Source organism: Methylobacterium sp. PvP105 (assembly GCF_017876975.1).
Taxonomy (GTDB): Bacteria; Pseudomonadota; Alphaproteobacteria; order Rhizobiales; family Beijerinckiaceae; genus Methylobacterium; species Methylobacterium radiotolerans.
Genome location: NZ_JAGIPA010000001.1, coordinates 1 through 221,398, shown reverse-complemented (window position 1 = coordinate 221,398; position 221,398 = coordinate 1). Strand labels below are relative to the sequence as shown.

The 221,398-nt window shown below is 71.9% G+C and carries 219 protein-coding genes and 3 tRNA genes (1 of these 222 cut by a window edge); 103 read left to right on the top strand and 119 right to left on the bottom strand.

Translation table 11 applies throughout. From position 1 onward, the window contains the following. Positions 1–770: the 3' portion of a 4-(cytidine 5'-diphospho)-2-C-methyl-D-erythritol kinase gene (locus J3A75_RS01110; protein WP_058607203.1), read on the top strand. Its footprint begins 103 nt before the window's first position; only the last 770 of its 873 coding nucleotides appear in the window; the start codon falls outside the window, past its left edge; its stop codon occupies positions 768–770. A 19-nt stretch (positions 771–789) separates the two neighbouring features. Here J3A75_RS01110 and J3A75_RS01105 read toward each other — a convergent pair whose 3' ends face one another. Continuing rightward, on the bottom strand, positions 790–1,269 hold the full coding sequence (locus J3A75_RS01105) for a hypothetical protein (RefSeq protein WP_071000535.1): 480 nt from the start codon (positions 1,267–1,269) through the stop codon (positions 790–792). Beyond that, complete coding sequence (locus tag J3A75_RS01100) at positions 1,266–3,083, bottom strand: chloride channel protein (protein WP_071000534.1); 1,818 nt, start codon at positions 3,081–3,083, stop codon at positions 1,266–1,268. The genes J3A75_RS01105 and J3A75_RS01100 overlap by 4 nt, the downstream gene beginning before the upstream one ends. 137 nt (positions 3,084–3,220) lie before the next feature. Here J3A75_RS01100 and J3A75_RS01095 point away from each other — a divergent pair, with 137 nt between their 5' ends. Then, positions 3,221–3,649, top strand: coding sequence for a MarR family winged helix-turn-helix transcriptional regulator (locus J3A75_RS01095; RefSeq protein WP_012322239.1), 429 nt, complete (start codon positions 3,221–3,223; stop codon positions 3,647–3,649). Positions 3,650–3,716: 67 nt separating this feature from the next. Here J3A75_RS01095 and J3A75_RS01090 read toward each other — a convergent pair whose 3' ends face one another. Next, positions 3,717–4,736: a polyprenyl synthetase family protein gene (locus tag J3A75_RS01090; RefSeq protein ID WP_043342815.1), complete on the bottom strand. Its 1,020-nt coding sequence runs from the start codon at positions 4,734–4,736 to the stop codon at positions 3,717–3,719. A gap of 168 nt (positions 4,737–4,904) precedes the next feature. Between J3A75_RS01090 and J3A75_RS01085 the strand changes: the two genes are divergently transcribed. Both J3A75_RS01085 and J3A75_RS01080 read left to right on the top strand, forming a co-directional pair. Continuing rightward, positions 4,905–5,129 (top strand): DUF2007 domain-containing protein, encoded by a 225-nt coding sequence (locus J3A75_RS01085; protein WP_024828142.1) that lies wholly within the window; start codon positions 4,905–4,907, stop codon positions 5,127–5,129. Beyond that, positions 5,126–5,884, top strand: a complete 759-nt coding sequence (locus J3A75_RS01080) for a tRNA1(Val) (adenine(37)-N6)-methyltransferase (protein ID WP_071000533.1) — start codon at positions 5,126–5,128, stop codon at positions 5,882–5,884. The genes J3A75_RS01085 and J3A75_RS01080 overlap by 4 nt, the downstream gene beginning before the upstream one ends. Positions 5,885–5,893: 9 nt before the next feature. Here J3A75_RS01080 and J3A75_RS01075 read toward each other — a convergent pair whose 3' ends face one another. Both J3A75_RS01075 and J3A75_RS01070 read right to left on the bottom strand, forming a co-directional pair. Continuing rightward, positions 5,894–6,205, bottom strand: a complete 312-nt coding sequence (locus tag J3A75_RS01075) for a hypothetical protein (protein ID WP_058607199.1) — start codon at positions 6,203–6,205, stop codon at positions 5,894–5,896. A gap of 32 nt (positions 6,206–6,237) precedes the next feature. Next, complete coding sequence (locus tag J3A75_RS01070) at positions 6,238–6,912, bottom strand: hypothetical protein (RefSeq protein ID WP_056531636.1); 675 nt, start codon at positions 6,910–6,912, stop codon at positions 6,238–6,240. A gap of 403 nt (positions 6,913–7,315) precedes the next feature. On the opposite strand from J3A75_RS01070, the gene J3A75_RS01065 reads away from it, so the two are divergent. From J3A75_RS01065 to J3A75_RS01055, 3 genes are read left to right on the top strand one after another with little or no spacing between them, the layout of a single operon-like run. Beyond that, positions 7,316–8,113: a heme ABC transporter permease gene (locus J3A75_RS01065; protein WP_012322233.1), complete on the top strand. Its 798-nt coding sequence runs from the start codon at positions 7,316–7,318 to the stop codon at positions 8,111–8,113. 10 nt (positions 8,114–8,123) lie between these two features. Next, positions 8,124–8,267, top strand: a complete 144-nt coding sequence (ccmD, locus tag J3A75_RS01060; protein WP_012322232.1) for a heme exporter protein CcmD — start codon at positions 8,124–8,126, stop codon at positions 8,265–8,267. Further along, positions 8,264–8,878: a DsbE family thiol:disulfide interchange protein gene (locus tag J3A75_RS01055; protein ID WP_043075020.1), complete on the top strand. Its 615-nt coding sequence runs from the start codon at positions 8,264–8,266 to the stop codon at positions 8,876–8,878. The genes ccmD and J3A75_RS01055 overlap by 4 nt, the downstream gene beginning before the upstream one ends. 3 nt (positions 8,879–8,881) lie before the next feature. Here the strand turns inward: J3A75_RS01055 and J3A75_RS01050 are convergent, their stop codons facing one another. Together J3A75_RS01050 and ftsY are read right to left on the bottom strand one after the other, a co-directional pair. Then, positions 8,882–9,496, bottom strand: coding sequence for a septation protein A (locus tag J3A75_RS01050; RefSeq protein WP_012322230.1), 615 nt, complete (start codon positions 9,494–9,496; stop codon positions 8,882–8,884). 131 nt (positions 9,497–9,627) lie between these two features. Continuing rightward, positions 9,628–11,028 carry a signal recognition particle-docking protein FtsY gene (gene ftsY / locus J3A75_RS01045; protein WP_012322229.1) on the bottom strand — a complete coding sequence of 467 codons (1,401 nt, stop codon included), beginning with the start codon at positions 11,026–11,028 and terminating at the stop codon, positions 9,628–9,630. 57 nt (positions 11,029–11,085) lie between these two features. Here ftsY and J3A75_RS01040 point away from each other — a divergent pair, with 57 nt between their 5' ends. Then, positions 11,086–11,760 (top strand): RluA family pseudouridine synthase, encoded by a 675-nt coding sequence (locus J3A75_RS01040; protein WP_012322228.1) that lies wholly within the window; start codon positions 11,086–11,088, stop codon positions 11,758–11,760. A gap of 10 nt (positions 11,761–11,770) precedes the next feature. On the opposite strand, the gene mtaB is transcribed toward J3A75_RS01040, so the two are convergent. Together mtaB and dapF are read right to left on the bottom strand one after the other, a co-directional pair. After that, complete coding sequence (gene mtaB, locus J3A75_RS01035) at positions 11,771–12,997, bottom strand: tRNA (N(6)-L-threonylcarbamoyladenosine(37)-C(2))-methylthiotransferase MtaB (protein ID WP_071000532.1); 1,227 nt, start codon at positions 12,995–12,997, stop codon at positions 11,771–11,773. After that, the gene (gene dapF / locus J3A75_RS01030; protein WP_024828145.1) at positions 12,997–13,884 is read right to left on the bottom strand and encodes a diaminopimelate epimerase; all 888 of its coding nucleotides are present in this window, start codon (positions 13,882–13,884) and stop codon (positions 12,997–12,999) included. Before dapF ends, mtaB begins: the two co-directional genes overlap by 1 nt. Positions 13,885–14,079: 195 nt before the next feature. On the opposite strand from dapF, the gene J3A75_RS01025 reads away from it, so the two are divergent. The 5 genes from J3A75_RS01025 to tam all read left to right on the top strand — a co-directional run bounded on the left by J3A75_RS01025 (position 14,080) and on the right by tam (position 18,589). Beyond that, positions 14,080–14,847 (top strand): GyrI-like domain-containing protein, encoded by a 768-nt coding sequence (locus tag J3A75_RS01025; RefSeq protein ID WP_071000531.1) that lies wholly within the window; start codon positions 14,080–14,082, stop codon positions 14,845–14,847. A 318-nt stretch (positions 14,848–15,165) separates the two neighbouring features. Next, on the top strand, positions 15,166–15,927 hold the full coding sequence (gene nth, locus J3A75_RS01020) for an endonuclease III domain-containing protein (RefSeq protein WP_071000530.1): 762 nt from the start codon (positions 15,166–15,168) through the stop codon (positions 15,925–15,927). Positions 15,928–16,020: 93 nt separating this feature from the next. After that, positions 16,021–17,085 carry a tryptophan--tRNA ligase gene (trpS, locus tag J3A75_RS01015; RefSeq protein ID WP_012322223.1) on the top strand — a complete coding sequence of 355 codons (1,065 nt, stop codon included), beginning with the start codon at positions 16,021–16,023 and terminating at the stop codon, positions 17,083–17,085. Beyond that, entirely contained in the window at positions 17,082–17,783 is a 702-nt protein-coding gene (locus J3A75_RS01010) for a haloacid dehalogenase type II (RefSeq protein ID WP_012322222.1), read from the top strand. The genes trpS and J3A75_RS01010 overlap by 4 nt, the downstream gene beginning before the upstream one ends. 23 nt (positions 17,784–17,806) lie before the next feature. Beyond that, complete coding sequence (gene tam / locus J3A75_RS01005) at positions 17,807–18,589, top strand: trans-aconitate 2-methyltransferase (protein ID WP_029361013.1); 783 nt, start codon at positions 17,807–17,809, stop codon at positions 18,587–18,589. A 23-nt stretch (positions 18,590–18,612) separates the two neighbouring features. Here tam and J3A75_RS01000 read toward each other — a convergent pair whose 3' ends face one another. The 11 genes from J3A75_RS01000 to aroQ all read right to left on the bottom strand — a co-directional run bounded on the left by J3A75_RS01000 (position 18,613) and on the right by aroQ (position 31,107). Then, positions 18,613–20,688: a methyl-accepting chemotaxis protein gene (locus tag J3A75_RS01000; RefSeq protein WP_209649640.1), complete on the bottom strand. Its 2,076-nt coding sequence runs from the start codon at positions 20,686–20,688 to the stop codon at positions 18,613–18,615. Between the two features lie 233 nt (positions 20,689–20,921). Beyond that, positions 20,922–21,575 (bottom strand): pyridoxamine 5'-phosphate oxidase family protein, encoded by a 654-nt coding sequence (locus J3A75_RS00995; RefSeq protein WP_012322219.1) that lies wholly within the window; start codon positions 21,573–21,575, stop codon positions 20,922–20,924. 165 nt (positions 21,576–21,740) lie between these two features. After that, the gene (ilvC, locus tag J3A75_RS00990; RefSeq protein WP_012322218.1) at positions 21,741–22,760 is read right to left on the bottom strand and encodes a ketol-acid reductoisomerase; all 1,020 of its coding nucleotides are present in this window, start codon (positions 22,758–22,760) and stop codon (positions 21,741–21,743) included. A 12-nt stretch (positions 22,761–22,772) separates the two neighbouring features. Beyond that, a complete protein-coding gene (locus J3A75_RS00985; RefSeq protein WP_043342820.1) occupies positions 22,773–23,429 on the bottom strand; it encodes a TetR/AcrR family transcriptional regulator C-terminal domain-containing protein in 657 nt (218 codons plus the stop codon). 83 nt (positions 23,430–23,512) lie between these two features. Then, the gene (locus J3A75_RS00980; protein WP_024828151.1) at positions 23,513–24,157 is read right to left on the bottom strand and encodes a glutathione S-transferase family protein; all 645 of its coding nucleotides are present in this window, start codon (positions 24,155–24,157) and stop codon (positions 23,513–23,515) included. Positions 24,158–24,242: 85 nt separating this feature from the next. Beyond that, the gene (ilvN, locus tag J3A75_RS00975) at positions 24,243–24,785 is read right to left on the bottom strand and encodes an acetolactate synthase small subunit (RefSeq protein WP_012322215.1); all 543 of its coding nucleotides are present in this window, start codon (positions 24,783–24,785) and stop codon (positions 24,243–24,245) included. 81 nt (positions 24,786–24,866) lie between these two features. Next, positions 24,867–26,642 carry an acetolactate synthase 3 large subunit gene (locus J3A75_RS00970; protein WP_012322214.1) on the bottom strand — a complete coding sequence of 592 codons (1,776 nt, stop codon included), beginning with the start codon at positions 26,640–26,642 and terminating at the stop codon, positions 24,867–24,869. 424 nt (positions 26,643–27,066) lie between these two features. Then, positions 27,067–28,512 carry an amidase gene (locus J3A75_RS00965; RefSeq protein WP_012322213.1) on the bottom strand — a complete coding sequence of 482 codons (1,446 nt, stop codon included), beginning with the start codon at positions 28,510–28,512 and terminating at the stop codon, positions 27,067–27,069. 206 nt (positions 28,513–28,718) lie between these two features. Next, the gene (gene pyrC, locus J3A75_RS00960; RefSeq protein ID WP_029361017.1) at positions 28,719–29,798 is read right to left on the bottom strand and encodes a dihydroorotase; all 1,080 of its coding nucleotides are present in this window, start codon (positions 29,796–29,798) and stop codon (positions 28,719–28,721) included. 13 nt (positions 29,799–29,811) lie between these two features. Beyond that, complete coding sequence (locus tag J3A75_RS00955) at positions 29,812–30,513, bottom strand: orotate phosphoribosyltransferase (RefSeq protein WP_012322211.1); 702 nt, start codon at positions 30,511–30,513, stop codon at positions 29,812–29,814. Between the two features lie 144 nt (positions 30,514–30,657). After that, entirely contained in the window at positions 30,658–31,107 is a 450-nt protein-coding gene (gene aroQ, locus J3A75_RS00950) for a type II 3-dehydroquinate dehydratase (protein WP_012322210.1), read from the bottom strand. Positions 31,108–31,314: 207 nt separating this feature from the next. Between aroQ and J3A75_RS00945 the strand changes: the two genes are divergently transcribed. From J3A75_RS00945 to J3A75_RS00935, 3 genes are all read left to right on the top strand, one after another. Further along, positions 31,315–32,157, top strand: a complete 843-nt coding sequence (locus tag J3A75_RS00945; RefSeq protein ID WP_058608045.1) for a 3-keto-5-aminohexanoate cleavage protein — start codon at positions 31,315–31,317, stop codon at positions 32,155–32,157. Positions 32,158–32,206: 49 nt separating this feature from the next. Beyond that, positions 32,207–32,728: a hypothetical protein gene (locus J3A75_RS00940; RefSeq protein ID WP_071000528.1), complete on the top strand. Its 522-nt coding sequence runs from the start codon at positions 32,207–32,209 to the stop codon at positions 32,726–32,728. Between the two features lie 98 nt (positions 32,729–32,826). After that, a tRNA-Gly gene (locus J3A75_RS00935) sits at positions 32,827–32,900 on the top strand. A gap of 44 nt (positions 32,901–32,944) precedes the next feature. On the opposite strand, the gene J3A75_RS00930 is transcribed toward J3A75_RS00935, so the two are convergent. The 3 genes from J3A75_RS00930 to J3A75_RS00920 form a co-directional block, all read right to left on the bottom strand. Continuing rightward, complete coding sequence (locus J3A75_RS00930) at positions 32,945–33,697, bottom strand: multiprotein-bridging factor 1 family protein (protein WP_071000527.1); 753 nt, start codon at positions 33,695–33,697, stop codon at positions 32,945–32,947. A gap of 92 nt (positions 33,698–33,789) precedes the next feature. Next, on the bottom strand, positions 33,790–34,380 hold the full coding sequence (locus J3A75_RS00925) for a class GN sortase (protein ID WP_071000526.1): 591 nt from the start codon (positions 34,378–34,380) through the stop codon (positions 33,790–33,792). Next, positions 34,377–36,566: a marine proteobacterial sortase target protein gene (locus J3A75_RS00920; protein WP_071000525.1), complete on the bottom strand. Its 2,190-nt coding sequence runs from the start codon at positions 36,564–36,566 to the stop codon at positions 34,377–34,379. The genes J3A75_RS00925 and J3A75_RS00920 overlap by 4 nt, the downstream gene beginning before the upstream one ends. Before the next feature lie 251 nt (positions 36,567–36,817). On the opposite strand from J3A75_RS00920, the gene J3A75_RS00915 reads away from it, so the two are divergent. The 8 genes from J3A75_RS00915 to J3A75_RS00880 all read left to right on the top strand — a co-directional run bounded on the left by J3A75_RS00915 (position 36,818) and on the right by J3A75_RS00880 (position 44,863). Further along, positions 36,818–37,549, top strand: a complete 732-nt coding sequence (locus J3A75_RS00915; protein ID WP_063111516.1) for an NUDIX hydrolase — start codon at positions 36,818–36,820, stop codon at positions 37,547–37,549. A gap of 73 nt (positions 37,550–37,622) precedes the next feature. Then, on the top strand, positions 37,623–38,609 hold the full coding sequence (locus J3A75_RS00910; protein WP_071000524.1) for an SPFH domain-containing protein: 987 nt from the start codon (positions 37,623–37,625) through the stop codon (positions 38,607–38,609). An 11-nt stretch (positions 38,610–38,620) separates the two neighbouring features. Next, positions 38,621–39,514 (top strand): NAD(+)/NADH kinase, encoded by an 894-nt coding sequence (locus tag J3A75_RS00905; protein WP_012322059.1) that lies wholly within the window; start codon positions 38,621–38,623, stop codon positions 39,512–39,514. A 22-nt stretch (positions 39,515–39,536) separates the two neighbouring features. Continuing rightward, complete coding sequence (locus J3A75_RS00900) at positions 39,537–40,082, top strand: GNAT family N-acetyltransferase (RefSeq protein ID WP_029358250.1); 546 nt, start codon at positions 39,537–39,539, stop codon at positions 40,080–40,082. Positions 40,083–40,515: 433 nt separating this feature from the next. Further along, on the top strand, positions 40,516–41,568 hold the full coding sequence (locus tag J3A75_RS00895) for an ABC transporter substrate-binding protein (RefSeq protein ID WP_012322057.1): 1,053 nt from the start codon (positions 40,516–40,518) through the stop codon (positions 41,566–41,568). A 4-nt stretch (positions 41,569–41,572) separates the two neighbouring features. Beyond that, on the top strand, positions 41,573–42,499 hold the full coding sequence (locus tag J3A75_RS00890) for an ABC transporter permease (protein WP_012322056.1): 927 nt from the start codon (positions 41,573–41,575) through the stop codon (positions 42,497–42,499). Next, positions 42,489–43,295, top strand: coding sequence for an ABC transporter ATP-binding protein (locus J3A75_RS00885; protein ID WP_012322055.1), 807 nt, complete (start codon positions 42,489–42,491; stop codon positions 43,293–43,295). The genes J3A75_RS00890 and J3A75_RS00885 overlap by 11 nt, the downstream gene beginning before the upstream one ends. 26 nt (positions 43,296–43,321) lie before the next feature. After that, entirely contained in the window at positions 43,322–44,863 is a 1,542-nt protein-coding gene (locus J3A75_RS00880; RefSeq protein WP_071000523.1) for an amidohydrolase family protein, read from the top strand. 22 nt (positions 44,864–44,885) lie between these two features. Here J3A75_RS00880 and gudD read toward each other — a convergent pair whose 3' ends face one another. From gudD to kdgD, 3 genes are all read right to left on the bottom strand, one after another. Further along, complete coding sequence (gene gudD / locus J3A75_RS00875) at positions 44,886–46,295, bottom strand: glucarate dehydratase (protein WP_083374471.1); 1,410 nt, start codon at positions 46,293–46,295, stop codon at positions 44,886–44,888. Positions 46,296–46,389: 94 nt separating this feature from the next. Then, on the bottom strand, positions 46,390–47,745 hold the full coding sequence (locus J3A75_RS00870; protein WP_024828163.1) for an MFS transporter: 1,356 nt from the start codon (positions 47,743–47,745) through the stop codon (positions 46,390–46,392). A 98-nt stretch (positions 47,746–47,843) separates the two neighbouring features. After that, the gene (gene kdgD, locus J3A75_RS00865; RefSeq protein WP_071000522.1) at positions 47,844–48,758 is read right to left on the bottom strand and encodes a 5-dehydro-4-deoxyglucarate dehydratase; all 915 of its coding nucleotides are present in this window, start codon (positions 48,756–48,758) and stop codon (positions 47,844–47,846) included. A gap of 107 nt (positions 48,759–48,865) precedes the next feature. Between kdgD and J3A75_RS00860 the strand changes: the two genes are divergently transcribed. Then, the gene (locus J3A75_RS00860) at positions 48,866–49,768 is read left to right on the top strand and encodes a LysR substrate-binding domain-containing protein (protein WP_012322050.1); all 903 of its coding nucleotides are present in this window, start codon (positions 48,866–48,868) and stop codon (positions 49,766–49,768) included. 110 nt (positions 49,769–49,878) lie between these two features. Then, positions 49,879–50,166, top strand: coding sequence for an MTH1187 family thiamine-binding protein (locus tag J3A75_RS00855; RefSeq protein ID WP_071000521.1), 288 nt, complete (start codon positions 49,879–49,881; stop codon positions 50,164–50,166). 412 nt (positions 50,167–50,578) lie between these two features. On the opposite strand, the gene J3A75_RS00850 is transcribed toward J3A75_RS00855, so the two are convergent. Then, on the bottom strand, positions 50,579–50,752 hold the full coding sequence (locus J3A75_RS00850; RefSeq protein ID WP_012322048.1) for a metallothionein: 174 nt from the start codon (positions 50,750–50,752) through the stop codon (positions 50,579–50,581). Positions 50,753–50,909: 157 nt separating this feature from the next. Here J3A75_RS00850 and J3A75_RS00845 point away from each other — a divergent pair, with 157 nt between their 5' ends. Together J3A75_RS00845 and J3A75_RS00840 are read left to right on the top strand one after the other, a co-directional pair. Then, positions 50,910–53,228 (top strand): FdhF/YdeP family oxidoreductase, encoded by a 2,319-nt coding sequence (locus J3A75_RS00845; RefSeq protein WP_024828165.1) that lies wholly within the window; start codon positions 50,910–50,912, stop codon positions 53,226–53,228. Positions 53,229–53,273: 45 nt separating this feature from the next. Then, positions 53,274–54,644: a pentapeptide repeat-containing protein gene (locus J3A75_RS00840; protein ID WP_012322046.1), complete on the top strand. Its 1,371-nt coding sequence runs from the start codon at positions 53,274–53,276 to the stop codon at positions 54,642–54,644. Between the two features lie 42 nt (positions 54,645–54,686). Here J3A75_RS00840 and J3A75_RS00835 read toward each other — a convergent pair whose 3' ends face one another. Then, entirely contained in the window at positions 54,687–55,157 is a 471-nt protein-coding gene (locus J3A75_RS00835; RefSeq protein WP_012322045.1) for a MarR family winged helix-turn-helix transcriptional regulator, read from the bottom strand. A gap of 123 nt (positions 55,158–55,280) precedes the next feature. Beyond that, on the bottom strand, positions 55,281–56,723 hold the full coding sequence (gene selA / locus J3A75_RS00830; protein WP_071000519.1) for an L-seryl-tRNA(Sec) selenium transferase: 1,443 nt from the start codon (positions 56,721–56,723) through the stop codon (positions 55,281–55,283). A gap of 190 nt (positions 56,724–56,913) precedes the next feature. On the opposite strand from selA, the gene J3A75_RS00825 reads away from it, so the two are divergent. The 3 genes from J3A75_RS00825 to J3A75_RS00815 all read left to right on the top strand — a co-directional run bounded on the left by J3A75_RS00825 (position 56,914) and on the right by J3A75_RS00815 (position 60,412). Then, entirely contained in the window at positions 56,914–58,344 is a 1,431-nt protein-coding gene (locus tag J3A75_RS00825; protein WP_012322043.1) for a mannose-1-phosphate guanylyltransferase/mannose-6-phosphate isomerase, read from the top strand. A 125-nt stretch (positions 58,345–58,469) separates the two neighbouring features. Further along, a complete protein-coding gene (locus J3A75_RS00820) occupies positions 58,470–59,483 on the top strand; it encodes an SDR family oxidoreductase (RefSeq protein WP_043075006.1) in 1,014 nt (337 codons plus the stop codon). An 11-nt stretch (positions 59,484–59,494) separates the two neighbouring features. Continuing rightward, positions 59,495–60,412 carry an alpha/beta fold hydrolase gene (locus J3A75_RS00815; protein WP_209649638.1) on the top strand — a complete coding sequence of 306 codons (918 nt, stop codon included), beginning with the start codon at positions 59,495–59,497 and terminating at the stop codon, positions 60,410–60,412. Positions 60,413–60,435: 23 nt separating this feature from the next. Here J3A75_RS00815 and J3A75_RS00810 read toward each other — a convergent pair whose 3' ends face one another. Beyond that, positions 60,436–61,398 carry a phytanoyl-CoA dioxygenase family protein gene (locus J3A75_RS00810; RefSeq protein ID WP_053622301.1) on the bottom strand — a complete coding sequence of 321 codons (963 nt, stop codon included), beginning with the start codon at positions 61,396–61,398 and terminating at the stop codon, positions 60,436–60,438. Positions 61,399–61,794: 396 nt separating this feature from the next. On the opposite strand from J3A75_RS00810, the gene J3A75_RS00805 reads away from it, so the two are divergent. After that, complete coding sequence (locus J3A75_RS00805) at positions 61,795–62,064, top strand: GCG_CRPN prefix-to-repeats domain-containing protein (protein WP_373866326.1); 270 nt, start codon at positions 61,795–61,797, stop codon at positions 62,062–62,064. Positions 62,065–62,105: 41 nt separating this feature from the next. Here the strand turns inward: J3A75_RS00805 and J3A75_RS00800 are convergent. The 7 genes from J3A75_RS00800 to J3A75_RS00770 all read right to left on the bottom strand — a co-directional run bounded on the left by J3A75_RS00800 (position 62,106) and on the right by J3A75_RS00770 (position 69,565). Further along, positions 62,106–62,181, bottom strand: a tRNA-Val gene (locus J3A75_RS00800). A 61-nt stretch (positions 62,182–62,242) separates the two neighbouring features. Further along, positions 62,243–62,962, bottom strand: coding sequence for an aspartate/glutamate racemase family protein (locus J3A75_RS00795; RefSeq protein WP_071000442.1), 720 nt, complete (start codon positions 62,960–62,962; stop codon positions 62,243–62,245). Between the two features lie 83 nt (positions 62,963–63,045). Continuing rightward, on the bottom strand, positions 63,046–65,472 hold the full coding sequence (lon, locus tag J3A75_RS00790; RefSeq protein WP_071000441.1) for an endopeptidase La: 2,427 nt from the start codon (positions 65,470–65,472) through the stop codon (positions 63,046–63,048). A 246-nt stretch (positions 65,473–65,718) separates the two neighbouring features. Then, positions 65,719–66,990 carry an ATP-dependent Clp protease ATP-binding subunit ClpX gene (gene clpX / locus J3A75_RS00785; protein ID WP_010684321.1) on the bottom strand — a complete coding sequence of 424 codons (1,272 nt, stop codon included), beginning with the start codon at positions 66,988–66,990 and terminating at the stop codon, positions 65,719–65,721. Between the two features lie 184 nt (positions 66,991–67,174). Continuing rightward, positions 67,175–67,801, bottom strand: a complete 627-nt coding sequence (locus J3A75_RS00780) for an ATP-dependent Clp protease proteolytic subunit (protein ID WP_012322036.1) — start codon at positions 67,799–67,801, stop codon at positions 67,175–67,177. A gap of 126 nt (positions 67,802–67,927) precedes the next feature. Next, positions 67,928–69,349 carry a trigger factor gene (gene tig / locus J3A75_RS00775; RefSeq protein ID WP_024828280.1) on the bottom strand — a complete coding sequence of 474 codons (1,422 nt, stop codon included), beginning with the start codon at positions 69,347–69,349 and terminating at the stop codon, positions 67,928–67,930. 131 nt (positions 69,350–69,480) lie between these two features. Next, positions 69,481–69,565: transfer RNA gene (locus J3A75_RS00770), tRNA-Leu, on the bottom strand. Positions 69,566–69,713: 148 nt separating this feature from the next. Between J3A75_RS00770 and J3A75_RS00765 the strand changes: the two genes are divergently transcribed. Then, positions 69,714–71,210, top strand: a complete 1,497-nt coding sequence (locus J3A75_RS00765; RefSeq protein ID WP_209649636.1) for a multicopper oxidase family protein — start codon at positions 69,714–69,716, stop codon at positions 71,208–71,210. Positions 71,211–71,214: 4 nt separating this feature from the next. Here the strand turns inward: J3A75_RS00765 and J3A75_RS00760 are convergent, their stop codons facing one another. Beyond that, positions 71,215–72,717, bottom strand: coding sequence for a bifunctional ADP-dependent NAD(P)H-hydrate dehydratase/NAD(P)H-hydrate epimerase (locus J3A75_RS00760; protein ID WP_059410222.1), 1,503 nt, complete (start codon positions 72,715–72,717; stop codon positions 71,215–71,217). 194 nt (positions 72,718–72,911) lie between these two features. Between J3A75_RS00760 and J3A75_RS00755 the strand changes: the two genes are divergently transcribed. Next, positions 72,912–73,250, top strand: a complete 339-nt coding sequence (locus tag J3A75_RS00755; RefSeq protein ID WP_003600526.1) for a P-II family nitrogen regulator — start codon at positions 72,912–72,914, stop codon at positions 73,248–73,250. Positions 73,251–73,434: 184 nt separating this feature from the next. Beyond that, positions 73,435–73,614 (top strand): DUF2735 domain-containing protein, encoded by a 180-nt coding sequence (locus tag J3A75_RS00750; RefSeq protein WP_024828283.1) that lies wholly within the window; start codon positions 73,435–73,437, stop codon positions 73,612–73,614. Between the two features lie 291 nt (positions 73,615–73,905). Here J3A75_RS00750 and J3A75_RS00745 read toward each other — a convergent pair whose 3' ends face one another. Beyond that, positions 73,906–74,940, bottom strand: coding sequence for a glutamine synthetase beta-grasp domain-containing protein (locus J3A75_RS00745; RefSeq protein WP_012322031.1), 1,035 nt, complete (start codon positions 74,938–74,940; stop codon positions 73,906–73,908). A gap of 335 nt (positions 74,941–75,275) precedes the next feature. Here J3A75_RS00745 and glnA point away from each other — a divergent pair, with 335 nt between their 5' ends. Together glnA and J3A75_RS00735 are read left to right on the top strand one after the other, a co-directional pair. After that, a complete protein-coding gene (gene glnA / locus J3A75_RS00740; RefSeq protein ID WP_012322030.1) occupies positions 75,276–76,685 on the top strand; it encodes a type I glutamate--ammonia ligase in 1,410 nt (469 codons plus the stop codon). 217 nt (positions 76,686–76,902) lie between these two features. After that, positions 76,903–77,541, top strand: coding sequence for a VOC family protein (locus J3A75_RS00735; protein WP_209649635.1), 639 nt, complete (start codon positions 76,903–76,905; stop codon positions 77,539–77,541). Between the two features lie 164 nt (positions 77,542–77,705). Here the strand turns inward: J3A75_RS00735 and J3A75_RS00730 are convergent, their stop codons facing one another. Further along, the gene (locus J3A75_RS00730) at positions 77,706–78,329 is read right to left on the bottom strand and encodes a ribonuclease D (RefSeq protein ID WP_012322028.1); all 624 of its coding nucleotides are present in this window, start codon (positions 78,327–78,329) and stop codon (positions 77,706–77,708) included. Between the two features lie 99 nt (positions 78,330–78,428). Here J3A75_RS00730 and J3A75_RS00725 point away from each other — a divergent pair, with 99 nt between their 5' ends. Then, positions 78,429–78,857, top strand: a complete 429-nt coding sequence (locus J3A75_RS00725; protein WP_012322027.1) for a cupin domain-containing protein — start codon at positions 78,429–78,431, stop codon at positions 78,855–78,857. On the opposite strand, the gene J3A75_RS00720 is transcribed toward J3A75_RS00725, so the two are convergent. Further along, positions 78,854–79,768 carry a DMT family transporter gene (locus tag J3A75_RS00720; protein WP_012322026.1) on the bottom strand — a complete coding sequence of 305 codons (915 nt, stop codon included), beginning with the start codon at positions 79,766–79,768 and terminating at the stop codon, positions 78,854–78,856. The two genes, J3A75_RS00725 and J3A75_RS00720, sit on opposite strands and share 4 nt — an antisense overlap. Positions 79,769–79,867: 99 nt before the next feature. Between J3A75_RS00720 and J3A75_RS00715 the strand changes: the two genes are divergently transcribed. Then, positions 79,868–81,094 carry a glycerophosphodiester phosphodiesterase family protein gene (locus J3A75_RS00715; RefSeq protein WP_071000439.1) on the top strand — a complete coding sequence of 409 codons (1,227 nt, stop codon included), beginning with the start codon at positions 79,868–79,870 and terminating at the stop codon, positions 81,092–81,094. A 219-nt stretch (positions 81,095–81,313) separates the two neighbouring features. On the opposite strand, the gene J3A75_RS00710 is transcribed toward J3A75_RS00715, so the two are convergent. From J3A75_RS00710 to J3A75_RS00695, 4 genes are all read right to left on the bottom strand, one after another. Next, a complete protein-coding gene (locus tag J3A75_RS00710; RefSeq protein ID WP_071000438.1) occupies positions 81,314–81,553 on the bottom strand; it encodes a hypothetical protein in 240 nt (79 codons plus the stop codon). Positions 81,554–81,574: 21 nt separating this feature from the next. Continuing rightward, the gene (locus J3A75_RS00705; RefSeq protein WP_106427874.1) at positions 81,575–81,991 is read right to left on the bottom strand and encodes a hypothetical protein; all 417 of its coding nucleotides are present in this window, start codon (positions 81,989–81,991) and stop codon (positions 81,575–81,577) included. Positions 81,992–82,492: 501 nt separating this feature from the next. After that, entirely contained in the window at positions 82,493–83,221 is a 729-nt protein-coding gene (gene phbB, locus J3A75_RS00700; protein ID WP_012322022.1) for an acetoacetyl-CoA reductase, read from the bottom strand. Between the two features lie 114 nt (positions 83,222–83,335). Next, the gene (locus tag J3A75_RS00695; RefSeq protein ID WP_012322021.1) at positions 83,336–84,520 is read right to left on the bottom strand and encodes an acetyl-CoA C-acetyltransferase; all 1,185 of its coding nucleotides are present in this window, start codon (positions 84,518–84,520) and stop codon (positions 83,336–83,338) included. A 324-nt stretch (positions 84,521–84,844) separates the two neighbouring features. On the opposite strand from J3A75_RS00695, the gene phaR reads away from it, so the two are divergent. Both phaR and J3A75_RS00685 read left to right on the top strand, forming a co-directional pair. Further along, positions 84,845–85,441 (top strand): polyhydroxyalkanoate synthesis repressor PhaR, encoded by a 597-nt coding sequence (phaR, locus tag J3A75_RS00690; protein WP_012322020.1) that lies wholly within the window; start codon positions 84,845–84,847, stop codon positions 85,439–85,441. Between the two features lie 93 nt (positions 85,442–85,534). Then, positions 85,535–85,849: a hypothetical protein gene (locus tag J3A75_RS00685; protein ID WP_127992065.1), complete on the top strand. Its 315-nt coding sequence runs from the start codon at positions 85,535–85,537 to the stop codon at positions 85,847–85,849. A 20-nt stretch (positions 85,850–85,869) separates the two neighbouring features. Here the strand turns inward: J3A75_RS00685 and rpmF are convergent, their stop codons facing one another. Further along, positions 85,870–86,058 (bottom strand): 50S ribosomal protein L32, encoded by a 189-nt coding sequence (rpmF, locus tag J3A75_RS00680; RefSeq protein WP_003601373.1) that lies wholly within the window; start codon positions 86,056–86,058, stop codon positions 85,870–85,872. A 225-nt stretch (positions 86,059–86,283) separates the two neighbouring features. Between rpmF and J3A75_RS00675 the strand changes: the two genes are divergently transcribed. Next, positions 86,284–86,643, top strand: coding sequence for a helix-hairpin-helix domain-containing protein (locus J3A75_RS00675; RefSeq protein ID WP_209649632.1), 360 nt, complete (start codon positions 86,284–86,286; stop codon positions 86,641–86,643). A 3-nt stretch (positions 86,644–86,646) separates the two neighbouring features. Here the strand turns inward: J3A75_RS00675 and J3A75_RS00670 are convergent, their stop codons facing one another. Next, complete coding sequence (locus tag J3A75_RS00670; RefSeq protein WP_053622314.1) at positions 86,647–87,384, bottom strand: hypothetical protein; 738 nt, start codon at positions 87,382–87,384, stop codon at positions 86,647–86,649. Continuing rightward, the gene (locus J3A75_RS00665; protein WP_024828288.1) at positions 87,381–87,683 is read right to left on the bottom strand and encodes a hypothetical protein; all 303 of its coding nucleotides are present in this window, start codon (positions 87,681–87,683) and stop codon (positions 87,381–87,383) included. Before J3A75_RS00665 ends, J3A75_RS00670 begins: the two co-directional genes overlap by 4 nt. A 162-nt stretch (positions 87,684–87,845) precedes the next feature. On the opposite strand from J3A75_RS00665, the gene J3A75_RS00660 reads away from it, so the two are divergent. Continuing rightward, entirely contained in the window at positions 87,846–90,725 is a 2,880-nt protein-coding gene (locus J3A75_RS00660; protein ID WP_209649630.1) for a phosphoenolpyruvate carboxylase, read from the top strand. A 9-nt stretch (positions 90,726–90,734) separates the two neighbouring features. Here the strand turns inward: J3A75_RS00660 and J3A75_RS00655 are convergent, their stop codons facing one another. After that, positions 90,735–91,190, bottom strand: a complete 456-nt coding sequence (locus J3A75_RS00655) for an NfeD family protein (protein WP_012322014.1) — start codon at positions 91,188–91,190, stop codon at positions 90,735–90,737. Positions 91,191–91,195: 5 nt separating this feature from the next. Further along, on the bottom strand, positions 91,196–92,176 hold the full coding sequence (locus J3A75_RS00650) for an SPFH domain-containing protein (protein ID WP_209649627.1): 981 nt from the start codon (positions 92,174–92,176) through the stop codon (positions 91,196–91,198). A gap of 114 nt (positions 92,177–92,290) precedes the next feature. Here J3A75_RS00650 and J3A75_RS00645 point away from each other — a divergent pair, with 114 nt between their 5' ends. From J3A75_RS00645 to J3A75_RS00630, 4 genes are all read left to right on the top strand, one after another. Continuing rightward, entirely contained in the window at positions 92,291–92,509 is a 219-nt protein-coding gene (locus J3A75_RS00645) for a hypothetical protein (RefSeq protein WP_133250894.1), read from the top strand. Beyond that, positions 92,506–93,600 carry a glycosyltransferase family 4 protein gene (locus J3A75_RS00640; protein WP_012322012.1) on the top strand — a complete coding sequence of 365 codons (1,095 nt, stop codon included), beginning with the start codon at positions 92,506–92,508 and terminating at the stop codon, positions 93,598–93,600. The genes J3A75_RS00645 and J3A75_RS00640 overlap by 4 nt, the downstream gene beginning before the upstream one ends. Before the next feature lie 107 nt (positions 93,601–93,707). Beyond that, positions 93,708–94,802, top strand: coding sequence for a glycosyltransferase (locus J3A75_RS00635; RefSeq protein ID WP_071000434.1), 1,095 nt, complete (start codon positions 93,708–93,710; stop codon positions 94,800–94,802). After that, positions 94,799–95,833: a glycosyltransferase gene (locus J3A75_RS00630; RefSeq protein WP_071000433.1), complete on the top strand. Its 1,035-nt coding sequence runs from the start codon at positions 94,799–94,801 to the stop codon at positions 95,831–95,833. Before J3A75_RS00635 ends, J3A75_RS00630 begins: the two co-directional genes overlap by 4 nt. Positions 95,834–95,910: 77 nt before the next feature. Here J3A75_RS00630 and J3A75_RS00625 read toward each other — a convergent pair whose 3' ends face one another. Next, positions 95,911–96,093, bottom strand: coding sequence for a hypothetical protein (locus tag J3A75_RS00625; protein WP_012322009.1), 183 nt, complete (start codon positions 96,091–96,093; stop codon positions 95,911–95,913). A gap of 177 nt (positions 96,094–96,270) precedes the next feature. Here J3A75_RS00625 and J3A75_RS00620 point away from each other — a divergent pair, with 177 nt between their 5' ends. The 4 genes from J3A75_RS00620 (at position 96,271) to J3A75_RS00605 (ending at position 102,068) form a co-directional block, all read left to right on the top strand. After that, positions 96,271–97,554 (top strand): efflux RND transporter periplasmic adaptor subunit, encoded by a 1,284-nt coding sequence (locus tag J3A75_RS00620; protein WP_012322008.1) that lies wholly within the window; start codon positions 96,271–96,273, stop codon positions 97,552–97,554. 21 nt (positions 97,555–97,575) lie between these two features. Further along, entirely contained in the window at positions 97,576–100,710 is a 3,135-nt protein-coding gene (locus J3A75_RS00615; RefSeq protein WP_209649625.1) for an efflux RND transporter permease subunit, read from the top strand. Positions 100,711–100,859: 149 nt separating this feature from the next. Continuing rightward, positions 100,860–101,417 carry a DUF4337 domain-containing protein gene (locus tag J3A75_RS00610; RefSeq protein ID WP_012322006.1) on the top strand — a complete coding sequence of 186 codons (558 nt, stop codon included), beginning with the start codon at positions 100,860–100,862 and terminating at the stop codon, positions 101,415–101,417. Positions 101,418–101,540: 123 nt separating this feature from the next. Beyond that, a complete protein-coding gene (locus J3A75_RS00605; RefSeq protein WP_012322005.1) occupies positions 101,541–102,068 on the top strand; it encodes a phosphate-starvation-inducible PsiE family protein in 528 nt (175 codons plus the stop codon). A 42-nt stretch (positions 102,069–102,110) separates the two neighbouring features. On the opposite strand, the gene J3A75_RS00600 is transcribed toward J3A75_RS00605, so the two are convergent. After that, positions 102,111–102,629 carry a TspO/MBR family protein gene (locus tag J3A75_RS00600; RefSeq protein WP_012322004.1) on the bottom strand — a complete coding sequence of 173 codons (519 nt, stop codon included), beginning with the start codon at positions 102,627–102,629 and terminating at the stop codon, positions 102,111–102,113. A gap of 95 nt (positions 102,630–102,724) precedes the next feature. Between J3A75_RS00600 and J3A75_RS00595 the strand changes: the two genes are divergently transcribed. Both J3A75_RS00595 and J3A75_RS00590 read left to right on the top strand, forming a co-directional pair. Next, positions 102,725–103,927 (top strand): trans-sulfuration enzyme family protein, encoded by a 1,203-nt coding sequence (locus J3A75_RS00595; RefSeq protein WP_024828292.1) that lies wholly within the window; start codon positions 102,725–102,727, stop codon positions 103,925–103,927. Between the two features lie 92 nt (positions 103,928–104,019). After that, positions 104,020–104,499, top strand: a complete 480-nt coding sequence (locus J3A75_RS00590; RefSeq protein ID WP_012322002.1) for a hypothetical protein — start codon at positions 104,020–104,022, stop codon at positions 104,497–104,499. On the opposite strand, the gene J3A75_RS00585 is transcribed toward J3A75_RS00590, so the two are convergent. Next, positions 104,477–105,298, bottom strand: a complete 822-nt coding sequence (locus J3A75_RS00585) for a class I SAM-dependent methyltransferase (protein ID WP_209649623.1) — start codon at positions 105,296–105,298, stop codon at positions 104,477–104,479. The genes J3A75_RS00590 and J3A75_RS00585 overlap by 23 nt on opposite strands. A 94-nt stretch (positions 105,299–105,392) precedes the next feature. On the opposite strand from J3A75_RS00585, the gene J3A75_RS00580 reads away from it, so the two are divergent. Together J3A75_RS00580 and J3A75_RS00575 are read left to right on the top strand one after the other, a co-directional pair. Continuing rightward, positions 105,393–106,322, top strand: coding sequence for an AEC family transporter (locus J3A75_RS00580; RefSeq protein WP_043074922.1), 930 nt, complete (start codon positions 105,393–105,395; stop codon positions 106,320–106,322). A 113-nt stretch (positions 106,323–106,435) separates the two neighbouring features. Next, positions 106,436–107,665 (top strand): acyl-CoA dehydrogenase, encoded by a 1,230-nt coding sequence (locus J3A75_RS00575; protein WP_209649621.1) that lies wholly within the window; start codon positions 106,436–106,438, stop codon positions 107,663–107,665. Between the two features lie 76 nt (positions 107,666–107,741). Here J3A75_RS00575 and addB read toward each other — a convergent pair whose 3' ends face one another. Both addB and tcuA read right to left on the bottom strand, forming a co-directional pair. Further along, entirely contained in the window at positions 107,742–110,906 is a 3,165-nt protein-coding gene (addB, locus tag J3A75_RS00570) for a double-strand break repair protein AddB (RefSeq protein ID WP_071000431.1), read from the bottom strand. A 120-nt stretch (positions 110,907–111,026) separates the two neighbouring features. Further along, positions 111,027–112,523, bottom strand: coding sequence for an FAD-dependent tricarballylate dehydrogenase TcuA (tcuA, locus tag J3A75_RS00565; RefSeq protein WP_071000430.1), 1,497 nt, complete (start codon positions 112,521–112,523; stop codon positions 111,027–111,029). Positions 112,524–112,637: 114 nt separating this feature from the next. Between tcuA and J3A75_RS00560 the strand changes: the two genes are divergently transcribed. Beyond that, a complete protein-coding gene (locus J3A75_RS00560; protein ID WP_012321996.1) occupies positions 112,638–113,291 on the top strand; it encodes a GntR family transcriptional regulator in 654 nt (217 codons plus the stop codon). Positions 113,292–113,304: 13 nt separating this feature from the next. Here J3A75_RS00560 and J3A75_RS00555 read toward each other — a convergent pair whose 3' ends face one another. The 8 genes from J3A75_RS00555 to J3A75_RS00520 form a co-directional block, all read right to left on the bottom strand. Next, the gene (locus J3A75_RS00555; RefSeq protein ID WP_024828298.1) at positions 113,305–114,612 is read right to left on the bottom strand and encodes an MFS transporter; all 1,308 of its coding nucleotides are present in this window, start codon (positions 114,610–114,612) and stop codon (positions 113,305–113,307) included. A 24-nt stretch (positions 114,613–114,636) separates the two neighbouring features. After that, the gene (locus J3A75_RS00550) at positions 114,637–116,019 is read right to left on the bottom strand and encodes a 2-hydroxycarboxylate transporter family protein (RefSeq protein ID WP_024828299.1); all 1,383 of its coding nucleotides are present in this window, start codon (positions 116,017–116,019) and stop codon (positions 114,637–114,639) included. Positions 116,020–116,327: 308 nt separating this feature from the next. After that, the gene (locus J3A75_RS00545; protein ID WP_063111951.1) at positions 116,328–117,923 is read right to left on the bottom strand and encodes a porin; all 1,596 of its coding nucleotides are present in this window, start codon (positions 117,921–117,923) and stop codon (positions 116,328–116,330) included. A gap of 965 nt (positions 117,924–118,888) precedes the next feature. Further along, positions 118,889–120,535, bottom strand: coding sequence for a porin (locus tag J3A75_RS00540; protein WP_043074916.1), 1,647 nt, complete (start codon positions 120,533–120,535; stop codon positions 118,889–118,891). Positions 120,536–120,969: 434 nt separating this feature from the next. Beyond that, complete coding sequence (locus tag J3A75_RS00535) at positions 120,970–121,659, bottom strand: hypothetical protein (protein WP_024828302.1); 690 nt, start codon at positions 121,657–121,659, stop codon at positions 120,970–120,972. A 124-nt stretch (positions 121,660–121,783) separates the two neighbouring features. Then, positions 121,784–122,062, bottom strand: coding sequence for a winged helix-turn-helix domain-containing protein (locus J3A75_RS00530; protein ID WP_024828303.1), 279 nt, complete (start codon positions 122,060–122,062; stop codon positions 121,784–121,786). Between the two features lie 107 nt (positions 122,063–122,169). Further along, complete coding sequence (locus tag J3A75_RS00525) at positions 122,170–122,778, bottom strand: HupE/UreJ family protein (protein ID WP_024828304.1); 609 nt, start codon at positions 122,776–122,778, stop codon at positions 122,170–122,172. 106 nt (positions 122,779–122,884) lie between these two features. Beyond that, positions 122,885–123,424, bottom strand: a complete 540-nt coding sequence (locus tag J3A75_RS00520) for a PilZ domain-containing protein (protein ID WP_012321989.1) — start codon at positions 123,422–123,424, stop codon at positions 122,885–122,887. Positions 123,425–123,827: 403 nt separating this feature from the next. On the opposite strand from J3A75_RS00520, the gene J3A75_RS00515 reads away from it, so the two are divergent. The 6 genes from J3A75_RS00515 to ggt all read left to right on the top strand — a co-directional run bounded on the left by J3A75_RS00515 (position 123,828) and on the right by ggt (position 130,922). Continuing rightward, a complete protein-coding gene (locus J3A75_RS00515) occupies positions 123,828–125,315 on the top strand; it encodes an ABC transporter substrate-binding protein (protein ID WP_063111952.1) in 1,488 nt (495 codons plus the stop codon). Continuing rightward, entirely contained in the window at positions 125,315–126,259 is a 945-nt protein-coding gene (locus J3A75_RS00510) for an ABC transporter permease (protein ID WP_012321987.1), read from the top strand. Before J3A75_RS00515 ends, J3A75_RS00510 begins: the two co-directional genes overlap by 1 nt. Further along, positions 126,256–127,185: an ABC transporter permease gene (locus J3A75_RS00505; RefSeq protein ID WP_024828307.1), complete on the top strand. Its 930-nt coding sequence runs from the start codon at positions 126,256–126,258 to the stop codon at positions 127,183–127,185. Before J3A75_RS00510 ends, J3A75_RS00505 begins: the two co-directional genes overlap by 4 nt. Next, positions 127,182–128,198, top strand: a complete 1,017-nt coding sequence (locus tag J3A75_RS00500; RefSeq protein ID WP_127992080.1) for an ABC transporter ATP-binding protein — start codon at positions 127,182–127,184, stop codon at positions 128,196–128,198. The genes J3A75_RS00505 and J3A75_RS00500 overlap by 4 nt, the downstream gene beginning before the upstream one ends. Beyond that, positions 128,195–129,118 (top strand): ABC transporter ATP-binding protein, encoded by a 924-nt coding sequence (locus J3A75_RS00495; RefSeq protein WP_043074913.1) that lies wholly within the window; start codon positions 128,195–128,197, stop codon positions 129,116–129,118. The genes J3A75_RS00500 and J3A75_RS00495 overlap by 4 nt, the downstream gene beginning before the upstream one ends. 202 nt (positions 129,119–129,320) lie before the next feature. Beyond that, the gene (gene ggt, locus J3A75_RS00490; protein ID WP_059408845.1) at positions 129,321–130,922 is read left to right on the top strand and encodes a gamma-glutamyltransferase; all 1,602 of its coding nucleotides are present in this window, start codon (positions 129,321–129,323) and stop codon (positions 130,920–130,922) included. A 186-nt stretch (positions 130,923–131,108) separates the two neighbouring features. Here ggt and prfB read toward each other — a convergent pair. After that, positions 131,109–132,237, bottom strand: a protein-coding gene (prfB, locus tag J3A75_RS00485; protein ID WP_106427873.1) for a peptide chain release factor 2 whose coding sequence is annotated in 2 segments (ribosomal slippage) — positions 131,109–132,167 and positions 132,169–132,237 — 1,128 coding nt in all. Because the reading frame shifts where the segments join, the coding sequence is not laid out codon by codon here. Between the two features lie 188 nt (positions 132,238–132,425). Here prfB and J3A75_RS00480 point away from each other — a divergent pair. Further along, entirely contained in the window at positions 132,426–132,764 is a 339-nt protein-coding gene (locus J3A75_RS00480; protein ID WP_071000426.1) for a DUF3140 domain-containing protein, read from the top strand. Between the two features lie 21 nt (positions 132,765–132,785). Here the strand turns inward: J3A75_RS00480 and J3A75_RS00475 are convergent, their stop codons facing one another. The 4 genes from J3A75_RS00475 to J3A75_RS00460 all read right to left on the bottom strand — a co-directional run bounded on the left by J3A75_RS00475 (position 132,786) and on the right by J3A75_RS00460 (position 135,321). After that, entirely contained in the window at positions 132,786–133,145 is a 360-nt protein-coding gene (locus J3A75_RS00475; protein ID WP_043074910.1) for a hypothetical protein, read from the bottom strand. Between the two features lie 113 nt (positions 133,146–133,258). Beyond that, the gene (locus J3A75_RS00470; RefSeq protein ID WP_012321979.1) at positions 133,259–133,471 is read right to left on the bottom strand and encodes a hypothetical protein; all 213 of its coding nucleotides are present in this window, start codon (positions 133,469–133,471) and stop codon (positions 133,259–133,261) included. Positions 133,472–133,605: 134 nt separating this feature from the next. Next, on the bottom strand, positions 133,606–134,823 hold the full coding sequence (locus J3A75_RS00465) for an LL-diaminopimelate aminotransferase (RefSeq protein ID WP_024828312.1): 1,218 nt from the start codon (positions 134,821–134,823) through the stop codon (positions 133,606–133,608). Between the two features lie 111 nt (positions 134,824–134,934). Then, the gene (locus J3A75_RS00460) at positions 134,935–135,321 is read right to left on the bottom strand and encodes a hypothetical protein (RefSeq protein WP_106427872.1); all 387 of its coding nucleotides are present in this window, start codon (positions 135,319–135,321) and stop codon (positions 134,935–134,937) included. Between the two features lie 216 nt (positions 135,322–135,537). Here J3A75_RS00460 and J3A75_RS00455 point away from each other — a divergent pair, with 216 nt between their 5' ends. After that, a complete protein-coding gene (locus J3A75_RS00455; RefSeq protein WP_041372857.1) occupies positions 135,538–137,319 on the top strand; it encodes a PHA/PHB synthase family protein in 1,782 nt (593 codons plus the stop codon). 181 nt (positions 137,320–137,500) lie between these two features. On the opposite strand, the gene J3A75_RS00450 is transcribed toward J3A75_RS00455, so the two are convergent. Then, a complete protein-coding gene (locus tag J3A75_RS00450) occupies positions 137,501–138,790 on the bottom strand; it encodes an OmpP1/FadL family transporter (protein ID WP_244413137.1) in 1,290 nt (429 codons plus the stop codon). 435 nt (positions 138,791–139,225) lie between these two features. Between J3A75_RS00450 and J3A75_RS00445 the strand changes: the two genes are divergently transcribed. The 3 genes from J3A75_RS00445 to bioB all read left to right on the top strand — a co-directional run bounded on the left by J3A75_RS00445 (position 139,226) and on the right by bioB (position 142,490). After that, on the top strand, positions 139,226–140,110 hold the full coding sequence (locus tag J3A75_RS00445) for a fumarylacetoacetate hydrolase family protein (RefSeq protein ID WP_012321974.1): 885 nt from the start codon (positions 139,226–139,228) through the stop codon (positions 140,108–140,110). A gap of 219 nt (positions 140,111–140,329) precedes the next feature. Then, positions 140,330–141,445 carry a methyl-accepting chemotaxis protein gene (locus tag J3A75_RS36945; RefSeq protein ID WP_107645324.1) on the top strand — a complete coding sequence of 372 codons (1,116 nt, stop codon included), beginning with the start codon at positions 140,330–140,332 and terminating at the stop codon, positions 141,443–141,445. 31 nt (positions 141,446–141,476) lie between these two features. Then, positions 141,477–142,490 carry a biotin synthase BioB gene (gene bioB, locus J3A75_RS00435; protein WP_012321972.1) on the top strand — a complete coding sequence of 338 codons (1,014 nt, stop codon included), beginning with the start codon at positions 141,477–141,479 and terminating at the stop codon, positions 142,488–142,490. 125 nt (positions 142,491–142,615) lie between these two features. Here bioB and J3A75_RS00430 read toward each other — a convergent pair whose 3' ends face one another. The 4 genes from J3A75_RS00430 to mnmA all read right to left on the bottom strand — a co-directional run bounded on the left by J3A75_RS00430 (position 142,616) and on the right by mnmA (position 146,960). Beyond that, the gene (locus tag J3A75_RS00430) at positions 142,616–144,103 is read right to left on the bottom strand and encodes a sensor histidine kinase (RefSeq protein ID WP_043343100.1); all 1,488 of its coding nucleotides are present in this window, start codon (positions 144,101–144,103) and stop codon (positions 142,616–142,618) included. Positions 144,104–144,326: 223 nt separating this feature from the next. Continuing rightward, on the bottom strand, positions 144,327–145,130 hold the full coding sequence (locus J3A75_RS00425; RefSeq protein WP_024828317.1) for a TVP38/TMEM64 family protein: 804 nt from the start codon (positions 145,128–145,130) through the stop codon (positions 144,327–144,329). Beyond that, positions 145,127–145,780 carry a class I SAM-dependent methyltransferase gene (locus J3A75_RS00420; RefSeq protein ID WP_063111956.1) on the bottom strand — a complete coding sequence of 218 codons (654 nt, stop codon included), beginning with the start codon at positions 145,778–145,780 and terminating at the stop codon, positions 145,127–145,129. The genes J3A75_RS00425 and J3A75_RS00420 overlap by 4 nt, the downstream gene beginning before the upstream one ends. Before the next feature lie 25 nt (positions 145,781–145,805). Further along, on the bottom strand, positions 145,806–146,960 hold the full coding sequence (gene mnmA / locus J3A75_RS00415; protein ID WP_053622333.1) for a tRNA 2-thiouridine(34) synthase MnmA: 1,155 nt from the start codon (positions 146,958–146,960) through the stop codon (positions 145,806–145,808). 335 nt (positions 146,961–147,295) lie between these two features. Here mnmA and J3A75_RS00410 point away from each other — a divergent pair, with 335 nt between their 5' ends. The 8 genes from J3A75_RS00410 to J3A75_RS00375 all read left to right on the top strand — a co-directional run bounded on the left by J3A75_RS00410 (position 147,296) and on the right by J3A75_RS00375 (position 155,384). Further along, positions 147,296–148,780, top strand: coding sequence for a flagellar hook-length control protein FliK (locus J3A75_RS00410; protein ID WP_312892301.1), 1,485 nt, complete (start codon positions 147,296–147,298; stop codon positions 148,778–148,780). Between the two features lie 95 nt (positions 148,781–148,875). Beyond that, positions 148,876–149,562 carry a flagellar hook assembly protein FlgD gene (locus J3A75_RS00405; protein WP_024828320.1) on the top strand — a complete coding sequence of 229 codons (687 nt, stop codon included), beginning with the start codon at positions 148,876–148,878 and terminating at the stop codon, positions 149,560–149,562. Positions 149,563–149,653: 91 nt separating this feature from the next. Then, on the top strand, positions 149,654–149,929 hold the full coding sequence (locus J3A75_RS00400) for a DUF1153 domain-containing protein (RefSeq protein WP_007569077.1): 276 nt from the start codon (positions 149,654–149,656) through the stop codon (positions 149,927–149,929). 369 nt (positions 149,930–150,298) lie between these two features. Further along, a complete protein-coding gene (gene fliF, locus J3A75_RS00395) occupies positions 150,299–151,930 on the top strand; it encodes a flagellar basal-body MS-ring/collar protein FliF (protein WP_024828321.1) in 1,632 nt (543 codons plus the stop codon). Between the two features lie 25 nt (positions 151,931–151,955). After that, complete coding sequence (gene fliG / locus J3A75_RS00390; RefSeq protein ID WP_012321964.1) at positions 151,956–153,014, top strand: flagellar motor switch protein FliG; 1,059 nt, start codon at positions 151,956–151,958, stop codon at positions 153,012–153,014. Beyond that, positions 153,011–153,622, top strand: coding sequence for a FliH/SctL family protein (locus J3A75_RS00385; RefSeq protein WP_024828322.1), 612 nt, complete (start codon positions 153,011–153,013; stop codon positions 153,620–153,622). Before fliG ends, J3A75_RS00385 begins: the two co-directional genes overlap by 4 nt. A gap of 10 nt (positions 153,623–153,632) precedes the next feature. Then, on the top strand, positions 153,633–153,965 hold the full coding sequence (fliN, locus tag J3A75_RS00380) for a flagellar motor switch protein FliN (protein WP_012321962.1): 333 nt from the start codon (positions 153,633–153,635) through the stop codon (positions 153,963–153,965). Positions 153,966–154,022: 57 nt separating this feature from the next. Further along, positions 154,023–155,384: a sigma-54-dependent transcriptional regulator gene (locus J3A75_RS00375; RefSeq protein WP_209649619.1), complete on the top strand. Its 1,362-nt coding sequence runs from the start codon at positions 154,023–154,025 to the stop codon at positions 155,382–155,384. Positions 155,385–155,518: 134 nt separating this feature from the next. Here J3A75_RS00375 and J3A75_RS00370 read toward each other — a convergent pair whose 3' ends face one another. Both J3A75_RS00370 and J3A75_RS00365 read right to left on the bottom strand, forming a co-directional pair. Next, positions 155,519–155,803, bottom strand: coding sequence for a hypothetical protein (locus tag J3A75_RS00370; RefSeq protein ID WP_012321960.1), 285 nt, complete (start codon positions 155,801–155,803; stop codon positions 155,519–155,521). A gap of 105 nt (positions 155,804–155,908) precedes the next feature. After that, a complete protein-coding gene (locus J3A75_RS00365; protein WP_012321959.1) occupies positions 155,909–157,219 on the bottom strand; it encodes a capsule polysaccharide transporter in 1,311 nt (436 codons plus the stop codon). Positions 157,220–157,410: 191 nt separating this feature from the next. Here J3A75_RS00365 and J3A75_RS00360 point away from each other — a divergent pair, with 191 nt between their 5' ends. The 3 genes from J3A75_RS00360 to fliP are packed head-to-tail and all read left to right on the top strand — an operon-like array spanning position 157,411 to position 159,771. Further along, positions 157,411–157,842 (top strand): hypothetical protein, encoded by a 432-nt coding sequence (locus J3A75_RS00360; RefSeq protein ID WP_029359980.1) that lies wholly within the window; start codon positions 157,411–157,413, stop codon positions 157,840–157,842. Positions 157,843–157,897: 55 nt separating this feature from the next. Further along, the gene (locus J3A75_RS00355) at positions 157,898–158,965 is read left to right on the top strand and encodes a lysylphosphatidylglycerol synthase domain-containing protein (RefSeq protein ID WP_012321957.1); all 1,068 of its coding nucleotides are present in this window, start codon (positions 157,898–157,900) and stop codon (positions 158,963–158,965) included. Positions 158,966–158,994: 29 nt separating this feature from the next. Further along, positions 158,995–159,771: a flagellar type III secretion system pore protein FliP gene (fliP, locus tag J3A75_RS00350; protein WP_029359978.1), complete on the top strand. Its 777-nt coding sequence runs from the start codon at positions 158,995–158,997 to the stop codon at positions 159,769–159,771. 18 nt (positions 159,772–159,789) lie between these two features. Here fliP and J3A75_RS00345 read toward each other — a convergent pair whose 3' ends face one another. The 4 genes from J3A75_RS00345 to J3A75_RS00330 all read right to left on the bottom strand — a co-directional run bounded on the left by J3A75_RS00345 (position 159,790) and on the right by J3A75_RS00330 (position 164,749). Then, positions 159,790–160,269: an AAA family ATPase gene (locus tag J3A75_RS00345; RefSeq protein ID WP_071000419.1), complete on the bottom strand. Its 480-nt coding sequence runs from the start codon at positions 160,267–160,269 to the stop codon at positions 159,790–159,792. After that, positions 160,266–163,649: a hypothetical protein gene (locus J3A75_RS00340; RefSeq protein WP_012321954.1), complete on the bottom strand. Its 3,384-nt coding sequence runs from the start codon at positions 163,647–163,649 to the stop codon at positions 160,266–160,268. Before J3A75_RS00340 ends, J3A75_RS00345 begins: the two co-directional genes overlap by 4 nt. Before the next feature lie 137 nt (positions 163,650–163,786). Further along, positions 163,787–164,470, bottom strand: a complete 684-nt coding sequence (locus tag J3A75_RS00335; protein WP_012321953.1) for an invasion associated locus B family protein — start codon at positions 164,468–164,470, stop codon at positions 163,787–163,789. Between the two features lie 102 nt (positions 164,471–164,572). Continuing rightward, on the bottom strand, positions 164,573–164,749 hold the full coding sequence (locus tag J3A75_RS00330) for a hypothetical protein (RefSeq protein WP_012321952.1): 177 nt from the start codon (positions 164,747–164,749) through the stop codon (positions 164,573–164,575). Between the two features lie 377 nt (positions 164,750–165,126). On the opposite strand from J3A75_RS00330, the gene J3A75_RS00325 reads away from it, so the two are divergent. Next, positions 165,127–166,572, top strand: a complete 1,446-nt coding sequence (locus J3A75_RS00325) for a homospermidine synthase (protein ID WP_071000418.1) — start codon at positions 165,127–165,129, stop codon at positions 166,570–166,572. A 219-nt stretch (positions 166,573–166,791) separates the two neighbouring features. On the opposite strand, the gene J3A75_RS00320 is transcribed toward J3A75_RS00325, so the two are convergent. The 3 genes from J3A75_RS00320 to J3A75_RS00310 all read right to left on the bottom strand — a co-directional run bounded on the left by J3A75_RS00320 (position 166,792) and on the right by J3A75_RS00310 (position 169,315). Then, positions 166,792–167,685: a transporter gene (locus J3A75_RS00320; RefSeq protein WP_012321950.1), complete on the bottom strand. Its 894-nt coding sequence runs from the start codon at positions 167,683–167,685 to the stop codon at positions 166,792–166,794. Between the two features lie 140 nt (positions 167,686–167,825). Further along, positions 167,826–168,677 carry a metallophosphoesterase gene (locus J3A75_RS00315; RefSeq protein ID WP_012321949.1) on the bottom strand — a complete coding sequence of 284 codons (852 nt, stop codon included), beginning with the start codon at positions 168,675–168,677 and terminating at the stop codon, positions 167,826–167,828. A gap of 32 nt (positions 168,678–168,709) precedes the next feature. Then, positions 168,710–169,315 carry a cation transporter gene (locus tag J3A75_RS00310; protein WP_012321948.1) on the bottom strand — a complete coding sequence of 202 codons (606 nt, stop codon included), beginning with the start codon at positions 169,313–169,315 and terminating at the stop codon, positions 168,710–168,712. 189 nt (positions 169,316–169,504) lie between these two features. On the opposite strand from J3A75_RS00310, the gene croR reads away from it, so the two are divergent. The 7 genes from croR to J3A75_RS00275 all read left to right on the top strand — a co-directional run bounded on the left by croR (position 169,505) and on the right by J3A75_RS00275 (position 176,471). Beyond that, positions 169,505–169,978 (top strand): 3-hydroxybutyryl-CoA dehydratase, encoded by a 474-nt coding sequence (gene croR / locus J3A75_RS00305; protein WP_012321947.1) that lies wholly within the window; start codon positions 169,505–169,507, stop codon positions 169,976–169,978. A gap of 1 nt (position 169,979) precedes the next feature. Next, positions 169,980–170,855 (top strand): TrmH family RNA methyltransferase, encoded by an 876-nt coding sequence (locus J3A75_RS00300; protein WP_012321946.1) that lies wholly within the window; start codon positions 169,980–169,982, stop codon positions 170,853–170,855. A gap of 139 nt (positions 170,856–170,994) precedes the next feature. After that, complete coding sequence (locus J3A75_RS00295) at positions 170,995–171,996, top strand: helix-turn-helix domain-containing protein (RefSeq protein WP_012321945.1); 1,002 nt, start codon at positions 170,995–170,997, stop codon at positions 171,994–171,996. Positions 171,997–172,230: 234 nt separating this feature from the next. After that, a complete protein-coding gene (gene crtI / locus J3A75_RS00290) occupies positions 172,231–173,820 on the top strand; it encodes a phytoene desaturase family protein (protein WP_058607694.1) in 1,590 nt (529 codons plus the stop codon). Next, positions 173,817–174,284 carry a DUF2141 domain-containing protein gene (locus tag J3A75_RS00285; RefSeq protein WP_409518652.1) on the top strand — a complete coding sequence of 156 codons (468 nt, stop codon included), beginning with the start codon at positions 173,817–173,819 and terminating at the stop codon, positions 174,282–174,284. Before crtI ends, J3A75_RS00285 begins: the two co-directional genes overlap by 4 nt. A gap of 4 nt (positions 174,285–174,288) precedes the next feature. Next, complete coding sequence (locus J3A75_RS00280; protein WP_071000417.1) at positions 174,289–175,266, top strand: ABC transporter ATP-binding protein; 978 nt, start codon at positions 174,289–174,291, stop codon at positions 175,264–175,266. Then, a complete protein-coding gene (locus J3A75_RS00275; protein ID WP_029359974.1) occupies positions 175,263–176,471 on the top strand; it encodes an ABC transporter permease in 1,209 nt (402 codons plus the stop codon). Before J3A75_RS00280 ends, J3A75_RS00275 begins: the two co-directional genes overlap by 4 nt. Before the next feature lie 29 nt (positions 176,472–176,500). Here J3A75_RS00275 and J3A75_RS00270 read toward each other — a convergent pair whose 3' ends face one another. After that, entirely contained in the window at positions 176,501–177,010 is a 510-nt protein-coding gene (locus J3A75_RS00270) for a cache domain-containing protein (RefSeq protein ID WP_012321940.1), read from the bottom strand. Between the two features lie 103 nt (positions 177,011–177,113). After that, the gene (locus J3A75_RS00265) at positions 177,114–177,428 is read right to left on the bottom strand and encodes a hypothetical protein (protein ID WP_012321939.1); all 315 of its coding nucleotides are present in this window, start codon (positions 177,426–177,428) and stop codon (positions 177,114–177,116) included. A gap of 198 nt (positions 177,429–177,626) precedes the next feature. Between J3A75_RS00265 and J3A75_RS00260 the strand changes: the two genes are divergently transcribed. The 4 genes from J3A75_RS00260 (at position 177,627) to J3A75_RS00245 (ending at position 182,160) form a co-directional block, all read left to right on the top strand. Next, positions 177,627–178,475, top strand: coding sequence for a type 1 glutamine amidotransferase (locus J3A75_RS00260; RefSeq protein ID WP_071000416.1), 849 nt, complete (start codon positions 177,627–177,629; stop codon positions 178,473–178,475). Between the two features lie 97 nt (positions 178,476–178,572). Beyond that, a complete protein-coding gene (locus tag J3A75_RS00255) occupies positions 178,573–180,102 on the top strand; it encodes a phytoene desaturase family protein (protein ID WP_012321937.1) in 1,530 nt (509 codons plus the stop codon). Between the two features lie 95 nt (positions 180,103–180,197). Continuing rightward, complete coding sequence (locus J3A75_RS00250) at positions 180,198–180,956, top strand: lysophospholipid acyltransferase family protein (RefSeq protein ID WP_024828334.1); 759 nt, start codon at positions 180,198–180,200, stop codon at positions 180,954–180,956. 67 nt (positions 180,957–181,023) lie between these two features. Beyond that, on the top strand, positions 181,024–182,160 hold the full coding sequence (locus tag J3A75_RS00245; RefSeq protein WP_012321935.1) for a glycosyltransferase: 1,137 nt from the start codon (positions 181,024–181,026) through the stop codon (positions 182,158–182,160). Positions 182,161–182,206: 46 nt separating this feature from the next. Here J3A75_RS00245 and J3A75_RS00240 read toward each other — a convergent pair whose 3' ends face one another. Next, positions 182,207–182,818, bottom strand: coding sequence for a hypothetical protein (locus J3A75_RS00240; protein WP_083374461.1), 612 nt, complete (start codon positions 182,816–182,818; stop codon positions 182,207–182,209). Positions 182,819–183,142: 324 nt separating this feature from the next. Continuing rightward, a complete protein-coding gene (gene cutA, locus J3A75_RS00235) occupies positions 183,143–183,496 on the bottom strand; it encodes a divalent-cation tolerance protein CutA (protein WP_012321933.1) in 354 nt (117 codons plus the stop codon). Positions 183,497–183,639: 143 nt separating this feature from the next. Between cutA and J3A75_RS00230 the strand changes: the two genes are divergently transcribed. Both J3A75_RS00230 and J3A75_RS00225 read left to right on the top strand, forming a co-directional pair. Continuing rightward, positions 183,640–184,407: an NAD kinase gene (locus J3A75_RS00230; protein WP_020090865.1), complete on the top strand. Its 768-nt coding sequence runs from the start codon at positions 183,640–183,642 to the stop codon at positions 184,405–184,407. A gap of 2 nt (positions 184,408–184,409) precedes the next feature. Continuing rightward, the gene (locus J3A75_RS00225) at positions 184,410–184,892 is read left to right on the top strand and encodes a GNAT family N-acetyltransferase (RefSeq protein ID WP_029359971.1); all 483 of its coding nucleotides are present in this window, start codon (positions 184,410–184,412) and stop codon (positions 184,890–184,892) included. A gap of 10 nt (positions 184,893–184,902) precedes the next feature. On the opposite strand, the gene J3A75_RS00220 is transcribed toward J3A75_RS00225, so the two are convergent. The 6 genes from J3A75_RS00220 to J3A75_RS00195 form a co-directional block, all read right to left on the bottom strand. Beyond that, positions 184,903–185,103 carry a hypothetical protein gene (locus J3A75_RS00220; RefSeq protein ID WP_012321930.1) on the bottom strand — a complete coding sequence of 67 codons (201 nt, stop codon included), beginning with the start codon at positions 185,101–185,103 and terminating at the stop codon, positions 184,903–184,905. A 36-nt stretch (positions 185,104–185,139) separates the two neighbouring features. Further along, complete coding sequence (locus tag J3A75_RS00215) at positions 185,140–185,508, bottom strand: DUF6481 family protein (protein WP_012321929.1); 369 nt, start codon at positions 185,506–185,508, stop codon at positions 185,140–185,142. Positions 185,509–185,632: 124 nt separating this feature from the next. Next, positions 185,633–185,842, bottom strand: a complete 210-nt coding sequence (locus J3A75_RS00210; protein ID WP_012321928.1) for a cold-shock protein — start codon at positions 185,840–185,842, stop codon at positions 185,633–185,635. Positions 185,843–186,212: 370 nt separating this feature from the next. Further along, positions 186,213–187,352, bottom strand: coding sequence for a beta-ketoacyl-ACP synthase (locus J3A75_RS00205; RefSeq protein WP_012321927.1), 1,140 nt, complete (start codon positions 187,350–187,352; stop codon positions 186,213–186,215). Between the two features lie 7 nt (positions 187,353–187,359). Further along, a complete protein-coding gene (locus tag J3A75_RS00200; RefSeq protein ID WP_012321926.1) occupies positions 187,360–187,839 on the bottom strand; it encodes a 3-hydroxyacyl-ACP dehydratase FabZ family protein in 480 nt (159 codons plus the stop codon). A 22-nt stretch (positions 187,840–187,861) separates the two neighbouring features. Then, positions 187,862–188,170, bottom strand: a complete 309-nt coding sequence (locus J3A75_RS00195) for an acyl carrier protein (RefSeq protein ID WP_012321925.1) — start codon at positions 188,168–188,170, stop codon at positions 187,862–187,864. A gap of 300 nt (positions 188,171–188,470) precedes the next feature. On the opposite strand from J3A75_RS00195, the gene J3A75_RS00190 reads away from it, so the two are divergent. Continuing rightward, entirely contained in the window at positions 188,471–189,589 is a 1,119-nt protein-coding gene (locus J3A75_RS00190) for an AI-2E family transporter (protein ID WP_024828337.1), read from the top strand. Positions 189,590–189,602: 13 nt separating this feature from the next. On the opposite strand, the gene J3A75_RS00185 is transcribed toward J3A75_RS00190, so the two are convergent. Then, on the bottom strand, positions 189,603–190,094 hold the full coding sequence (locus J3A75_RS00185) for a thermonuclease family protein (RefSeq protein WP_234741058.1): 492 nt from the start codon (positions 190,092–190,094) through the stop codon (positions 189,603–189,605). 222 nt (positions 190,095–190,316) lie between these two features. On the opposite strand from J3A75_RS00185, the gene J3A75_RS00180 reads away from it, so the two are divergent. Then, positions 190,317–190,595: a hypothetical protein gene (locus J3A75_RS00180; RefSeq protein ID WP_029361594.1), complete on the top strand. Its 279-nt coding sequence runs from the start codon at positions 190,317–190,319 to the stop codon at positions 190,593–190,595. A gap of 26 nt (positions 190,596–190,621) precedes the next feature. Here the strand turns inward: J3A75_RS00180 and J3A75_RS00175 are convergent, their stop codons facing one another. After that, positions 190,622–191,302, bottom strand: coding sequence for a L,D-transpeptidase (locus tag J3A75_RS00175; RefSeq protein WP_012321921.1), 681 nt, complete (start codon positions 191,300–191,302; stop codon positions 190,622–190,624). Between the two features lie 171 nt (positions 191,303–191,473). On the opposite strand from J3A75_RS00175, the gene J3A75_RS00170 reads away from it, so the two are divergent. Further along, complete coding sequence (locus J3A75_RS00170) at positions 191,474–191,914, top strand: VOC family protein (protein ID WP_012321920.1); 441 nt, start codon at positions 191,474–191,476, stop codon at positions 191,912–191,914. On the opposite strand, the gene J3A75_RS00165 is transcribed toward J3A75_RS00170, so the two are convergent. Continuing rightward, positions 191,915–192,358 (bottom strand): cyclic nucleotide-binding domain-containing protein, encoded by a 444-nt coding sequence (locus J3A75_RS00165; protein WP_012321919.1) that lies wholly within the window; start codon positions 192,356–192,358, stop codon positions 191,915–191,917. 136 nt (positions 192,359–192,494) lie between these two features. Between J3A75_RS00165 and J3A75_RS00160 the strand changes: the two genes are divergently transcribed. Continuing rightward, positions 192,495–193,253 (top strand): electron transporter, encoded by a 759-nt coding sequence (locus tag J3A75_RS00160; protein ID WP_312892298.1) that lies wholly within the window; start codon positions 192,495–192,497, stop codon positions 193,251–193,253. A gap of 16 nt (positions 193,254–193,269) precedes the next feature. Here J3A75_RS00160 and J3A75_RS00155 read toward each other — a convergent pair whose 3' ends face one another. Beyond that, on the bottom strand, positions 193,270–193,467 hold the full coding sequence (locus J3A75_RS00155) for a hypothetical protein (protein WP_012321917.1): 198 nt from the start codon (positions 193,465–193,467) through the stop codon (positions 193,270–193,272). Positions 193,468–193,707: 240 nt separating this feature from the next. On the opposite strand from J3A75_RS00155, the gene J3A75_RS00150 reads away from it, so the two are divergent. Then, positions 193,708–193,896: a general stress protein gene (locus tag J3A75_RS00150; protein ID WP_010683678.1), complete on the top strand. Its 189-nt coding sequence runs from the start codon at positions 193,708–193,710 to the stop codon at positions 193,894–193,896. 164 nt (positions 193,897–194,060) lie between these two features. On the opposite strand, the gene J3A75_RS00145 is transcribed toward J3A75_RS00150, so the two are convergent. Both J3A75_RS00145 and J3A75_RS00140 read right to left on the bottom strand, forming a co-directional pair. Further along, complete coding sequence (locus J3A75_RS00145; RefSeq protein ID WP_234741055.1) at positions 194,061–194,324, bottom strand: hypothetical protein; 264 nt, start codon at positions 194,322–194,324, stop codon at positions 194,061–194,063. 545 nt (positions 194,325–194,869) lie between these two features. Continuing rightward, entirely contained in the window at positions 194,870–195,673 is an 804-nt protein-coding gene (locus J3A75_RS00140) for a response regulator (protein WP_012321915.1), read from the bottom strand. Positions 195,674–195,847: 174 nt separating this feature from the next. On the opposite strand from J3A75_RS00140, the gene J3A75_RS00135 reads away from it, so the two are divergent. Next, on the top strand, positions 195,848–196,186 hold the full coding sequence (locus tag J3A75_RS00135; protein ID WP_234741054.1) for a NepR family anti-sigma factor: 339 nt from the start codon (positions 195,848–195,850) through the stop codon (positions 196,184–196,186). A gap of 206 nt (positions 196,187–196,392) precedes the next feature. Here the strand turns inward: J3A75_RS00135 and J3A75_RS00130 are convergent, their stop codons facing one another. Beyond that, positions 196,393–196,569, bottom strand: coding sequence for a DUF1328 domain-containing protein (locus tag J3A75_RS00130; protein WP_007568853.1), 177 nt, complete (start codon positions 196,567–196,569; stop codon positions 196,393–196,395). A gap of 205 nt (positions 196,570–196,774) precedes the next feature. On the opposite strand from J3A75_RS00130, the gene J3A75_RS00125 reads away from it, so the two are divergent. Then, positions 196,775–196,951 carry a hypothetical protein gene (locus J3A75_RS00125; protein ID WP_012321913.1) on the top strand — a complete coding sequence of 59 codons (177 nt, stop codon included), beginning with the start codon at positions 196,775–196,777 and terminating at the stop codon, positions 196,949–196,951. 271 nt (positions 196,952–197,222) lie between these two features. Next, positions 197,223–198,101 (top strand): MBL fold metallo-hydrolase, encoded by an 879-nt coding sequence (locus J3A75_RS00120; RefSeq protein WP_409518682.1) that lies wholly within the window; start codon positions 197,223–197,225, stop codon positions 198,099–198,101. Between the two features lie 13 nt (positions 198,102–198,114). On the opposite strand, the gene J3A75_RS00115 is transcribed toward J3A75_RS00120, so the two are convergent. Next, positions 198,115–198,894, bottom strand: a complete 780-nt coding sequence (locus J3A75_RS00115; RefSeq protein ID WP_029361197.1) for a DUF1499 domain-containing protein — start codon at positions 198,892–198,894, stop codon at positions 198,115–198,117. A 67-nt stretch (positions 198,895–198,961) separates the two neighbouring features. Further along, a complete protein-coding gene (locus tag J3A75_RS00110; protein ID WP_245372124.1) occupies positions 198,962–200,797 on the bottom strand; it encodes an AsmA-like C-terminal region-containing protein in 1,836 nt (611 codons plus the stop codon). Positions 200,798–201,101: 304 nt separating this feature from the next. Between J3A75_RS00110 and J3A75_RS00105 the strand changes: the two genes are divergently transcribed. Continuing rightward, a complete protein-coding gene (locus J3A75_RS00105) occupies positions 201,102–201,842 on the top strand; it encodes a CoA transferase subunit A (RefSeq protein ID WP_012321909.1) in 741 nt (246 codons plus the stop codon). A 24-nt stretch (positions 201,843–201,866) separates the two neighbouring features. After that, the gene (locus J3A75_RS00100; RefSeq protein ID WP_012321908.1) at positions 201,867–202,529 is read left to right on the top strand and encodes a 3-oxoacid CoA-transferase subunit B; all 663 of its coding nucleotides are present in this window, start codon (positions 201,867–201,869) and stop codon (positions 202,527–202,529) included. A gap of 227 nt (positions 202,530–202,756) precedes the next feature. Here the strand turns inward: J3A75_RS00100 and J3A75_RS00095 are convergent, their stop codons facing one another. The 17 genes from J3A75_RS00095 to J3A75_RS00015 form a co-directional block, all read right to left on the bottom strand. Continuing rightward, a complete protein-coding gene (locus tag J3A75_RS00095) occupies positions 202,757–203,050 on the bottom strand; it encodes a formate dehydrogenase subunit delta (protein WP_029361198.1) in 294 nt (97 codons plus the stop codon). 9 nt (positions 203,051–203,059) lie between these two features. Then, a complete protein-coding gene (fdhF, locus tag J3A75_RS00090) occupies positions 203,060–205,921 on the bottom strand; it encodes a formate dehydrogenase subunit alpha (protein WP_024828344.1) in 2,862 nt (953 codons plus the stop codon). A 10-nt stretch (positions 205,922–205,931) separates the two neighbouring features. After that, entirely contained in the window at positions 205,932–207,491 is a 1,560-nt protein-coding gene (locus J3A75_RS00085; RefSeq protein ID WP_071000413.1) for a formate dehydrogenase beta subunit, read from the bottom strand. Beyond that, entirely contained in the window at positions 207,488–207,961 is a 474-nt protein-coding gene (locus J3A75_RS00080; RefSeq protein WP_071000412.1) for a formate dehydrogenase subunit gamma, read from the bottom strand. Before J3A75_RS00080 ends, J3A75_RS00085 begins: the two co-directional genes overlap by 4 nt. 399 nt (positions 207,962–208,360) lie before the next feature. Continuing rightward, on the bottom strand, positions 208,361–209,017 hold the full coding sequence (locus J3A75_RS00075) for a glutathione S-transferase family protein (RefSeq protein WP_071000411.1): 657 nt from the start codon (positions 209,015–209,017) through the stop codon (positions 208,361–208,363). A gap of 96 nt (positions 209,018–209,113) precedes the next feature. Further along, positions 209,114–209,578, bottom strand: coding sequence for a cytochrome c-type biogenesis protein (locus J3A75_RS00070; protein ID WP_012321903.1), 465 nt, complete (start codon positions 209,576–209,578; stop codon positions 209,114–209,116). Then, positions 209,578–211,578: a heme lyase CcmF/NrfE family subunit gene (locus J3A75_RS00065; protein ID WP_012321902.1), complete on the bottom strand. Its 2,001-nt coding sequence runs from the start codon at positions 211,576–211,578 to the stop codon at positions 209,578–209,580. Before J3A75_RS00065 ends, J3A75_RS00070 begins: the two co-directional genes overlap by 1 nt. 10 nt (positions 211,579–211,588) lie before the next feature. Next, positions 211,589–212,101 carry a cytochrome c maturation protein CcmE gene (gene ccmE / locus J3A75_RS00060; protein ID WP_012321901.1) on the bottom strand — a complete coding sequence of 171 codons (513 nt, stop codon included), beginning with the start codon at positions 212,099–212,101 and terminating at the stop codon, positions 211,589–211,591. Positions 212,102–212,299: 198 nt separating this feature from the next. Next, positions 212,300–213,787, bottom strand: coding sequence for a c-type cytochrome biogenesis protein CcmI (gene ccmI / locus J3A75_RS00055; protein WP_071000410.1), 1,488 nt, complete (start codon positions 213,785–213,787; stop codon positions 212,300–212,302). 199 nt (positions 213,788–213,986) lie between these two features. Next, on the bottom strand, positions 213,987–215,405 hold the full coding sequence (locus J3A75_RS00050; RefSeq protein WP_012321899.1) for a sensor histidine kinase: 1,419 nt from the start codon (positions 215,403–215,405) through the stop codon (positions 213,987–213,989). Between the two features lie 15 nt (positions 215,406–215,420). Then, the gene (locus J3A75_RS00045) at positions 215,421–216,581 is read right to left on the bottom strand and encodes a 2-methylaconitate cis-trans isomerase PrpF family protein (protein WP_209649613.1); all 1,161 of its coding nucleotides are present in this window, start codon (positions 216,579–216,581) and stop codon (positions 215,421–215,423) included. Further along, a complete protein-coding gene (locus J3A75_RS00040; protein ID WP_012321897.1) occupies positions 216,578–217,255 on the bottom strand; it encodes a response regulator transcription factor in 678 nt (225 codons plus the stop codon). Before J3A75_RS00040 ends, J3A75_RS00045 begins: the two co-directional genes overlap by 4 nt. 35 nt (positions 217,256–217,290) lie before the next feature. Beyond that, complete coding sequence (locus J3A75_RS00035; protein WP_012321896.1) at positions 217,291–217,662, bottom strand: PepSY domain-containing protein; 372 nt, start codon at positions 217,660–217,662, stop codon at positions 217,291–217,293. A gap of 206 nt (positions 217,663–217,868) precedes the next feature. After that, entirely contained in the window at positions 217,869–218,087 is a 219-nt protein-coding gene (locus J3A75_RS00030) for a hypothetical protein (RefSeq protein WP_024828348.1), read from the bottom strand. Between the two features lies 1 nt (position 218,088). Beyond that, the gene (locus tag J3A75_RS00025) at positions 218,089–218,433 is read right to left on the bottom strand and encodes a hypothetical protein (RefSeq protein ID WP_012321894.1); all 345 of its coding nucleotides are present in this window, start codon (positions 218,431–218,433) and stop codon (positions 218,089–218,091) included. A 56-nt stretch (positions 218,434–218,489) separates the two neighbouring features. After that, positions 218,490–219,011 carry a hypothetical protein gene (locus tag J3A75_RS00020; protein ID WP_012321893.1) on the bottom strand — a complete coding sequence of 174 codons (522 nt, stop codon included), beginning with the start codon at positions 219,009–219,011 and terminating at the stop codon, positions 218,490–218,492. A 59-nt stretch (positions 219,012–219,070) separates the two neighbouring features. Continuing rightward, on the bottom strand, positions 219,071–219,568 hold the full coding sequence (locus J3A75_RS00015) for a phage tail tip lysozyme (RefSeq protein ID WP_024828350.1): 498 nt from the start codon (positions 219,566–219,568) through the stop codon (positions 219,071–219,073). Between the two features lie 121 nt (positions 219,569–219,689). On the opposite strand from J3A75_RS00015, the gene J3A75_RS00010 reads away from it, so the two are divergent. After that, positions 219,690–220,250, top strand: a complete 561-nt coding sequence (locus J3A75_RS00010) for a GDSL-type esterase/lipase family protein (protein ID WP_012321891.1) — start codon at positions 219,690–219,692, stop codon at positions 220,248–220,250. A 22-nt stretch (positions 220,251–220,272) separates the two neighbouring features. On the opposite strand, the gene J3A75_RS00005 is transcribed toward J3A75_RS00010, so the two are convergent. Continuing rightward, on the bottom strand, positions 220,273–221,398 hold a 1,126-nt coding region (locus tag J3A75_RS00005; protein WP_209649611.1), incomplete at its 5' end, for a DUF2793 domain-containing protein.

Genomic DNA, 221,398 nt, shown 5'->3' with positions numbered 1-221,398 from the left:
CCTTCGCGGGCACCGCCGACCGCCTCACCCTGGATCCCGACGCCCCGCTGGGCCTGACCGTCAGCGGCCCCACCGCCGGCCCTGCCGGTCCGACGGACGACAACCTCGTCCTGCGGGCCGCCCGGGGTCTCGCCGCACGGGTGCCGGGCTTGCGCGCGGGTGCCTTCCATCTGGTGAAGCGCCTGCCGGTCGCGGCGGGGATCGGCGGCGGCTCCTCCGACGCCGCCGCGGCCCTGCGCCTGCTGGCGCGCCTCAACGGGCTGCCCCTCGACCACGCGGCCGTCGGCGCGGTGGCGCGGGAGACCGGCGCCGACGTACCGGTCTGCCTCGACCCGCGGGCCCGGATGATGCGCGGCGCGGGCGAGGAGATCGGGGCGGCCCTCGGGCTCGAACCGCTGCCCGCGGTGCTGATCAATCCCGGCGTGCCGGTGCCCACCGCCCCGGTCTTCAGGGCTCTGGGCCTGAGCGTCGGCCAGGATCTCGCGGGCGCACCGCATCCGACGATCCCGCAGGCCACGGCGACCGACACGCTGCTCCAGGCCCTGGCCGAGGCCCGCAACGATCTGGAAGCGCCGGCCCTGACCGTGGCGCCGGTGATCGGTGACGCGCTGGCAGCCCTCCGCGCCCAGGGCTGCCGCCTCGCGCGGATGTCGGGCTCCGGCGCGACCGTGTTCGCGCTGTTCGCCGACCGGCGCGCGGCCGTCCGGGCCGCTGCCGCCCTGCGCGCCGCCCATCCGGGATGGTGGGTGGCGCCGACCTTCCTGCGCTGACCCGGCCCGCGGGCGGCGCTCAGCCGGGCGCGGCCTCGTAGACCGTGACGACGCCGCCCGCCTCCGGCACCATCACGCGCCAGCGGCTCGACCGTGGCAGGTCGCCGGGATCGATCGCGGTGGCCCGGCCGCTCCCGACAGAGAAGGTCGCGAGCCGGCCGTCCCCGTCGTGTCCGCGCAGATACGCGCGGCCGTCGCCGAGGTGGAGCGCGGCCGGAGCGGCGGTGAGGCCGAAGGCGATGACCGCGAGGGCGCCGCTCGGCGCCAGGACGGCGCCCCGCAGCGCCAGCACGTCGGCCCCGGAGGCGATCTCGGACTCGACCCGCAGGTGGCCGTCGACGGCGTGACGGCGGTTCAGCAGCAGGGCTTGCCGGCGTCCCTCACGCAGGACGACGAGGGCGAGATCCGGCCCGTCCCGGCCGGCGATCAGGTAGAAGCTGCCCGGCGCGAGCCGATCGAGGCGGGTGGTCCGGCCGGGACGGTGCGGGTCCAGGGTCATGCTTCCATCCGTGCGCGCCTTTCACCCCGCCCCTTCCGGTAGAACGCGCGGCGCTCGGCTTCGGCCCGCACCACCGTGGCGCGCACCTGGAGCAGGTCCTTGCGGGTCAGGAGCCCGACGAGGCCGCCGGTGCGCGGATCGGTGACCGGCAGGCGCCCCTGCCCGGCCGACAGCATGACGTCGAGGGCGTGCGAGACCACGTCGCCCGGATGGACGACGGCGAGATCGGCGTCCGAGACGCGCTCGCCGAGGGTGCCCTCCTCGGCCGCGCCGTCGCGCTCCTCCAGGGTCCAGCGGAGGGCGTCGTTGCGCGAGACGAGGCCGACGGGCCGGCCCGCGCCGTCGACCACCGGGTAGGCGTGGTGGGCGCCGGTCTCGATCGCCGCGAGGGCCTCGGCCAGGGGCAGGTCCGCGTCCAGGGTCTCGACCGTGCGGGTCATCACCGCCTCGACCCGGGCGAGATCGTAGGGATCGATCCCGTATTCCCGGGTCACGTGCTGCCCGCGCCGGGCGATCTTCTCGGTCAGGATCGATCGCTTGAGGAGGAGCACGGTCACCGCGTAGGCCGCCACGGTGGCGGCGAGCAGCGGCGCCAGGGCGGCGACGTCGCCGGTCACCTCGACGGCGAAGACGACGCCGGTCAGCGGCGCCGGCAGGGTGCCGCCGAGCATCGCCGCCATGCCGATGAGCGCCCAGAAACCGTGGGCGCCGGGCAGGAGGACGCCGATCAGCCAGCCGACGGCGCCGCCGAGGATCAGCAGCGGCGCGAGCACGCCTCCGGACGTGCCCGACGACAGGGCGGCGAGCCAGATCGCCGCCTTGACCACGAGGATCAGCACGACGGCGCTCGCCAGCATGTGGCCGGAGAGCAGGTCGTGGATGACGTCGTAGCCGACGCCGAGCGCCCGCGGCTCCACGAGGCCGCCCAGCCCGACCACGACGGCGCCGATGGCGGGCCACCACATCCAGTGCAGGGGAAGCCGCCCGAAGCCGTCCTCCAGCGCGTAGAGGGCCCGGGTCAGCCCCCCCGAGATGAGGCCGCAGGCTATGCCGAGCAGCGCGCAGGCGGGCAGCCCCCACCAGGGCAGGACCGGATTGTCGGCGAAGGGAAAGAGCGGGCCGGCGCCGAACAGGGCCGGCCGCCAGCAGGCCGCGGTGACAGCCCCGACGGTCACCGGTACGAGGCTCCGCGGCCGCCACTCGAACAGCAGAACCTCGACGGCGAGCAGCACGGCCGCCACGGGCGTCCCGAAGATGGCGGTCATGCCCGCCGCCGCGCCCGCCACCAGCAGCGTCTTCCGCTCGGCGGCGCTGAGATGGAAGAACTGGGCGAAGAGCGAGCCGACCGCGCCGCCCGTCACGATGATCGGCCCCTCGGCGCCGAACGGGCCGCCGGTGCCGATCGCCACCGCCGAGGAGAGCGGCTTGAGCACGGCGACCCTGGGCGACATCCGGCTGCCGCCGACCAGGATCGCCTCCATCGCCTCCGGGATCCCGTGGCCGCGGATCTTCTCCGAGCCGTAGCGCGCCATGGCGCCGACGATCAGCGCCCCGATCACCGGGATCGCCACCATCGAGGGCCCCGGCGCCGCGCCGGCCAGGGAGGTCAGGGCGGTGTCGAGCCGGCCGTACCACGCGAGGTTGGTCACGAGGCCGATCAGCGTGAGCAGGATCCAGGCGGTGCCGCTCGCGGCGGTCCCGGTGACGACCGCCATGCCGGCCAGCGTCAGGACCCGCCGGTCCGCGCTGAAATCCCCCAGTGCCCGGCGCGACGGGCTGCCCTCCCCGCTCCCGCTCCCAGTCCCGCCGATCATCGGGGCCTCCTTCCTTCGCGGCGGCTTTTATGTCGTAATCCGATATATCTTGCAACGGCGCGGCCATTGCGAGCCGGGACCAGCCCGTCGATACGGGGCACCGTCGGCGGCTCGAGGGACACACCACGGAGGCGATCATGGAGGCCGATGCCCCGGGACCGGAGGCGCTGTCGCGGGAGCAGTACGCGGCGCTCGCGGATTTCCGCTTCCGTCTCCGCCGCTTCCTGGCGTTCAGCGAGGCGGCGGCGGCCCGGGCGGGCCTGCCGCCGCAGCAGCATCAGGCCCTGCTGACGCTGGCGGGCCATGCCGGGCGCGCGCCGGCGACGGTCGGCCTGCTGGCCGAGCAGCTGCTGATCGCTCCGCACAGCGCGGCCGAGCTGGTGTCCCGCATGGTGGAGGCCGGCCTGCTGACCAAGACGCGGGCCGTCGAGGACAGGCGGCGGAGCGAGCTGTCCCTCACGCCGCGCGCCGAGGCCCTGCTGCGCACCCTGACGGACGCGCATCTCGCGGAGCTGCGCGACCTCGCCCCCGCCCTCGCCGAAGCCCTCGGGCCCGTGACGCGTTGAGGCCGACGCGGGTCGTCGGGCCGGCGCGGATCGGTAGCTGTCGACGCGGGAGCCCCGAGATCCCGCCTCAGCGCGCCCGCGCCACGCAGAACTCAACGGCCCCGATCAGCGCCGCCTTGACGGGCCCGTCCGGGAAGATGTCGAGGGCGGCCCGGGCCTCGGCGCCGTAATGGTGGGCGCGGGCCACGGTCTCCTCCAGGGCGCCGTGGCGCTGCAGGAGGTCGAGGGCGGTCTCCAGGTCGGTCTCGCCGATCTCGCCCTGCTGCAGGGTGCGCCGCCAGAAGCCGCGCTCGCCCTCGCTGGCCCGGCGATAGGCCAGGACGATCGGCAGGGTGATCTTGCCCTCGCGGAAATCGTCGCCGACGTTCTTGCCGAGCTCGGCCGAGGTGCCGCCGTAGTCGAGCACGTCGTCGATCAGCTGGAAGGCGATGCCGAGATTCATCCCGTAGGATCGGGCCGCCGCCTGCTCGGCCTCGGGTCGCCCGGCGAGCACCGGCCCGACCTCGCAGGCGGCGGCGAACAGCTCGGCGGTCTTGCCGCGGATCACCGCCAGATAGGCGGCCTCGTCGGTCTCCAGGTTCTTGGCGTTGGTGAGCTGCATCACCTCGCCCTCGGCGATCACCGTGGCGGCGGCCGAGAGGATGTCGAGCGCCCGCAGCGAGCCGACCTCGACCATCATCCGGAAGGCTTGGCCGAGCAGGAAGTCGCCGACCAGCACGGAGGCCTCGTTACCCCACTTGATCCGGGCGGCGACGCGGCCGCGGCGCATGTCGCTCTCGTCGACCACGTCGTCGTGGAGGAGCGTGGCGGTGTGCATGAACTCGACGCTGGCGGCGAGCTTGACGTCGCCGTCGGTGGCGCCCGCGTAGCCGCAGAGCCGGGCGCAGGCCAGCGTCAGGATCGGCCGCAGGCGCTTGCCGCCGGAGGCGATCAGGTGGTTGGCGACCTCGGGGATCATCGCCACGTCCGATCCCGTCCGCGACAGGATCGTGGTGTTGACCCGCGCCATGCCGTCGGCCACCAGCGCGACGAGGTCGTTGAGCCCCGCCTCCGCCTCGGGCTTCGGATTCTCGATGGAGAGGGCCATACCCAAGATCCGTGACCTCCAGACCGGTCGCCCCTCAGGGGGCGGGCGATCCCTTCGCACGCGCCCCGCGGCGCCGCAACATCGTCGCCGGCCGGATATGGGGTGTCGCCAGCGCGGATCTCACGCGACGAAACCGCCGATCCCCGCCCGTTCCGGAGCCGAGCCGCGATGATCGAGCTGATCCGCGCCAACGACGTCGTGCTGATCGGGTTCGCCCGGTCGATCCTCGAGGCGGCCGAGATCCCGGTCCTCGTGGCCGACAGCCACATGAGCCTGATGGAGGGGTCGATCGGCGTCTTCGGCCAGCGCCTCCTGGTGCCGCGCGACCACGAGGCCCAGGCCCGCCGCCTGCTGACGGATGCCGGCATCGCCCACGAGTTGCGCCAACCGTGACGGCCGAGGCCGACAGCGGCGCCGATCCCTTCCTCGGCGGGCTCCTGCGCCTGCACCAGCCGCCGCGGGGGGCGCACCGCGCCGGGACCGACGCGGTGCTGCTCGCCCGGCTGCTCGCGCCGCGGGCCGGGGACCGGCTCTGCGATGTCGGCGCCGGGACCGGCGCCGTCGGCCTCGCCTGCGCGGCCCTGGCGCCCGGCCTCCGGCCGACCCTGGTCGAGCGCGACCCGGCGCTCGCCGGGCAGGCCCGTGCCAACGCGACCCTCAACGGCATCGACGCGCGGGTCCTGGTCGCCGACGTGCTCGCGTCCGCGGCGGAACGCCGCGCCGCCGGTCTGCTGCCGGACAGTTTCGACGTCGTGCTCACCAACCCGCCGTTCTTCGCGGCCGGCGCTCACCGCGCCTCGCCGCACCCGGGCCGCGCCGCCGCCCACACCTTCGCGGGCGGCGATCTCGACAGCTGGATCCGCGCCTGCACGGCGGTCCTGCGGGCGGGCGGGCGTCTCGGGCTCATCCACCGGGCGGACACCCTCCCGGCCTGCCTCGACGCCCTCAGGGGCCGCTACGGCGGGCTGGCGATCCGCCCCGTCCATCCCCGGGGCGACGCGCCGGCGATCCGCGTCCTGATCGCGGCGACCCGCGGGAGCCGGGCCGCCCCGACCCTGCTGCCGCCCCTCGTGCTGCACGGCCCCGACGGCAGGTTCACGGACGAGGCCGAGGCGCTCCATCGCGGCGCGCCCTGGCCGACGCCCTGAGAGCGCGCCTCACGCCGCGAGGGCGACGGGCTCGGCGTCGCGGATGCCGAGGAACCGCTCGACTTCCGGAAGATCCGGGAAGGCGAGGAATTCCGGGCGCAGCGGCTCGGGCAGACCCTCGAAGTTGAGACCCGGGAACGTGTCGGGATGCGGGTAGAGCTGCCAGGCCGCGCCGGGCTCGACCGGGGGGAACAGGATCGCGACCTTCTCGGCGCCGAGGCGGACGATCCGCGTCGGGCTGTACGACAGCGTCTCGATGCTCCAGCCGTGATGGGAATCCCGGCGGGCCTTCATGGTGCGGCGGCTCGTCGCGCGATGCATGGCGGTCTCCTTCGGTGGGGGTGGAAGCGGGATCAGGCGGCGCTGCGGCGTCCGGCGCGCTTCGGCCAGCCCAGCGCCACGAGGCGGGCCTTGGCGTAGTCGCGCACCTCGTCGCGGGTGCCGGGCGGCATCGTCGCCAGGACGGCCTGGGTGGCGCCGTCCAGCATCAGGTCGGTGACCGCGTTGATGGTCTCGGCCTCGTCGATGCGGCGCTTGAGGTCGCCCTCGGCCTCGGTCACCTCGTCGAAGGCGGGCGCCTCCTCGAAATCCTCGTCGACGGCCCGGACCGGGACCTGATGGGCCCGGAACTCGTCGGCCTCCTCCTCGGAGTAGACGAGGCCGTGCAGCTCGATGAGCTTGAGGATGACGCGGTCCTTCCCGCGCTTCTCGGCCATGGCGTAGACGTAGGCCGCCTGCTTGCCCGAGACGCGGTAGTTCACGTTGACCAGCGCCTCGCCCATGGACCACTCGACCCGCTCGGTCCCGGGCTTCGCGCCGGGCAGCCGGCCGGTCACCAGGATCACGGCCTCGTCGCGCTCGGCCCGGATGACGGTCGGCGGCTCGAACACGATGCCGGCCTGGGCGGCGATGCGCTCCAGGGTCTTGTGGTAGATGACGGCGGTCCCCTGGACGCGCCAGACGTTGCCCCCGAAGGGCTCGCCGTAGCGGACGAGGATGTCGGCGATCTGCTTGTCGGCGGTTCGCATGGGGCGCTCGGTCCGTCAGGGTGAGGTCGCGTCGTCCACAGCTTTTATCGGGGACGCTCTTTCGTTCTCTTTTTGTTCACATCTATATGCGCAATCCGCCCGCGATGCGCAAGGCTCGGACGCGAAAAGCTGCGGCCGCGGACGTGCGTCATCGTCGGACATGTGCGGGCGTGGCGCGGGTCCCAACCCCTGCGGGAGAGCGGGCGCGTCGCGGATGTCTCAGGAAGACGGCTGGTCGTCGGCGCAGTCGTACAGCAGCTTCTCGGATCCGAAGGCCCGACGGGTTGCGGCCCGGCGCACGATGCCATTCCGGCGACCCCGCCGCCTGCGCCGCCGACCCGCATTGTTGCTGCACCGCACCCTAGGCTAGACCGCTTCCACGATGTCCGAGACAGCTGCCGCGATGACGCCTTCCCTCTGGACCCGCCTGTCGAACCCCAGCCACTTCATGCGGTGGTCGGGGGCGCTGGTGCCGTGGCTGACGGTCCTGTCCCTCGGCGTCCTGACGCTGGGCCTGTACCAGACCTTCTTCGTGGTGCCGCCCGACTACCAGCAGGGCGAGACCGTGCGGATCATGTACATCCACGTGCCGGCGGCGTGGCTCGGCGTGTTCTTCTACGGCGCGATGAGCGTGTCGGCGATCGGCACCCTGGTGTGGCGCCACCCGCTCGCCGACGTCGCTCAGCGGGCGGCCGCGCCGATCGGGGCCGCCTTCACGCTGATCTGCCTCGTGACCGGCTCGCTGTGGGGCAAGCCCATGTGGGGCACCTACTGGGTCTGGGACGCGCGCCTGACCTCCATGCTGATCCTGCTGCTGATCTACTGCGGCATCATCGCCCTGTGGCGGACCCTGGAGGATCCGAACCGCGCGGCGCGCGCCGTGGCGATCCTGACGCTCGTCGGCGCCGTGAACCTGCCGATCATCAAGTTCTCGGTGAACTGGTGGTCGACCCTGCACCAGCCGGCCTCGATCCTGCGCATGGGCGGCTCGACCATCGACCCCTCGATGCTCCACCCGCTGCTGGTCATGATCGGCGCCGCGACCCTCGGCGGCATGACGCTGCACCTCTACGCGATGCGCACCGAGATCATGCGCCGCCGGGTGCGGACGCTGACGATCCGCGAGGCCGAGCGCCTCGACCGCGCCCAGCCGCGCCTCACCCCGACACCGGCCGCGATGCCGGTCGGGCAGCCGGTCTAGGAGGACCGCGATGGATCTCGGGTCTCACGGCGGCTTCATCCTGGCCGCCTACGCCTTCACGGCCTTGGTGATGGTCGCCCTGGTGGGCAACGCCCTGCGCGACCGCCGCGCGCAGCGCCGCGCCCTCAAGGGGTTCGGCGAGGACCGGCGATGACCGCCCCCCTCGACGACACCGCCGGCCGGACGCCACCGGTCCGCCGCTCGCTGCTGCTGATCCTGCCGGCGCTCGTCTTCGCGGCGCTCGCCGCCGTGCTGTTCCTGCGCCTGCGCTCCGGCGCCGACCCGGCCGCCCTGCCCTCCGCGATGATCGGCAAGCCGGTGCCGCGCTTCGACCTGCCCGCCGTGCCGGGACTGACCGCCAACGGCGCGCCCGTACCCGGGCTGTCGAGCGCGGACCTCAAGGGCCAGATCACGGTGCTCAACGTCTTCGCCTCGTGGTGCGCGCCCTGCCAGGTGGAGCACCCGATGCTGATGCGGCTGGCGAAGGAACCCGGCATCCGGCTCGTCGGCATCGACTACAAGGAGCCGACGCCCGAGGCCGGCCAGCGCTTCCTGACCCGGCACGGCGTTCCGTTCAGCGCGGTGGGCGCCGATGCCGGCGGCCGCGCGGCGATCGATTTCGGCGTCTACGGCGTGCCCGAGACCTTCATCATCGGGCCCGACGGCGTGATCCGCGACAAGCTGGTCGGCATCCTCACGCCGGAGAATTTTTCCAGCGTGCTCGCGCGGATCCGCGCTGCCGGGAAGGTGGCGGCGGCGCAGTAGGCATCACGCCTCAGGCTGCGCCTTCTTGCGCTCGTAGCGGGTGAGCAGCGGCGTCTGCGCGAGGGCGAACAGCACGGTGATCGGCATGATGCCGAACACCTTGAAGTTGACCCAGAAATCCTCCGTCTGGGTCCGCCAGACCAGCTCGTTGAGCGCGGCCAGCACGAAGAAGAACACGCCCCAGCGGAAGGTGAGCTTGCGCCAGCCCTCCTCGGTGAGGCTGAACATCGAGTCGAGCACCACCGACAGCAGCGAGCGCCCGAAGACGAGGCCGCCGAGCAGCACGGTGCCGAACAGGGCGTTCACGATGGTCGGCTTGACCATGATGAAGGTCTTGTCCTGCAGCGCCAGGGTCAGGCCGCCGAACACCACCACCACCACGCCGGACACGAGTGGCATGATCGGCAGGCGCCGCACCATCACGTAGTGGATCGCCAGTGCCACCACGGTCGCCGCGATGAACACGCCCGTGGCCACGAACAGCTTCTGGTCCGGAGCGACGCCGAACTTCTCGGAATAGGCGTTGCCGAGGAAGAACAGCACCAGCGGCCCGAGTTCCAGCGCCAGCTTCACGAGCGGCGGCAGGTGGCGGTGCGGGGGGACGGATTCGATCTGCATACGCTCGGTTGGCTCGGCTGCGGCGCCCACGGTCGGCCGGGGGCGTCGGACGGGATTCGCCGGGGTGTGTGGAACGCGGAGCGCGCGATGTCCATGACATCGCGCACCCAGGAGCGGCGGCCGCCCGCGTGCTAGTCCTTCTCCAGTCCGGCGATCGCCCGGGCGAAGTCGCGGGCCGCGAAGGGCTCCAGGTCCTCCACGCCCTCGCCGACGCCGATGAAGTGCACCGGCAGGCCGAACTTCGCCGCCAGCGCCACCAGGATGCCGCCCCGGGCAGTGCCGTCGAGCTTGGTCATCACCAGCCCCGAGACCGGCGCCGCCTGCGAGAACAGCTCCACCTGGCTGAGCGCGTTCTGGCCGACCGTGGCGTCGAGGACGAGGAGCGTCGCGTGCGGCGCATCCGGATCCTGCTTGCGCAGCACGCGGACGATCTTCTCCAGCTCCGCCATCAGGCCGGCCTTGTTCTGGAGCCGGCCGGCGGTGTCGATCAGCAGCACGTCGGTGCCGGCCGCGCCCGCCTGCTTGAGGGCGTCGAAGGCGAGGCCCGCCGCGTCCGCGCCCTGCGCGCCGCTCACCACCGGCGTGCCGGTGCGCGCCCCCCAGACCTTGAGCTGGTCGATTGCCGCCGCGCGGAAGGTGTCGCCGGCCGCGAGCATCACGGTGCGCCCCTCCGCCCGCAGCTTCGAGGCGAGCTTGCCGAGCGTCGTGGTCTTGCCGGCGCCGTTCACGCCGACCGTCAGGATCACGAACGGCTTCCGGGCGGCGTCGATCGTCAGCGGCACCGCCACCGGCTCCAGCGCCCGCTCCACCTCCGCGGCCAGGATCGCCCGGACCTCGTCGGGCGAGATGCCCTTCTCGTAGCGGCCCTTGCCGACGGCCTCCGAGACCCGCATCGCGGTCTCCAGGCCGAAATCGGCCTGGATCAGCGCGTCCTCCAAGTCCTCCAGGGTCGTGGCGTCGAGCTTGCGCTTGGTGAACAGGCCGGTGACGCGGTCGGAGAGGGCCGACGAGGTCCGCTTCATCCCCGAGGTGAGACGGCTCCACCAGCCCTTGGCCTCCGGCTCGCGCTCCGGCCCGGCGCCGGCGTCGTGGGCGAGGGCCGCGGCGCTGTCGACAGGCTGGATGTCGGGCTGGACGTCGGGTTGAATCCCGGGCTGCATCGCGGCGGCCGGCTCGACCACCGGCGCCCGGTTCACGTCGCCGGTGTCGACCGGGTCGGCGCCGTGCGCGGGGTCGTCGCCGGCGGTGCCGGCCGGCGGGCGCTCCGCGTCGCCCTCCACGGGCAGCAGGTCCGCGCCCTCGACCGCGTCCGGGACCGGCTCCCCGGACTCCTCGGGCGGCAGCGGGACGTGCGCGACATCCTCGGCGGCGGTGGCGAAGTCCGGCTCCCCCTCGGAGGGCGAGGCCGCCCCGGCCGGCAGGTCGGCCTCGGGCTTGTCCTCGGGCCGGTCCTCGCCTCTGTCCTCGGGCGCGGGCTGGCCTTTGCGCCCGAACAGGCGTCCGAACCAGCCGGGCTTCTCCTCGCTCGCCATGAAATCGCGTCCTCGCCCCACCTTGCCCCGCCGACACCGACCCTCTAGCCGATCCGGATGTCCAACGCCTTCGACATAGGCGCGCGCCTCCTCTACCGCGATGCCCTGCTCCTCGTCATCGACAAGCCGGCGGGTTTGCCGGTCCATCCGGGCCCGCGGGGCGGCGAGACGCTCACCGACCACCTCGACGCCCTCCGGTTCGGCCTGCCCCGCCGCCCCGAGGCCGCGCACCGGCTCGACCGCGACACCTCCGGCTGCCTCGCGCTGGGCCGCCACGCCAAGGCGCTGGCGCGGCTGGGGAAGCTGTTCTCCGGCAGCGCCGTCGAGAAGACCTACTGGGCGATCGTGGCGGGCGGGCCCGCCGGGGAGGAAGGCAGCATCGACCTGCCGCTGGCCCGCCGCTCGGACGATCCGCGCTCGTGGTGGATGAAGGCCGACCCGGCGGGCGACCCGTCGCTGACGCACTGGCGGGTGCTCGGCCGCGCCGGGGGGCGGACCTGGCTGGAATTGAAGCCGGTCACCGGCCGGACCCACCAGCTCCGGGTCCACTGCGCCGCCTCCGGCTGGCCGATCCTGGGCGACGCGGTCTACGGCGGGGCGCCCCGCGGGAGCGCGCTGCACCTCCACGCCCGGGCGCTGTCGATCCCGCTCTACCCGAAGCGCGACGCCATCGCCGTCACGGCGCCGCCGCCCCCGCACATCGCCGAGGCCGTGGCGGCGATGCCGGCGTGAGCCGCGGGCGCTAGGCGCCGATGAGCCGCGCGCCGTCGTGCCCGGCGACGGCGACGTCGTGGAACGTCCCCGCTTCGGGGACGCCCGGAAGCCGAACCGCGGTGAAATCCGCGCTTCGCCCGACGCCGCCGCGCTCCGCCAGCACGGTGAGGCGGCGGCCGACCTGGGCGTCGAGATGCCGGCGCAGGGCGTCGGCGCCGGCCGCCCGCAGCCGCGCCGCCCGCGCGCGGATCGCCTCGGGGGCAACCGGCGGCATGCGCGCGGCCGGTGTCCCGGGGCGCGGCGAGTACGGGAAGACGTGCAGGTGCGTCAGGCCGCACGCCGCCACGAGGTCGAGGGAGCGGTCGAACTGCGCCTCGGTCTCGGTCGGGAAGCCGGCGATCAGGTCGGCGCCGAACACCGTGTCGGGCCGCAGCCGCCGCACGGTCTCGCAGAAGCGGATCGCGTCGACGCGCAGGTGCCGGCGCCTCATGCGCTTGAGGATCAGGTCGTCGCCGGCCTGCAGCGACAGGTGCAGGTGCGGCATGAGCCGCTCCTCCTCGGCGATCGCCGCGAGCAGCGCGTCGTCGGCCTCGACGGAATCGATGGAGGACAGGCGCAGGCGCGCGAGGTCGGGCACCGCCCGGAGGATCGCGCGCGCGAGGCCGCCGAGGGACGGGGCCGTGCCGGGGAGGTCGCGACCGTAGGCGGTGAGGTCGACGCCGGTCAGCACCACCTCGCGCCCGCCCCGCGCCACGATCGTCTCGACCTGCGCGATCACGTCCGCCTCCGGCACCGAGCGGGAGACGCCCCGCCCGAACGGGATCACGCAGAAGGTGCAGCGGTGGTCGCAGCCGTTCTGCACGGGCACGAAGGCGCGGGTGTGCCCGGCGACCGCCTCGACCCGCGTCGGCTCGGCCGCCCGCGCCGCCATGACGGCGCCCGGGCCGGTCGCGGCCGCCGACCAGCCCTCCGGCCGCAGCTTCTCGGCGTTGCCGACGAGGCGCGCGACCTCCGGCATGGCCGCGTAGGCCTCCGTCTCGACCTCGGCGCCGCAGCCGGTGACGACGATCTCGGCGCCGGGCCGCTCCCGGGCGATGCGCCGGATCGCCTTGCGGGCCTGCCGCCCGGCCTCGGCGGTCACCGCGCAGGTGTTCACCACCACCCGGTCGCGCCCGTCCGCCGCCGCGTGGGCCCGCAGGGCCTCGGACTCGACGGTGTTGAGGCGGCAGCCGAAGGTGAGGGTCTCGACCGCCATCAGGCCGCGCTGTCGAACAGCTCCGGCGCCAGGGTCCCCTCGGCGACGAGCGCGACCGGGCCGGTCATCAGGACGTGGTCGTCGGCCCGCCACTCGACGAACAGCTCGCCGCCCGGCAGTGCGACGCTGGCCTGCCGGCCGATCATCCGCAGGCGCGAGGCGGCCACCACGGTGGCGCAGGCGGCCGTGCCGCAGGCGAGCGTCAGCCCGGCCCCCCGCTCCCAGACGCGGAGCTTGATCGTCTCGCGGCCCGTCACCTGCGCCACCGAGATGTTGGCGCGCTCCGGGAACAGCGGGTGGTTCTCCAGCATCGGGCCGATCCGGGCGAGATCGAAGCTGTCCGGATCCTGCTCCACGAAGAACACCGCGTGCGGGTTGCCCATGTTCACGGCGCCCGGCGAGTGCAGGATCGGATCGTCGATCGGGCCGATCTGCAGCTCGATCCGCCGGGTGTCGGGGAACGGCTCGGACAGGGGGATCTCGTCCCAGGCGAGCCGCGGCCGGCCCATATCCACGGTGAAGGCCCGCTCCGAGACGCGGCGCACCCCGAGCAGGCCCGCCCGGGTCTCCAGGACGAGCCGGCCGCCCTCGGCCGGCCGGGCCATGGCCGGGTCGTCGAGCATCGCGTAGGCGACGCAGCGCGTGCCGTTGCCGCAGGCGCCCGATTCCGAGCCGTCGGTGTTGTAGATGCGCATGAACGCGTCCGTGCCCGGGCTCACGGGATCGTGCAGGACCATCAGCTGATCGAAGGTCGAGCCGGGATCCTGCGCGATCGCCCGCGCCTCCTCGGGCCGCACCTTCGCGGCGGAGCCGCGCAGGTCCAGCACCACGATCGCGTTGCCGGCGCCGTGCATCTTCAGGAAGCGTCTGTGGGCGAGTGCGCTCATGCGGTCCCGCGGTTGGAGGAAGGCGCGGGCTATATCGCAAAAGCCGCCGCCCGGCGCGAGGGGTGCCGCGGCGTGGCAGATGCGCCGCACCCGCGGCTCTCGTCCGCTGCGCCCTCGCGGGCCGTCCCGATCGCCATTAGGTTACGCCGCGGGAGCCCGCGCGATCATCCGCGGGCCTCGACCGGAGCGCCCACCGTGATCCGCCTTCGTCCGCTCGTCGCCCTCTCGGCCGCCCTCGTGCTCGCGTCGGGCGGCCCGATCGCCGCGCAGCAGCAGCCCGCGCCGCCGCCCTCCACGGCGCCCGCGCCGGCCCAGACGAACCCGCTGCCGACCACGACGGCGCCGAACCCGGTCGCCGATCCGGACAAGAGCGCGGCCCCGGCGCCCCAGCAATCGGTGGCGCCCCCGCCCGCGGGCCAGTCCGCGGTGGGAACGCCCCCGGGCACGAGCCCGGGAACGCCGGCGCGGCCGACGCTCATCGACAAGGCCGGCGAGCCCGGCGACGTCGACGAGGTCACCCTGCCGGCCAAGCCCGTCGCGATCCTGTCCGGCAAGACCAAGTGGGAGGAGGCCGTGCCGAACCTGAAGCAGGCTTTCGCGCGGATCGAGGCCGACCTCGCCAAGCTCGGCGTCGCGCCGACCGGGCGGCCGCTCGCGGTCTTCACGCGCACCGACGACGACGGCTTCGAGTTCGAGGCGATGATCCCGGTGGCGGCCGCGCCGAGCCCGGCACCCGCCGAGACCGACGGCCTGCGCTTCGGCACGACGCCCTCCGGCAAGGCGTTGCGCTTCGCCCACAAGGGGTCCTACGAGTCGATCGACAGCACCTACGAGACGCTGACCGCCTACCTCGACGCCAAGGACATCGTGGTGCAGGACCGGTTCGTGGAGGAGTACGCCACCGACCTCAAGGACAGCACCGACGACAACCTCGACGTGAACATCTACGCGCTGGTGAAGTAGGCGCGCACGAACCGGCGGCGTCCCCACGCGATTGCCACGACCGCTTCGGGACCGAGCGCGGGTCCCCTCTCCCGTGCGGGAGAGGGACAGGGTGAGGGTCATGCGGCTTCCGGACAGGGCACGCGCGTCGACGGCGCTCTCCGCCCTGAAGCGCCCGGTCCCTCACCCCAACCCTCTTCCGCACGGGAGAGGGGGCCAGGGCGCGCGCCGCTGCCGGCCCTGCTCTCCGCTGGAAGCGCGCGAACCCGACGAGGCGGACAGATCGCCGCTGCCCCGTACAGGCAGGAACAGGGGCATCGGCTGGCGGATTCGCCCGACATGCCCGCCGCCGACCTCAGAACCGCGACCGCCCCGCGCCCGCGCCGCAAGCCGGCCCCCGCCGTCACGGATCCGGCCCTCGCCGAGAAGGCGCTCGCCGTCCATGCCCGGTTGTGCCCGGTCTACGGCTGCCCGATCCCGTACTTCCACAGCCTGGATCCGGTCAGCGAACTCGTCTCCTCGCTCCTGTCGCACCGGACGCGCAACGCCGAATCCGGCCGGGCCTTCAAGGCCCTGCGGGCGCGCTTCCGCGACTGGGAGGCGGTGATCGACGCGGACGTGCCGGAGATCGAGGCTGCCATCGCGGGCGTGACTTGGCCGGAGCTGAAGGCGCCGCGCATCCGCGACGTGCTCCGGGCGCTGCGCGACCGGTGCGGCGGCCTCGACCTCGCCTTCCTGGCCGACATGGAGGTCGAGGCCGCGCGGGCGTGGCTGCAGGCAATCCCGGGCGTCGGGCCGAAGACCAGCGCGGCGGTCCTGTCCTTCTCCACCCTGCGAATGCCGGCCCTGCCGGTCGACAGCCACCATCACCGGGTGGCGCAGCGCCTCGGGCTGATCGGCAAGACGGTCGATGTCGGCCCGTCGCACCCGATCCTGCGGGCGCAGCTCCCCGCCGACTGGAGCGCGCAGGACCTCTACGACAATCACGAGATCCTGATGCTGCACGGCCAGAAGGTCTGCCATCATCACCGCCCGGCCTGCGGGCGCTGCGTCCTGGTCGACCTCTGCCCCAGCGCGAGGCTGCCCACGCGGGAGCCGTGAGCGCGTCCTTGACCATTCCGGGCTACGGGTGCGAGTAACCCCGCGCCCGGACGGCGCGGAGCCCCGGTCTTCCCTTGCTCAGGATCGGCGCCGATGGCCGCGTTCACCGAATTGGTCTTCTCGGGCGTCCAGCCCACCGGCAACCTGCACCTCGGCAACTATCTCGGGGCCGTGAAGCGCTTCGTGGAGATGCAGGATCGCGACGCGCAGTGCCTGTACTGCGTGGTCGACCTCCACGCGATCACCGTCTGGCAGGATCCCGAAGCGCTGCGCGGCCAGATCCGCGAGGTCACGGCCGCCTTCCTCGCCGCCGGCATCGATCCCAAGCGCTCGATCGTGTTCAACCAGAGCCAGGTGCCGCAGCACGCCGAGCTCGCCTGGGTGTTCAACTGCGTCGCCCGCCTCGGCTGGCTGAACCGCATGACCCAGTTCAAGGAGAAGGCCGGCAAGGACCGGGAGAACGCCTCGATCGGCCTCTACGACTACCCGGTGCTGATGGCCGCCGACATCCTGGCCTACCGGGCGACGCACGTGCCGGTCGGCGAGGACCAGAAGCAGCACCTGGAGCTGACCCGGGACATCGCCCAGAAGTTCAACACCGATTTCTCGGGGTCGATCACGGCGCACGGCCACGGCGACGCCTTCTTCCCGATCACGGAGCCGCTGATCGGCGGCCCGGCAGCCCGGGTCATGTCGCTGCGCGACGGCACCAAGAAGATGTCGAAGTCGGACCCGTCCGACAACGCCCGCATCAACCTCACGGACGATGCGGACGCCATCGCCCAGAAGATCCGCCGGGCCAAGACCGATCCCGAGCCCCTGCCTTCCGAGGTGGCGGGCCTGAAGGAGCGGCCCGAGGCCGACAACCTCGTGGGGATCTACGCGGCGCTGGCCGGCATCACCCGGGAGGACGTGCTGCGCGATTTCGGGGGAGCGCAGTTCTCGACCTTCAAGCCGGCGCTCGCCGACCTCGCGGTGACGAGCCTCGCGCCGATCGCCGGGGAGATGCGCCGCCTCACCGCCGATCCTGGCCACATCGACGCCGTGCTGGCCGACGGCGGCGCCCGGGCCGAGACCATCGCGGCGCAGACCCTCGACGCGGTCAAGGACATCGTCGGCTTCGTCCGGCGCGGTCCCAGCCTGCAGGCGGTGCGGTGACCGTCCGGGCGCTGGTCTTCGACGTCTTCGGGACGCTGGTCGACTGGCGCTCCGGCGTCGCCCGCGAGGCGGCGCGGCTGCTCGCGCCCGTCGCGCCGGACCTCGATGCCGGCGCCTTCGCGGACGCGTGGCGGGCACAGTACAATCCCTCGATGGAGACGGTGCGCTCCGGCGCCCGGCCCTACGTCGACCTCGACACGCTCCAGGCCGAGTCGCTGCCCGGCGTGCTGGCGCAGTTCGGCATCGCGGGCGTCTCCGAGGCCGTGCAGCGGGAGCTGGTCCAGGCCTGGCACCGGCTCGACGCGTGGCCCGAGGTGCCGGACGCGCTGCGGCGGCTGCGCGAGAAGCACCTCCTGGCGCCGGTCTCCAACGGGCCGGTCCGGCTGATGGCCGACCTCGCCCGCCGCAACGGCCTGGTCTTCGACGCGGTGCTCGGCGCCGGCTACTCCCGCGACTACAAGCCGAAGCCGGCGCTCTACCGCGACGCCGTCGCGGCCTTCGGCTTCGCGCCGGGGGAGACCATGATGGTCGCGGCACACTCGAACGACCTCGCGGCGGCGGCGGGCCACGGGCTCGCCACCGCCCACATCGCCCGCCCGCACGAGCACGGCCCGGCCGGCGGCGAGGCCGCGCCGACGGTGCCGGTCACCCACGCGGCGCGGGACTTGGCGGATCTCGCCGACCGGCTCGGCTGCTGAGGATTTTTTCACGGAAGGGTGCGATGGCCGACTGGAACCCCGCCCTCTACACCCGCTTCGAGGACGAGCGGACGCGCCCCGCCGCCGAGCTCCTCGCCCGCGTGCCCCTCGAAGCGCCGCGTCTGGCCATCGATCTCGGCTGCGGGCCCGGCAACTCCACCGCGCTGATCGCGGCCCGTTTCCCCGACGCCGAGGTGATCGGGCTCGACACCTCGCCGGCCATGCTGGAGAGCGCCCGCGCCCGGCTGCCCCGCCTCGCCTTCGCGCTGGCCGACGCCGCGACCTGGACACCCGAGCGGGCGCCGGACCTGATCTACGCCAACGCCGTGCTGCAATGGCTGCCGGACCACGCGACCCTGCTGCCGCGGCTGTTCGGCCTCCTCGCCCCGGGCGGCGTGCTGGCCGTGCAGATGCCCGACAACCTCGCCGAGCCCACCCACCGCCTGATGCGCGCGGTGGCGGCGTCCGGCCCCTGGGCGGCGGCGATCGGCGACCCGGCCGTGGCCGGCCGCCTCGGGCGGATGCTGGAGCCCGCGGCGTACTACGATCTGCTGGCGCCGGCGGCCGCCGAGGTCGATGTCTGGTGCACCGCCTATCATCACCGGATGGCCGATGCCGCCGCCATCGTGGACTGGGTCCGGGCCACGGGCCTGCGTCCCTTCCTCGACCCGCTGGATCCCGAGCACCGCGCCGGCTTCCTGGATGCCTACACGCGCGCGATCGACGGGGCCTACCCGCCGCGCAGCGACGGCCGGCGCCTGCTCGCCTTCCCGCGGGTGTTCGTCGTCGCCCGGAAGGCCAGCTAGCGCGCAGGCCGGTCCGGGCGCCCTCAGGCCGCGCGCACCGTACCGAGGAAGCGGCTGACCTCTGCCCGCAGATGCTCGGACTGACGCGACAGGTTCGCGGACGAATCCAGCACCTGACCGGCGGCCGAGCCGGTCATGTCGGCGGCGTCGGCCACGCGGGCGATGTTCGTGGTCACCTCGCCCGTGCCGGCGGCGGCCTGGGTCACGTTGCGGACGATCTCCTGGGTCGCGGCGCCCTGCTGCTCGACCGCGGCCGCGATCGTCGTGGCCACAGCGCTGATCTCGTCGACCCGCGTCGTGATGCTGCCGATCGCCGAGGCCGCCTGCGCGGTCGAGGCCTGAACGCGAGAGATCTGCCCCGCGATCTCGTCGGTGGCCCGCGCGGTCTGGGTGGCCAGCGCCTTCACCTCGGCGGCCACGACCGCGAAGCCCCGGCCGGCCTCGCCGGCGCGGGCCGCCTCGATGGTGGCGTTGAGGGCGAGCAGGTTGGTCTGGCCCGCGATGCCGCTGATCAGCGCCACCACGTCCCCGATCTTCATCACCGCCGCGCTCAGGTCCTCAACCAGCCGCACCGTGCGCCCGGCCTCGTCGGCCGCGGCCCGCGCGAGCTGCGCGGATCCCTGGACCTGCCGCCCGATCTCCTGCACGGAGCTGCCGAGTTCTTCGGCCGCCGAGGCCGCGGCCCGGACGTTGGAGGCGGCCTCCTCGGCCCCGGCCGCGACGGTGGTCGACTGGCCCGCGGTCTCCGAGGCCGTGGCGGCCAGCCCCTTGGCCGTGGCCTGCAGCTCGGTGGCCGCGTCCGTCACCGTCTCGACGATGCCGCCGACCGCCTGCTCGAAGGCGTTGGCCAGGTCCGCGGTCACCCGCTTGCGATCCCGGTCGGCGGCGGCCTGGGCGTCCGCCCGTGCCCGGGCGTCGGCCTGCGCCTGCGCCCGCAGGCCGTCGCGCAGCTGCAGCACCGCCCGCCCGACCAGCCCGACCTCGTCGCGGCGCCGCGCCTCGGGCACGTCCGCCCCGTAATCGCCCGCCGCCATGTCGCCGATGGTCCGGCCGAGCGCGCGGATCGGCCTCCCGACGAGGCGGTGCAGCGCGCCGAAGACGACCGCGCATCCGATCAGCACGCAGAGGACCGAGATGCCGATCAGCGTCGCGCGCGCCTGATCGGCGGCGGCCGTGAGCGTCGCCACCGGCACCGCCACGACGATGGCCCACCGGTCGGGCGTCTCGCCCGCCTGGATATGCTGCGCCATGTACCGCCACGGCGCCCCGTCCGGGCCCGGCGCGTCGGTCACCACCACGGCTCCCGCGCGGATCGCCTGCCCGGCCGCGTCGGCCGCCGACGCGTCGAAGCCGTGCAACGGCTTCCCGGCCGCCGCGCCGGTCGGATGCGCGACGGTCGTCCCGCTCGCCGAGATCACCGCGAGATAGCCGGTCCCGAACGGCTTCACCGCGTTGAGGGCGGCGTTCAGGGAGCCGAGATCGATGTCGACGCCGGCGGTGCCGCGGTACGTGCCGTCCACGGTGATCGGCGCGCCGAACGACATCATGACGACGTCCTTCCCGGCCACCGGGTAGATGTAGGGTTCGATGGCCACCAAGCGGTTCAGCTTCTTCGGCCGAAGGTAGTAGGCGCCGTCCGGCTCGGCCTCGTAGCCGGTGAGAACCTCCCGCTTGATCGTGCCGCTGCCGCGATTCCAGTAGGGCATGAAGCGGCCGCTCGCGTCCGAGGACGCCGTGCCGGCGAATGCGCGGTCGCGCCCGTCCAGAGCGTTCGGCTCCCAGCCGGTCCAGGTCGCGATCAGGTCGGGGTTGGCGCGCAGAAGCTCGCGCAGCATCGCGTCGTAGACCGCGCGGTCCTGGATCCCGCCGCCGCGCAGCGCCGAGGCGGCCGCCGCGAGACTCTCGGCGGTCCTGGCCGCCACGGCGAGGCGAAACCGAACCTCGCGCGCCTCGCTCGACAGCGTCTCCGACTGCATCCTGGCCGTCTGTTCCTCGAAGGAGGCGTTGATCCGGCGATCCAGGAAAGTCGTCCCGCCCGCGAAGACGGCCGCGATCAGGACACTACAGATTACCGCGACGCGCAGCGGGAGCGAGAACATGGCCTGTACGAACCGTGAGAAGGTACGATCGAGAGATATCGCACGAAATCTAACGACCTACCCTCACGGCGTCAAGAAAATTTGAAGAACGACGAAAGTAGAGGCCAATACAGTGCCGCATCATTGTGATGCGTAGGTTAAATATACTTGCGATCAACTCACGGCGTGAAAATTGGAATTCCGCCTCGTCAAGCACCGGCCGCCCTGCTCCGCGGGGCGGCCGGAACGGACCGTCAGGCCTCGCCGCGGGCGACCAGCGCCGCGTACTCGGAGACCTCGAGCTTGCCCTCCTTGGCGACGCGGGCCTTGTCGGCGTCGCTGATCACGTCGCCCGCGAGGTCGAGCCGCTTCCAGGCGGCGAGCGGGGTCTCGCGATCGGGCCGCGGCACGTACTTGTTCTGCTCGAGCTTCTTGTACTTGTGGATGTAGCGCGGGCAGTTGACCCAGATCTTGGTGACCGCGACCCTCACCAGGTACTTGGCCTCGGTATACTCGGCCATGAGGGCGTCGTCGCGCAGCAGCGACGCGTGCCCCTGCACGCGGATGCGGTGCGGCGTCTCGAAGTCGATGAACAGCAGGCCGACCTTGGCCTGCCCCTCGATATTGCCCATCGAGTAGAACATGCCGTTGCCGTCGAATCCGGGGAAGACGAGCGTCTTGTCGTCGAGCACCTTCACGAAGCCCGTGGGGCCGCCCTTGTAGGAGACGGTGGGCATCCCGTCCGGATCGACGGTCGACAGGAAGAACATGTCGCGAGAGCCGATGAACGCGGCCTCGTCCGGCTGGACGCTGTCGTGAACCCAGTCCTCGTCGAGGCGCACGGCGAGCTTGGTCGTGCCGAACTCCTCCTGGAGCGCCCGGTGCGCGTCGGAATAGAGCGATGCCATGGGTGTCCTCTCCGCTTGCCGGCCCTCGTGCAGGCGGGACCGCTGCGGGGCTTATGGCCGGGAAGCTTCGGACAGGGCAACCGGGAAGACGAAGGGCCGACCACGCTCACGCGTGACCGGCCCCTGGCGGCGCGGCCGAGCGAGGCCCGGCCGCACGGTTCGGGCTCAGTTGCGGGTCTTGTCGACGAGCGCCTTCTCGGAGATCCACGGCATCATGCCGCGGAGCTTGGCGCCGACCTCCTCGATCGGGTGGGCGGCGAGCTTGGCGCGGGTCGCCTTGAACGAGGTCTGGTTGACCTTGTTCTCCAGCATCCAGTTGCGCGTGAAGGTGCCCGACTGGATGTCGTTCAGCACGCGCTTCATCTCGGCCTTGGTCTCGGGCGTGACGATGCGCGGGCCGGTGACGTACTCGCCGTACTCGGCCGTGTTGGAGATCGAGTAGTTCATGTTGGCGATGCCGCCCTCGTAGATGAGGTCGACGATCAGCTTCACCTCGTGGAGGCACTCGAAATAGGCCATCTCGGGGGCGTAGCCCGCCTCGACCAGGGTCTCGAAGCCGGCCTTGATCAGCTCGACGAGGCCGCCGCAGAGCACGGCCTGCTCGCCGAACAGGTCGGTCTCGCACTCCTCCTTGAAGGTCGTCTCGATGATGCCGGCGCGGCCGCCGCCGTTCGCCGAGGCGTACGACAGGCCGAGATCGTGGGCGTTGCCGGAGGCGTCCTGCGCGATGGCGATCAGGGTCGGCACGCCGCCGCCGCGGAGGTACTCGGAGCGCACGGTGTGGCCCGGGCCCTTCGGGGCGACCATCAGGACGTCGAGATCCTTGCGCGGCTCGATCAGGTTGAAGTGGACGTTGAGGCCGTGGGCGAACAGGAGCGCGGCGCCCTGCTTCATGTTGCCCTCGAGGGACTCGCGGTAGATGTCGCCCTGCAGCTCGTCGGGGGTGAGCATCATCACCACGTCGGCCCACTTGGCGGCCTCGGCGACCGACAGGACCTTGAAGCCCTCGTGCTCGGCCTTCTTGGCGGTGGCGGAGCCCTCGCGCAGCGCGATGACGATGTCCTTCACGCCGGAATCGCGCAGGTTGAGCGCGTGGGCGTGGCCCTGGCTGCCGTAGCCGACGATGGCGACCTTCTTGCCCTTGATCAGGTTCAGGTCGGCGTCGCGATCGTAATACACCCGCATGTCTGTCTCCTCTTAAGCTTGGTGTTTCGGGTCGGGTTGGGCCCGGCCGTAGAGGGCCAGGAACTGCTCGACGGCGCGGCCCGCATCGCGCCGGATCTCGGCCCCGTCGAGGTCGAGGGTCTCGCCGAGCAGAAGTCGGATCTGGATATCCCGGCCGACGAGGCCGAAGAAGGTGCGGAAGGCGGCCTCGCTGTCGGCGAAGGTCAGCAGGCCGGCGGCGCGCCCCGCCTCCAGCACGGGCTTGACCCGCTCGCCGATGGCGAAGCGGCCGTTCGCGAGCACGATGCCGCCGAGGTTGCTCTTGCGCGAGCCCGCATGCGCGATGGCGATGCGGTTCAGCGCCACCGAGGTCGGGCCGGTGATGACCTCCAGCCACGTCACGGCGAAGTCCTGCAGGCGCTCCCGCAGGGTCGCGCCGTCGAGCACCTGCGCGGCGTCGTGCCCGGCATGGACCCGGGAGGCCTGCCAGCGCACCGTCGCGGTCAGCAACCCGTCGCGGTCGCCGAACCACTTGTAGAGCGTCTCCTTCGAGCAGCTCGCCCGGCGCGCGACGGCGTCCATGGTGAGCTGCTCGCCGTCCTCGACCATGAGGCCGAGCACGGCGTCCAGCACCGCCTGCTGGCGTGCCGACGGGGCTTCCTGCTCTGCTGTGGCGCTGGCCTGCATCATCTCGAATGGCGTACCGTACCGTACGGTACGCGCTCTAGGCCGATTCGACGGCCGCGGCAAGGGGGTGCCGCGGCCGAACCGGGTCAGCGCGGGAGCGGCAGTCCCTCGCGGGCGAAGACGGCTTGCACGGCCGGCCGCTCGGCGACGCGGCGGGCATGGGCGGTCCAGGCCGGGAAGCGGCCGGCCATGTCGAACCGGAGCACGGGCCCGTTGGCCCAGAACCAGAAGACCATCAGGTAGGCGTCGACGACGCTGAACCGGTCACCCACAGCCCAGCCGCCGTGCGAGAGGCGCACCTCGGTCATGGTGGCGAGATCCGCGTAGGTATTGGCGGCCTTAGCCTTGATGCCCGCGAAGGCGCTCTCGTCCTCGGTGTAGCGCTCGGGCCGGCGGACATGGGCATAAGTGACATGGTGGTTGCAGGCGAGCCAGCCGAGCCACTCGTCGGTGGCGGCCTGCTCGCGGAGATCCGTGGGCCACAGCGCCTTCTCCGGCACCTGACGGGCGACGTGGCGCAGGATGGCCGCGCACTCGGTGAGCACCCAGCCGTCCTCGGTCAGCGCCGGCACGCGGCCGCGATCGTTGATCGCGAGGTATTCCGGCCGGCGCTGGTCGCCCGCCGCGAGGTCGAGCTTGATGCCCTCGTAGGGGAGCCCGGATTCCTCCAGGATGATGTGGGCGGCGAGCGAGCAGGCGCCGGGGGCGTAGTAGAGCGTACGGGCGGTCATGGGTGGTCCTTGATCGACGAACTCAGGCGCGACGCGACGGCCTCGATCGGCTCCCCCCGGCACCGATGAGCCGCGCGTCGGAAGCTTAGAGCGGCTCCGCCCCGCGCCCCATCGCGGAGATCCCGGTCCGGCAGATCTCCACCAGCCCGATCACGCTCATCAGGCGCACGAACCGGTCGATCTCCTCGGTGGCGCCGGTCAATTCGAACACGAAGGAGTTGAGCGTGGCGTCGAGCGTCTTGGCGCCGAAGGCGGCGGCGAGCCGAAGCGCCTCGCTGCGGTGCTCGCCCTCGCCCTTCACCTTCACCAGGCAGATCTCGCGCTCGATGGCGTTGCCCTGGAGCGTCAGGTCCACCACCCGGTGCACCGGCACCAGCCGGTCGAGCTGCGCCTTGATCTGCTCGATCACGGCGTTCGTGCCCGCGGTCACGATGGTGATGCGGGAGATGTGGCGCGCCTCCTCGGTCTCGGAGACCGTCAGGCTCTCGATGTTGTAGCCGCGACCGGAGAACATGCCGGAGATGCGGGCGAGCACGCCGGGCTCGTTGTCGACGATCACCGCGAGCGTGTGCCGGTTCACCGGCTCGACGCGGACGGGCTCGGGATAGTGGGTGTTCATCGCGTTCATCGCGGGGCAAGTCCTCGTCGTTCGACCCAACGCCGCCGCAGCGGCGGATCGCGGCCCGGCACGGAGCCGGGCCGCCCTCCCTCACACCAGCATCTTGCCTTCCTCGGAGATCACGTCGCCGAGTTCGACGCCGGTCTCGCCGAGGTAATCGGACAGGAGCATCTCGTTGTGCGCCTTGCCCGACGGGATCATCGGGAAGCAGTTCTCGGTCTTGTCGACGATGCAGTCGAAGATCACCGGGCCGTCGTGGGCGAGCATCTCCGCGATGGCGCCGTCGAGGTCGCCCGGCTTCTCGCAGCGCATGCCCTTGGCGCCGTAGGCCTCCGCGAGCTTCACGAAGTCCGGCAGGCTCTCCGAGTAGCTCTGCGAGTAGCGCGAGCCGTGCAGCAGCTCCTGCCACTGGCGGACCATGCCCATGTACTCGTTGTTCAGGATGAACACCTTGATCGGCAGGCGGTACTGCACCGCCGTCGACATCTCCTGCATGTTCATCAGGATCGAGGCCTCGCCGGCGATGTCGATGACGAGCCCGTTCGGGTGCGCGAGCTGCGTGCCGATCGCCGCCGGCAGGCCGTAGCCCATCGTGCCGAGGCCCCCGGAGGTCATCCAGCGGTTCGGCTCGTCGTACTTGAAGTACTGGGCTGCCCACATCTGGTGCTGGCCGACCTCGGTGGTGATGTAGGTCTCGCGGTCCTTGCAGGCCTCGTAGAGGCGCTGCACGGCGTATTGCGGCTTGATGATCGTGCCCGACGGCCAGTAGGCGAGGCAGTCCCGCGCCTTCCAGGCGTTGATCTTCTGGAACCACGGATCGAGGTTCGACGTGTCGGGCCGCGACGGCAGGGCGCGCCACGCCTCCAGCATGTCGGCGAGCACCGACGCGCAGTCGCCGACGATCCCGACATCGACCTTGACGACCTTGTTGATCGAGGAGGCGTCGACGTCGATGTGGATCTTCTTCGAGAACGGCGAGAACGCGTCGAGCCGGCCGGTGATCCGGTCGTCGAAGCGGGCGCCGACGCAGATCATCACGTCGCACTCGTGCATCGCGAGGTTGGCCTCGTAGGTCCCGTGCATGCCGAGCATGCCCAGGAACTTCTCGTCCGTGCCCGGATAGGCGCCGAGCCCCATCAGGGTCGAGGTGATCGGGAAGCCGGTCTCGCGGACGAGCTCGCGCAGCAGGCGCGAGGCCTCAGGACCCGAGTTGATGACGCCGCCGCCGGTGTAGAAGACCGGCCGGCGCGCGGTCGCCATCAGCTCGACGGCCGCGCGGATCCGGTCGGCGTCGCCCTTGACGGCCGGGCGGTAGGTCTTGTGGCTCGCGATCTCGGGGCGCTCGTAGAGGCCGGAGGCGAACTGGATGTCCTTGGGCAGGTCGACCACGACCGGACCGGGACGGCCGTTCGCCGCGACGTAGAACGCCTCGTGCAGGATGCGCGGCAGGTCGTCGATCGATTTGACGAGGTAATTGTGCTTCGTGCAGTGGCGCGTGATGCCGACCGTGTCGCATTCCTGGAACGCGTCGGTGCCGATCAGGTGCGTCGGGACCTGCCCGGTGATGCAGACCAGCGGGATCGAGTCCAGCATCGCGTCGGTGAGTCCGGTGACGATGTTGGTCGCGCCGGGGCCCGACGTCACGAGGACGCAGCCGACCTTGCCGGAGGAGCGGGCATAGCCCTCCGCGGCGTGGACGGCGCCCTGCTCGTGGCGGACAAGGATGTGCTTGACGGCGTTCTGGTGGAAGAGCGCGTCGTAGATCGGAAGTACGGCGCCGCCCGGGTACCCGAACAGCGTGTCGACACCCTGATCCTGGAAGGCCCGGATGACCATCTCGGCCCCGGTCATGACCTCGCCGCCCATGCTCGTCTCCTCGCGCTCTCCGGAGCCACCGCGATCCCGTGATCGCCGCCCTGCCCCGTCCTCTCTCCCGGCACCCCCGTCACGCGGGGCGGTCTCCGCCTCGCCCGAAGGTGCCTCTCGCCTCGGATCTCCGTCCGTCCCAGTCCTGTCCCGCCCGGACGCGGGCAACAAAAAAGGGCCCCGAGGGACCCTGCATGCGCCACCGCCCGGATCGCGGCCCTCTCTCAGGGCCGCCCCGTCGGTGACGCTACCGCTACAATAAGGACCGTGGTCATCGGATATCCGAACCTGCCCCGCGGCGGCCCCATGATCCGGAACTGGCTCATGGTCGGCACGCGAAGTGTCGGGCCTCTTAGCGGAGAGCGCGGGGCGGGTCAACGCGTCCGGCGCTTGTTTGCGCCGGCTTGGTCGACGAGCCGCTCCCTCAGTTCAGCGGCGGCGGGTAGCGGCGGACCCAGTTGCTCGCCGCGTCGTAGGCGGCACCGAGCTGCAGGCAGGCGAGCTCGCCGTGGTTGGGACCGACGATCTGGATGCCCGCGGGCAGCCCGGCCTCCCCGAACCCGGCCGGCACGGCCAGCGCCGGCAGGCCCGACATCGTCGCGGGAATCGTGATCTGCATCCAGCGGTGGTAGGTGTCCATCGCGTGGCCGCCCACGGTCTCGGGCCAGCGCAGGCTCTTGTCGAACGGGAAGACCTGGGCGCTGGGCATGACCACGTAGTCGTAGGCCTCCATGAAGCGGCGCAGGGTCTCGTACCAGCGGGTGCGCCCCTCCAGCGCCGCGATGATCCGGTCGGCGCCGAGCGCCAGTCCCCGCTCGACCTCCCAGACCGCCTCCGGCTTGAGCAGGGCCCGGTGGCGGGGCTCGTCGTAGAGCGGGCGGAGGTTCGCCGCGACGGTGAGGGCCCGCAGCACCAGCCAGTCCTGCCAGAGCCGCTCCATGTCGTAGCGCGGCATCGCCTCCTCGACGGTGCAGCCGATCTCCGCGAAGGTCGCCAGGGCGGCGCGCCCGACGTCGAGCACGCCGGGATCGAACGGGATCTCGCCGCCGCAATCGCCGAGCCACGCGATCCGCGTCCCGCGGAAGTCGCGGGCGAGCGGGCGCGCGAAGGCGGACGGGTCCTGCCGGACGGCGTTCGGGCAGCGCGGATCGTAGCCCGCCAGCACCGAGAGCATCAGGCCGATATCGCCCGGCGTGCGCCCGATCGCCCCGAGCACGCCGAGATTCGGGCTGAACACGTCCTTGGCCTCGGCCGGGATCCGGCCCCAGCTCGGGCGCAGGCCGTAGCAGTTGTTGAAGGCGGGCGGATTCCGCAGGGAGCCGGCATGGTCGCTGCCGTCGGCCACCGGCTGCATCCGCAGCGCCACCGCCACGGCGGCGCCGCCGCTCGACCCGCCCCCGGTCATCGCCGGGTCGTAGGCGTTGCCGGTGGCGCCGTAGACCGGGTTGAAGCTGTGCGAGCCGAGGCCGAACTCGGGGATGTTGGTCTTGCCGATGAAGATCGCCCCGGCGGCGCGCAGGCGGGTGACCATGATCGAGTCCGTCTCGGCGACCCGGTCGGCGAAGATCGGCGAGCCCTGCGTGAACCGCAGGCCGCGGACCGGGTCGAGATCCTTCACCGCCAGCGGGAAGCCGTGCAGCGGGCCGACGGGCTCACCGCGCGCCAGGACGGCGTCGGCGGCCTCGGCCTCCCGCAGGAGCGCGGCGTCGTCGGCCAGGCCCACGAGGGCGTTCACCTGCGGGTTGATCCGATGGATCCGCTCCAGATAGGCGCGCATCACCTCGACGCAGGAGACGACCCGGCCGCGGATGGCGGCGGCGAGGTCCACGGCGCCCATGGCGGTGATGCCGTCCTGTCGCGCGTCCTGCATCTTACCCTCCTCCGGATCGACGGACGATCGGTAACCGGAGGTTGGATCCGGGCAAAGATGGCTTCGGCCGATTAGATGGCTGGCCGGTATCCGTCTGGGTGAGCGCGGCGAAGCAACCCCATGTCGCCCGACGGTCACCGATCTCGCGCTGCCCGGGGTCGCCTCGCCGCGCCCGCGATGACGGTGCGCGGTCCCAGCCTAGGCGGTCACGCCACCGACCAGGGCAGCGTCTCCTCGCCGCGGAACACCACCACCGCCGTGTCGTCGACCGCGACGGCCTCGGCGATGCGGCTCTCCCGGCGCTCCAGGGTGACGGTCCCGGCATTCGGCTCCAGACCGTGGAAGCGGGCGCCGTTGAGCGACGCGAAAGCCTCGAACTTGTCCAGCGCCCCCTCCTCGTCGAAGACCTGCACGTAGGTCTGGAGCGCGCTCGGGCCGCAGAACACGCCGGCGCAGCCGCAGGACGCCTCCTTGGCGCCGCGGACATGCGGGGCCGTGTCGGTGCCGAGATAGAAGCAGGCCTCGCCGGAGGTCGCGGCCCGGCGCAGGGCGAGCCGGTGCCGCTCGCGCTTGGCCACCGGCAGGCAGTACAGGTGCGGGCGCAGGCCACCCTGGAAGATGTGCGTCCGGTTGATCACTAGGTGGTGCGGCGTGATCGTCGCCGCGCACCGGCTCCGGTGCTCGCGGACCACGTCGAGGATCTCCGCGGTGGTGGCGTGCTCCACGGTGACCTTCAGCCCCTGATGGCGGCCGAGGAGCGGGATCAGGCTGCCCTCCATGAAGGCGGCCTCGCGGTCGAAGATGTCGATCTCCGGGTCGGTCGCCTCGCCGTGGATCAGGAGCGGCATGCCGATCCGCTCCATCCGCTCCAGCACGGGCGCGATGCCATTGAGGTCGGTGACGCCCGCGTGCGAGTTCGTGGTCGCGCCCGCCGGGTAGAGCTTGGCGGCGACCCAGACCTTCTCCCTGAAGCCGCGCTCGATCTCGTCCGGGTCGGTGTCGTCCCGCAGGTAGCAGGTCATCAGCGGCGTGAAGTCCTGGCCCTCGGGCAGGGCCGCCAGGATGCGCTCGCGATAGGCCTGCGCGGCCGCGACCGTGGTCACCGGCGGCACGAGGTTCGGCATGATGATGCCCCGGGCGAACTGCGCCGCCGTGTAGGGCAGCACCGCCTTCAGCATGGCGCCGTCGCGCAGGTGGATGTGCCAGTCGTCCGGCCGGCGGATCGTGATCCGGTCGACCGGCTTCGCCTCCTGGCGCTCGGCGGGGAACAGCTCGGCGACGCCCATCGCGATCCTCTCCTCAGGCCTGGCCGAAGGCGGAGATGCCGCCGTGGGCCGCCGACCACTCCGCCGGGGCGTTGAGGAAGCGCTCGACCTCCGCCAGGGTCTTCGGGTCGAAGGTGCCCATCTCCTTGGCCACCGCCAGCACGTCCCACCACGTGGTGAGGTAGTGGAGCTTGATGCCGATCTCCTCCATCAGCGCGGCGCTGTCGGGGAAGATGTCGTAGTAGAACAGCACGAAGCAGTGATCGACCTGGGCGCCGGAATCGCGCAGGGCCTTGCAGAAATTGACCTTGCTGCGCCCGTCGGTGGCGAGGTCCTCGACCAGCAGGGTCCGGGCGCCCTCGACGATCTCGCCCTCGATCTGGGCGTTGCGGCCGAAGCCCTTGGGCTTCTTCCGGATGTACTGCATCGGCAGCATCATCCGGTCGGCGATCCAGGCCGCGAAGGGGATGCCGGCGGTCTCGCCGCCCGCGATGTGGGTCAGCTTCTCGTAGCCGATCTCGCGCACGATCGTGGCGGTGGCGAAATCCATCAGCGTCGAGCGCAGGCGCGGGAACGAGATGATCTTCCGGCTGTCGGTGTAGACCGGGCTCGCCCAGCCGGAGGTGAACTTGAACGGCTCGTCCTTGTAGAAGAGGACGGCCCCGATCTCGAGGAACATCTTGGCCGCCTCGCGGGCGATCACTGTCCGGTCGAGGGGCAGGAAGGGACTGGTCATGCGGCGTGCGCGCTCCGCTCGAGACGTCCTCCGCCGGTCCGGTAGACCGGTCCGGCCGGGGAGAACGCGTTGAATAAGGGCCTGACCGCCCTCCTCCGCCCTGTCTCCGCCAGCGTCAACCCTGATCGCGGCGCTATCCGCGCCTCAAGCAGGTCTGCCGGCCCGCAGATGCGCGAGGTGCCGGATCGCCAGGGCGTAGCCGTGCGTGCCGAACCCCGCCAGCACGGACGTGGCCGCGAGGGAGATGTAGGAGTGGTGGCGGAAGGCCTCGCGCCGGTGGACATTCGAGATGTGGCACTCGATCACCGGCACCTCGCAGGTGTTCAGCGCGTCGAGGAGCGCCACCGAGGTGTGCGTGTAGGCGCCCGCGTTGATGACGATCCCGGCCGAGCCGACCCGAAATTCGTGGATCGCGTCGATCAGCGCGTGCTCGGCGTTGCTCTGCCGGAAATCGACCGCGAGGCCGAAGCCCGCGGCGGTCTCGCGGCACAGGGCCTCGACGTCGGCCAGGGTCTCGCGGCCGTAGATCTCCGGCTGGCGCTTGCCGAGCAGGTTCAGGTTCGGCCCGTTCAGGACCAGGACGGTGTCGTTCATCGTGTGCCTCGCGGGCCGAGAGGTGCGACAACCGCCGGCAAGACTCAAGTCCGGCGCGGCACGGGCCCGGCACGACACGGGTCGCGGCTGTCATCCGGCCAGAGATGTCCCGCACACGGACCTGCCGCCCGCGCCGGGCGGTTCAGATCCGGGTTCCGCGGCGCTATCCCGGTCGCGGAACCCGGATGAGGCAGGGAGGACAGGCGAATGGCAGGATCCCGGAGCGACGCACCCGTGGTGATCGCGGTGGCGATCACCGGCTCGGTGCCGCGCAAGAAGGACAACCCGGCCGTTCCGGTCACCGTGGCCGAGCAGATCGAGTCGACCCATCAGGCGTTCGAGGCGGGCGCCACGCTCTGCCACATCCACGTGCGCAACGACGACGAGTCGCCCTCCTCCGACCCGGACAAGTTCGCCGCCGTGCAGGAGGGGCTGCGCCGGCACTGCCCGGGGATGATCGTGCAGTTCTCGACCGGCGGGCGCGGGCGCGACCCGGCCGCCCGCGGCCTCTCGCTCAGGCACCGGCCCGACATGGCCTCCCTGTCCACCGGCTCGGTCAACTTCCCGACGATCGTCTACGAGAATTCGGCGAGTCTCGTGACCGACCTCGCCGGCCAGATGAAGCAGTACGGCGTCCGGCCCGAGATCGAGATCTTCGACCTCTCGCACCTGCACGGGGCCAAGCGCCTCGTGCAGGCGGGCCTGATCGACGCGCGCCCGCACGTGCAGTTCGTGATGGGCGTCCAGAACGCGATGCCGGCCGAGGAGCACCTCCTCGACATCCTGCTCGCCGAGACCCGCCGGATCCTGCCGGAGGCGACCTGGACGGCGGCCGGGATCGGCCGCAACCAGGCGATCGTGATGGACTGGGCGCTCGCCCGCGGGGCGGACGCGGTCCGCACCGGCCTGGAGGACAACATCCGGGTGACGAAGGACCGTCTGGCGGCCGGCAACGCCGAGCTCGTCGGCCTCGCCGCCGAGGCGGTGGCGCGCCACGGTCGCCGCGTCGCCACGCCCGCGGAGGCCCGCGCCGCCCTGGGCCTGGGCTGATCGCGCGCGGGTGTTCCCGCGGCCGCGCGGTGGAGACGGCGCCGGATCCATGCGCCTGACGACACGCACGCCGTCCCGACCGCGATCCCTGATCGTCGGCTGCGCCGCCGCGGCCTGCGCGTTCCTGGCGGTGTCCTCGGAGGCTCCCGGGCAGGCCGGACCGGGACCGGCGGAGGCGCTCGTGAACGGGATCCAGACCATCCGGCGCGGCGACACCGTCACGAAGGTCGACCGGACCGGCAAGGGTGCGGTGCTGTGCATGCGCGGCATCCTGCAGGCGATGCGCGCCGTCGGACAGGCGTGCCACGCCGGCGCCGACCCGGACTTCCAGCAGGAACTGCGCGCCGCGCTCGCGCGCATCGATCGGTTCATCGCCGACAACGCCCCGGACAGGGCCGTCCCGCCGCGCGACGGGACAACGGAACCGGAGCAGCGGCCCGGCGCGGTCTGCGGCCGCGACGCGGAGGCCCTGTACGAGGCCCTGCGGACCGGCGGCGCCGCGGGCCTGCGCGCCCAGGTCGACGACCTGCTCTCGATCCCGCGCGAGCCTGTCATGAACCCGTGCCTGTGAGCCGGCCGGCGACGCCGCGGATTCGGGACGTCGCCCGCGCGGCGGCGATCCCGCCCCACCTTCTCACGGCCGACCCGGCGTGCTAACGATCCGCCCGCGCGGGTGTAGCTCAATGGTAGAGCAGCAGCCTTCCAAGCTGAATACCCGGGTTCGATTCCCGGTACCCGCTCCAAGCCCGCCGCGCTCCGCGCCTTCGGGCTCACCCGTCAGACCCTGTCAGGCGACGCCCGTGAAGAAGGTCGCGTAGCCGTCGTCGTGCACCCGGGCGAGATAGGCCCGGTACGGCGCGTAGCCCGGCTCGTCCGGCCCGATCCGCCCGTACCCGTGCGCGCCAGCCTGCTCGGGCAGCAGCGCCAGGGGTGAAGCGGCCGGGGTCAGCTGCGTGCCGCGCCCCGCGTGGAGGGTGGTCAGGACCCCGTACATCTCGCCCTGGATGTTCGGGCGGCACAGCACCGCGAGGCGGTGCTGCCCGTGCCAGTTGGTCACCAGGTAGATCATGCCCGACTGGCTCGGCACGGCGACGCTGCCGGATTGCGCGAAGGGCGCGTCGAGCCGCTCGGCCTCGCGGAACACGAGGCGGGCGGCGTCCGCGTCCCAGGCGATCTCGGTGCGGTAGGCGAAGATCGCGCCCGCCGTCCCGAACGAGGGCCGCAGGGTGAGGTAGCGCCCCTCGATCCAGGCCACGCTCTCCCGCGAGTAGGAGCCGAGCTCGTCGGGCGCGTGGCGGGCCGCCTCCGGGGTCGGGCGCCCCGTTTCCTGGCGGAGGGACTGGCCCAGGGCCTCCTCCAGCCGGATCGTCGTCGCCAGGGTGAAGGGCCGGCGGCCGGCGAGCGCCTTCTCCAGGGTCGAGATGCTGATCCGGGCCTCCTCGGCCAGCGTCTGCCGGGAGATGCGCCGGCGAGCCAGCGCCTCGCGCACGGTCTGGGCAATGGCGCGGCTCTGCGCCTCGGACAGTTCGATCTCGCTCACAGGCACGGCTCGCACGGGCTTGGCCCGCACAGATCCGCACGAAACCGCACATTTGCGCAAGCGCGGCCGGGCTGGCCGTCCACGCCCACGAGTCAGGAGCGCCCCGCCTCCGAGGCCAGCTCGCTCTCGACGATCAGCCGCAGCGGGCCGGCCCGCAGCGCCTCCAGGGGCCAGCAGGTGACGAGGTCGAGGTGCCGGCCGGGGGCCTGCGGGTCGATGCCCGAGGCGTCCCAGCGCGCCACCCGCGTGCCGGTGACTCGGAAGCGCAGGGTCCGGCCGTCGCGGCCCGTCACCATGACCGGATCGCCGGGCCTGAGCTGCCCCAGCACCGCGAACTGCGTGTCGCGGTGGGCGGCGATGACCGCGGTGCCGGGCGCGCCGGCCTCCGGGGTGCCGTCCAGATGGCCGGGGCCGAAGGCCAGGGCCTGCCCGCTCCCGCCCCTCAGCACCACGAAGCCGCGGCCCGCGACGGTGAGCCGGGCGACCGGCTCGGTGTCCGCCCAGGGCCAGGGCCGGGCGGGCCGACCCTCGGCCAGGGTGCGGGCGAAGGCGCGCTCCAGCAGCAGCTGCGCCAGGGCGGCCTTGGCGGGGATCCAGGCGGCCTGCGCCGCCAGCCCGATTCCCGCGAGGGTGAGGAGGGCCGCGAGGGCCCTCCCCAGTCCGGTCCCCGGACGGCGGCTCATCGCGCGTTCCCGGTCCGCCGGCCGCCGATCGTCGGGCCGGTGCGCAGCAGGAGGCCCAACAGGGCGAGGAGCAGGCCCAGGCCGAGCTGCGCCACGATCCCGGCCCCGGTCTGCGGCAGGTCGACCGCCCCGCCGTCGGCGCGGATCGGCACGATCCGGGCCGCCCCGTCGTCGGCGGGCGCGGCGCCGGGCCGGTCCGTGCCGAACACCTTGGCGAAGTCCCAGCCCGCCGGCAGGTTCAGCGGCAGGTCGGCGGCGACGAGGGCCGTGCCCGGCGTGCGGCGCGGGGTCGCGTCGATGGCCACGAGGCTGGTCAGCCGCGTCGTCAGGCCGTGCTCCAGGGCCAGCGCCAGGATGGTGGCGTCGGCCGCGTCCGCGCCGAGCCGCCCGGTGATGCGCGCCGTCTCGGTCTCGCCGATCCGGGAGCGCGCCCAGACCTTGGAGATGCCGGCGCCCTCGCCCGCTCCGGAGAGCGGCAGCGTCCGGGTCCAGGTCCGGCCGCCCACCCGGCCCGATACGGTCACGGTCCCGTGGAGCCCTCCCTCGGCCGATCCCGGCAGCCGCGCGGCGAAGACCAGCGGCTCGCCGCGGTACAGGTCGGGCAGCGCGCCCGGCGTGACCGCGACGCCCGGGACCGAGAAGGTCGCGGTCAGGTCGGTGACGGCGGGGGATTCCAGCTTCTCGTACAGTGCCCGGGTCCGCTCGCCGACCTGCGCGAGGTCGCGGATCTCGGTGAAGCTGCCGCGGCCGATCTCGGCGGCGTGGCGCATCAGGTGGCCGTTCGGCGCCGAGCCGATGCCGACCATGAACAGGCGCGTGCGCCCGAGATCCGCGTGGATCGCCGCGAAGATCCGTTCCTCGTCGCCGACGGCGCCGTCGGTGAGGAACACGACCTGGCGGACGCGCCCGTCCTCCGGGTGCGGGTCGGCGAGCGCCGCCTTGAGCGGCGCCAGCATCTCGGTGCCGCCGCGCGCCTCCAGGGCGGCGACGAAGGCTTCAGCCTCGGCCAGGGCCGCCCGCGTCGCCGGGACCGGCTCGGGATGCAGCGCGTCCCAGGTGTCGTCGAAGCGGATGACGTTGAAGCGGTCCCGCGGGCTCAGGCGGCCGAGGCCGGCCAGCAGCCCGGCCTTGGCCTGCCGCATCGAGGCGCCCGACATCGAGCCGGAATTGTCGATGACGAAGGTGACGTCGCGCGCCGGCCGGGCGGCCGCGTCGGCCTCGATCGCCGGCGGGCTCACGGCGGCCAGCAGATAGGTCCGGCCGGCCACGGTCTCGCGGAACAGGCCGAGGCCGGGCATCCGGCTCGGGACCGGCGCCCAGGTCAGCTCGAGATCGCGGTCGGCCGGCACGACGCCCTCGGCGAGCGTGACGGTCCGCGCCTCCGGGCCGGTCTCGATCACGCGGATCGCGTGGGTCGCGCTCTGAACGGCGCCGACGGCGAAGCCCGCCCGGAGCCGCACGGTGACGGCGACCGGGTTGGTCGGCGGGGACAGGGCCGGGTCGAGCACCGGCGGGCTGATCCGGGCGCGATCCGGAACCGGGTCGCGGGCCGCCGCGGCCGTGCCGTCGAGGGAGACCGCGTCCACCGAGGCGGGGGCGGGCTTGTAGCGGGGCGCGACGACCAGGGGCAGGCGCAGCGTCCGCGTCTCGCCGGAGACGGGGATCGTCTGCTGATAGGTGATCTGGACCAGCACCGTCTCGCCGGGGCCGATATTGGCGACCGCGTTGGTGAACACGTTGGGCCGCTCCTGCGCGGTGAGCGCCGCCGCTTGCCCGGCCGCCTTCGCGGCCTCGTAGGCGCGCTTGGCCGCCGCCCGCTCGCGGATGTCGGCGACGATCACGCGGGAGCCGACGACGAGCTTCATCCCGTCGACGGCCGCGTCCTCCGGCAGGGGGTACAGGTAGGTGCCCTCGACCCACTCCGCCGTGACGTTGCGGAAGGCCTGGGTGACGGTGGCCCGGGCGGTCGGGCCGCTGACGTCGACGCTGATGTCGGTCGCGAGCTGGACGGCCTCGACCGGCGCGGTGCCGGACGGCCCGCGCAGCGTGAGGCCGCCCCGTGCCGGCCCCGGCGCCGCGTGGGCCGAGGCGAGCATGACGAGGAGCGCCAGCAGCGCGAGGAAGAGGGGTGACAGCGCGGCGTTGCGGGGGGGCTCGAACGCGGATCGTGGAGCGAAGAACGGCATCGGGGAAACCTCCTGCGCCGGCGGATCGGGGCCGGCCCGTCGCTGAAGCTCCCGCGCCCGCCGCCCCGCCGCCACGAGAAGCTTCGCCCTTTTCCCGGCTCGGGCCGTACCTGCCGGCCGCGCCCGGGCGGATCTGTCCGGCGCCGGTGCGGAGCTGTGCGCCGCGCGACGCGTCCTGACGGATCCGCTCCCGGCTTGACATATGCGCAATCCGCGTCTTAGTTATGCTCAACTTGAGTAGAAATCGGCCGATGACCGAATCCGAGTTCCTGGCAGGCTACGACCCTGAGGCCTACGAGCGGCCCGCCCTGGCGGTCGACCTCGTCCTGCTGGGGATCCGGGCGGGGCGGCTCGCCGCCCTCCTCCTGCGGCGGAGCCGGCAGCCTCAGGCCGGCCTCTGGGCGCTGCCGGGCGGGTTCGTGGACATCGCCGAGACCCTCGACGCCGCCGCGGGGCGCGTCCTGCGCGAGAAGGCCGGGATCAGGCGGGCGCGGCTCGAGCAGCTCTACAGCTTCGGCGCGGTGGACCGGGATCCGCGGATGCGCATCGTCTCGGTCGCCTATTTAGCGCTGCTGCCGGAGGCCGCCTTCACCGAGGCCCTGGCGGGCGGCGCCGCGCTGACGGCGGCGGCACTGGTCGTGCCCTGGGCGGGCGAGGCCGGCGGCCCGGTCTCGGCCGAGTCGGAGAACGGCGGCCCCCTCGCCCTCGCCTTCGACCACGCCGACATCCTGGCGCTCGCCGTGAAGCGGCTGCGCGGCAAGCTCGACTACACGGATGTCGGCTTCGCGCTGCTCCCGGAGCACTTCACCCTCCGCCAGCTCCAGGACGTGCACGCGGCGATCCGCGGCGCGCCCCTCAACAAATCCGCCTTCCGCCGCCGCATGCGCGACCGGGGCTGGATCGCGCCGACGGGCGCCCGCGAGGCCGGGACGGCGTTCCGCCCCGCCGAACTCTTCCGCTTCGACAGCTCGGGTCAGTTCTGAGGCTTTGTTTCAACGCGCTCTCTCGAGCCGAACCGGCACCCACTCCGGCGGAGAGCGCTTCGAGGAGACCATCATGGCCACGGTCCGCAACATCGGTGTGATTGCCCAGCTCCGCAGCGAGGCGAGCAGCCACATCGTCCGCTTCCGCAACGGCCGGGTCCGGCAGAGCGGGCGGGGTCTGGTCTTCTGGTTCCGGCCCGAGACCGCCAGCATCAGCGAGGTGCCGGTCGACGATCGCGAGATGACCCTGTTCGTCCGCGGCCGGAGCCGGGACTTCCAGACCGTCGTGGTCCAGGGGACGATCGGCTGGCACGTCGTCGATCCGGAGCTGCTGGCGAGCCGGGTCGACTTCTCGATCGACCTCCGCACCGGGCGCCTGCAGGGCGAGCCGATCGAGCGGATCGAGGGCCGCCTCGGCGGCATCGCCGGCCAGGCGGTGCTGCAGTATCTCGGCGCGAGCCCGATCGGCGCCCTCCTCGACGCCGGGCCGGAGCCGCTGCGCGCCGTGCTGGAGCGGGTGCTGGTCGCCGCCCCGGCGCTGGCCGAGATCGGCGTCGCGGCGGTGTCGGTGCGGCTCACCAACCTCGCGCCGACCAGCGAGCTGGAGCGCGCCCTGCAGACGCCGACCTTCGAGGCCCTGCAGCAGAAGGCCGACGAGGCGACCTTCGCCCGGCGCGCCCTCGCCGTCGAGAAGGAGCGCGCCATCGCGGAGAACGAGCTCGCGACCAAGACCGAGCTGGCCCGGCGCGAGACCGTGCTGATCGCGCAGGAAGCCGAGAACGCCCGCGACCGCGCCGCCGGCGTCGCGGAGGCGCGGGGCCTGGAGGCGGCCGCGGAGGCCGAGCGGATCCGGCTCGTCGAGGGGGCCCGGGCCGAGGCGGAGCAGCGCCGCGCCGCCGTCTACCGCGACATGCCGCCCGCCGTGCTGCTCGGGCTGGCGGCCCGGGAGCTCGCCGGCAAGCTGGAGACCATCGAGCACGTCAACGTCACGCCCGACCTGCTGGCGGCGGTCCTCGGCGAGTTCCGGGGCGCGCTTCCCGCGCGGCTCGCGCCGCGCTGAGGAGGCCCGCCGTGCCGGCCATCACCCCCCGCGCGGTCTTCGTGATCCGCGACACGGATTACGAGCTGCTCATCGCCCGGCACGCGACCCGCGGCCAAGTCCGGTTCTTCCTGGAGAGCCGGGACCAGACGCTCGCCGAGGTCGAGGCGCGCCACGCCCAGTTCCAGGCCGTGCTCGCCGAGGCCCGGGCCTGCGTGCCCCTGGACTGGCGGCAGGCCCTGGTGCGGCGCCCCGACCTCGACCGCTTCCTGTTCGCCCCCGAGGACGTGGTCGTGGCGGTGGGGCAGGACGGGCTCGTGGCCAACGTCGCCAAGTACCTCGACGGGCAGCCGGTGGTCGGCGTCAACCCGGCCCCCGACCTCTACGACGGCGTGCTGGCCCGGGCGCGGGTCGAGGCCCTGCGCGCGCTCCTGCCCGCCAGCGCCGCCGGCGCCGCGCCCCTCCAGCGGCGCACCATGGTGCAGGCGACCTTCGACGGCGGCGAGCGGCTGCTCGCCCTGAACGAGATCTTCGTCGGCCACCGCAGCCACCAATCGGCGCGCTACCGGATCGACGACGGGGCGCGGGCGGAGGACCACTCGTCGAGCGGCCTGATCGTGGCCTCGGGCACCGGCCTGACCGGCTGGGCGCGCTCGATCAGCGAGGCCACGCACCTCACCGTGGAGGTCGGCATCGAGGAGGCGGCGTTCGGCTACTGGGTGCGCGAGCCGTTCCCGAGCGTCGCCACCGGCACCGACCTGCGCGGCGGCAAGTTCGCCGGGTCGCCCCTCACCGTGGTGTCGCGGATGAACGAGGGCGGCGTGGTGTTCTCGGACGGGATCGAGCAGGATTTCGTCGCCTTCGACTGGGGGCGGCGGGTGAGCCTCGCGCCGGCCGACCGCACCTTCAACCTCGTGGCCGCGTAGCGCGGCCCCGACCGGGAGCCCCATGATCGCCATCCGGACCGACCGCCTGATCCTGCGGCGCTTCAGGCCGGACGACGCCGCCGACCTGTTCGCCTACCTGCACCGGCCGCGGGCGCGCTGCTTCCTGAGCGGCCGCCTCGACACGCCGGCGGACGCGCAGGCGGAGGCCGAGCGGCGCGGCCGCGACGACGAGCACGTGGCCGTGTGCCTGGCCGCGTCCGACCGGCTGATCGGCGACCTGTTCTGCCTCCCAGAACCGCCCGACACCTTCTCGGTCGGCTGGAACTTCAACGCCGCGTACGGCGGCGCGGGCTACGCCCGCGAGGCCGCGACCGCCCTGTTCGGACACCTGTTCTCCGAGCGGCGGGCGCGGCGGCTCTACGCCTATGTCGAGGAGGACAACGCCGCCTCGCGCCGCCTGTGCGAGGCGCTGGGGATGCGCCCCGAGGGTCTGTTCCGCGAGTTCATCTCCTTCGTGGACGACGACCGGGGCAACCCGATCTTCGAGAACACGATGCAGTACGCCGTCCTGCGCCGGGAATGGGCCGAGCGCTCCGCGCGCGGCTGAGGCCGGTCCGGCACTGTCCGAGGAGCCCGGCTGAATACGCCGGCGGCACTCAGCCGCTTTCGCGGGCGGCGGACCGGTCGAGACCCGGCGCGCCGACGGTGTCCGTCATCACGAGCGCAACGAAGTGAACCCAGGGCAGCGCGACGTCCGGAGGCGTGGCGCTGCTGGATCGCTTCGCGCCGCTCGCGAGGACGGCGGTGCGGCTCTTCGACGGCGCCGATCCCCGCGTCTGGCACGCTTCTTGGTTCGTATTCACCAGCGCAGCGTCGCCCCGGCGGCGGCTAGAGGTTGGCGTGCCGTCGATGTGGTGAGGTGCCGGGCGACCGGATCTCCGCGACTGCCTTGAGCCTGTCCCGAGCTCCGATCCCTCCGATTCAGCACCGGCACGCGCCGTCCGGCGGATCGCGCGATCCGCCCTCTGAGGAGAGTCGATATGTGCGACCGTCACGGCGATTATCGCGTCCCGGATTTCACGCGGTTCAAGCCCAGCCGCAGGCGCTTCCTCGGCGGGACCGCCGCCGCGCTGACCCTGGCGGTGGGCCCGGGACTGACGAGCCCGGCCGCGGCGGCCACCGGCATCCGGGCGACCCACGGCACCGGCTTCTGCAACCTGAACTTCTTCCTGGCCGAGGCGATGCAGCTCGCCAAGGATGACGGGCTCACCATCGACTTCGTCAACACGCCGACCTTCTCGGATCAGGTCACCTTCCTCGGGATGGGCCAGGTCGATGCCGGCGTGATGCCCTACACGAGCTTCATGGCGCTCTACGACGCCGGCGCCCCGGTGAAGATCGTGGCGGGCGGCGGCATCGAGGGCTGCGTGCTCGTGGCCCAGCCGGGCCTCGACAGCCCCGAGAAGCTCAAGGGCAAGACGCTCGGCACCTTCCAGCTCGATACGCTGGAGGTCCTGCCCTACGACTGGCTGAAGAAGAACGGCGTCGCCTTCAAGGACATCACGGTCCGCTACATGGGCTCGACCCCGGAGGCCGTGGAGGCGTTCCGCGCCGGGGCGCTGGACATCATCTCGACGATCGAGCCCTACGGCACCGCGCTGCTCACCGACGTGAAGGGCGCGGTGAAGCTCTCCGACGGCACCGACATCTACGGCAAGGGCTACACCGACTGCGTGCTGGCGGTCCGCAACGAGCTGATCGCCAAGAACCCGGCCGCCGTGAAGGCCCTGATCAAGGGCATGATGAAGGCCCAGGCCATGGCCGAGGGCGACCCCCAGGCCGCCCTGAACAAGCTCGTCGGCTCCTACTACAAGACCTCGATGAGCAACGCCCAGCTCGCCATGGGCCGGCAGCCGTCGGTGGTGGACGCCCGCAATCAGACGCAGTTCATCCTCGACCGGACCGATTCCGTGGCCGAGATGGGCTACATCAAGAAGAAGCCCGGCCGCGACGCGATCGACTGGACCCTGCTGGAGCAGGTCATCGCCGAGAACCCGGACCTCTACGGCAAGCTCAAGCTGAAGTCGGCCTGAGCGGATGGCCGTCGATCTCGCCCGCGCCGCCGTCCCGCACGTCCGGCCGCGCCTCCCGTTCGGTCAGCGCCTCGCGCTGCCCGACGGGCTCGTCCCGCTCCTGCAGCGGACCGGCTGGATGCTGGTCTCGGTCGGCTGCTTCGCCGGTCTCTGGGAGCTGCTCTGGGCGCTCGGCATCGCCGACGCCAAGCTCCTGCCGCCGCCGCACATCTTCCTCGGCAACCTCGCCGAGCAGGCGCGCTTCTTCAACACCGCGCAGCGCTGGCAGATCGGCACCGGGATGAATACCGGCCCGAGCCCCGCCATGGCGGTGCTGATCACGGTGCTCGCCTCTACCGGCCGCGTGCTGGCGGGCCTCGCCCTGGCGGCCTCCCTGTCGATCCTGGTCGGCGTCGGGATCCGCTACTTCAAGCTGTTCGAGCGTCTGACCCTGCCGACCATCACGCTCCTGGCGCCGGTCTCGCCGATCGCGTGGCTGCCGGTGGCGATCTTCATGTTCGGGATCGGCAACGCCCCGGCGATCTTCATGGTGTTCATCGCCCTGTTCTTCACGATGGTGCTCTCGACCATCCAGCAGATCGACGGGGTCAACCGGAACTACATCAACGTCGCCCGGACCATGGGGGCGACGAAGCGCCAGATCTACGCCCGGGTGATCGTGCCGGCGATCCTGCCGGGCCTGCTCGCGGTGCTGCGCCTCAACCTGTTCGGCGCCTGGATGGTGGTGCTCGTCGCCGAGGCGACGGGCGTCGGCTACGGGCTCGGCCAAGTGATCATGCTGGCGCGCAACACGTTCAACCCGTCGCTCGTCTTCTTCACCATCACGCTGATCGGCCTGCTCGGCTTCGCCTTCGACCTGCTGTTCCGGCTGGTCCAGCGGCGGCTGCTGTACTGGCTGCCGCGCGACGCGGGGTCCTCCCTTGGCCTCTGATCCTGCATCCCAGGACGCCGTCTCCTGCCGCGGCGTCGCCAAGGTCTGGGCGGCCGGCACCGCCCGCGCCCACGAGGCCCTGCGCGACATCGACCTCACCGTGCGGCCCGGCGAGTTCGTGGTGTTCCTCGGACCCTCGGGCTGCGGGAAGAGCACGCTGCTCTACCTGATCGCCGGGCTCGAACCCGCCTCCGGGGGCGAGCTCCTGGCCTTCGGCGAACCGGTCACCGGCCCGTCGCCGGAGCGCAGCCTGATCTTCCAAGAGACCTCGCTGCTGCCCTGGCTCAGCGTCTGGCAGAACGTCAGCTTCGGCCTGTCGCTGAAGGGCGTGCCGGAGGCCGAGCGCCGGAGCGTCGCCCGGGCGGCGCTCCAGCGCGTCGGCCTGGCCGAGGCCTTCGACAAGCGGCCGGACGAGCTGTCCGGCGGCATGCGCCAGCGGGTGGCCGTGGCGCGGGCGCTGGCCATGCGCCCGAAGGTGCTGCTGATGGACGAGCCCTTCGCGGCGCTCGACGTCCAGACCCGCCAGAAGATGCAGGACTTCCTGCTCGACGTCTGGCGCGACAGCGGCGCCTCGGTGCTGTTCGTGACCCACCACATCGACGAGGCGGTGGCGCTCGCCGACCGCGTGGTGGTGTTCACCGCCCGCCCCGGTCGGATCAAGACGATCGTCCGCAACGACCTCGCCCGCCCGCGCGACCCGTTCTCGCCCGAGGCCGAGGCGCTGCGGCGTCACCTCACCGAGCTCCTGCGCGACGAGGTCGACCGGGCCTTCGCCGAGCAGGAAGCGCTCGTCTGACCCCCTCCCCCAACACGGACACGACCATGGCCACATCGCTGATCCGCAGCCGGCGGATGATCACCCGTACCCTCGACCACGATCGCTGGGAGGAGATCGCCGACGGCGCGGTCCTTCAGAAGGACGGGGTCATCGCGGCGGTCGGCACCTACGCGGACCTGCACGCCCGCTACCCCGACGCCCCGGTGATCGGCTCCGGCCGCGAGATCCTGCTGCCGGGCTTCGTCAACGGCCACCACCATGTCGGCCTGACGCCGGTGCAGCTCGGCTCACCCGACATGCCCCTGGAGCTGTGGTTCGTCACCCGCATGGTGGCGCGCAACCTGAACCTCTACCTCGACACCCTCTACTCGGCCTTCGAGATGATCGGCTCCGGGATCACCACGGTCCAGCACATCCACGGCTGGATGCCGGGCAGCCTGGAGGAGGTCGAGGCGCGCTCCAACGAGGTGCTGCGCGCCTATCGCGACATCGGCATGCGGGTCTCGTACTGCTTCGCGGTCCGCGACCAGAACCGTCTCGTCTACCAGGCCGACATGGATTTCGTGGCGAGCCTGCCGGCGCCGCTGCAGGACCCGATGAAGCGCTGGTTCGAGCGCTTCCAGATGTCCCTGGAGGACAATTTCTCGCTCTTCCGCAGCCTGCATGCCGGCCAGGAGGGGGCCTCGCGCGCCAAGATCCAGCTGGCGCCCGCCAACCTGCACTGGTGCTCCGACGCGGCCCTCGAAGGGCTCGCCGGACTGTCCGAATCCTACGACGTGCCGATGCACATGCATCTCGTCGAGACCGCCTACCAGAAGGCCTACGCGGAGAAGCGCGGCGGCGGTACCGCCCTCGAGTACCTCGACCGGTTCGGGATGCTCGGTCCGCGCCTGACGCTCGGCCACGGCGTCTGGCTCAACGAATCCGACATCGACCGGGTGGCGGCCACCGGCACCTGCATCTGCCACAATTGCTCGTCGAACTTCCGGCTGCGCTCCGGCGTGGCGGCGCTCAACCGGTTCGAGGCGAAGGGCATCAACACGGCGATCGGCCTCGACGAGGCCGGCATCAACGACGACCGCGACATGCTCCAGGAGATGCGCCTCGTGCTGCGCGCCCACCGGGTGCCCGGCATGGACGAGGCCGACGTGCCGAGCATGGCGCAGGTGCTGCGGATGGCGACCGTCGGCGGCGCCCGCACCACCCCCTACGGCGACGGCCTCGGCACGATCGAGGTCGGCAAGGGCGCCGACCTCGTCCTGATCGACTGGGACCAGATCGCCTACCCGTATCTCGACCCGGAGACGCCGCTCCTCGACGCGGTGATCCAGCGGGCCAAGACCGGCGGCGTCACCGCGGTGCTGTGCGAGGGCGAGGTGCTCTACGCGGACGGGCGCTTCACGCGGGTCGACCGCGACGCCGCCCTGAAGGCGCTCCACGACGACCTGTCGCGGGCGCTCTCGGACGACGAGGTCGAGCGGCGCCAGCTCTCGAAGGCGCTGCTCCCCCACGCGCGGCGCTTCTACGCCGACTACATCGACCCGTCGCGGCACGAGCCGTTCTACCGCCCGAGCTCGCGCGTCTGACGGCGCGGGCCCGGGTCGGGCCTCAGCGGACCAGGCAGGGCTTCTTGTTGTCGAAGGTCCAGCCGGGGATCAGGAACTGCATGGCGGCCGCGTCGTCGCGGGCGCCGAGGCCGTGGTCGCGGTAGAGGGCGTGGGCCGCCTCCACCGCCGCCATGTCGAGCTCGATGCCGAGGCCCGGCCGCTCCGGCACCCGCACGAGGCCGCCGCGGATCGCCAGAGGCTCCTTGGTCAGGCGCTCGCCGTCCTGCCAGATCCAGTGGGTGTCGATCGCCGTGACGTTGCCCGGCGCCGCCGCGGCCACGTGGGTGAACATCGCGAGCGACACGTCGAAGTGGTTGTTCGAGTGCGAGCCCCAGGTCAGGCCGTGGTCGCGGCACAGCTGGGCCACCCGGACCGAGCCGGCGAGCGTCCAGAAGTGCGGGTCCGCCAGCGGGATGTCGACGGCGCCGAGCTGGATCGCGTGGTTCATCTGCCGCCAGTCGGTGGCGATCATGTTGGTCGCGGTGGGCAGGCCGGTGGCGCGGCGGAACTCGGCCATGATCTCGCGGCCCGAGAACCCGCCCTCGGCGCCGCAGGGATCCTCCGCGTAGGCCAGGACGTGGCCCTGGCCCTTGCAGAGGCGGATCGCCTCGTCGAGGGACCACGCGCCGTTCGGGTCGAGCGTCACGCGGGCCTTGGGGAACCGCTCGTGGATCGCGGTGACGGCGGCGATCTCGTCCTCGCCGCGCAGCACGCCGCCCTTCAGCTTGAAGTCGTTGAAGCCGTACTGGTCGTAGGCGGCCCCGGCGAGCCGGGCCACGGCCTCGGGGGTCAGCGCCTCCTCGTCGCGCAGGCGGAACCAGCCGTCGCGGGCACTCGGCGCCCGGTAGCCGAGATCCGTGCGGGTGCGGTCGCCGACGTAGAACAGGTAGCCCAGCATCTCGACCGCGTCGCGCTGCTGGCCCTCGCCCAGGAGCGCCGCCACCGGCACGTCGAGGTACTGGCCGAGCAGGTCGAGGAAGGCGGACTCGACCGCCGTCACCGCGTGGATGGTGATGCGCAGGTCGAAGGTCTGGAGGCCGCGGCCGCCGGCGTCGCGATCGGCGAAGCGGGTCCGCATGGCGTTGAGCACCGCGTTCCAGGCGCCGAGCGGCTGGCCGATCACGAGGTCCCGGGCATCCTCCAGGGTCCTGCGGATGCCCTCGCCGCCGGGAACCTCGCCGAGGCCGGTGGCGCCGGTGGAGTCGGTCAGGATCACGAGGTTGCGGGTGAAGTACGGCCCGTGCGCGCCCGAGAGGTTGAGCAGCATGCTGTCGTGGCCGGCCACCGGCACCACCGTCATAGCGGTCACGGTCGGCGTGTGGCGGGCGGCGTGGCGGCTCTCGTTCGACGTGACGTGATCCTTGGCGTGATCCTTGGCGTGATCCTTGGCGTGATCCTTGGCGTGATCCATGGCGTCCTCCTCGGGGGCCCCCGGCCGGTCTTCGCCGGGCGCGGGGCGGGATCGTTGCGGAGCCGGACCGGCCGGGGCCGGCCCGGCGGGCGGGTCAGTGGGCCTTGAGCTCGACGCGGCGGATCTCCCCGACCACCACGAGGTAGCAGAAGCAGGCGACGAGGGCGTTCAGGCCGACGAAGACCAGGGCGCCGTTGAACGAGCCCGTGCTCTGGACGATGTAGCCGATCGCGATCGGCGTGGTGATGCCGGCGGTGTTGCCGAAGGTGTTGAACAGGCCGCCCGAGAGGCCGCCGCTCTCCCGCGGCGAGGTGTCGGCGACGACCGCCCAGCCGAGCGCGCCGATGCCCTTGCCGAAGAAGGCCAGCGCCATCAGCCCGACCACGACCGCGTCCGCCTGGACGTAGTTGCAGCCGATGATGCTCATCGACAGCAGCATGCCGCCGACGATCGGGATCTTGCGGGCCGCCGTCAGCGAGAAGCCGCGGCGCAGGAGCAGGTCGGAGATCACGCCCCCGAGGATGCCGCCGATGAAGCCGCACAGCGCCGGCAGCACCGCCGCGAAGCCGGCCTGCAGGATCGACAGGCCGCGCTCCTTGACGAGGTAGACCGGGAACCACGTCAGGAAGAAGTAGGTCAGCACCGTGATGCAGTACTGGCCGACATAGATGCCGAGCAGCATCCGGTTGGCGAGCAGCTGGCGCAGCGTCCGGCCGGCATCGCCCTGCCTGCCCCGGCTCTGGCCGTCCATGTCGAGCAGCGCGCCGCCGGCCTCGATGTAGTCCCGCTCCGCCTGGTTCATCGCCGGGTGGTGCTTCGGGCTGTCGACGACGCGCAGCCACAGCACCGCGAAGGCGATGCCGAGCAGGCCCATGCTGGTGAAGACGTGGTGCCAGCCGAACGTGTGGACGATCCACGCCATCAGCGGCGTGAACAGCACCGTGGCGAAGTACTGCGCCGAGTTGAAGAACGCCGAGGCCATGCCGCGCTCCCGGGTCGGGAACCACGCGGCGACGATCCGGGCGTTGGCGGGGAAGACCGGCGCCTCGGTGAGGCCGACGGCGAGCCGCAGGGCGAAGAGCAGCACCACGGCGGTCAGGCCGGTGAAGAAGCCCACGGCGCCCTGGACCAGCGTGAAGGCCGACCAGAGGGCGACGGCGGCGGCGTAGACCCACTTGACGCTGTAGCGGTCGAGGAGCCAGCCGCCCGGGATCTGGGCGAGGACGTAGGACCACGCGAAGGCCGAGAAGACGTAGCCCATCTGGACCGGCGAGAGGCCGAGTTCCTTGGCCATGTCGGGCCCGGCGATCGAGATGGTCGCGCGGTCGGCGTAGTTGATCGTCGTGGCGGCGAACAGCATCGCCACGATCAGCAGGCGGACGCGGGTGCGGCGACCCGCGTCGGCGGCGGCGAGCAGGGTGCTCGGCGCGCCGGTCGAACTGGCACTCATGGACGTTCTCCCTGGCTCGTCGCCATCCGGTTGATCCGGGAAGCGGGTCGTGGCCGCCGTTGGCTCGGCGGATCCGTCTTGGGTGTCGAGGCGGGGGCTCAGCGGCGGTCGCCGATCAGGGCCGTCAGCTCGGCGCGCTCGGCCGCGTCGAGCTCGGTCAGCGGCGGCCGGACCGGGCCGGCGTGGCGGCCGACGGCGCTCATGCCCGCCTTGACGATCGAGACCGCGTAGCCGCGCTTGCGGTTGCGGATCGCGATGTAGGGGAGGACGAAGTCGCGCAGCTCCCGGTAGACCGCGTCGCGGTCCCGGCGGCGGACGCTGTCGTAGAAGGACAGCGCCCATTCCGGCAGGAAGTTGAAGATCGCCGAGGAGTAGGTGGTGACGCCCATCTCCAGGTACGGCAGCGCGAAGGTCTCGGCGGTGGGCAGGCCGCCGATATAGGTCAGGCGGTCGCCCAGCGCCGCGTAGACCCGGGTCATCAGCTCGACGTCGCCGACGCCGTCCTTGAAGCCGACGAGGTTCGGGCAGCGCTCGCACAGGCCGGCCAGCGTCCGCTCGTCGAGCTGGGCGTTGGCGCGGTTGTAGACGATGATCCCCAGGGCGGTCGCGCGGCAGACCGCCTCGATATGGGCGGCGAGACCGGCCTGCTCGGAGCCGACCAGGTAGGGCGGCAGCAGCAGGATCCCGTCCGCGCCGGCGGCCTCGGCGGCCCGGGCCATCTCGACCGCCAGGGCGGTGCCCTGGCCGGCGGGGGCGATGACCGGGGTCCGGCCGCGGGTCTCCTCGACGGCGGCGCGCAGGACGCGGTCGATCTCGGCGGGCGTCAGCGAGAAGAACTCGCCGGTGCCGCCGGCGGCGAACAGGCCCGACACCTTGTAGTCGGCGAGACGTCCGAGATTGTCCCGGTAGGCGGTCTCGTCGAAGCTGAGGTCGTCGCGGAAATGCGTGACCGGGAACGACAGCAGGCCGGAGCCCAGCACGCGCGCCATCTCGGCCGGGTTCATGCTCGCCATCGATCCTCTCCCTGGAACGCACCGTTCGGTGTCGCGTCCGGGGTTAGGCGCCGGCGTTAAATGCGTCCAACGTTGATTTTGGCTGGATTATCCCGGATCCTGCATCAATGTTCGATCTCGGCCACGCCCGCAGCTTCGTCGCCGTCGCCGAGGAGATGCATTTCGGCCGGGCCGCGACGCGGCTGAACCTGACCCAATCGCCCCTGTCGCGGCAGATCCAGATGCTGGAGCAGACGCTGGGCGTGACGCTGCTGGAGCGGACCACCCGGGCGGTGCGCCTGACCCCGGCGGGCCGCACCTTCCTGGCCGAGGCCTACCGGGTGCTGGCGGCGGCCGAGAACGCCGCCCGCATCACGCGCCGCGCCGCTCGGGGCGAGAGCGGGGTGCTGCGCCTCAGCTTCACCGCCGCCTCGGCCTACCGGACGCTGCCGCAGGTCGTCGCCCATGTCCGCCGGACGCTGCCCGAGGTCGACCTCGTGCTGGAGGAGATGGTCTCGGACGAGCAGATCCTGGCGCTGGGCGAGAACCGCACGGATCTCGCGATCCTGCGGCCGGCCCCGGTCCTGCAGGATCCGAAATCCGCGATCGCCACCGCGCCGCTGGCGCGCGAGCGGCTCCTCCTCGCGGTCCCGCGCGGGCACCGCCTCGCCGCGGCGCGCGCGCCGACCCTGAGGGACCTCGACGGCGAGGCCTTCGTGACGTGGTCGCCCCGGGGCGGCCGCTACTTCATCGACCTGCTCGACCGTCTGTTCGAGGCCGGGGGCGTGCAGCCCCGGATCGTGCAGCGGGTGAACCAGGTCCACGCGATGCTGGCCCTCGTCGGCGCCGGCATCGGCGTCGCGCTGGTGCCGGGCAGCGCCCGGGGCAACAGCATGGCCGACATCCGGCTCCGGCCGATCGCCCTGCCGGCCGCGACCGGACCGGAGCTGTGGCTCGCGTGGCGCAGCGACAACGCCAATCCGTGCCTGCCCTCGGTGCGGGCCGCGGCGCTGGAGACCGGCGAGGCGTGACCGCCGGCGCCGCCCTGGAAAGTCGCCGCCGCCGGCGATAGGCTGCCCGCTCGCCCCGCTTCCGGTCGCGCTGCCGGCCGGGGCCGCCCCTCCCGGATCAGGCAGGCACCATGAGAGTTTCGGCCGACCTCTGCATCGTGCCGATGGGCGTCGGCCCGTCGGTCTCGCCCTACGTGCGGGAAATCAAGGGGATCATCGAGTCGAGCGGGCTCACCGCCACGATGCATCCCAACGGCACGAACATCGAGGGCGAGCTGTCGGAGATCTGCTCGCTGGCGGAGCGGTGCGAGGCGAGGCTCGCCGAGCTCGGCGTCCAGCGGACCTTCTTCACGCTGATCTTCTCGACGCGCCGGGACAAGGACCAGTCGATGGCCGACAAGCTCGCCGCGGTCTCCTGACCGCGCGCCCATCGCCCGCCATCCCGGGGTCGCGCCGCGGAGCCGGTGATGCAGTGCCGGGGTCGGCAGGTCTCACACCGACGGAGCGTCGCGATTCCGGGCCCGCCTTCGGCGCCCCGAAACGAGAGCGCCTGACCCTCTGGTAGGCCTGATCTCACCGAGGTCGGGACGACGACGATCGCGGAGCCTGTCCCGAGCCAGGCGCGGGTCCCCTCTCCCGTGCGGGAGAGGGACAGGGTGAGGGATCAGGTCTGTCCGAACACAGCGCACCCTGACCGAGCCGCGACGGCGTGCGATCCGGAAACGTCGTGCCCCTCACCCCAACCCTCTCCCGGGCGGGAGAGGGGGCGCGTTGCGGCTGTCTCGACCGCAGATGCGTCGCGAGACCGTCGAGCCGCGATCGGGAGCGGCCCTAGCCGTGGCAGGCGCAGCCGGCATGCTCGCAGCCGGCGTGATCCTTGTGGCCGTCCGCGCAGTCGTCGCAGCAATAGGCCTTGCCGTCCCGCGACACGGCCTTGGCGACCGGGATCACGCAGACGCAGTCCTGGCAGGCGCACTTCACCATCTCGACGTCGACGCTGGCCATGATTTCCTCCTCCGGCGGGACAGTCCGCTTGTCGACGTTAGAGCCGCGACGGCGGCGAGGAAACCCTTCCCCGGGCGCGGTGACGCGCCCGTGATCCCATTCGCCCGCTCGCGCGTTCCCCCGGTCCGGTGATCGCTGCGCCGGGTGGGAGGGCGCTATGGCCGAGCAGAAGACCGACGACGTCCGGATCGAGCCCTATGACGGGCCGGCGGGCGGCTGGGGCTCGGCCCGCTCCCTCGTCGAGATCCTGACCCGGGAGGGCGTGCCGGTCACCGGCTCGGCGATGCTGCTGAAGCAGAACAAGCCGGACGGGTACATGTGCACGTCCTGCGCCTGGGCGAAGCCCGCCAAGCCGCTCGCCTTCGAGTACTGCGAGAACGGCGCCAAGGCGACCGCCTGGGAGCAGACGCGCCGCCGCGCGACGCCGGATTTCTTCGCCGCGCACACCGTGACGGAGCTCCTCGGCTGGAGCGACTACGCCCTGGAGGAGCAGGGCCGCCTGACCCACCCGATGCGCTACGACCCGGCGACGGACCGCTACCGGCCCGTCGCCTGGGCGGAGGCCCTCGCGGAGATCGGCCGGGAGCTGAAGGACCTGCGCGTGCAGGATCCGCGATCGGTGGTGTTCTACGCCTCGGGCCGGGCCTCGCTGGAGACGAGCTACATGTGGGCGCTGCTCGCCCGCCTCTACGGCAACAACAACCTGCCCGACTCCTCCAACATGTGCCACGAGCCGACCTCGGTGGCACTGCCGCAATCCATCGGCGCGCCGGTCGGCACGGTGCTCCTGGAGGATTTCGAGACCACCGACCTGATCTTCTTCTTCGGCCAGAACGTCGGGTCGAACGCGCCGCGGATGCTGCACCCGCTCCAGGAGGCGCGACGCCGGGGCGCGCAGATCATCACCTTCAACCCGCTGCGCGAGCGCGGGCTGGAGCGCTTCACCGACCCGCAATCGCCGGTGGAGATGCTCACCCGCTCGTCCACGAAGATCTCGACGCAGTACCACCAGGTGAAGGCCGGCGGCGACCTCGCGGCCCTCACCGGCCTGTGCAAGGCCCTGCTCGCCCTGGACCGGGCCGCGGAGGCCGCCGGCCGGCCCCGGGTGCTCGACCACGCCTTCATCGCCGAGCACACCCACGGGTTCGAGGCCTTCGTCGCCTTCTGCGACGGGCAGGACTGGGCCGCGCTGGAGCGGCGCTCCGGCCTCACCCGGACCGCGCTGGAGGCCGCAGCCGGGGTCTACGCCCGCGCGAAGGCGGTGATCGGCATCTACGGGATGGGCCTGACCCAGCACCGCAAGGGCACCGAGACCGTCCGGATGCTCGTGAACCTGCTGCTCCTGCGCGGCAATATCGGGAAGCCCGGCGCCGGGATCTGCCCGGTGCGGGGCCACTCGAACGTGCAGGGCCAGCGCACCGTCGGCATCACCGAGAAGCCCGAGCTGGCGCCGCTGGACAAGCTGCGGGAGCTCTACGGCTTCGAGCCGCCGCGGGAGAAGGGCCTCAACACCGTCGAGACCTGCGAGGGCGTCCTCGACGGGCGCGTGAAGGCCTTCGTCGGGCTCGGCGGCAACTTCCTGCGCGCCGTGCCCGACACCGCCCGGATGGAGCCGGCCTGGCGGCGGCAGCGCCTCACCGTGCAGATCTCGACCAAGCTCAACCGCTCGCACCTCGTCAACGGCGCCGTCGCCTACATCCTGCCCTGCCTCGGCCGGATCGAGATCGACCAGCAGGCGAGCGGCCGGCAGGCGGTGTCGATGGAGGATTCCACCGCGCGCTTCCACGGTTCCCGGGGCGTGGCCGAACCGGTCGGGCCGCACCTGCGCTCCGAGCCCTGGATCGTGGCGGAGATCGCCAAGGCGACGCTGCCGCCCAATCCCCGGATCGACTGGGATGCCTGGGTGGCCGATTACGGGCGGGTGCGCGACGCGATCGAGGCGACCTACCCGAGCGTGTTCCACGACCTGAACGGCCGGATGTTCCAGCCCGGCGGCCTGACGAAGCCGCTCGGCGCCCGCGACCGCAAATGGGAGACCGAGACCGGGAAGGCGAATTTCGCGGTGCCCGAGGGCCTCGAGGCCGACCCGGACCTGCCCGAGCGCGGCCCGGACGTGCTCGACCTGATCACGCTGCGGTCGAACGACCAGTTCAACACCACGGTCTACGGCTACGACGACCGCTTCCGCGGGGTGAAGGGCACCCGGGACGTGCTGTTCATGAACCGGCGCGACATCGCGCGGCTGGGGCTGAGGGACGGGATCAGCGTCGACGTGGCGACCGAGGCGGACGACCATGTGCCGCGGCGCGTGGGCGGCCTGCGGGTGATCGCCTACGACATCCCGGAGGGCAACTGCGCCGGGTACTACCCGGAGCTGAACGTCCTGCTGCCGCTCTGGCACCACGACGAGCAGTCCAAGACCCCCGCCGCCAAGGCGATCACCGTGCGGGTGACGGCCGCGACCGCCGCGCCCTGAGCGGAGCGTCTGGCGTCCGGTCGCGCCTTCCGGCAAGGAACGACGATGGACCAGGCGACTCCCCCCGACGCGCGACCGGACGCCCCGGCGGACTCGCGGCTGCGCGCGCTCGTCGGCCGGATCGCCGCCGCGGCGCCCCTGCGCGAGCCGGGCGCGGACCTGTCGCAGCTGAGCGCCGCGCCGGGCGCCCTCGCGGCCGTGCCGGATGCCGGCCTCGTCACCGACGCCGAATCCGGCGGCCTGGCGCTCGTCGGCGCGGACCTGTCCCGCGCCCGCATGGAGGAGGCCGACCTCTCCGGCGCGAACCTGCGCGGGGCGAGCCTCACCGGCGCGGTCGGGCGCTCGACCCGCTTCACCGGGGCGATCCTGGAGGCGGCCGACCTGTCCGAGGCCGATCTCTCCGGCGCGGACTTCACCGGCATCGTCGCCGGGCAGGTGAAGTTCGCCGGGGCAATGCTGGAGGATGCCCGGTTCGGCGAGGCCGCGATGCGCTTCGCCGACCTGTCCGGCGCCCTGCTCGACGGGACCGACTTCGCCGGCGCCGATCTCTGGGGCGCGGATTTCTCCGGTGCGGATGCGGACGACACGGTCTTCCGCGGGGCGCGGCTCGACGAGGCCAAGCTCGCAGACGCCAACCTGACCCACGCGGATTTCGCCGAGGCCAGCCTGACCAAGGCGAGCCTCGCCGGCTCGCGGCTGCGGGGCGCCCATTTCACCGGCGCGAAGCTCGACGGCGCCGATCTCTCCGGGGCGGATCTCTCCGACACCGACCTCGTGCGGCTCAACCTCGCCACCTGCCGGCTGCGGCACGCCCGCTTCGCCGGCGCGTGGCTCAACGGCACGCGGATGAGCGTGGAGCAGCTCGGCGGGGCGGTCGGCGAGGAGGTGGCCGGCGCCTACGAGGCCGCCCAGGCGAGCTACCTCGCCCTGGAGCAGAACTGGAAGAGCATCGGCAGCCACGACGCGGCGAGCTGGGCGTACAAGCGCGGCCGCCGGATGGGCCGTTTCCACGCCGGGCAGCAGGCCCGCGCCGCGTGGTCCGACCGGGACTGGTCCGGCGTCCTGCGGCACGGCTATCGCTGGACCGCCGACCGCTTCGTCGAGTGGTTGTGCGATTACGGCGAGAGCCTGTCGCGCATCGCGCGCGCCTTCGCGCTGCTGATCGTGCTGTTCGGCGGGCTCTTCGGCCTGACCGGCGGCCTGTACATCCTGGAGGGACCGGACGCCGGGCCGACCTACAACCCCCTCGATCTCCTGAGCTACAGCGCGCTCAACATGATGACCGCGAACCCGCCGGAGATCGGCCTGAAGCCCACCGGCCGCGTCACCAACCTTCTGGTCGGCATCGAGGGCGGCGTCGGCATCATCCTGATGGGACTCTACGGCTTCGTCCTGGGCAACCGCCTGCGACGGTGAGGCCGCCAGCTCCGGAGCGGCGCCCCGCTATCCGGGCTGTCCTCAGTCGTTCACGCTGAGCCGGTCGATCACGAGGCTCAGATCCTTGCGCAGGGCGCGGATCTCCGGCTCGCTGAGTTCGAGCTGGCACATCACGCTCTCGCGGACCGAGACCGCGTCGGCGCGCAGGGCGGCGCCCTCCGGCGTCAGGGCGATCTCGACCTCGCGCTCGTCGGACTGGCGCCGGGTCCGGAGCAGGAAGCCCGCGCTCTCCAGGCGCTTCAGCACCGGCGTGAGGGTGCCGGAATCGAGGCGCAGGCGCCGGCCGATCTCCGAGACCGTGACGCCGTCCTGCTCCCACAGCACCAGCAGAACGAGATATTGCGGATAAGTCAGTCCGAGCCGCTCGAGCAGCGGCCGGTACGACTTGGTCATCCGATGCGCGGCAGCATAGAGCGCGTAGCAGAGCTGGTTATCGAGCAGCAGCGGATCCGTCTCCGGCTGCGCCTCAGCCGTATCGGCACTGTACGCCATATCGTTCGCCCATCGCGGTCCACGCACCGCCACACTCGACCGCGACCGCGGGTTCGTCATCATACCATAACACGGGATGCCGGCGCGCAAGCTCCGAGCGTCGGGCCCGTTCTCTTAACAACCCTATGGGGTTCGTCTCCCGTCCACGACGGGCGGGAGCGCCGCCAGTGCGTCGAGGAAGCCCGGCTCGTCCTCGAGCGTCCGGAGATCCAGGCGGACGGCCTCGTCGCTGATCCGGCCGATCACCGGCACCGGGAGCCGGCGCAGATCCTCGGCGAGCCGCCGGCACCGCCCGCCCGCGCCGCGGCCGCCCGCGGAGACCGGCGTCAGGACCAGGGCGGCGCTGGGCAGGGTCTCCACCGGCAGGGCGCCGGATCCGATCTGGCTGATGCAGTCGGCGACCGCGACCGTGGCGCGGCCGGCGAGCCGCTCCGCCACCGCGGGGGCGAGGCGCTCGGCCTGCGCGGCGATCGCGTCGCGCGCGCGGGTCAGGAGCCGCAGGGTCGGCAGCTCCGCGCGCAGCCGCTCGGGGTGCAGGTAGAGCCGCAGCACGGCCTCGAGCGCCGCGTAGGTCATCTTGTCGACGCGCAGGGCCCGCTTCAGCGGGTTCTTGCGCACGCGGGCGATCAGGTCCCTCCGCCCCGCCACGATGCCGCACTGGACCGCGCCGAGCAATTTGTCGCCGCTGAAGGTGACGACGTCGGCCCGCTCCAGGGCGGCGCGGACCGTGGGCTCGGGGGGCAGCCCGTGGGCCGCGAGGTCGACGAGGCTGCCGCTTCCGAGATCGTCCGCCAGCGGCACGCCGCGCTCCCGGCAGAGGGCGTGGAGGGCGACGGGATCCGCCGCCGCGGTGAAGCCCGCGATGGCGTAGTTGCTCGGGTGCACCTTCATCACGAGGCCGGTGCGGGGCCCGAGGGCCTCCGCGTAGTCGCGCAGGTGGGTACGGTTCGTGGTGCCGACCTCGCGCAGGCGGCAACCGGCCCGCACCATCACGTCCGGCACCCGGAACGAGCCGCCGATCTCCACGAGCTCGCCGCGGGAGACCACCACCTCCCTGCGCATGGCGAGCGCGTTCAGCACCAGCAGGACGGCGGCCGCGTTGTTGTTGACGACGACCGCGGCCTCGGCGCCGGTCAGGCGGCAGATCAGGGCCTCGACATGATCGTCCCGCTCGCCGCGGGCGCCGGTCTCGAGATCGAATTCGAGGTTGCTCGCCTGCACCATCACGGCGGCCACCGCCTCCGCGGCCGAGCGGGGCAGCAGGGCGCGGCCGAGATTGGTGTGCAGAACCGTCCCGGTCAGGTTGAGGACCGGCCGCAGGGACGGGCGCCGCTCGGCGGCGAGGCGCGCCGACGCCGCCGCCCGGATCGCCGCCGCGTCCGGGACGGGACCGCCCCCCGCCCGGAGCCCGGCCACCACCGCCCGGATCGCGTCCGTGAAGGCCGTCCGCCCGTAGGTCTCGAGATCGGCGGGCGGCGCGCCGCCGACGAGGCGCTCGACCGAGGGAATCCGGCGCGGGGACGGCGCCGGGTCGACGGCCTGAGGGGTGGGGGCGGGTCCGTTCATGTCAGGCCAGAGATAACCATCCCGCTGCACGGAGCCAGCCCGTCGACGCGCGGATAATTCGCGCAGGTTGTTCCGGTCCCGGCCCGACGGTAAGGGCAGATCCTGAAATCGGCGCCCGAGAGTCCATCGCACCCGCGCGGGGCGGGCTCGGCCACGCCAACCCCGCCGAGCCTTCTCGGGAGACGTCGCCATGTCCCGACCTTCGATCCAGATCCACCCGATGATCCTGTGCGGAGGGACGGGGACGCGGCTGTGGCCGGCGTCGCGGGAGAGCATGCCCAAGCAGTTCGCCCGGCTGGTCGACGCCGAGCGCTCGACCTTCCAGGCGACGCTGGCGCGCGTGTCGGACGCCACCGTCTTCGCGACGCCTACCGTCATCGCCTCGGCCGAGGCCCGCTTCATCGTCGCCGAGCAGCGCGACCAGCTCGGTCTCTCCGCCGACATCCTGCTCGAGCCGCAGGGCCGCGACTCCGCCGCCGCCGTGGCGGTCGCAGCCCTGCACGCCGCCGCCAGCGACCCGCAGGCCGTGGTGCTGATCATGGCCGCCGACCACGTCGTGCCCGACACGGCCGCCTTCGTGGACGCCGTGCAGCGCGCGGCCGCCGGGGCGCGCGCCGGCTACACGATGACGCTCGGCATCGAGCCCGACCGGCCGGCCACCGATTACGGCTACATCCGCCGCGGCGAGCCGATCGCCGAGGCCCCGGGCGCGGCCCGCGTCGCCCGCTTCGTCGAGAAGCCCGACCGGGCCGGCGCCGAGGCGCTGATCACCGACGGCGCCCTGTGGAACTCGGGCTACTTCCTGTTCCGCGCCGACCTGATGCTGGCCGAGCTGGAAGCGTTCGTCCCCGAGGTGCTGGCGGCCGCGCGCGCGGCCCTGGAGGCGGCGGTGACCGACCTCGACTTCGTGCGCCTCGACGCGACGGCCTTCGCTCAGGCGCCGAAGATCTCGATCGACTACGCGGTCATGGAGCGGACCGCCCGGGCCGGCGTGCTGCCGGTGTCGTTCGCGTGGTCGGATGTCGGCACCTGGGACGCGGTCTGGCAGGTGCTGGACCACGACGAGGCCGGCAACGCCGTGCGCGGCCGGGTGTCGCTGATCGGCACGAAGAACAGCCTCGTGCACAGCCAGGGCGAGGGCCTGACCGCGGTGGTGGGCCTGGAGGACGTGGTGGTGGTCTCGACCCCCGACGCGGTGCTGGTGGCCTCCAAGGCGCATTCGGGCCAAGTGAAGGAGCTGGTCGGCGCGCTGCGGGCCCGCGGGGAGCCGGAGGCGGACGCGCATCTGCGGATGTACCGGCCCTGGGGCTGGTACCAGCGGATCGACATCGGCGAGCGCTTCCAGGTGAAGCGGATCCAGGTTGTGCCGGGCGGGCGGCTGTCGCTGCAGAAGCACTACCACCGGGCGGAGCACTGGGTGGTGGTGCGCGGCACCGCCGAGGTGACGATCGACGAGCGGGTGGTGCTGGTCCACGAGAACGAGGCGGTCTACCTGCCGATCGGGTCGATGCACCGGCTGGCCAACCCGGGCAAGATCCCGCTGGAGCTGATCGAGGTCCAGGTCGGCTCCTACACCGGCGAGGACGACATCATCCGCGTCGAGGACATCTACGGACGCTGAGTGCCCAGGCGGCCAGCCTGCGACCCGATCACCCGCGGGTGCGCCCGGAACATGCGGCCGCCCCGATCGATAGCCTAGCGTGTGGCCGCTCCCGTGCGGCCGCGCCGCAGCGTCGGGGATATCGCATGAAGCACAAGCCGCTCCGCGAGCAGGTCATCGTGATCACCGGCGCCTCGTCGGGTATCGGCCTCGCCACGGCCCGGATGGCGGCCGAGCGCGGCGCCCGGGTGGTGCTGGCGGCGCGCAGCGGCGACGCCCTGGCGCGCATCCGGGCCGAGATCGAGGGCGTCGGCGGCAAGGCGATCGACGTCGTCGCCGATGTCGGCCGGCGGTCCGACGTGCAGGCCGTGGCCGACCGGGCCGAGGCGACCTTCGGCGGCTTCGACACCTGGGTGAACGTGGCCGGCGGCTCGATCTACGGCCGGCTGCGCGAGATCAGCGATGCCGACCACGAGCGCCTGATCCAGACGAATTTCTGGGGAACCGTCTACGGTTCCCTCGTGGCGACCGAGCACCTGCGCCAGCACGGCGGCGCCCTCATCAACGTCGGCAGTATCGCCTCCGACCTCGCCTTCCCGTTCCAGGGCATGTACGCGGCCTCGAAACACGCCGTGAAGGGCTTCACCGACGCCCTGCGCATGGAGCTGATGGACGAGAACGCGCCGATCTCGGTGACGCTGATCAAGCCGGCCTCGATCGACACGCCCCTGCCCCAGCGGGCGCGCAACTACATGGACCGCGAGCCGAGCCTGCCGCCGCCGATCTACCCGCCGGAGGAGGTGGCGAACGCCATCCTGCACGCGGCCGTGCACCCGCAGCGCGACATCTTCGTGGGCGGCGCCGGCAAGGCCTTCGTGGCCGGCAAGGAACTCGCCCCCGGCGCCTACGACTATCTCACCCCGGCGATCATCGCCCTGCAGAAGCGCGGGAGCGCGCCGCGCAACCCGGACGGCGCGCTGCACGCGCCGGTCGCGGCGGGGGAGACGCGGGGCGACCCGCCCGTCCCGGTCATGCGGACCAGCGCCTATACCCGCGCGACCCTGCACCCCCTCGCGGCCGCGGCCGGTCTGCTGGGCGTCGGCGCGGCCACGGCCTTCGCGGTGCTCGGCACCTCGTCCGGACGCCGACGGCGCCTGTAGGGGGAGGCGCGATGGAGACCCTGCCCGGCCCCGCCCGGGCGGCACGGGAGGCCGGGAGCGGGACCGGCGCCGAGGCCGATCCCCAGATCGTGCCGCGCCGGATCGTGTCCCTGGCCGAAGACCGGACGATCGCCTACGCGGAGACCGGCGCCGGGCCGGATCTCGTGGCGATCCACGGCACGCTGATGTGCCTGGAGGACGTCTGGCTCGGCCCCGTGCCGGCGCTGGCCGAGCATTTCCGCGTGCTGGCCGTCGACCGCCCGGGCCACGGTTTCAGCCGGCGGCCGCGCGGCGGCGCGGCCGACATCTGGGATCAGGCGGCCTGTATCCGGCGAGCGGTGCGGCACCTCGGCCTGGAGCGTCCGGTCATCCTGGGCCACTCGTTCGGGGCCGCCGTCGCCCTCGCCTACGGCATGCTCCACCCGGACGAGGTCGCCGGCATCGTCGCCGTCGCGCCGATCTGCTTCCCTGAGCCGCGGCTGGAGCAGGTGCTGTTCGGGCCGCGGGCGCTGCCGTTCGGCGGCGACGCCCTGTCGGCGCTCCTGGGCGCCAGCAGCGACCGGGCGCTGCTGCCGCTCCTGTGGAACGCGATGTTCTTCCCGGAGGCGATGCCGCCGCGCTTCGCCCGGGACTTTCCCTTCGCCCTCGCGGGCCGCCCCGCGCAGATCACCGCCGAGGGCGAGGATGCGGGCTGGCTCTGGCCGGGTCTCACGCGCAGCGTCCTCAACTACCCGTTTCTGCGCCGGCCCACCCTCATCCTGGGCGGCAGCGCCGACCTGGTGGTGAACACCGACCTGCACGGCCGGCGCGCGGCCGGCCTGATCCCCGGGGCGCGGTTCGAGCGCCTGGCGGGGGCCGGCCACATGCTGCATCACCTTCAGACCGACGCGGTCGTCCGCGCGGCGCTGGCGGTGCACGCGGCCGCCTGACGGCCCCGCGCGGGGGCCGCAACTCAGCGGATGAGCGCCTTGATCTGCTGCTTGGCGCCCGCCTTCAGCCGGGCGAGCCCGCCGCGGGCCTGCCGCTCGCGCTCCTGCCGCAGCGTGCGCTTCTCGGCGTTCCAGGGATGCTCGTGCCGGAGGGTATGCTCCGGCGCGCGGACCCCGAAGCCGAGGGCGTAGGCGCGCCGCGGTCCGGCACTGAGATTCGGCCCGGCGCAGTGCAGGGTCCGGCAATCGTGGAAGGTGGCGCCGCCCGCCGGCAGCGGACAGGGGACCGCGCGCTCCACCGGAACCCCCAGCGCCTCGAGGCCGTGGATCCGCGGGTCGCCGCCGATGCTGCGATGGGTGAGGAGCGGCCCCCTGTGGCTCCCCGGGACGTAGAGCATGCAGCCGTTCTCCGGCGACACGTCCTGCAGGGGCATCCAGACCGTGATCGCCCGGTAGTTCGTGTAGGCGGCGTAGAAGGCCTCGTCCTGATGCCACGCGGTCGCCGCACCGATCTTCGGCGGCTTGCGGATCGCGTGCTCGAAGACGAGGGCCGCGCGGCTTCCCAGGAGCTGGCGCGACATGGCCAAGGCGTTGGCCCGGAACAGGATGTCCCGGAGAAGCGGCTCGAAGCGGGACGGATTGAGAAGTTGCGGGGAGCGCGCCTCGCCGGCGCCGCGGTCGATGTCGACGAGGTCGAACAGGCTCCCGTCCTTCCAGCCGCGCGCCTCCTCGAACAGGCGGTCGTAGGCGCCGCGCAGCGTGTCGAGCTCCTCCGCGGTGGTGATCGCCGGGACGGTGACGAAGCCGTCGCGCCGGAACGCGGCGATCTCGTCCTCGGTCAGGAGCCGGCTCGGGACGCGCCCGGCCGCCCGGCTGCCCGCGATCCAGCGGACGAGCCGCGACCGCGCCACGGCCACGCGGGCGGAGAGGCCGTTCCCGGCATCGGGGACGCCGAGACCCAGGCGATCCGGAATCGTTGCTCGCATCGCACCCTCCGCTTCGAGATGATCCCGCGAGGATGCCCGCGTTTAGTCCGATGCCTACAGTACCTATTCCTAGGTATGACTGCCCATTCCAGTCTCATGCATTTGTCTTCATCTTTGCCGCCCACCACCTCCAGTTGAGATTTCCGGCGGCACGTCTTGCTCGTACCGGGCGGGCGCCGCGGTCGGCCGCGCGGCTTCCTCACGCCGGTGCATCGCATTGACGGCATTCCCGAAACTGTTTCCTTTCATGTCCAATATTTAATGCGTCTCACAGGAATCTTTACGCGTTCAATGCGCGATGACGACGATAAATACGCATCGGTTGCTCGGAGAGAGATCATGAATATTTTAATGAAAGCTGCTGCGGTCGCGATCGTGTCGGCGTTGCCGGGGTCAATGTGCGTGACGGGCGCGCAGGCGATGCCGCTCCCGGCCGATCCGGGCCTCGCGGCGCCGATCACCCTGGTGGCGGGAGGATGCGGGCCGGGAGCTTGGCGCGGCCCCTGGGGCCACTGCCGCCGCACGCCCTATGTCGGGCCGCTGCCCGGCGGCTGGTACCAAGTGCGGGCGGGGAACGGCTGCCCGCCCGGCTACTGGCGCGGACCGTGGGGCCATTGCCGCAACACGCCGTATCACGGCCGACTGCCGAACGGCGGTTACCGGTAGCCGGTTACCCTTACCGTCGACGGTGCGCGGCGCCGGAGCGCTGGTGGGCGGTGAGGGACTCGAACCCCCGACCCTCTCCGTGTAAAGGAGACGCTCTACCAACTGAGCTAACCGCCCGGCCGGCGACCGTTACGGCATGGCGCTGGTCCGGTGCAAGGGTCCGCGCCCCGGATCCGCGTCAGAGATCGATGAGCCGCGCCGCCAGGGCCGGTCCGAGGCCGACGCTCTCCACGGGATCGGGCCTGGATCGAATCGACGCGGACGCGCCCGAAGCGAGAACCGCGCGGGTCCCGGCCTCGACCGAGCAGATCACCGGAACGGGAACCTGCGGGGCGATCCGCGCCGCGAGCCCCGCCAGACCGGCACCGCCCAGGATGACCGTCTCCGCGCCGGACGCCGCGCAGGCACGGCAGGCCTCGGCCAGGATCGCCAGGGCCGCGTCGGGGTCCCGGGCGATGGCGCCGCCGCTCGGAGCCACCGTACGGAGCGCCGCGAGGGCGTCGGACAGCCCGAGCGCCGCCACGAATTCCCGCAACATCCCCTCCCAGGCCGCCCCACCGGTGACGATGCCGAAGCGGCCGGCCGCGGCGGCCTCGTGGCAGGCCGCCTCCGCCATGCCGATCACCGGCACCCGCGACAGCTCGCGCAGCGCGAGAAGACCCGGATCGCCGAAGCAGGCCAGGTAGACCGCGTCGCACGCGCCCCCGTGCTCCGCGAGGGCATCGAGGGCCGCGTGGCCGGCGATCGCCGCCGCCGCCCGGCTCGCGATGTAGCGCGCGCCGAAACGGCCGGTGACGGCGCGCAGCTCCGCCCGGCCGCCGAGCTGCCGGCCGACATGATCGGCGACGAGGTCGGTGACGTGCGCGCTGGTGTTCGGGTTGATCAGCAGGATACGCATCCGGTCCTCCGTGCCTGGATCCGCGCACGAAGAAGCCCCCGGGGCTCAGGGCGCCGGGGGCTCGTCTCACTCAGTCAGGACGCTCAGTGGGCCACGAAGGCCGCGCCGTCCTCTTCGGTGCGGGCGGGCTTGGCCACCGGCAGCGGCTCCTCCCACTCGATCGCCTCCGGTTGGCGGACCAGCGCCTTCTCCAAGACCTGATCCATCCGCGAGACCGGGATGATCTCCAGGCCGTTCTTCACGCTGTCGGGCACCTCGGCGATGTCCTTGGCGTTCTCCTCGGGGATCAGCACCGTCTTGATGCCGCCGCGGAGCGCGGCGAGCAGCTTCTCCTTCAGGCCGCCGATCGGCAGGACCCGGCCGCGGAGCGTCACCTCGCCGGTCATCGCGACGTCTCGGCGGACCGGGATCCCGGTCAGCGTCGAGATGATCGCGGTGGCCATGGCGATGCCGGCCGACGGACCGTCCTTCGGGGTCGCCCCCTCCGGAACGTGGACGTGGATGTCGCGCCGGTCGAAGAGCGGCGGCTCGATGCCGAAGTCCAGGGCCCGGGAGCGGACGTAGCTCGCCGCCGCCGAGATCGACTCCTTCATCACGTCCTTCAGGTTGCCGGTGACCGTCATCTTGCCCTTGCCGGGCATCATGACGCCCTCGATCGTCAGCAGCTCGCCGCCGACCTCGGTCCAGGCCAGACCCGTCACCACACCGACCTGATCGTCCGCGTCGATCTCGCCGTAGCGGAACTTCGGCGGGCCGAGGAAGACCGGAAGGGTCTCCGGGGTCACCGCGACCGACTTGGTCTTGGTGATCAGGATCTCCTTCACCGCCTTGCGGATCAGGTTGGACAGCTCGCGCTCCAGGTTGCGGACGCCGGCTTCCCGCGTGTAGCGGCGGACCAGCATCATCAGCCCGTCGGCATCGATCGACCACTCGTGCGTCCCGAGGCCATGCTTCTTCAGGGCGTTCGGGATCAGGTGCTTGCGCGCGATCTCGACCTTCTCCTCCTCGGTGTAACCGGCGATGCGGATCACCTCCATCCGGTCCATGAGCGGGCCCGGGATGTTGAGGGTGTTGGCCGTGGTCACGAACATCACGTTCGAGAGGTCGTAATCCACCTCCAGGTAGTGGTCGTTGAAGGTGCTGTTCTGCTCAGGGTCGAGAACCTCGAGGAGCGCCGCCGACGGATCGCCGCGGAAGTCCATGCCCATCTTGTCGATCTCGTCGAGCAGGATGAGCGGGTTCGAGGTTTTGGCCTTGCGCATCGACTGCACGATCTTGCCGGGCATCGAACCGATATAGGTCCGGCGGTGACCGCGGATCTCGGCCTCATCGCGCACGCCGCCGAGCGACATCCGGACGAACTCGCGACCCGTCGCCTTGGCGATGGACTTGCCGAGCGAGGTCTTGCCGACGCCGGGGGGACCGACGAGGCACAGGATCGGGCCGGTGAGCTTGTTCGCCCGCTGCTGCACGGCGAGGTACTCGACGATCCGCTCCTTGACCTTGTCGAGGCCGAAATGGTCCTCGTCGAGCAGCGCCTGGGCGCCGAGCAGGTCCTTCTTGATCTTCGAGCGCTTGCCCCACGGGATGCCGAGCATCCAGTCGAGGTAGTTGCGCACGACGGTCGCCTCGGCCGACATCGGCGACATCTGCCGCAGCTTCTTCAGCTCGGCGGTGGCCTTGTCTCGGGCCTCCTTGGAGAGCTTGGTCTTCTCGATCTTCTCTTCCAGCTCGGCCAGCTCGTCGCGGCCATCCTCGGAGTCGCCCAGCTCCTTCTGGATCGCCTTCATCTGCTCGTTCAGGTAGTACTCGCGCTGGGTCTTCTCCATCTGCCGCTTGACGCGGGTCCGGATGCGCTTCTCCACCTGGAGCACGGAGATCTCGCTCTCCATCAGCGACAGCACGCGCTCGAGGCGCTGCGCCACCGTCGGAGTCTCCAAGATGCCCTGCTTGTCGGAGATCTTGACGAGCAGGTGCGAGCCGATCGTGTCGGCGAGCTTCGACGGCTCGTCGATCTGCGTCACGGCGGAGACGACCTCGGGGGAGATCTTCTTGTTGAGCTTGACGTAGTTCTCGAACTCCGAGAGCACGGAGCGCGCGAGCGCCTCGGCCTCGACGCGGTCGCCGAGCTCGTCGTGGAGCGCCTCGGCGGTCGCCTCGTAGAACTCGTCCGAGCGGGTGAAGTCCACGACCTTCGCGCGGCCGACGCCCTCGACCAGCACCTTTACGGTGCCGTCGGGCAGCTTCAGCAGCTGGAGCACCGAGGCGAGGGTACCGATCTTGTAGATCGCGTCGGTCGCCGGGTCGTCGTCGCCCGCGTTGATCTGGGTGGCGAGCAGGATGTGGCGGTCGGTGCGGACGGCCTCCTCGAGGGCGCGGATCGACTTCTCGCGGCCCACGAACAGGGGCACGATCATGTGCGGGAAGACGACGATGTCGCGCAGGGGGAGGACGGCGTAGGAGCCCGTCGAACCCGGGACCACCGGCTGGCGCGATTTCGACTGTGACATGCTGACTTCCTCTCAGGGACGCCCGGTTCGGCGCCCCCATGCACGGAGCGCGCCTACAGCCAGGTGCCGACCGGGCCGCGAGGGTCGGATTTCGCTAACTTTGCGGCTGGCGACGCGGACCGGACCTCGAAGGAGCGTGCGGCCACCGCGCTGAGCCTGAGGTGGCTGCGGGGGGGAGCGTTTTCAAGGCGGCCCCCGCAGCGCGCCCGGCCAGAGCCGGGCGCCTCATGCAACCCTACCGAGCGCCTACGCGCTGACGCTGGCGGGCGCGTCCTTGTTGCGGTCGCCGTGGATGTAGAGGGGGCGCGACTTGCCCTCGACCACCTCCGGGCCGATGACCACCTGCTCCACGGACTCGAGGCCCGGCAGGTCGTACATCGTGTCCAGCAGGATCGTCTCCAGGATGGAGCGCAGGCCGCGGGCGCCGGTCTTCCGCTCGATCGCCTTGCGGGCGACGAGCGACAGGGCCTCGTCCTGGAAGGTCAGGTCGACGTTCTCCATCTCGAACAGCCGCTGGTACTGCTTCACCAGGGCGTTCTTCGGCTCCTGCAGGATCTTCTTCAGCGCGGCCTCGTCGAGGTCCTCCAGCGTCGCCAGGACCGGCAGGCGGCCGACGAACTCGGGGATGAGGCCGAACTTCAGCAGGTCCTCTGGCTCGACCGAGCGGAAGATCTCGCCGGTGCGGCGGTCGTCCGGGGCCTGGACGGTCGCGCCGAAGCCGATCGAGGTACCCTTGCCGCGCTGGGAGATGATCCGCTCCAGCCCCGCGAAGGCGCCGCCGCAGATGAACAGGATGTTGGTCGTGTCGACCTGCAGGAATTCCTGCTGCGGGTGCTTCCGTCCGCCCTGGGGCGGGACGGAGGCGACCGTACCCTCCATGATCTTCAGGAGCGCCTGCTGCACGCCCTCGCCCGACACGTCGCGGGTGATCGACGGGTTGTCGGACTTGCGGGAGATCTTGTCGATCTCGTCGATGTAGACGATGCCGCGCTGCGCCCGCTCGACGTTGTAGTCCGAGGCCTGGAGCAGCTTGAGGATGATGTTCTCGACGTCCTCACCGACGTAGCCGGCCTCGGTCAGCGTCGTGGCGTCCGCCATGGTGAACGGCACGTCCAGGATGCGGGCGAGCGTCTGCGCGAGCAGGGTCTTGCCCGAGCCGGTCGGCCCGATCAGCATGATGTTGGACTTGGCCAGCTCGACGTCGTTGTGCTTCGTCGCGTGGGCGAGCCGCTTGTAGTGGTTGTGCACCGCGACCGAGAGGACCTTCTTGGCGAAGTCCTGGCCGATGACGTAGTCGTCGAGGACGCGGCGGATCTCCTTGGGGGTCGGCACGCCGTCGCGGCTCTTCACCAGCGAGGATTTCGATTCCTCGCGGATGATGTCCATGCACAGCTCGACGCACTCGTCGCAGATGAACACCGTGGGGCCGGCGATCAGCTTGCGGACCTCGTGCTGGCTCTTGCCGCAGAACGAGCAATACAGCGTGCTCTTCGAGTCGTTGCCGCCAGTCTTGCTCATATCGGTCTCCGATTCCTCGCGTCCGCAGCCGGCAAGGGGCGGACGCGCATCGCATGAATGTAGGGGGCCCGTTTAAAGAAACAGTGTGCTGCGCGCCTTTGACCGAAGGGCCCGAACCTCGATGCAAACACGCTGCCGCGGCGGGATCAAGGCCGCGCCGCGGCGGTCAGGCGACGCGGGGCGGTCAGGCGGCCGCCGGCTCGGGACGCTTCTCGATCACCTCGTCGATGAGCCCGAACTCCTTGGCCGCGTCGGCGGTCATGAAGTTGTCGCGCTCCAGCGCCGTGTGGATCGTGTCGTAGTCGCGCCCGGTGTGCTTCACGTAGATCTCGTTCAGGCGCCGCTTCAGCGCCTCGATCTCGCGGGCGTGGATCAGGATGTCGGTCGCCTGGCCCTGGAAGCCGCCGGACGGCTGGTGGACCATGATCCGGGCGTTCGGCAGGGCGAAGCGGTGGCCCGGCTCGCCGGCTGTGAGCAGCAGGGAGCCCATCGAGGCGGCCTGGCCGACGCAGAGGGTCGTCACCGGGCAGCGGATGAACTGCATCGTGTCGTAGATCGACAGGCCGGAGGTGACCACGCCGCCGGGGGAGTTGATGTAGAAGGAGATCTCCTTCTTCGGGTTCTCCGCCTCGAGGAACAGCAGCTGCGCCACGATCAGCGACGCGCCGTAATCCTCCACGGGGCCGGTGAGGAAGATGATGCGCTCGCGGAGCAGGCGGGAGTAGATGTCGAAGGCGCGCTCGCCGCGGCTCGACTGCTCGACGACCATCGGCACGAGCGCGTTGTTGTAGACGTCGATCGGATCTCTCATCTCGTCCTGCCCCGGAGTGAGGCCCGGGGCTGCCGCGAATCAGGGCAGCCCCGGGCATGTCAGCGAACACCGGCGATGCTTAACCATCGCCTAACCCTTGCCCGCCGTCCTGGGACAGAGCGGGACTCAGTCGGCCTTGGCTTCGGTCTTGGACTCGTCCTTGGCCTCGGCCTTGTCTGCCGGCTTCCCGCCGGTCGTGTCGTCGTCATCTTCGTCGGCGAAAAGCGCCTCTTTCGAGACGGGCTCCTCGACGAGCTTGACCTGCCCGAGGACGTGGTCGACGACCTTCTCCTCGAACAGGGGCGCGCGGAGTTCCGCGAGCGCCTGCGCATTCTTCCGGTAGAAGTCCCAGACCTGCTGCTCCTGGCCCGGGAACTGCCGGACCCGGGCGATGAGGGCCTGGTTCACCTCCTCGTCCGAGACCTTGATATCGGCGCTCTCGCCGACCTGCGCAAGCACGAGACCGAGACGGACGCGCCGTTCCGCGATCTTCCGGTACTCGGCCTGGGCCTTCTCCTCGGTGGTGTCCTCGTCCTCGAAGGTCTTGCCGCGGGTCTTGAGGTCCTGCTCGACCTGCGCCCACACCGCGGCGAATTCCTGCGCCACCAGCGACGGGGGCAGCTCGAAGGCGTACTTGCCGTCCAGCGCGTCGAGGAGCTCCTTCTTGAGCCGGCGGCGCGAGGCGGCCTCGAAGTCCCGGCCGATCGCCTCGGACACGGCCTCGCGGAGCTTCTCCAGCGACTCCATGCCCATCGACTTGGCGAACTCGTCGTCGATCTTGGCTTCGCCCGCCGCCTGGATCTTCGTGACGGTCACGTCGAACTCGGCGTCCTTGCCGGCGAGGTGCTCGGCCCCGTACGACTCGGGGAAGGTGACCTTCACGAGGCGCTTGTCGCCGACCTTGGCGCCGACGAGCTGATCCTCGAAGCCCGGGATGAACGAGCCGGAGCCCAGCTCGAGGTCGATGCCCTCGCCCTTGCCGCCCTGGAACTCCTCGCCGTCGATGCGGCCGACGAAGTCGATCGTGACGCGGTCGCCGCTCTGGGCCTCGGCGCCCTCTTCGCGCTCGGTGAACGGGCGGCTCTGGCCGGCCATGCGGTCGAGGGCCTCGTCGACCTCCGCGTCCGACGGCTTGGCGACGAGCTTGGTCAGGCTGACGTCGGAGAGGTCGGCGAGCTCGAAGCTCGGCATCACCTCGAGGGCGACCTTGAAGGCGAGGTCGCCCTTGGCGTCCAGCGCCTTCTCGACCTCGGCCTGGTCGGTCGGGAACTCGACCTGCGGCTCCAGGGCGAGCTTGAGGCCGTTATCGGTGACGATCTGGCGGTTCGCCTCGTTGACGGCGTTCTGCACCACCTCGGCCATCACGGAGCGGCCGTAGACCTTGCGCAGGTGCGCGACCGGCACCTTGCCGGGACGGAAGCCCTTGAGCTGCACCTTGTCCTTCATGCCGGACAGCTCGTTGGTCAGGCGCTCCTCGAGTTCCTGGGCGGCCAGCAGAACCTGAAACTCGCGCTTCAGCCCCTGGGCGTTGATCTCGGTCACCTGCATCGTCGTCGTCGCTCTTCAAAGAAACCTGGGGTCGCCGGCCGGGCCGGCGTCGTGCTCGCGCGGACCGGGATGCCGAGATGTCGGGTACGGGGCGGAGGGTCCCGAGGGGACCGCAACCTCAGCAGAGGTCCTGGTGCGGGCGGAGGGGCTCGAACCCCCACGTCTTGCGACACTGGAACCTAAATCCAGCGCGTCTACCAGTTCCGCCACGCCCGCGCGCGCCGACATCCGGCGCATCGCCGGCCGCCGGAAGCGCGCCCTATAGCATGGGCCGGCGGGCCCGCAGCAAAAAACTTGCCCCTGTGGCGCGGCAGCCCGCGCGCCGCTAAGGAGCGGGCCCACCGCGAGCCGCAGCCGAGATCCCATGCCGCCATCCCGCACCGTGCCGCCGACCGATTCGCGTGCCGGCACGCCGTCGCGCCGGACCCTGCTCGCCGCCGCGGCGGCCTTCGGGCTCGCGCCGGAGGCCGCGCGGGCCCAGGCGCCGGCCGCCGCGCCAGGGGCGCCGGCGCCGTCCTCCGCGCAGCCGGAGCCCGCGGCGGCGCCGGCGGCCCTGCCGGCGGCGCCCGGCAGGACGCGGTTCAGGCCGGAACCGGCGCCAGAGACGCCGGTCTGGTGCTTCGACGGCAAGGCCCTGCCGCCCGTCATCCGCGTGAAGCTCGGGCAGGCGGTACGCCTCAAGGTGGAGAACCGGACCGACAGGGCGCTGTCGCTGCACTGGCACGGGGTGCGCAACGTCAACGCCATGGACGGCGTCGGCGGGGTGACCCAGGCGCCGATCCCGCCGGGCGGCGACTTCCTCTACACTTTCACGCCGCCGGATGCCGGCTCCTACCTGATCCGGCCCCTGGTCGTCGGCGGGGCGAGCGAGCCGTCGGGCCGCGGGCTCGCGGGCATGCTGGTCGTCGAGGAGACGAACCCGCCCGCGGTCGACGCCGACGTCAGCGTCGTGCTGCAGGACTGGCGGCTCCAGGACGACGGCACCCTGATGCCGTTCGGGCAGACGGCGCTCGCCGCCGCGCACGGCCGCCTCGGCAACCTCGTGACCGTCAACGGCAAGCCGGTGCCGGGCGCCTTCGAGGCCCGGCCGGGGTCACGTATCCGCCTGCGCCTCGGCAATGCCTGCAACGCCCGGGCGACGCGCATCAAGTTCGAGGGCGTGAAGGTCTACGTGGCGGCGGTCGACGGCCAGCCCACCGACACGTTCGAGCCCCTGCGGGCCACCCTCCCCTTCCCGCCCGGCACCCGCTACGACCTGCTCGTCGACCTGCCGGAGGAGGAAGGCGCCACCTGCGAGATCCACGCGCTGATCGGCAAGGGCCTGGTCCTGGCGAGCGTCGTCACCAAGGGTGCCAGGATCACCGAGAAGCGGCCCCCGATCGGGCCGATCGGCGAGAACAAGCGCCTGCCGGCCGAGATCAAGCTCCAGAACGCCCTGCGCCGCGACGTGGTGATCACCGGCGGCGCCTTCGTGCCGAAGGGTAAGGACGGGGCCAAGGACGGCCCCGCGCCCGACCCCGTCTACACGGGCGACCCGCAGAAGATCTGGTCGGTGAACGGCGCGAGCGGCGCCGCCGGCCTCGCGCCGATCTTCTCGGTGAAGCGCGGCCAGGTGGTGGTGCTGGCCCTGCGCAACGAGACCGCCTTCCCGCAGGCCCTGCACCTGCACGGCCACTGCTTCCGCCTGCTCCACCCCCTGGACGACGGCTGGGAGCCCTACTGGCTCGACACCTTTCAGCTGCTGGAGGGCCGCACAGCCCGGATCGGGTTCCTGGCGGACAATCCGGGGCGCTGGCTGATCAGCGCCACGGTGCTGGAGCGGTTCGACACCGGCCTCTGGACGATGTTCGAGGTCACCTGAGCGGTCAGCCGCCGGTCGACGCGACGAGGTCGCGCAGCACCGCCGGCATCAGCTCGGGGATGTCCTCGGCAATCAGGCCCGGCCCGTGGCGCAGGCCGGCATCCCCGTGGAGCCAGACGCCGGCCGCGGCGGCCGCGAAGGGCTCCATGCCCTGCGCCAGCAGGCCGGCGATCAGGCCCCCGAGGACGTCCCCGGACCCGGCCGTCCCGAGATAGGGGCTGCCGTGGTCGTTGATGGCCGCACGGCCGTCGGGGGCCGCGATCACCGTATCGGCCCCCTTGAAGACCACCACGGCGCCGGTGAGCGCGGCCGCCGCGCGGGCCCGCGCCACCTTGTCGGCCCCCTCCACCACCGCGTCCGTCCCGTCGAAGAGCCGCGCGAACTCGCCGGCATGCGGTGTCAGCACGGCCCGCGCATCGCCGTCGGCGAGATGGGCGGCGAGCAGGGGCGCCTTCCCGGCGAAGCTCGTCAGCGCGTCGGCGTCGAGGACGAGGCCGCGCCCGGCCGCCGCCGCCACGGCAACGCGCTCCCGGGTCGGCTCGCCGGTGCCGAGCCCGGGTCCGGCCAGGATCACGTTCAGCCGCTCGTCGGTGAGCAGGTCGTCGAGGTCGTCGGCGCTCTCGCAGGGCCGCAGCATGATCGCCGTGAGGTGGGCGGCGTTCTCAGCCAGCGCGGCGACCGGGGACGCGACGGTGACGAGCCCGGCGCCGACCCGCAGGGCACCGCGGGCGGCGAGCCGGGCGGCGCCGGTCTTGGTGGCGGGCCCGGACAGGACCAGGGCGTGGCCGCGGGTGTACTTGTGGCTCGCGCCGGTGAGGTGCGGGAAGTCCCGGCCCCACAGGGCGGGCCCGTTCCGGTCGAGGGGCGCGCAGGCGGCCAGGCCGGCCTCCAGCGCCGCCGGGCCGGTCCCGATATCGGCGAGGCTGAGCTGGCCGCAGAGGCTCCGCCCGGGCTGGAGCAGGTGTCCCGGCTTGAAGGTCACGAAGGTCACGGTCTCCACTGCCCGGATGGCGGCGCCGCGCACCGCGCCGGTGTCGCCGTCGACCCCGCTCGGCACATCGACCGCGAGCACCGGCACCCCGGCGCGGTTCACCGTCTCGACGAGGGCGCGGGCGGCACCGTCGAGGTCGCGCGACAGGCCGGCCCCGAACAGGGCGTCGATCACGAGGTCGCAGGACGGCAGCGCGCCGCCCTCGGCCGCGCGCACCGGCCCCGTCCAGGCCTCGGCCGCCAGCGCGGCGTCGCCTGTCAGCGCCGACACCGCGCCGAGGCAGAGGAGGTCGACGGCGTAGCCGGCTTCGGCCAGCAGGCGCGCGGCCACGAAGCCGTCGCCGCCGTTGTTGCCCGGCCCGCACAGGACGACGACCCGGCCGCCCGCCGGCAGGCGGGCCCGGGCGCGGGTGGCCACGGCGGCCCCGGCCGCCTCCATCAGGGTCAGGCCCGGGACGCCGCCGTCGATTGCCGCCGCATCGACCCGCCTCATTGCCGCGACCGTCAGCAAGCGCATGTCCGCCTCCGAGTGTGCCCGTGCACCGATCAGACATGACCAAAACCGCGCCAGATTCCGGCGAGGCGCCCTAAGGATGTGCGTGAAACGCACAGCAAATAGGCACTAAGGTCGGACACGCCGCGAAAACGGCATGGCGAAGGCGTCACGAGGATGTTAGAAATGCCAGGCACCGCAGCGCAGGCCCGAGCGGCATGAAGAAGATCGAAGCGATCATCAAGCCTTTCAAGCTCGACGAAGTGAAGGAGGCGCTCCAGGAGGTCGGTCTCCAGGGCATCACCGTCATCGAGGCGAAGGGGTTCGGCCGTCAGAAGGGCCACACGGAGCTCTACCGGGGCGCCGAGTACGTGGTCGACTTCCTGCCCAAGGTGAAGCTGGAGATCGTCCTGTCCGACGCTCTGGTCGAGGGCGCCGTCGAGGCGATCCGCAAGTCGGCCCAGACCGGCCGCATCGGCGACGGCAAGATCTTCGTCTCGACGATCGAGGAAGCGATCCGCATCCGCACCGGCGAGACCGGCACGGACGCGATCTGACAGATCCCCGCGCGGTCCCGGGACCGCCGGCGACCCGTTATTCCACGACACCTGCCCAAGATTTCGCACTGCGCGAATGTCCGGCATCGGCGCTTCCGACTCTGGAGCGCCGTCTTCCGCACCCCACATCATCGGGAACGGTCGGCCCGATCGGCCGCTTGAACCCGATGCAGGAGGAAGTGCGATGGCCGCCACGGACCCGCGCGAGACCGCCAAGATCTACGATCTGTCCGCGTTCCGACGCGCGCGCGAGACCGCCCGGGCGGTTCCGAACGCGAAACCCGCGTCCGTGCCGAGCTTCGGTGGGGGCGCCTGGTACCACGAAGCCGCCATCCGCGAGGACGAGCGCCCGCGACGTCCCTGAGGCGGAGGCGTGGGGCGCGATGGCGCCGCCCTCCCCCGCAACCCTCGAACAAGCTCGACCGGGCCGCCTGCCCCAGCTCCCCATCCTGAGGTGCCCGCGCCAGGGGGCCGCGAAGGAGCACTCTGCCGAGCAGTCCGGCCCCTGAGGCCTCGTTCGAGGCCTGGGGCGCGCTCAGGCAGCTCGGGATGAGGGCGCTTGCCCGGGAGTCCATCGCCCCGGAAACGGCGAAGCCGGACCCGAGGGCCCGGCTTCGCTAGCTCTGTCGGGAGACTGGGCGCCTCCCCCCGCGTCTTACGCGGCTGCGGCGGCCTCGGTCGGCACGGAAGCGATCGTCTTCAGCACCTGCGAGGCGATCTGGTAGGGGTCGCCCTGCGAGTTCGGACGGCGGTCTTCCAGGTAGCCCTTGTAGCCGTTGTTGACGAAGGAGTGCGGCACGCGGATCGAGGCGCCGCGGTCGGCCACGCCGTACGAGAACTCGTGGATCGAGGCGGTCTCGTGCTTGCCGGTCAGGCGCATGTGGTTGTCCGGACCGTAGACGGCGATGTGCTCCTCGCGGGCGTTCTTGAATGCCTCCATGAGCTTCTCGAAATAGGCCTTGCCGCCGTGCTCGCGCATGAACGCGGTCGAGAAGTTGCAGTGCATGCCCGACCCGTTCCAGTCGGTGTCGCCGAGCGGCTTGCAGTGGTACTCGACGTCGATGCCGTACTTCTCGCAGAGGCGCTGCAGGAGGTAGCGGGCCATCCACATCTCGTCGGCGGCCTTCTTGGAGCCCTTGCCGAAGATCTGGAATTCCCACTGGCCCTTGGCCACCTCGGCGTTGATGCCCTCGTGGTTGATGCCGGCATCGAGGCAGAGGTCGAGGTGCTCCTCGACGATCTTGCGGGCGACGTCGCCGACGTTCGAGTAGCCGACGCCGGTGTAGTACGGGCCCTGCGGCGCCGGGTAGCCGGAGGCCGGGAAGCCGAGCGGGCGGCCGTCCTTGTACAGGAAGTACTCCTGCTCGAAGCCGAACCAGGCGCCGGCATCGTCCAGGATGGTGGCGCGCTTGTTGGACTCGTGCGGGGTCACGCCGTCCGGCATCATCACTTCGCACATCACCAGCACGCCGTTCTTGCGGGCCGGGTCGGGGAAGTGGCGCACGGGCTTCAGCATGCAGTCGGAGCTGCCGCCCTCGGCCTGCTTGGTGGACGAGCCGTCGAAGCCCCACATCGGGAGCTGCTCGAGGGTCGGGAAGCTGTCGAATTCCTTGATCTGCGTCTTACCGCGGAGATTCGGGGTCGGCGTGTACCCGTCGAGCCATATGTACTCGAGCTTATATTTGGTCATTCCGGTTCTCTCGTCCGTATCGATGCGCGACCGGGGTAACCCTGGGCAACGCGAACGGCTTGCCGCCTCTCAGACGGCCGCAGCCGCCTTTGCATGGATCGTGCCAGGAAGGCCATTGCCGGAGAACAACGGTGCCCTAGAAACGGTGCGGCCCGATCACGCTTGCGAGATCGGGCGCGAGAACAGACTGATCGCTCTATCCGGCAACCGATTCCGATCCCCGGCGGGTGGCAAGGCACGCCCGCGCCGGATATCAAGCGCCGCCGGCCGGCGCGCGCGACCGCGTTCGGGTGCGCCACGAGAGACGGTTCAGAGATCCCTGGAGGATGCCCACGATGACCACTGCGGCCGAGGTGCTGAAGACGATCCGGGACAACGACGTGCGTTACGTGGACTTCCGGTTCACCGACCCGCGCGGCAAGTGGCAGCACGTCACGTTCGACGTGTCGCTCATCGACGAGGAGATCTTCGACGAAGGCACCATGTTCGACGGCTCCTCGATCGCCGGCTGGAAGGCGATCAACGAGTCCGACATGTTGCTGATGCCGGATCCGGTGACCGCCACGCTGGACCCGTTCTTCTCGGCCGCGACCATGTCGATCGTCTGCGACGTGCTCGAGCCGGCGACCGGCGAGCCCTACGGCCGCGATCCGCGCGGCACCGCCAAGCGCGCCGAGGCCTACCTGCAGCAGACCGGCATCGGCGACACGATCTATGTCGGCCCCGAGGCCGAGTTCTTCGTGTTCGACGACGTCAAGTTCGGCGCCGACCCGTACCGCACCGGCTTCGAGCTCGACTCCACCGAGCTGCCGACCAACGGCTTCACCGACTATGAGGGCGGCAACCTCGGCCACCGGGTGCAGACCAAGGGCGGCTATTTCCCGGTGCCGCCGCAGGATTCGGCGCAGGACATGCGCGGCGAGATGCTCGCGGCCATGCAGTCCATGGGCGTGAAGGTCGAGAAGCACCACCACGAGGTGGCTTCGGCCCAGCACGAGCTCGGCATGAAGTTCGACACGCTGACCCTGCTCGCCGACCACATGCAGATCTACAAGTACTGCATCCACAACGTCGCGCAGAGCTACGGCAAGTCGGCGACGTTCATGCCGAAGCCCGTCTACGGCGACAACGGCTCGGGCATGCACGTCCACCAGTCGATCTGGAAGGACGGCAAGCCGGTCTTCGCCGGCGACAAGTATGCCGGCCTGTCCCAGGAGTGCCTCTGGTACATCGGCGGCATCATCAAGCACGCCAAGGCGCTCAACGCCTTCACCAATCCGTCGACCAACTCGTACAAGCGGCTCGTGCCGGGCTACGAGGCGCCGGTGCTGCTCGCCTACTCGGCGCGCAACCGCTCGGCCTCCTGCCGCATCCCGTGGACCAAGAGCCCGAAGGCCAAGCGCGTCGAGGTCCGCTTCCCCGACCCGATGGCCAACCCCTACCTCGCCTTCTCGGCGCTGCTGATGGCCGGCCTCGACGGTATCCGGAACAAGATCGACCCGGGCCCGGCCATGGACAAGGACCTGTACGAGCTGCCGCCGCGGGAGCTCAAGAAGATCCCGACCGTGTGCGGCTCGCTGCGCGAGGCCCTGAACAGCCTCGACAAGGACCGGGCCTTCCTCAAGGAGGGCGGCGTGTTCTCGGACGACCAGATCGACTCGTTCATCGAGCTGAAGATGACCGAGGTGCTGCGCTACGAGATGACCCCGCACCCGATCGAGTTCGTGCAGTACTACTCGCTGTGAGGTGACAAGGGGCCGGGCGCGACGCCCGGCCCGGCACCCTCTCCCGGGCCGGGGCCTCTCGCGGGGCTCCGGCCTTCTTCTTGCGGCCGCTCCGGCGTTATCCATCCCCGGCCGATCCCGATGCGCCCGTCAGCGCGAAGACCGGGTCGGGACCCGCGCGGCCCGGGGGAAGGTCCGGCGACCGCGCCGACGCCGGCGGTCACGCGGAGCCCGCCCGATGCTCACCCTCGACCACCTCGTCGTCGTCGCGCCCGATCTTGCGGAGGGCGTGGCGCATGTCGTGAACTGCCTCGGCCTCGCCATGCCGGAGGGCGGCCGCCACCGCGAGATGGGCACGCGCAATCACCTCCTGCGCCTCGGCGACGCCCTGTTCCTGGAGGTGATCGCCGTCGATCCCGAGGCGCCGCCGCCGTCGGGCGCCCGCTGGTTCGGCCTCGGCGACGCCGCGCGGGTGCGGGCGGACTGGGACGCGGGCCGGCGGCTGCGCGGCTTCGTCGCCCGCGCGGACGATCTCGACGGCGTTCTCGCCGCCCACGGCGCGCTCCTCGGCGCGGCGGCGACGATGACCCGCGGCGACCTGTCCTGGCGCTTCGCGGTCCCTCCAGGCGGGGCGTGGCCGGCGGACGGCGCCGCGCCCTGCGCGATGGATTGGGGGCCGCGCGGCAACCCCGCCACGACGATGCCGGATCTCGGCGCCGATCTGGAGGCGCTCGTCCTGACGCACCCGGATCCCGACGCCGTCGCGGGGCTTCACGCCGCGCTCGGCCTCGTCGACCCGCCGCGGGTCGTGGTGGGCCCGGGCCCGCGCTGGACCGCCCGGATGACGACGCCGTCGGGCCCGCGGAGCCTGACCTGACGGCGACGGACCCTCCTCGCCGGCCTGATCGGGTGGGTGACCGGCGAGGAGGGCCTGGCCGGGGCTCGCAAGCCCAGGCAGCCACAACCTACCAGCGACACATCGCGGTGCGGTGACAGGAAAGTCTCACCCCGCACAGGAAGTGTGCGGGATCCTCGCGACTCTCAGGTGTGCGCGAAGATGTCGGTCTCGGGCCAGCCGTCGAGGTCGAGGCGCGCCCGCGTCGGCAGGAAGCCGAAACAGGCGGCCGCGAGATCGGTGCGGCCTTCCCGGGCCAGCATGGCGTCGAGCCGCTCCCGGGCCGCGTGGAGGTGGAGGACATCCGAGGCCGCGTAGTCGAGCTGGGCCTGCGACAGGGTCTCGGCGCCCCAGTCCGAGGATTGCTGCTGCTTCGACAGGTCGACGCCGACCAGCTCGCGGACCACGTCCTTCAGCCCGTGGCGGTCCGTGTAGGTGCGCGCGAGCTTCGAGGCGATCTTGGTGCAGTAGACCGGGCTCGGCATCACGCCGAGGGCCCTGTACAGGACCGCCACGTCGAACCGCGCGAAGTGGAAGATCTTCAGGATCCCGGGATCGGCCAGGACCCGCTTGAGCACGACCGGCTCCGGCCCGGCTTGCGGGATCTGGACCACGTCGGCGGTGCCGTCGCCGGTGGAGAGCTGCACCACGCAGAGGCGGTCCCGATGCGGGTTGAGCCCGAGCGTCTCGGTGTCGATGGCCACCGCCCGGCCCGCGTCGTAGCTGGCGGGCAGGTCGCCGCGGTGAAGACGGACGGTCGGGCTCGGCATCGTTCTCGGACCTTGCGGGGTTTTCGGCCGGTAGCATCGGTGCCAAGTGCCGGCAAGCCGCGGACGATTCGCGCGGCCGGGACCGACAGGGAGCTGGACATGACGGCAGCCGAGGTGATCGCGACCCTGGGGTTGAAGCCCCATCCCGAGGGCGGCCATTATCGCGAGACGTTCCGCGATCCCCGCACCGTCGACGGGCGCTCGGTCGGCACAGCGATCTACTTCCTGCTCGATCTCGGCGAGGTCTCCGCGTGGCACCGGGTCGACGCCGCGGAGATCTGGCACTGGCATGCCGGCGCGCCGCTCGTGATCACCACCAGCCCGAACGGTCACGACGCGGCGGCGCAGCATCTCGGGCCGGACCTCGCCGCCGGGCAGCGCCCGCAATGCGTCGTGCCGGCCGGCCACTGGCAGACCGCCACCAGCCTGGGCGCCTGGACCCTCGTCGGCTGCACGGTCTCGCCGGGGTTCGACTTCGCCGGCTTCGAGATGGCGCCGCCCGACTGGCGGCCGACGCCGCGGGGCTAGACCGGCTTCGGCGACGCCCGCGAGGCGCGCACCGCCGTCAGCGCGCCGGCCACGATCAGCAGGCAGGCGAGCGCGAGGCCCGGTCCGGGGCTGGCATAGCCGGTCACCACCAGGATCAGCGTCGAGAGGACCGGCGCGGCGTAGGCGATGACGCCGAGCAGCCGGACGTCGCCGTGCTTGCAGCCGATATCCCAGAGGTAGAAGGCGGCGCCGACCGGCCCCAGTCCGAGCAGCAGCACGGCGCCCCACTGCGCGGCGTCGGCGGGCCAGATCGTCGTCTCGAAAGCCAGGTGGCAGGCGAGGCTCAGCGCCGCGGTGACCAGGCAGAAGCCCGCGACGGCGTCGGTCGGGACCTGCCCGACGCGGGCCGAAAGGACCGAGTAACCGGCCCAGACGAACGCCGCCGCCAGGGCGACGGCGTAGCCCGGCAGGGCTCCCGCGGCGAAGCCGAGATCGCCCCGGCCGGCGAACAGCACCGCGATCCCGGCGAGGCCGAGGAGCGCACCGATCAGATGACCCGGGCGCAGCCCGCCGGCCTCGGGCAGGCGCGCCGAGAACAGGACGATGAGCAGGGGCCACAGGTAGCTGATCAGCCCGGCCTCGGCCGGTGGCGCGAGGCGCAGGGCGCTGAAATAGAGGGCGTGGTAGCCGAACAGGCCGCCGACCCCGAGGATCCAGACCGGCCAGGGCTGGATCAGCGCGCGGGCGCGGGCGGGCCGGGCGATCCAGGCAACGCATCCGCAGACCGCGCCGATCAGGAAGGTCGTGGCGGCGAGCTGGAAGGGCGGCATCGCGCCCGAGGCGGCGGTGAAGAGGGCGAGCAGCGACCAAAGCGCGATCGCGCCGACGCCCGCGATCGTCGCGGCGGAACGGGGCGTCGGTCGGGACGGGATTCCTGCAGGCGCGGTCATCGGCGTCCGCTACCATGCGGCCGCCCGAGTCGGCGAGGTCGAGGGTCACGCCCCTGTCACCGTCCCCCTCTACCGGCGGCCTGAAACGGGAGGTTCGCGATGCGTGCGATGATGTTGGGGCTGGGGCTGCTTCTGGGGGCGGGCCCCGCGCTCGCCGGCGAGGCCGCCCAGCTCGGTCCCCGGCCCTTCTACCTCGTCGACCAGCTGAAGCCCGGGCCGCTCAAGGACAGGCTCGCCGCCTGCGGCGTCGACCGGACCTACACGCCCCGGACCTTCTCGATCTCGCACCGCGGCGCGCCGCTGATGTTCCCCGAACACACACGGGAGGGCCTGCTCGCCGCGTACCGGATGGGTGCCGGGATCATCGAGTGCGACGTGGCCTTCACCAGGGACCGCCAGCTCGTCTGCCGCCACAGCCAGTGCGACCTGCACACGACCACCGATATCCTGGCCCGACCCGACCTCGCGGCGAAGTGCACGCAGGGCTTCACGCCGGCCGATCCGGCCACCGGGCGGAAGGCCTCGGCCAAGTGCTGCACCAGCGACCTGACGCTGAACGAGTTCAAGTCGCTGAACGGGAAGATGGACGCGTCCGACCCGGACGCCACCACGGTGGCGGCCTACATGAACGCGACGCCGCGCTGGCGCACCGACCTCTACGCCGGCAGCGGCACGCTGATGTCGCACAGGGAGTACATCGCGCTGGTGAAGGGGATGGGGCGGAAGTTCACCCCCGAGCTGAAGGCGCCCCAGGTCCCGATGCCGTTCCAGGGCACCTACACGCAGGACATGTACGCCCAGCAGCTGGTCGACGAGTACAAAGAGGCCGGGATCCCGGCCTCCGACGTCTACCCGCAGAGCTTCCAGCTGCGCGACATCCTCTACTGGCTGGAGAAGGATCCGGAGTTCGGCCGTCAGGCGGTCTTCCTCGACGACCGGGACGAGACCGCGAAGGGCTTCGACCCGGAGAAGCCCGCAACGTGGCAGCCCGGCATGGCCGAACTCGCCCGGAAGGGCGTGAAGATCCTGGCGCCGCCGCTGTGGATGCTGGTCCGGCCGGGGCCGGACGGGACGATCGAGCCCTCGACCTACGCCCGGGAGGCCAAGGCGGCCGGGCTGGGGCTGATCGCGTGGTCGCTGGAGCGCTCCGGCCCGCTGAAGGGCGGCGGCGGGTACTATTACCAGTCGATCAAGCCGGTGGTCACCGGCGACGGCGACATCCTGCGGCTGCTCGACGTCCTGCACGGACAGGTCGGCGTGCTGGGGGTCTTCTCCGACTGGCCCGCGACCACGACCTTCTACGCCAACTGCGTCGGCGCGCCGTAGCGACGCGGCTCAGTCGGCCCACAGGGCCACGAGGGAGAAGAAGCCGGCCATCGCGAAGTTCACGATCAGGAAGCCGGTGATGATGAGGGCGAGCGTCATGGCGGCCTCGGAGGCGGAGCGGTCTGGGGGATGGGGGCGCGGCGCGGCCAGGCCTTCGTGGACCTGCGCCGCCCGCCGACGGACCCCGCGGCGCGTCCGCGGGGCGTGCGCGGTGTCCGCCTAGTACGGGATCAGCACGTAGATGAGGTTGGACAGGTACTCGCCGCTCAGCGGCTTCCAGCCGAGCCGCCGCCGGATCAGGCCGTAGCCCGCGCAGGTCAGCGCGGCGGAGCCGAGGACAGCCAGCGTGAACCAGGCCAGGCTGGCGGTCGCGAACCCGACGGCGCTGCCGAACAGGGCCACCATCACGAAGATGATCCGGCTCGGGTTGCGCGGGCCGCGCGTCGTCATGTCGGACATGGGGACCTCCCTCGATCCGGATCAGCGGGCGCGGCAGTTCGGGCCGTACCAAGTCATGGTCCGGCGATCCATGCCGCCGTCCGAGGAGGCGCCGCAGACGGGGAAGCGCGGGTCGCCGGTGCGCTGCAGGCTCATCACCTTGTAGAGGTCCTGCTGGGCCTCGCGGCGGCGGTTCTGCTCGGCGAGCTGAGCCTGCCAGTACAGGTTGCTGTTGGACTGGGCGACGGCGCGCTGCTGGTGAAGGCCCATCATGCACTCGGCGAAGCCGTCGGTGCCGGGCTCGAAGCCGAAGGTGTAGCACTGGTTCTGATCCAGCGCGTGGCGCTCCTGCGGCGTGACGCAGGCCGCCAGCCCCAGGGCACAGGCCGCAGCGAGCCCCAGCTTCGCGATCGCGGGCAGCGCGGGGCTGCGGCGGGCGGCGGAGCGGTCGTCACGCATCGCGATCGTGCGGGAAGAACAATTCTGGCTCGCGCCGATAAACTGAACGCCGAATTTACCGTGAAACCAGTTGTTCATGATCCTCGGGACCTCGATTTCTATCGGCGGGACCATCCGTGAGCCGATGGAAGGAGATCTATACGAGGCCGCTCGAATTGTTCGTGTCTCAGAACACGCGGGCCGTCGCGCCGATCGTTGCCCGCAATGCCCGTTATCCCGGCCGACGCGCGCTTCCGCACGCGGCGAAGGACTTTCGTCACGCTTGATGGTTCGGATGGTGCGGGCCCGCGGCCGGCGGCACGCGCGGCGCGTGGGCCGGAGCGGCGCGGCCCGGGACGGTCGCCGGCAGGCGGGGCCCGGCGCGGGGAGCGCCGTCGTCGGGCTCGGCCGCGCGGAGTGTGGGAAGGAACGCTCTTCGGACGGAGAGATGCGCGCCCGACGCGGTGGGGCTACTTGCCCACAGGGCAGGCGCGCCGGTTCGATCCGGCGCGCCCGCGGCGATCAGACGAAGTGCTGGCCGCCGTTGATGGTCAGTGTCGAGCCGTTCACGAAGCCGGCCTCGTCGCTGGCGAGATACTCGACCGCGTGGGCGATCTCGTCGGACTCGCCGAGGCGGCCGGTCGGGATCGTCGAGATGATCTTGTTGCGGATGTCCTCGGGCACCGCCATCACCATCTCGGTGGCGATGTAGCCCGGCGCCACCACGTTGACGGTGATGCCCTTCGAGGCGCTCTCCTGCGCCAGGGCCTTGGCGAAACCGATCACGCCGGCCTTGGCGGCCGAGTAGTTGGTCTGCCCGGCCTGGCCCTTCTGGCCGTTGATCGACGAGATGATGATGATGCGGCCGAAGTTGCGGCTGCGCATGCCCTCGATCAGCGGACGGGTGCAGGTGAACATCGAGTCGAGGTTGGTCTTGATGACCGCCTGCCACTTCTCGAACGTCATCTTGTGGAAGGCGCCGTCCCGGGTGATGCCGGCGTTGTTCACCAGGATGTCCACCGGGCCGAGTTCGGCCTCGATCGCCTTGATGCCGGCCTCGCAGCTCGCGAGATCACCCACGTCGAACTTGAAGACCGGGATGCCGGTCTCGGCCTTGAAGGCGTTGGCCGCCTCGTCGTTGCCGGCGTAGTTGGCGGCGACCTTGTAGCCCTTGTCCTTGAGCCGCTTCGAGATCGCCGCGCCGATGCCGCGGGTGCCGCCCGTCACGAGGGCGACGCGTCCTTGAGCCATTGTTTCCTCCTGTTCGCATCACTTGATGCCGCGTGCGGATGGCGTCCGCACGCGATTTTTTCTGACTTCGGCCTTAAGTCTATGTTGTGAGCCGATACTGTCGTGACAGACCGATCAGGTCCGCTCGACGCACATCGCCACGCCCATGCCACCGCCGATGCAGAGCGTGGCGAGGCCCTTCTTGGCGTCGCGGCGCTTCATCTCGTGCAGCAGGGTGACGAGCACGCGGGCGCCCGAGGCGCCGATCGGGTGACCGATGGCGATGGCGCCGCCGTTGACGTTCACCTTCGCGTCGTCCCAGCCCATGTCCTTGTTCACGGCCAGCGCCTGGGCCGCGAAGGCCTCGTTGGCCTCGATCAGGTCGAGGTCGGACGGCTTCCAGCCGGCCTTCTCCAGGGCCTTGCGGGAGGCCGGGATCGGGCCGGTGCCCATGACCTTCGGATCGACGCCGGCGGTCGCCCAGGACTTGATCCGGGCGAGCGGGGTCAGGCCGCGGCGCTCGGCCTCCGAGGCCGACATCAGCACCAGGGCGGCGGCGCCGTCGTTGAGGCCCGAGGCGTTGGCGGCCGTGACGGTGCCGTCCTTGGTGAAGGCCGGCTTCAGCTTGGCCATCGCCTCGATGGTGGCGCCGTCGCGGATGTACTCGTCGGTGTCGACGACCGTGTCGCCCTTCTTGCCCGGCACGGTGACGGGGACAATCTCGTCCTTGAACCGGCCCTCCTTGCGGGCTGCCTCGGCCTTGTTCTGCGAGCGGGTCGCGAACTGGTCCTGCTGCTCGCGGGTGAGCTGGAAGGCCTGGGCGACGTTCTCGGCGGTCTGACCCATGTGGTAGCCGTTGAAGGCGTCCCAGAGCCCGTCCTTGATCATGGTGTCGACGAGCTTCACGTCGCCCATCTTCTGGCCGCCGCGCAGGTACTGCGCGTGGGGCGACAGGGACATCGATTCCTGACCGCCGGCCACGATGACCTTGGCGTCGCCGTTGGCGATCTGCTGCATGCCGATCGCGACCGTGCGCAGACCCGAGCCGCAGACCTGGTTGAGGCCCCACGCGGTGGCCTTCTCGGGGATGCCGGCCTTGATGGCGGCCTGCCGGGCGGGGTTCTGGCCGGCGCCCGCGGTGAGGACCTGCCCGAAGATCACCTCGTCCACCTCATCGGGCGAGACCTTGGCCCGCTCCAGGGCGGCCTTGATCGCCGTCGCGCCGAGCTCGTGGGCCGGCACCGCCCCGAAGGCGCCGCCGAACGAGCCGACCGGCGTGCGCGCCGCCCCGACGATGACGATCTCTTCGCTGCCTGCCATGTGAACGTTCTCCTCTCGCGAGCCGGCGCGCCTCCACGTCCCGGGGCGCGCTCTGTGCCGGCCCTGGGATGAAGGGCTTGAGGTCGGCGAAGTCAAGGTTGTGCATCGATGCGCCAAACGCGCCGATGACGCGACCGCGAGACTGAAATGGCGCGGCCGCCTCAACCACTCTGCATTATTCTGCGTTGAAGAGCTGCAGTTTGCTGTTTTCTGCGCCCGGGGAAGGCTTTAAGGATCGTGTTGCGGGCGCGAAGACAGCCCCCGCCAGACAGCACCGCGCGTCTGCAACGCCCCCCGGTCCCGAGTCCAGAAAGGCCGTTCCCGATGGCGGATACCGTCAAGGCCACACAGACCGTCATCAAGAAGTACGCCAACCGGCGCCTCTATCACACCGGCACCTCGACCTACGTGACGCTGGAGGACCTCGCCACGATGGTGCAGAACGGCGAGGATTTCGTCGTCTACGACGCGCGCACGGGCGACGACATCACCCGCTCGGTCCTCACGCAGATCATCTTCGAGCAGGAGAACAAGGCCGGCGCCGAGAACCTGCTCCCGGTGGCGTTCCTGCGCCAGCTGATCCGCTTCTACGGCGACAGCATGCGCACGATGGTGCCGAGCTTCCTCGAATTCTCGATGGCGAACTTCGCCAAGGACCAGGACGGCCTGCGCGAGAAGTTCGCCCAGAGCTTCGGTCCGGCAGCGTTCCAGAACGCCATCGAGCAGCAGGTGCGCACCAACATGAACTTCTTCGGCGACGCCATGAAGATGTTCACGGGCTTCGCGCCGCCCGCGCCCGGAGCCCAGCCGACGGCGCCGGCCCCGACACAGTCCGCGCAATACGGGGGTGGTGAGCTGGACGATCTCAAGCGCCAGATGCTGGAGATGCAGCAGCGCCTGGAGGCGCTCGCGAAAAAGTAATTCGGCCGGACCGGCCGGACGAAGGGTTGACGATCCGTAAACGTCGGCCCCACCTTTGCGACACGGGCACGGAAACGTGCGGAGAATGTGCGCATGGTGCGGATCGGAACAGTCAGCCGTCTCGGCCCGACACAGGTCCGGTCCACCCGGCGCGCGCCGGTCCCGGACGCGGACGGATCCCCCGAGGCGGCGCGGACGGAGGTCCAGGCTCTCGCCCTGATCGACGGGGGCCGGTCCGACGAGCCGCCCGCCCCCCGGACAGCGGAACGCGCGGCCGCGGGGAGACCCCGCGCCGGCTTCATCGCGCAATTGCTGACGGCGGGTGATCCGACGCTGCTGCCGTCGCGCCTGGAACGGACCCGGATGGCCGCTGCGCGCTACGCGGAGGCGGCGCGGCGCCTCGCCTGAGGCGCCGCCCTCGCGAAGGCTCAGGCCTCGGCGGACTTCACCTTCAGCACCTGACGGCCGCGGTACATGCCGGTCTTCAGGTCGATGTGGTGCGGGCGGCGCAGCTCGCCGGAATCCTTGTCCTCGACGTAGGTCGGCGCCTTGAGGGCGTCGGCCGAGCGGCGCATGCCGCGGCGGGAGGGGGAGGTCTTTCGCTTCGGAACGGCCATGGCTGGATCCTTCGTGACGCCGCGGACAAAGCGGCGCGCGGGCGGCTCCTCGATCGAGGATCGCCACGCACACCGCGGGATACGGATGAGGGCCGGCTTATAGCTCCGGCGCCGGCCCGTGGCTAGGGGTGCCGGACCACAACCGTTAAGCGCGGGTTCAATCGGGGCGGCGCAGTTCTGACGCGACGGCACCGCGGTGCGGGCCGCGCCTCTCGGGAGAACGCCATGGCCTCCTCCACCAAGACCCTCGCCCTCCTCGCCCTCCTGTCGAGCCTCGTCGCGGCTCCCGCCCTGGCGCAGGCGCCCCAGGCGCCGACGACCGCGGCCCCCATGGCCCCCGCGAAGCCCGCGGCGCCGAGCGCACCGGTCGCCGGATCGCCGAACGCCGCCAAGGGTGCACTCATCGACCTCAACAGCGCCAGCGCCGAGGAGCTCGACGCCCTGCCCGGCATCGGCGCGGCCCGCGCGGCCGCGATCATCAAGGGGCGGCCGTATCGCGGGAAGGACGACCTCGTCTCCAAGAAGATCATCCCGAAGAACGTCTACGACGGCATCAAGGACAAGGTCATCGCCAAGCAGAAGTAGCCGCTACTCGGCGATCGCCCCCTGAGGCATGGAGAAGCCGGGGGGCGTCTTCGGGGCCGCGGCGGCCTTCGGCGCCGCGTGCCGGGGCGCCTTCTTGCGGGCCTCGGCCTTCGGCACCTTCGGCGCCTTGACGGCGGGCGGCGCCTCGCAGGCGCGGAACGTGAGCTGCGCCAGGGGCGTCCCCTCCTCGGTGACGATCGCGATCGGATCGGGGAAGGTCGGCAGCGTCGGCTCCCACTGGATCGGACTGCCCAGCATAGCCTCGACGCCCGACGCGGCGCCGCCGCGCCGCAGCGTCGTGAAGTCCGGCCCGTAGGCGGTGGCGACCTTGCCGGCGATCACGACCTGGAGCACCTCGTTCACCTCGGTCGTCAGCGGCCTGAGCGGGTTCGTCGTGCGGACCTGCCCGGCCCGCGTGATCACCATCTTGAACCCCTTGGCGCTCTCGAAGCGGGCCGCCTGCGTCCCGCAGGGCTGCTCGAGAGTCGGACCGGCGGCCGGCGTGGGACTCGCCGCCCGAGGGTCGATCTGACCGGGCGTTGCTGGCGCCGCCGCCGCGGGCGCCGCAGGGACAGGCGGGACTTGGGCAGGCGGGACTTGCGCAGGCGCGACCTGGGCAGGCGTGACCTGGGCAGGCGCGGCCGGCTTGCCGGCGGGCGCCGCCGGAACGCTCTGCATCATCGACAGGCAGAGAGGGCCGGCGAGCAGCAGCCCGGCCACCCCGCGCGCGCGCAGCCTCATCGCGCGGCTCCCGGCGGATCCCCGCGGAGCGGCTGGTTGCGCTGCGTCCGGTCGAGAGCTCGGATCGGCTCCAATTCAATCGCTTCCAGATCGAGCACCCGCGGGTCGAGCACCTGTGCGCTGCGGTCGATCGGGCTCTTGCGCGGTCCGACCGAGCCGATGAGCAGGTCCTCGTCCTCGATGTCGAGTTCGGAACCCATGCGCAGGGGCTCGCGCCGGCCGCGCGCCGCCATCGCGGCGACCGCGACGATGGCGACGGCGAAGACCAGAATAGCCAGGATGATGAACAGGCGCTCCATCAGGAGGCCAGCTCTAACCTGCGGTTCGGGCCACCGCCACCCCATCCAGGCCTCGATGTCTCCCCGCCGCGTCGCGGCCGTGTCCCCGATCGCGCGCGGAACGCTCCTTGCGTGGGCCGTCGGACCGGGTAGATGCGGGCAGACCGGAGCCGGGACCGACCGATGCAGCACGAGCCGAGCCGCGAGCCCGAGGAACTGGAGGCGCACCTCCTCGGCCTGATCGAGGCCGCCCGGGAGCAGGCCCGGGAGGATCCGTTCCGCAATCCCGTCCTGGCGGTGACCTTGGCGATCACCCGGCGCTTCGACCGGGACGAGATCTCGACCGGCGACCTGGACGGGCTGTTCGTGCGCCTGCGTGCCGCGGCCCTGGCGGCGCGGGCGGAGCGGCTGCGCGCCTATGTCGGGCTCGACGCCGGCCCGGACGACCCGCAGGCGGGAATTCCCGCCCGGCTCGTGGCGGCGGCCCCCGACCGGGCGGACAGCGTCGAGACCTTCGCGGCCCTGATCCACCGCACCGCCTTCGCGGTGGTGTTCACCGCCCACCCTACCTTCGGCATGCCCCGGGCCGTCGCCGGCCTCCTCGCCGAGGCCGCGAGCCTGCCCGACGCCAAGGACCGCGCCGGGCTGATCGCGCGCGCGGCGGCCCTGTCGACGCGGCCGGACGTGCCGATCACCCTGGATGTCGAGTTCGAGCAGGCCTGCGCGGCGGCCAATAACGGCCGGCTCGCCCTCGACGCCTTCAACGGCGCCCTGCTCGACGCCGCCCGCGCGCGCTGGCCGGACCGCTGGACGGAGCTGACGCCACGCCCCTTCGCCATCGCCAGCTGGGTCGGCTGCGACACCGACGGACGGACCGATATCGGCTGGTGGGACACCCTGCGCTACCGGTTGATCTCGAAGCGCATGCAGTTCGACCGGGTGATGCGCGACCTGCCGGAGATCCCCGCCTGCCGGGAGGTCCGGGCCCTCGCCGAGAACGCCCTGGCGGCGGTGAACCGCCAGCTCACCGTGGCGCCGCGCCTCGGCGACCAGCCCTCCCTCGAGGCGGTGCACCGCTTCGCCCTGGCGCTCATCATCGAGCGCGAGCGCGCCCAGACCGATGCCGGCGCCCTCGTCGCCGGGCTGACCCAGGCCCTCGAGGCCGCCGACGACGCGGGCGACCAGCGCCGGATTGCCATCCTGCGCGCGGGCGTCGCGACGCACGGCCTGTCGAACGCCCTGCCGCATTTCCGGCTGAACGCCAGCCAGATCCACAACGCGGTGCGGCGGGTGATCGACCTGGAGGGCGAGCCCACCGACGCGGCCCGGCGCCGCTCCCACCTCGCGACGATCCACACCCTGCTGAACGACGTCCGCCCGGTGGCCGTCGATTTCGGAGCGCTCGCGGCCGAGCGGGCCTCGGCGGCGCGGCTGATGATGACGATCGCCCAGATCCTCAAGCACGTGGACGGCACCCATCCGGTGCGCTTCCTCATCGCCGAGACCGAGACCGGCTACACCCTGCTCGCGGCCCTCTGGCTCGCGCGCCACTACGGCATCGCCGACAAGCTCGAGATCACGCCGCTGTTCGAGACGGCGAGCGCCCTCGAGCAGGGTATCCGGGTGCTCGACGACGCCCTGCGCAACCCGCACTGGCGGCAGTACCTGAAGCGCATCGGCCGGCTCACCGTGCAGTTCGGCTACTCCGATTCGGGCCGCTACGTCGGCCAGCTGGCGGCGACCTTCTGGATCGAGCGGCTGCGGCTGCGCATCACCGAGATGCTGGTCCAGAACGGCCTGTCCGACGTCGAGCTCGCGATCTTCGACACGCACGGCGAGTCGATCGGGCGCGGCGCCCATCCGACCTCCCTGCGCGACCGCCTCGCCTACCTCGCCCCGGAGGATGCGCGGGACCGGGCCCGAAAGGCCGGCATCCGGGTCAGGCTCGAATCGAGCTTCCAGGGCACCGACGGCTACCTGCTGTACGGCACCGAGGCGCTGGCGCGCGCCAGCGTCGCCCGCATCGCCGAGCACGTCTACGCGCTCGACGTGACGGAGGAGGATTCGTTCCCGGACTACGCCTTGAACGACCGGCCGAAGGCCTCCGACGGCAGGATCGATCCGATCTACGCCGAGCCGGATTTCGCCCTCGAGTTCTTCACCGCCGCCCGCCAGGACATGGAGGCGCTGGTCGACGACCCGGGCTACGCCGCCCTGCTCGGCACCTTCGGCCCGAGCCTGATCGACCGGACCGGGTCGCGCCCGGTGGCGCGCCAGACCGACAACGGCGGCCCGGCGCGGATCACCCATCCGCGCCAGATGCGGGCGATCCCCAACAACGCGATCCTGCACCAGCTCGGCTTCCTGGCGAATTCCCTCCACGGGATCGGACGGGCCGCCCAGCGCGGCCCGGACCTGTTCCGCGACATGCGGCGCGATTCGGTGCGCTTCTCCCGGGCCTTCCGGCTGGTCCAGCACGCCGCCTCGGTCGGCGACCTCGACGTGCTGCGGGCCTATATCGACACCCTCGACCCGGCCGTGTGGCTGGAGCGGGCGCGGCGCACCCAGAAGGATTTCCGCCGGGACGAGCTCGTGGTGATCTCGGGGGCGCTGGAGCGCCTCGACCTCGCCCCCGCGCTGCGGAACCTGTTCGGACGCCTGACCCGGGACTGGCTCGCCCTGAGCGCGGCCGCCCCGGACCTGCCCGCCATGTCGGCCCGGCTGACGCTGCTCCACGCCCTGCGCCTCGCGCTGATCCACCGGATCTGGTTCCTGGCGGTGCACATCCCGGGCTTCCGGCCGCAGGCGGGCATCTCCCGCGAGCAGCTGCTGGAGCGCTTCCTGCGGCTGGACATCGACGGCTGCCTGAAGCTCCTCGACGCGATCTTCCCGGTCACGCCGGACCCGACGCTCGGCCTCAATTTCGGCGAGCCGGCCGGCCCGCGCGACGTCGGCACCTACGAGTCCGAGCACGCCAACCTGTTCCAGCCGATTCGCCGGATGTTCGATCAGGTGCGGGAAATCTCGGGAATGATCCAGCACGAGGTCGGGGCGTTCGGGTAGGCGCGGCCCTCAGGCCGCCTCCACGCGCAGGACCGTGCCGCCGATCCCGGTGACGCGCACCCGCCGGCCCGCCGGCAGGTCGGGCCCCTCGACCCGCCACAGCGTGTCGTCGAAGCGGATCCGGCCCGCGCCCCGCACGATCGGCTCGTCGAGCACCCCCTCGCGCCCGATCAGGCCCCGGTCGGCCCGGTTCAGCTCCGGCCCGGTACCCTTGCCGCGCCGCTGGAGGCGCGTCGCGAGCGCCACCAGGGCGACGGCGAGACCGGCGAACAGCAGGGTCTGGCCCTGCCAGGGCATAGGGAGCGCCGCCGCCGCGAGGCCGGTCGCGACGGCGGCGAGCCCGAGCCAGATCAGGAACACGCCGGGCAGCAGGATCTCGGCACCGGCCAGCACGAGGCCGGCGATCACCCAGCTCCAGGCCGCCCCGAGGGCCTCGAAGGTTCCGGCGAGGGAGGCGATCGTCACCGGCGTCAGGCCCGCGGCGCAGCGACGTTCGGCGGGGTCCCGGTGCGCCGGGGCGCGGCGGCGCCGTCGCCGAAGACCGAGCGGGTGAGTTCACCGATGCCGCCGAGGGTGCCGGCGAGCGCCGCCGCCTCGATCGGCACCACCACGACCCGCTGGTTCGGCGCGGTGGCGATCGCCCGCACGGCGTCGACGTACTTCTCGGCCACGAGGAAGTTCGCCGCCGCGATGTCGCCCTCGGCGATCGCCCGGCTGACCATGCCGGTCGCCGTCGCCTCGGCCTCGGCGGAGCGCTCCCGCGCCTCCGCGTCGCGGAAGGCGGCCTCGCGCCGGCCCTCCGCCTCCAGGATCGCCGACTGCTTGCGCCCCTCGGCCCGCAGGATCTCGGCGGCGCGCTGCCCTTCCGCCTCCAGGATCGAGGCGCGCTTCTCGCGCTCGGCCTTCATCTGCCGGGCCATCGCCCCGGCGAGATCGGCCGGGAGCACGATGTCCTTGATCTCGATCCGGTTGATCTTGACGCCCCAGGGCGAGGCCGCCGCGTCCATCACCCGGAGCAGGCGCTCGTTGATCTCGTCGCGGTGGGCGAGGAGCTGGTCGAGATCCATCGAGCCGACCACGGTGCGGATATTGGTCATGGTCAGCGTCGTGGCGGCGAGGTCGAGGCTCGAGACCTCGTAGGATGCGCGCGCCGCGTCGAGGACCTGGTAGAACACGACCGCGTCGATGGTGACGCCGGCATTGTCGCGGGTGAAGGCCTGCTGGCTCGGCACGTCGATGACCTGCTCCATCACGTTGACCTTGCGGCCGACGCGCTCGACGAAGGGCGTGATCAGCCCGAGTCCGGCGTCGAGGCTGCGGGCGTAGCGGCCGAAGCGCTCCACCGTGTAGACGTAGCCCTGGGGCACGATCTTCACGCCCGCGGCCAGGGTGACGATCGCCATCGCCGCCACGCCCACGGCGAACACGCTGAGCCCGAACGGAAGCCCCATCGACACCCCTCCCCTGCCGACGCCACGGCCGGCGCGGCCCCGCAGCCTAACAGGCCGCCCCGGGCTCCGCGACCGCGGGCCTCAGGGGCGCCCGGGGGCGTGCCGCGCCGCGGCGTGAACGGCCACCCGCTCATCTCGATCATCAATGGTTCAGGCCGCCGCGCTTACGAAGCCGGGAAGCGTCGCGTTCGTCGTCGCTCAGACCCCGTCGAAGCAACGCTTGTTGAAGAAACATTCGGCATGATCCCCGCCACCCTCGCCGCGGAAAGAAGTCCTTTCACGCCGCTGCGGGCGGCAGAAATCCCCACCCAACCGGACTCGGTGCGCGCGTGAAGATCGCTGTCCTCGCACATCTGAAATACCCGATCGGCCAGCCCTATGCCGGCGGCCTGGAGATGCACACGCACCTCCTGACCGTCGCGCTGAAGCGGCACGGGCACGACGTCACGCTGTTCGCCAGCCGCGGGTCGGACCCGGCGCTCGATCCCGTGACGCTCTGCGATCCGACCGGGGACGCGCTCCTCGATCCCGAGCGCGAGGAGGTGATCGACCGCACCGAGGAGGACGCCTACCGGCGCATGATGGAGATGGTCGCGGCCGGCGGCTTCGATCTCGTCCACAACAATTCCCTGCACGCGCTGCCGCTGCGCGAGAGCGCCCGGCTAGGCCTGCCCTGGGTGACCGTGCTGCACACGCCGCCCTTCGAGTCCCTGGTCAGCGGCGTGGTCCAGGCCGATCCCGACATGGCCTTCCTGGCGGTCTCGCCGTCCCTGGCGCAGGAATGGGCGCATCTCGTGCCCGGCGCCCAGGTGGTCGACAACGGGGTGGACCTCTCGACCTTCGCGTTCTCACACGCTGCCGACGATCCGCCCTTCGCCTTCTGGTCGGGCCGGATCGTGCCCGAGAAGGGGCTGCACCTCGCGATCGACGCGGCCCGGGCCGCCGGGCTGCCGCTGACCTTCGCGGGTCCCAAGCTCAATCCCGGCTACTGGGCCGCCGAGATCGCCCCGCGCCTCGGTCCGGACCTGACGCATCTCGGTCATCTCTCCCACCGGGACCTCGCCCACCATCTCGGCCGGGCCCGCGTGGCGATCGTCTCGCCGCGCTGGGAGGAGCCCTTCGGCCTCGTCGTGGCGGAGGCGCTCGCCTGCGGCACCCCGGTGGCAGCCTTCCGCCGCGGCGCCATGCCCGACATCCTGGACGCGTCCTGCGGCCGCCTCGGGCGCCCGGACGATCCGCAGGATCTCTCGGTGGCGATCCGGGAAGCCGCCGGCCTGTCGCGCCGGGCCTGCCGCGACCGCGCCGAGGCGCTCTACGACGCCGCCGCCATGACCGGGCGCTATCTGGAAGCCTACGACGCCGTGATCGCGCGCTGCGCCGAGCGGGCGCGGCCGGCCCTGCGCGTCGCCGGAGGACGCGGCTGAACGGCGCGGATCCGCGCGCCGCAATTCGCACCCGAGCCCGGAGCCCGGCGGCATGACGGGCCGCCCTCGACCTCCGCGGCGCACGAGGGTGCCACGGGAGACCTGTCATGACCACCGACGCCGATCACCCGGCCCCACCGCCCTGCGTCGTCTGCATTCCCGCCCGGAACGAGGCCGAGCGCCTGCCCCGCCTGCTCGCCTCCCTGGCGGCGCAGAACGGCGTCTCGGCGCGGGCGCCGCTGCGCGTCGTGGTGCTGGCCAACAATTGCACGGACGGGACCGTCCAGGCGGTGCGGGACGTCGAGGCCTCGGGCATCCTCGCGACGCTGACCCTCCGGCTGATCGCGGTCGACCTCGTCGGCGCGGACGCCCATGTCGGCACGGCCCGGCGGATGGCGCTCGATGCCGGTGCCGACTGGCTGGAGGCCGACGGTGAGCCGGACGGCATCCTTCTCACCACCGACGCGGATGCCCGCCTGCCGGCCGAGTGGGTGGCGGCCAATCTCCGCGCGCTGGAGGCCGCGGACATCGTGGGCGGCCGGCTGGTGATCGACGACGACGGCACCCCGGACCCCGCCCTCGCAGACCTGCACGCACGCATCGAGCGCTACTGGTCCGGCGTCCGCCGCCTGGAGGACCTGCTCGACCCGCCGCCCTACGACCCGCCCCCCCGCCACGGCGACCATACCGGCGCGAGCCTCGCCGTTCCCGCGATCCTGTACCGGGCTGTGGGCGGACTGCCGGCGCTGCCCTGCGGCGAGGACAACGCCCTCGTCGGGCTGCTGCGCGCCAACGGTGCGCGCCTGCGCCACTGCCCGGACGTGCAGGTCCTGGTCTCGTCCCGCCATCAGGGACGGGTCTCGGGCGGCATGGCCACCGAGATGCTCCGCCGGACCCGCGTCCTCGACGGAGAGGCCTACCTGCTGCCGGAGGCGGCCCACTGGCAGGCGCTGATCCTGCGCCGCGCGGCCCTGCGCCGGGCCTTCCACCTCGACCCCCAGGCCCGCGCCGCGGCCTGCGCGCGGCTCGGGCTCGACGCGGAGGATCTCGCCGCCGTCGGGGCCTGCCCGAACGACATCGCCTTCGTGGAGCGGGCCGACCGGATCCTCGAGTCGCGCAGCCCGCCCGCGCGGGAATGCGCCCTCGATCTGGCGGTCGCCGATCTCGACGCCCTCGCCCTGTCCCTGAGGGACGCCGCGTGACCCGCGGCATCGGCTGGTACGTCCACCACCAGGGCGCCGGCCATCTCCAGCGGGCCCGGGCGGTCGCGGGCGCCCTGAACCGGCCCTGCACCGTCCTCGGCACCCTTGCCGGGTTCGACACCGCAGGCCTCGACATCGTCGACCTGCCCGACGACCGCCCCCTCGGCGACGCGGCCTTCGACGGCCGGGACGGCGCCATCGAGCGGCCCGAGGCCCTGCACTACGCGCCGCTCGACCATCCGGGGGTCCGCGCGCGGATGGCGCGCATCGCCGCCTGGGCGGAGCGGGCCGACCCGGCCCTCCTGGTCGTCGACGTCTCGGTGGAGGTGGCGATCCTGGCGCGTCTCCTGTCGGTGCCGACCCTGGTGGTGCGCCTCGCGGGGACACGGACCGACCGGCCGCATCTGGAAGCCTTCCGCAGCGCAACGCGGCTGCTCGCCCCGTTCCCCGCCGCGCTCGACGGCGCGGCCGTGCCGGACTGGGTCCGGGCCAAGACGCTCTACGCGGGGTTCCTCGGCGCGCCGGCGCAGGCCCCGACCGAATCGGGGCGCGAGATCGTGGTGGTGTTCGGCCGGGGCGGCGCGGGCGGCAGCCTCGCGGAGCTCGCCGCGGCGGCGCGGGCGGTACCGGACCGGCCGTGGCACGTCCTGGGACCGGTCTCGGGCTCGGGCCCCGTGCCAGACAACCTGCACCTGCACGGCTGGGTCCCCGACGTCGAGGCGCGGGTCGCGCGGGCGGCTTTGCTGGTGGGCGGCGGCGGCGACGGCGTCGTTGCCCTGGCCGCCGCGCAGCGGAAACGCTTCCTCTGCCTGCCGGAGGAGCGGGCCTATGGCGAGCAGACCGAGAAGGCCGAGGCGCTGGCCCGGCTCGGGGCCGCGATCGTGCATCCCGGCTGGCCCTCGCCCGCGGCGTGGCCGGGCCTGATCGCGGCGGGCCTCGCCCTCGACCCCGCGTTTATCGGCGGCCTGCACGATCCGGACGCGGTCCGGACCTGCGCCGCGACGATCGACGACCTAGTGCGGCGCCTCTGATCGGTCGGCCAGCGAAGATCCGAACGTCGGCAGCGCCGAAGCGGGATCCGCTCCGGCGCGGGTAGCGCAGTCCGAGATCAGGAGATCAGGTCGAGCTTCGCCGCCTCGATCCCGTCGGCGCGGATCGCGTCCGGCAGGGACGAGAAATCGCGATATCCCGCCTCGCGCGCCATAGCGTCGAGGGCCGTCTGCTCATCGGCAGCCGCGCCAGTCCAGAGCACCGCGCCGCTCTTTTTCTGTCTAATCTGGAAAATGCTCATCGATCCCTCCCCGGTCCCGAGAAGACCATCGATCTATTAACGTCGCTATTCGTGGCGGGTTGCAGCTGGATCGATCTAAACCGCCGCGCTCCGGCCGCCACGATGACCTGCGGCGCGAGGCCCGGCGACGGCCTCGCGCGACGGCGCTATGCTCGGCACCGTCCAGGATGGCTCGCCATGAAAACGCCGACCTGCCCAGCGAGGGAGAGGCAATACCCGTCCAGCGCCGACTGCGAGGTCCCCGCCGTGAACTCCGTCCGTTGGCGCGCGTCTCGCCTCAGTCTCCTGTGCGGGCTCGCGATGCTCGCGGCGGCGCCGGCCCGGGCGGTCGAGACCGCCGCCGTTCCCGACGCCGCCGCCATCGCGCCCGCGGTCACGGTCGTGCCGGCCGAGAGCCGCGAGATCGTCGAGCGGGCCGTCGTCACCGGCACGCTGGTCCCCCGGGACGAGATCCTCGTTTCCCCCGAGGTCGAGGGTCTGCGCATCACCGATCTCCTCGTCGAGGAGGGTGACCGCGTCACCAAGGGACAGGTTCTCGCCAAGCTGTCGCTGGAGATGATCGTCACCCAGGAGGCCTCGAACGCGGCGGCGATCGCCCGCGCCGAGGCGGCCATCGTCCAGGCCCGGAGCCAGATCGTCCAGGCGGAGGCCGCCAACCTGGAGGCCAAGCAGGCGCTCGAGCGGGCCCAGGCGCTCGCCAAGACCGGCAACGCCACCGCGGCCGTGCTGGAACAGCGCGTCTCGGCGGCGCAGGGGGCGGAAGGCCGCCTCGCCGCCGCCAGGGGCGGCCTGCAATCGGCCCAGGCCGACCTCGCCACGGCGCGGGCCGCCGGGGCCGAGATCGCCCTGCGGCGCGCCCGCACCGACATCCGCGCCCCCGAAGCCGGGATCGTCAACCGCCGCACCGCCCGGATCGGCGCCACCGCCACGGCGGCGGGCGAGCCGCTGTTCCGGCTGATCGCCCGGGGCGAGATCGAATTGGAGGGCGAGGTGCCCGAGACGTCGCTGGCGCGCATCCACGTCGGCAATCCGGCGAGCCTCGACCTCGATGACGGTCGCCGCCTCGCCGGCAAGGTGCGCCGGGTCTACCCGGAGGTCGACCGGGCGACGCGGCTCGGCAAGGTGCGCATCCGCCTCGGCGATGATCCGGCCCTGCGCATCGGCGCCTTCGCGCGCGGCAGCGTGGAGATCGCGCGCCGCACCGGCGTCGCCGTCCCGGTCTCCAGCCTGCTCTACGCGGCCGACGGCCGCGCCAGCGTGCTCGTGGCGAGGGACGGGCGCGTCGAGGCGCGGCCCGTGACCACGGGCCTCTCCGCCGACGGCTTCACGGAACTCCGCTCCGGCGTCGCGGCCGGCGAGAGCGTCGTGGCCCGCGCCGGAAGCTTCCTGCGCGACGGCGACCGCGTGCGCCCCGTCCCGGCCGCCACCAGCACGCCGATCGCCGACGCGGCGCCGCGGTAGGACGAGTCGAAGGATCCGGCCATGCGCCTCAACGTCTCCGCCTGGGCGATCCGCAAACCCCTGCCCTCGGTGGTCCTGTTCCTGGTCCTGATGATCCTCGGGCTGGTGAGCTTCCGCTCGCTGCCGATCACCCGGTTCCCCAACATCGACATCCCGATCGTGTCGGTGACGATCACCCAGTCGGGTGCCGCGCCCGCGGAGCTTCAGACCCAGGTCACCAAGTGGGTCGAGGACTCGGTCGCCGGCGTGAAGGGCGTCAAGCACATCCTCTCGACGATCACGGAGGGCACCTCCACCACCACGATCGAGTTCCGCCTGGAGGTGAACCAGGATCGGGCGACCAACGACGTCAAGGACGCCATCGCCAAGATCCGGCAGAACCTGCCGCGGACGATCGACGAGCCGATCGTCTCGCGCGTGGAGATCGCCGGCCTGCCCATCATGGTCTACGGCGCCTCCGCGCCCGCCATGACGCCCGAGGACCTGTCGTGGTTCGTGGACGACGTCGTCGCCCGCGGCCTGCAGAGCGTGAAGGGCGTCGGCGGCGTCGAGCGGCTCGGCGGCGTCGCCCGCGAGATCCGCGTCACCTTGAAGCCCGACCGCCTGCTCGCGCTCGGCATCACCGCCGCTGACGTGAACCGGCAGCTGCGCCTGACCTCGGCCGACATGGCGGGCGGCCGCGCCGAGGTCGGCGGCCAGGAGCAGTCGATCCGGGCGCTCGCCGCCTCGGCGAGCCTCGAGACGCTGGCAAAGACCTCCATCGTGGTGCCGGGCAACCGCAAGGTCCGCCTCGACGAGCTCGCGACCCTGTCGGACACCGCCGAGGAGCCCCGCACCTTCGCGCGCTTCAACGGCGAGCCGGTGGTCGCCTTCGCGATCTCCCGCGCCAACGGCGCCAGCGACGCGGACGTGTCGGTGGGCGTCGCCAAGAAGATCGCGGCGCTCCACGCGGCCAACCCCAACGTGCGGTTCGACCTGATCGACACCAGCGTCGACAACACGATCGGCAACTACCACTCCGCCATGATGGGCCTGATCGAGGGCGCCATCCTCGCCGTCGTGGTGGTGCTGCTGTTCCTGCGGGACTGGCGCGCGACCCTGATCGCCGCGGTGGCGCTGCCCCTCTCGGTGCTGCCGACCTTCTGGGTGATGAGCGCGCTGGGCTTCTCGCTCAACGCCGTCAGCCTCCTGGCGATCACGCTGGTCACCGGCATCCTGGTGGACGACGCGATCGTCGAGATCGAGAACATCGTCCGGCACATGCGGATGGGGAAATCGCCCTACCGCGCCGCCCTGGAGGCCGCGGACGAGATCGGCCTCGCGGTCATCGCCATCACGGCGACGATCATCGCGATCTTCTCGCCGGTGTCGTTCATGGGCGGCATCGCCGGCCAGTACTTCAAGCAGTTCGGCCTGACGATCGCGGCGGCGGTGTTCATGTCGCTGCTCGTGGCGCGCCTGATCACGCCGCTGCTCGCGGCCTACTTCCTGCGCGATCACGGGCCGGACCACGAGCGGGACGGCCTCGTGATGCGCGGCTACACCCGCCTGGTGGCGTGGTCGGTCCGGCACAAGTTCATCACGCTGGTGCTCGGCATCGCGTGCTTCGCCGCCTCGATCGCCTCCACGGGCCTGCTGCCCGCGGGCTTCCTGCCGGCGGAGGACCAGGCCCGCACCCTGTTCGTGGTCGAGCTGCCGCCGGGAGCCCGCCTCGCCGACACGGTCCGGGTCACGGACCGCATCGAGGAGAAGATCCGCGCGCTGCCCGAGGTGAAGAGCGTGTTCGTGGACGGCGGCCGCCAGCTTCCGGCGAAGAAGGAGGTGCGGCTCGCGAGCCTCACCATCAACCTCGTCCCGAAGAACACCCGCCACAGGACCCAGAAGCAGCTCGACGCCGAGGTCGCGGCGATCCTGCGGGAGGAGCCGGACCTGCGCTTCTGGGCGCTGCGCGAGGGCGGCCAGCGCGACCTCGCGCTGATCATCGCCGGTCCCGACAAGGCGGTGGTGGCCGAGGTCGCCGCAAAGCTCCAGCGCGAGGCCCAGCAGGTCCCGCACCTCGTCAACGTCATGTCGACGGCGCCCCTCGACCGGACCGAGGTCCGGATCCGGCCGAAGCCCGCCGTGGCGGCCGATCTCGGCGTCAGCACCGACACCATCGCCGAGACCGTGCGGGTCGGGACGATCGGCGACATCGGCATGAACCTCGCCAAGTTCAACGCCAACGACCGGCAGATCCCGATCCGCGTGCAGCTCCCCGAGAGCGTGCGCGGGCGGCTCTCCGACCTCGAGACTCTGAAGGTGCCGGTGAAGGGCGGGACGGCCGTGCCGCTCGCGACGGTGGCCGACATCAGTCTGGGCCAGGGCCCGACCGGCATCGACCGCTACGACCGCGCCGTGCGCGTCGCCCTGGAGGGCGACATGCAGGGCAGCGACGCGCTGGCCGAGCTGATCGCCCAGGTGATGAACCTGCCGACCGCCAAGAACCTGCCGCCCGGGGTCACGATCAGCCAGACCGGCGACGCCGAGGTGATGGGCGAGGTCTTCGAGGGCTTCGCGCTGGCCATGGGCGCCGGCCTGATGATGGTGTTCGGCGTGCTGATCCTGCTGTTCGGCAACTTCCTGCAGCCGCTGACCATCCTGTTCTCGCTGCCGCTCTCCATCGGCGGCGCGATCCTGGCACTGCTGATCTGCCACATGCCGATCTCGATGCCGGTGGTGATCGGCATCCTGATGCTGATGGGCGTCGTGACCAAGAACGCCATCATGCTGGTGGATTTCGCCGTCGAGCAGATCCGGGCCGGCGTCGACCGGAACGTCGCGATCGTCGATGCCGGCCGCAAGCGCGCCCGGCCGATCGTCATGACCACGATCGCCATGGCGGCCGGCATGGTCCCGTCCGCGATGGCCTACGGGATCGGCGGCGAGTTCCGCGCGCCCATGGCGGTGGCGGTGATCGGCGGGCTGATCGTCTCGACGGTGCTGTCGCTCGTCTTTGTGCCGGCGATCTTCGTGCTGATGGACGACCTGTCCCGCCTGCTGACGCGGCTGTTCGGCCGCTTCGTGGGCGAGCGCGACGATCCGGAGGATGCCCCCGTCTACGATCCGGCCCATCCGGCCAACGACGGGCACCCGCCGCCACGGATCGCCGCGGAGTAGAGCGGTTCAGCGCGGGACGCGCACGCTGTCCCGGAGGAGCGCCGCGCGGGAACCCGGATCCGGGCCCCTGTCGACCGGCGGCGCATTGCGTCGCGCGCCGCGATGGGCTGTGACTCGGCCCCGCCGAATCAACGGAGACGAGCGAGACGATGTCGGGTGGTCACGGGGCGATCGAGGGGTCGAACAAGCGCGTGGCGCTGCTGATCTCGGTGCTGGCGCTGTTCCTCGCGTTCAGCGAGACGCTGGGCAAGGCGTCCCAGACGGATTCGATCGGCGCCAACGTCGAGGCCGCGAACCAGTGGGCCTATTTCCAGGCCCGCACGATCCGCGCGACGGTGCTCAAGACCGCCGACGAGGCCCTGGCGCTGGTGCCCCCGGGGCCGAACCAGGACGCGATCGCCGCCAAGCGCGCCGAGTGGTCCAAGACCCTGGCGCGCTGGGATTCCGAGCCGTCGACCGGCGAGGGCCGCAAGGAACTGTCCGAGAAGGCCCGCGCGTCCGAGGGCCGGCGCGACCTCGCGCTGCTGCGCTACCACCATTACGAATTGGCTTCGGCGGCCTTCCAGATCGGCATCGTGCTGGCGTCGGCCGAGGTGATCACCGGGATCAGCCTGTTGGTCTTCGCCGGCGGATTCCTGGGCCTCGCCGGGGCGGCGCTGCTCGGCTTCGGCTACCTCGCGCCGCACGCCCTGCCGTTCTTCCACTGATCGGCGTCGGCCACCGGCAGCGACGTAACGCCACTCCCGTTCCCGATCGATTGAACCCGCGCGCCGCCGGGCTGGACGCGCGGTTCGGAAGCTGATCGTCTCGGCACATTCCAGGGGGGAATGATGTCCGAACACTCAGAAGATCAGGGCCGCCTGACGAAGATCGCCAGCGCGATCTTCCTGCACACCGAGCACGCCATCTACGCGGCGCTCGGCATCCTGTTGGCGCTCACCGCCCTCGTGGCGCTGATCGAGGCCGCCGGCATGACTTGGGAGGCGATGCGGGCGCTTGGCGGCGCGCAGCAGATCCTGGAGGTGATCGACCGGCTCCTCTTCCTGCTGATGCTGATCGAGATCCTGCACACGGTGCGGGTCTCGATGCGGTCGGGGACGCTGACCTGCGAGCCGTTCCTGATCGTCGGGCTGATCGCCTCGATCCGGCGGGTGCTGGTCATCACCCTGCAATCGTCGGAGATCATGCACGCCAAGGACTGGTCGCCGGAGAAGCAGGCGCTGTTCCAGGCCTCGATGATCGAGCTCGGCGTGCTGGCGGGCCTGATCCTCACGATGGTGTTCGCGATCTTCCTGCTGCACCGCGCCCGCGACGATGGCAGGCCCGCGGGCGAGGAGAAGCCCGAACACGTGTCCTGACAGCCGTGCCGGCGCGCGGTCGGGCGCCGGCGGGATGGGCGGTCAGTTCATCCGCAGGATCGCGGCGTTGAGGAGCGTCGCGAACGCGACCCAGGCCGCGTAGGGGACGAGGAGCCAGGCCGCGAGCCGGTCGAAGCGCCAGGTCAGCCGGATCGTCCAGAGCACCATCACCAGCAGCATCGCGACGACGATTAGCCCGGCGCCGATCGCGTGCGCGGTGAAGAAGACCGGGGTCCAGGCGGCGTTGAGGGCGATCTGCACCAGGAACGCCGCGAGGGCGAGCCACCAGCCCTCGCGGCTCGGCCCGGTGCGCGGCATGGCGCCGAGCAGCCGCCAGAGGGAGACCGCGATCATCGTGTAGAGGATCGTCCAGGCGACCGGGAACACCCAGTTCGGCGGGTTGAAGGCCGGCTTGTTCAGGCTCGCGTACCAGCCCGGGATCTCGGCTTGGGTCGCCATCGAGCCGACGGCCGCGGTGGCCGCCACCGGCAGGATCGCGGCGGCGAGGCGCAGCCAGCGCGGCAGGGGCGATCCTCCGGGGACGTGTGTGGCGGCGGTCATGATCGTCGGTCTCCACCGGGCGCGGCGTGTGGCGCGGCTTGCCGGGGGCCACGCGCCGTGGCACGCGCCCGTCTCCATCCGCCGAGAATCGCCAGATGTCACAGCCTTACGCGCCGCAGGGTCGGTCGGATACCCGGAGCGACGCCGAGCCGGACTTCACGCGCCGGAGCCTCGCGGCCCAGGCCATGGGCCGGATCGAGCCGGAGACGCGGGCGGTGGTCATGCCGCTCCACGTCGCCACCACCTTCATCCGCGATCCCGACAACGGCTACAGCTCCGGCTACAGCTACGCGCGGCCCGACAACGCCACGGTGCGCGAGGCGGAGTCGGTCCTGGCGATGCTGGAGGGCGCCGGCGCCGGCGCGCTGCTGTTCGGCTCCGGGATGGCGGCGGCGACCGCGGTGTTCGGCGCGCTGGAGCCCGGCGACCACGTGGTCGCCGGCACGGTCATGTACTGGGCGCTGAAGCGCTGGCTGCGCGAGGAGGCGCCCCGGCGCGGCCTCACACTGACCTTCGCGGACACGGACGATCCGGACGCCCTGCGCGCCGCGATCGAGCCCGGCCGGACCAAGCTCGTCTGGATCGAGACACCCGGCAACCCGCTCTGGACGGTCACCGACATCGCCGCGGCGGCCGAGATCGCCCACGCGGCGGGGGCGCGGCTCGCCGTGGATTCCACGGCCGCCTCGCCGGTCCACACCCGGCCCCTGGAACTCGGCGCCGACATCGTGATGCACTCGGCCACCAAGATCCTCAACGGCCATTCCGACGTGGTGGCGGGCGTGCTGGCGGGCGCGCGGGCCGACGCGTTCTGGGAGCGGATCCGGGGGATCCGCGCCGGCAGCGGCGGCATCCTCGGGCCCTTCGAGGCCTACCTGCTGATGCGCTCGCTCCGGACCCTGCATCTCCGGGCGGCCGCGCAGGCGGCGGGCGCCCTGCGCCTCGCCGGGCGCCTGAGCGGACACCCCCACGTGACCCGCGTCCTCTACCCGGGTCTCCCGGACGATCCCGGCCACGCGGTCGCCTGCCGGCAGATGCGGGACGGGTTCGGCTTCATGCTGTCGATCCGGGTGGCCGGCGGCGAGGCCGGCGCCATCGCCACGGCGGCGCGGGTGCGGCTCTGGAAGCGGGCGACCTCGCTCGGCGGCGTCGAGAGCCTCATCGAGCACCGCGCCTCGGTGGAAGGCCCGGGCAGTCCCTGCCCGCCGGACCTGCTGCGCCTGTCCGCCGGCATCGAGGACGCGGACGACCTGTACGGCGATCTCGATCAGGCCCTGCGCGGCGCCCACCCGGGGTGATCGTCGCGGGCGCTTGGTGCCGAACGGGTTCCTGGCGCGTTGTGCCGGCAGTTCCGGCGGCGCGAACCGCCACAGATCGCGAGTCTGACGACATGACGACCCGTTTCCGCACGATGGTCCCCGGCACCTTCGCGCTGCTCACCCTGGCGCTCGCGTCGGCCTCCGCCCGGGCCGACGCGGTGCCCGATCTCGACGTCGAGCGCACCTGCCAGTCGGCCCAGGTCACGAACACGACCATCAGCGACAAGGCGAATTACGACGGCTGCATCCGCTCCGAGCGCGACGCCAAGAAGGAGGCCGAGCGGCACTGGAGCAGCTACACGCCCGCCGCCAAGCGCCAGTGCCAGAACCAGTTCAAGGCGGGCGGCTTCCCATCCTACGTCGAGATGGTGACCTGTCTGGAACTCGCCTCCGGCACCGTGCCGACGCAGAGCACCGAGGGCGGCCGCGCCGTCGGCGGGCCGGGCGCGCCGCAGGACGTCAAGGTGCAGCGGGAGGGCGGCGCCAATCTGACCAAGGAGCCGCCCGCGAGCCAGCGCACGGATCCGATCAAGGTGCTGGAGAACAAGTAGGCCGACCTCGACGCCGTCCGGCGCGCACGCTGCTGTAGGCCGTCGTCACGTAGGGGAAGTCGAGCGTCGCTCGGCCGGCGAGTTCGGGCGTGTCGGCGATGAGGGCCCGCACCGCCGCGGCGACGCGGGCGCGCTCGGCGCTGGGAAGCGCCGCGATGAAGCTGACCGAGAGCGTGCGGTCGAGGATCACGGCCTCGGGCGTGCCGCTGTGCGCGTGCCGCCAGTGCCGCTCGCGCAGCGGCCCGAAATCCGGCGCGGGAAACGGGGCCCGCCACGCGCCGGTGCGGTAGCGCGGCGCGCCGCCCTCGTGCGGATCGGTGATCCGCGACAGGGCGGCGACCCAGGGCACGGTCTCGTCGCGCACGTTCCAGATCAGCCCGAGCCGGCCGCCGGGACGCAGCACCCGGGCGATCTCGGTGAGCGCGGCGGCCGTGGCGAACCAGTGGAAGGACTGGGCGCAGACCACCGCGTCGAGGCTCGCCGAGTCCAGCGGGATCGCCTCCGCGGTCCCGGTGAGGGCCTCGACCTCCGGATGCGCGCCCGCGATCCGCGCGCGCATGGCGTCGACGGGCTCCACCGCGACGACGGAGGCTCCGGTCGTGCGCAGGGTGGGCAGGAACTTGCCGGTGCCCGAGCCCAGGTCGAGCACCCGCCGCCCCGGCCCGAGACCGAGATCCGCCGCGAGCCAGCCGGTCACGGCCGCCGGATAATCGGGGCGGCCCGTCACGTAGGTGTCCGCCTCGGCACCGTAGCCCTGCGCGGCGGCGCGGTGAATCGCCGATCCCCTCTCGTCCGACATGCCAGCACAGCTCCCGACGGTGCGCGACGCGGCGCGACGGCGTGCTATGGGCCGAGTCGCCCCCCGCGCACCAGACCCTTCTCCCGCCGGCCCCGTGAACGCCCTCGCCATCATCGCCCCGATCTTCGGGATCGTCCTGATCGGCTGGGCGGCCGCCCTCGCGGGGCTCCTCTCCGACAAGGTCAGCGACGGGCTGTCGGAATACGTCTTCGCCGTCGCGGTCCCGGCGCTGATCATCGCCACGCTGACCAAGCCCGGGATGAGCGGGACCGTCGCGTGGTCCTACTGGGTCGCGTATTTCGGCGGCGCGGCGATCTCGTGGTTCGTCGGCACGCTGATTGCCCGGCGGCGCGCCGGGATCGAGCGGCGCGGCGCGATCCTCCACGGCTTCGCGGCGAGCCAGTCGAACACGGTGTTCGTGGGCGTCCCGATGATCCTCCAGGCCTACGGCGAGGAGGGTGCCTTCCCGCTGTTCATGCTGCTCGCCGTCCACCTGCCGCTCATGATGGGCAGCGCCACCTTCCTGATCGAGTCCGATTCCGGCCTGCCGGTCCTGGCGCGGATCCGCGGTCTCGCCCTGGTGCTCCTGCGCAACCCGATCTTCGTGGCGCTGCTGATCGGCATGGCCATGAAGGCCCTCGGCCTCGCGCCGGCCGGCATCGCCCGGTCGCTGATCGACGCCTTCGCGGGCACCGCCTCCACCTGCGCGCTGGTGGCGCTCGGCGCCGGCCTGAAGCGCTACCGGGTACTGTTCGACCTCAAGGGTGCCCTGGTGATCGCGCTCCTGAAGAATCTCCTCCACCCGCTCGCGGTCTGGGTCCTGGCCTTCCACGTCTTCGCCATGCCGGCCGCCTACGCGGGCGTCGCCACCCTGTTTGCCGCCATGCCGGTGGGGATCAACGCCTACCTGCTGGCGGCGCGCTACCGGACCGAGACCGGCATGGTCGCGGCCTCGGTCCTGGTCTCGACCCTCCTGGCGCCGCTCACCACGCTGGCCTGGCTCACGCTCCTCGGCCGGGCGTGACGGCAACGCCCCGGCGTCACCGCGCGCGTTGGACCGGGCGCCGCGCGGGTCTAGGGTAGGGCCAAGCGCGCGGGCCGCGAGGACCCGCGCTTCCCTGCAGGCGAGGAATTTCGATGAACGCTCCGATGCGCCCTCCGGGCAGCGCCTCACCGTCGGCCCCGGCCTCGGCCCGCTTCGTCTGGGACGATCCCTTCCTGCTGGAGGATCAGCTCACCGAGGACGAGCGGGCGATCCGCGACGTCGCCCAGAGCTTCGCGCAGGAGCAGCTTCTCCCGGGGATCGTCGAGGCCTACGCCACCGAGAAGACCGATCCCGGCCTGTTCCGGAAGATGGGCGAACTCGGTCTCCTCGGCGTGACCCTCCCCGAGGAGTACGGCTGCGCGGGCGCCTCCTACGTGGCCTACGGGCTGGTGGCGCGGGCGGTCGAGGCGGTGGATTCCGGCTACCGCTCGATGATGAGCGTGCAGTCCTCCCTCGTCATGTACCCGATCCACGCCTACGGCTCGGAGGAGCAGCGGCAGAAGTTCCTGCCGAAGCTCGCCTCGGGCGAGTGGATCGGCTGCTTCGGCCTGACCGAGCCCGATGCCGGCTCGGACCCGGCCGGGATGAAGACCAAGGCCGAGAAGATCGACGGCGGCTACCGGATCTCCGGCGCCAAGATTTGGATCTCGAACGCGCCCTTCGCGGACGTGTTCGTGGTCTGGGCGAAGTCCGACGCGCACGAGGGCGCAATCCGCGGCTTCGTCCTCGAGAAGGGCATGAAGGGCCTGTCCGCACCGACGCTCAAGGGCAAGCTGTCCCTGCGCGCCTCGACCACCGGCGAGATCGTCATGGAGGGCATCGAGGTCGGCGAGGATGCGCTCTTGCCGAACGTCTCGGGGCTCAAGGGGCCGTTCGGCTGCCTCAACCGGGCGCGCTACGGCATCTCGTGGGGCGCGATGGGCGCCGCCGAGGATTGCTGGTACCGCGCCCGCAGCTACACCCTGGAGCGCAAGCAGTTCGGCCGGCCCCTGGCGCAGACGCAGCTCGTCCAGAAGAAGCTCGCCGACATGCAGACCGAGATCGCGCTGGGCCTGCAGGCCTCGCTCCGGGTCGGGCGGCTGATGGACGAGGGCCGGATGGCCCCGGAGATGATCTCGCTGGTCAAGCGCAACAATTGCGGCAAGGCGCTGGACATCGCCCGCACCGCCCGGGACATGCACGGCGGCAACGGCATCATGGGCGAGTACCACGTGATGCGCCACGCCCAGAACCTCGAGACGGTGAACACCTACGAGGGCACCCACGACGTCCACGCCCTGATCCTGGGCCGGGCGCAGACGGGGCTGCAGGCGTTCTTCTGAGATCCAGGAACGCGCCTCCCACCCGCACCCACATCCTGAGGTGCGGGCGGGATATCACCGCAGCGCTGGGGTGGGCTTACTCCCCGCCCTCGTCGCCGGCGAGCGACCATTCGAGCACCCGGGCCAGGTGATCGTAGGCGCCGTACTTGCTGGCATATTGCGGGTAGGGCCGCGCCGTGTAGGCCGCCTCGCCGGTCATGAACCGGGCCACCAGCCCCTTGAGCCGCGCGGCGTGCTCGGCCACGATCGCCTCCACGCCGCGCTCCTCGCCCCGGGGCGGCTTCACCGGGATCGGGACGAAGGGCTTCCGCCCGCCCGAGGCGTGGACGTAGAGCAGGTCCGGCGTCGTCTTCGCGGCCGGGAGGTCCGCGAAGGCGCCGTGCATCAGCATCGCCGCCTCCAGGGTGAGCTGCGGCGAGAACCCGGTGAAGATCATCTTCGCCGAGGGCGGCGTCCCGGTCTTGTAGTCGACGATGCAGGCGGTGCCGTCCGGCCGCAGCTCGATCCGGTCGGCCCGGGCGCGCAGCGTGAAGGTCTCGCGCCCCATCGGGATCACCCAGCGCCCGGAGACCTCCGGGTAGACCCGGGTCAGGCCGGGCCGGCGCTGCGCCTCCCAATCGAGATAGGCCGAGGCCATGCGCTCGTAGCGCGGCCACCACTCGGCGTAGAGGTTCGGGTACTCCGCCTCGATCTCGCCGAAGGCGTTCACCGCGAGGTTCAGCAGACGCTCCGCCGCGTCCGGCGGCAGGTCCGCCGGGTGGCGTGCGGCGAACTCCGCGAAGACGTCGTGCACCAGGGAGCCGCGGGTGGCGACGCCCGGCGCCGCCGCCAGGGGATCGAGGGGATCGAGCCCGAGAACGTGGCGGGCGAAGATGCTGTAGGGATCGCGCACCAGCGTCTCGATCTCGGTGACGCTGAGCGAGCGCGGGAACAGGGCCGGGTCCGGCTTCGGCGCGGGGCGCTTCAGCCGCGGCTCCGGCGGCGCCGCGTCGAGCCGCGCGGCGAGGCCCGTGATCCGGCGCCCCGCGCGCAGGACGGCGTCCCAGCGGGCATCGCCCGAGAGGGCGCGCAGGCGCTGGATCAGGCGCGACGGCACGGTCGGCGCGCCCTCCCGCTTCAGCGCCCGGGTGATCACCGCGTCGCGGCAGCCGAGCGCCTGCACGAAGTCGTGGGCCATCTGCCCGATCCGCCGCTCGGGCGGATTGAGGCCGACCCGCTCGCGCATCGGCCGGTTGAGGAACGAGTCGGTCAGCGTGCGCACCGGCCAGACGCCCTCGTCCAGCCCGCCGAGCACCACGCGGTCCACCGAGAGCAGGCGCGCCTCCAGCAGCCCGAGGATGCGCAGGCGCGGATGCGGCGCCTCGCCCGAGCAAGCGACCTTGCGCTCCCGGGCCAGCGACGTGAAGAAGGTGGCGTAATCGTCGAACCGCCCCGGCATCAGGCCGGGTTCGGCCATCTCCAAGTCGTCGAACAGCGCGTCGAGGCAGGACAGGGATCCGTCCGTCTCCGCCGGGGAAGCGTCCTCCGGCCCGGCGATCAGGCGGTCGCACGCCTCCCGGTGCCCCGTGGCGGTGGTGACGAGGTCGCAATCCCCGGCCCCGTCCGGGCCCGGAAAATCCCGGAACACCACATCCAGCCGGTCCAGCAGGTCCGCCGCCAGCTCCCAGTCGACGTCCTTCAGGCGGCGCTTGGCCCGGGGCCGGTGCTCGGGCGGTCCGGCGCGCTCGGCGGCGAGGGCCTTGCGCAGGCCGTCGAAGCCCGGGGCCGGGACCGGGCCGCGCAGCAACCCGATCTCCAGGGCCGCGGCGCCCCGGACCACGTCGGGGCGCGGCAGCCCGAGATGGACCATCGGATGGGAGAGCAGTGCGATCAGCCGGGCGGGGATCGCGTCGGCCTGATCGCGCGCGAGGTCGGCGGCGAGTTCCGCCGCGAGCCGGGCGAGCCGCCCGGCGGCGCTTCCGGCGAGGGACAATCCGGCGGAATCCTCCGCCACGATGCCCCAGCGCAGCAGTTCGACGGCGACCCGGCCGGCGAGCCCGCGGTCGGGCGTGATGAGGGCCGCGGTGGCGCCGGGGGTCTGGAGGGTCTCGCGCAGCGCCAGCGCCGCGACCAGCGCCTCCTCGCGCTCGTCGGCCGCCTCGGCGAGCGCGAGCCCGTCGAGGCCCAGGCGGGCAACGGTGTCGCGCTCGGCCGGGTCGAGGGCGGCCCACGCATCGGTGGTGTCGGCCGGACGGAGGGCCTGCGACAGGAGCGCGGCCCGCGCCGCCTGGCCGGCATCGGGCTCGCCGAGGGCGACGACCTCCGCGCGGCCGATGTTGAGGTTCTCCGGCCCGAGCAGCCGGTGCAGCACCGCCTGCGGGTGGCCGTGCGCGATCACGCGGGAGAAGCCCTCGCCGGTGTCGATGCCGTCCCATCCGGCCGCGTCGAGGTCGAGATCGAGCCCGGGCAGGACCACGGCGCCGTGGGGCAGCTTGGCCACGGCGGCGATGAGCCGGGCCGTGGCCGGCACGGAGCCCAGCGACCCGGCGACGATCACCGGGTCCTGGGTCGCGCTGCGCGACAGGCGCCGCTCCTCCGCGAGGACGAGCCCGCGGGCGCGGGCGACCGGATCGGCGAGTCCCCGCTCGGCCAGGAGCTTCGGCCAGTTCTCGGCGGCGATCTTCACGAAGTCGAGGGTCAGGCCGAAATAGCGGGAATACTCGGCCTCGACGGCCGCGCCGATCTCCGACCAGGGCAGGCCCTCGACGGTGAGCGCGTCCATCAGGCGCTCGAGATCGCCGGCGAGCCCGACGGCGTCGGCGGGGGAGGACGGCACGAGGAACGGCACCTCGGCATCCAGCGGCAGCAGCGTCCGGTCGACGGTCTTGGCCCAGGCCTGGACGAGGCGGGCCAGGATCAGACGACGCTCCAGCGGCGGCATCGGGATGCTCAGGGGGTCGGCGTTCTCCTCCAGCAGCGGCTCGGCGGCGAGGTCGAGTTCGGCCTCGTCGGCCTCGCCGAGGGGTATCATCCGCGGCAGCAGCGTCGCCTGGCCGGGCGCGTCCCGGCCGAGCCTCTCGGCCAGGATCGCGCCGAGGGCCCGGGCCGCGCGGCGGGTCGGCAGGTAGATCGTGACCGCGGCGAGGGCCAGCGGATCGCCCGCCACCGGACCGACGAGGCGGCCGGAGAGCAGCGCCTCGGCGAGCGTCGGCAGGAACGGAACGCCGCGGGAGATGGTGAAGACGGCCTGTCGGGCGGGCATGGGGGCTTCTACGCCCCCGCCGGGCTCGCGGACAGGGGGCGATGGGCCGCTGGGGAAACGATCGCGCGGCTCCCCCCACCCCGCGTAGGTCAGGGATCCGGGCGCGTTCCGCCGCGGACCTCAGCCCTTCGCCCTCGCGGCGGCGCCGTAGCCGGCGCGGCGGCCGAACACGACGCCGGAGGTCAGCCCCGAACCGCCGGGATAGCCGTTGAAGAAGACGCCGCCGACCATCTCGCCGCAGGCGTAGAGGCCGGGAATCGCGCCGCCGTCCGCGCGCTCCACGCCGCCGTCGTCGCCGACCTCGACGCCGCCGTAGGTGAAGGTGATGCCGCCCGTGACCGGGTAGGCCTTGAACGGCCCGGTCTCGATCTTCTGCGCCCAGTTCGACTTCGGCAGGGCGAGCCCCCGTGTGCCGCGCCCGTCCTTCACGGTCGGATCGAACGGCACGCTCTCGTCCACGGCGGCGTTGAACGCCGCGATGGTCCGCCGCGCCGCCGCCCGGTCGATGCCCTCGAGCCGCTCGAGGAGCCCGTCCAGCGTGTCGGCCTCGACGTAGTGCGCGTCGTGGAACCGGTACTCGCTGTAGAGCAGGTGATCGACCTTGGCGTCGAAGATCTGCCACGCCACGTGCCCGGGCTGCTCCATGATCGAGCGGCCGAACTGGGCGTAGGTGTAGTTGCGGAAATTCTTGCCCTCGTCGACGAAGCGCTCGCCGTTCGCGTTCAGCATCAGACCCAGGAAGTAGCAGATCTTCCGGTAGTGCTTGCGCTCGCCGTGCGGCAGGTCGAGGTTGCCGTAAGCGGGGGTGTGCAGGTCCATCGGCGTGGCGTGGCAGCCGCCGTAGAAGCCGTGGGCCTTCGCGCCGAGGTCCAGGGCCATCTGGAGCCCGTCGCCCTGGTTGTGGGGCGTGCCGCGCACCCGCGCCCTGTCCCAGCCCGCGCCGATGAAGCGCGTGCGGAGGGCGGCGTTCGACTCGAAGCCGCCGCAGGCCAGCACCACGGACGCCGCCCGGACCGGCCCCTGCGGCGTCTCCACGCCGACGACGCGCCCGTCCTCCACGATCAGCCCCCGGGCCGGGCAGCCGTAGCGGATCTCGCCGCCGGCCCTCGTGAAGGCCTCAAGCTCGGCCCGTGCGAGCCCGAAGCCCTCGTCGTGCGTGGCGAGCGTCAGGCCGCCCCAGAACACGAAGCGCCCGTCCTTCTCGAAGGATTGGCGGGAATAGATCGGCTCGAACTTCACCCCCTGCGTGGCGAGCCAGCGCAGAGCCGCGCCGCTCTCGTCGATCAGGATGCGCTGCTCGCGCGAGAGCGGCCGCCCGTCGTTGAAGCCGAGCAGGTCCTCCTCGAACTTCTGCGCCGTGTAGGCGCCGAAATCGGTCCGCGGCAGGCGCGGATCCTCGGGATCGACCAGCAGCGGAATCAGGTCGTCGTTGCCCGCGTAGACGAAGCGCATGGCGCCGGCCGTGTAGGCGGTGTTGCCGCCGGCGAGGTCCCGCTCGGCCTTCTCGATCATCAGCACCGAGGCGCCGCGCTCCAGGGCGGCGAGACCGGCGCTCATGGCGGCATTGCCCGACCCGACCACGACCACATCCCACCGCGCATCGTCCGGACGCTGCATCCCTGCCTCCTCTCACCGGCCTCTCTCGCCTCATTGTATACGACTGCATGCAATTGGCGGCAAGCGTTTCGGCCCCCTCGGTTTCGCGCTATGGCCGAGCGAGGAGAGCCGGACATGAAGGCCAGCGAAGCGGAGCGCTCCAGCGGCGCCGGCGCCTATGAGCGGCTGCTGCGGGCGATCGAGGAGGGCGAACTCGCGCCCGGCAGCCGCCTGCGCGAGGCCGAACTCGCCGAGCGGTTCCAGATCAGCCGCACGCCGGTGCGGGAAGCCCTCGGCCGGCTGGAGGCGCAGGGACTCGTCGCCCACGAGCCGCATCGCGGCGCCAGCGTGGCGCAGCTCGACTACGGCCAGGTGAGCGAGCTCTACGACCTGCGCGAGGTGCTGGAGGGGACGGCCGCGCGCCTCGCGGCGATCCACGCCAGCGCGGTCGAGACCGAGATCCTGGAGGAGATGGTCGCCCGGGACCGGACGCTGCTCGGGGACGCGCCCGCGCTGGCCCGGACCAACCGGCTGTTCCACCGGCAGATCCACGGGGCGGCGCGCAACCGCTTCCTGCAGAGCACGCTGGAGACGATGCGGCTGTCGCTGGTGCTGCTGCCGGGCGCCACAACCCTGGCGGCCCCGGATCGCGCCGCGGAGTCGCTCGCCGAGCACGCCGCCATCGTGGCGGCGATCCGGGTCCACGACGGGGATGCCGCCGAGGCCGCCGCCCGGGCCCATATCCGCGCCGCCTTCAAGGCGCGGATCCGGATCTGGCAGGAGAGCTGAGCGGCCCCGGCCCTCAGGCGTGGGCGGGCACGCGCTCCAGTCCCGCCCGGCCCCGGAACAGGGCGAGCGTCGCGACGATGCCGCAGGCGGCCGCCGCCATCAGCCAGTAGCTCGGCGCCGCCCGGTCGCCGGTCTTCTCGATCAGGAAGGTCGAGACCATCGGCGTGGCCGTGCCGAACAGCGCGGTGGCGAGGCTGTAGGCCAGCGAGAAGCCGCTCGCGCGGACGTGCGGCGGCACCACCTCGGAGAGGGAGACCACCATCGCGCCGTTGTAGACGCCGAAGAAGAACGAGAACCACAGCTCGACGGCGAGCATCTTGCCGAAGGTCGGGTCGGCCACGAGCCAGTGCAGGGCCGGGTAGGTCGTCAGCAGCGACAGGGTCGAGATCGTCAGCAGCACCGGCTTCCGGCCGACGGCGTCCGACAGGGCCCCGCCCACGGGCAGCCAGATGAAGTTCGTGATCGCCACGAACAGCGTGACGATCAGGCTGTCGGTCTCGGTGAGCTTGAGGACGTTCCTGCCGAAGGTCGGGGTGTAGACGGTGATCATGTAGAAGGTCACCGTCGTCATCGTGGTCAGCATCATGCCGAGCAGGACGATCCGCCAGTTGGCCGCCACCGTGGTCAGGATCTCGCGGGTGCTCGGATGGTGGGTCCGCTTGGCGAAGTCCTGCGTCTCCTGGAGCGAGCGCCGGATGAAGAAGATGAACGGCACGATCAGGCAGCCGATCAGGAACGGGATGCGCCAGCCGAAATCGCCGATCTGCTGCTTGGTCAGGAAGGCGTTCAGCCCGTAGCCGATCAGGGCGGCGAACATGATCGCCACCTGCTGGCTCGCCGACTGGAACGACGTGTAGAAGCCGCGCCGACCGGGCGTGGCGATCTCGAACAGGTAGATCGAGACGCCGCCGATCTCGACGCCCGCCGAGAAGCCCTGCAGCAGGCGCCCGGCGAGGACGATCAGCGGGGCCGCGACGCCGATCGTGTCGTAGCTCGGGCAGAAGGCGATGAGCACCGTGCCGCTCGCCATGATGGCGAGCGTGATGATCAGGCCCTTCCGGCGACCGATCCGGTCGATATAGGCGCCCAGCACGATCGCCCCGAGCGGCCGCATCAGCGCCCCGAGCCAGAACGTGCCGAAGGTTAGGAGCAGCTCGGTGGTCTCGTTGCCCGAGGGGAAGAACGCCCGCGCGATGTAGGTGGCGTAGAACCCGAACAGAAAGAAGTCGAACATCTCCAGGAAGTTGCCGCTCGTCGAGCGGAGGATCGCGCCGATCCTCGACTGGAGCGTGGCCCCGACGGCCCCGGGATCACCGGCCATGACGACGTCCTTTCCGGGTGCCCATCAGGCACCGATCCACTTCATGGCGACGATCGTGCCGGTCACGGTCAGCGCGCCGCCGATGCGGGTGGCGATCTGCGCGAAGGGCATCAGCGCCATGCGGTTCGCCGCCGTGAGGATCGCCACGTCGCCGGTGCCGCCCTGACCGCTGTGACAGGCGTTCACGATGGCGGTCTCGATCGGGTACATCCCGAGCCAGCGGCCGACGAAGAAGCCGACTGCCATCAGCGTCACGACGGTCGACACGATCGTGATCAGATTGACCAGGGTGAAGGCGGCCATCAGCTCGTGCCAGGGGGTGAGCGCCACGCCGATGGCGAAGAGCAGCGGGTAGGTCATCGAGACCTGCACGAACTTGTAGACGACGAAGCCGCCGGCCTGGAGGTGGGGCGACACCGCGCTGGCGAGCTTCGCCAGAACGGCGAGGAACAGCATCGCCACCGGCGCCGGCAGGCCGACGAGGTGATGGGCCATGACACCGAGCAGGTAGAGGGTGATCGCCGTGAGCCCGGCCGCGCCGATCGTCGCGGGGTCGATCTGGCCCTTGGCGGCCTCGGCCCTGGCCTGGGCGTCGCTCGACTTGATGCCGTCGGAATCGGGCTGGAGACGGCCCTCGCCGGTGAGGTGCGGGTAGCGCTTGCCGACGGAGTTCAGGGCTCCCGACAGGATGATCGCGGTCAGGGAGCCCAGCATCACCGGCGGCAGCACCTGGGCGAAGACCACGCCCTGCTGCAGGCCGAGGATCGCCGCGTAGCCGATGGAGAGCGGAATCGCCCCCTCCCCGACGCCGCCGGCCATGATCGGCACGACGATGAAGAAGAACGTCTTGTAGGGGCCGAGGCCGAGCAGCGTGCCGACCAGCGTGCCGACCAGGGCCGCCGCCACCGAGCCGAGGGCGAGCGGCGCGAAGATCTTGAGGAAGCCCTTGATCAGGACCTCGCGGTCCATGCCGAGGATCGAGCCGACGATGATCGTGGCGATGTAGATGTAGAGGAAGTTGGTGAACTTGGTGAAATCGGTGATCGCCTTCACCATCTGCGGCGGCACCAGCGCGTAGTAGACCAGCGCCGACGGGATGAAGGTCGCGAAGATCGCGCCGGCACCGATGTTCTTCAAGATGGGGATCCGCTTGCCGATCTCCGCGCAGGTGAAGCCGCCCATCACCAGCACGGCGATCATGGTCGGCCCGTCGGGCTTGATCTCGCCCTCCTGAACCAGGACGGTGAGGAGGATCGCCAGAATGACGAAGATCGGGAGCGGTATGATGCCGATCTTAAAGTCGATCAGGCGCCACCAAACGTCCGGCCAGAACCGGGCCGCGCGCCCGTTCTCCACCCGCCCCTCTGCCGGCGAGGGGATCGGGCTCGGTGATGCGGTGCTGGTCATGGCGTCCCCCCGGATCTCTGACCGCTTGCGGGCCGTTTCGCCGCGCCCTCGCGACCGCGGCCTGAACCGCGATTCGTCGAGTCCCGCACGATTGGCGGCGGATTGAGTGATCTCCGGCGTAGCAGCGCGGATAAGGGGCGGCAACGCGATCCAGGGAACAAAGGACGCGACCTGTCCCGTCGGCCGGGATTAAGACCCCGGCTCCGTCGTGGTCACCGGGCACGGAGATGGCCCGGCGTCGACCGGGCCATGACGGCATCGCGCGGGGACAGGCGACGGGACCGAGGCCCCGCCGCCGGGATCGTCGATCAGAAGTCGCGCTGGACGCGGAAGCGGACCTGCGAGACCGAGTCCTGCGTCACGGTGCGCGGGACGAAGGTGCCGTTGTTGATGCCGGCGACGTTGGCGTAGGCGGTGGGGCTCTTATCGGAGTCGATGGCGCGTCCGTGCTTCACGCCGATCTGGGTGTAGAAGGCCTCGACGCCGATATCGAGATCGCGCACGGGCGACCAGATGATGCTGCCGCCTGCGACGAACTGGTAGGTGTCGCGCAGAGCTTGGCTCAACTGGTAGAAGCGCGTTCCGGGCGCGCCGACCGCGTTGGAGCCGAAATTGGCGGCGCCGTTGAAGTTCAGGACGTTGTAGAGCGCGCCCTGGGCGAGGCGGGCATTGCGGGAGAAATCCTGCTCTCCGTAGGAGCCGAAGACCGCCGAGCGCCATTCCGGCGTCCAGTAATGCAGGAACGACGCGACCGCCGAGAAGGATTGCGATGTCTGCAGCTGGCCGGTGAACGGGTTGACCGTCGCGTCCGAGAAGCTCTGGTAGATCTTCTGGCCATGGAAGCCGTTGTTGAGCTGCGTGTAGCAGCCGGTGAAGGCGCAGTACCCCGTGTACATCTGCGCCCCGTCGGCGTAGGCGCCCTGGAGATAGAGGGCATCCCCCAGCGCGACGAAGGGTGCGTTGATCTTCAGGCCGCCCTGCACGGCCCAGCCCTCGACGCTCTTGGTGTGCGCGACGCTGACATTGGCGCCCGGCGCGGGCGTCGCCGCGATGTTGCCCACGTTCAGCTCGTGCACCGCGGCGGAGAGCTGCGCCGAGCCCCAACCCTGATCGACGCGCAGGACGCCGACGACGTCGGGCAACCGCTCGCGCTGGACGCTGTCGATGCTGCCGACCCCGATCGGGGCACCTCCGAAGTAGCCGACGAAGACCGGGCTCGCCGGCGACGCGGTGCCGGCCGGCGCGTAGATCGGGCTGCGCCGGAAGACCGGGTCCTCGACCGACAGCGTCGCCGACAGGCCGTAGCCGGCCGACACCGTGTAGGCGAGAAGGTTGGTGGAGGAGACATCCGAGCCGGAGGTCGCGCCGTAGATCTCGAAGTCGTGGGCGTAGAAGTCGAAGAAGGACGACGCGCGACCGGCCGTGAGGCCGGCGAACTGGATGAACGCCTTGTCCACATTCATGAATTGCTGCGCGTGCCCGGCCTCGTCGACGCCCGTGGCGTCGTAGGCCTGCCCGATGCGGGCCTGGGTCCCCGAGCGCGCGTACCCGGTGCGGGACCCGGCATCGAGGCGAACGAAGGCGCGCAGCGTGCCGTAGGCGGTCTGCGTGCGGGCATCGAGGTTGATGCGCAGACGGCCCTGATAGCCCGCACTGTCACCGGCGTTCGTTCCGGCCTGCCGCGTCGACGCTGTCATGTATCCGCCCTCGAACCGGGCACGGCCGGAGATGCGAAGGCAGGTATCGGTGCCGGGAATGTAGAAGAAGCCTGCGCCGTACGCGCCGCAGACGCGGACGTACTCGACCGGCACACCCTTCCTGATCGGCAAGTCGGCGGCGTGTGCAGCGCCCACGGCCGCGAACGCGGCAGCAGACCCCAACAGCGATGATCTCAGTAACGGCATCGACGTCTCCGGATTTTGAAGCTCAAATCTCGCAAACGGATGAGCAAGACCGGAAATTCCAAGTATAATCTGTGATTATCTCACGGACTTCTGGGTAGTTCTAGCTTGCTACGACGGTTCTGTGGCCCATTTGCCGGGATACACTGTGCATCGGCCGTCGTGCGCGCAACAAAGATTCGATCTTTTCTCCGATCTTCCAAGATAATGTTGTACGATCGCAACAAGACGCGCCAAAATAATACAAGAAAGATCGATCATTACTGATTTTATCAGCCGACCCGAAGATTAAAGGCGCAGGTCAGATAGTGTTATTTCAAGTTCTCTCGCGCGATCCCCACCAATCGACGGGCGCCGGTCCGGAAGGCGGGTCAGGGCTGTCGCGCGGGCCGCATCCGGCCAGTGAGTCATCGCGGCCGCGGTCGAAACCGGCTCGGCGTCCCGCAGCGGACCTGCGGCCGCCGGCAATCGATTCGAAGCGCGTGCCGCGCTTGTCCGGCTCGTCGGCCTGAAGACCGGATTGTCCGTCGGATGGCGTGCGCCGCACGACGCGGCGGCACCGTTTCGGCTGGATAGAAGCGGAGCACGCTCGGACAGTGGAACCGGTCAAACGAGGCCGCGCAGCGTCAGCTGCCCGCGCGCGGCGCGGAGCAGCGCCGGCGCTCCTCACCGGCAGGTCATCGACCGGGGCACGCGCAGCGAGTCGCCCGGCGGGACGCCGGACTGTGCCCGCCCGGGAACGGCGGTTCCGTCAGCGGACCCGCGCCCGGTCACCGCTCCGCGCGACGCCACGACGGCGCGGCGGCGGTCGCGCCGGATCGCGTCGGCGACCTCGTCCGCGGGCAGACCGCCTCACGGGCCGGGAGCGGCCCGACACAACGAAAAAGGCCCGGCCGAAGCCGAGCCTTGAGGTTTCTGAAGCACGGGGACCGGCGCGGAGGCCGAAGCCCCGGCGCCGGTGGAGTGGCTTAGAAGTCGCGCTGGACGCGGAAGCGGAAGGTGGAGACGCTGTCCGCCGTCGTGGTCCGCGGCACGAAGGTGCCGTTGTTGATGCCGGCGACGTTCGCGTAGGCCGTCGGGCTCTTGTCGCGGTCGATCACGCGGCCGTTCTTCACGCCGATCTGGGTGTAGAAGCCCTCGACACCGATATCGAGGTCCTTCACCGGCGACCAGATGATGCTGCCGCCCGCCACGAACTGGTAGGTGTCGCGCAGCGCCTCGCTGAGCTGGAAGAACCGGGTGCCCGGCACGCCGACGCCGTTCACGCCGAAGGAGTTACCGGTCGGGTTGGCGAGCGCGAAGGCCGCGCCTTGGGCAAGACGGGCACCGCTGCTGTAGCTCATCTCACCGTACGACCCGAAGAAGGCCGAGCGCCACTCCGGCGACCAGTAGTGGAGGTACGAGGCCGTCGCGGTGAAGCTCGTGGACTGCTCCAGCTGCCCCGTGAACGGGTTGAGCGTCGCGTCGTTCATGTACTGCGCGAACTTCTGGCCCTGGATGGTGGCCGGGTTCTGCGAGTAGCAGCCGCTGAAGGCGCAGTAGCCGGTGTACATCTGCGCACCGGAGCCGTAGGCGCCCTGCAGGTAGAGGGCGTCGCCCGGCGCGATGAACGGCGTGTTGATCTTCAGGCCGCCCTGCACCGCCCAGCCGTACGAGTTGCTGGTGTGCGGGATGCTGACGTTCGAGCCGGTGCCGGTGCCGGCGCCGTTCGCCACGTTGCCGACGTTCAGCTCGTGGACGGCGGCCGAGACCTGAGCGGAGCCCCAGGCCTGGTCGAGGCGCAGGGCGCCGACGAAGTCGGGCATGCGCGAGCGCTGGATCACGTCGACGAAGCTGTACCGGGTCGGCACGCCGTTGGTGTAGCCGATGAACACCTCGGCCGGCGACTGGGACTGTGCGAAGTTCGCGATGTTGGCGTTGACCGTCACGCCGCCCGGGTTGTTCGTCTGCGAGAAGATCACGCTGCGGCGGAAGACCGGATCTTCGGCCGAGATCGTCGCGGACAGGCCGTTGCCGAGCGTGGCCGTGTAGGCGAGCAGGTTGGTCGAGGCGATGTCGGAGCCGAGCGTGGCGCCGGCGAACTCGAAGTCGTGGGCGTAGAAGTCGAAGAACGACGAGGCGCGACCGGCGGTCATGCCGGCGAACTGGATGAACGCCTTGTCGACGTTCACGAACTGCTGGGCGCGGCCGAACTGATCGATGCCGAGGCCCGGGAAGGCCTGGCCGATACGCTGCTGGGTGCCGGAGGTGCCGACGCCGGAGTAGCCCGTGCGTGAGCCGGCATCGAGGCGGACGAAGGCGCGCAGCGTGCCGTAGGCGGTCTGGGTGCGGGCATCGAGGTTGATGCGCATCCGGCCCTGGTAGCCCGACGTGTCGCCGTTGCTGCCCTGACGCGAGTAGCTGGTCATGTAGCCGCCCTCGAACCGGGCGCGGCCGGAGAGACGCAGGCAGGTGTCGGTGCCGGGAATGTAGAAGAAGCCTGCGCCGTAGGCGCCGCAGACGCGGACGTACTCGATCGGGACCGCCTTCTTGACCGGCAGGTCGGCGGCATGAGCAGCACCCACCGCCGCGAACGCAGCAGCAGACCCGAGCAATGAGCTCTTCAAGAGCTTCATAGACATCTCCAAAGCTTCGAGACCCAATGATGCGGACGTGCCCGGTTATCCGGGTCTAGCCGCACGTTCTGTAGGTTTGGCCCGCGTCTTAAGTGGCAGGCTCCTGCGGGCTCTCGCTTGGCGATGCCCCCGTGCACGATCACCATGTGCGAACGGGTTTCTGCGAGCAACGAGGATTCGCGGCCGCCTCGGCAGTTCCAGCGCGATGTTGCGGCCTGGCAACATTCTCGGGGTGCTTTAGTCGGCAATGGTTCGCCGAATGTGCACGAATGCTGTCCTGAGCGGCTGACCTGCCGCTCCGACGGGCAGCGGCCCGCCCGGACCCGATCCGGGTCCGGGCGGGCTCTCGCCGTCTCAGGCGATTCGCCGGCGCGGCGGCACCGGAAGGCCGCCGCTCGTGGATGTGTCGGGCGGCGGCCTCACCATGGACCGACTCACATGGGCGGCGTCAGTCCATCCTTGCCGACGGCGACGCGCCGGGCGGTGATGCGCCCGTCATCCCCGCGCGCGGCGATCACGAAGACCTTGGCGCCGGGCGTCACGGCCGAGGCGCTGGCGGGCTCGAAGCTGACGACCGGCGCCTGCGGCGGCACCAGGATCTGCAGGGACTGGCCCTGGCCGTAATCGACCGTGAGGGTCCGCTCCGCCCCGCCGCCGCTCGCCTTCACCGTCCCGTTGGTCATCGCACTCTTCACGCGGGGCGCGTCCGGCGCGGTCGAGCGCATGTCCGTCTTCACCGTCCCGTTGGTCATGGCGCTCTTCACCGGCGCGCCGCCCGCGGTGCGGTCGGGGATCATGTCCCAGTCGTAGTGTCCCTCGCCGGTGCCGCGCATCGCCTCGGGAAACAGCACCACCTCCAGGGCCACCGGCGGCTCGCCCTTCGTGGCGGTGCCGATGAAGACGCCGTCCTTGATCGCGTCGAGGCTCGACGGAACGACCCAGGAGACCTTCGCGTCGGGGGCGAGCCCCACGGTTTCCGACGCGCCGTCGATCGTCTTCAGCGTGAAGCCGCCGCCCGCGACCGCCTCGACGGTGCCGCGCAGGCGCTCGACCTTCGGCGCCGCCTGCGCAGCGGTGGTGACGGCCAGCAAGCCCATCAGTGCGAGCGTCGTGAGTTTTGCCATGGGTATTATCTCTTCTCGCTGCCGGGATCGTCGCGACCGGCGGGACGTGGGGCGGGATCGCGTGACGACAGCCCTGGAGGGCCTGTGACATCGCACCCGGGTTTCGCGCCCGCGCCCGGCCCGGTTACGCGTCCCCGGCCTCTCCCAGGCGACTCAGGAACGGCGCGGCCGCCGCCTCCGCGGCCGCCTCCACAGCGCGGTACCGGCGCACCACGTCGGCGCCCAGGGCGGAGAGGCGCGCGCCCCCGCCGGCCCGGCCGCCGGTCTGCGCCTCGACCACGGGCCGGCCGAAGCCGGTGTTCATCGCCTCCACCAGCAGCCACGCCCGGCGGTACGACATGCCGAGCGCGCGGCCCGCGCCGGCGATGGAGCCGTGCTCGGCGATCATCTCGAGAAGCCGCACCTTGCCGGGACCGAGGCGGTGTCCCGGTCCGAGATCGATGCGGATGCTGAGCCGGGGCGCCTCGCCCGCGGCCGGGGCGGGGCTCCGGAGCGGGCCGGGTGAGGCGCTCAGGCGGGGAGCGCCAGCAGCGCGAGGCCGGCCGCGGCGAGGCCGGCGCCGAGGGCCGGGGCGGCCCGCGTCGCTCCGATCCGCGACGCCGCGACGCCGACGCCGATCCCCGCGGCGTGCAGGAGCGCGGTGGCCGCGAGGAAACCGAGGCCGAAGGAGAGGCCGGAAGCGGTCTCCGGCATCTCGGCCCCGTGGGCGTAGCCGTGGAACACCGCGAAGACGCCGACCAGAGCGGCCAGCAGGGCGACCGGCGCGCGGAGGCCGACGACGGCGGCGAGACCGAACACGACGATGGACAGCGCGATCGCGATCTCGACATGCGGCAGCACCACGCCGGCCAGGCCCAGGCCCGCCCCCACGCTCATCAGCGCCAGGAACGACAGGGGCAGCGCCCAGAGCGCCCGCCCGCCGCGCAGGCTGGCGAGGAGGCCGACCGCGACCATCGCGAGCACGTGGTCGGCGCCCAGAAGCGGATGGAGGAAGCCCGCCTCCGCGCCCGTCGCGGCGCCGTGGCCCGGGTGGGCGAGCGCCGCCTGGGGCAGCAGGATGAGTGCCGCCGGCAGGAGCGCCAGGGATGCGGCGGGTCGGGAGGAGAGCAGGCGCTTCATCGAGGATCCTTCGCTGGACCCGCGAAGATGTAGCGCCCTTCCGCCGCCGCTGCGAGGGGCCGGCGAACGATGATGCGGCCGCGCGGCGGCGCCGCGAGCCGGGGCCTCAGAGCGACATCGCCTCGTGGACCGCGGATGGGGCGAACGGCTCCGAGAAGGCGGCCCCGACGCCGTGGGTGAAGTGGCGCATCACCGTGGCGGTCTTTCGCCCGACGCGGATCATCGCTCCGATCTCCAGCTCGTGGTCGACGAGCAGGGCGACGCCGGAGGCCGAGACATTGAGGACGTGGCCCTGGAAGGCCTCGCCCGTCGCGGTCGTGACCTGGACGATCTTCTGCCTCGGTACGATTCGCCGGTGAGCCCGGACCGGCTCGGGCTGCAGATCCTGGGCGCGCGCCAGCGTCACGAACTGCCGGGCGAGATCGGTGAGGATCGCGCGCCCGCCCCGGACACAGACGATGAATTCCTGGCCGGCCACGCGGGCGATGCGGGCCTCGAGCGTCCCGATATGGCGGATGCTGCAGGTGAGATCCTCACCCGGCGCCAGGAGCGAGGAGGATCGGAACCGGATACCCTCGGTCGAGACGTCGGCGGTCACGGCGTAGAAATCGCGACGCCGCTGGTTCCAGCACAGAGCAGGCAACATGACGATGTGCCGCCGAACCATCGCACCCGTATCATCATGAAGAAGACATCGGTGACCTTCTGGGGCCCGAGATTTTTCCGGGCTGTTCAGGCAAACCGTAAAATTGGCCTTATCCCGATCTCCGGCGGGCCGCGTTCCCGATGCCGGGCCGCACGGCGCGGAACCAACCTTTCCGTCCCACCTCGGCGCTCGGCGCGGGGTGCGCGAACGTCGCGCTCCGAGGGCCGCCGACCGCGGCGGTGCGATCGCGCCACCAACTGAATACAAGATGCATCTTGACCCTATGGCACGGATGCTGCCTTGGGATTGTGCATGCCACACGGCCGCGCAACACTGCCGGTCGCTCCTGGAACGGACGCGGCCGATCCGCACCGCTCCTCCCGCCGCCATCCGGACCGGTCTCATGTTGCGTCTCGCCGCTTGTCTCCTCGCCGGGTTCGTCCTCGCCGGCCCCGCCGCCGCGCAGACCCTGCGCTACGGCATGATGGAGGATCCGGACGCCCTCGACCCGACGCTCGCCCGGACCTTCGCGAGCCGGATGGTGTTCGCGGCGCTCTGCGACAAGCTCGTGGATATCGGGCCCGATCTGAAGCCGGTGCCGCAGCTCGCCACCTCCTGGGAGCTGTCGCCCGACGAGAAGGCGCTGACCATGCACCTGCGCCCGGGTGTCCTGTTCCACGACGGCGAGAAGCTCGACGCCGCGGCGGCCAAGTTCTCGATCGAGCGGCACATGAAGATGCCGGGCTCGCAGCGCCGCTCGGAGATCGCGCCGATCGACTCGGTGGACGTCGTCGACGACCTGACCTTCCGGATCAACCTGAAGCAGCCCTTCGCGCCGCTGCTGGCGCAGTTCACCGACCGGGCCGGCATGATGGTCTCGCCCAAGGCCGCCGAACGGCTCGGCGACAAGTTCGCCACCGCGCCGGTCTGCGCCGGACCGTACAAGTTCGTGGAGCGGGTGCCGCAGGACCGGATCGTGGTCGAGCGCTTTCCCGACTACTGGAACAAGGACGCGATCCACATCCAGCGGGTCGAGTTCCGGCCGATCCCCGACGCCACCGTGCGGCTCACCAACCTGCGCGCCGGGCAGCTCGACCTGCTTGAACGGCTCGCCCCCACCGACGTGGCGCAGGTGAAGCGCGACGCCAAGCTGAAGCTCGACTCGACCACCGAGCTCGGCTTCCAGGAGATCCTGTTCAACCCCAACAAGGCCGGCTCGCCGGTCTCCGACCCGAAGGTGCGCGCCGCCTTCGAGGCGGCCATCGACCGCAACGCCATCAACCAGGTCGTCTACAACGGCGAGTTCCTGGCCGGGAACCAGTGGGTCAACCCGAAGAACCCGAACTACGTCGCCGAGTACCCGATCCCGAAGCGGGACGTCGCCAAGGCCAAGGCGCTGCTGGCCGAAGCCGGCAAGCCGAACCCGCAGATCACCCTGACCGTCTACGCCAACAGCGAGTCGCCGCAGGTGGGCCAGGTGATCCAGGCCATGACCAAGGAGGCGGGCTTCGACGTGAAGATCCAGGCCGTGGACTTCACCACCGCGCTCGATGCCGCCGACAAGGGCAATTACGAGGCGCAGCTCTATTCCTGGAGCGGCCGCTCGGACCCGGACGGCAACACGTTCAGCTTCCTGGCCTGCAAGGCGGCGCTGAACTATCCCAAGTACTGCAGCCCCGAGGCCGACGCGGCGCTCCAGGCCGAGCGCGGCACCGTCGATCCGGCCAAGCGCAAGGCCGCCTGGAAGGCCCTGGCCGATCAGGTCCTGAAGGACCGGCCGGGCATCTACATTCTGCACCGCAAGCTGCTCTGGGCCTACAGCCAGAAGATCACGGGCTTCGTGCCCTACCCGGACGGGCTGGTGCGCTTCACCGGGCTGAAGCTGAACTGATGCTGCGGTTCCTGGCGCGTCGCCTCGCCCTGGCGGTCCCGACCCTGATCCTCGCCTCGATGATCATCTTCGCCCTGCAGCAATTGCTGCCGGGCGACGTCGCCACCGCGCTCACCGGCGAGGAGCGCGACCCGCAGGTGATCGCCTTCATCCGCGAGAAGTACCACCTCGATGAGCCCCTGCCGGTGCGCTACGCGTACTGGGCCGGCGGCGTGCTGCGGGGCGATCTCGGCGAGTCGATCCGGCTGCAGAAGCCGGTCTCGGAGCTGATCGTCGAGAAGCTGCCGGTGACGCTGGAACTCGCCTGCCTCGCCATGCTGGTGGCGCTCGCCATCGGCGTGCCCATGGGCGTGCTCTCGGCGGTCAGGCGCGGTCAGGCCGCCGACACGATCGCCAACGGCGTGGCCCTCTGGGGGCTGTCGGTGCCCAATTTCTGGCTCGGGATCCTGCTGATCCTGCTGTTCTCGGTCGAGCTCGGCTGGCTGCCGGCCTCCGGCTACGTCTCGCCCTTCGAGAGCCTGTCGGACAACCTCGCCGCCATGGTGATGCCGGCCTTCGTGCTCGGCAACGCCATCGCGGCGGTGATGATGCGCCACACCCGCGCGGCGATGCTGGGCGTGCTGGGCTCCGACTACGTCCGCACGGCCCGCGCCAAGGGCGTCTCGCCCCTGCGCGTTACCCTCCGGCACGCGCTGCCCAACGCCGCGATCCCGATCATCACCCTCGGCGCGCTGGAGTTCGGTCAGCTCCTGTCCGGGGCGGTGCTCACCGAGCAAGTGTTCTCCGTGCCGGGCTTCGGCAAGCTGATGGTCGATGCCGTCTTCAACCGGGACTTCGCCACCGTGCAGGGCGTCGTGATCTGCACGGCGGCCACCTACATCGCCCTGAACCTCGCCGCCGACCTGCTCTCGGCCGCCGTCAATCCGAAGCTGAGGCGGGCATGAGCACCGGCAGCGAGATCGCCCGCGCCGAGGCGGTCGGCCTGGAGTCCGCCCCGTCCGGTACCCCCGCCCCCGCCATCCTTCAGGAACCCGGCACCCTCGCGGCCTTCTGGCGGCGCCTGCGCGCGCGCCGGAGCGCGGTCGCGGGCCTCATCATCGTCGGCCTGCTGGTGCTGATGGCGGCGTTCGCGCCCTGGATCGCCCCCTACGACCCCACCGCCACCGACTGGGGCAATGTCCGCGGCGCGCCGAGCCTCGCGCACCCGTTCGGCGGCGACGAGGTCGGGCGCGACGTGCTCTCGCGGATCATCTTCGGCGCCCGGGCCTCGCTCGGCGCCGGCCTCGTCTCGGTGGCGCTGGCCGTCTCCCTCGGCCTGCCCCTCGGCCTGCTCGCCGGCTACGCGGGCGGCTGGATCGACGGCGCGATCTCCCGGCTCACCGACGCGCTCCTGGCGATCCCGTTCCTGATCCTGGCGATCGCGCTGGCCGCCTTCCTGGGCCCGAGCCTCGTCAACGCGATGATCGCCATCGGCCTGTCGGCGACCTCGACCTTCATCCGGCTAACCCGGGCGCAGGTGCGCGCCGTGGCGGCGGAGGAGTTCGTGGAGGCGGCCCGCGCCATGGGCAACCCGCCCTGGCGGATCGCCCGGGTCCACATCCTGCCCAACATCGTCCCGGCGATCCTCGTCCAGGCGACCCTCACCATCGCGGCCGCGATCATCGCGGAGGCGAGCCTGTCCTTCCTCGGTCTCGGCCAGCAGCCGCCGGAACCGTCCTGGGGCGCGATGCTCAACACCGCCAAGAACTTCATGGACGAGGCGCCCTGGATGGCGATCTGGCCGGGCCTGTCGATCTTCCTGGCGGTGCTCGCCTTCAACCTGTTCGGCGACGGATTGCGGGACGCCCTCGACCCGAGGCAGCGCACATGACCAAGCCCCTCCTCGACGTCCGCGACCTCGCGGTCGCCTTCGACACCGACGGCGGCGCGGTCCACGCGGTCAACGGCGTGTCCTACACCCTGCACGAGGGGGAGACGCTGGGGATCGTCGGCGAGTCGGGCTCCGGCAAGAGCGTGCACGTGCTCGCCATGTTGGGCCTGATCCCGCGCCCGCCCGGCCGCATCACCGGCGGGCAGGTGCTGTTCGAGGGCCGCGACCTCCTCGCCCTGAAGGAGCGGGAACTCCGAAAGATCCGCGGCGGCGCGATCGGCTTCGTCTTCCAGGACCCGATGAGCTCGCTCAACCCCGGCATGACCGTGGCGGCGCAGATCGTCGAGCCCCTGCGCATCCATCTGGGCCTCGACGCCCGCGCGGCCCGCGCCCGGGCGAAGGACCTGCTCGATCTCGTGCGCATCCCGAACGCGGCCGCCCGCCTCGACCAGTACCCGCACGAGTTCTCCGGCGGCCAGCGCCAGCGGGTCATGATCGCCATCGGTCTCAGCTGCCGCCCGAAGCTGCTCATCGCCGACGAGGCGACCACCGCCCTCGACGTCACCGTCCAGGCCGAGATCGTCGCCCTGGTGCAGGAGCTGAAGCGCGAGCTCGGCATGGCGATCATCTGGATCACCCACGATCTCGGCGTGGTGGCCGGCATCAGCGACACCGTGCAGGTGATGTATGCCGGCCGGATCCTGGAACGCGGCCCGGTCGACGACATCTTCTCGGATCCGCGCAACGCCTACACGCTGGGGCTGCTGCGCTCCCTGCCGGACCTGTCCGGCGGCCGGGCCGGGCGGCGGCGCCTGCACCAGATCGAGGGCGCGCCGCCGGACATGCGCCACCCGCCGCCGGGCGATCCCTTCGCGCCGCGCAACGCCTTCGCCACGCCCCGCTGCCGGGCCGAGATGCCGTCCCTGGCGCAGGCGCCCGGTGCCGCTCCGGGCCACCTCGTCGCCGCCTGGTACGACCTGCCGAAGCTCCTGAGCCGGGAGGCCGCACGATGAGCGGGCAGGATTACCCGGTCGTCTCGGTGCGCGACCTGTCCAAGCACTATCCCCTCCGCTCGTGGTGGGGCGGCAAGGCCTCGGTGTTCCGCGCCGTCGAGGGGGTCAGCTTCGACATCCGCCCCGGAGAGACCCTCGGCCTCGTCGGCGAATCCGGGTCCGGCAAGTCGACCATCGGCCGGGCCGTGACCATGCTCAACCCGCCGACCTCGGGCACGATCGCCTTCGAGGGCACCGACCTCGCCAAGCTCTCGGCGGGGGCGATGCGGAGGATGCGCGCGCGCATCCAGACCGTGTTCCAGGACCCCTACGCGGCCCTAAACCCGCGGATGAGCGCCGGGGAGTACGTCGCGGAGGCCTTCAAGCTGCACCGGCGGGATATGCGGGGTCCGGAGCGGCGGGAGGCCGTAGCGGCCCTGTTCCAGCGGGTCGGACTCGATCCGCGCTTCATGGGGCGCTACCCGCACCAGTTCTCGGGCGGCCAGCGGCAGCGCATCTGCATCGCCCGGGCGATCGCCCTGAAACCCAGCTTCATCGTCGCCGACGAGCCGATCGCGGCGCTCGACGTCTCGATCCAGGCGCAGGTGGTGAACCTGCTTCAGGATCTGCAGGACGAGATGGGCCTCTCCTACCTGTTCATCTCCCACGACCTGCGGATGGTGCGCTACCTCTGCCACCGGGTGGCGGTGCTCTGGCGCGGGCGGATCGTCGAACTCGCCGAGGCCGATGCCCTCTACGAGGATCCGCGCCATCCCTACACGCGCCGCCTGCTCGCCGCCGTGCCGGTCCCGCACCCGGCCGAGGAGCGCGCCCGCCTCGCCGCGCGGGACCTCGCCGGCCACGACCAGCCGCCGGATGGGCCGCTCACCGAGGTGGCGCCGGGGCACTGGGTGGCGCTGCCCGCGGGGCAGCACGCGTGACAGGCTTACATTCTCTTTCCCGCCCTCCTCCCTCATCCTGAGGTGCGAGCGCAGCGAGCCTCGCGGGATAGCTCAGGCCGGCCTTGGGATCCCTGGGGCCCTCCTCCGAGGCCTCCGCTGCGCTCCTACACCTCAGGATGAGGTCGCGTCTTGGATCAAGCCATCCCGTCTCCCTGAGGCGGTCATCACAGCAGGACATCCCGTGAGAGACTTCTCCGCCCCCGGCCGCTCCCCGGTCTACGCCGCCAACGCCGCCGTCGCGACCTCGCACCCGCTGTCGACGCTCGCCGCCGTCGAGGTGCTGCGCGCGGGCGGCAACGCCGTCGATGCCGGCATCGCGGCGGTGGCCGTGCAATGCGTGGTCGATCCGCTGATGACCGGCATCGGCGGCGACTGCTTCGCCCTCTACGCCCCCGCCGGCGCCAGCAAGCCGATCGCCCTCGACGGCTCGGGCCGGGCGCCGGCCGCCGCCACGCCCGAATGGTACGCCGAGCACGGCGTCGGGATCACGCCGACCTCGCCGCACGCCGTGACGGTGCCGGGCGCGGTCGCGGCCTGGGACCTGCTGGTGCGCGAGCACGGCACCCGCTCCCTCGGCGAGCTGCTCCAGCCGGCGATCCGCTACGCGGAGGACGGGTTCGTCGTCCAGCAGCGGGTGGGCTGGGACTGGCTGCGCGGCGCCGAGCGCGTCGCCGCGGACCCGCACGCCGCCGAGACCTACCTGCCCGGCGGGAGACCGCCGGCGATCGGCAGCGTCGTCCGTCTGCCGAAGCTCGCCGCGACGCTCCGGGCGATCGCCGAGGCGGGTGCGCGCGCCTTCTACACGGGCCCCGTCGCCGAGGACATGGTGAGCCGGCTGAACGCCCTCGGCGGCCTGCACACCCTGGACGACTTCGCGGCCGCCAGGCCCGACATCGTCACGCCGGTCTCGACCCGCTACCGCGGCTACGACGTCTACGAGTGCCCGCCCGCCGGCCAGGGGCTGGCGGCGCTGATGATGCTCAACGTGCTCTCGCACTACGACGTCGGCGCCCTCTCGGACCTCGACCGGCTCCACCTCTTCGCCGAGGTGTGCAAGCAGGGCTACCATCACCGCGACGTCCTGTTCGGCGACGCCGCCCTCGCCAACGTGCCGATCGAGCACCTGCTCTCCGACGCCTGGAAAGCCGCCGCCCACGGGGCGATCGACATGGGCCGGGCCCGGGAGCCCGAGATCTATCCCGAGATCGCCCGCGAGATGGCCGAGGGCCGCGCCCACAAGGACACGGTCTATCTCTGCGTGGTCGACCGGGACGGCAACGCGCTGTCGCTGATCAACTCGATCTTCCAGGGCTTCGGCTCCGGCATCCTGGCACCCGAGAGCGGCGTGCTGCTGCACAACCGCGGCCTATCGTTCCGCACGGAGGGCGGCCACCCGAACAGCGTCGGGCCGGGCAAGCGGCCGATGCACACGATCATCCCGGGCATGCTGATGAAGGACGGGCAGGCCGTCGCGCCGTTCGGCGTCATGGGCGGCCACTACCAGGCCATGGGCCATGTCGAGCTGCTCTCCGGCCTGCTCGACCGGGGCCTCGACGTGCAGGAGGCCCTCGATGCGCCGCGCAGCTTCGCCTACGGCGGCAGCCTGGAGGTGGAAGGCGGGATCCCCGATGCGGTGATGGCGGGGCTCAAGGAGCGCGGCCACCCGGCGATCCGCGCGCCGCTGCCGCTCGGCGGCGGCCAGATCATCTGGATCGACCGGAAGGCCGGCACGCTGGCGGCGGGCTCGGACCCGCGCAAGGATGGGGCGGCGCTGGGGTATTGATGCGTGTGTGAGGATGGGCGCCTCCGGCGCTCATCCTTCGGTGCGGGCAACGGCGAGCCTTGTCAGCACATCGTCTTTGCGAGCGGAGCGAAGCGATCCCGGGTGGCGCCACGCTGAGCGATCGCGTGCTGCCCTGGGCCACTTCGCTCCGCTCGTGATGACGGCGTTGCGGATCGAGACCGCCGATCAGTCGATATCCTCGACCGCCTCGCCGCCGCCGTAGACCCGCTGGGCCAGCGAGGCCTCCATGAACGGGTCGAGGTCGCCGTCGAGCACCTCGTCCGGATCGGTGGACTGGGTGCCGGTGCGCAGGTCCTTCACCAGCTGGTACGGCTGCAGCACGTAGGACCGGATCTGGTGGCCCCAGCCGATATCCGTCTTGGCGGCGGCCTCGGCGTTGGCCTTCTCCTCGCGCTTCTTCAGCTCCAGCTCGTACAGGCGGGCGCGCAGCATGTTCCAGGCGGTCGCCCGGTTCTTGTGCTGCGAACGCTCCTGCTGACACGCCACCACGATCCCGGTGGGATTGTGGGTGATGCGCACCGCCGAGTCGGTGGTGTTGACGTGCTGGCCGCCGGCGCCGGACGACCGGTAGGTGTCGATCCGGCAGTCGGATTCCTTGATCTCGATCTCGATCCGGTCGTCGATCACCGGGTAGACCCAGACGCTGGCGAAGCTGGTGTGCCGCCGCGCGCTGGAATCGTAGGGCGAGATCCGCACCAGCCGGTGCACGCCGGACTCGGTCTTGAGCCACCCGTAGGCGTTGTGGCCCTTGATCAGGAGCGTGGCGCCCTTGATCCCGGCCTCCTCGCCGTCGGTCATCTCGACGACCTCGACCTTGTACTTCCGGCGTTCGGCCCAGCGGGCGTACATGCGCTGGAGCATGTTGGCCCAGTCCTGGCTCTCGGTGCCGCCGGCGCCCGCATGCACTTCGAGATAGGTGTCGAAGCCGTCGGCCTCGCCGGACAGTAGGGTCTCGACCTGCCGGCTCGCGGCCTCCTTCTCGACGGCCAGGATCGCCGCCTCGCCCTCTCGGATCGAGGATTCGTCACCCTCCATCTCGCCGAGTTCGATCAGCGTGGCGCCGTCCTCGAGGTCGCGCTCGAGCTTCTTGATCGCCGTGACGGCCTCGTCGAGCTGCTGGCGCTCGCGCATGACCTTCTGGGCGGCCTCGGCATCGTTCCAGAGGTCGGGGTCCTCGGAGGCTGCGTTCAGCTCCGCGAGGCGTTTATCGACTGTGTCCCAGTCAAAGATGCCTCCTCAGCAGCCCTATAGACTGCTTGGCGGCATCCGAGGCTTGCTCGATCTCGGCGCGCATCTGGTTTTTCGGGGATGGGGTGCGGGGAAGGGGTTTGGTGTCGGGCGGGGGTGATAGCCCCCGGGGACCGACCTGTAAACGCCGCCAAGCCGTCCAACCCTCCCCCCGTGCGGCGCCCGACCGCAGGGATGCGCGCGAGCCGGTCCGCGCCGGGCGCGTTGTCGGGCACGGACGAAGGAGGCTTGTAGATGGCGGATGACGATCACGCGGCGACGTGGAAGGACTTCAACGAGGCCGTCAACATGACGCCGGCCGCGCTGAAGAAGCACCTCGACAGCGACGCCAGCAAGGAGGTCGGCCAGAAGAAGGACGGCAATGAATCGACCGGCCACGAGATGGGCCGGCGCATCCTGGCCATCAAGGACAAGAAGAAAGCGGATCTGACCGACGACGACTACACTGCCATGCGCAAGGTCGTGGGCTACGTCCACCGCCACCTCAAGCAGGGCGGCGCGGCCCGGAAGGATCCGGACTCACCCTGGCGGATGTCGCTGATGAACTGGGGCCACGATCCGCACAAGGATTGAGGCCCCGGAGCGCCCGGCGGCTCAGTACCGCGGCGGCACGATGTAGGACGGGGCGATCACGTACTCCCGCGGCCGCTTGCGCGCGCCGAACCGGCCCTCGGTGATCTGGTCGTTGTAGTAATCGAACCCGGTGTAGCCGAAGCCGCCGCCGTTCATCACCTCGGCCACCGGGACCGCCGGCTGGGCGAGGTCGGGCCGGCCCGGCGGTACGACGACCTGGCAGCAGCCGTCGGTCTCCAGGACGGTCGGGCCGTTCGGGGCGGTGAACACGAAGGCGCGAGGTTGGAAGGGCGCCGCCGGGTAGGCGGCGTCCGAGGCCGAGGCGCCCTGCCCCGCAAGGAGGGCGAGGAGTCCGGCGGCGATCAGGGTCTTGGTGCTCACGCGATGCTCCGTCAGGGGGCCGGACGAGCCGGCATCCGGCCTACAGTCTAGCTGATCGCGGGCGGCTTGTCCGTCGGATCCGAATCGACCGGTTACCGAAATCCCGGGCGGGATCAGCCGCGCGCGCGCAGCACGACCTGCGGGCTCGCCGGAACGGGGCGGCAATCCGTCATGAAGGCGTTGACCGGCAACGGCTTCGAGTCGCACGCGTACACGTCCGCCGGTCCCGGCGCGGGGATCGGATCCCGGGCGATGATCGGGTTCGGCGCGCAGGCCGAGGCCGCGGCGGCGAGCAGCAGGGCGGCAATCAGGTTCAGGCGGCGCATGCGACACTCGGGACGCGGGAAGACCCCCGCACCTGACCCTGGCCATCGCGCCCCGCCCTGACAAGCGCCGGCGCGGGGCGCCGACACCTTTGACCGGGTCTGTCGCCCCGCGGCAACAATCTGCGCGGGCCCGGCTACCCGGCCCGGGCCATCGGCACGACGTTGTGCAGCGTCTTGTCGGTGCCGTCGAAGAACCGCCGGATGTTTCGCGCCGCCTGCCGGATGCGCTGCTCGTTCTCCACGAGGGCGATGCGGACGTACTCGTCGCCGAACTCGCCGAAGCCGATGCCGGGCGCGACCGCCACGTCGGACTTCTCCAGCAGCAGCTTGGAGAATTCGAGGCTGCCCAGCTCCCGGTAGCGCTCGGGGATCGGGACCCAGGCGAACATCGAGGAGGCGGGCGACGGGATGGTCCAGCCGGCCTTGCCGAAGGATTCCACCAGCGCGTCGCGGCGCTTCCTGTAGATGCTGCGCATCTCGTGGATGCAGTCGTCCGGCCCGTTGAGCGCGGCGGTCGCGGCGACCTGGATCGGCGTGAAGGCGCCGTAATCGAGGTAGGACTTCACCCGGGTGAGTGCCGCGAGCAGGCGCTCGTTGCCCACCGCGAAGCCCATCCGCCAGCCGGCCATTGAGTAGGTCTTCGACAGCGAGGTGAACTCCACCGTGCAGTCGATGGCGCCGGGCACCTGCAGGACCGAGGGCGGCGGGTTGTTGTCGAAGTAGACCTCCGCGTAGGCGAGGTCCGACAGCAGGATCAGCTCGTGCTGCTTCGCGAAGGCCACGAGGTCCCGATAGAAGTCGAGGCTCGCCACGTAGGCGGTCGGGTTCGACGGGTAGCACACGACCAGCGCCACCGGCTTCGGGATCGAGTGGCGCATGGCCCGCTCCAGGGCGGGGAACATCGCGGGAGTCGGCTCGGCCGGCACGGAGCGGATGACGCCGCCGGCCATCAGGAAGCCGAAGGCGTGGATCGGGTAGCTCGGGTTCGGCACCAGCACGACGTCGCCCGGCGCGGTGATCGCCTGGGCCATGTTGGCGAACCCTTCCTTCGACCCGAGGGTCGCCACCACCTGGGTGTCGGGGTTCAGGGTCACGCCGAAGCGCCGCTGGTAATAGCCCGCCTGGGCCTTGCGCAGGCCCGCGATGCCCTTGGAGGCCGAGTAGCGATCCGTGCGCGGCCGCCCGGCCGTCTCGCACAGCTTGGCGATCACGTGCTTCGGGGCGTCCAGATCCGGGTTGCCCATGCCGAGATCGATGATGTCGGCGCCCTGCGCTCGGGCGGCGGCCTTGATCCGGTTGACCTGCTCGAAGACGTAGGGCGGCAGTCGCTTGATGCGGTGGAAGTCGGTCATGGGCGTGTCCATCGGCGCGTCCCGGATCCGGCGTCTCTCGTCTGGGCCGGTCGGGCGAACCACTTGCTCTAGCAGAGTTGCGGGCCGTCGCCGACCCAGAAAAAGGGCCGGCTATTGCGGCGCCGCCGGGGCCGGCTTGATGGTGGCGGCCGCGCCCCGCCCGGCGCTCGCGGCGGCGCGGCCCCGGGCCTCGTTGCGTCCGCGGGCGCCCTCCAGCTCCGCCTCCAGGGCCTTCTGGCCCGTGACCGACTTGGCCCGGACCGGCCGCTTCGGCGCGTCGACGCCCACCGGCATGAAGTCGGGCTGCACCTTGCTGCGCGTGTCCGCGACGAAATCCGGGGCCGCGACGACCCGCGGCCCGTAGCCTGCATCGGAGGCCAGCGAGCGGACGACGTCGCCCGAGCAGGCCCCGAGCGCGCCGACCAGCACGCCCAGGCCGGCCACGCGCGTCAGGCGGCGCAGCGGACCGGCGCGACGCGGGCGGACGGCGGGGTTCAAAATGGCACGATCCATCGTCACATGCGTATGAAAAGATCGGCCGGATGTTTCGGCGACGTCCTGAGCCGGGCTGGCGAAAACTCTGGCTCGCTCCTTATTTTGTCGGAAACGAGGCCCGCGCCATCGGGTCAACAGATGAAGCACAGGGAGGCACGTTTGACGAGCCCGCAGGCGCCGGATCGGACCGCCCCTCCGAAGTCGGTCTCGAACGGCGCGATGCCGGACGGCACGGTCGCCCCGATGCCGGATTTCGAGGCGCTCTCCCGAAATGCCGGGCAGTTCGTCGAGGCGATGGGGCGCAACGTCGCCCGCCTCCTCGGGCCCGAGGGCCAAGCGGGCGCGCCCGGCAGCGAGATGAACGAGGCGGCCAAGGTGCTCGGTCAGGTGGCCGAGGCCTGGCTCGCCGACCCGAACCGCAGCGCCGAGGCGCAGGCCCGCCTGGCGCAGGCCTTCCTGTCGCTCTGGGGCTCCACCTACCTGCGCCTGCAGGGCCAGCCCGCCGATCCGGTGGCGCTGCCCGAGCCCCGGGACGCGCGATTCGCCCATGCCGAGTGGTCGACCAACCCGTATTTCGATTTCATCAAGCAGGCCTACCTGCTCGCAACCCGCTGGGCCGAGAGCCTCGTGGACGAGGCCGAGGGTCTCGACGCGCATACCCGCCACAAGGCGCAGTTCTACCTGCGCCAGCTCACCAGCATGCTGTCGCCCTCGAACTTCCTGCCGACCAACCCGGAGCTGATCCGCCACACCCTGCAGGAGAACGGCGCCAACCTCGTCCGCGGCCTCAAGATGTACGAGGAGGATCTGCAGGCCGGCGGCGGGCAGCTGCGGGTACGCCAGACCGACCCGAGCGGGTTCGAGGTCGGCCGCAACATGGCGGTCACCCCCGGCGAGGTGGTGTTCCGCAACGACCTGATCGAGCTGATCCAGTACGCGCCGACCACCGAGACCGTGCTGCGGCGCCCGTTCCTGATGGTCCCGCCCTGGATCAACAAGTTCTACATCCTCGATCTCAACCCCCAGAAGAGCTTCTTCAAGTGGATGGTCGATCAGGGGCTGACGGTCTTCTGCATCTCCTGGGTGAACCCGGATACGCGCCACGCCGACAAGGACTTCGAGTCCTACATGCGCGAGGGGATCGAGGCGGCCATCGACGCGATCGGCGTCGCCACCGGCGAGAACGAGGTCACGGCGGCGGGCTACTGCGTCGGCGGCACGCTGCTCGCCGTGACGCTCGCCATGCAGGCCGCGACCGGCAACCGCCGGATCAAGAGCGCGACGCTGCTCACCACGCAGGTCGACTTCACCCACGCGGGCGACCTGAAGGTCTTCGCCGACGAGGAGCAGATCCGCCAGGTCGAGGCGCGCATGGCCGAGCAGGGCTATCTCGAGGGCGCCCGGATGGCGAACGCCTTCAACATGCTCCGGCCGAACGACCTGATCTGGCCCTATGTCGTGAACAACTACATCAAGGGTAAGGCGCCCTCGGCCTTCGACCTGCTGTACTGGAATTCCGACGCCACCCGGATGCCGGCGGCCAACCATTCCTTCTACCTGCGCAACTGCTACCTCAACAACACGCTGGCGCAGGGCCGAATGGTGCTGGGCAACGTCCGCCTCGACCTCCGGAAGGTGCAGGTTCCGATCTTCAACCTCGCCACCCGCGAGGACCACATCGCGCCGGCGCTGTCGGTCTTCGAGGGCTCGAAGGTGTTCGGCGGCAAGGTCGATTTCGTGCTCGCGGGCTCGGGCCACATCGCCGGCGTGATCAACCCGCCGTCCAAGCCGAAATACGGCTACTGGACCGGCGGCCCCGTGAAGGGGACGCTCGAAGAGTGGATCAGGGCCGCGGTCGAGACCAAGGGCTCGTGGTGGCCCTACTGGTTCCAGTGGATCGAGGCGCAGGCTCCGGAGCGGGTGCCCGCCCGTCAGCCGGGCGGCGACGCTCTTCAATCCCTGGGCCCCGCGCCCGGGACCTACGTGCGGATGCGCGCCTGAGGCGCGCGACGCGCGCGGGTCGACGGGTGATCGGCCGCGACGATCACGGAGCCGCCCCGCCATCACGAGCGGAGCGACGTCACCCAGGGCAGCGCGACACCTGTCAGCGCGGCGCTGCCCTGGATCGCTTCGCTGCGCTCGCAACGACGGCGGCAGCGAAGCACGCAACCTGAGCTGGCTGTCAGTACTTCCGCACGAGCGGCGCCGGAGCCGGGGCCGGCGGCGCGCCGAAGACGTAGCGGAAGCCCACCGAGACGATGTCGGCGCTGGAATCCACCACGCCCGCGAAGGCGATGTTGCTGATGTTGTAGTCGCGGCCGATGCCCGCGAGGATCCGCGAGCGGTCCAGGAAGAAGTGCGAGTAGGCGAGGTTCAGCGTCAGCTGCTGGCTCCAGCGGTAGCTCGCGCCGACCGAGACGTTGTACCGGTCGCCGTCCGGCAGGCGCACCGAGCGGTTCCGGAAGTCGATGGGCGAGGTCTCGTAGGCGAAGCCGGTCCGCAGCGTCAGGTTCGGCGAGGCGTCGTACTCGGCGCCGATCGCGTAGGTGAACCCGTCCTTGTAGTTGAGCGGCAGGTTGTTCACCGGCAGGCCGATCGTCTTCGACACGATGCCGATGGTGCCGAGCCTCGACCAGTTGTCCCACTCGAAGCCGAGATTCACCCGCGCCACCGGCGAGACCGCCTGGGTCAGGCCGACGCTCAGCTTGTCGGGCGTGTTCAGCTTGGCGCGGACCTGCCCAGCCAGCGGCGCCAGGGCGACGAGCGGCACGCCGATCGAGCCGTCGATGTCGTGGTGCACCGAGGAGCGGTAGCCGATGCCCAGCACGGTCCCGTCGCGGGGCGTCAGGGTGGCGCCGGCGGTGAAGCCCGCGCCCCAGGACTCGCCCTTGAGGAAGGAGCTCGGGTACGAGGTCGGCAGGATGCCGGGGATCGGCAGCGCCTGCCGGAGGGTCAGGCGGAAATACTCGATGTTCGGGCCGGCCGCGATCGAGAGCCACTCGTTGACCTTGAAGCCGATGACCGGGTTGATCGCCAGCGAGAAGATCCGCGACGAGCGCCCGTAGACCTCGCCGGCCCACACGTCGCGCGGCTTGGTCACGAGGCCGAACGGGGCCCCGGTGGAGAGGCCGAGCCAGAGGCGGTCGTTGAGCTGATAGGACGTGGCGCCCGCCGGCACGACGGCGCCCTGGCCCAGCTCACCCGAGCCGCCCAGCCGCGCGAAGCCCGGATTGGTGCCCGGCGCGGGCCGGATCTCCGAGGAGAGGCCGATATAGGTGAAGTTCTGCTCCGCGACGAAGCCCGGGTTCATCGTGATCGTCGCGGGATTCCAGAAGATCGACGAGACGCCGCCCGATCCCGACGCCGCGCCCGCGAAGGCCAGTCCCTGGGCCTCGGTGCTCTGCTCCCGGATCCCGAACGCCCCCGCCTGCACCTGCCCGGCGCCGAGGATCACCGCCGTCGCCGCCAGCATCGCAGCGCGAACCGTCCCGCCCATCTGTTCCCCCAAGCCTTCGTTCTGCTGGGCGCCGTCGATTGTTCGAGACCCGTTATGCGGCGACCTTTCGTGCATGGTGCCGTTTTCGGGCGCAGGACCGCAATGACCCTGATCATTTTCGGCACCGAGAGGAATAACAGTAGATTACGATCGGTAAACGGCACCTTCACAAGCGAAAGCGCGCGATCATCGAGACTCTTCAGTCTTGATCCGGGGTCTCGCACCGAGACGGCGGCAGGAACAATATATCCAGATGTCGCCGACCCTGCACTTTTCCGCCGTCCTGTGGCCCGGCTGCGACACCCGATGGGCGGACCCGTAGCCGCGGCCGGCCTTGCACCCGGGTCGAGGCCCGGCCATGGTCCCGGCGTCCGGCGCAGACCGGTTCAGGGAAGGATGAGGAGTGCGACCATGAAGCTCTTCCGGCACGGCCCGAGCGGCGACGAGAAGCCCGGCCTCGTGGATGCCAGCGGGGGGCTGCGCGACCTGTCGGGCATCGTGCGCGACATCGCCGGGCCGGCCCTCGCGCCCGACTCGCTCGCGCGGCTGCGCGCGCTGGATCCCGAGACCCTGCCGAAGCTGCCTCCGGACGTGCGCCTCGGCCCCTGCGTCGGCGGCACCCGGAACGTCGTCGCCATCGGCCTGAACTTCGCCGATCACGCCGCCGAGACCGGCTCGCCGATCCCCGCGGAACCGATCATCTTCAACAAAGCCCCGTCCAGCCTGTGCGGGCCGAACGACACGGTCATCATCCCGAAGGGGTCGCACAGCACCGACTGGGAGGTTGAGCTCGCCGTGGTGATCGGGCGGCGCGCCAGCTATGTCCACGCCAACGAGGCGCTGAGCTACGTGGCGGGCGCCTGCATCTGCAACGACGTCTCCGAGCGCGAATGGCAGATGAACCGCGGTCCGACCTGGACGAAGGGCAAGAGCGCGCCGACCTTCGGCCCCCTCGGGCCCTGGCTGGTGACGCTCGACGAGATTCCCGACCTGAAGAACCTCGCCATGAGCCTCGACGTGAACGGCGAGCGCCGGCAGACCGGCTCGACCGCCACGATGATCTTCGACGTTCCCCAGCTCGTCGCCTACACGTCGCACTTCATGCTGCTGGAGCCGGGCGACGTGATCACCACCGGCACGCCGCCGGGCGTCGGCCTCGGCATGAAGCCGCCGCGCTACCTCAAGGCCGGGGACGAGATGGTCCTGCGCATCGACCGGCTCGGCGAGCAGCGCCAGAAGGTCATCGCGTTCGACGACTGGACCGCCAAGGTCTCGGCCGGGGAGCCGACGGACTGACAGGCTGGGCCGCCGCCTGCGCCCGGGCGGCGGCCTGTTCTCCGGGACACCCCACCGATATCGGTGATCGCCCGACGCCGGGTCCGGACGGGGTTTCTACATACCCTCGATTGAATTCTGATTTTATTTTAACATTGCAAGTTAGATCAGGAATATCGGCCAATTAAGACAGCGTTATAGCATCGATGTAAAATGCCCGCATCGCCGATCGGGCCAGACATGACGACCAACATTGATTTTTCAAGAGGCCGGACGTTCAGATCGGAGTCCGAGCCGCCGACGCTCAGGTCGATCGAGATCCTGGCCGATGCCGTGAAGCAGGCGGCTCAGGAGAAGACAGGTCGGATCCGGCGGATCACGGCGCGGACCAAGATCCTCGCCCTCAACGCCCTCATCGAGGCCGCACGGGCGGGAGACGAGGGACGCGGCTTCGCGGTCGTCGCCCAGGAGGTGCGCGCCCTCGGCGAGTCCGTGGACGTCATCGCCGGCGAGCTGGAGCTTCACCTGGCGGGCCGCATCGTCGAGCTGCAACGCACCGTCGAGACGATGGCGGGCCGCGTCCAGGGTGAGCGGCTGGTCGATCTCGCGCTCAACGCGGTCGAGCTGATCGATCGCAATCTCTACGAGCGCACCTGCGACGTGCGCTGGTGGGCGACCGACGCCGCCGTCGTGACCTGCGCGGCCGATCCCGGCCCGGCCGCGGCGGCCCTCGCGGGCGAGCGCCTCGGCATCATCCTCTCGGCCTACACCGTCTATCTCGATCTCTGGGTCTGCGACCTGGACGGCCGCATCCTCGCGACCGGCCGCGCCGATCGCTATCCCGGCCTGCGGGGCCGGAGCGTCGCGGGGGAAGCGTGGTTCCGGGACGCGCTCGCCCTGCAGAGCGGCGACGCCTTCGTGTGCGCCGACGTGCGTCGGGAGGAGGCGCTGGGCGGCGCGCAGGTGGCCACCTACGCGGCGAGCGTGCGGGCGGACGGCCGGGCGAACGGCGCCCCGCTCGGCGTCCTGGCGATCCACTTCGACTGGGCGCCGCAGGCGCACGCGATCGTCTCCGGGATCCGCGTCGCGCCGGAAGACCGCGACCGCACCCGCGCGCTGCTGGTCGACGCCGGCGGCCGGGTGCTGGCCGCCTCGGACCAGGCCGGGCTCCTGACCGAACGGGTCTCCTGCCGGATGGACGGCCAGACGAGCGGCGTCGCGCGGGATCCGCGGACCGGCACGGTCACGGCGTTCCATCGGACACCGGGCTACGAGACGTATCGCGGGCTGGGCTGGTACGGCATGATCGTCCAGACCGACCCCTCGGTCGGGCGTTCGGGCGCGCGGCCCGCTTGATTTCTGGCCGCCGATCCGGCTCAAACACCGGATGAGCGCGACTTCCCTCCCCGGTTCCCAGCAGCCTGACCTCGGCGAGATCCGCCACGACTGGAGCGTGGCGGAGATCCGCGCGATCCACGACCTGCCGCTGATGGACCTCGTGTTCCGGGCTGCACAGGTGCACCGCCGGCACAACGACCCCGCCGACATCCAGCGGGCGTCGCTCCTGTCGATCAAGACCGGCGGCTGCCCGGAGGATTGCGCCTACTGCCCGCAATCGGCCCACCACAAGGGCGCGGGCGTCGCCCGCGAGCGGTTGATGCCGGTGGAGACGGTGCTGGCCGAGGCGGCCGCCGCCAAGGCCGCCGGCGCCCAGCGCTTCTGCATGGGCGCCGCGTGGCGCCAGCCGAAGGACGGCCCGGAATTCGACGCGGTGCTCGCCATGGTGCGCGGCGTGCGCGGCCTCGGCATGGAGGCCTGCGTGACGCTCGGCATGCTCACGCCCTCGCAGGCCGGGCGCCTCGCCGAGGCCGGGCTGACCTCCTACAACCACAACCTCGACACCGGCCCGGACTTCTACGAGGACATCATCTCCACCCGAACCTACGACGAGCGTCTGCAGACCCTCGCGAACGTCCGCGAGGCCGGGATCGGCGTGTGCTGCGGCGGCATCGTCGGCATGGGCGAGGGCGTCACCGACCGCGCCGCGATGCTCCAGGTGCTCGCCAACCACGCCCCCCATCCGGAGAGCGTGCCGATCAACGCCCTCGTGGCGGTGCCCGGCACGCCGCTGGAGGATCAGCCGGCGGTCGATCCGTTCGATCTCGTGCGCATGTGCGCCACCGCGCGGATCGTGATGCCGCGCTCCCGCGTGCGGCTCAGCGCCGGCCGCAAGAGCCTCACCCGCGAGGCCCAGGTTCTGTGCTTCCTCGCCGGTGCCAACTCGATCTTCTACGGCGAGCGGCTGCTCACCACGGCCAATAACGGCCAGGACGACGACGCGGCTCTGCTGGCCGATCTGGGCATCCGGGTCGGCGAGCCCGTCCGGGCCGCGGCCGAGTAGGCAACAGGTCGCCGTCTCGCCCTTCCCGGCCCCTGCGCGCGGCGCCTCAGCGGCGCCACGGAGCCCGGCATCGCCCCCCGACCGGGCCCCTCCCGGTTCACGGCGGTCGCCCGCGGGCGATCGCGTCAGCCCTCCGGCAGCACGATCCGGAAGCGCGCCCCGCTCGTCCCCTCGTCCTGGTAGGTGTCGAGGGTGAGGGTTCCGCCGTTGATCCCGATCAGTTCGGCGGCGATCGGCAGACCGAGGCCCGTGCCGCCGGACCGCATGGATCCCTGGAACGGCGCGAACAGGTTCTCCCGGGCGCGCGCCGGCAGGCCGGGGCCGTTATCGGTGACCAGGATCGTGATCCGACCCGACGCCGCGCGCGAGGCGACCACGCTCACGGTGGCCTCCGGCACGGCGGCCCCGTCCAGCGCCTGCACGGCGTTGCGCACGAGATTGGCCAGCGCCCGACCGAGCTGCTCCGGATCGGCCTGCACGGAGAGATCGCCCGCCGCGACCTGGACGCTGACCGGGTGCGCCGCCAGCGCGGCGAGATCCGGGAGCTCCGCGAAGATCGGCGCCAGCGGCGTGCTGGTCAGGAGCGGCGTCCGCTCGGAGACGCGCCCGTAGGCGAGGGTCGCCTCGCAGAAGCGGATCGCGCGGGCCAGCGTCCCGACGAGGCGGGGGGCCACGCGCTGCACCGTCGGATCCTCGGTACCCTCCAGGCGGTCGCCCAGGAGCTGCGCGCCGGTCAGCAGGTTGCGCAGCTCGTGGCTGATCTTGCTGACCGCGAGGCCGAGCTCGGCGAGACGCCGCTTCTGCCGGAGCTGGTCGGCGAGGCTGCGCTGCATCCGCCCGAGCGCCCGCTCGGCCTGGCCGATCTCGTCGCTGCGGCGGGACGGGGCGATGATCCGGCCGGCATCCTCCGGATCGTCCGCGAAGACCGTGATGCTGGTGGCGAGGCGCCGCACCGGCCGCACGATCAGCACCTGCAGCACCACGAAGACGAGACCGGCCGCGGCGGCCGCGATGATCAGCGAGGAGACCAGCAGGCGCAGCGCGTAGTCGATCATGGCGGTGCGCAGCGGCGCCTCGTCGAGCAGGATCTCGACACGGTCGAAGCCGATCCCGCCCTCCCCGACCACGCGGATCGGCTCGTGGACCGGCGCCACGAGGGTGCGCCACGCGCCCCGGATCGCCGACAGGGCCGTGACGTCGCGCAGGTCGACGGTGTCGGCGACCTGCTCGGGCATCGGCTCGATGGCGAGCAGGCGCTGGGCGCCGCCCCCGCGGACCGCGATCGCCCGGGCGTTCACGCCGGCCAGGAGCCGGCTCTCGAGCGGCTCGGAGACCGGCTCGCCGGTCCGGCCATCGAGGACCAGGGCGGCGACCTGCGCGGCCGCCAGCCGGTCGGACATCCACTCGATCCGGTAGTTGGCCACCGCCGGCACGTAGGTCAGCACCTCGGCCACCACCACGAACGCGACGGTCACGAGGAACAGCCGCCCGGACAGGCCGAGGCGCGCCGTGCGCCGCTCGGGCAGGTCGCGGGCCGGAGCGGGCGCCGGCGTCGCCGGTGCCGCGGCCTGATCGGACTTGACGGACACGCCGGTCACGCTCCGCGCGGGCATCGCGGATGAGGATCGGCGGAGAGAGGATTGAGAAAGCTCGAGCCGGGTCCGGCCTTCGCGGGATACATGTTCGCAAGCCACAGATTCGCAGGCGGGAATACAGGCTCTCGGCGGCGAGCACTATACGATATCCACCCCCACGCGGTTGCATGTGCCCTTAGACACGGAAAAACGGATCCGGCGGTGGATCGCGTATCCCGGCGGCGCCTGTCAGCCGCGCCTGTCAGCCGCGCTTGGCGCGCCGGCTCAGCAGCATGCTGACCAGGGCGAAGGCGGCCAGCATCCCGAGACCCGCCACCATCTTCGGCGTGACCAGGGCGCGCAGGGTCAGAGCCGTGTCGCAGCCGCCCGACCCCGCCGCCAGGCAGGCGGCCTTCGCGGCCTCGTGGGCGGCGACGACGTCCTCGATGCCGGCGCCCGTGGTGGCGTACACGAGAGCCCCCGGCAGCAACCCCAGGAACGTCGCGAGCACGAAGACCCGCATCTTCACCCCGAAGGCGGCGGGTGCGAGGTTGGTCACCCAGAATGGGAACAGCGGCAGGAGGCGCAGCACGGCGATGTAGCCGAAGGCGTCGCGCCGGAAGCCCTCGGCCAGCCCGGCGAGGCGCGTGCCGCCCATGCGCCGCAGGAGGTCGGCGCCCGGCCCGCGGCCGATGGCGAACACGATGGCCGCTCCGGTGGTGGCGGCACAGACCGCGGTGAGCGCCCCCGGAACGATGCCGAACAGGAAGCCGCAGACCATCGTCAGGATCAGCGTGGCCGGCACAGACACGACGACGGCCCCGACATAGAGGCAGTAGGCCGCGACCAGCGCGCGGAGATAGCCGGCCTCGACGAAGCCCCGCAGCCAGAGGCGCGAGGTGAGCAGGCGGTCGAGGCTGAGGAGCTGCGCGGCCCCCGAAACCAGGACCACCGCCGACACCGTCAGGAGCAGCACGAGCGGGAGCCAGCGCCGCAGCCGCTTCCAGCGTCCTTCGCGGCTCTCCGCGCGACCCTCGGCGACGGGCGCGTTGCCGGTCTCGCTCACCCGGGCTTGCGCATCCGCAGGATCTTGAAGAACCCGCCCGGGAAGGTCGGCTTCAGGCCCAGGACCTCGACGCCGTTGCGCCGGGCCCAGGCCTCGATCCGCGTCGCCTTGAAGTCCGACGACCAGCCGATCTTCGTGCAGAGCGGCGCCACGATCTCCTCGACCCGCGCGACCGGGCCCTCGCTCTGGCCGAAATGGTTGGCGAGCACGATACCGCCGCCCGGGCGGACCACCCGCAGGAACTCCGACAGCGCGGCCTCGGGATCGGGAACCAGGGTGATCAGGAACTGCGCCACGACGGCGTCGAAGCTCGCGTCGGCGTAGCCCAGGTGGCAGACGTCCATCACCTGGAGGCCCTTCACGTGCGCCAGGTTCCGGCGCCGGACCTTGGTGCGGGCACGCTTGAGCATGTCCTCGGAGAGGTCGACGCCGCAGACGAAGCTCGCCTTCGGATAGTAGCCCAGCGCCAGCCCGGTGCCGACGCCGGCCTCCAGGATCCGCGGCCCGTGCTCGGCCGCCGCCTCCACGGCGGCGCGAGCCGCGGGCTCGGTGAGCTTGTCGTAGACCACGTCGTAGACGGGGGCCCAGCGGGCATAGGCCTTGCGCATCAGGGCCGTGCTCGGCCCGGCCATCTGCGGCTCGCTCAGCATCGTTCGCAATTTCCAGAGGTTGAGATCAGGCGGCCTCGCGGGGCCGGGCCGACAACGCGTCGACACGCCGGATGGTGCCGCCGCCCAGGACCCGGGCCCGGGGGCCGTCATCCGCGTAGATCGCGCAGGCCTGGCCCGGCGACACGCCGTCCTCGGGCTCGGCGAGCACGACCTCGACCGCGCCGTCCGGCCCGACCGTCAGCGTCGCCGGGCGCGGCGGCCGGGTCGAGCGCACGCGGACCGCCACGGGCTGGTCGCGCACGGCTTCCGCCGGCCCCTCGCCGAGCCAGTTCAGGTCCGACAGTCGGATCCGGGTCGTGGCCAGCGCCGTGCGCGGCCCGACCACCACCCGGGCCGCGTCCGGCTCCAGCCGCACCACGTAGAGCGGCTCGGGTCCGGACAGGCCGAGGCCCTTCCGCTGGCCCACCGTGTAGTGCACGATCCCGTCGTGCCGGCCGAGAACGTGGCCATCGAGATCGACGATCTCGCCGGGCCGCGCCGCGTCGGGGCGCAGACGCGCGATCACGTCGCTGTAGCGGCCCTGCGGCACGAAGCAGATGTCCTGGCTGTCCGGCTTCTCGGCGAGCGACAGGCCGAGTTCCTTGGCGAGCGCGCGGGTCTCGGTCTTCTCCATCTCGCCCAGGGGGAAGCGCAGGAAGTCCAGCTGCTCCGCCGTGGTCGCGTAGAGGAAGTAGCTCTGGTCGCGGGCGGGATCGAGGGCGCGGTGGAGCGCCCGGCCGCCGCCAGGAAGCGCCCGGCTGGCCACGTAGTGGCCGGTGGCGAGCGCGTCGGCGTCGAGATCCCGGGCGAGGCCCAGCAGGTCGCGGAACTTCACCGTGCGGTTGCACTCGACGCAGGGGATCGGCGTCTCGCCCGCGAGGTAGCTCTCGGCGAACTTCTCGATCACCTCGTCGCGGAAGCGGTCCTCGTAGTCGAGGACGTAGTGCGGGATGCCGAGATGCTCCGCCGCCGCCCGGGCGTCGTGAATGTCCTGGCCGGCGCAGCAGGCGCCCTTGCGGTGGCTCGCCGCGCCGTGGTCGTAGAGCTGGAGCGTCACGCCGACCACGTCGAAGCCCTGCCGCTTCAGCAGGCCCGCGACCACGGAGGAATCGACGCCGCCCGACATGGCGACGACGACGCGCGTCTCGTGGGGGGCTTTGGGAAGATCGAGGGCGTTCATCGCGAGGGTCCGCAGCCGCCGGCCCGGAAGCTCCCCGGCTGCACGGGCCGTCTATAGCGGGACTTCGCCCGGCTTTCCAGGGCGGCCGGGCCGGACACTCGGCAGATCCTGCCGGGCGGGCGGCAGCTTCGATCAGGCCCGCTCCGCGCATCGCGGGAAGAGAACGAACGTTTCCAGCACCTTAGCGGACCGTCCCGGTGGCGCGCGCCTTGCTGCGGAGCGGCTCAGAGGAGTCCGGTATGGCGAGCGGCGCGGCGGATCGGTTGGATGTCACCACGTGGATTCCGTCCGCGCGGAACGCGCAGGCGCCGCGTTCGGGCTGGGAGGCCGCGGGCGTGGCGGCCCGCGCCGGCAATTCCGCGCAGGACCGCTTCGGCGCCGCCCTGAGCGCGGCCCAGGCCCGCGACGCCGCCGCCGCGGCGCGGGCCCGCGCCGCCGATCAGCGCGACGTCACCGACGCGGCCCGCGCCCGGCAGGCCGACCTGCGCGATCAGGCCGACGCCGCGCGGGTGGCCAGCGACCGCGCGCGGGATGCGGCGCTGCGGAGCGAGGCCAGGGCCGCAGACAAGAAGGCCAGCCTCGCCAAGCCGGCGGACGCCGCGGCCCCGGCGGAAGCCGCGGCTCCGGCGGACGCGGCGGCTCCGGCGGCGCGGGCCCGGCAGGCCGAGGGGCAGCCCTCCGTCGCGGGTGCGCGCACCGCCGAGACCGGACGGACCGAAACCGCCGGTCGGCAGGGTTCCGAGGCCGCCGCGGCCGGGGAGGTTCCGGCCTCCGAAATGGCCGCCACGGCAGACCACGAGGCCGCGTCGATCGACGCGGCGGCGCTGCCGCAGAAGGCCGAGACCGCCGCGCAGCCGGCGGGGTCGAGCCCGTCCGCCTCCCTGCTGGCCCTCATCGCCGCGCTGTCCAAGGGCGGCGCCGCGACCGGGACGGTCAAGGTCGAGGCGGACGGGGACACCGGCACCGCGCCGGCGCAGGACGGCGCGGCGGCGCTCCCCGGAACCGGCGTGGCCGCGGGTCCTCCCGGCACGGACGCGCGGGGCAGCGGCCGCGCGGGCGGAGCCGTCTCGGGGGTCGCCGGATCCGGCCCCGCCACAGCGTCGGCCGGCGGTCACGAACCCGGCAAGGTCGGGCCGGGCAGCGTCCCCGTCGACGGCCCGACGGCCGGTGCCGGCGGCGCGGCGGCCGCGACGTCCGACGCGGCGACCCAGGACTTCCTCACCGTTCTGACCGACGCGGGCCAGGGCGCAGGCCCGCTTCAGACGATGCCCGCGGCGGCGCAGGGCGGTCCGACACCGCCCATACCGACCGGCCAGGCCGTGGACACGTCGCGTGCCGCTCAGGAGGCTGCCGCGCCGAACCAGAGCGCCGCGTCGGTCCGGACCGATCCGCCCATCCCGATCGGCCAGGTGCCGATGACCATCGGCCTGAGGTCCCTGCGCGGATCCAACGAGTTCCAGATCCGCCTCGATCCGGCCGAACTGGGACGCATCGACGTCAAGCTGGAGATCGACAAGGCGCACGGCCGCGTCATGACCCACTTGGTGGTCGACCGGCCCGAGACCCTCGCGCTGCTCCAGCGCGATTCTGGCCAGCTGCAGCAGGCGCTGTCCCAGGCCGGCTTCGATCCCGCGGCCGGCGGCATCAACCTGTCGCTGCGGGGCGACGGAAGCGCCCAGAGCGGCGGCAGCGGTGGTCAGCCGGGCGATTCCCCGCGCGGGGGCGGCACAGGCTGGTCGCGCGATCAGGCGGACGCCCCGCAAGAGATCGCCCCGATCCGCCACCTGCGCGGCTACGGCGGCGTCGACATGAGAATCTAGGCGGGGCGCAGGGCGCCCGCATCGCGGACCGACACGGACACCGACACAGCGCGCATCCGGCCCCTGCGCCAGGACGCGGCACGGGAGAGATCAGCATGACGAGCGGCATATCCAGCCTGACCAGCACGACGAACACCACGGGCTCGTCGACGAGCAGCAGCGGCAACGCCACCGAGATCGCCAGCAACTTCACGCAGTTCCTCACGCTGCTGACCACGCAGCTCAAGAACCAGAACCCCCTCGACCCGATGGACACCAACCAGTTCACGCAGCAGCTGGTGCAGTTCGCCGGCGTCGAGCAGCAGCTGAAGACCAACGACCGCCTCGACAGCATCCTCAGCGCGTCGCAGTCGGCGAGCTCGGCCTCGGCCACGAGCTACATCGGGAAGACCGTGTCGGCGGACGGCAGCGCCTCGCAGCTGTCCGGCGGCTCCGCCTCCTGGACGCTGAACCCGGCCCGGGCCGCCTCGAAGGCGGTGATCACGGTCCTGGACTCGAAGAACAACGTCGTGGCCACGCAGACCACCGCCCTCAGCGCCGGCAGCCAGACCTACACGTGGAACGGCAAGACCTCGGCCGGCCTGACCGCGCCCGACGGGAACTACTCGATCAAGGTGGCGGCCACGGACGCCACCGGCTCGAGCGTCGCGGTCGATACGAGCCTGACGGGGGCCGTCGACGAGGTCGATCTCAGCGGAACGTCGCCGGTGCTGGTGATCGGCTCGCAGAGAGTGCCGCTGTCCAGCGTGCAGACCATCGGGTTGTCCACAAGTGGCACTTAACGAATCACATCCGAGTGACTCGCTTCAACATCTCTTAAGCGGGCACAAGTACCTTCAATGCTCGACAGGTCAGTCGAGTGTAGAGCGTATCATGACCGAACCGAGCCGCCCGAGAGTGAAGTACGTGATCGGGCCCGACGGCAGCCCCCTGACGATCGCGGACCTTCCGCCCCCGAGCACCCGTCGCTGGGTGATCCGGCGCAAGGCCGAGGTCGTGGCCGCGGTGCGCGGCGGTCTCCTCAGCCTGGAGGAGGCGTGCAAGCGCTACACGCTGACCACCGAGGAATTCCTGAGCTGGCAGTTCTCCATCGACCAGCACGGCCTTGCCGGCCTGCGGACGACCCGGATCCAGCATTACCGCCACTGATACGCGACGCCCCTGCCGGGCGCCATCGTCCCGGGACGCCGCAGGCGATCCCGGGGCCCATCGAGACCGAGGGTGCCGAGACCCGGCGCATCGGCGGCTCTGGTCGAGGGACTCGCCTCGCGGCCCCGGACCGACGCGAAGGCCTCACGCCCGCAGCGACGACCCGAGACGGCGCCCAGGGACTGGCCCGGTCGACTCCGAGATCCCACGAAGCCGCGTCCGGACCCCGGACGCGGCTTCGTGCCGTTCCGGGCCCGCCTCCGGACCGGCCGGACCGTCGGCATTAACGACCCGCTAACCACGACCTGGGCAATTTCTGCCGAGCGGACCGCCGGGGTCCGCCAGCGTTAGAGTGCAGCGAATCCTCCCGTGAAGCCGGTTCTCGATCTCGTCACGAAGTTCGGACCGGCCCGAATCGCCGCCATGGCGGCGGTGACGCTGACGCTCATCGGCTTCTTCGCCTTCATCATCCTGCGGGTCTCGCGCCCCGATATGGGCGTGCTGTTCTCCGACCTGTCGATGCAGGACTCCGCGTCCGTGGTCCGGGAATTGGACAGCCGCGGGATCCGCTACGAGACGCGGGGCGATGCCGGGCAGACGATCCTGGCCCCGCGCCCGGACCTCGCCAAGCTGCGCATGGACCTCGCCGGCAAGGGGCTGCCGACCCAGGGCGGCGTCGGCTACGAGATCTTCGACAAGGGCGACGCGTTCTCGTCCACCAACTTCGTTCAGAACGTGAATCACCTGCGCGCCCTGGAGGGCGAGCTGGCGCGCTCGATCCGGGCGATCGGCCGGGTCCAGGCGGCCCGTGTCCACCTCGTCCTGCCGGAGCGCCGCCTGTTCGAGCGGGACCGGGAAAGCCCGAGCGCGGCGATCGTGCTGAAGCTGATGGGCGACCTCGATGCCGGGCAGGTCCGGGCGATCCGCCATCTCGTGGCCTCCGCCGTGGAGGGCCTCAAGCCCGAGCGGATCTCGATCGTCGACGAGCGCGGCCGGCTCCTGGCGGACGGCGCGCGGGATGCCGCGACCGACGTCGCCAGCGGGTTCGAGGACCGGCAGGTCGCCCTCGAGCGGCGCCTGCGCGGCCAGATCGAGGACGTCGTCGCCGGCATCGTCGGCCCGGGCCGGGCCCGCGTCCAGGTCAACGCGGAACTCGACCTCAACCGGGTCGAGAGCCGCTCCGAGACGTTCGATCCCGAAAGCCGCGTCGTGCGCTCCGCCCAGACCCGCACCGAATCGGCGGTCACCGGCAATGCCGAGGGGCAGGTCAGCGTCGGCAACGAGCTGCCCGGCGCCAATGGCGGCGACAAGGCGCCGACGCCCAAGGACGCGACCAACAAGAACGAGGAAACCACGAATTACGAGATCTCCCGGGTCACCAAGACCGAGATCGCCGAGGGCGGCCGGATCAAGCGCCTGTCGGTCGCGGTGGTGCTCGACGGGGTCTACGCCGCCGCGCCCGACGGCAAGCAGACCTATAGCCCGCGCACGCCCGCCGAGATCGAGCGGATCACCGCGCTGGTCCGCGGCGCGGTCGGTTTCGACAAGGCCCGCGGCGACCAGATCGAGGTGGTGAACCTGCGCTTCGCGGAAGCGCCGAGCGTGCCGCAATTCACCGAGCCGACGCTGATCGAGTCGCTGCTCGCCCCCACCAAGGACGACGTGCTGCGCATGGCCGAGCTCGCCGTCCTGGCGCTGCTGACCCTGATCGTCCTCCTCACGGTGGTCCGCCCCCTGGTGCGCCAAGTGCTCGCGCCGGTGCCGGAAGCGCCGGCCCTGACCGCGTCGGGACTGGCGATCCCCGGCGACGCCGCCGTGGTCGCGGGTCCGGGCGGGACCGTGACGGTCATCGACCGCGACAGCCCGACCGCGCGGCTGATGGAGTTCGCCAAGATCAACGGCCAGGTCCAGGCCGAGACGGTCCAGCGCGTGGTCGACATGGTCCGGGCGAGCCCGTCCGAGACCGTCGAGGTGCTGCGCACCTGGATCCAGGAAGAGTGAAGCGTAGGGCGTCGAGGGCAACACGATGGCGGCAGGTGCGGGACAGGGTCTGGCGAACACGCTGGCGACGGCGGGCGGCGATTCGTTCGCGTCGATGCCCGGCCCGCAGCGCGCCGCCGCGCTCCTGCTGATGCTCGGCGAGGAGGAAGGCGCGCCGATCTGGCAGATGCTCGAAGAGGAGGAGATCAAGAAGGTCAGCCACGCGATGGTCCAGCTCGGCACGCTGGAGGCGACCACCGTCGAGAAGCTGATCATCGAGTTCGTGACGAAGCTCAGCAACAGCGGCGGCATCTCGTCCAACTTCGAGCGGACCGAGGCGCTGCTCCTGAAGATCTTCCCGAGCGACCAGGTCTCGCTGATCATGGCGGAGATCAAGGGCGCGTCCGGCAAGCGGGTCTGGGCCTCGATCGCCCAGGTCGATCCGGAGATCCTCGCCTCGTTCCTGCGCAACGAGTACCCGCAGACCGTGGCGGTGGTGCTGTCGCGGGTGCGGGCCGACTACGCCGCCAAGGTGCTGACCATCCTGCCCGAGGATTTCGCCATCGACGTCCTCAACCGGATGCTGCGCATGGAGACGGTGCAGAAGGAGGCCCTGCGCCACATCGAGGAGACCCTGCGGGTCGAGTTCGTGTCGACCATCGCCCAGACCCAGCGCCGCGACGCCCACGAGATGATGGCCGACGTGTTCAACGCCTTCGACCGGCAGACGGAGGGCCGCTTCCTCGCCGCGCTCGACCAGGCCAACCGCGGCTCGGCCAAGCGGATCCGGGAGCTGATGTTCACCTTCGAGGACCTGCTGAAGCTCGATCCGGGCAGCGTCCAGACGCTGCTGCGCGGCATCGACAACGAGACCCTGTGCCGCGCGCTCAAGGGCGCCAACGAGCCCACCCGCGGCTTCTTCCTGAGGCAGATGTCGACCCGCGCGGCCAAGAACCTCACGGACGAGATGGCCTCGCTCGGGCCGGTCCGCCTCAAGGAGGTGGACGAGGCGCAGGCCAAGATGACCGAGATCGCCAAGGACCTCGCCGAGAAGGGCGAGATCATGATCGCGAAGAATAGCGCCGAGGAGGAGCTGGTCTATTGAGCGCCCAATCCGCCCGGAGCGCGAAGCCGTTCCTGTTCGAGACCGACTTCCGCAGCGCCCGCCCCAGCGCCGAGGCCCAGCGCGCCGCCGAGGCCGCGGCCCGCGCCGAGGCCGAGGCCCACGCCCGCGGCATGCAGGAGGGCCGGGTCCAGGCCGAGGCGCAGGTCCAGGGCCGGCTCGCCGATGCCATGACCCGCCTGGCGCTGGCCACCGCGGGCCTGATCGCCCAGGCCGACGCGCGCGACCTCGAGCGCGAGGCGCAGGCGGTCGAGGTGGCCATGCTGATCGCCCGGAAGGTGGCCGGCGACGCCCTCGACGCCGCCCCGCTCGCCGGGATCGGCGAGGCGGCCCGGACGGCGCTCCAGCACCTGCGCGGCGTGCCGCACTTGGTGGTGCGGGTGCACGACAGCCTCGTCGAGGACGCCGAGGCCCTGGTGAAGCGCCTCGCCCGCGAGCGCGGCTACGAGGGCCGGCTCGTGGTGCTGGGCGATCCCGACATGGCGGCGGGCGACGCCCGCATCGAGTGGGCGGACGGCGGCATCGTGCGGGAGCGCGCCCGCATCGAGGCGGCGGTGCTCGACGCCCTCGGCCTGCCGACGAGCCCGTGAGGAGATCCTGATGTCCGACGATTTCAGCCTGCCCCAGCTCGGCGAGCACGACACCGACTACGCGGCGGGCTCGATCCGCGACGCGCCCACCACGCCGAAGACGGCGGCCGACCTGGAGCAGCTCTTCGACGTGCCCGTGATGGTCTCGGCGGTGCTGGGCTCCGCCCGGATGCCGATCGGCGACCTGCTCCGGCTCGCGCCCGGCGCGGTGCTCGAACTCGACCGGAAGGTCGGCGAGGCGATCGACGTGTTCGTCAACAACCGGCTGGTCGCCCGCGGCGAGGTCGTCCTCGTCGAGGACCGCCTCGGCGTGACGATGACCGAGATCGTCAAGGGTGAGTGATTGTTCGGTGCGGATGCCGGGGGGCTGTCCGCGCCCGGGTTTTGAGAGGGACGAACCATGCGGCTCCTGATGATCGGGCGGCTCAACGGCGAGCTGATCACCGCCTCGAAGATCGCCATGCAGCGCGGCGCCGCCGTCACGCAGGCCGACACCGTTCCGCAGGGCCTCACCGTCCTGCGCGCGCGGGGCGCCGACCTCATCATGATCGACGTGGGGCTGCCGATCCGGGAGCTCGTCACCGCGTTGGAGGGGGAGCGGATCCGCACGCCGGTGGTCGCCTGCGGCGTCTCGGCGGACGCCTCAGCCGCCGTGGCGGCGATCCGGGCGGGCGCCAAGGAATACATCCCGCTCCCGCCCGATCCCGAGATGATCGCGGCGGTGCTGGAGGCAGTCGCCACCGACCGCGCCGCCTTCGTCTGGCGCGACCCGTCCATGGAGCGGGTGGTCAAGCTCGCCGAGCAGGTCGCCCGCTCCGAGGCCTCGGTGCTGATCACCGGCGAGAGCGGCACCGGCAAGGAGGTGCTGGCCCGGCACGTCCACCAGAAGTCCAACCGGGCGGGCAAGCCCTTCGTCTCGGTGAACTGCGCGGCGATCCCCGAGGCCCTGCTCGAGTCCGAGCTGTTCGGCCACGAGAAGGGCGCGTTCACCGGCGCGGTCGCCCGACGCATCGGCCGGTTCGAGGAGGCCAACGGCGGCACGCTGCTCCTCGACGAGATCTCCGAGATGGACGTGCGCCTGCAGGCCAAGCTGCTGCGCGCCCTGCAGGAGCGGGTGATCGACCGGGTCGGCGGCACCGCCCCGGTCCGGGTCGACATCCGCGTGCTCGCCACCTCGAACCGCAACCTCGCCGAGGAGGTCCGCAAGGGCACGTTCCGCGAGGACCTGCTCTACCGCCTCAACGTCGTCGGGCTGCGGCTCCCGCCGCTGCGCGAGCGACCGGCCGACATCCTCGAACTCGCCACTCACTTCGCCCGGAAATACGCCGCCGTGAACGGGATGCCGGTCCGCCCGCTCTCCGCGGAGGCCCGGGCGCTCGTGCTGCGGAACCCGTGGCGCGGCAACGTGCGCGAGCTGGAGAACACTCTGCACCGGGCGGTGCTGCTCGCCTCGGGCGACGCGATCGGCCCGGAGGCGATCCTCTCGCCCGAGGGCGAGACCTTCGCGGCGGAGGGGCCGGCCGCGCGCGCCGCGCAGGTCGCCGAGGCCGCCACCCGCGGGCTGGTGGGCCGGACCGTGGCGCAGGTCGAGTGCGACCTGATCCTCGACACGCTGGACCATTGCCTCGGCAACCGGACCCACGCGGCCAAGATCCTCGGCATCTCGATCCGGACCCTGCGCAACAAGCTCAACGAGTACGTCTCGGCCGGTCTCGACGTGGCCGAGCCCGGCAGCGTCCGGGCGAGCGTCGCCTGCGGCTGACGCGCGTGTCCCTGTAGGGGCTTCGGGATCGGCTTCACCCTGCCATCCCGGGGCCGGGCGGCGGAGCCCGGGATCCCGACGCGCCAGCGCAGGGCGGACCCGGGCCGTGACGGGAGCGGAGCGGGAGAGACGCTCTAGCGCCGCCCGCCCTGGGCCGCCTTGTGGGCCTCGGCCTGGGCCGCGAAGGCAGCGTCGAGCTTGCGCAGGGATTCGTAGCGGGCGACGTCGCCCTCGACGTCGCGGATCGTCTCCTCGACGAGGTGGCGCTGAAGGGCGACCCGCGGATCGTCGGGCGGGAACGCCTCCCGCTCCTGCAGCCGGAGCACGGCCTGCCGCACGACCGTGTAGACCGCCTCGCGCTCCTCACGGGTCATCGACGGCTGGATCGCCTTCGCGACGAGATCGGAGAAATCCGACATGGACCGTTAGACTTCGCTCATCCAGGGGCGCCCGGTTCGCCGGGCCGCCTCCCTCTACAGATCGCGCGCCCCGGGATCCAGATCCCGGGGCCGCGGTCCCCGCGACTACATCCGCTGGTCGCGGATGCCGGCGATCAGCAGCGCGGACGAGCTCCAGATCACCAGGAAGCAGAAGAACGACACCAGCAGGGAGTGGCCCCGCTCGGGATAGAGGCTGTCGGTCGGCAGGACCGGCGGCACGAACGTGGCCAGGAAGATGTGCTGCTTGCTGGCCGAGATGCGGGCCCGGTCCAGCAGGCTGTGGGCCGACTCCTCGAGCTTCTCGGCGATGGTCCGCTCGACCAGCAGGCCCTCGTACTGGAGCAGCGCCTCGGTCATGTTCTGGCCGCCGGCAGCGGCGTTGGCGCTCGTCAGCTCGTCCTGAAGCGCCTTCATCTGCTGATCGATGGCCGCGATGTTGGCCACCAGCGTCTGGATCGAGCGCGAGCGCTCGTCGAGATTGGAGCTGCGCAGGACCTGCAGGTCGTTCTCGGCCTTCAGCTTGTCCTTCCGCAGGAGGGTCAGCGTGGTCAGCGTCCCCTCGGCGGTCTTGATCGGATCGATCACGCCCCACTGGTTGCGGAACGCCTGGAGCGCCACGTGCGCCTTGCGCAGCCGGTCCTGCGCGGTCTTCGCGTCGGCCTCGGCCTGGGCGACCATGTCGGCCTGCGCGCGCTTCGAGATGTCGTTGATCAGCGCCTCGGAGCGCGACACCACCGCCTGTGCGATGGTCAGGGCGTCCTCGGGCGTGAAGGCGCGCACGGACAGCCGGATCACGCCCGAGATCGAGTCGATATGCGCCTCGACGTGCTTGCGCCAGTATTTGGTCAGGTCCTCGATGGGATCACTGGGGTCGAAGCGGGCCCAGAAATCCGCCTCGGACCGGGAGAACATCTTGGAGATGCCGATGCTCTTCTCGAGCGCCTCGACCAGCGTCTGACTGTTGATGAAGTCGCGGACGATGAAGCTGTCCTGGCTGTTGTGCTTCTGAATGAGGTTCGTGTACTGGCCGAGCGAGATGTTCTCCATCGGCTCCACATTGCCGCGGACCGCGAACTGGGCTTCGGCGACGTACTGGTTGGACGCGAACGCGAACAGGTAGAGCCCGACCACGAGGGTCGGCAGGAGCACGAACAGGCCGACGCGGCGGATGATCCGCGCGCCGTAGGTCGAGGTGTCCTCCTCGCGGGGGCGCAGGCCCGGCAGACGGCTCCAGTCGAGACGCTGCCGCACCGTGGTCACGAGGGCCCGCGCGGTGCGCTTCTCCGGCACCGGCCGGATCGTCTCCGCACTGCGCCGCAACTCCGTCATGGTCGGAGCGGCGAACGTCACGATCTCGCCTTCGCGCGTGTCGTCCTTGACGTCGTCGAAGCTCATCCGCTCTTTGTTCCTGGGTCTGCGCCGGTTCCGCTGCCGCGGCGCCGGCCGAGGGGCGGCCCGTGCGCGGTGACCGGGATCCCGTTCTTTTAGGCCCTTTTTATGGCGCCCGGCCCGACCGCCTCTCGGCTGCTGCACCGCGGCGACGGGGGCCGTAGCCCGGGACGGGTATCGCGTCCTACAGTCTCTGAATGATGACAGAACCGCGTGCCGCGGCCCCGGATGGCCGCCCGGCCGGCCGCACGGCCAAGACCAACCTGTCCGAGATCGTGGTCGTCTGCTCCAAATGCGCCAAGCGGCAGGGCCTGCGCGGGCGCGATCTCCGCGCGCTGCTGAAGAAGGCCGGGAAGCGGGCCGCCCGCGACGGGGGAGCCGGGCGCCGTCAGAAGCTCCGCATCGTGGAATCGGGCTGCCTCGGTCCCTGCCCGAAGCGCGCCGTGGCGGTCGCGACCGGCGCGAGCCTGGCCGCGGGCCGGGTCGTCCTGCTCGACCCCGCGGCCGATGCCGCCGAGGCGCTCGCCGCGGTGCTCAATCCCGTCCTGCCGCGCCGTGCGGTCCCCGAATTCGGCCCCAATACGACTCTAGCGGCGATACCACCCGACGAATCGCCGCCGGTCCGCTGACCGGTACAACCTGGAGCGCGCTCTTGCCCGCCTCTCGACGCGAGGCCCTCACACCGTGACCGGCGACCGCGTTTCCCGGAAGCGGCGGGCGGCCCACGCCGCGCTGCGTCGCCTGCCGCTGTTCGGCACCCTGATCGGCCTCGGCCTCGCGGTCTGGCTCGTGGCGACCAACGATCTCGCCGCCGTGGCCGCGGCCTTCGGGCGGATCGGCGTGGCGGGCTTCGCCGGCGTCACGCTGGTGCGGATCCTGGTCATCCTGCTCTGCGGGCTCGCCTGGGCGCGCATCCTCGACGGTCTGGCGCCCGCGACGGCTCCGGCCTGCCTGATCCTGCGCTTCGTCCGCGAAGGCATCAACGTGCTCCTGCCCGTGGCCTCGGTGGGCGGGGACGTCCTGGGCGCCCGCCTCCTGACCTTCTGGGGAGTCGCCGGCTCCCTGGCGGCCGCCTCCGTCCTGGCCGACATGCTGTTCCAGGTCGGAACACTCGCCCTGTTCGCCGGGCTCGGCGCCGGCCTCCTGAGCCGGGTCGAGGGCGCCGAGGCGGCCGCCCTCGCCAGCTGGACGCTGCGGACGCTCGTCGTGGCCGGGCTGGCGGTGGCGGCGTTCTTCGCTCTCCAGCGGACCGGCATCGTGCGGGTGCTCGAGGACCGCGTCGCCGCCCTCGGACGGCGCTTCGTGCGCGAGGCCGAGGCCCGCCCCGAGCCGAACCGCCGGATCCAGGGCGCGCTGGACGCGGTCTGGGCTCCGGGTCGCCGGGGCCATCTCGCCCAGTCCTTCGCCCTTCACGCCCTGGCCTGGCTGCTCGGCACGGCCGAGGTCGCGGTCGTCCTCGCCTGCATCGGCGTGGACCATGTCGGCTGGGCCGACATCCTGGTGATCGAGGCGCTGAGCCAGGCGATCAAGGCCGCTGCCTTCCTGGTTCCGAGCGGGCTCGGCGTCCAGGAAGGCGGGCTCGTGCTGGTCTGCGGCCTGTTCGGCATCGACGCCGGGACCGCCCTCGCCCTGTCGCTCGCGCGCCGCGTGCCCGACGTGGTGCTCGGCCTGCCGGCCCTGCTCGTCTGGCAGAACCTCGAGGCCCGCCGCGCCGGCGTGCGCGCGGCCACACCCAGTTGCGACCGTCCGTGACCCGAGACCTTCCCGTGCCGACACGCCCGATGCGCCGGACGCGCGAGGTCCCGAAGCCGCGCCTGCTGCGGATCGCGCTCGCCGCGCTCGCCGCACTGGGCGCGGTGGCCGGAGGACTGCTCGCCGCCGGACCGGCCGTCGCGCAGAGCGTCACCCTCGATCTCGGCGCCGGCGGCACCACCGAGCGCGCCCTCCAGCTCGTGGCGCTCATCACCGTCCTGGCGGTGGCCCCCTCGGTGCTGGTGATGGCCACGGCCTTCACCCGCATCGTCGTGGTGCTGTCGATCCTGCGGTCGGCGCTGGGCACCCAGACGGCGCCGCCGACCGCGGTGCTCGTCAGCCTCGCGCTGTTCCTGACCGCCTTCGTGATGGCCCCGACCGGCCGCGCCGCCTACAGCGCCGGCATCGAGCCGCTGATCGCCGGCCGGATCACGCAGGCGCAGGCGTTCGAGCGCGCCTCGGCACCGTTCAAGACCTTCATGCTGCGCAACGTCCGCGAGAAGGACCTGAAGCTGTTCCTCGACCTCGCCAAGGTGCCGGCGCCGAAGGGCCCCGAGGATGTCGGCCTGGAGATCGTGACACCGGCCTTCATGATCTCGGAACTGCGCCGCGCCTTCGAGATCGGCTTCCTGCTGTTCATCCCGTTCCTGATCATCGACCTCGTGGTCGCCTCGGTGCTGATGGCCGTCGGCATGATGATGGTCCCGCCGGCCACGGTCGCACTGCCGTTCAAGCTGATCTTCTTCGTGCTGGTCGACGGCTGGACCCTCGTCGCCGGATCCCTGGTCCAGAGCTACGGCGGATGACGGCGGCGTCCCGGGCCGTCAGTCCGCCCGGGACGCCGCGTCGACGATCCGGACCGCCGCGAAGCCCTCCGCGCGCGAGGGCGGCTCGAACAGTCGGTCGACGGAGCGGACGCTCGCCTCGGGAACCTGCCGGTCGGCGGCGCGCCGCCGGTTCCGTTCGAGGGCGACCGCGAGCGGCGCGCGGATCCAGACCGCCTCCGCGGCGACACCGCGGGCTCGCGCGATGGCGAGGATCGGCGCGCGGTGCTGCCGGCCAGGCAAGGCCGCGTCGAAATAGACGCGGCCGAGCTGAGGTCGCTGCCGGGCGATCCAGGTGGACTTGCCGGCCCCCTGCAGCCCGCACACGACCACGAGCCGCTCGACCGAGTCCGCCGCGAGCGCCGCGCTCAGCGCCGCGAGGGCCAGCCGCCACGCCTCGGCGTTCCGTTCGGGCGTCCAGACGCGGCCGCGCTCGGTCTCGAGGAAGGCGTCCGGGTCGATGACGACCGCCGCGCTCACCCGGGGGGCGTACCGGGTGTCTCGGCGCTGCTCTGCTGCTGGCCGCCCTGCGCACCGTCGGCCGCCGCCTCGCCGCCCGCCCCCGGCGCGTCGGGGCGGCCGCGATCGGGGGCGGCGGCATCCGGATAGCGCTTGCGATACTCGGCGAGGAAGGCCGACAGCGTCTGGACTTTCGTGGCGCGCGCCGCGATGTCCCGGAAGCCCGGTGCCCGGGTCGGGTCGGTGCCGGTCAGCAGCGCGAAGGTGCGGGCGTCCGGACTCGCAGCCATCCCTTCCGAGAACTTCGCCTTGAGCCGCTCCAGGCCCATGGCCTCGTGCGCGAGATCGTAGGCGATCGCGGCGCGCACGACATCGGCGCGCGCCTGCTCGTCCAGCGGCTGGCCGGACTGCCACGCGTCGCCGAGCAGCGCCTCGTGGGCCTCCCCGGCCTCGCGCCAGCGGCGCGCGCCCCAGTAGATGTCGGCGCGGAGACGGTCGATGTCCGGGCCGCTCTCGTCCTCGATCGTTTCCAGCGCCAGATCGGTGCGGGTGAGGTCCGACAGGGCCCTGGCGCGGACGAGCCCGCGGGCGCGCCTCAGCTCGCCCGGAAGCTCGGGGAGCTCGGTGGCGTCGAGGACCTTCAGGGCCTCCATCGGCTTGTCGTCCATCAACCGGATCGTCGCGAGCCGCGCCGCTACCGCGGATCGCGCCGGGCCGGTGAGGCGATTGTCGATCTGGTACTGCAGCAGGTCGGCGGCCGGATCGAGGAGGTCGAGGGTCACGAGGCGGTCGGCCAGCCGGCGCACCACCTCGTCGCCGCGCCGCCCGATCGGGCTCAGCTCGCGGAAATCGAGGAAGAGCGCCACGGCCTCGACCCCGGGCAGCGTGTTGCCCTTGTCGGTGAGGTAGAGGTTCTCGAAGGCCGTCTGCGCCTCCCGCGTCAGGGCCGCCGTCCCGGGGGCGTTGGGGGCGGAGACGTTGGCCCGGCGCACCGCCGCGAAGGCGTCGCGCCACCGGCCGGCGGCGAGGTAGAGGCGGGCGAGGCCCGCGGTGATGCCATCCTCGGTCGGGCCGCCGTGCCAAGTCAGGCCGAGCCGCTCCAGCTTCTCGATGGCGGCCTCGGGGGCCAGCTTGCCGGAAGCCTGAGCCAGGAGCGCGCCGCGCAGGGCGGCCTCGACCGAGACCGGGCGCACGGCCGAATCGTCGAGCCGGGCATAGGCGTCCAGGGCCGCCTCGGTCTGGCCGGTGGCCTCGGCCACGCGGGCGCGAACCAGGGCCAGCCGATCACGGATCCAGGGCGGCAGGGCGCGCTCCGCCTCGGCGCGCGCGGCGGCGGTCTCGGCATCGCCGTTCTCGATCGCCGATTCGGCGGCGCGGGCCCGGATGAGCTGCGCGACGTCCGCGGGATAGCCGTTGGCCAGCGGCAGCACCTTGAGGAAGCCCAACTCCGCCGTCTTCCAGTCGCCCGCCCCGGCCGAGGCCATCGCCCGCCACAGAGCGGCCTCGCGGTCGTCGACCAGGGGCGGGACGCTGAGGGCCTTCAGCGCCTCGGCGTTCCGGCCGATCCGCACCAGGGCGATGCCCCGCAGGAGGGCGGTCTCGCGCTGCGTGGCCAGGAGCGGATCGTCGGCGGCCGCGATCTCGAGGGCGATCAGGCCCTCGTAGTCGAGGCCGTTGGCGAGGTCCGCGCGTGCCAGCGCGAGGCGGGCCGGGCCGCGCTCCGACGGCGGCGCCGCCACAGCCGCGTCGAAGAGGCCGCGCAGGGTCTCGCGGACATTCCCCATCCGGGCGCGCTCCCAGGGCTCCCGCGCGATCGCGAGGGTTCCCGCGTCGGTGAGCACCGTGTCCGGCTTGCGCGCCGCCATCGAGGCGGCGAGGCCGCCCTCGCGGCCGATCGAGACGCCCTCGAACTCGGGCCGCACCGCCAAGTCGTCGGCGCCGGCGAGCACCGCGAGGCCGTGCCGGCTCGGCAGGATCTCGAAATCGACGAAGCGACGGTTCTTGGGATTGCCGACGGGGCGCTGCGCGGCCGACGTGACGACCGCGATCCGCTCGTCGTCGAGGGCGAGCCACGTCGTCGATCCGGGATGCGGCAGAGTCAGGGTGACGGCGATGCGGCCGGACGGGTCGGGCTTGCGGACGGGATCGATCGTGTCGCTCGGACTCAGCGTATCCCCCGCCGAGAGTTCCCAGGCCACGCCGGTCCCGGTGGTGACGGCGTTGAGATCGACGAGGCGGCCGGGCGGGACCGGGAACCGCACGACCGTGAGCGGACCGGTCCGGGTGGGCGCGCCCGTCGGTGCGAGACCCTGGCTCGACGGCGGGACGACCACCGGCTCGGCGGTCTCGAAGGCCAGCGTCGCGATGCCGCCGCGCTCGAACAGGACCGCCGGCGGGAGGGTCTTGAACGGGAAGAGCAGGCCGCCGCCGGCCCGGCGCGTCGGCGGCGGTTCGGGCGGGCGAGACGCGAGTGACGGCGCCGGGGCGGGGGCCGGACGCGGCGCGACCGGGGGCGACGGGGCCGGCTTCGCGGCGGCGGGCCCCGGCACCTCGACGGCGGCCGTGGCCGGCTCCAGCGGCTTGCGGCGGACCACGTCCACCAACATGGCGCCGTCCTCCCGCTCCGTGCCGATCGTGAACCCGTCCTCGGGCGTGATCAGGAGGCTCGCCGAGTTCGCGTCGGTCTCCGTCGCCAGCTTGGCGATCCCGGGCCGCGGACGGCCGCGGGTTCCGCTCGGATCGATGGTCCAGGCGCCGATCACCCGCACGCGCGTCGCGGGCCCCTCGGCGGTCACCGCGGAGACGGCCTCCGCGGGCAGACGCAGCGACAGCCGCGTCAGGGTCGGGAGCAGCGCCAGCTCGAGCGACAGCGTCCGGCGCACCGGTTCCGGGGTGCGCGCCCTGAGCGCCTCCTCGGCAACCCGGGCCCGACGGGCGAGCTCGGCAACCACCTCGGGCGGCAGCGGCGGCATGAGGCCGGACCACCCTTCCGGAAGCAGGTCCACGAACACGCGCTCGCCGGCCGACTGGACGTTGACCCGGAAGGGACGCTGCAGGGCGAGGCGGAGACCCGTGCCGTCGGGATCGCGGCGGACGCTGGCGATGAAGGCCGGCATCTCGTCCACGAGATGCTCGGGTCCGGGCGCGACCCGCTCGCCGTAGCTGACGAGCAGCACGCCGCCGGCGAGCTTCGCCTTGACCGTGACCGGCTTGTCGAAGGTGAGCACGATCCGGCCGTAGCCGCCGGCCCCGGTGCCGGCCTCGCTGCCCTTCATGCTGACGAGCCGCGCGGCCAGCGCCGGAGCGAGCCCGGCCAGGAGGGCGAGCAGCGCCAGCGACGCGGTCAGCAGCCGCGCGCCACGTCCTCGACCGACCCGGGGTCGCCCGCCAACCGATCCCATCGCCTCGCCGATCCGAACCCGGCGCGCGGCCCCTGAGGGGCTCGCGGCGCGCGGCGCCACATCTCGGCGGCATCGTGATCGACCGCGGCTAACACTGGCTTAACCGTAACCGGAAAAGGCCGCGGGCCGCGGCGGGCTCAGCCGCTCAGGGCGACGGCGCGGTCGAAGGCCTGCGGGAAGCCTGTCAGCGGCACCGTGATGGTGGCCGGCTCGGTGCCGCCGGCCTTCTCGCCGGTCACGGTCAGCGCCTTGGCGGTGCGCATGCCGTCGAGGGCGAGCGTCGGGAAGCTGATCGCCACGATGCAGCCCTCGGCGCTGCAGGTCGTGTAGGGGGCGCCCTTGCCGAGGGTCTGCTCGTCGAGCTTGAAGGTCACGCCCGGCTCGATGGCGAGCCCGAACGGCATCAGCACGATCCCCTCGGCCCGGCCGTTCGCGGGCGTCTGCAGCTCGAAGCCGAACTTGCGCCGGCCGGTCCGCGAATCGCCCTGCGCCTGGGCCACGATGCAGGTGACCTTGTCGCTCGGGCGCGTGCAGGTCATCGTCCAGTCGCCGTAGCTCTCGCTGACGGTGCTGGCGCCGGTGGGCCACGCGGCGTGCGCGGCCGCAGGCGCGGCGGCCTCCTCGGGCTTCGCCGCCTCGGCTGGCTTGGCCGCCTTGTGGGGAGCCGGCTTCGGCCGCGGTTTGGGCTTGGGCTTCGCGGGCGCTTCGGCGGCCGGCGCGGCCGCGGGCTCGGCATCCTGCGCGCGCGCCGCCAGGATCGGGACCGCCGTGAGCGACGTCGCGATCAGGCTGAGACGCAGAAGCGCACGAAATGTCGGCATGGAATCACGATCCCCCGGAGAGCCATTGGGCGGCAGTGCCGCCTAATGCTCAAGCCGGGGCGACGCAATCGCCAGGGGCAGCGCCGGTGGGTTGCGCGCTTCTCAGAGAGGATTCGGGCCGCCGATGGAGCGGGCGAGGGCGCAGCGGCGCGCGAAGGCACTCTCCGCGCCGCTGCGCACCGTGCGGGCGACAGCGAAGACGAGGGTCAGGAAGCCGGGATCGCGATCGGCGGTCTCGACGGCCGGGCCGGGGATCCGGGATGTGATGAGCGCGAGCATGGCGGACTCCAGATGCGGGGTGCCGGGCGTTTCGGAGTTCCCCAGTTCCTGCGGTCCTCTGTGCGACCTTGCTGCACCGCAATATGAGACCTGCATCCCGAGCCTGCCACTGAGCAGACGTTGGGGGACGCATGCATCGAACTCATGGCTTGCGCCGCGTCCGGGAAAGGACGCGTTAACGAACGGTCGGGCGGGCGCGGTTGACCGGCGACGGGCGAGCCGCCATTGAGCGCGTTTCCGGCGACTCGGACCCTGGACCGCCCCGGCCCCGCCCCGGCGGCGCGGGCCTGTCGCCGCACTGTCACACGCGCGCCATAACCCGCCCGCGAGCCAGATGAGCGGACGCGCCCGGCGCCCGCCAGACGAGGATGTCCCGCATGACCGATCAGCCGACCCGTCACCCGATCCATGGCCGCATCACCGGCCCCATCGTGATGATCGGCTTCGGCTCGATCGGCCGGGGCACCCTGCCGCTCATCGAGCGCCATTTCGAGTACGACCGCGCGCGCTTCACGGTGATCGACCCGGTCGACACGCATCGGCCTCTCGCCGAGAAGCACGGCCTCCGGTTCGAGAAGGTCGCCCTGACGCCGGAGAACTACCGCGCCGTGCTCACGCCGCTCCTCACCAAAGGTGGCGGCCAGGGCTTCTGCGTCAACCTGTCGGTCGATACCTCCTCGCGCGCCATCATGGAGCTCTGCCGCGAGCTCGGCGCCCTCTACATCGACACCGTGGCCGAGCCCTGGCCGGGCTTCTACTTCGACAAGACCAAGAGCCAGGGCGACCGCACCAACTACGCGCTCCGCGAGAACATCCTCGACGCGCGCGCGCAGAAGCCCGGCGGCACCACCGCGGTCTCCTGCTGCGGCGCCAATCCCGGCATGGTCTCGTGGTTCGTCAAGCAGGCGCTCCTGAACATCGCCCAGGATACCGGCCTCCAGCGGCCGGAGCCGAAGACCAAGGCCGAGTGGGCCGCCCTGATGAAGGACCTGGGCGTCAAGGGCGTCCACATCGCCGAGCGGGACACCCAGCGCGCCAAGACCCCGAAGCCGCGGGGGGTCTTCGTCAACACGTGGTCGGTCGAGGGCTTCGTCTCCGAGGGCAATCAGCCGGCCGAGCTCGGCTGGGGCACGCACGAGACCTGGAAGCCCGCCAACGCCCGTGAGCAGGAGAAGGGCTCGCGCTGCGCGATCTACCTGCTGCAGCCGGGGGCCGACACGCGGGTGCGCACCTGGGTGCCGACCGCCGGCTCGCAGTTCGGCTTCCTCGTGACCCACAACGAGGCGATCTCGATCTCCGACTACTACACGGTGCGCGAGGGCGATAAGCCGGTCTTCCGGCCCACCTGCCACTACGCCTATCACCCGGCCGACGACGCCGTGCTGTCGCTCCACGAGATGTTCGGCAAGGCGGCCCAGGTGCAGGAGCAGCACCACATCCTCGACGAGACCGAGATCGTCGACGGCATCGACGAGCTCGGCGTGCTCGTCTACGGCCACGAGAAGAACGCCTACTGGTACGGCTCGCAGCTCTCCATCGAGGAGACCCGCCGGGTCGCCCCCTACCAGAACGCCACCGGCCTGCAGGTGACCTCGGCGGTGCTCGCCGGCATGGTCTGGGCCCTGGAGAACCCGGAGGCCGGCATCGTCGAGGCCGACGAGATGGACTTCCGCCGCTGCCTGGAGGTCCAGACCCCGTATCTCGGCCCGGTCGTGGGCGTGTACACGGACTGGACGCCGCTCACCGACCGTCCGGGCCTGTTCCCGGAGGACATCGACACCAGCGATCCGTGGCAGTTCCGCAACGTGCTGGTGCACGGCTGAGCCTCCGCGCCGAGCAGGCGCAAGCCGCTGTCGGCGGCGCGGATGTCGGGCAAGTCCGAGATCCGCGCCGGCCGTGACCGGGTCGCCCCTGCCCCGCCGCGATGGGGCACGGCCCGACGGCGGAGCTGTGCCGGACCGGGCGATGCCTCCCCTCGGCCCCGCGCCGCGGAAGCACGGACACCGCGGGCCGCGAGCGATCGCGGCGCGTCGATGGTTCGGCTACTCGGCCTGACGCCGCGTCACGAGGGTCCGGCCCGGCTCGACCTCGTTCTTGTCCTGGTACAGCGGCACGATCGCGCGCAGCCAGCCGCGGACCTCGCGGCCGCCGTAATTCCGCTCGACCACGTCGTGGGTGAGGTAGGCCTGCAGGTTCACCGGCCCGAAATTGTAGCCGACGAGCCCGCCCACCGCGATCTGGCCCTGCGGCCGGTAGCTCGCCACCCCGGTGGGAAGGTCCGTCGAGCCGAAGGCCACCGCGCCGATCTGCCAGGAGCCGAATTTCTTCGTCATGGTCAGGTCGAGGTTCATGTAGTCCGGGTAGAGGGTGCCGCTGGGCGAGCGCGTGTCGAGGAAGACGCCGTAGAGCAGGTTCGCCGTCAGGTTCCAGCCCTGACCGGTGTAGCTCAGCGCGAAGCGGTGGGTCAGAGAGGCTGACTGCGTCAGGAACCGCGTCTGGATCGGCAGGTAGCCGCCGAACAGGTAGCTGAAGCCGACATCGCCGCCGAGGTCCCAGGCGAGCTGGGCGGCCAGCAGCTGCTGCCCGACGCCGCTCTGGTATGGGGCGCCCCGGCTGCTCGCCGCCGCGATCGGCTGGGTGAAGAAGAACTGGAGGCGCGCGCCCGCGACGTTCCAGGGCGTCGCCCACGCGAAGGTCGGCAGGTTGACGTTGGTCGACGAGTCGCGCGGGAGGGTACCGCGCACGCCGAAGCTGGACAGGTTCACGAAATACAGGCCGACCGGCAGCTGGTCGCCCACCGGCAGGCCGACCGTCTGTCCCGGCTGCGCCGCGGACGCCGCCCGCGCGGTCGTCGCCGTCGACGCGGCGGTGATCGGAGCCGAGACGGCAAGAGCCGCCGCCGTGATCCAACGTGACGTCAGGCTAAAACCGGCCATGGGAACCCTGAACCCGAGCCCCGTCATCCGGGGCCGATCAGGGTTTGACGGGCGCTCACTCCGACAGCATCCGGCCGTTACGGCCGAGCTGTGCGCGATCGCACCGCTTCGACAGACCGATCTCTCGGCGGGGGACTAAATCACTGATCCTCGACTTCGACGACGAAGTCGCCGCGATAGGTCGTGCCCTCCACCGGGTTCGAGATCCAGCGGCAGCGGCCGACCCGCACATCGTGGCCGGCGTGGAAATGCCCGGAGATCCACAGCCCCGGCCGCTCGGTCTCCGCGAGGTCGTCGAGGGCCGTGCTGGCGTAGAAGGCCGGCACCCACCAGGGGACGCCGGGCGCGTCCCGGAAGCGATCGGCCGCGAGCGGGCTCGCGGGGTGATGGGTCACCACCACGGTCGGCCCGTCGTGCGGGGTCCGGAGCGCCGCGTGCAGGGCCGCCCGCTCGATCCGGTGCTCCGCCATCGCGTCCGCCGGCTGCCACGGGCTGCCGTCGGCCTTGCGGATCGAGCCGAGATACTCCCGCGAGCCCGTCACGGGGTCGGTCATGCGGGACGCCGCGTAGGCCACCGGATCGTCGGGCCGGTTCGGCGCGTCCGGTCCGAGCCAGCGCCCGGCGAGCGCCCAGTCGCTCCAGAGGGTGGTACCGACGAAGCGGACGCCGTCGATGACGCAGCTCCGCGCGCGCTGGAGCAGGTGGATCCGCGCGCCGAGCCCGTTGAGGCGGCCGACCTCGGCCTCGAGGGCGGCGAGCAGCTCCGGCGCGGTGCGCCGATCCCCGGTCGGCGCGTAGCGCTCGTGGTTGCCCGGCACCAGCACGACCGGCCGCCCCTGCGCGAGATGCAGCAGCGCCGCGAGCCCCCGCTCGGGATGCCCCTCGTGGAGGTCCCCCGGGCAGGCGAGCAGGTCGAACGGTTCCGCGGGCGGCGCGATCAGGTCGAGGCGCCGCCGCTCCAGGTGCAGGTCCGAGATGGGGAAGATGCGCATGATGGTCGCTGCCGTGTCGCCGCTCGGGGCCGCTAGCCCGCGGCTCTGCGCTCGGCCGCGGCCGCCTTGAGGATGTCGGCGGCCGAGTCGGCGTTGAGGATCGCGATCCCGGCCGCCACGACGAGGTCGGGCCAGGGGGACGGGTGGAGGGCCGTCACCAGGCCGGCGGCGATGATCGCCAGGTTGGCGACGGCGTCGTTGCGCGCCGAGAGGTAGGCCGCCCGGGTCAGGCTGCCCGAGCCGGAGCGGTGCCGGGCGAGCATGAGCGCGCAGGTGAGGTTGACGGCGAGCGCCCCGAGCCCCGCGAGGGTCAGAGGCAGAGCGGCGGGGGCAGTGAAGTCGGCGATCTTGCCGTAGGCCGCCCAGGCCCCCGCCAGCGCCGGCAGGAGCAGGATCCCCGCCATGGCGGTGCCGAGGCGGGCGCGGTTGCGCGCGCTCCAGCCGAGGCCCGCGAAGATCAGCAGGTTGATCGCCGCGTCCTCGAGGAAGTCGAGGCTGTCGGCGATCAGCGCCACCGAGCCGATGGCGAGCGCCACCGCGATCTCGATGCCGAAATAGCCGAGGTTGAGCGCCGCCACGCGGGCGACGACCGGGCGGAGGGCGGGCGGCGCGGGCCGGGGCGCATCATCGGCGATCACGGGACGCCTCTTCGCCGACGCGCGCGGCCCTGTCGAGCGGCTGTTGAGAAAAGCCTGTCCGCGGCTCAAGAAAGTTCGAGGCCGTTACGCCTTTGTCCGGGTGGATTCGGCGCCGCGATCGTGCGACGCCGTTGCCGGAGCCGGCAACACGAGACGCATGACCGGCCGGAACCGGAGGTCTGCCGCGTCATGCTGCCCGAACTGCGCGTGCTCTATTTCGAGGATCTCGAGGTCGGCCTGTCGGAGACCCTGTCGAAGACCATCGCCTCCTCCGACGTGGTGGGCTTCGCCGAGATCACCGGCGACCGCAACCCGATCCACCTGTCCGAGCACTTCGCCGCGCGCACGCCGTTCGGCACCCGCATCGCCCACGGCCTCTACACGGCCGGGCTGATCTCGGCGGTGCTCGGCACCCGCCTTCCGGGGCCCGGCGCCGTCTACATCTCCCAGACCCTGAACTTCCGCGCCCCGGTGCGGATCGGCGACGTCGTCGACGTCACCGTGACGGTGGCCGAACTCATGCCCGAGCGGCGGCGCGCGCGCCTCGCGTGCCGGTGCTCGGTGGGCGGCGAGACGGTCCTCGACGGCGAGGCGCTGGTGAAGGTGCCGACCAAGGCCGAGGCCGACCCGCTGGCGAACCGCTCCGACCGGTCACAGGGCTGAGGTGCCCCCGGCCCCGGAGCCCCTCACCGACCCGGACGACCCCCGCCTCGAGCCCTACACCCGGATGCGCGAGCGCGACCTCGTGGGCCGCGCCGGGCGCTTCATCGTCGAGGGCGAGGTGACCCTGCGGCTGCTGCTCGGCCGCCGCAGCCGGTTCCGCGCCGAATCGATCCTCCTCGCGCCCGAGCGCTGGCCGGGCCTCGCCGCCGACGTCGCCGCCTGCCCGGAGCCGCCGCCGATCTACAGCGCCTCCAAGGCGGTGATGAGCGCCGTGACGGGTTTCCCGATCCACCGCGGCGTCCTCGCGGTCGGCCTGCGCGGGCCGGGGCTCGACGCGGCCGCCCTCGTGCCGCCGCCGCCCGCGCCCGCCCTGGTGGTCGGCCTGGCCGGCCTGACCAATCACGACAATGTCGGCGCCGCCTTCCGCAACGCGGCGGCCTTCGGGGCCGACGCCGTTCTCCTCGACGGGGCGACTTGCGACCCGCTCTACCGCAAGAGCATCCGCGTCTCGGCCGGGGCCGCCCTGATCCAGCCCTTCGCGCGGCTCCCGGACGGGCAGGACTGGCTGCGGCTGGCCGAGACCCTCGACCTCCGGCCGCTCGCCTTCAGTCCGGGGGCGAGCGAGACCCTGGACGCGCGCGCCGCCCCGCCGCGGGCGCTCCTGATTCTCGGCACCGAGGGCCCCGGCCTCGACGCGGCGACGCTGGCCCGGGCGCGGCCGATCCGGATCCCGATGGCCGCCGGCTTCGACTCGCTGAACGTCGCTACCGCGGCGGGCATCGCCCTCTACACCATCGCCCGCGGCCAGGGGCGCCTCGGCGAACCGCGAGCGCGCCGCGGCGGCGAACCGTTCGACCCGGGGCCGGCAGGTTCTTGAAGTCAGTATTCCCCGCGTAGACGCCGCGGAACAGGGCCGGAGAACGCGCCTCCAGCTGGAACACATTGACATCTCGACGCCGCGCGCGGGCGCGCGCAATCTGAGATCCGACGACCGTCCCGACGCCGCGCCGGATCGCATGTCGAATATCCCGACGCTTCACTTCAACACCGATCATCTCGACCCCGCGCACGCCTTCGCGGCCTGGCGCGACCTGATGGCGCCGATCGTCCGGGTCGAGCGGATCGCGGGGGCGCCGGTGCCCCGCGGGAACCTGTCCTGCACGGTCCTGGGGGATATCCTCGCCAGCCGGATGGTCTTCTCCGCCCAGCACATGGTCCGCGATCGCCGCCACGCCGCGGCGACACCGGATCACTTCACGTTCATGCTCTACGTGTCCGGAGGCCTGTCCGGCGACGTCGCGGGCAGCCCGGTGGTGCAGCAACGCAACCGGATCATGGCCGCCAACATGGGCCGGGAACTGGATGCCCGCGGGGTGCGCTCCAGCGCGATCGGACTGACTGTACCGCGTCGTCTGCTGCCAGACTGCACGATCGAGCGGATACCGATCTTCCTCGACAGGGAACGGAACCGTCTGCTCGTCGCGCGGCTGCACGCCCTGTACCGGCGGCTGCCGACGACCACGGCCGAGGAGGAGCCGGCGATCGCGGGCGAGCTGGCCGGTTTCGTCCGCCGCCTGTTCGATCCATCGGCGGCCTCGGACGTCCTGCGGGGCCCGGAATTCGACGTCGGCTTCGTCGCCCTGGCCGAGCGCCTGATGGACCTCCATCTGGCCTCACCCGACCTCTCGCCGGACTGGCTCGCCGACGCTGCGGGCGTCTCGCGGACGGTGCTGTACCGCGCCTTCCGGAGCACCGGGGGCGTCATGCAGCGCGTCTGGGAGAAGCGGCTGGAGGCGATCCGGCTCGCCTTGGAGGATCCGCTGGAGACCCGGGCGCTCGCGCGCTTGGCGAGCGAGCACGGCTTCAAGGATCCCGCCCATCTGAGCCGCGCATTCCGCGCCCGGTTCGGGGAATCGCCGCGGGCATGGCGCCGGACGCGGGGAGCCCACGGCGTCCGGACCTTCGAGCGGACGCCGGCCCGGGCCCACGCGTGGTACGAGCGCCTGGGCCAGCGCTGAAACGCCTCCGCGGGCCAGGACGAACAGGACACCGGATCCTGCGCTCGCCAGGCTGCCGCTCAGAGCCCGCGACGGCAGGCGCCGCATCCGGCCTTCACAAACCTTACGGATGCGTCTCCACGGTATGATCGTGTACAGCGTTCTGCGCGCGACAAACGGCTGCAATTGCCGCCCGATGATGCGAAGCTAGCTTGGCCGCATGGGGTATCGGGATTCTGTGAGGAGTCGAGGACGTTGCTTCAGTCTGGGGACGGGTTGCGGGCGCTGACCGGACGCCGGGTGGCCGTGGTCGGGGCTGGGCCGGGCGGACTGGCCGCCGCCCTGCTGCTCGCGCGGGCCGGGATCCACGTCACCATCTTCGAGAAGGACCCGCAGGTCGGGGGTCGGACGAAGACCGTCGAGGCGCCCGGCGGCTACCGGTTCGATATCGGCCCGACCTTCTTCCTCTATCCACAGATTCTCGCGGACATCTTCGCGAGCTGCGGCGAGCGGCTGGAGGAGCACGTCAAGCTCGAGCGGCTCGACCCGCAGTACCACCTCGTGTTCGAGGGCGCGGAGGGCATCACGGGGACGATCAGCGCCACCGGTGACGTCGAGCGCCTGGAGCGCGAGATCGCCCGCCTCGCGCCGGACGACGCCAAGAACGTCAAAGACTTCTTCGCCGAGAACCGGACCAAGCTGAACTACTTCAAGCCGGTCCTCGAGCAAGCCTTCCACACCCTGCGCAGCATGGCGAGTCCGGCCATGCTGGCCGCCCTGCCCTACCTGCATCCGGGTCGGAGCGTCGACCGCGACCTGAAGCGACACTTCGCCGACCCGCGGGTGCGGCTCGCCTTCTCGTTCCAGACCAAATACCTCGGGATGTCGCCGTTCCGGTGCCCGAGCCTGTTCACCATCCTGTCGTTCCTCGAATACGAGCACGGCGTCTACCACCCGGTGGGCGGCTGCGGCGCCGTCTCCGAGGCGATGGCGGGCCTGGCCGGCCGCATGGGCGTCGATCTCCGGCTCAACAGCAACGTCGAGGAAGTGCTGTTCGACGGCAAGCGCGCCAGCGGTCTCGTGGCGGACGGTGAGACCTTCAACGCCGACGCGGTGCTGATCAACGGCGACTTCGCGAAGGTCGTCCGCGCCCTCGTCCCGGAGCGGCACCGGCCGCGCTGGCGCGATGCCAAGATCCGGAAGGCCCGGCTCTCCTGCTCGACCTTCATGCTGTATCTCGGCCTCGAGGGGAAAATGCCCGACAGCCTCGGGCACCACACGATCCTCCTGGCCGACGGCTACGAGAAGAACATCCGCGAGATCACCGAGGGCACGCTGCCGATGCAGCCGTCCCTGTACGTGCAGCACGCGGGCTACACCGATGGCGGCATGGCGCCGCCCGGACACACGGCCCTCTACGTGCTGGTGCCGGTGCCCAACCTGAAGGCGGGGATCGACTGGGCGGCGATGCGCGAGACCTACCGCGCCCTGATCCTGGACCGGCTGAAGCTCCTCGGGATCGACGATCTCGAGTCCCGCATCCGCTACGAGCGGATCATCGACCCGACCCAGTGGGAAGAGGATTTCGCCGTCCACGAGGGCGCCACCTTCAACCTCGCCCACGACCTCCTGCAGATGCTGTATTTCCGGCCGCACAACCGCTTCGGACCGGGCCTCTACATCGTCGGCGGCGGCACCCATCCGGGCTCCGGCCTGCCGGTGATCTACGAGGGCGCCCGCATCTCCGCCCGGCTGCTGATCGAGGAACTGGCGGGCGCCCGCGCCGCCGCCGCGGCCGGCATCCCCGATACCGCCCCGCTGGCGACCTCCGGCGAGGCCTCGTGAGCGCGGCGACCGACCGGAGGTATCTCCGGAGGCTGGCAGGCCGCGCGACGGTTGCCTCCGCGGTCTGGCTCTGCGCCGCGACCGTGCCGGCCTGGGCCGCCGTCGTGCAGGTCGAGGTCGACGGGATCGAGCCCGGCGGCGGCCAGGTGCGGGTCGCCCTCTGCCAGGGCGGTCTCTCGGAGTCGTCGTGCCTGCGCGGCGACGACGCGCCGGCCACCGCCGACCGGGCGCGGTTCACCTTCCGGGATGTCCCGCCGGGCACCTACGCGGTCGCGGCCTACCAGGACGCCAACGGCAACGGGCGCCTCGACCGCACCGGTCTCGGCCTGCCGCTGGAGCCCTACGGCTTCTCGGGTACGGTCGGGCGGCGGGCGCGCCCCGATTTCGCCGAGGCGGCCTTCGCCCTCCGGGAGCCCGGCGCCGCCGTGCGGGTGCGCCTCGGCCGTGCCCTGCCGAGCCGGTGAACCGATGGACGATCCCCTCGTCCGGCTCGCGGACGTCGGCCTCGACCTCAGCGGCCGACGGGTGCTGGATCATGTCGATCTCGACCTCGGGGCCGGCGAGACCCTGGCGCTGCTCGGACCGAACGGAGCCGGCAAGTCCTCGCTGATGCGCCTCGTGGCGGGGCGTCTCGCCCCGAGTGCGGGGTCGGTGCGCGTGGCCGGAGCGGATCCGTACCGGGCGGGACAGGCCCGCCGCGCCATCGGGTGGGTGCCGCAGGAGATCGCCCTCTACCCGCGGCTGACCGTCTCGGAGAATCTCGGCGTGTTCGGGCAATTGGCGGGGGTCTCCCGGCGCGAGCGGAAGGCGGCCGTGGAGGCCGCCCTGGCCATGGCCGACATCGCCGACGTGGCCCGGCGCCCGGTCGGCGTCCTGTCGGGGGGGTACCGGCGCCGGGTGAACATCGCCGCGAGCCTGATGAACCGGCCCCGGCTCGTGCTCCTCGACGAGCCGACCACCGGCGTCGACCTCGCCGCGCGGGCCGCGATCCACGCGGTGCTCGACCGCCTGAAGGCCGCCGGCACCGCGATCCTGATCGCCACACACGATTTCGCCGAGGCGGAGCGCCTCGCCTCCCGGGTGGCGTTCCTGGCCCAGGGGCGGGTCGTGCGCGCCGGCCGTCTCGCCGAGCTGCTCGCGCAGCTGCGGACCGGCGCGCCCGAGCGGGAGCTGAGCCTCGCCGGTCCGGCGTCGGGACCGGCCGAGGGCGTGCTGCGCCGGGCCGGCTTCGTGCCCGCCGAGGCGGGGGGCCTCGTCTGGCGGTCGGTCGAACGGTCCGGCCTCGACGGCGCGGCCTTGCTCGGCGCCCTGCGCGCCCAGAACGTTCCGGTGGCCGAGATCCGGGTGCGGGCGCCGCGGCTGGAGACGCTCTATCTGGACGCCCTCCGCCCGCGGGAACTGACGGATCCCGAGGCCGCCCCGCTCCGGGCCGGGACCGCCGGATGATCGGCGCCGCCTTCCGCGTCATGCTCCTGACCCTCCTGCGCGACCGGGCCGCGCTGGTGATGGCCTTCGTGCTGCCGACCGTGATCTTCTCGATCTTCGCGGCGATCTTCTCGGGAGCGATCGGCGACCGGATCCGCATCCATCTCGGCCTGGCCGACCTGGCCCACACCGCGGCGACGGGGCGCCTCGCCGACGCGCTCGCGGCCGATCCCTCCCTCCGCGTGACGCGGTTGCCCGCGACCGACATCGACGCCGTGGCGCAGGCGGTGCGGGCCGGCGAGGTCGACGTGGCGCTTGTCCTGCGCGGGGACCTGAACGCCGCACCTGCGGAGGCGGCGCCCGGCGCCGCGGATCAGCCGGTGGTGCTGGTCGAGAACCCCGCCAAGGCACTGGCGACGCCGATCGCCCTCGGACAGCTCCAGAGGGTCCTGAACGAGGCGCTGCCCGACGTGGTCCTGTCGCGGGTCGTCGCCGACGTCGAGCGCACGGGCAAGATCGGTCCCGACGAGCGCCGCTTCCTCGACGAGGCCTTCGCCGAGCAGCGCGCCAAGAAGGAGCCGTTCAGCTTCGCCTCCCTGGTGGAACGCCGCAGCACGGCGTCCGGGACCGCCAATGCCCGGGTGAGCTACTACGCCGGCGCGATCACCGCGGTGTTCCTGCTCTTCGCCGCCATGCAGGGCGCGATGTCGCTGGTCGAGGAGCGCGAGACGGGCCTCACCGAGCGTCTGATGGCCGGGCCGGGCGGTTTGCCCGTCGTGGTGCTCGGAAAGTTCGCCTTCCTGACGCTGCAGGGACTCGTCCAGGCCGGGCTGATCTTCCTGGCCGCCGCCCTCCTCTACGGCGTCGAGATCGGGCCGCACTGGCCGGCCTTCCTGGCCGCCTGCCTGCTGGTCTCCGCGATGGCGGCCGGCCTGGCGCTCGCGGCCTGCGCGCTCGCGGCCTCGCGCCAGCAGGCGCATCTCGCGTCGACTTTCGGCGTGCTGCTGCTCTCGGCCGTCGGTGGCTCCATGGTCCCGCGGTTCCTCATGCCGCCCTGGCTGCAGCAGGCCGGATGGCTCACCCCCAACGCCTGGGCGATCGAGGCGTACCAGAGCGCCCTGGGCGAGGGGTTCTCCGCCGCGGCCCCCGCCCTGGGGGTCCTGGCGGCGCTGACCCTGGCCGGTCTCGGCTTCGCCCTGGCGCTGGCGGCGCGGCGGACGGCCTAGGACCCGGCGCCGTCCCGACCCGGACGGCGCTACTCGACGTAGACGCCGGCACCGACGAGCGCCTCGACGCCCGCCACGCGCGTCGCGCAGACGTAGCTCCACTTCACGCTCGGCGCCGCCTGGCCGGGCTTCGGGAACATGTAGTCGACCCAGCCGGACCCGAACCGCGTGACGGCGTCGATGAAGTCCTGGTGGAACTGCTTCCCGTCGGCGTCGCGCTCGTGGAGCAGGTCGTGCCCCTCGCGGTTCGGGTGGGCGGCGTTGAAGAGAACGATCCCCCGCAGGTCGACGACGAACAGGTAGACGTCCCCGTATCGCCAGACGCCTCCCCGACGCCGGAACGCGTCGAACGCCCGCGCGCCCTCACTCTCCAGCACGTCGGCCGCCCTGTTGACGAGGGCTTCGATCTCGGCCGCCCGGTGCAGCGGCGGGGGCGTTCGTCGGGCGTCGGCCGGAATGGCCGCGTCCGGGACGAGCAGCAGGACCCAGATCAGCAGGGCTCTCGCCAGGCCGGCGTACCACCGCGCCGCCGGCCCCACCGGATCTCCCCGTCGCGCGCGACAGGGCTCCCCGCGCGAGATCCGGCCGATCGCGAGCGCGCTGACCGGCATGCGCGGGATCGGACGCCCCGCCGCGACGGCCCTAGGAGTGCGCCTCGATGCCATGGCCGGGGTGCCCGCCGCGCGGCCGGAGGAAGATCAGCCAGTTCCGCCTCTGCGGCGGGGGTGGGCCCGGGGTCGGGCCGACCGCGTTGGGCAGGGACTGGAACGTCAGGCGCCTGCGATGCCGCTCGATGATGCGCTCGAGGTTCCGCAGCGCCGCGAGGCCCTGGCTCGCCATCATGCGGTGCCCCTCGCAGGCACCGCTCCGGCCCAGGTCGTGAACGATGGCCTCCGCGTGGGCGAGGAGGTCCCGAGCTTCCGCGCAGTAGAGCTCCACCTCGGCGAGATCCGGCATCCTGTCCTCCGCGATGATCGCTCCTCGAAGTCCGACGCGGCAGAGGTAAACCCGGAGCGGGGGCGCGCATCACCCGTTTGAAGGAGCCGGGCCCGATTTCGACGCCCGCCTCCCGCGACGATCCGCGCCGTTCCTGCGACGCGGTGCGCACCGACATAGAGGCGCTTCCGCTACGGCCGCGCTCCCCGGAAATCCCGCATGCTCCGCCTGCTCATCGCCGACGGCAACGATCGCGCTGCCCGCGACCGCCACGTCGCGGCCACCGGACGAACCTCGGCCGAGTCCTACGCGGCGGTGGTGCGGGACCTCGCGCCGGGCTCCGTCTGCCGGCACATCAACGCCGCCGACGCCGACGCGACGCTGCCGGCAGACCTCACGGATTTCGACGGGCTGATCTTCACCGGGTCGACCCTCAAGGTCTCGGAGGGTACGCCGGCCGTGATCCGGCAGCTCGACCTGATGCGCGCGGCCTTCGAGGCCGGGCGCGCGGTCTTTGGCTCGTGCTGGGGCGTGCAGGTCGCGGCTACGGTGGCGGGTGGCCATGCCGCCGCCAACCCACGCGGGCCGGAATACGGCTTCGCCCGGGCGATCACCCCGACCGAGGAGGGTCGGACACACGCCCTGCTGGCCGGCCGTCCGGCGACCTGGGATGCCCCGGCGATCCACTCCGACGCCGTACTGGAGCCGCCCCCCGGCGCCCGCGTTCTCGCCGGCAATCGCGTGCTCGGCATTCAGGCCATCGAGATCCGCCGGGAGCGCGGCTGGTTCTGGGGCACCCAGTATCATCCCGAACTCGACCTCGACGAACTGGCCGCGATGCTGCGCCTCTGCGACACCGCCATCGTCGCGGCGGGGCTCGCCGAGAACCCGCGGGCCGTGGCGGCCTACGCCGACGAGATCGCGACGCTCCAGGGACGCGACCCGGAAGCCGCGCGCCGCCTCGCCTGGCGTCACGGCATCGGGCCGGAGGTGATGGAGGCCGGCCTCCGTCGCCGGGAGATCGGCAACTTCCTGGCGCGCCTGTCCACAGGCGAGCGCCGCCGGTAGGCTGCCGCGACCGGGTGGCGCGTTGACCCGCCCGGTCTCAAGTCTAGCTTCGCCCTGCGGGCCACGCGTTCTTCGGCCCGGGGAGCCAGCCAGCAGGATGAGCCAGGATTCCACGGTCGCCGTCATCGGCAGCGGGCTCGGCGGACTCGCCGCCGCGTGCGTCGCCGCCGCGCGGGGCCACCGCGTGACGGTCTACGACAAGAACGGCTGGCTCGGCGGCAAGGCGGCGGTGCTGCACGAGGGCGGCTTCCGCTTCGACATGGGCCCGACCATCCTGACCGTTCCGCGGGTGCTGGAGCGGATCTTCGCGGAGGCCGGCCGCTCGGTCCACGACTACATGGACCTGCGCCGCCTCGACCCGCAGTGGCGCTGCTTCTTCGACGACGGAACCCACATCGACCTGATGCAGGACGTCGAGCGGATGGCCGGCGACATGGAGCGCTTCGCTCCCGGCACCGGCGAGGGCTACAAGAAATTCCTCTCGATCTCCGAGCATCTCCACGGCGTCTCGGAAAAATTCTTCTTCTGGAAGCCCGTCGAGGACCTGTTCGACACGATCAACATCCGCGCCAACATGAACCCGGGCACGCTGCGCGACGTGCTGTCCCTGCGCATGCACGCCTCGGTGGCCTCGACGATCCGCGGCAAGGTCAAGGACGCCCGGCTCGCGCAGATGCTCGACCACTTCGTCCAGTATGTCGGCTCCTCGCCCTACGGCGCGCCGGCAGTGCTCTGCGCCATCGCCCACATGCAGACGGCCGACGGCGTCTGGTACCCGATGGGCGGCACGCGCGCGGTCGCGGAGGGCTTGGCGAAGCTCGCCCAGGAACTCGGCGCCACCTGCAAGACCGACACCGAGGTGACCGGGATCGAGACCGCCAACGGCGCGGTCCGGGGCGTGCGGACGGCCGCGGGGGTCACGCCCTACGACGCGGTGATCTCCAACATGGACTCGGTGCGCACCTACCGCGAGCTCGTGGGCGGCGAGGCCGCCAAGGCCTACGCCAAGAAGAATCCCGAGCCGGCCTGCTCGGGCGTGGTGCTCTATCTGGGCCTGAACAAGCGCTACGAGCACCTGAACCACCACGATTTCGTCTTCTCTCGCGACCCGGAGGAGGAGTTCGACTACATCTACAACAAGGGCGAACCGGCCCCGGACCCGACCGCCTACCTGGCCGCCCCCTCCTCGACCGACCCGAGCGTGGCGCCCGAGGGCGGCGAGGCGCTCTACGTCCTCGTGCACACGCCGTATCTGCGGCCGCACCACGACTGGCGCCCGGACGGGCCGCTGTTCCAGAACTACCGCCGGACGATCCTCGACAAGCTCAAGCGCACCGCCGGCATGCCGGACCTCGAGGAGCGCATCGTCGTCGAGCGCCACCTCACGCCGCAGGACATCCACGAGCGCTACAAGGTCCTCAACGGCGCGATCTACGGCCTCGCCTCGCACGGGCGCGTGATGGGCGCGTTCAAGCCCGGCAACCGGTCGCGGCAGGTGCGCGGCCTCTACCTCGCGGGCGGCGCCGCCCATCCGGGACCCGGCATGCCGATGGTGATGATGTCGGGCTGGATCGCCGCCGACGCGCACGACCAGGACGCGCGCGGCGCCCTGCGCGCCTCGGCGTGACCGCGACGCCGCCATCTCCGCCCCCCGCCGCGGGGGGTGCGAGAGGCACGCGCGGCGCCCCCCTGCCCACGGTCTCGCCCCGGATCCGCGCCTTCATGGTGGCGTGGTTCGAGCGCTACCTGCACCGCCACCTCGACGCCCTGCGGCTGCCCCTGTGGAGCACGCCGCCCGTCGCGAGCCATCCCGGCGCGATCGTGGTCTACTGCAACCATCCGGCGTGGTGGGACGCCGCGCTGATCATCGTGCTGGCCGGTCGCCTCTATCCGGAGCGGGCGAGCCGCGCGCCGTTCGACGCCGCGATGCTGGCGCGCTACCGCATCTTCGAGCGGATCGGCGCCTTCGGCGTCGACCTCGACAGCCCGCGCGGGGCGGCGCAGTTCCTGGCCGCCGCCCGGTCGATCCTGGGGGCGCCCGACGGCATGCTCTGGATCACCGCGCAGGGCCGCTTCGCCGATGCCCGCGCGCGTCCGCTGGCCCTGCGTCCCGGCGTGGCGCGGCTCGCCGAGATCGCCCCCGACGCGCTCTTCGTCCCCCTCGCCGTCGAGTACACCTTCTGGGACGAGCGCGGCGCGGGGGCCTTCGCGGCCTTCGGGCCGGGGATCGCCGGATCCGAGCTCGCCGCGCTCCCGCGCGACCAGCGCCTCGCGCGCCTGGAAACCGACCTGACCCAGACCCTCGATCGCCTGAGCGCCGACGTGATCAGCCGGGACCCGGCCCGCTTCCGCACCCTGGTCTCCGGCCGGAAAGGCGTCGGCGGCCTCTACGATCTGTGGCGGCGCCTCGCGGCCCGGCTCTCCGGCCGACGGTTCGATCCGGCGCACCGCGCGGCGGGTGGACAGGATCGCGCCGGATGAAACCTTCCGCTCGCGTCCGGCCCCATGCGATGCCTCATCGCGGCGCGACACCTTCCCGGCGGGGATGATGACCGACTCGATCCTCACGGTCCTGGCCCTGCTCTGCCTGATCGCGGCCCTCCTGCCGGCCGCGCTGGCGGCGGTAAATCTCTCGGTCCTGCGCCGGCCCGCGGCGGAGAGCGGCGCGGGCCTCGTCTCGATCCTGATCCCGGCGCGCAACGAGGCCGGCAACATCGACGCCACCGTGCGGGCGGCGCTCGCCAGCGTCGCGGTTCCGGTGGAGGTGATCGTCGGCGACGACCATTCCACCGACGCGACCGCCGAGATCGTGCGCGCCGTCGGCGACCCGCGCCTGCGTCTCGTCTCGGTCCCGCCCCTGCCCGAGGGATGGACGGGCAAGAACCACGCCTGCAGTCACATGGCCGGGATCGCCCGCGGCGACCACCTGCTGTTCATCGACGCCGATGTGCGGCTCGAGGCCGGGGCGGCCGCCGCCCTCGCGGCGCAAGCCCACCACACCGGCGCGGCCCTCGTCAGCGGCGTGCCCCGGCAGCGGACCGACACGGTCGGCGAGATGCTGACGGTGCCGATGATCGACTTCCTGCTCCTCGGCTTCCTGCCCGTGCCGCTGATGCGCCGCCTGTCGGACCCGTCGCTCGGCGCGGCCTGCGGTCAGTTGATCCTGATCGAGCGGGCTGCCTACGCGGCCACCGGCGGCCACGGCGCGATCCGCACCTCCCTGCACGACGGGGTCCGGCTGCCCCGGCTGCTCCGGGCCGCGGGCTACCGGACGGATCTCGTGGCCGCCGCCGCGCTGGCCACCTGCCGGATGTACGAGGGCTTCGCCCAGGCCTGGGCCGGCTTCTCCAAGAACGCCCACGAGGGCATGGCCACGCCCCGCGCCCTTCCGATCTGGACCCTCCTCCTTGGCTGCGGCCAGGTTCTTCCGCCGATCCTCGTCCTGGCCGGGCTGCTCGGGCTGCTGCCGGCCTCCGCCCTGGCCCCGGCCGCGCTGGCCCTCGGCCTGTCCCTGGCGACCCGGACGGCCGTCACCGTGGCGGTCCGGGCGCCGTGGGCGACGATCCCGCTCCATCCGGCGGCGGTCGCGGTGGCCCTGGCGATCCAGTGGAACGTGCTTCTGCGCCGGGAGCGGGCCGGCGCGGCGACCTGGAAGGGCCGCAGCTATCCGGTGAGCGGCGGCTGACCCGCGCGGGCCGGCGGACCAGAGGGTGCCGGCCCGCGCCCGGGCCTCACGGCTGGGACGGCTGGCACGGATCGGTGGAGCGGGCCTTCCCGGCCTGCGGTTTCAGGGAGACGATGAGCTGGACGTTCGGCACGTCGCCGACCTGCCGGGTCAGGTGTCCGACGTGGCCCTCGGGCCCCTGCGGCGTCGATCCCATGTCGGCGTTGAACTCCACCTCCCCGGGGCCCTGCTCCAGCACAGCCCCGTCCGTGGCCTCCACGGACCAGCGGCCCGACAGGGTGATCACCCATTGGGGACCCGGCGCCGTGTGCCACGTGCCGACATAGCCGACCGGCAGGACCGCGTACTTGATCGACGTCACCTCACCCGGCGGAAAGCCGACATATTGCGGCGCTGCCGGAGGCGCGTAGCTCTTGAAGATGAAGTTCTTCAGGTCGCAATACTGGACATGGCTGTGGCCCTTGTCGTCGGCATAGAGCACCCCGTACCGCAAGGCGGGCGGGTCGGCCGATGCGAGGCCAGCCGGACCGGACGGCGCCGGCGCGATGGTCATCAGCGGCTCGCTCTTCGGCGCCCCGGCCGCGTGCGCGTGCAAAACACTTATGGCCGACGCGAGCAGGGCCAGCTCGACCCGCCCAGCATTCCTGAACCATCCCATGATTTCCCCTCCGCGCCGTCTCGCGCACGGCGAACGCGCGAAGATTTTCTAGGTCTTCGGATCGAGAGAACGCAATATACCACCCAGCTTGCCTGGAACGATTGCTTATGATCATAGATCTATTCTGGATACTATACTCGCGGATGAACAGGGTTTGTTCACACATATCGGGCTTCACGGGCGCGGCGTCGGTACTGCTCTCCGATGGGCCGTCGAGGCGACCGTACCGGCGGCGCGGCGCGCTTGTCCACAGGCGTCTGCCCGGCGGTCCGGGGCCTTGCCAGGACCGGCCGGGGCGGAAGCGATGCGGCTCGGTCGGGTGGGTCAGTCCGCCTGAGGCCCGGCGCCGGCCGGCCCGCAGGGCCGCGTTTCCGCCAGGATCCAGGCAGCGGTGTCGGCGTCCGCCCCGGCGACCGGCAGATGCAGGATGATCGGCGTATCGTAGGGGTGGCGCGCCTTCAGCGCGACCGCCAGCGCGTCGGCCAGCCCCTCGCGGCTCTTGAGGATGGCCGCGACCTCGGCGCCACGCTCCACCGCGCCCTTCCAGCTGTAGACGGACTGCATGCCCGGAAACACGTTGATGCAGGCGATGAGACGCTCGCGGACCAGGGCCTCGCCGATGTTCATCGCCGAGGCGAGGTCGGGGAAGGTGGTGTAGACGAGGAGCGGACGCTCCATGCTATGCCTCCGTCGGCGCGTGTGCTCGCGGAGTGAGGCGCATGCCGGGTAAGGACGTCAACCGGGCGGTTCGCTCGCCAGACTGGAGCCGTGACGTGAACCCTGAGGCGATCCCGACGCGCCTGCGCGGCTGCGCCTGATCCATGCCGCGCTTCCAGAAGATCGCCTTCGTGGCGAGCCCGACCGGCTACGCCCGCGAGGCCGCGGCCGCGCTGATGCGGCGCTACGACCACGTCCCGCCCGAGGAGGCCGACGTCGTCGTGGCCCTGGGCGGTGACGGACTGATGCTCCAGGTGCTGCACCGCTTCATGGACCACCCGAAGCCGATTTACGGGATGAACCGCGGCACGGTCGGCTTCCTGATGAACGAGTTCCGCGACGACGATCTCCTGGAGCATCTGGAGAATGCCCAGCGCAGCGTCATCCACCCGCTCGTGATGGACGTGCTCGATACGGAGGGCCGATCCCACCGGGCGCGGGCGATCAACGAGGTCTACCTGCTGCGCCAGACCCACCAGACCGCCAAGCTGAAGATCGCCGTCGACGGCAATGTCCGGCTCGACCTGCTGATCGCCGATGGCGTGCTCGTCGCCACCGCGGCGGGCTCCACGGCCTACAACCTGTCGGTCGGGGGACCGATCCTGCCGCTCGACGCCAAGCTTCTGGCGCTGACACCGATCTCGGCCTTCCGCCCCCGACGCTGGCGCGGCGCACTTCTGCCGGACTACGCGCGGATCCGGATCGACGTGCTCGACGCGCCCCACCGCCCGGTCGCGGCGGTCGCCGACCACACGGAGTTCCGCCGGGTCTGCACGGTGGAGACGTCCCTCGACCGGGCCACCGAGCTGGTGCTGCTGCACGATCCCGGCCACAGCCTCGACGAGCGCATCCTGCGGGAGCAATTCGGGTGAGTCTGCACATCCGGGCCGCGCGGGCGGCCGACCACGCGGCCATCACCGGCATCATCGTGCCGACCATCCGGGCCGGCGAGACCTACGCGCTGGACCGCGACCTCGGCGAGGCCGAGGCCCTCGCGTACTGGACCGGCCCCGACCGCGAGACCTTCGTGGCCGAGGAGGCGGGCACGGTGCTCGGCACGTATTATCTGCGCGCAAACCAGGCGGGCGGGGGCGCCCATGTCGCCAATTGCGGCTTCATGACCGGCGCGGCCGCTCTCGGCCGCGGCGTCGCCCGGGCCATGTGCGCGCACGCCCTCGATCGGGCGCGGGCGCGGGGCTTCACGGCGATGCAGTTCAACTTCGTGGTGAGCACGAACGTCCGGGCCGTTCGCCTGTGGGAGAGCTTCGGCTTCGATGTGGTCGGCCGGCTACCGGGCGCCTTCCGGCACCCGGACCTCGGGCCGGTCGACGCGCTGGTGATGTTCCGGACGCTCTGAGGCGCCCGGATCAGGGCCGCGGGGCCGCGACGAGGTCGCCCTCGCGGATCGCCCGCTCGCCGGTCTTCGTGCGGATCCGGTAGCTCGGCTCGCCGGTCTGATCCTCCGGCATGAGCCGCAGGATCTCGAACACCTCGCCCTCGCCCGTCTCGCCCGGGATGCCCAGTCGGGGTCGGCAGACGCGCTCGCCGATCTTGAACTTGTGGGACATGCCGGGCTCCTGGACAGGTATGGCTGCGGTCGCGCCTCAGCGCTTCTTCTGAGCCTTCGCCTTACGGGCGAGATAGCGCGCGTCGCGCTGGGCCTTCTGCTCGGCCTGCAGCGCCTTGGCGCGCTCCTGGGCGGCCAGTTGCTCGGCGTGCTTGCGCTCGATCTCGGCGAGGCGTTCGGCCTCGGCCAAGGCGGCGGCGCGCTCGATCTCGGCCTGACGCTGGGCAGCGCGTTCGGCCGCGCGGGCCTCGCGGGCATCGACCACCGCGCGGCGGGCGGATTGGCGGGCGAGGACGGCCGGGTCATCGGCGGACGGGCGCGCCCGGAACCGGGCCAGCATCTCGGAGCGCGCCTTGGCGGCGGTCTCGAGGCGATCGGCGACACCCTGCTTGTTCAAAAAGCTCACAGACACTCCTGGATCGGGTGCGGCGAAGACCGTCACCCGCAGAGGGGAAAGTAGAAACACGACGGCAGATACGAAGAAGCCGCTCCCAGAGGAGCGGCTTCCGGAGAAACGCTGAGGACGGCGATCAGGCCGTCTGGAGCTGACCGGCGGACTGCTTGCCGCTGCGACGGTCGGTCTCCAGCTCGTAGGAGACCTTCTGGCCCTCGTTCAGGCCGCGCAGGCCGGCGCGCTCGACGGCCGAGATGTGGACGAACACGTCCTTGCCGCCGTCATCCGGCTGGATGAAGCCGTAGCCCTTGGTCTCGTTGAACCACTTGACGGTTCCGGTGCTCATGGAAGTCCTTGATCTTCGCAGGCATAGTGAGAGATGGCGCCCTCCCGAAGGAGCGGGCGCCGGCATCGACCGATAGCGATAGGAAAGTCAGAACCGCCCTGCGAAGGCGTAACGGTCCAAGATATCCGGACACGTGCCGATGCGGTAGAAGTAGACCGCCGGCGGTTCTTTGGCAAGCGCGGGGAAATATTTCCCCCGGCCAGCGCCGCAGCGATGCGGGAAATTCTTTCCGCAAATTCCGGTTGAGCAGCGCCAGAACGGTCGCTTGAACAACGGGATAAGGGATTTCGATGCGGCGCGGCCGCGCGAAACCTGTGCTGCCGACCGGACGATCGGACGCGGCCGACGCGCAGCCGGGCGGCGGGTTCGCTCAGGCCGGGACGAGGCGCAGGACACCCTCGCCGCGCCGGTGGCCGACGGCGGTCACGGCGACCTCGCGGGCGCGGCCGTCGGCGACGAGGGCGGCGGCGAGCGCCGCCCCGAAGGGCGCCGCCACCTCGAGCCCGTGCCCGATCACGTCCCCGAGGGCACGCAGGCGCGCGCGCGGCGCGAGCTGCGCCAGCGCCGCGCGCTCCTCCGCGGTGATCGGGGCGACGCCGGTGGCACCGGACAGGACGTGGTCGGGAGCCGAGAGGCCAGCCCGCCGCCAGAGGGTCTCGAGGCTGCCGGCGACGCTGCCCGGCACGCGCCGGGTCCGGTCACTCGCCACCGGCTCCAGCCGGGCCAGGGCGCGGGCGCCGCGGGCGGCAGCGTGCGCGGCGGATTCGAGCATCAGGAAGGCCGCACAGCTCCCGAGGATGAACCCGCCCGCCTCGCCACCCGCGTCGCCCCGCGCGAAGACCGGGCGATAGGCGTCGCGGGCGAGATAGCCGCCCATCTCGTGGATCACCAGAACGTCCGGCCGCTCGGCGCTGTAGGAGCCGCCGACCAGGATCGCGTCGATCTGGCCCGAAGCCACCCGCGCCTGGGCGATCCGCAGGGCGTCGACGCCGGCGGATTCCTCGCCCATGAACGTGCGCGAGGCGCCCGTCACCCCGTGCACGATGGCGATGTTGCCGGCGAGCAGGTTCGAGAGCTGGGCGAGGAACAGCGTCGGACGGAGATCGTTCTGAAGGCGCTCGTTCAGGTAGGCGCCCGGATCTGCGGCGTCGCGCAGACCGGTCAGGATCGCGCCGTCCGCCGCGTAGTCGCGCTCGCCGCCGCCCGCGGCCACGACGAGGTGAAGCGCCTGCTTGAAGGCGGCGTCGTCCTTCACGCCCGCCTCGTCGAGGGCGAGGCCGGCGGCGTAGACCCCGAGCCGCTGCCACGCCTCCATCTGCCGCTGGTCGCTGCGCTTGGGGATCTGGCCGTCCCACGCGATCGCCGGGGCCGGATGGACCGGATAGGGCGCGAAGGTCTCGCTGTCGGTGCGCGGGGCAGCCTCCCCGGCGAGGGCGGCCAGGTGGGCGTCGACGCCCTCACCCGCGCAGGAGACGAGGCCGAGGCCGGTGACGACGACGGGGCGGCTCATGGCTGACTCAGGGCTCGCGTTCGGCCGGCGCCGAATCGGGAAACAGGCCGATCGTCCGCGCCCGCTCGCGCATCGGCGCGTCGAGCCCGTCCGGGAACGGCATGGTGCGGAAGCGGAGCTCCGCGTCGCACAGCGCCTTGCCGTCGTGGCTGATCGCCGCCTTGGTCACCGCGTAGCCCGAGCCGTCGTGCTCCAGGGTCGCCGTGACGAGGAGGTCCGCGCCGGGCCCGACGAAGGACCGGAAGCGCGCCTTGTCGACCCCGGTGAGGAACGGCATCCGGGCGAAGTCGAGATGGGCGAGCACGAGGTACCCGGAGGCCTGGGCCATCGTCTCGGTCAGGAGCACCCCCGGCACGAGGGGATGGCCGGGGAAATGCCCCTCGAAGACCGGGCTCGCCATCGGAACCCGGGCGAGCGCCTCGATGCGGCCGGCGGCCCTGTCGAGGAGCCGCACGGAATCGATCATCTCGAAATATTCGAGGCGCATGACGGGTCGGATCGGCCTTGGTTCAGACCTTGGCGGCCTTCTCGGCCACGAGGCCGTCGATGCGCGCGCACAGGTTCTTGAGGACGAAGTACTCCTCGGCCGGGACCTTGCCCTCGTTCACCTCCTGGGTCCACCGCTCGAGCGGCAGCTTGATCCCGAAGGCCTTGTCCACCGCGAAGGCGATGTCGAGGAAGGCGAGGCTGTCGATGCCGAGGTCGTCGATGGCGTGACTCTCGGGCGTGATCTTGTCCCGCGGGATGTCGGCGGTCTCGGCTATGATGTCGGCCACGCGCTCGAAGGTGGCGCTGCCGTGGACGGGCTCGTCGGACATGTCTACTCGCGGGCTGTTCGAGTTCCGGATCGGTCGTGCGGGAGCCCCCTCGCCGCCCGGGCAGCCCGGCGCAGCGCCCCGCGCGGCCGCCCTACGCGTGGACGGGCCCTGGAACGCGGCCCGGTCGAATGGCGGCGACCTCTACACGAGGGTGTCAGAAGCGGCAACCGCGGCGCTTCCCCGGCGTTTCAGCGCCTGTCCACAGGCGTGCGCTGCCCGGTGCGGGGGCGCGCGTACGCTCCGGACGCGCGGGCCCTAGCTTGACGGCGAGACGAGGCGCGTCCTCAGGAGACCAGACGGATGCCACCGATCACCAAACCCGCCGCGCCGCCGGCGCGGATCGAGACGCCGCCGCTGCCGCCGCAGGAGCGCGCGCGCTCCCAGGGAGCGGCCCGCGTCCTGCTGGTCCTGGCCCTGACGGCCCTGGGCCTCTGGATCCTGCACGAGTTCCTGCCGGCGCTCGCCTGGGCGTTGGTCCTGGCGATCGCCCTCTGGCCGATCTACCAGCGGCTGGAGCACCGCTTCCCGCCGGGCAAGCACAACATCCTCCTGCCCACGCTGATGACCGCGGCCGTGGCGCTTGTCTTCCTGGCGCCGCTCGCGATCCTCGGCATCCAGGCCGCCCGCGAGGCCCACGACGTGGCGGAGTTCGTCCGGAACGCCGAGGCGAACGGCATCCCGGCTCCGGAATTCCTGCAGCACCTGCCCTACGGCGCCGCACAGGCGACCGCGTGGTGGAACGACAATCTCGGCCACGCGCAGGCGGGCTCCGACCTGCTGCGCCGCTTCGAGAATCACTCGGTGCTCGGCGCCTCGCGCAATGTCGGCCGCGAGGTGGTGCACCGGATCGTGCTGTTCGGCTTCAGCCTCGTGGCGCTGTTCTTCCTGTTCCGCGACTGGCGGACGGTGCGGGACCAGTCGCTCACCGCCTGCCACCGCCTGTTCGGACCGCGCGGCGAGCGCGTCGCCCGCCAGATGGTGGCCTCGGTGCACGGCACGGTCGACGGGCTGGTGCTGGTGGGCCTCGGCGAGGGCTTCGTGCTGGGGATCGTCTACCACTTCGCGGGCGTGCCCCACCCCGTTCTGCTCGGCGCGTTCACGGCGGTGGCGGCGATGATCCCCTTCGGCGCCGCCGTGGCGATCGCCGTCGCGGCGCTCCTCCTTGTGGCGGCGGGGTCGGTGACGGCCGCTCTGGTGGTGGCGGCGGCGGGCCTCGTCGTGACCTTCGTGGCCGACCACTTCATCCGTCCGGCGCTGATCGGCGGCACGACCAAGCTGCCCTTCCTGTGGGTGCTCCTCGGCATCCTCGGCGGCGTCGAGACCTTCGGGCTGCTCGGCCTGTTCGTCGGGCCGGCCGTGATGGCCGCCCTGGTCTTGCTGTGGCGAGAATTCACCGAGGGACAGGACGCGACGGCCTGAGTCGCGCGAGCCGCTAGTCGGCCGCGCTCGTCCCGGCCGCGGCCTCGACCCGGCGCCGATCCTGGCGCCAGTCGGCCGGCTTCTCGAAGGTGCCGGCCCAGATGCCCCGGCGGGTCGCCCAGGCGTGGCCCTCCTGCCGGATGTAGGGGGCTGTCACCTGGCGGCTGGCCAGCGCCAGCCCCTGGCCCACCATCCAGGCGGACAGATCCTCGCCCTGGACATGGCAGATCCCGGCGACGCGGCCGGCGACAGTGCCCTCGCGCCGCTCGCAGGTGACCACGCCGCCGCCGATCCGCGCGCGCAGGGCCTGCGCGGCCTCGCGGCCGCAGCGATACTCCCGCCCCTTGGCGGTCTCGCAGCTCTGCGCGGTCTCGGGGGCGTCGATGCCGTAGAGATGGATGCGCGTGCCCTGCACCTCGATCGTGTCGCCGTCGATGACGGTCGCCGGGCCGCTGACCGTCCCGGCCGCGGCCGCGGGGCCGCAGAGGAGGAGCAGGGCAAGCATCGGTCTGATCATAACGGGGATGTCCACGCGGGTGGCGAGAATCTGGTGACGAGTTCGTCGGGCCCGAGACGGTGCCCGGCCAATGTGGCGAATTTGCCGGGCGACCGAATCGGCCTCGCAGGCGCGTCGCCGAGTTTCGGCCGTCATGGTTGCCAAAGCGTTCCGCCCGCCGGAGCGAAGCTTGGCAACGGAACGACGGCCCGGAGCCGGTCGTTATGAGTCATGACCTTCCTCAAGACCCTGCTGGCCAGCCTGGCCCTGTGCGCGGCTCTCCTGGTCTGGGCCGGCTTCGAGATCGGTCCGGAGCGGCCGACCGGCAGGACCGGACCCGGCCTGACCGCCGCCGCGGTGCTGGCCAGCGACGGCATGGCGCCGGACGGTCGGCCGGGCGGGCCCGCCGCGGACGGTGGCGGCCTGGACCGTGCAGCTCTGGCCCGCCTCGCCGGACGCGTCTCCGGAGAAGTCCGCGACGCGTCCGCCGCGGCAGCGCCGGCCGGCTGACCGGCCCGGCGATCGGCGTCGGCCGCTCAGGTCCGGTACTTGCCGTTGCGCTTGATGAGAACGCGGGTGCCCACCGGCACGCGCTCGTACAGGTCGGCGATATCCTCGTTCAGCATCCGGACGCAGCCCGACGACATCTGCTCGCCGATGCTCCAGGGCTCGTTGGTGCCGTGGATGCGGAACAGGATGTCGCGGTTGCCCTGGTAGAGGTAGAGGGCGCGGGCGCCGAGGGGGTTGTCCAGGCCGCCCTTCCGGGTGCGCGGCAGGTCGGGATGCAGCGAGACCATCGTGACGGTCGGGCTCCAGTCCGGCCACACGCCCTTGCGCCCGACCCGCGCCTCGCCCTTCCAAGAGAAGCCGGCCTTGCCCACACCGACCCCGTACTGCATCGCCGTGCCGTCGGCCTGGACAAGGACGAGCTGACGCTTGTCGATGTCGACCACGATCGTCCCGGGCTGCTCGGGGCCGTTGTAGCTGACCTGCTGGCGGCGATACTTCGGATCGAGGCGCTGCGTGTCGACCAGCGGAATATCGAAGGGCTTGTCGGGTTTGCTGCCGATGTACCAGGCCGACTCGTCGTCCTGGGCAACTTGGACCGGACGAGTCTGGCACGCCGCCAGGGGGGCGATCGCCACGACGGCGAGGAGGACTCGCGAGAGAACGATCCGGCGCAGGCGGCTCCAGGCCGAGGGAAGCGTGGCGATCATAGGTCCTGTCGTGCGGGATACGGTCGTCGCGCCATGCCTACCGTCTCCGCGCCTGTGACGATGTAGCTTTTCCGCCGCAGCCGGCCGCGCGCGGGCCGCTCCCGCGGCCACGGTTGCGCCCTAATTCTGAATCGCAGAGGCGCTCTATTGCGCCCGGCGCGGAGGTGAGCGATGCCCGAGACCGAAACTCTTCCGACCGAGGCGACGGTCGCCCCGGATGTCCCGCTCAGACCGGCGATTCACCTCGATCACTGCGTGATCCACGTCAGCGACTGGGCGCGCTCCAACACCTTCTACCGGGACGTGGTGGGTGCCGAGATCGTCGAGCGCGGCGCCGGCTTCGCCTACCGGTTCGGCGGCGTCCAGCTCAATTGCCACGGCCCGGGCGTCGAGGCCGTGCCGGTGGCGGCGACTCCCGTCCAGCCGGGCAACAGCGACCTGTGCTTCCGCTGGTCGGGCGCGATCGAGACCGCGATCGCGCATCTCGAGGCCGCCGGGGTCCCGGTGGAACTCGGCCCGGTGGAGCGGCACGGCGCCGCGGGTGCGGGGATCAGCGTCTACTTCCGGGATCCGGACGGCTCGCTCCTGGAGTTCATCACCTACGCGGGATGATCAGCCCCGGCTCTCGGCCAGCGCCTGATTGGTCTGCTCCAGCCGCAGCGCCAGCACGCGCATCAGGGCGATGCTGATCTGCGGAAACTGTGCCAGGAGTTCCAGGAACACGCCGCGGTCGATGCGCAGGGCGGTCACCGCGGATTGCGCCGTCACGGTGGCGGAGCGGGGCTGCTCGGCCAGGATGCCCATCTCACCGACGAGGGCGTCCTGGCCGAGGAGCGCCAGCCGCACCGGCCCGGCGGGACCGTCGATGCTGACCTCCGCCGTGCCCGAGAGGATCACGTAGGCCGCATCCGCCACGTCGCCGCGGGCGAAGAAGCGTTGCCCCGGCTCGAAATGGACCCGCTCGCTGGTGAAGGCGAGGAGCTTCAGGCGCGCCGGCTCCACCTCGCGGAAGAGCGGCACCTGCTTCAGGGAGGAAACCTCGGTGTCGAGGGTCATTCGGGGGCTCCGCGACGGGTCTCACGCCCAGGACGGCGGGGCCGGACGGGCGCGCTTATCCATGCGGTTCGTCAGGCACTTGTCCAGCCCCGCGCCTGCCGCAACCTGTCGGTGTGGTCTGGGCGCCGTCCTGACGGTGGGCCTCGCCCTGGCGTCGGGCCCGGCCGCGGCACGCCTCGTCCAGGCCGATCTCGCCCGCGTCGCGGTCGCGCCGCCCCCAGGTGCCCGGGTCCCGCTCGACCTCGCCGCGACCGACGCGCGCACCGACCGGCCGACCACTCTGGGGCAGGCCGTCGGGGGCCGCGCGGCCCTGCTGCTACCGGTGGACTACACCTGCGGGAATGTCTGCGACCCGATGCTGTCCATGTCGGCGGACGCCCTGGCGGCCACGGGCCTCCCGATCGACGACTACGCCCTCGTGCTGGTCGGGATCGACCCGCGCGACGATGCCGCGGCCGCGCGCCGCATGCTGGTCGAGACCCTCGGGGACCGGGCGAAGACCGTCCGGCCCCGGGCGCTCCTCGTGTCGGACGGCGCGCTGGCGCGCCTCACCGGCGCGCTGGGCTACAAGGCGGTGTACGATGCCGGGACCGACAGCTTCGCGCATCCCGCGGCGGCGCTTCTTCTCGCCGCCGACGGCCGGCTGTCGCGGGTCCTGTCGCCCCTGGCGCTGACCGAGCGCGACCTCCGCCTCGCCCTGATCGAGGCCGGCGAAGGCCGGATCGGCAGCATCGCGGACCGGCTCACCCTGCTCTGCTACGGCTACGATGCCGCGCGCGGTATCTACACGCCGCTGATCCAGCGAATCCTGACGGTAGCCGGGATCGTCACGATCCTGGCAATCGCCCTTCTGATCGCGGGCCTGACGCGCCTCGCGCGCCGGCGTCAGGCCTGAGACCTCTCCGTCCGACTCAGCGCTTCGTGGCGAGGCCCAGACCGCCGGGAGGGGGCGCGTCGCGCTTGAGACTGGCATTCAGGTGCGGCGAATCCGTCGGCTCCTCGCGCGTGGTCGGCGTGGCGGAATCTTCCGGCGCGGGCATCGGCGGCAGCGGTGGCGTGTTCGGCCGCGGCGCCGAGGCCTCATCCTTGACCATGTTGCGGTTCGTCATACGCGAAAACCTTTCCCTCGCGCCGCGCGGCGGCGCCATCCACCCGGAACAAGCCGCCGAACCTCCGGGGCAGCCGGAGCGAACGCGGACATCAACCAGCGTCGAATGTCGACCAACGCGGGACACAAGTCCGGGTTGCTGCCAAGCTTAGCTGGCGGAAGCTTGAGCAGGTCTCAGGATAGGAACCTTGGTTATTGCTGAAGGTTGTTGCGGGGTGAAGCGAAGCCTGAGGAGGAACTGATGGCATCCGGGAATTCGACCTCGAAGCGGGGCTTTGCCTCGATGGATCTGGAGCGGCAGCGCGAGATCGCCAGCAAGGGCGGCCGCAGCGTGCCGGCCGAGAAGCGCTCCTTCTCGCAGGACCGTGAGCTCGCCTCGTCCGCCGGCCGCAAGGGTGGCCAGTCCACGGGGACCGGCCGGGCCGAGTGAGGCCGCTGCCGAACCGAACCGCGTAGCGGCGCCGTGTCCCCCGGGACCGGCGCCGTTCTCGATTCCGGCCCCGGGCCGAGAGAGTCCCGCCAGCGTCGTTCACACAGCAAAAGGCCCCGCCGAAACGGCGGGGCCTTTTGCTGTGGGACTCCCGTCGGCGCCGATCAGGAGATGCAGCGGCCGGGGGTCATGCGCCGCGCCTCGGGGCCGACCAGTGAACTCAGGGCCGCCTCGCACCCCTCGCGCATCCGCCGCGGCGGCTGCCGCAGGATCGGCTTGATCTCGAGATCCTGGGCCTCACCCGCGACGGGCGCGTTCCGGCTCTCGAGCCGCTGCACGCCCGCCACCCGCGTCGGGCTGATCGACAGGGAGACCGGGCGCATTCCGGGCAGCGGGGCCTGAACGGTCTGAGCCGTGGGAACCGGCATCGTCCAGCGATCCGCCGTGTCGCGAACCACCGGCTGGATCAGAACGGTGAGAAGAGCGGCAGGAGCACTCACGCCCAGAATGAAACCAGACCGCAGCATCGCCCCGACCTCATCGCGAGAGCTTGACAGGATGTTCGTACAACGCGCCCTGCAATCGCAGGTTCCTAGACTGTGCCGCGTCTACGCATCCTGAGTATTCGAACGCAGCTCGGCCGTTGGTGCGGCGGCGCACGCCCGCTATCCACAGACCCGAACCGTTGCCGAAAAACCACTCGCTACGAAAAATCGCCCGCCCTGGAACCTCCTGGGCCGGCACCCGTTCCCTCTGCACCCGGCCACCTGGTCCTCCCCGCATTCCCCTTGTGCATCGGCCGGAACCTTCGCGACGGGCTGGAGCCTTCTCCGGCCCGTTTTTTTGCGCGCTTCCGGACACGGGCGGCGGCCAGGCAACAAAAAACCCCGGCTCGCGCCGGGGTTTTTTGTTGCCACCGTTCCCGGTCGCGGGCGGCCCGGGCGAACCCCGGGCGCGACCCTACAGGCCGGCCTCAGGCCGTCTTGGCCTCGCGCCGACGGGCGGTCTGCTGGAAGAACAGCGCCTGGCTGATCACCGCCGAGACGTTGGCGGGCTGGAACGGCTTGGCGATGAGGAAGGCCGGCTCGGGCCGCTCGCCGGTGAGGAAGCGCTCCGGATAGGCGGTGATGAAGATCACCGGCACCTCGAAGGACTTCAGGAGGTCGTTCACCGCGTCGAGGCCGGAGGAGCCGTCGGCGAGCTGAATGTCGGCCAGGATCAGGCCGGGGCGCTTGCCCTCGCCGGCGATCTTGATCGCCTCGGTACGGGTGCGGGCAACGCCGATGACGTTGTGGCCGAGACCCTCGACCAGAGCCTCCAGATCCATCGCGATCAGGGGCTCGTCCTCGATGATGAGGATCTCGGTCGCCATGTCGGCGGCGAGCTCACGGCCGGCCTCGTCGACGAGGTCGCGAACCTCGGACACGTCCACGCCGAGGATGATGGCCGCGTCCTCCTCCGAGAAGCCCTCGAGGCAGGAGAGCAGGAAGGCCTGGCGCGGCAGCGGCGTGATCTGACCGAGGCGCACCTCCGCAGGCAGGTCGTGCTGAACCTGCTCGCTGCGGCCGTTGACCGAGAGCGAGTTCCAGATCCGCGTGAAGACGCGGAACAGGTCGGCCTTGATGTTGGTGCTGCGACCGAGCGTGTCCGGCTCGTTGACGAGGGTCTCCAGGGTGGCGGCGACGTACGCGTCACCCGCCACTTGGCTACCCGTGAGCGCGCGCGCGTAGCGGCGCAGGTACGGCAGGTGCTGTACCACGAGTTGCGATGTCGACATTCGATCCCCTGTGCCTCGCCGTGTTGCCCGGCCGCGAGCGCCTCGATCCGTTACCGAGGGCCTGCCGGGGCCGGCTCTGTGTCCTGCGCAGCCTACCGCCCAACGCGGAGGCCCGCACTCCGTTCCACCCCCCGGCGGAACCGATGCCGGCGCGCAGGCGTTGCCGGCGCAGCCATGGCGTATGTCGAGCCGCAGCACAATGCGGCCGGGCCGACTTCGGCAACAAGGGGCGTGTTGATGGTGGACCAGGGGAAGGAGGCAGGTCTTCGCGCGCGCGACCCGCACGCCGAGACTGCTTCGGATCGCTCATCGGCGCCCGAGAACAGCTCCGGTGACGCATCCGCTTCCGACCAGCCCGACCGCGCCCGGAGCAGGAACGGCCTGAGCGATCAGACCCGCAATCGCATCGCCGCGCAGTTGCGCGCGATGTACGACACGGTCACGCAGCAGCCGGTCCCCGACCGCTTCGCCGAGCTGATCGCACAGCTCGACAGCGCCGACCGCAAGGGCTGAGCCGCCGACGCATTGATCGGCCTGCATGCGAGCAGCGCTCGGACCGCCCCCACCTGTCCTCACACGATCGTGGAGACCGGCCCGGCCAATCACCATCGCGCGCGGCGGCATCATCCCGACGGAAGAAGCCGCCGCCCTGAGGCGACGGCTTCTCCTGCGTGCCCGTGCGCCGGCCCGCGTTCGGGGCCGGCATATCCGGTCAGTCGTCAGAGGGTCGGCGAACGGCCCCGCATCAGGCCGACGACGGCGGAGATCGCGAACAGGACGATCGCCACGAAGAACACCAGCTTGGCCGCTTCCATAGCGGTGCCGGCGATGCCGCCGAAGCCAAGCAGAGCGGCCACGAGGGCGACGACGAGAAAAGTTACGGCCCAACCGAGCATGGTTCGTATCCTTAGAAAGTACCAACGCGGGCGGGCCGCGTCGTTCTGAACACGAAAACGCCAAGGTTTAGCTCCGGTTCCGCCCCTATTGCGAAGTCCTGTGAGTCCCTACGGCCGCGCGCGCCGTCCGCGACACGGGGTGACGGAACGAGACAGGGGCGCTAGCGTTCGAAGATAGGTCTCCAGGCTCGATCCGGGATTTGCGATGCTGCAATCTGCCAAGAGTGCCGTTCGATCGAAGGCCGCCGCGATGGCGGCGCGCGTGACCGAGATCGTCGACAGGGCCGGCGATGCCCTGCGCGCGGCCGCGCTCGGACTCGTGCCGGCACCGGCGCCCGTACCGGTCCGCGTGCGCGCGCGCCAGCCGCGCCGGCAGGACTGACCGCACGGCGGGCGCGCCCCGCGGGATCGGACGCGGCCCCCTCCGCGTCCATCCGGCTCGGCGCGCGGTGGGATCGCCACCCCGGCCGCGATGGCCAGCACCGCGGACGGGTCCTGACGGCGACCGACACTCCCTTTGCCGTGGCCGCCGATCCGCACAGCCTTCGGGGTGATTGCCACGCGGCCGCCGAGCGTCCATGGAACCGCCGTTTCGATCGCACGGGATCGCGATGGCGGACACCGACGAGACCACCCTGACCTTCGATCCCTCGATGCCTCCGGCCGGCCGGCTGGACCGGGTCGCGCCGCTGATCCGCCGACGGGTCGCGCCGAACGGCGGCCCGTTCACGGCGAGCGGCACCTGCACCTACGTGGTGGGCCAGGAGCGCGTCGCGGTGATCGATCCGGGCCCGGACGATCCGGCCCATGTCGACGCGCTGCTTCAGGATCTCGGCACCGAGCGGGTCGAGGCCATCGTGGTCACCCACACCCATCGGGATCACTCGCCCGGAGCAAGGCTGCTCGCCGCGCGCACCGGCGCGCCGATCGTCGGATGCGCGCGGCACAGGGCCGCGCGGGCCCTGTCGGAAGCGGAGACCCCGATGCTCGACGCGAGCGCCGACCGGGCGCACGCGCCGGAACGGATCATGGTGGAGGGCGACGCCGTGTCCGGCCCGGGCTGGACCCTCGTGGCCGTCGAGACCCCCGGTCACACGATGAACCATCTCGCCTTCGCGCTGCCGGAGGCGCGGGCGCTGTTCTCGGGCGACCACGTCATGGCGTGGTCGACGACGATCGTGGCCCCGCCGGACGGCGCGATGCGGGCCTACATGGAGTCCCTCGACAAGCTGCGCGGCCGCGACGAGGCGGTCTACTGGCCGGGGCATGGCGGCCCGGTGCGCGAGCCCGCCCGGTTCCTCCGGGGACTGGCCGGGCACCGCCGCCAGCGCGAGGCGGCGATCCGCGCACGGCTGGCAGCCGGCGACGGGCGAATCGCCGACATCGTCGCGGCGATCTACCAGGGGCTCGACCCCCGGCTCCGCGGCGCGGCGGCCCTGTCGGTCTTCGCCCATCTGGAGGATCTGGTCGGACGCGGGCTCGCGTCCTGCGACGGCGCCCCCCGGCTCGACGGCACTTACGCGCCGGCCTGAGGCGCGCGGCGGCTCACTTCACCGCGAGGGCGAGGTTGGCGACGTCGTCGAGATAGGCCCGGATCCGGTCGGCGTTGCTGCCGAAATCCCGGCCGCCGAGCCGCGAGGCCGAGCGCACGTCGATCCGCGCCCCGTCGGCACGGGGGCGGATGCGCACGGTGACATCGTCGGGCAGGTTCAGGATCAGCCCCCGGGCCACGGCCTCGATCCGGCCGTTGCCGGTCCGGCCGCCCGGCCGGATCGCCTCGACGATCTGCCAGTGCCGCTTCAGGGCCGCCTGCCGGGCGAGTTCGAACGCCTCGTCGGCGCCGATATCGAGGGTCAGCGGCGCGATCTGCGGATAGGCGCCGCGCTGGCTCTCGCGTGCCGCCGGGCTCGGGTCCGCCGGGTAGCGTCCGCCGCGGGCCGCGAAGGCCGCCCGCGAGCGCGAGAAGGCCGGCGGATTGTCGATGTCGGTGGTGATGTCAGACAGGGCGGGCAACCGCAGGCCGCGCAGGCCCAGGAAGGCGGGGTAGCCCAGCACCGCCAGCGCGAGGACCAACCCGGCGAGGGCGGCCCCGAGGCCGCGGGCGCCCTCGCGCCAGACCCGCACGAAGGCGAAGATCGCGGCCGCGGCCGCCAGCAGCGCGACGCCGAGTCCGGCCAAGAGGGCCACGAGGGCGGCGTTCGTGTCGGAGCGCGGATCCCGGACGAGGACGAGGGCGATCCCGGTGGCGATGACGGCGAACACGGCGAGCCGCCGGGCCAGCGGCCCCGCGCGGGTGACGGGTTCCTCGATGAGCAGACGGCGCATGGGGATCATGGAGGCGTTCGAGGCCTGATCTTAGAGCTTGGCCGGGGCCGGCACCATGGCGCGGCCGTCACGGGGCATAGGCGCGGGCGTTGCCGGGCAGTCCGAGCGTCGCGGGCAGCTTGAGCGGATCGGGGAGCATCGCGTCCCCGTACCGGCCGGCCGGATCGGAGGCCTCGCTGTGGGCGACCGTCTGGGCCGTCAGGGCGCTCCAGGGCCCCGTGACCGCGAACAGGATCCCGCGGGAGGCGTCGCCGGGCGGGCGCAGGACGAGGTCGCCCTTGGCATCGAGCCGCCGCTCCGGCAGCGAGACCTGACCGTGCAGGGTCGCCCCGACGCTCGGCCCCAGGAGCCCCGATTCGGCGATCTCGCCCACGCCGTCGACGAAGCGCAGCGTCACCACGGCCCGCTCGAAGGCCGTCCGGCCGTTCCGGCGCGCCAGGGCTCCGGACGCCACCGCACCGTTGCGGTGGACGACGTCGGCGAGGTCGAGGCCGGCGATGGCACCGCCGTCCATGGCGAGCGTGGCCCGACCATTCAGATGCGCCAGCAGCCCGGCCGTGTCGCGGGCCCTGGAATCGAGGGCGAAATGCCCCTGCACGGGCCCGATGACCCACCGCGCCGCACCGATCTCGCCGAGGAGCGCGCCGAGATCGACGCGATCGAGGCTCCCCTGCGTGCGCAACTCGGTCGCGGCCGGGTCGGCGCCGCTCGTCAGGTTCACGCGCCCCTTGAACGTGCCATCCTGGATCCGGGCCCGGTTCACCGCCACTTCCAGGGCGGCCTCCCGCACCAGGACGCTCGCCGCCAGATCCTGCACCCGGACCGCGCCGGCGCGTCCCTCGGCCGCCGACAGGCGCAAGTCGAGGTCGCCCCGCGTGAAGGGCGCCAGGGCGATCGACACGGGCGCGGGGTCGAGGAGTCGCGACAGATCCGCGACGAGCGGCGTGAGATCGAGTGTCTCGGCCGCCAGGGTCGCCTGCACCGAGAGGCGCGGCGCCTTGCCGGGCCCGAGTGCGACGGCGCCTGCCCCCTCGAGCACGTTCTGGCCCAGGCCGATGCGCAGGCTCGGCCACGAGACGGACCGCTCGGCCGTCTCGAACCGGCCGTCGACCGAGAAGGCCCCGGCGAGCGGCGCCAGCGGCACGTCACGGCCGATCCAGGCCAGGCTCTCCGGCAGGGATCGCGTCTCGAACCGGACCTGCCCGGACATGACGGGCAGCGCGCCCCCCTCCGCGGGCGGCGCCAGCGTTCCGTCCGCCGCGAGGCTGCCGTTCGGCCACGTGATCTCCGCGGTGAAGGGGCTGCCGCGGCGCTGGGCCAACGCGGCCGGACGCAGGTGAGTCAGGGCGATCCGGGTCGGTACGCCCCGCCAGATCAGGCTGGCCCGGCCCTCGGCGGCCCTGCCCCAGAGCGGCCACGCGATGTCGAGGTCGATATCCCGGGCCGCGTCGCCGGCGGCGAGGCGCGCGTCGCGCAGGACGATCCGGCGCGGCCGGGCCGTCTCGCCGGACCGGGCCTGCTCGGCGAGGCGCGCGAGGGCTGCGTCCCAGCCGACGGGATCGTCCGACAGCCGCGCGCCCTCCAGGCGGAGGCCGCTGACGGCCGCGCGCCCCCCGAGGAGGCTCAGCGGGTCGAGGTCGATGGTCAGGCGGCCCTCCTCCGCCAGGACCGGGCCGGCGGAACCGGCGGCGAGCCGGACGCGGTCGAAGGTCAGGCGCGGCCAGGGCAGCACCGCGAGGCGCGCCGGCCCCTCCAGCGTCAGACCGAGGCCGTAGGCATCGAAGGCGCGGCGGGCGAACGCCGTGACCCGGCCGTCCTCCACGGGCCAGTCGCGCAGGCCGAGGCCGGCAGCGATCAGGCTCCCGAGAGCGAGGACGAAGATCGGGCGGCGCAGCGACATCATGCTCCGAAGGGGCGGCGGCTGTGGCCGGAAGCCGGGCGCCGCGCCGGCCCCTCGGGCTGCCACGGCCCGGCAGGGTCTGCACGTCGAGGGGGCAACTTAGCGTCCCCGGCCGGCTTTGTCTGCCGCGCCCGCGCAGGGCCGCCCTGCCCTCCCCAACGCAGTGCCGGTTACGGATCGCCCGGGACCGCACGGACCGGTGCGGCGCACCACTGGATTTCGCGCGCGGAATCGGGGAGAGCAGGCGCGAGGACACGCGCTTCCCAAGGTTTCGGCCGGTCGGATCCGGCGGGAAAAGGACGGTTCGATGAAGAAGGTCTACACGGATGCCGCCGCCGCCCTGGCCGGCCTCCTGCACGACGACATGATGGTGATGTGCGGCGGCTTCGGCCTCTGCGGCATCCCCGACGAGCTGATCGAGGCGGTGCGCCTCTCGGGCGTCAAGGGCCTCACGGTCGTGTCGAACAATGCCGGCATCGACGGGGTCGGCCTCGGCAAGCTCCTGGATACCCGCCAGGTCGCCAAGATGATCTCGTCCTACGTGGGCGAGAACAAGGAGTTCGCCCGCCAGTATCTCGGCGGCGAGCTGGAGATCGAGTTCAACCCGCAGGGCACGCTGGCGGAGCGGATCCGCGCCGGCGGCGCGGGCATCCCGGCCTTCTTCACCAAGACCGGCGTCGGCACCAAGGTCGCCGAGGGCAAGGAAGTCCGCGAGTTCGACGGCGAGCAGTACGTGATGGAGCGCGGCCTGTTCGCCGACCTCGCCCTGGTCCACGCCCACACCGGCGACACCGAGGGGAACCTGCGCTACCGGATGACCGCCCGCAACTTCAACCCGATGATGGCCACCGCCGCCAAGATGACGGTGGCGCAGGTCGAGCACCTCGTGAAGCCCGGCGAGATCGACCCGGACACGATCCACACGCCCGGCATCTTCGTGAAGCGGATCATCGACGTCGGGCAGCGCGACAAGCGCATCGAGCAGCGCACCACGCGCAAGCGCGGCGACAGCACCCCGGCCGCGGCGGCCGGCGGCGGCACGCACTGATCGGACGGGAAGGGAGCGAGAACGATGGCCTGGACCCGCGAGCAGATGGCGGCGCGCGCCGCCAAGGAGCTGGAGGACGGCTTCTACGTGAACCTCGGCATCGGCATCCCGACGCTGGTGTCGAACTACATCCCCGAGGGCATGTCGGTGCAGCTCCAGTCGGAGAACGGCATGCTGGGCATGGGCCCCTTCCCGTACGAGGGCGAGGAGGACCCGGACCTGATCAACGCCGGCAAGCAGACGATCACGGCGCTGCCGACGACGAGCTACTTCTCCTCGGCCGATTCCTTCGGGATGATCCGCGGCGGGCACATCAACCTGTCGATCCTCGGCGCCATGCAGGTGGCCGGCAACGGCGACCTCGCGAACTGGATGATCCCCGGCAAGATGGTGAAGGGGATGGGCGGCGCCATGGACCTCGTGGCGGGCGTGAAGCGCGTCGTCGTGGTGATGGAGCACGTCGCCAAGAACAAGGACGGCACCGAGAGCCCGAAGCTGCTCAAGGCCTGCGACCTGCCGCTGACCGGCACCCGCGTGGTCGACCTGGTGATCACCGATCTCGGCGTGTTCGAGATCGACAAGAAGGGCGACGGCGGCATGAGGCTGATCGAGCTCGCCGACGGCGTCACCGAGGACGAGATCCGCGGGAAGACCGAGGCCGACTTCACGGTCGTCCTGAAGAACTGACGCCCCTGGGCCCGGCGGCCGACGTCGCCGGGCCCGTCGCGGGACGCGTTACCGGGGTCGGACGACCGATCGTCTAACGGTCCCGCGGACGCGGCCGACGCGCCCCTCACGCCTCGACTCGGACGCGAAACACCCCCTGCCACGTTCGGAACAGGAGGTGTTTCGCGCGGTCAGTGCAGGCCCGGCCGCGGGGCTCGGTCCCGTGAGTCCGTCCGGCCGCGGCCGTGTCAGCCCGCGTCGCTGGCGCCCGCACCCGCGAGCTGCGGGTCCCGGGTCGCCGGGCGCACCGGGCTGTCGGCCGCCGGCTCCGCGCCGTGCAGCGCCCGCCGGACGTAGCCGTCGACCCGGTCGCCCTGCTCCGGCAGGGCAGCCTCGAGATGGGCGATCATCTTGGGCGTCCAGAACGCCTTGATGTGCTTCTGGATTCCGGCCACCGCCTCCTCCTCCGGGTAGGACCGGAAGAAGGTGGCGATCTGGTTGGCCATGCGGACGAGCTTGTCCGCCTGCGTCACGGCGCTCATCGGGTACTCTTACTCTGCCGCGTCCAGGGTCTGTGCGATCCGGGTCAGGGAGAAGTCCTCCTCGTAGAACTTCGCCTGCCAGTCGGAGGGCCGGTTGGTCCGCCGGACCTGCACCGCCGTCACCTTGTACTCGGGGCAGTTCGTCGCCCAGTCCGAGTAATCCGTGGTGATGACGTTGGCGCCGGTCTTGGCGTGGTGGAAGGTCGTGTAGACCACCCCGGGCTGCATCCGCTCGGAGATCTTGGCCTTCAGGGCGATGTCGCCCGAGCGGCTCTCCAGGGCGACGAGGTCGCCGTCCACGATGCCGCGCAGCTCCGCGTCGAACGGGTGGATCTCCAGCACGTCCTCCTCGTGCCAGCGCGAGTTCTCGGTGCGCCGGGTCTGCGCGCCGACATTGTACTGGGAGAGGATCCGGCCCGTGGTGAGGATCAGCGGGAACTTCGCCCCCGTCCGCTCCTCGGTGGCCACGAACTCGGTGATCATGAACCGGCCCTTGCCGCGGACGAACCGGTCCACGTGCATCATCGGCGTGCCGAGCGGCGCCTTCTCGTTGCAGGGCCACTGCACCGAGCCGAGCTCGTCGAGCTTGGCGTAGGACACGCCGGTGAAGCTCGGGGTGAGCGAGGCGATCTCGTCCATGATCTCGGACGGGTGGCTGTAGGTCATCGGGTAGCCCAGCGCGTTGGCGAGCAGCACCGTGCCCTCCCAGTCGCCGTAGCCGCCCATCGGGGCCATGACCTTGCGGACCCGCGAGATGCGGCGCTCGGCGTTGGTGAAGGTCCCGTCCTTCTCGAGGAACGAGGCGCCCGGCAGGAAGACGTGGGCGTACTTGGCGGTCTCGTTCAGGAACAGGTCCTGGACGACGATGCACTCCATCGCCATCAGGCCCGACGTCACGTGGTGCGTGTCGGGGTCGGACTGCGCGATGTCCTCGCCCTGGATGTACATGCCCTTGAACGAGCCCTCGACGGCCTCGTCCAGCATGTTGGTGATGCGCAGGCCCGGCGCGTTGTCGAGCTTGGCGCCCCAGAGGGCCTCGAAGCTCTCGCGGGTGGCGTCGTCCGAGACGTGGCGGTAGCCGGTGAGCTCGTGCGGGAACGAGCCCATGTCGCAGGAGCCCTGGACGTTGTTCTGGCCGCGCAGCGGGTTCACGCCGGCGCCGAGCTTGCCGATATTGCCGGTGGCCATGGCGATGTTCGCCATGCCCATGACCATGGTCGAGCCTTGGCTGTGCTCGGTGACGCCGAGCCCGTAGTAGATGCCGGCCGCGCCGCCTTTGGCGTAGAGCCGGGCCGCTCCGCGGACCTGCTCAGGGTCGAGGCCGGTGAAGGACTGCTGGTTCTCCGGGGAGTGTCGCTCGTCGGCGATGAACCGCGCCCAGGACTCGAACTCGGCGAGGTCGCAGCGCTCGCGGACATAGGCCTCGTCGATCAGCCCCTCGGTGACGATCACGTGCGCCAGCGAGTTGATGAAGGCGACGTTGGAGCCGGGCTTCAGCGGCAGGTGATAGTCGGCCTTGATGTGGGGCGACTTGACGAGGTCGATCTTGCGCGGATCGGCGACGATCAGTTTCGCGCCCTGCCGGAGGCGCTTCTTCATCCGCGAGCCGAAGACCGGGTGGCCGTCGGTCGGATTGGCGCCGATCACCAGGATCACGTCGGAATGCTCGACCGACTTGAAGTCCTGGGTGCCGGCCGAGGTGCCGAGCGTCGACATCAGGCCGTAGCCGGTCGGCGAGTGGCAGACGCGGGCGCAGGTATCGACGTTGTTGTTGCCGAAGGCGGCGCGCACCAGCTTCTGGACGAGGTAGGCTTCCTCGTTGGTGCAGCGCGACGACGTGATGCCGCCGACCGAATCCTTGCCGTACTGGGCCTGGATCCGCTTGAACTCGGAGGCCGCCCGATCGATGGCCTCCTCCCAGGAGACCTCGCGCCACGGATCCGTGATCTTCTCGCGGATCATCGGCTTGGTGATGCGGTCCTTATGGGTGGCGTAGCCGTAGGCGAAGCGGCCCTTGACGCAGCTATGGCCCTCGTTGGCCTTGCCGCCCTTGTACGGGACCATGCGGACGACGCGCTCGCCCTGCATCTCGGCCTTGAACGAGCAGCCGACGCCGCAATACGCGCAGGTCGTGACCTCGGCGTGCTCCGGCTGGCCGTACTCGTGGATCGACTTCTCCTGCAGGGTCGCGGTCGGGCAGGCCTGCACGCAGGCGCCGCAGGACACGCACTCGGACTCGAAGAAGTTGGTCGGGCCGGCCGCCACGCGGCTGTCGAAGCCGCGACCCGCGATGGTCAGCGCGAAGGTGCCCTGCACCTCCTCACAGGCGCGGACGCAGCGGTTGCAGACGATGCACTTCGACGGGTCGTAGGTGAAGTACGGGTTCGACTCGTCCTTCGGCAGGTACTTCTCGGAGCTCGGCCGGACGTGGTTGTCGCCCTCGTAGCCGTAGCGCACGTCGCGCAGGCCCACGACGCCCGCCTGGGTCTGCAGCTCGCAGTCGCCGTTCGCCGCGCAGGTCAGGCAGTCGAGGGGGTGGTCGGAGATGTAGAGCTCCATCACGCCCTTGCGGAGCCTGGCGAGCTTCTCGTTCTGGGTGTGGACCACCATGCCGTTCTCGGCCGGCGTCGTGCACGAGGCGGGCGTGCCGCGCCGGCCCTCGATCTCAACGAGGCAGAGGCGGCAGGAGCCGAACGGCTCCAGCGAGTCGGTGGCGCAGAGCTTCGGGATCTGCGTCCCGGCCTGCATCGCCGCCGCCATTACCGAGGTGCCGGCGGGCACCGTCACCGACATGCCGTCGATCGTCAGCGTCACCGTCTGCGCGCTGACGCGGATCGGCGTGCCGTAGTCGATTTCTTTGATGAGGGCCATGCGCGCCGCCTCACTCAGCCGCCGCAGGCAGCGAGCCCGCACGGCGAAAATCTTCGGGGAAATGGGTGATCGCGCTCATGACGGGCATCGGGGTGAGCCCGCCCATGGCGCAGAGCGACCCGTCGGTCATGACCTCGCAGAGGTCCTCGACCAGCTTCAGGTTCGCGTCCGGCCGGATGCCGGCGATCACCTTGTCCATGGTCTCGACGCCGCGGGTCGCGCCGATGCGGCAGGGGGTGCACTTGCCGCACGACTCGGTGGCGCAGAACTCGAAGGCGAAGCGGGCCTGGGCGGCCATATCGACCGTATCGTCGAACACCACGATGCCGCCGTGGCCGACGAGGCCCTTCTTGGCCGCCATCGCCTCGTAGTCGAGGGGCGTGTCGAGGAGATGGTCGGGGAAGTAGGCCCCGAGCGGCCCGCCGACCTGCACGGCCCGGACCGGCCGACCTGAGCGGGTGCCGCCGCCGAAATCCTCGATCACCTGACGGAGGGTGATGCCGAAGGCCATCTCGATCAGGCCGCCGTGCTTGATATTGCCGGCGAGCTGGATCGGCAGGGTGCCGAGCGAGCGGCCCATGCCGTAATCGGCGTAGGCCCTGGCGCCGTTCTCCAGGATCCACGGCACGGCCGTGAAGGTCATGACGTTGTTGACCAGCGTCGGCTTGCCGAGGAAGCCCTTCAGCGCCGGGATCGGCGGCTTGGCCCGCACGATGCCGCGCTTGCCCTCCAGGCTCTCCAGCAGCGAGGTCTCCTCGCCGCAGATATAGGCCCCGGCGCCGAGGCGCACGTCCAGGTGGAAGCTCTTGCCCGAGCCCAGGATGTTGTCGCCGAGCACGCCCGCCGTCACGCCGTTGGCGATCGCCTCCTTCAGGGTCGCGAAGGCCTGCGGGTACTCGGAGCGCAGGTAGATGTAGCCGCGGGTGGCGCCGGTGGCGACGCCCGCGATGGTCATGCCCTCGATGAGGTTGAAGGGATCGCCCTCCATCATCATCCGGTCGGCGAAGGTGCCGGAATCGCCCTCGTCGGCGTTGCAGACCACGTATTTCTGGTCCGCCTCGGCGAGCATCACGGTGTTCCACTTGATGCCGGCGGGGAAGCCGGCACCGCCCCGGCCGCGCAGGCCGGACTCGCGCACCGCCGCGACAATGCCCTCGGCATCGAGCTTCAGGGCGGCCTCGAGGCCGCGGTAGCCGCCATGGGCCCGGTAATCGTCCACGGAGACCGGGTCGATCACGCCGCAGCGGTGGAAGGTCAGGCGCTGCTGCCGGGCGAGGTAGGGGATTTTTTCAGGATCGCCGAGGCGCAGGGCGTGGTCGCCGCCCGTGGTCAGGCCGGCATCCAGCAGGGCGTCGACGTCGGCGAGCGTCACGGGTCCGTAGGCGACCCGCCCCTCGGGCGTGCCGATTTCGACCATCGGCTCCAGCCAGAACAGGCCGCGGGAGCCGGTGCGGACGATGGTGACGTCGAGGCCGCGGCGCTCGGCGCCCGCGAACAGGGCGCGGGCGACCTTGTTGGCGCCGAGGCCGAGGGCGACGGCGTCGCGCGGAACGTAGAGGGTCACGCTCACTGGCGCACCTCCGTCAGGGCAGCTTCGAGGGCGTCGGCGGTCAGGTGCGCGACCGGCTCACCGTCCACCAGCGCGGCGGGACCGTTGGCGCAGAGGCCGAGGCAGTAGACCGGCTCGACCGTGGCGCTGCCGTCGGCGGTGGTCTCGTGCCAGCCGCAGCCGAGGCGGCCGAGGATCTCGCGGTGCAGCTTGTCGGAGCCCATGGCCTGGCAGGCCTCGGCCCGGCACAGCTTCACCTCGTGGCGGCCGGCGGGGTGGGCGCGGAAGTCGTGGTAGAAGGTGATGCAGCCGTGGACCTCGGCGCGCGACAGGTTCAGCGCGTCCGCGATCAGCGGCACGGCGCCGGAATCCACGTAGCCGAAGGTTTCCTGCAGCGCGTGCAGGATCGGCAGCGTGGCCCCTTCGAGATGGGTGTGCTCGGCGATGATCCCGGACGCGCGCTCCGCGCTCCAGGGCTTGTGACGCGCCATGGTTTCCAGCCCAGTCTGTTCCTGTTCTAATGCGAAGAGGAACAGAAATGCCGAATGGCATCAATCGCGCTGTCCGGTCGGGCGACAAAGGACGTTTGTCGAGCTGTAACGCGCAGGCCAGACGAGCGGAGACACCTCGTTAACCTGTTGCCACAGCGCGATTTTTCAGATCCTATACGCGGTCAGAATTTGTCGCGTGCATCGCAACATAAATTTGTGCCATGCAAGAAACTGCATCCTGTCACGTCGGGTCCGGAACGTCCGGTGAGAGCCCTCCGTCCTTGCGAGCGGAGCGAAGCAATCCAGGGCAGCGCGACCTCGGCAAGCGTGGCGCGACTGGATCGCTTCGCTCCGCTCGCAAGGACGGCGGCGGGCCCCGAGACCGGAGCCTCGGCCGCCTCAGAACTCCATCTCGAGTTCCTCGATCTCGTCCGGCTCGTCGGCGGCGGCCTCAGCCCACTCGACCATCAGCGGCCAGTGCAGGATCGTGTCGCGGTAGGCGGCGGCCCGGGGCGGCAGCGCGACGTCGTAGGTGCGGAAGCGCGTGCAGACCGGAGCGTACATGGCGTCGGCCAGGCACGGCCGCGCGCCGAACAGGTACGCACCCTCGTAGCGGTCCAGGCAATCGTCGAAGATCGTGACGATGCGCTCGATATCGGCCTTCGCCCCGTTGAACACCCGGAAGTCGGGGTGGAAGGCGCGCAGGTTCATCGGCAGCGCCGAGCGCAGATTGACGAAGCCGGAATGCATCTCGCCGGAGATGGACCGGCAATGGGCGCGCTCCGCCACGTTGCCGGGCAGGAAGCCGGCCTCCGGGAAGGTCTCGGCGAGGTACTCGGCGATGGCCAGGGTGTCCCAGACGACCACGTCGCCGTGGCGCAGGCGCGGCACCAGGAAGGACGGCGAGAGGTGAAGCAGCTCCGCCCGGGTGGTGGCGTCGGCGCCGGACAGGACCTCGGTCTCGAAATCGAGACCCGCCATCCGGCAGATGAGCCAGCCCCGCAGGGACCACGAGGAGTAGTTGCGGCTCGAGATGGTGAGCGTAGCGGCCGTCATCGTCCTGCCCCGGGCGCGTCGCCGATCGTGCGGTCTGCGAGGCCCGATCCAAGACTCGTGCCGAACGGGGCTGGCGAATCGCTTCCGCCCGCGATTCTACTCCCGTCGCAGCAGCGCCGCGACCTCCGCCTCCTCGGCCGCCGACAGGTTCCGGGCCGGCGCGGGCGGGCGGCGGCGGGCGAGGCGCCAGATTCCCAGCCCGCCGAGCAGGACCGCGAGCACCGGGGTGAGCCACAGCAGCAGGGTGTGCAGCGCGAAGACCGGGCGCAGCAGCACGAACTCGCCGTAGCGGGCCACGACGTAGTCGAGCACCGCCGTGTCGCTGTCGCCCTTCTCCAGCCGCTCGCGGACGATCAGGCGCAGGTCCTTGGCGAGCGGCGCGTCGGAATCGTCGATCGACTGGTTCTGGCAGACGAGGCAGCGCAGTTCGGCCGAGATCTCCCGCGCGCGATGCTCCAGGACGGGATCCTTCAGCACCTCGTCGGGCTGCACCGCGAGGGCCGGCAGCGACGCCAGCAGGGCGAGCGCCGCCAGCGCGGGCCGGAGCGAGCGGCGCGCCATCACTCGGCCGGCACCGCGACCGGGAGCGGCCGCGCCTTCGCCTTGGCGGGGACGCCTACGCGCATCCGCCGGTCCGTGAGCGACAGGCCGCCGCCCACGGCCATCACCACCGCCCCGAGCCAGATCAGCAGGACCAGCGGCTTGTAGTAGAGGCGCAGGCCGACGCCGCCGTCCTGCCCGATCTCCCCGAGACTCGCGTAGACCTGGCTGGCGCCGACGGTCAGCAGGCCCGATTCCGTCACCGCCATCTTGCGGCTCGGGTAGAACCGCTTGCCGGTCTCGACCTGCCCGACCTCGTCGCCGCCGCGGGTGCGGATGGTCAGGTAGGCGGCGGCCTCCTCGTAGTTCGGTCCCTTGCGCGGCGCGACGCGATCGAGGGTCGCCACGTAGGGTCCCGTCGCCAGGCTCTGGCCGGCCTTGAGGGTCGCCAGCCCCTCGGTCGCCCAGCCCTGCGCGGCGATGCCCAGCACCACGACGCCGACCCCGGCATGGGCGATGGCGGTGCCCCAGGCCGAGCGCGGCAGGCCGACGGCGCGGCGGCCGATCTGGCCGAGGGAGCGGGCGCGGCTCGCCCCGTAGCCCCGGGCGCGGGTGACGATCTCCAGGGCGGAGCCGATCAGCAGGTAGGCGCCGAGGCCGATCCCGACCGGCGCCATGACCGGCCCGCCCCAGGTCAGCGCCAGCACCCCGAAGCCGACGACGAGGGCGACCGCCAGCGCGGCGAACAGGCGCTGGGCGGCGGCGAGCACGTCGCCGCGCTTCCAGGCGAGCGACTGCCCCATGGGCACGATCAGCAGGAGCGGGATCGCCAGCGGGACGAAGGTGGAGTTGAAGAAGGGCGGCCCGACCGTGATCTTCTCGCCCGTCAGCATCTCCAGCACGAGCGGGTACAGGGTGCCGACCAGCACGGTGGCGCAGGCCGCCACCAGGAACAGGTTGTTCAGGACGAGCGACCCCTCGCGAGAGATCGGCGCGAACAGGCCGCCCTGCCGCAGCAGCGGCGCCCGCCACGCGAACAGCGTCAGCGAGCCGCCGATGAACAGCACCAGGATCGCCAGGATGAAGACGCCGCGGGTCGGGTCCGTGGCGAAGGAATGGACCGAGGTGATCACGCCCGAGCGGACCAGGAAGGTGCCGATCAGCGAGAGCGAGAAGGTCAGGATGGCGAGCAGCACCGTCCAGACCTTCAGGGCGTCGCGCTTCTCCATCACCACGGTGGAGTGCAGCAGCGCCGTGCCGGCGATCCACGGCATCAGCGAGGCGTTCTCCACCGGATCCCAGAACCACCAGCCGCCCCAGCCGAGCTCGTAATAGGCCCAGTAGGAACCCATCGCGATCCCGAGCGTCAGGAAGCACCACGCGGCCAGCGTCCAGGGCCGCACCGCCCGCGCCCAGACGGCGTCGATCCGCCCGTCGATCAGCGCGGCCACCGCGAAGGCGAAGCTGATCGAGAAGCCGACATAGCCGACGTAGAGGAGCGGCGGGTGGATCGCGAGACCGGGATCCTGCAGCAGCGGGTTGAGGTCGTTGCCCTCGAGCGGCGCCGGGATCACCCGGGTGAACGGGTTCGAGGTCGTGATGATGAACAGCACGAACACGAAGGTGATCAGCCCCTGCACGCCCAGCGTGCTGGCCCGCAGCCGCGGCGGCACCGAGTTCTTCGCGGCCGCCACGCAGGCGCCGAACAGGGTGAGGATCAGCACCCAGAGGAGCATCGAGCCCTCGTGGTTCCCCCAGACGCCCGAGATCTTGTAGATCAGCGGCTTCTGCGTGTGCGAGTTCTCGACGACGTTCTGGACCGAGAAGTCCGAGGTGACGTGCGCGTAGGTCAGCGCCGCGAAGGCGAACAGCACGCAGGCGAACGCGCCGAGCGCCGCCTGCGAGGCGATCTGGCGGAGCGCCGGATCGCCCGAGCGGGCGGCCCAGATCGGCATCACCACCTGGACGAGGGAGATCGCCAGCGCGAGCGCGAGGGCGAAGTGGCCGGTCTCGACGATCATGCGGGTTCCCTCACCGCTCGCTGCGGGGACCGAGGGTGCTGTCCGCCGCCGCGGTGGCGGGCTTCGGCGCCGGGCCGCCCCTGTTCGGGCCGCCCTCCTGCCAGCGCCCCTGCGCCTTCAGCGCGTCGGCCACCTCGCGGGGCATGTAGGATTCGTCGTGCTTGGCGAGCACCGTGTCGGCGCGGAACTGCCCGCCCGGCTCCAGCACGCCCTCGGCGACCACGCCCTGCCCTTCGCGGAACAGGTCCGGCAGCAACCCCTTGTAGTGGACCTCGACGGTCTCGTTCGTGTCGGTGACGGCGAAGTCGACCGTCTGGTCGGGACCGCGCCTGAGCGAGCCGTCCTTCACCAGACCGCCGAGCCGCAGGCGCGTGCCCGGGGCGATGGCCTGCTTGGCGATGTCGGTGGGCGAGCGGAAGAACACGATCGAGCCGCTCATGGCGTACAGGATCAGCCCCACGGCGAGCGCCAGGACGCTGCCGCAGGCGGCGATCAGGATCAGGCGGCGTTTCTTACGCGTCACGATACTTCCACCCCGCGGTCCGGCGCGCGGAGACCCGCCCCGACCGGAACCGTTCTCATTCTAGTCTTGAGGGTGTCGGCTCCAGGCGCCCGCGGGTCAAGGGCGGGCGTCGGGACCGATTGTCGTACGGACCGCTCGGCGGAGGCGGCCTCGCGATCTCGTGGTGCCGGGGGCTGGGCCTGGCGGGGGTCCGGCCTGTCAGGGATTGGGCTTGGCGGGCAGGTCCAGCTCCCGGGCGAGGCCGTCGAGCCGCGTCACCGCCTCGCTGTTGGCGGCCAGCGCCATCCGGGCGCGGTCGAGGGCCTTCACCGCTTGGTCCCGCTCGCCCAGCGCGCTGTAGGAGCGCACGAGGCGCATCCACTCGTCCGGCGTGCCGCCCCGCGCGGCGAGGCGCCGGTCCAGCCCCTCGACCATCCCGCGAATCGCCGCCTGCTGCTCAGCCTGCGGCATGGCGCGCACGGCCGCCATCGCGGCCTCCTTCTCGGTTTGGGCGCCCGATCCCGGCTGGCCGGATCCGGCCGGCGCGGGCGCCTCGCCCTCCGTGCCGAGCCCCACGGCGCGGGCGGCCTGCTCCACCTGGGCGAGCCCCTGCGGGTCGCCCGCCAGGGCCGCGCGCGCCCGGGCCAGGGCGTCGGCCGCCTGCTCGCGCTCGCCGAGGACCGCCCGGGACCGGACCAGCCGCAGCCACTCGTCGGGGGTGCCGCCGCCGGTCTTGAGCCGGGCGTCCAGCCCGTCGACCATGCCGCGGATCGCCGCCTGCTGCTCCGCGGGGATCTGCGGGGCGGTCTGCGGAGCTGCGGGCGGCGGCGGCTCGCCCTTGAGCCGGGCGAGGCTCTGCTTGACGATCCCGAGCCAGGGGGCATTCGGCGGGCTCGACGCCTCGAGCTCGGTGAGCTGGCGGATCGCCTCGCCGGTGTCGCCGGCCTGCTCGGCCGCGCGGGCCAGGTAGAATCGGGGCTTGGGCGCGTTCGGCTCCTTGGCCTGCGCCTTCTCGAACAGCGCCCTGGCCTCGGGCGAGACCGTGCCGTTGCCCGCCGCCGTGAGGGCCTCGCCCTGGTCGGCCAGCAGATCGGCGGTCTCACCCTTGATCCGCGCGATGTTGGCGTAGGCGCGGGCGGCGTCGTCGAAGCGGCCGGTGCGCATGTAGACCGGGGCGAGCACCGCCCAGCCGCGGGCGTCGTTCGGGTCCCGGGCGAGGCGCGCCTCGATCTGGCTGACCGCCTTCATCAGCTCGTCCGCGCCGCCACGGGCGGCCTGCCGGTCGGCCTCGGTCTGTGCCGGCACCTCGGGCGAGCCGTAGAGCCCGTAGGCGATCAGCGCCACGAGGGGGATGGTGGAGAGCGCGAAGGCCGAGGCGGCGCGCCGGCGGCGCAGGCGCGGCTCGGCCGGGCGCGCGGCCTCGGCGATGCCGGCATCCTCGGCCTCGCGCTGCGCCTCGCGGCTCGACCGGAGCAGGCGGCGGCCCGCCTCGGCCTTGGCGGTCTCGGCCTCGTCGGGGGCGATCAAGCCGCGCTCGAGGTCGCGCTCGATCTCGGCGATCTGATCCTCGTAGAACGCCGTCTCGGTGGCGAGCCCGGTCCCGCCCGCCTCACCGGTCGGCACGGCGGCGCGGCGCGACATCGGCCAGAGCAGGCCGAGCACGGCCGCCGCGGTCATGGCCGCCAGGATGAACCAGATCGCCGTCATGGACCTTATCGCCAACGAGCCGGACCGGCCCGCCCCTCCCCACGCCATGTGGAGCCGGCAGCGTGACGCCACGACGCCTCCCGGCGGCGGCACGGTGTCACGCAACTCTGTTGCGAAGACAAGGGGCCGGGCGGAGCCATGAGGCCGCGTCCCGCAGCTCGATCCGTGCCCGGCCCGTACCCGGAGGCGGCGGAGGGCCTCAGTGGGTCGGGGTGCCGACCGGCAGGTCGCCCGGCACCTCCAGCACCGCCCGCAGGCCGCCGAGCGCCGCCTCCTCCAGGGTGAAGCGTCCCCGGTACAGGGCGGCGAGGTCGGCCACGATCGACAGGCCGAGGCCGGAGCCGGGCTTCGATTCGTCGAGGCGCCGCCCGCGGCCGAGCACGGCCTGGCGGGCCTCCGGGGGCAGGCCGGGGCCGTCATCCTCGATGGCGACAACGAGGTGGGGATAATCGTTCGTGTTCACCGCCTCGGCCCGGATCGCGACGCGGCCGTGGGCCCATTTCGACGCGTTGTCGACGAGGTTGCCGACCATCTCCTCGAAATCCTGGCGCTCGCCGCGGAAGCGCAGGCCCGGCGGCACGTGGACGTCGTAGGCGATGTCCTTGTCCCGGTAGATCTTCCCGAAGGTGCGCACGAGGCCCGCGAGCGCCGGCTCCACCTCCGTCGAGGTGCCGAGCGTGCCGGCGAGGGCGGCGGCCCGGGCGCGGTCGAGGTGGTAGTTGACCTGATCGCGCATGACCGCGGCCTGCTCGCGGATCTTCTGCGCGAGCTCCTCGGGGGCGTCGGAGGCGCCGACCTCGTTGACGATGATCGAGAGCGGCGTCTTCAGGGCGTGGGCGAGGTTGCCGACCTGGGTCCGGGCGCGCTCCAGGATCTCGCGGTTGGTCTCGATCAGGAGGTTCACCTCGCCGGTGAGCGGCGCGATGTCGCGGGGATAGGTGCCGGTGATGCGGTCGGCCTCGCCCCGGCGGACGGCGCCCAGCGCGGCGCGCATCTTCTTGAGCGGCGCGAGGCCGAACCGGATCTGCAGCAGGGTGGTGATCGCCAGCGACAGGCCGAGCAGGCCGAAGGTGATGGTCAGCGAGTTCCGGAACCGGTCGACGTCGTTGACGATCTCGTCGGCGGGGCCGGCGACCCGGACCGTGTAGCGGCCCTCCTCGCCGAGATCGACGTCGCGCTCCATGATGCGCAGGAGGCGTCCGTCCTGCCCCTTGCCGTAGCCCTGACGGATCTGCCCGACCCCGACCTTGCCGTCCGAATCGGTGGCGGGCGGGAGCGGCACACCCACGAGGGAGCGGGAGGTGCGCACGTCGCGCGGCTTCGCGTCGGGCTTGCCGACCTGCCAGTACCAGCCCGACAGGGGCAGGTCGAAGCGCGGGTCGCCGAGCGAGAAGGTCCGGCTCTCGGGATCGTTGGGCGAGACGAGGTCGGTGGCGAGATTGTTGGCGAAGACGAGGAGCCGGCTGTCGAAGGAGCGCTCGGTGTTCTCGCGGTAGAGGGTCGTGAGGATCCAGGCCGCGATCAGCAGGATCGCGGAGCTCGACAGGAACGCCGACACGGCGAGCCGCACCGCGATGGAGCGGCGGCGCAGGGAGAAGAGGCCGATGAGGTCGATCATGGATGCGTCGGTCGCTCAGACGGGCGGCGGCGCGTCGTAGAACACCGCGCCGCGCATCAGCGGGCGCGCCGTGCGGAAGAAGGCGCCGCGCTCGGCCCGCCAGCCGTCGGCCCCGCGGGTCACGGCGGCGTCGGCGGTGAGGATGCCCGACGGCATGCCGACCCGCAGGGCCGCGCCGGTGGGGCGGGCGGCCTCGTGGACGAGACTGCCTTCGAGCCGGGCGGCGACCGCGAGGCACAGGGTGGCGGTCAGCGGCAGCGCCTGATGCGGCACGCCGTTGGAGATGACCCGGGCGGTCAGGTCGATCTCGGCGGCGCGGATCGCGTCGCCGGAGAGGCTGCCGGACTCCTGCGGCGGGGCGACGAGGCCGACGAAGGGCACGTGGACGACGCGCGCCGCCGCCTCGACGTCCGGCGCGATGCCCATCGCCACGGAGCCGGCCCGGCGGATCCGCGCCAGCCGATCGAGGAGGCCCGGCACGGACTCCAGGGCTGCGGGCAGCTCGGTGCCGGCCAGCCCGAGATCGGCGGCGCGGACGAACACGCAGGCGTTGGCGGCGTCGATCAGGGAGGCCTCGATCGCGCCGAGGCCCGGCACGTCGAGCCTCTGGCGGACGGTGCCGGTCGGGAGCAGCCGGCCGGTCGTGGCGCCGCCCGGATCCAGGAAGTCGAGCTGGACCGGCGCGCCGGTGCCAGCGACGCCGGGGATCGCGAGGTCGCCGCGGTAGACGCTGCGGCCGCCCTCCACCGCGAAGGTCGCCGCGATCCGCTTGCGCGTGTTGGTGTTGAAGATCCGCAGCCGCACCGGGCCGTCCGGGACCTCGACGAGCCCCTCGTCGACCGCGAACGGTCCCACGGCGGCGAGCATGTTGCCGCAATTGCCCGACAGGTCGATGCGGCCGTCCCGGACCACGACCTGCACGAAGGTGTAGTCGATGTCGGCGTCCGGCCGCGCGGAGCGCTCCACCACGCAGATCTTCGAGACCGACGAGACGCCCCCGCCCATGCCGTTGAGCTGCCGCCCGAACGGGTCGGGGCTGTCCATGGCGGAGAGGAAGACCGGCTCCCAGGCGGCGAGATCCCCCGGCACGTCCCGGCGGTGCAGCATCAGCGCCTTGCTGGTGCCGCCGCGCATGAACACGGCCGGCAGCGTGCCGGAACGCGGAGCCGCGCTCACATCCGCGCCGGCGGCTGGTTGGGATCCACGAGGTAGCCGAGGCCGCGCACGGTCTGGATCAGGTCCACCGCGAGCTTCTTGCGCAGGCGGCCGACGAACACCTCGATCGTGTTCGAGTCGCGGTCGAAATCCTGGTCGTAGAGGTGCTCGGTGAGTTCGGCGCGGGACACGACCCGGCCGGTATGGTGCATCAGGTAGGAGAGCAGCCGGTACTCGTGGCTCGTCAGCTTCACCTGGGCGCCGTCGACGAAGACCTTGCCGGAGCGCGTGTCGAGGGTCACCGGCCCGCAGGCGATCTGGCTGGTGGCGTGGCCGGCGGCGCGGCGCAGCAGGGCGCGCACCCGGGCCATCAGCTCCTCCATGTGGAAGGGCTTGGTGACGTAGTCGTCGGCGCCGGCGTCGAAGCCGTCGACCTTGTCGGACCAGCGGTCGCGGGCCGTGAGGATGATCACCGGGGTCTTCACGCCGGCCCGGCGCCACTTCTGCAGCACCGTGACGCCGTCGGCCTTGGGCAGGCCCATGTCGAGGATGATGGCGTCGTAGGGCTCGCTCTCGCCGAGATAGCCGCCCTCCTCGCCGTCATAGGCCTTGTCGGCGACGTAGCCGGCCTCCTCCAGCGCGGCCACGACCTGCCGGTTGATGTCCTTGTCATCCTCCACGACCAGCAGACGCACGGCTCACTCCCCTCCGAAACGGTTCCGGCGCCCGCTCAATACTGTCCCGCCACGGTGCCGGTGCGCGCGTCGACAATCACGTGCACGAAATGCCCGTCCCGGCGCAAGGCGGTGAGCATGTAGACGAGGCCGTCCGCGTGACGGCAGAGGCTCGCCCGCTGGATCTCGGCCCGGGGGATCACCGTGCGGGCCGCGCGGATCGCCGCGACCGGCGGGATCACCCGGCGCTCGCCGACCTCCTCGCGCAGGTCGGCGGGGGACAGGCAGCTCTCGATCCGCAGCGGCGCCTGGCTGGACACCGCGCCCGTCTGGGGGGCCGGCCCGTCGTCGGCCATGGAGCCGAGGCCGCCCGCGGCGAGGGCCGCGGCGGTCAGGCTGATGGCGACGAGGGCGATGGCGTAGCGCATTGGCAGATGATGTGCGCCCAGGGCACTGAATGCGTCCTGAATACGTGGCCGTGCGCCGCCCCCGGCGGTCGTCGGTGGCGGTCCGGACATTCCTCGCGCGGTTGACGCGGCTGACTTGGCGGCGGACGGCATCGTGCGGACATGACGGCCGAGGCGGCGCCCGGTTCCACGGCGCGGGCAGCTTCGCACAGGCGCCGCGGCGGGTCTCACGGCGGGGCCGCCGGGGCGGGTCCGCAGGCCGCGGCGCGGGCCGACGGCACGGCCCCGCCGGGGCGCGCCGGCGCGGCCTGCGCGGCGCCGCCGGCCCCGAGCGTCCAGGCGCGCCGGCCGACCGCACCGCCCTCGTGGACGGCGACCGTCACCGCCGCGGCCGACGCCAGGGCGAGCCACGCCCGGTCGAGAACCCTGTCCCAGCGCAGGCGCATCTCACGCTCCCGTCAGCAGCTTCCAGAGGGCCCGCAGGGCCGGGATGTGCGCGGCGAGCCACGCGACCTGGTCGGAGAACCAGTGCGCGGCCGCCGCCGCGGCGACGAAGGCGAACACCGTCGCGTGCTTGAGCCGGCGCAGGTAGCGGCGCAGCGCGCGGCGCTCGAGATGCGCGTCGACCAGCTCGTCGAGGGCGGCGAGGCGCGGCTCGGACTGGCGGGCGAACCACGCGTGCCAGACGGGCGGGAAGCGGATCGTCCGGGGCCGCCCGCCGAGGGCGACCCCGGGGCCGGCCGCGTCCTCGGGGGGCGCGGATCGCCGCGTCCCGGTGCGGAGGGGCTTCATGGTGATGTTCCCTGTCTCACGGCCCCTCTGTGCCGCCGGAGCGGCGACGCCCGGCTTCAGGCCGGGCGCGTGTCCGCCCCGCGCAGCTGCGCGAGCGCCGGCGCGAGGACGTTGGCGGCGCTCGCCTCCGGGTCGAGCGGCAGCGCCCGGAAGATCCGCGCGGCCACGCCCGCGGGTCCGCCCGCTTTCCGCACGACGTGCGCGGGGGCGGTGGCGAGGACGTGCCGGGCGCCGGCGGCCACCACCGCGGCGCCGAGATCGGCGCTGACGGTCCGGCCCCGGGCGGCGCCGGCCACGGCGTTCTGGCCGAACTCGGCCCCGGCGCGGATCGCGGCCTCGATCCGGTCGCGGGTGAGCACGGAGGCGGCCCATGGCGCGACCCGGGCGATGCCGGCGGTGACGGCGGCGGCGGCGAGCGGCACGAGGGCGGCCGTGACCGGCTGGAGCAGCCCGGCGAGCCAGTCGCCCCACGGGAGCGCCGGGCCGGCGGCGGACGCGGAGGGGGCCGCGATCGCGGGCGCGGCGAGCGGCAGGCTCGTGACGGCCAGGGCGAGGGCCGTCCGGATACGGTGCGTCATCGTTGGACTCCGTGGTTGCGCGCGGCGGACCCGGCCGGCTCGGGATCGGGTGCGGCGGGTCAGGGGCTGCCCGGCGGCGGGGCGGCGGGGGCGTCGCGCAGGGCGGCGAGGGCCCGGCGGGCCCAGGCGAGGCGGTCTCTCGCCGCCACGACGCCGGGCCGCTCGTAGCGGCGCCAGACCGCCGCGGTGGCGGACGCGAGGGTGGTGGTGGCCCGCAGGGCGGCGAGGGCCGGCGCCTCGGGCCCGCGCAGCTCGGCGCAGAGATAGCCGTAGCCCGCCTCGGGATCGGCGGGATCGAGGCCGCGCGCCCGGCACCACGTCTCCATGGCGACGCGCCGGGACCCGGTCCACTGGGCGAGCCCCCAGCCGCCGCGGGAGCCCGGCACCGCGGGCGCGACCTCCTGGAGGTGGCGGAACCCGCCGGTCTCGCGGCCGAGATTGCCGAGCAGGCCGGCGGCCTGGAGCTCGCTCAGGCCGAGATCGCGCATCAGCCGCGGGCCGAGGCGGCGGCAGGCGGCGGCGAAGGGCTCCTGCGCGGCCGGAACGGGAGGCGGCATCGGCCCAGGTTCGGGCCTGGGTTCGGGCCTGGGTTCGGGCATGGGCGTGCTCCGGAAGCTGGCCTCCCCGGTCGCGCCGGGCTAAGGCGGCCCGCGCCGTGGGCGGCGCCGAGGGGGATGCGTGGGACGCGGACAGGACCGGCCGCTCGTGTTCATCGGCGACTCGATCACCGCCGCCTGGGGCGCGGTGCGGGCCGAGACCTTCGCGCGCCACGGCTTCGTGGCCCGGGGCGTCCCGGGTGAGACGAGCGGGCAGATCCGGGCGCGCTTCCTGCGCGACGCGGCCGGGGCCCGGGGCGTTCACCTGATGTGCGGGATCAACGACATCGCGGAGATCGGCGGCCCGGTCCCGGACCGGGCGATCGCCGGGAACATCATGGCCATGGGGCGGATGGCCTTCGCGGCCGGGCTGCCGCTCACGATCGGCACCGTGATGCCGAGCGACTTCTGGGGCTGGCGCCCCGAGCTGCGGCCGGTGGCGCGGATCCGCGCCCTGAACGGGTGGCTGCGCGCCTACTGCGCGGCGGGTGCGGCCCGCCTCGTCGATTACGGGCCGCCGCTCGCCACGGAGGCGGGCGCGCTCCGGCGCGAGTTCACCGACGACGGCATCCACCTCAACGGCGCGGGCTACGCGGCGGTGGAGCCGGCGATGCTCCGGGCCCTCGGCGCAGGCCCGGAATGACGGCGGCCGCGGGGTCGGGCGCTCACGCGCCCAGCGCCAGCCAGTAGGTCGGCACCGACCCGACGCCCGCCACCGAGCCGGCCGCCGCGCGGCGGGTGCGGAGCGTGAACCCGGTGGCCGCGACGTCGCTGACCTGCGCGGCGTGGAGCGCGTCGCCGGCGCCGGCGACCGGCTGCGCCCAGACGCCGAGGCAGCTCCCCGGGAAGGCGATGCCGAACGCCACCGCGACATCCGCCTCGGCGGCGGTGACGAGCCCCCATTGCGCGATCAGGCCGCCCGGGAGCCGGATCGATCCGTTCGCGCCGAGCGCCTGCGCGCCGGCCGCGAGCGGCGTCCCGTCGGCGCGCTGGTAGTGGCGCACGCGCCAGCGGCCCGCCGCGTCCGAGGTGGCGATGCAGGTGTCGTCGGGGGCCGTGACGAGGTCGGCCCGGGTCGGCAGCGCCAGCGCCTCGGGATCGTGGACCAGGGTCGCGGCGCCCGAGAAGCGCACGAGCCGCTCCCGGTCGGCCGCGGCGCCGAAGCTCGCGATCCGCCCGGCGCCGGTGACGAGGACGCGCCGGGTGCCGGCCGCGCCGAGGTCGGTGGTGGGGGCGGCCGCGAGCGCGGTCTCGGCCGAGGCGAAGTCGATCCCGCCGGTCCGCGCCGACGCCGTGAGCGCCGTGGCGAAGGCGGCCCCGTCGGGCGAGACCTTCAGGGTGAAGTCGTCGCTCCCGAGGTTGCCCAGCAGCGCCCGCGCCGCGTAGCCGGTCTCGAAGACCAGGGCGGCGTCGCGGGCGGCGGATTTCCGGTTGACGGAGACCCGCATGTCGCCGGTGCCCGGCGTGGCGTCGTCCCAGGTCAGGAGGGCGGAATCGGACTTCACCGCGAGGCGGTTGCTGGCGTCGGCCGCCGTGTTGATCCCGAGGCGGCCGACGCTCTGGAGCGCCGTCAGCGCCCGGCGGAGGCTCGTCCAGGCGGCCCCGTCGAAGACGTAGAGGTCGGCCTCGTCGACCAGCCAGGCGAGCCAGCCGGCCCGCGGCGCCGCGCCGGTCCAGATCCCGTCGGCGTAGCGCACCACCTGGCCCGCGAGCCCCGCCCAGGCGCCCCCGGGCGCGTCGGCGGTCACGAGGTAGCGGTCGCCCTCCGCGGGGCCCGGCGGCGGCGCCGCG

Bases quoted from the DNA above. Each gene is read 5' to 3' on its own strand.
- J3A75_RS00020 (WP_012321893.1), bottom strand. From the start codon at position 219,011: ATGACGCACCGTATCCGGACGGCCCTCGCCCTGGCCGTCACGAGCCTG.
- tig (WP_024828280.1), bottom strand. From the start codon at position 69,349: ATGCAGGTGACCGAGATCAACGCCCAGGGGCTGAAGCGCGAGTTTCAG.
- J3A75_RS00920 (WP_071000525.1), bottom strand. From the start codon at position 36,566: ATGCCGTTCTTCGCTCCACGATCCGCGTTCGAGCCCCCCCGCAACGCC.
- J3A75_RS00105 (WP_012321909.1), top strand. From the start codon at position 201,102: ATGAAGAAGGTCTACACGGATGCCGCCGCCGCCCTGGCCGGCCTCCTG.
- J3A75_RS00685 (WP_127992065.1), top strand. From the start codon at position 85,535: ATGGTGCGGATCGGAACAGTCAGCCGTCTCGGCCCGACACAGGTCCGG.
- J3A75_RS00205 (WP_012321927.1), bottom strand. From the start codon at position 187,352: ATGAGCCGCCCCGTCGTCGTCACCGGCCTCGGCCTCGTCTCCTGCGCG.
- fliP (WP_029359978.1), top strand. From the start codon at position 158,995: ATGCGCCGGACGCGCGAGGTCCCGAAGCCGCGCCTGCTGCGGATCGCG.
- J3A75_RS00695 (WP_012322021.1), bottom strand. From the start codon at position 84,520: ATGGCAGGCAGCGAAGAGATCGTCATCGTCGGGGCGGCGCGCACGCCG.
- J3A75_RS00720 (WP_012322026.1), bottom strand. From the start codon at position 79,768: ATGACCGCGCCTGCAGGAATCCCGTCCCGACCGACGCCCCGTTCCGCC.
- selA (WP_071000519.1), bottom strand. From the start codon at position 56,723: ATGAACGGACCCGCCCCCACCCCTCAGGCCGTCGACCCGGCGCCGTCC.
- J3A75_RS00745 (WP_012322031.1), bottom strand. From the start codon at position 74,940: ATGACCAAATATAAGCTCGAGTACATATGGCTCGACGGGTACACGCCG.
- J3A75_RS00510 (WP_012321987.1), top strand. From the start codon at position 125,315: ATGCTGCGGTTCCTGGCGCGTCGCCTCGCCCTGGCGGTCCCGACCCTG.
- J3A75_RS00915 (WP_063111516.1), top strand. From the start codon at position 36,818: ATGACCGAATCCGAGTTCCTGGCAGGCTACGACCCTGAGGCCTACGAG.
- J3A75_RS00995 (WP_012322219.1), bottom strand. From the start codon at position 21,575: ATGGCATCGCTCTATTCCGACGCGCACCGGGCGCTCCAGGAGGAGTTC.
- J3A75_RS00665 (WP_024828288.1), bottom strand. From the start codon at position 87,683: ATGGAGCGCCTGTTCATCATCCTGGCTATTCTGGTCTTCGCCGTCGCC.
- fdhF (WP_024828344.1), bottom strand. From the start codon at position 205,921: ATGGCCCTCATCAAAGAAATCGACTACGGCACGCCGATCCGCGTCAGC.
- J3A75_RS00110 (WP_245372124.1), bottom strand. From the start codon at position 200,797: ATGATGTCGCTGCGCCGCCCGATCTTCGTCCTCGCTCTCGGGAGCCTG.
- J3A75_RS01105 (WP_071000535.1), bottom strand. From the start codon at position 1,269: ATGACCCTGGACCCGCACCGTCCCGGCCGGACCACCCGCCTCGATCGG.
- J3A75_RS00560 (WP_012321996.1), top strand. From the start codon at position 112,638: ATGAAGGCCAGCGAAGCGGAGCGCTCCAGCGGCGCCGGCGCCTATGAG.
- J3A75_RS00675 (WP_209649632.1), top strand. From the start codon at position 86,284: ATGGCCTCCTCCACCAAGACCCTCGCCCTCCTCGCCCTCCTGTCGAGC.
- J3A75_RS00845 (WP_024828165.1), top strand. From the start codon at position 50,910: ATGGCCGAGCAGAAGACCGACGACGTCCGGATCGAGCCCTATGACGGG.
- J3A75_RS00185 (WP_234741058.1), bottom strand. From the start codon at position 190,094: ATGCTTGCCCTGCTCCTCCTCTGCGGCCCCGCGGCCGCGGCCGGGACG.
- J3A75_RS00555 (WP_024828298.1), bottom strand. From the start codon at position 114,612: ATGGCCGGTGATCCCGGGGCCGTCGGGGCCACGCTCCAGTCGAGGATC.
- J3A75_RS00030 (WP_024828348.1), bottom strand. From the start codon at position 218,087: ATGCGCCTGCGCTGGGACAGGGTTCTCGACCGGGCGTGGCTCGCCCTG.
- J3A75_RS00015 (WP_024828350.1), bottom strand. From the start codon at position 219,568: ATGCCGCCTCCCGTTCCGGCCGCGCAGGAGCCCTTCGCCGCCGCCTGC.
- rpmF (WP_003601373.1), bottom strand. From the start codon at position 86,058: ATGGCCGTTCCGAAGCGAAAGACCTCCCCCTCCCGCCGCGGCATGCGC.
- tcuA (WP_071000430.1), bottom strand. From the start codon at position 112,523: ATGCAGCGTCCGGACGATGCGCGGTGGGATGTGGTCGTGGTCGGGTCG.
- J3A75_RS00445 (WP_012321974.1), top strand. From the start codon at position 139,226: ATGAAGCTCTTCCGGCACGGCCCGAGCGGCGACGAGAAGCCCGGCCTC.
- J3A75_RS36945 (WP_107645324.1), top strand. From the start codon at position 140,330: ATGACGACCAACATTGATTTTTCAAGAGGCCGGACGTTCAGATCGGAG.
- J3A75_RS00585 (WP_209649623.1), bottom strand. From the start codon at position 105,298: ATGTCGGACGAGAGGGGATCGGCGATTCACCGCGCCGCCGCGCAGGGC.
- J3A75_RS01095 (WP_012322239.1), top strand. From the start codon at position 3,221: ATGGAGGCCGATGCCCCGGGACCGGAGGCGCTGTCGCGGGAGCAGTAC.
- J3A75_RS00540 (WP_043074916.1), bottom strand. From the start codon at position 120,535: ATGAAGCTCTTGAAGAGCTCATTGCTCGGGTCTGCTGCTGCGTTCGCG.
- mtaB (WP_071000532.1), bottom strand. From the start codon at position 12,997: ATGGCGGTCGAGACCCTCACCTTCGGCTGCCGCCTCAACACCGTCGAG.
- J3A75_RS00420 (WP_063111956.1), bottom strand. From the start codon at position 145,780: ATGCTGAGCGAGCCGCAGATGGCCGGGCCGAGCACGGCCCTGATGCGC.
- gudD (WP_083374471.1), bottom strand. From the start codon at position 46,295: ATGGATCACGCCAAGGATCACGCCAAGGATCACGCCAAGGATCACGCC.
- J3A75_RS00245 (WP_012321935.1), top strand. From the start codon at position 181,024: ATGACCGACTCGATCCTCACGGTCCTGGCCCTGCTCTGCCTGATCGCG.
- lon (WP_071000441.1), bottom strand. From the start codon at position 65,472: ATGTCACAGTCGAAATCGCGCCAGCCGGTGGTCCCGGGTTCGACGGGC.
- addB (WP_071000431.1), bottom strand. From the start codon at position 110,906: ATGCCCGCCCGACAGGCCGTCTTCACCATCTCCCGCGGCGTTCCGTTC.
- ilvN (WP_012322215.1), bottom strand. From the start codon at position 24,785: ATGAACGCGATGAACACCCACTATCCCGAGCCCGTCCGCGTCGAGCCG.
- mnmA (WP_053622333.1), bottom strand. From the start codon at position 146,960: ATGAACGCCCTCGATCTTCCCAAAGCCCCCCACGAGACGCGCGTCGTC.
- J3A75_RS00130 (WP_007568853.1), bottom strand. From the start codon at position 196,569: ATGCTCGGTTGGGCCGTAACTTTTCTCGTCGTCGCCCTCGTGGCCGCT.
- J3A75_RS00505 (WP_024828307.1), top strand. From the start codon at position 126,256: ATGAGCACCGGCAGCGAGATCGCCCGCGCCGAGGCGGTCGGCCTGGAG.
- J3A75_RS00330 (WP_012321952.1), bottom strand. From the start codon at position 164,749: ATGCTCGCGCTCATCACATCCCGGATCCCCGGCCCGGCCGTCGAGACC.
- J3A75_RS01085 (WP_024828142.1), top strand. From the start codon at position 4,905: ATGATCGAGCTGATCCGCGCCAACGACGTCGTGCTGATCGGGTTCGCC.
- J3A75_RS00780 (WP_012322036.1), bottom strand. From the start codon at position 67,801: ATGAGAGATCCGATCGACGTCTACAACAACGCGCTCGTGCCGATGGTC.
- J3A75_RS00735 (WP_209649635.1), top strand. From the start codon at position 76,903: ATGCTCACCCTCGACCACCTCGTCGTCGTCGCGCCCGATCTTGCGGAG.
- clpX (WP_010684321.1), bottom strand. From the start codon at position 66,990: ATGAGCAAGACTGGCGGCAACGACTCGAAGAGCACGCTGTATTGCTCG.
- J3A75_RS00180 (WP_029361594.1), top strand. From the start codon at position 190,317: ATGACCTTCCTCAAGACCCTGCTGGCCAGCCTGGCCCTGTGCGCGGCT.
- croR (WP_012321947.1), top strand. From the start codon at position 169,505: ATGCTGCCCGAACTGCGCGTGCTCTATTTCGAGGATCTCGAGGTCGGC.
- J3A75_RS01065 (WP_012322233.1), top strand. From the start codon at position 7,316: ATGACGCCTTCCCTCTGGACCCGCCTGTCGAACCCCAGCCACTTCATG.
- J3A75_RS00525 (WP_024828304.1), bottom strand. From the start codon at position 122,778: ATGAAGCGCCTGCTCTCCTCCCGACCCGCCGCATCCCTGGCGCTCCTG.
- J3A75_RS00965 (WP_012322213.1), bottom strand. From the start codon at position 28,512: ATGCAGGACGCGCGACAGGACGGCATCACCGCCATGGGCGCCGTGGAC.
- J3A75_RS00725 (WP_012322027.1), top strand. From the start codon at position 78,429: ATGACGGCAGCCGAGGTGATCGCGACCCTGGGGTTGAAGCCCCATCCC.
- J3A75_RS00170 (WP_012321920.1), top strand. From the start codon at position 191,474: ATGCCCGAGACCGAAACTCTTCCGACCGAGGCGACGGTCGCCCCGGAT.
- ilvC (WP_012322218.1), bottom strand. From the start codon at position 22,760: ATGCGGGTGTATTACGATCGCGACGCCGACCTGAACCTGATCAAGGGC.
- J3A75_RS00250 (WP_024828334.1), top strand. From the start codon at position 180,198: ATGGTGGCGTGGTTCGAGCGCTACCTGCACCGCCACCTCGACGCCCTG.
- J3A75_RS00325 (WP_071000418.1), top strand. From the start codon at position 165,127: ATGACCGATCAGCCGACCCGTCACCCGATCCATGGCCGCATCACCGGC.
- J3A75_RS00600 (WP_012322004.1), bottom strand. From the start codon at position 102,629: ATGACCGCCGCCACACACGTCCCCGGAGGATCGCCCCTGCCGCGCTGG.
- J3A75_RS00335 (WP_012321953.1), bottom strand. From the start codon at position 164,470: ATGCCGACATTTCGTGCGCTTCTGCGTCTCAGCCTGATCGCGACGTCG.
- J3A75_RS00120 (WP_409518682.1), top strand. From the start codon at position 197,223: ATGCCTCCGGCCGGCCGGCTGGACCGGGTCGCGCCGCTGATCCGCCGA.
- J3A75_RS00295 (WP_012321945.1), top strand. From the start codon at position 170,995: ATGTCGAATATCCCGACGCTTCACTTCAACACCGATCATCTCGACCCC.
- J3A75_RS00755 (WP_003600526.1), top strand. From the start codon at position 72,912: ATGAAGAAGATCGAAGCGATCATCAAGCCTTTCAAGCTCGACGAAGTG.
- J3A75_RS00175 (WP_012321921.1), bottom strand. From the start codon at position 191,302: ATGATCGCCACGCTTCCCTCGGCCTGGAGCCGCCTGCGCCGGATCGTT.
- J3A75_RS00375 (WP_209649619.1), top strand. From the start codon at position 154,023: ATGCGGCTCCTGATGATCGGGCGGCTCAACGGCGAGCTGATCACCGCC.
- J3A75_RS00240 (WP_083374461.1), bottom strand. From the start codon at position 182,818: ATGGGATGGTTCAGGAATGCTGGGCGGGTCGAGCTGGCCCTGCTCGCG.
- J3A75_RS00480 (WP_071000426.1), top strand. From the start codon at position 132,426: ATGGCGGATGACGATCACGCGGCGACGTGGAAGGACTTCAACGAGGCC.
- J3A75_RS00465 (WP_024828312.1), bottom strand. From the start codon at position 134,823: ATGACCGACTTCCACCGCATCAAGCGACTGCCGCCCTACGTCTTCGAG.
- J3A75_RS00910 (WP_071000524.1), top strand. From the start codon at position 37,623: ATGGCCACGGTCCGCAACATCGGTGTGATTGCCCAGCTCCGCAGCGAG.
- J3A75_RS00795 (WP_071000442.1), bottom strand. From the start codon at position 62,962: ATGCGTATCCTGCTGATCAACCCGAACACCAGCGCGCACGTCACCGAC.
- J3A75_RS00025 (WP_012321894.1), bottom strand. From the start codon at position 218,433: ATGAAGCCCCTCCGCACCGGGACGCGGCGATCCGCGCCCCCCGAGGAC.
- dapF (WP_024828145.1), bottom strand. From the start codon at position 13,884: ATGAGCGCACTCGCCCACAGACGCTTCCTGAAGATGCACGGCGCCGGC.
- J3A75_RS00985 (WP_043342820.1), bottom strand. From the start codon at position 23,429: ATGATGCAGGCCAGCGCCACAGCAGAGCAGGAAGCCCCGTCGGCACGC.
- J3A75_RS00970 (WP_012322214.1), bottom strand. From the start codon at position 26,642: ATGGGCGGCGAGGTCATGACCGGGGCCGAGATGGTCATCCGGGCCTTC.
- phaR (WP_012322020.1), top strand. From the start codon at position 84,845: ATGGCGGATACCGTCAAGGCCACACAGACCGTCATCAAGAAGTACGCC.
- J3A75_RS00825 (WP_012322043.1), top strand. From the start codon at position 56,914: ATGTCCCGACCTTCGATCCAGATCCACCCGATGATCCTGTGCGGAGGG.
- J3A75_RS00400 (WP_007569077.1), top strand. From the start codon at position 149,654: ATGACCGAACCGAGCCGCCCGAGAGTGAAGTACGTGATCGGGCCCGAC.
- J3A75_RS00515 (WP_063111952.1), top strand. From the start codon at position 123,828: ATGTTGCGTCTCGCCGCTTGTCTCCTCGCCGGGTTCGTCCTCGCCGGC.
- phbB (WP_012322022.1), bottom strand. From the start codon at position 83,221: ATGGCTCAAGGACGCGTCGCCCTCGTGACGGGCGGCACCCGCGGCATC.
- J3A75_RS00065 (WP_012321902.1), bottom strand. From the start codon at position 211,578: ATGATCGTCGAGACCGGCCACTTCGCCCTCGCGCTCGCGCTGGCGATC.
- J3A75_RS00360 (WP_029359980.1), top strand. From the start codon at position 157,411: ATGATGACAGAACCGCGTGCCGCGGCCCCGGATGGCCGCCCGGCCGGC.
- kdgD (WP_071000522.1), bottom strand. From the start codon at position 48,758: ATGGCGAGCATGAACCCGGCCGAGATGGCGCGCGTGCTGGGCTCCGGC.
- J3A75_RS00100 (WP_012321908.1), top strand. From the start codon at position 201,867: ATGGCCTGGACCCGCGAGCAGATGGCGGCGCGCGCCGCCAAGGAGCTG.
- J3A75_RS00750 (WP_024828283.1), top strand. From the start codon at position 73,435: ATGGCCGCCACGGACCCGCGCGAGACCGCCAAGATCTACGATCTGTCC.
- J3A75_RS00880 (WP_071000523.1), top strand. From the start codon at position 43,322: ATGGCCACATCGCTGATCCGCAGCCGGCGGATGATCACCCGTACCCTC.
- J3A75_RS00320 (WP_012321950.1), bottom strand. From the start codon at position 167,685: ATGGCCGGTTTTAGCCTGACGTCACGTTGGATCACGGCGGCGGCTCTT.
- J3A75_RS00710 (WP_071000438.1), bottom strand. From the start codon at position 81,553: ATGTCCGACATGACGACGCGCGGCCCGCGCAACCCGAGCCGGATCATC.
- J3A75_RS00155 (WP_012321917.1), bottom strand. From the start codon at position 193,467: ATGACGAACCGCAACATGGTCAAGGATGAGGCCTCGGCGCCGCGGCCG.
- J3A75_RS00200 (WP_012321926.1), bottom strand. From the start codon at position 187,839: ATGCGCCTCGAATATTTCGAGATGATCGATTCCGTGCGGCTCCTCGAC.
- J3A75_RS00610 (WP_012322006.1), top strand. From the start codon at position 100,860: ATGTCGGGTGGTCACGGGGCGATCGAGGGGTCGAACAAGCGCGTGGCG.
- J3A75_RS00835 (WP_012322045.1), bottom strand. From the start codon at position 55,157: ATGGCGTACAGTGCCGATACGGCTGAGGCGCAGCCGGAGACGGATCCG.
- J3A75_RS01040 (WP_012322228.1), top strand. From the start codon at position 11,086: ATGTCCAACGCCTTCGACATAGGCGCGCGCCTCCTCTACCGCGATGCC.
- pyrC (WP_029361017.1), bottom strand. From the start codon at position 29,798: ATGGGCGTCGCCGAGCTGTTCCCCGCCGAGCGCCAGGAGGCGAAGCCG.
- J3A75_RS00820 (WP_043075006.1), top strand. From the start codon at position 58,470: ATGAAGCACAAGCCGCTCCGCGAGCAGGTCATCGTGATCACCGGCGCC.
- J3A75_RS00470 (WP_012321979.1), bottom strand. From the start codon at position 133,471: ATGCGCCGCCTGAACCTGATTGCCGCCCTGCTGCTCGCCGCCGCGGCC.
- J3A75_RS00365 (WP_012321959.1), bottom strand. From the start codon at position 157,219: ATGAGCTTCGACGACGTCAAGGACGACACGCGCGAAGGCGAGATCGTG.
- J3A75_RS01070 (WP_056531636.1), bottom strand. From the start codon at position 6,912: ATGCGAACCGCCGACAAGCAGATCGCCGACATCCTCGTCCGCTACGGC.
- J3A75_RS01100 (WP_071000534.1), bottom strand. From the start codon at position 3,083: ATGATCGGCGGGACTGGGAGCGGGAGCGGGGAGGGCAGCCCGTCGCGC.
- aroQ (WP_012322210.1), bottom strand. From the start codon at position 31,107: ATGAACGACACCGTCCTGGTCCTGAACGGGCCGAACCTGAACCTGCTC.
- J3A75_RS00895 (WP_012322057.1), top strand. From the start codon at position 40,516: ATGTGCGACCGTCACGGCGATTATCGCGTCCCGGATTTCACGCGGTTC.
- J3A75_RS00545 (WP_063111951.1), bottom strand. From the start codon at position 117,923: ATGCCGTTACTGAGATCATCGCTGTTGGGGTCTGCTGCCGCGTTCGCG.
- J3A75_RS00500 (WP_127992080.1), top strand. From the start codon at position 127,182: ATGACCAAGCCCCTCCTCGACGTCCGCGACCTCGCGGTCGCCTTCGAC.
- tam (WP_029361013.1), top strand. From the start codon at position 17,807: ATGGCCGACTGGAACCCCGCCCTCTACACCCGCTTCGAGGACGAGCGG.
- J3A75_RS00140 (WP_012321915.1), bottom strand. From the start codon at position 195,673: ATGTCGACATCGCAACTCGTGGTACAGCACCTGCCGTACCTGCGCCGC.
- J3A75_RS00145 (WP_234741055.1), bottom strand. From the start codon at position 194,324: ATGCCGGTTCCCACGGCTCAGACCGTTCAGGCCCCGCTGCCCGGAATG.
- J3A75_RS00855 (WP_071000521.1), top strand. From the start codon at position 49,879: ATGAGAGTTTCGGCCGACCTCTGCATCGTGCCGATGGGCGTCGGCCCG.
- J3A75_RS00080 (WP_071000412.1), bottom strand. From the start codon at position 207,961: ATGGCGCGTCACAAGCCCTGGAGCGCGGAGCGCGCGTCCGGGATCATC.
- J3A75_RS00890 (WP_012322056.1), top strand. From the start codon at position 41,573: ATGGCCGTCGATCTCGCCCGCGCCGCCGTCCCGCACGTCCGGCCGCGC.
- J3A75_RS00275 (WP_029359974.1), top strand. From the start codon at position 175,263: ATGATCGGCGCCGCCTTCCGCGTCATGCTCCTGACCCTCCTGCGCGAC.
- J3A75_RS00940 (WP_071000528.1), top strand. From the start codon at position 32,207: ATGCGCCTGACGACACGCACGCCGTCCCGACCGCGATCCCTGATCGTC.
- J3A75_RS01050 (WP_012322230.1), bottom strand. From the start codon at position 9,496: ATGCAGATCGAATCCGTCCCCCCGCACCGCCACCTGCCGCCGCTCGTG.
- J3A75_RS00650 (WP_209649627.1), bottom strand. From the start codon at position 92,176: ATGGGGCTTCCGTTCGGGCTCAGCGTGTTCGCCGTGGGCGTGGCGGCG.
- J3A75_RS00815 (WP_209649638.1), top strand. From the start codon at position 59,495: ATGGAGACCCTGCCCGGCCCCGCCCGGGCGGCACGGGAGGCCGGGAGC.
- J3A75_RS00635 (WP_071000434.1), top strand. From the start codon at position 93,708: ATGACCACCGACGCCGATCACCCGGCCCCACCGCCCTGCGTCGTCTGC.
- fliN (WP_012321962.1), top strand. From the start codon at position 153,633: ATGTCCGACGATTTCAGCCTGCCCCAGCTCGGCGAGCACGACACCGAC.
- J3A75_RS00590 (WP_012322002.1), top strand. From the start codon at position 104,020: ATGACGACCCGTTTCCGCACGATGGTCCCCGGCACCTTCGCGCTGCTC.
- ccmD (WP_012322232.1), top strand. From the start codon at position 8,124: ATGGATCTCGGGTCTCACGGCGGCTTCATCCTGGCCGCCTACGCCTTC.
- bioB (WP_012321972.1), top strand. From the start codon at position 141,477: ATGAGCGCGACTTCCCTCCCCGGTTCCCAGCAGCCTGACCTCGGCGAG.
- J3A75_RS01055 (WP_043075020.1), top strand. From the start codon at position 8,264: ATGACCGCCCCCCTCGACGACACCGCCGGCCGGACGCCACCGGTCCGC.
- J3A75_RS00405 (WP_024828320.1), top strand. From the start codon at position 148,876: ATGACGAGCGGCATATCCAGCCTGACCAGCACGACGAACACCACGGGC.
- glnA (WP_012322030.1), top strand. From the start codon at position 75,276: ATGACCACTGCGGCCGAGGTGCTGAAGACGATCCGGGACAACGACGTG.
- J3A75_RS00575 (WP_209649621.1), top strand. From the start codon at position 106,436: ATGAACGCTCCGATGCGCCCTCCGGGCAGCGCCTCACCGTCGGCCCCG.
- J3A75_RS00660 (WP_209649630.1), top strand. From the start codon at position 87,846: ATGCAGCACGAGCCGAGCCGCGAGCCCGAGGAACTGGAGGCGCACCTC.
- J3A75_RS00210 (WP_012321928.1), bottom strand. From the start codon at position 185,842: ATGAGCACCGGAACCGTCAAGTGGTTCAACGAGACCAAGGGCTACGGC.
- J3A75_RS01090 (WP_043342815.1), bottom strand. From the start codon at position 4,736: ATGGCCCTCTCCATCGAGAATCCGAAGCCCGAGGCGGAGGCGGGGCTC.
- J3A75_RS00840 (WP_012322046.1), top strand. From the start codon at position 53,274: ATGGACCAGGCGACTCCCCCCGACGCGCGACCGGACGCCCCGGCGGAC.
- J3A75_RS00450 (WP_244413137.1), bottom strand. From the start codon at position 138,790: ATGCTGGCGGCGACGGCGGTGATCCTCGGCGCCGGGCAGGTGCAGGCG.
- J3A75_RS00805 (WP_373866326.1), top strand. From the start codon at position 61,795: ATGTGCGTGACGGGCGCGCAGGCGATGCCGCTCCCGGCCGATCCGGGC.
- J3A75_RS00595 (WP_024828292.1), top strand. From the start codon at position 102,725: ATGTCACAGCCTTACGCGCCGCAGGGTCGGTCGGATACCCGGAGCGAC.
- J3A75_RS00945 (WP_058608045.1), top strand. From the start codon at position 31,315: ATGGCAGGATCCCGGAGCGACGCACCCGTGGTGATCGCGGTGGCGATC.
- J3A75_RS00495 (WP_043074913.1), top strand. From the start codon at position 128,195: ATGAGCGGGCAGGATTACCCGGTCGTCTCGGTGCGCGACCTGTCCAAG.
- J3A75_RS00165 (WP_012321919.1), bottom strand. From the start codon at position 192,358: ATGACCCTCGACACCGAGGTTTCCTCCCTGAAGCAGGTGCCGCTCTTC.
- J3A75_RS00115 (WP_029361197.1), bottom strand. From the start codon at position 198,894: ATGCGCCGTCTGCTCATCGAGGAACCCGTCACCCGCGCGGGGCCGCTG.
- J3A75_RS00900 (WP_029358250.1), top strand. From the start codon at position 39,537: ATGATCGCCATCCGGACCGACCGCCTGATCCTGCGGCGCTTCAGGCCG.
- trpS (WP_012322223.1), top strand. From the start codon at position 16,021: ATGGCCGCGTTCACCGAATTGGTCTTCTCGGGCGTCCAGCCCACCGGC.
- J3A75_RS00605 (WP_012322005.1), top strand. From the start codon at position 101,541: ATGTCCGAACACTCAGAAGATCAGGGCCGCCTGACGAAGATCGCCAGC.
- J3A75_RS00730 (WP_012322028.1), bottom strand. From the start codon at position 78,329: ATGCCGAGCCCGACCGTCCGTCTTCACCGCGGCGACCTGCCCGCCAGC.
- J3A75_RS00620 (WP_012322008.1), top strand. From the start codon at position 96,271: ATGAAAACGCCGACCTGCCCAGCGAGGGAGAGGCAATACCCGTCCAGC.
- J3A75_RS00955 (WP_012322211.1), bottom strand. From the start codon at position 30,513: ATGACCAGTCCCTTCCTGCCCCTCGACCGGACAGTGATCGCCCGCGAG.
- J3A75_RS00535 (WP_024828302.1), bottom strand. From the start codon at position 121,659: ATGGCAAAACTCACGACGCTCGCACTGATGGGCTTGCTGGCCGTCACC.
- J3A75_RS00550 (WP_024828299.1), bottom strand. From the start codon at position 116,019: ATGACCAGCACCGCATCACCGAGCCCGATCCCCTCGCCGGCAGAGGGG.
- J3A75_RS00520 (WP_012321989.1), bottom strand. From the start codon at position 123,424: ATGTTGCCTGCTCTGTGCTGGAACCAGCGGCGTCGCGATTTCTACGCC.
- ftsY (WP_012322229.1), bottom strand. From the start codon at position 11,028: ATGGCGAGCGAGGAGAAGCCCGGCTGGTTCGGACGCCTGTTCGGGCGC.
- J3A75_RS00075 (WP_071000411.1), bottom strand. From the start codon at position 209,017: ATGACGGCCGCTACGCTCACCATCTCGAGCCGCAACTACTCCTCGTGG.
- J3A75_RS00315 (WP_012321949.1), bottom strand. From the start codon at position 168,677: ATGCGCATCTTCCCCATCTCGGACCTGCACCTGGAGCGGCGGCGCCTC.
- J3A75_RS00230 (WP_020090865.1), top strand. From the start codon at position 183,640: ATGCCGCGCTTCCAGAAGATCGCCTTCGTGGCGAGCCCGACCGGCTAC.
- J3A75_RS00870 (WP_024828163.1), bottom strand. From the start codon at position 47,745: ATGAGTGCCAGTTCGACCGGCGCGCCGAGCACCCTGCTCGCCGCCGCC.
- J3A75_RS00260 (WP_071000416.1), top strand. From the start codon at position 177,627: ATGCTCCGCCTGCTCATCGCCGACGGCAACGATCGCGCTGCCCGCGAC.
- cutA (WP_012321933.1), bottom strand. From the start codon at position 183,496: ATGGAGCGTCCGCTCCTCGTCTACACCACCTTCCCCGACCTCGCCTCG.
- J3A75_RS00430 (WP_043343100.1), bottom strand. From the start codon at position 144,103: ATGCCCGCGCGGAGCGTGACCGGCGTGTCCGTCAAGTCCGATCAGGCC.
- J3A75_RS00095 (WP_029361198.1), bottom strand. From the start codon at position 203,050: ATGAGCGCCGTGACGCAGGCGGACAAGCTCGTCCGCATGGCCAACCAG.
- J3A75_RS00860 (WP_012322050.1), top strand. From the start codon at position 48,866: ATGTTCGATCTCGGCCACGCCCGCAGCTTCGTCGCCGTCGCCGAGGAG.
- J3A75_RS01000 (WP_209649640.1), bottom strand. From the start codon at position 20,688: ATGTTCTCGCTCCCGCTGCGCGTCGCGGTAATCTGTAGTGTCCTGATC.
- J3A75_RS00810 (WP_053622301.1), bottom strand. From the start codon at position 61,398: ATGCGAGCAACGATTCCGGATCGCCTGGGTCTCGGCGTCCCCGATGCC.
- J3A75_RS00035 (WP_012321896.1), bottom strand. From the start codon at position 217,662: ATGCGCTACGCCATCGCCCTCGTCGCCATCAGCCTGACCGCCGCGGCC.
- ccmI (WP_071000410.1), bottom strand. From the start codon at position 213,787: ATGACGGCGATCTGGTTCATCCTGGCGGCCATGACCGCGGCGGCCGTG.
- J3A75_RS00765 (WP_209649636.1), top strand. From the start codon at position 69,714: ATGCCGCCATCCCGCACCGTGCCGCCGACCGATTCGCGTGCCGGCACG.
- J3A75_RS00190 (WP_024828337.1), top strand. From the start codon at position 188,471: ATGCCACCGATCACCAAACCCGCCGCGCCGCCGGCGCGGATCGAGACG.
- J3A75_RS00370 (WP_012321960.1), bottom strand. From the start codon at position 155,803: ATGTCGGATTTCTCCGATCTCGTCGCGAAGGCGATCCAGCCGTCGATG.
- nth (WP_071000530.1), top strand. From the start codon at position 15,166: ATGCCCGCCGCCGACCTCAGAACCGCGACCGCCCCGCGCCCGCGCCGC.
- J3A75_RS00615 (WP_209649625.1), top strand. From the start codon at position 97,576: ATGCGCCTCAACGTCTCCGCCTGGGCGATCCGCAAACCCCTGCCCTCG.
- J3A75_RS00670 (WP_053622314.1), bottom strand. From the start codon at position 87,384: ATGAGGCTGCGCGCGCGCGGGGTGGCCGGGCTGCTGCTCGCCGGCCCT.
- J3A75_RS00050 (WP_012321899.1), bottom strand. From the start codon at position 215,405: ATGATCGACCTCATCGGCCTCTTCTCCCTGCGCCGCCGCTCCATCGCG.
- J3A75_RS00125 (WP_012321913.1), top strand. From the start codon at position 196,775: ATGCTGCAATCTGCCAAGAGTGCCGTTCGATCGAAGGCCGCCGCGATG.
- J3A75_RS00265 (WP_012321939.1), bottom strand. From the start codon at position 177,428: ATGCCGGATCTCGCCGAGGTGGAGCTCTACTGCGCGGAAGCTCGGGAC.
- J3A75_RS00925 (WP_071000526.1), bottom strand. From the start codon at position 34,380: ATGAGCCGCCGTCCGGGGACCGGACTGGGGAGGGCCCTCGCGGCCCTC.
- J3A75_RS00135 (WP_234741054.1), top strand. From the start codon at position 195,848: ATGGCGTATGTCGAGCCGCAGCACAATGCGGCCGGGCCGACTTCGGCA.
- J3A75_RS00715 (WP_071000439.1), top strand. From the start codon at position 79,868: ATGCGTGCGATGATGTTGGGGCTGGGGCTGCTTCTGGGGGCGGGCCCC.
- J3A75_RS00195 (WP_012321925.1), bottom strand. From the start codon at position 188,170: ATGTCCGACGAGCCCGTCCACGGCAGCGCCACCTTCGAGCGCGTGGCC.
- J3A75_RS00850 (WP_012322048.1), bottom strand. From the start codon at position 50,752: ATGGCCAGCGTCGACGTCGAGATGGTGAAGTGCGCCTGCCAGGACTGC.
- J3A75_RS00220 (WP_012321930.1), bottom strand. From the start codon at position 185,103: ATGTCCCACAAGTTCAAGATCGGCGAGCGCGTCTGCCGACCCCGACTG.
- J3A75_RS00340 (WP_012321954.1), bottom strand. From the start codon at position 163,649: ATGGGATCGGTTGGCGGGCGACCCCGGGTCGGTCGAGGACGTGGCGCG.
- J3A75_RS00255 (WP_012321937.1), top strand. From the start codon at position 178,573: ATGAGCCAGGATTCCACGGTCGCCGTCATCGGCAGCGGGCTCGGCGGA.
- J3A75_RS00760 (WP_059410222.1), bottom strand. From the start codon at position 72,717: ATGCGCTTGCTGACGGTCGCGGCAATGAGGCGGGTCGATGCGGCGGCA.
- J3A75_RS00705 (WP_106427874.1), bottom strand. From the start codon at position 81,991: ATGCGTGACGACCGCTCCGCCGCCCGCCGCAGCCCCGCGCTGCCCGCG.
- J3A75_RS01075 (WP_058607199.1), bottom strand. From the start codon at position 6,205: ATGCATCGCGCGACGAGCCGCCGCACCATGAAGGCCCGCCGGGATTCC.
- J3A75_RS00150 (WP_010683678.1), top strand. From the start codon at position 193,708: ATGGCATCCGGGAATTCGACCTCGAAGCGGGGCTTTGCCTCGATGGAT.
- J3A75_RS00070 (WP_012321903.1), bottom strand. From the start codon at position 209,578: ATGGCGCGCCGCTCGCTCCGGCCCGCGCTGGCGGCGCTCGCCCTGCTG.
- J3A75_RS00980 (WP_024828151.1), bottom strand. From the start codon at position 24,157: ATGACCGCCCGTACGCTCTACTACGCCCCCGGCGCCTGCTCGCTCGCC.
- J3A75_RS00455 (WP_041372857.1), top strand. From the start codon at position 135,538: ATGCCGGACGGCACGGTCGCCCCGATGCCGGATTTCGAGGCGCTCTCC.
- J3A75_RS00625 (WP_012322009.1), bottom strand. From the start codon at position 96,093: ATGAGCATTTTCCAGATTAGACAGAAAAAGAGCGGCGCGGTGCTCTGG.
- J3A75_RS00280 (WP_071000417.1), top strand. From the start codon at position 174,289: ATGGACGATCCCCTCGTCCGGCTCGCGGACGTCGGCCTCGACCTCAGC.
- fliG (WP_012321964.1), top strand. From the start codon at position 151,956: ATGGCGGCAGGTGCGGGACAGGGTCTGGCGAACACGCTGGCGACGGCG.